We start from the raw sequence: 223,182 nt of genomic DNA on the forward strand, positions 1-223,182 counted from the left end.
AGCGCCACGGCGCGCGCGGCCTCCGCCTCGGCCAGGCGCACCGAGCGCGTGGCCTCGGCCTCGGCCAGCCGGACCGCACGCGCCGCCTCCGCCTGGGCGCGCACGGCGTCGGCCGCCGCGTGCTCCTCCGCCTCGCGCCGTGCGTTCGTACCGCGCTGTTCGACCAACCGCTCCTCCCGGCGGGCGAGTTCGATCTGGCTGGCCAGCTCGTTCTCGGCGATGGCGCGCTCCCGCTCGACGGCCACGGCGCGGCGCTCGTACGTCGCCCGGTCCGCCTCTTGCTGGATCTGCTCGCGAGCCGGCGTCCGCAGTGCCCGCTCCACCTCGGGCTCGGGGCGCAGCGCCACCACCCGGACCGCGACCACCTCGATCCCCGTCGCGGGCAGCCGGGGCTCTGCAGCGAACCCGGCCGCAACCCGTTCCCGTACCGCCGCGACCCCGTCGACCAGGGCCGCCGACAGCGGGGTGCGGGCCAGGACATCCAGTGCGTGCTGCTGGGCCGTCTCCGTCAGCAGGGTGGAGAGCTGTTCCAGCGGCGCGCCGCGCCAGGCACCGGTGTCCGGGTCGATGGAGAAGTCCAGGCGCGCCGCGGCGGTTTCCGGGTCGCTGATGCGGTAGGTGACCGTCGCCTGCACGGCCACGTCCTGGAAGTCGGACGTACGGGCGTGGAACGTCATCGCCAGCTCCCGGTCGTCCACGGGGACTTCGGAGAGCGCCGCGGTCAGCGCCCGGTACCAGAAGCTGAGCCCCGGCCCGTCATGGACAAGCCTGCCCGAGTGGTGGTGGCGGATGTGCGCGGTCGGTGCCCCGCGCAGGTGGCGCCGGCCGAAGCGGCGCGTGATGTCGGCCATGGTGTGCCGTCCCCCTCGTGCATGAGCCCCAGGGCCCGTCCCGTTTCTCGTCAGTCAGACGATATGGGGAACCCTCGCTTATCGTCAAGAAGACGAAATCAAACGGTCCGGTTCCCGGCGAACGACGGGTGAACGCGTGCCCGAATGGTCAGGATGGAGGCATGGGATTCCACGTCGACTCCGAGGCCGGGCGGCTGCGCCGCGTCATCCTGCACCGGCCGGATCTCGAGCTCAAACGGCTCACCCCCAGCAACAAGGACGCGCTCCTCTTCGACGATGTGCTGTGGGTGCGCCGGGCGCGCGCGGAGCACGACGGGTTCGCCGACGTACTGCGCGACCGCGGGGTCCTCGTCCATTTCTTCGGCGAACTGCTCACCGAGACCCTGGAGATCCCGGCGGCGAGATCGCTCGTCCTGGACCGGGTCTTCGACGAGAAGGAGTACGGGCCGCTCGCCACCGACCATCTCCGCGCCGCATTCGAGACCATGCCCTCCGGCGAGCTCGCCGAGGCTCTCGTCGGCGGCATGACCAAGCGGGAGTTCCTGGATGCCCATCCGGAGCCGATCTCGGTGCGGTTCCATGTGATGGACCTCGACGACTTCCTCCTGCGCCCCCTCCCCAACCACCTCTTCACCCGCGACACATCCGCCTGGATCTACGACGGCGTCTCCATCAACGCCATGCGCTGGCCCGCGCGCCAGCGGGAGACCGTCCACTTCGAGGCGATCTACCGGCACCACCCGCTGTTCCGTGACGAGATGTTCCACGTCTGGTCCCAAGGGCAGACCGAGTACCCGTCCACCATGGAGGGCGGCGACGTGCTGGTCATCGGCAACGGCGCCGTGCTCATCGGCATGAGCGAGCGCACCACGCCCCAGGCCGTCGAGATGCTCGCGTACAAGCTCTTCGCCGCGGGGTCGGCCCGGACCATCGTCGCGCTCGACATGCCCAAGCGGCGCGCCCTCATGCATCTCGACACCGTGATGACCATGGTCGACGGCGACACCTTCACTCAGTACGCGGGCCTCGGCATGCTCCGCTCGTACACCATCGAGCCCGGCGCAGGGGAGAAGGAGCTCAAGGTCACCGATCATCCGCCGGAGCACATGCACCGGGCGATCGCCGCGGCGCTCGGTCTGAACGAGATCCGGGTGCTCACCCCCATGCAGGATGTGCACGCGGCTGAGCGGGAGCAATGGGACGACGGGTGCAATGTGCTCGCGGTCGAGCCGGGTGTCGTGATCGCTTATGAGAGGAATTCGACCACCAACACTCATTTGCGCAAGCAGGGAATCGAAGTGATTGAGATTCCGGGCAGCGAACTGGGGCGGGGGAGAGGCGGGCCTCGGTGTATGAGCTGTCCGGTGGAGAGGGATGCGGTTTCCGTGTGACGCGGTGAACGGGTGGTATGTGGTTGTTTGCACCGTTCTCTCGCGCCCCGTCGAGGCAGTAACACCCCTGCGCATAGAAATGTAAGGAGTCGTATAGACTTCCATTCGTCCCCCTGTTCGTACCCGTCCCCTCGCACTCTGGAGCGCCCCCATGGCGACAGTTCCGACCGCCCTCGCCGGACGCCACTTCCTCAAGGAGCTGGACTTCACCGCTGAGGAGTTCCGCGCTCTGATCGAGCTGGCGGCCGAGCTCAAGGCGGCCAAGAAGGCCGGGGCCGAGACACGCCGCCTGACGGGCAAGAACATCGCGCTGGTCTTCGAGAAGACCTCGACGCGCACGCGGTGCGCCTTCGAGGTCGCGGCCGCCGACCAGGGCGCGCACACGACGTATCTGGACCCGGTCGGCTCACAGATCGGGCACAAGGAGTCCGTCAAGGACACCGCCCGGGTGCTCGGCCGGATGTTCGACGCCATTGAGTACCGCGGGCACGGCCAGGGCGTCGTCGAGGAGCTGGCCGCGCACGCCGGGGTCCCCGTCTACAACGGCCTCACCGACGAGTGGCACCCCACCCAGATGCTCGCCGATGTGCTCACCATGACCGAGCACAGCGACAAGCCGCTGACCGACATCGCCTACGCCTACCTCGGCGACGCCCGCTACAACATGGGCAACTCCTATCTCGTCACCGGCGCCCTGCTCGGCATGGACGTCCGGATCGTCGCGCCCCGGCTGCTGTGGCCCGACGACACGATCGTCGAGGTGGCCCGGCAGCTCGCCCACGCCTCCGGCGCCCGGCTCACCCTCACCGACGACGTGAAGGAGGGCGTGCGCGGCGCCGATTTCGTCGCCACCGACGTCTGGGTGTCGATGGGTGAGCCCAAGGAGGTCTGGGACGAGCGCATAGCGCTGCTCGGCCCGTACGCCGTGACCATGGACGTGCTGCGCGCCACCGGCAACGACGACGTGAAGTTCCTGCACTGCCTGCCGGCCTTCCACGACCTCGGCACCGACGTGGGCCGCGAGATCCACGAGCGCCACGGGCTGTCCGAGCTGGAGGTCACCGACGAGGTGTTCGAGTCCCGGCACTCCGTCGTCTTCGACGAGGCGGAGAACCGGATGCACACCATCAAGGCGGTACTGGTCGCCACTCTCGCCTGACCTGACGTGCCCGCTGCCGCAGCGGGCACCTGGAAATGTTCCCGTACGATCCTCGACGGACCCGGAGCCACCCCTTCCACGGACCGTCGCGCGACCTCCCCGGGGGACCCCCCTGGTCGCGTCCGCACCACCGAAAGAGCACCACCCGTATGCCTGGCAGTTCCGCCAACCCCTTCCGCATCAAGTCCCCCCAGCTGCTCGTCGCCGAAGCCGGCGCCGATCTCGCAGGTCACGGCCTCAAGCGCCATATGGGCCTGTTCCAGCTCGTCTGCTTCGGCGTCGGCGCGATCGTCGGCACCGGCATCTTCGTCGGCCTCTCCGACTCGGTCGCCCAGGCCGGGCCCGCCGTCGTCGTCTCCTTTGTGCTCGCCGCGCTGACCTGTGTCTTCACGGCGTTCGCGTTCGCCGAGCTGGGCGGCGCGATCCCGGTCTCCGGGTCCTCCTACTCCTTCGCCTACGCGGGGCTCGGCGAGGGCACGGCATTCCTCGTCGGCTGGTGTCTGCTGCTGGAGTACGGAGTCTCCGTGTCGGCCGTCGCCGTCGGCTGGAGCCAGTACGTCAACGAGCTGCTCGTCAGCCTCACCGGATGGCAGCTGCCCGCATCGCTCTGCGCCGGTCCGGGCGACGGCGGGGTGATCAACCTCCCGGCCGTGATCGTCATCGCCCTGGCCTCGGTCCTCCTGGTGCGCGGCGTTCGGGAGAGCGCCCGGGCCACTGCCGCCATGGCCGTGCTCAAGCTCGGCATCCTTGTCGCCTTCTGCGCCATCGGGTTCACCGCCTTCAAGCACGGCAACCTGACCCCGTTCGCCCCGGCCGGCCTCGGCGGCATCGGCGCCGGCACCTCGGCCGCCTTCTTCTCGTACATCGGCTTCGACGCGATCACGACCGCGGGCGAGGAGGCCAAGAACCCCCGCCGGAACGTCCCGATCGCGATCCTCGTCTGCATCGGCCTGGTGACGGTGCTGTACTGCGGGGTCGCCCTCGCCGCGGTCGGCGCCATCGGCGGCCCCGGCGTCGGCGGCCGGCCCGCGGCGCTCTCGTACGTCGTCAACCAGGTCACCGGCTCCACGGTCGGCGGCGGCGTCATCGCCTTCGGCGCGGTCGTCGCCATCGCCTCGGTGGTGCTCGCGGTGATGTACGGCCAGACGCGCATCCTGATGTCGATGGCCCGCGACGGCCTCGTACCGCGCGTCTTCGAGAGGGTCTCACCGCGGACCTCGACGCCGGTCACCGGCACCCTGATCGTGGCGGTCGTCTTCGCGGTACCGGCGGCCTTCGCCTCGCTGGACGTGGTGGTCAACCTGTGCACCATCGGCACGCTGGCCACGATGGCCGTCGTCAATGTGGCGGTCATCACCCTGCGGCGCCGTGAACCCGGCCTGGCGCGCTCCTTCCGTGTGCCGCTCTACCCCGTGGTGCCGCTGCTCGGCGTCGGCTTCTGTCTGTACCTGATGTACGAGACGGGCTGGACGACCTGGGTGCAGTTCGCGGCGTTCCTGGCGGCCGGTTGCCTGGTGTACGCGTTCTACGGACGCCGGCGCTCCAGGCTGGTGACGGGACCCGTCACACGCGACGCCGCTGTCGCGGAACCACAGGCAGTCTGAACCACACCGCCTTGCCGGACGCCGTGGGGCGGTGGCCGCAGGACGAACTGAGGCTGCGGATCAGCAGCAGGCCCCGCCCGTGCTCCTGCCAGGGGTCCGGGGCCGCCATGACCGGGCGGGTCAGACTGCGGGGCGGCGCCGGGTCGGGATCGTGCACCTCGACCTTGCAGCCCGTCGGCATCAGCTCGACGACCAGCTCTATCGGCCCGTTGCCCGCGGCGTGCTCCACGGCGTTCGCGACCAGCTCCGCGGTCAGCAGCTCCGCGGTGTCGCTGTCGGCCGCGTGCTCCAGCTCCGCCAGCGCCGTACGGACCAGCGCGCGGGCGACGGGCACCGCGGCGGCCGTGTGCGGCAGCGCGATGCGCCAGGAGGCGGGTGCGGGGGGTTCGTGCAAGGCGGGTCCGTTCATGGCGCAGGCTGTCCTGCATTCAACAAGAGGCATCGTACGGCGCTCCTCGGCAGGGACCTTCGGCGGGTTTCGTCCCGGGAGCCCCCTTGCCCCCGGTACGGGGCGGAGTACCCGTGATGACGGCCCGCCTCGCACGGCAGTGCCCCTCGTTACCGGTCTGTCGACGACGTGTGACGTGACGCCGGGCGGCTGTCACATGGCGCCCGGCGTGCGCCGTGTTCATGCGCCCGCGTACGTCTCATGGGGCGCCCATGAACCCGTCTCGCGGCCACGCTTCTATCGCGCACTCATGACGACAGTCACAGACAAGTGATAACTTCGTCGGACGGCCGTAATGCAGACAGCCGCCCCCGTCCGAGGAGGCCGCACGTCATGAGTCCCTTCACCGGCTCCGCTGCCCGCACCTCCGACTGGCAGCATCTGAGGTGCTCCCATTCCGACGGGGTCGCCACAGTCACCCTGGCCCGCCCCGAGAAACTGAACGCGCTCACCTTCGGTGCCTACGCCGACCTGCGCGACCTGCTCGCCGAGCTGTCCCGGGAGCGGTCCGTCCGGGCCCTCGTGCTGGCCGGCGAGGGCCGCGGATTCTGCTCGGGCGGCGACGTGGACGAGATCATCGGCGCCACGCTGTCCATGGACACCGCCCGGCTGCTCGACTTCAACCGCATGACCGGGCAGGTCGTACGCGCCCTACGGGAGTGCCCGTTCCCGGTGATCGCGGCGGTCCACGGGGTGGCGGCGGGCGCGGGCGCGGTGCTCGCGCTCGCCGCCGACTTCCGGGTGGCGGATCCCTCCGCCCGCTTCGCGTTCCTCTTCACCAAGGTGGGGCTCTCCGGCGGTGACATGGGCGCCGCCTATCTGCTCCCGAGGGTCGTCGGGCTCGGGCACGCCACCCGGCTGCTCATGCTCGGCGAGCCGGTGCGGGCGCCCGAGGCCGAGCGCATCGGTCTGATCAGCGAACTGACCGAGGAAGGCCGCGCGGACGAGGCCGCCCAGGCGCTGGCCCGCCGACTCGCCGACGGCCCGGCGCTCGCCCTCGCCCAGACGAAGGCGCTGCTCACCGCCGAACTGGACATGCCGCTCGCCGCGTCCGTCGAACTGGACGCCTCGACACAGGCGCTGCTGATGAACGGCGAGGACTACGCCGAGTTCCACGCCGCCTTCACGGAGAAGCGGCCGCCGAAGTGGCGGGGGAGGTGAGGCGGCCATGGCACGAGCCCACAAGGAATCGTCCCCGCGGAACCAGCGTCCGGGACGGGCGGCGCAGGGTGGCCTGACGGGGCCCGCGGCGGCGCGTGAAGCTTCGGCCCGGCCGGCGCCGCCGGGGGCGGCCCACTCACCCCTGCGCGTCGCCGTCGTCGGCGGCGGTCCCGGCGGGTTGTACGCCGCAGCCCTCCTCAAGCGCCTGGATCCGTCCCGCCGGATCACCGTCTGGGAGCGCAACGCCCCCGACGACACCTTCGGCTTCGGTGTCGTCCTGTCCGACGAGACCCTCGGCGGCATCGAGCACGCCGACCCCGTCGTCTACACCGCGCTGCAGGACGAGTTCGTGCGCTGGGACGACATCGACATCGTGCACCGGGGCGTGCGGCACACCTCCGGCGGTCACGGCTTCGCCGCGCTCGGCCGGCGCCGGCTCCTGGAGATCCTGCACGAGCGTTGCCGCTCACTCGGTGTCGACCTGCGCTTCCGGGCCGAGGCCCCGCCCCCGGACCGGCTCTCGGCGGCGTACGACCTGGTCATCGCCGCGGACGGAGTGCACAGCGGCACGCGCGAGGCCTATGCCGAGGCATTCCGGCCCTCGATCGAGGAGCACCGCTGCCGTTATATCTGGCTCGCCGCCGACTTCGCCTTCGACGCCTTCCGCTTCGAGATCGCCGAGACCGAGCACGGTGTGATGCAGCTCCACGGCTACCCCTATGATGCCGACGCCTCCACGGTGATCGTGGAGATGCGCGAGGAGGTCTGGCGGGCCGCCGGTTTCCCGGAACTGGACACCGCCGAGACGATCGAGCGCTGCGCCAAGGTGTTCACGGACGCCCTCCGCGGCCGGTCGCTGCGCTCCAACAACTCGGCCTGGACCACCTTCCGCACCGTCGTCAACGAGCACTGGTCCCACGGCAACCTGGTTCTCCTCGGCGACGCCGCCCACACCGCCCACTTCTCGATCGGCTCCGGCACGAAGCTGGCGGTCGAGGACGCGCTGGCGCTGGTCGCGTGCCTGGAGGAGCACGCCTCGCTGCCCGAGGCCCTGGCCGCCTACGAGGAGGAGCGGCGCCCGGTCGTCGCCTCCACCCAGCGCGCGGCCCGGGCCAGCCTGGAGTGGTTCGAGAACCTCGGACTCTATCTCGAGCAGCCAGCCCGGCAGTTCGCGTTCAACCTGCTCACCCGCAGCCGTCGGGTCACCCACGACAATCTGCGGCTGCGCGACGCGCACTTCACCGAGGCGGTGGAAGGGGAGTTCGGCTGCCCGCCCGGCACGCCCCCGATGTTCACCCCCTTCCGGCTGCGCGGTCTGACCCTGCGCAACCGGGTCGTGGTCTCGCCGATGGACATGTACTCGGCGGTGGACGGCGTCCCGGGCGACTTCCACCTCGTCCACCTCGGCGCACGGGCGCTCGGCGGAGCCGGCCTGCTCATGACCGAGATGGTGTGCGTGAGCGCCGAGGGCCGGATCACCCCGGGGTGCGCCGGGCTCTACACCGGGCGGCAGGAGCTGGCCTGGCGGCGGATCACCGACTTCGTGCACACCCGGGCACCGGGCACCGCGATCGGCGTGCAGCTCGGGCACAGCGGCCGCAAGGGCTCGACCAAGCTGATGTGGGAGGGCATGGACGAGCCGCTGGAGGAGGGCAACTGGCGGCTCGTGGCCGCGTCCCCGCTCCCGTACAAGCCCGGGAGCCAGACGCCCCGCGAGCTGACCCGCGCCCAACTCACCGATTTGCGCGAGCAGTTCACCTCCGCCGCCTGGCGTGCCGCCCGCAGCGGCTTCGATCTGCTCGAACTCCACTGCGCCCATGGCTATCTGCTCTCCGGTTTCCTCTCACCGCTCACCAACCGGCGGACGGACGCTTATGGCGGCACGCTCGCGAAGCGGCTCCGGTTCCCGCTGGAGGTTTTCGACGCCGTGCGGTCGGTGTGGCCCGAGGAGCGGCCCATGACCGTACGGATCTCCGCGACCGACTGGGCGGAGGGCGGGACCACGGCCGAGGAGGCCGTCGAGATCGCCCGTGCCTTCGCCGCTCACGGTGCCGACGCGATCGACGTGTCGACCGGGCAGGTGGTGGCCGAGGAGCGACCGGCGTACGGGCGCTCGTACCAGACGCCCTACGCCGACCGGATCCGCCACGAGACCGGCGTCCCGGTGATCGCGGTGGGCGCCATCTCGTCCTGGGACGACGTCAACTCCCTGATCCTCGCGGGGCGTGCGGACCTGTGCGCGCTGGCCCGGCCGCATCTGTACGATCCGCACTGGACGTTGCACGCGGCGGCCGAGCAGGGCTACAGCGGGCCGGGCGTGGTGTGGCCGGCGCCCTATCGGGCGGGCAGCAGGCGCCCGCAGACAGGCCGTACCGATGCCCCTAAACCCCGCCTGACGCTGGGTGGTTGAGCAATCCGCAGGTGCGGGTCACGCGTCGGCGGTGCGGGTCACGCGTCGGCGGTGCGGGTCACGCGTCGGCGGTGCGGGTCACGCGTCGGCGGTGCGGGTCACGCGTCGGCGGTGCGGGTCGCGCGTCGTGCGGGTCACACGCCCGCGAAGACCGCGCCCGCGTCCCGCAGCCGCTCGTGCAGCGCCCGGAAGACCTCGGCCGACCGGGCACCCGGCCAGTCCGCCGGCAGCAGTTCGGCCGGCAGTCCGGGGTCGGCGTAGGGCAGATGGCGCCAGGAGTCCAGGGCGAGCAGATAGTCGCGGTACGCCTCCTGCGGCGGGGTGTCCTCACGGGCCTGCCACTCCTGCAGCACGGGCGCGTGGCGGTCGAGGAACGTCTCGTGCTGCTTGGCGATCTCGGGCAGGTCCCACCAGCGGGCCACCGCCTGAACGGTCGGCGTGAAACCGAGGTGCTCGCCGCGGAAGAAGTCCACGTACGGGTCGAGCCGGAGCCGCTCCAGGGTGTGCCGGGTCTCCTCGTACAGGCGTGCGGGGGCGATCCACACCCCAGGGGCCGCGGTGCCGAAACCGAGGCCGGCGAGCCGGGAGCGCAGCAGATGCCGCTTCTGCCGCTCCGACTCCGGCACCGAGAACACCGCGAGCACCCAGCCCTCCTCCTTGGGGGGAGTAGTCGCGTACACGCGCCGGTCGCCGTCGTCGAGCAGCTGCCGGGCGTCGGGCGACAGCGCGTATCCGGCCGCGCCCGTGGCCGTGCGAGCCGGTACGAGCAGCCCGCGCCGTTTCAGCCGGGACACCGACGACCGTACCGAGGGCGCGTCCACACCGGCCGCGGCGAGCAGTCTGATCAGTTCGGCCACGGGCACGGGCCCTGGGACGAAGCGGCCGTAGGCGCCGTAGAACGTGACGATGAGGGACCTGGGAGCGTGCTGATCGGACACGTTGATCACTTTAGATCGTCCGCGTCACTCGCGATCGCCTTCAGCGGCCATGGAGTTGGCGTCGGAGGGATGCGTACGCAGCCGGAAGCGCTGGAGCTTGCCCGTCGCCGTGCGCGGCAGCGCGTCGAGGAAGACGAATTCGCGCGGGCACTTGTACGGCGCCAGTTCGGACAACAGGAAGGTGCGCAGCGCCTCAGGGTCGGGGCGCGCGTTCGCCCGCAGGACCGTGTACGCCACCACGATCTGCCCCCGCGTCTCGTCGGGCCGCCCGACGACCGCCGTCTCCACCACATCGGGGTGGCGCAGCAGGGCGTCCTCCACCTCGGGCCCGGCGATGTTGTACCCGGCCGAGACGATCATGTCGTCCGCGCGCGCGACATAGCGGAAATAGCCGTCGGGCTCGCGGACGTAGGTGTCGCCGGTGACGTTCCAGCCGTCCCGGACGTACTCCCGCTGCCGCGGGTCCGCGAGATAGCGGCAGCCGACCGGGCCGCGCACCGCGAGCAGTCCGGGTTCGCCGTCGGGCAGTGGCGTGCCGTTCGCGTCCTGTACCCGTGCGTGCCACCCCGGTACCGGAACTCCCGTGGTCCCCGGGCGGATCTGTTCGTCCGCGGCCGAGATGAAGATGTGCAGCAGCTCGGTGGCGCCGATGCCGTTGATCACGCGCACCCCGGTGCGCTCGTGCCAGGCCCGCCAGGTCGCGGCGGGCAGGTTCTCGCCGGCCGACACACAGCGCCGCAGCGAGGTGACGTCGTACCCGTCCAGCTGGTCGAGCATCGCGCGGTAGGCGGTCGGCGCCGTGAACAGCACGGAGACGCGGTGCTCGGCGATCGCCGGCAACAGCTGCCGAGGGCCCGCCTGTTCGAGCAGCAGGGCGCTGGCGCCGGCCCGCAGCGGGAAGACGACGAGCCCGCCGAGCCCGAAGGTGAAGCCGAGCGGGGGACTGCCCGCGAAGACGTCGTCCGGGCGCGGCCCGAGCACATGCTGGGAGAAGGTGTCCGCGATGGCGAGCACATCGCGGTGGAAGTGCATGCAGCCCTTCGGGCGGCCCGTGGTGCCCGAGGTGAAGGCGATCAGCGCCACGTCGTCGGCCGCCGTGTCCACGGGCGCGTACGGCTCCTCGGTCACCGGCAGCCGCAGCAGGTCGTCGGGGGCCTCGCCGCCGTAGGTGGTGATGCGCAGCCCGGGCACGTCCGCCTTCGCCAGGTCGTCGACCGCGCGGATGTCGCACAGGGCGTGGCCGACCCGGGCGATCTCGCACATCGTCCGCAGCTCGTGCGGACGCTGCTGGGCGAGCACGGTGACGGCGATCGCACCCGCCTTCAGCACCGCGAGCCAGCAGGCGGCCAGCCAGGGGGTGGTGGGGCCGCGCAGCAGAACACGGTTGCCGGGGACGACACCGAGGTGGGAGGTGAGCGCGTGCGCGATCCGGTCGACGCGGGCGCGGAGCTCTTCGTACGTCCACACGCCGCCGTCCGCCGTACGGAAGGCGGGGCGCCCGGGGGCGGCAGGGGCGAGCAGTTCGGCGGCGGCGTTCAGCCGTTCGGGGTAGCGCAGCTCGGGCAGATCGAAGGAGAGCCGCGGCCACTGCTTGCGGGGCGGGAGGCGGTCGCGGGCGAAGGTGTCGCGGTGCGCGGTGGGGGCGGGGCTCGCGCCGGCCGTGGCCGTGGCGGCCTCGGTTGCCGTTTCGGTCTCCGGGTCTGCGGCGGCCTCGGTGGCCGTGGCGCTTGTGGCGTCCGTAGGGTCCATGGCGGTTCGCCCCCTTGTCGTGGTGGGCTCGCGCAATGAGCGTATCGTGTTCGTGACGACAGTCAATGGTCCGCGATACGGTCGGACGGGTGGCCCACCCAGTCCCGTTACGCCGTCAGGGAGAGGGGACCGGCAATGACCGCATTCTCGCTCGATCCGGTACGGACCGCTTGGTGCGCGGAGCTGCGCGCGCTGGCCGAGCGGCAGCTGCGCCCGCTCGCGGACAAGGGGGAGCCCGGCAGTGTCAACCGGGCCCTTGTCGCCGAACTCGGCCGACTCGGTCTGCTCGAACGGCTGTTCACTTCCGGTGCGCTCGACCTGTGCCTGATGCGGGAGTCCCTGGCCCAGACCTGCACGGAGGCGGAGACGGCGCTGGCCCTCCAGGGACTCGGGGCGCACCCGGTGCACGCCCACGGCACGGAGGACCAGCGCGCCCGCTGGCTCCCCGGCGTTCGCGCCGGCACCGCGGTGGCCGCCTTCGCCCTGACCGAGCCGGACGCCGGTTCGGACGCGGGCGCCCTGGCCCTGCGCGCGAAGCCGGACGGCACGCCGGCCGTCGACGGCGCGTCACCCCTCGCCGAACGCGACGGTTGCGGAGGCTGGCGGCTCACCGGTGAGAAGTGCTGGATCTCCAACGCGCCGGGGGCCGACTTCTACACCGTCTTCGCGCGCACCACCCCGGGCACCGGCGCCCGCGGCGTGACCGCGTTCCTCGTGCCCGCCGACCGACCCGGCCTGACCGGCAGACCGCTCGACATGCTCTCGCCGCACCCCATCGGCGCCCTCACCTTCGACGCCGTGCCCGTGACCGCGGACGACCTCCTCGGCGAGCCCGACCGCGGCTTCCGGGTCGCCATGGGCACCCTCAACCTCTTCCGGCCCAGCGTCGGCGCCTTCGCGGTGGGCATGGCGCAGGCGGCCCTCGAGGCGACACTCGCCCACACCGCTGGGCGGGAGGCCTTCGGCGGCAGGCTCAAGGACCTCCAGGCCGTCTCCCACCAGGTCGCCGAGATGGCCCTGCGCACCGAGGCCGCCCGCCTCATGGTCTACGCGGCGGCGACGGCGTACGACGAGGGCGCCCCGGACGTCCCGCGGCGCGCCGCGATGGCGAAGCTCCTCGCCACCGAGACCGCGCAGTACGTGGTCGACGCGGCCGTCCAACTGCACGGCGCCCGCGCCCTGTGCCGCGGCCACCTTCTCGAACACCTCTACCGCGAAGTCCGCGCGCCCCGGATCTACGAAGGCGCGAGCGAGGTCCAACGCAGCATCATCGCCAAGGAGCTGTACGCCACCGTGGAGGCCCCGTGACCCTGGAGCGCATCAACCCGCCCGACCTCTCCCCGCCCGCCGGCTTCTCCCACGCCGTCGTCGCCACCGGCACCCGGCTGGTGTTCCTGGCGGGTCAGACCGCCCTCGACGCGGGCGGCAAGGTCGTCGGCGCCACCCTCTGCGAACAGTTCGAGCAGGCACTCACCAACCTGCTCACCGCCCTGCGAACCGCCGGCGGCACCCCTGCCGACCTGGTCCGTGTCACCGTCTACGCCACCGACGTCGCGGCCTACCGTACGAACGCCCCAGAACTCGGCCGTATCTGGCGGAAGCTGGCGGGCCGCGACTACCCCGCGATGGCGGTCGTGGGGGCTGTCCGCCTGTGGGACGAGGAGGCGCTCGTGGAACTGGACGGTTTCGCCGTGCTTCCGTAACCGCGCGCGGGGACGAGGACCGTCACGACCTCGCGCGTCCGGCTCGGCGGTGAGGCCGTCGAGCCGGGCGGGCCACGGGCCGAGGCACCGACGATGCCTAGTAGGCCGCGTTACGCCACACCTTCACGTCCAAGGTGACGGACGTCGTCCCGGACGAGCCCCGGTACGTCACCAGCCCGACGTGCCCAGTCCCGCTGATGACGCACATCTGCTCGCCCACGGTGAGGTCCCTGACCCAGACGTAACTCTTGTAACCGGTCGCCGCCTTGCACCCCTCCAGGCTCCCCTGCCGCCCCACGGGCAGCAGGGCGAGAGAGCTGCCGGAGGTGGTGCCGGGGGCGAGGACTGCCCCCGAGGAGTAGACGGCGTACGTCAGATCCTCGTCGGAGGTCCCGGTGTCCGCCTTGGACCGCACCGGGACGTCCGCCATATACAGGTCGTGGCTCGCCGTCATCCGGATCCCGGAGTACGTCACCGCCGTGGGGGCGTTCGACGCCGTCGGCCTGCCGGCCGCGGCGGTCGCGGGAACCGGCGTCCCGGTCCGGATGGGTGTCGCGGGCCCCGAAGGGCTTGGCGACAGCGCCGACTTGGCGGGCCGGGGCCTCTTCGAGGCCCCGGCCGACGGGGAACCGGATGCCGACGGCGACGCCGCCGCGGCCGAAGCCGACGGCGACGCGGCCACCTCCTGCGCCCGGCCGTCGCTCTTGCCGCCGTCCCCCGGGACGAGCAGCACAGCGGCGGTCGCGCCGGAGACGACGAGCACGACGGCGGCCGCCGACAGCATCCAGACCCGGGACCTGCGGACCTTGCCGCCGGCCGTCACCGAGGAGGTCTGCGCGGCGTCCGGCCCCTGTGGCTGCGGCCAGGGAGCCGGAGCGTACGCAGCCGGTGCGGCCCCGGGGCCCATGACGAACGGCCCGGGCGGTGCGGCCTGGGAGGACACAGTGGGGAAGTAGGCGGGCGCGGGGCCGAAGACACCGGTGTCGGCAGTGTCCGGAGAGGCCTCCGCCCGGGCCTGGTCGGCCCCGGCGGCCCGAGCCGCGATCCCCGCCGCCAACTCGCCCGGCAGCCAAGCCCCGGAGGTGAACCGCACATCGTCACCGCGATCCGCCTGGATCGTCTGAACGGACCGGATGACCTCCTCGACGGAAGGCCGTTCGGCGGCGGGCTTGCGCAGACACCGCACCACCAACTCCCTGATCTCCCCCGGAACACGGCTGAGGTCGGGCTCCTCGTGCACCACACGGTAGAGCACCGCGTGCGGGTCCCCGTCCCCGAAGGCGGCACCGCCCGTCGCCGCGAACACGGCGGTCTGCCCCAGCGCGAACACGTCGGCCGAGGCGGCGGCCTCGCCGCCGAGCACCTGTTCCGGTGCCATGTAGGCGACCGTGCCGAGGGCCGTACCGCTCTGCGTCACCGACGTGGCATCCGCAGCCCGCGCGACGCCGAAGTCGATGACGCGCGGCCCGTCGGCGGCGAGCAGCACATTCGACGGCTTGAGGTCCCGGTGCACGATGTCCTCGCGGTGCACCGCCTGGAGCGCCTCCGCGACACCGGCGATCAGCCGCAGCACGGTGTCGACGGGCAGCGGCCCGTGGTCGCGCACCGCATCGGCGAGGGACGGCCCCGGTACATAAGCGGTGGCGCACCACGGCACGGGTCTCTCGGTGTCGCTGTCCACGACCGGAGCCGTGTAGAGCCCGTGCACCCGGCTCGCCGCGGCCACCTCGGCCCGGAACCGCTTCCGGAACTCGGCGTTCTCGGCCAGCTCCGGCCGGATCACCTTGACCGCGACGGCCCGGCCGCCCGGAGTGTGCGAGAGATAGACCCGCCCCATGCCGCCGGAACCGAGCCGCGCCACCAGCCGATAGCCGCCCACGACCTGCGGATCACCGTCCACCAGCGGCTCAAAGCTTCCCGCGCCGGCCCCACCGTTGCTCAACACGCCCCACTCCACCCGAAGATCCGCTCTGGGGCCCCATTGCATCACGGGTCCCTCAGATCCCACCCGGCGGTTCGCCGCACGGGCCGCCCGACGACCGCGCAGACGCCGTCGCGTGCAGCGGCGACCCGGCCACCGGACCACGGGGCCGCCGCACCCCCTTCTGCTCCTCGGTCCTGCTGGTCAAGGTGAGTGCGGCGGCATACGCGGCTCAGATGTTGCGGAACGTCTCGATCTGCGCCCCCACCGAGTTGAGCCGCTCGGCCAGATCCTCGTAGCCGCGGTTGATGACGTACACGTTGCGCAGGACCGAGGTGCCCTCGGCCGCCATCATGGCCAGCAGCACGACCACGGCGGGCCGCAGCGCGGGCGGGCACATCATCTCGGCGGCACGCCAGCGGGTCGGCCCCTCGACCAGCACCCGGTGCGGGTCGAGCAACTGCAGACGGCCGCCGAGGCGGTTGAGGTCCGTCAGATAGATCGCCCGGTTGTCGTACACCCAGTCGTGAATCAGGGTCTTGCCCTGCGCGGAGGCCGCGATGGCCGCGAAGAACGGGACGTTGTCGATGTTCAGGCCCGGGAACGGCATCGGGTGGATCTTGTCGATCGGCGCCTCCAGTTTGGAGGGCCGCACGGTCAGGTCCACCAGCCGCGTACGGCCGTTGTCGGCGACGTACTCGGGCGTGCGGTCGTGATCGAGCCCCATCTCCTCCAGCACCGCGAGCTCGATCTCGAGGAACTCGATCGGCACCCGGCGCACCGTCAGTTCGGACTCGGTTACCACCGCGGCGGCCAGCAGGCTCATCGCCTCGACCGGGTCCTCGGAGGGCGAGTAGTCCACGTCGACATCGATGTTCGGCACGCCGTGCACGGTGAGCGTGGTGGTGCCGATGCCCTCGACCACGACGCCGAGCGCCTCCAGGAAGAAGCACAGGTCCTGGACCATGTAGTTGGAGGAGGCGTTGCGGATGACCGTGACACCGTCGTGGCGGGCGGCGGCGAGCAGCGCGTTCTCGGTGACGGTGTCCCCGCGCTCGGTCAGCACGATCGGCCGGCCGGGGGTGACGGAGCGGTCCACCACGGCGTGGTAGTGCCCCTCGGTGGCGGTGATGTCCAGCCCGAACCGGCGCAGCGCGATCATGTGCGGCTCGATGGTGCGTGTACCGAGGTCGCAGCCGCCCGCGTACGGGAGCCGGAAGCGGTCCATGCGGTGCAGCAGCGGACCGAGGAACATGATGATGGAGCGTGTACGGCGGGCGGCCTCGGCGTCGATGGCGTCCAGGTCGAGGTCCGCGGGCGGCACGATCTCCAGATCGACCCCGTCGCTGATCCACCGGGTCCGCACGCCGATCGACCCGAGCACCTCCAGCAGCCGGTACACCTCCTCGATGCGGGCGACCCGGCGCAGCACCGTCCGTCCCTTGTTCAGCAGCGAGGCGCACAGCAGGGCCACACAGGCGTTCTTGCTGGTCTTCACGTCGATGGCACCGGAGAGCCGGCGGCCGCCGACCACCCGCAGATGCATGGGACCCGCGTAGCCCAGGGAAACGATCTCGCTGTCCAGGGCTTCGCCGATGCGGGCGATCATCTCAAGACTGAGGTTTTGATTTCCGCGCTCGATGCGATTCACCGCGCTCTGACTGGTGCCGAGTGCCTCGGCAAGCTGCGCCTGAGTCCAGCCGCGATGCTGCCGGGCGTCACGGATGAGCCTGCCGATGCGTACGAGGTAGTCGTCTGACATGAGGTTGAGGCTATCTCAGATATGAGATGGCGCCTCCTGGGGGGTCCGTTCGGGTGAGATATCGTCAGTGAGGGCTGGGGCGGGTGCGCCGCCGCCCGAAGGGTCCGGGCAGATCCATCGACGTTGTGCCTCGGCCCCCGCCCACGACTCGGATACCCCCGCTCGGCGAACTGATGCCGGAGCGGCACGGGCCTCGGGTTTCGACGCTCAGCCGGCGGACCGGGCCGCCTTGGAGAAGTCGGCCCCGAGCTGCGACATCAGATGGCGAAACTCCGTCTCGATGATCGCGTCGCCGAGGACCGTCAGCACGGCGCGGACACCGCGGTCGGCCTCCTCCTCGTTGAGCATGTTGCGTTCGGCCACACGGCGAACCGTGTCTTCGTAGCCGAAGCGCTCGATGTGGGCCGTCGTTCCCCGCCGGACGGACTCCGCCAGACCTTCCGGGAGACCGTTCTTCAGGCCCCTGGCCTCGCCCGCGCTCAACCGGTGGGCGAGCGTCTCGAGCGTGGCCCGCGTGAGGTCCGCCGCCACCTGCCGCGTCAGGCCCGTGCGCTCGGACACCGCCAGGATGAATTCCTTTTCTTCCACGCGCCGACTCCTTTGCTGCCTTGCCGTCCGGAAGTGCTGCCTTGCCGTCCGGAAGGCCGCGGCCCTGCGACCAGCCTGCCACGCGACCGCGCCACCCGCGCGGGAACGCCGCCCGGGGCATGCGCGGCTGCGGCGGCGGGCCCTCGAGCCGGCCGACCGCGAGAGGATGCGCGAGCCGGCGGCGGGGCCGGGATGCGGAAGCCGGCGGCGGGGCCGGGACGCGGGAGCCGGCGGCGGGGCCGGGACGCGGAAGCCGGCGGCGGGGCCGGGTCCGGGCCGTCGACCTGCCGATTCGGGTCGCTCCCCGGCCCGGGCATGACCAGTCGGCCCCCATGTACTAGAGTTATCTCGACATCGAGATATCTGCCGGGGCGCCCCGCAGTCACCGCGTCGGTAAGCGTTATCTAACTTAGCCTTACCTTAGCGGATCGGCCGAGCCGTCGTGGCGGCAGGATGCGGTGGTACGCGCACATCAATGAAGGAGACTGTCGTGTCGGCGAACAGCTTCGACGCCCGCAGCACGCTGCAGGTGGGCGACGAGTCGTACGAGATCTTCCGGCTGGACAAGGTGGAGGGCTCGGCCCGCCTGCCGTACAGCCTCAAGGTCCTGCTGGAGAACCTGCTCCGCACCGAGGACGGCGCGAACATCACCGCCGACCATATCCGCGCCCTCGGCAACTGGGACTCCCAGGCCCAGCCGTCGCAGGAGATCCAGTTCACGCCGGCCCGCGTGATCATGCAGGACTTCACCGGCGTGCCCTGTGTCGTCGACCTCGCCACCATGCGCGAGGCCGTCAAGGAGCTCGGCGGCGACCCGGCCAAGATCAACCCGCTGGCCCCGGCCGAGCTGGTCATCGACCACTCCGTCATCGCCGACAAGTTCGGTACGAACGACGCCTTCAAGGTGAATGTCGAGCTGGAGTACGGCCGCAACAAGGAGCGCTACCAGTTCCTGCGCTGGGGCCAGACCGCCTTCGACGAGTTCAAGGTCGTTCCGCCGGGCACCGGCATCGTCCACCAGGTGAACATCGAGCACCTGGCCCGCACCGTCATGGTCCGTAACGGCCAGGCGTACCCCGACACCCTCGTCGGCACCGACTCGCACACCACCATGGTCAACGGCCTCGGCGTCCTCGGCTGGGGCGTCGGCGGCATCGAGGCCGAGGCCGCGATGCTCGGCCAGCCGGTCTCCATGCTCATCCCGCGCGTGGTCGGCTTCAAGCTCACCGGCGAGCTGCCCACCGGCACCACCGCCACCGACCTGGTGCTGACCATCACCGAGATGCTCCGCAAGCACGGCGTGGTCGGCAAGTTCGTCGAGTTCTACGGCGAGGGCGTCGCCGCCACCTCGCTGGCCAACCGCGCCACCATCGGCAACATGTCGCCGGAGTTCGGCTCGACCGCCGCGATCTTCCCGATCGACGACGAGACCCTCAACTACCTGCGCCTGACCGGCCGCAGCGACCAGCAGGTCGCCCTCGTCGAGGCGTACGCCAAGCAGCAGGGCCTCTGGCTGGACCCGAAGGCCGAGCCCGACTTCTCCGAGAAGCTCGAGCTGGACCTGTCCACGGTCGTTCCGTCGATCGCCGGCCCGAAGCGCCCGCAGGACCGCATCGTCCTCGCCAACGCCGCCGAGCAGTTCAAGCAGGACGTCCGCAACTACGTGGACAGCGTGGACGAGGCGGGTGTCGAGTCGTTCCCGGCCTCGGACGCCCCGGCCATCCACCCCAACGGCGCCCCGTCCAACCCGGTCCGGGTCACCGCCCCCGACGGCACGACCTACACCCTCGACCACGGGGCGGTGACGGTCGCCGCCATCACCTCCTGCACCAACACCTCGAACCCCTACGTGATGGTCGCCGCCGCGCTCGTCGCCAAGAAGGCCGTGGAGAAGGGCCTGACCCGCAAGCCGTGGGTCAAGACCACCCTCGCCCCGGGCTCGAAGGTCGTCACCGACTACTTCGACAAGGCGAACCTGACCCCGTACCTCGACAAGGTGGGCTTCAACCTCGTCGGCTACGGCTGCACCACCTGCATCGGCAACTCCGGCCCGCTGCCGGAGGAGGTCTCCAGGGCCGTCAACGACCACGACCTCGCGGTCACCTCGGTCCTCTCCGGCAACCGGAACTTCGAGGGCCGTATCAACCCCGACGTCAAGATGAACTACCTGGCTTCCCCGCCGCTGGTCGTCGCGTACGCCATCGCGGGCTCCATGAAGGTGGACATCACCCGAGACGCCCTGGGCACCGACCAGGACGGCAATCCGGTCTACCTGAGGGACATCTGGCCGACCGAGGCCGAGGTCAACGACGTCGTCGCCAACGCCATCGGCGAGGACATGTTCAACAAGTCCTACCAGGACGTCTTCGCGGGCGACGCCCAGTGGCAGTCCCTGCCGATCCCGACCGGCAACACCTTCGAGTGGGACCCGGAGTCGACGTACGTCCGCAAGCCCCCGTACTTCGAGGGCATGGAGATGGAGCCGGCCCCGGTCGGGGACATCACCGGCGCCCGCGTGCTGGCCAAGCTGGGCGACTCCGTCACCACCGACCACATCTCCCCGGCCGGCGCGATCAAGGCCGACACCCCGGCGGGCAAGTACCTCACGGAGCACGGCGTCCAGCGAGCCGACTTCAACTCCTACGGCTCCCGCCGAGGCAACCACGAAGTCATGATCCGCGGTACGTTCGCCAACATCCGTCTGCGCAACCAGATCGCGCCGGGCACCGAGGGCGGCTACACGCGCGACTTCACCCAGGACGGCGGGCCGGTCTCCTTCATCTACGACGCCTCCCGCAACTACATCGAGCAGGGCATCCCGCTGGTCGTCCTGGCCGGCAAGGAGTACGGCTCCGGCTCGTCCCGTGACTGGGCGGCCAAGGGCACCGCGCTGCTCGGCGTCAAGGCCGTCATCGCCGAGTCGTACGAGCGCATCCACCGCTCGAACCTCATCGGCATGGGCGTCCTGCCGCTCCAGTTCCCGGAGGGTGCCACGGCCGAGTCCCTCGGCCTGACCGGCGAGGAGACCTTCTCCATCTCCGGCGTCACCGAGCTCAACGAGGGCACCACGCCGCGCACGGTCAAGGTCACCACCGACACGGGTGTCGAGTTCGACGCGGTCGTCCGCATCGACACCCCCGGCGAGGCCGACTACTACCGCAACGGCGGCATCATGCAGTACGTGCTGCGCAACCTGATCCGCAAGTAGGCGGTTCGGTACGGCAGTTGAGGGCCGCACTCCCGGCGACGGGGGTGCGGCCCTCTCGTGTCGGCCCAGGGGACTGAACGGGGGACCCGCAGTGGCCGTCGCCGCGCCCGGCGCCCGCTCGGCAGCCCGCCCCCAGCCTTCGGTGCCGTCCCGGGTGCCGCGCGCCCGGCGGGAATCGTCGGGCGCCCGCTAGATCCAGCCGGCGACCTGGGCGATCGCGAACGGCGCCGGTACCAGGGTGGTCATGCCGAGCCACCGGTGCAGCGGCCTGCCCTCCTGCCACGGTATGAGGACGTCGACCACCAGCACCATCCCGAGGACGAACCCGCCGCCCAGCAGCGCGCCGAGCGTCATGCCCACCGCGTGGCCCGGGAAGTGTGCGGTACAGCCGGGGCTGTCGGCGCAGTTGAGCAGTATGTGTTTGGTCACCAGCCGTCGCACGCACAGGGCCGGGAGAATCGCGACCATCCCGATCAGGAGGTTCGCCACCGCGGGCGCCCACCAGGAAGCGGCAGTGCCCCCCTCGTGGTCACCGTCCGCGCCGGAACCGTGCACAGCCCGCCCTCTCCAAGGTCCTCGCATTCGTACAGGTAGATGACCACGAGAGCACCAGGGTTGCCCCGCGCGCCGCCGAAGGCGGCCAACTCCGCTCCCACGGGTGACGTTCCGTTCGCTCAAGTCCCATTCCGGGGGCCTTGATCGGGGCCGGGGGGCCTCGGGGCCCGCACATCAGTGGTGCGCCGGGCGGGTTGAGCCGAACGGGGCGGACCGGGTGGCCGGTGTGTGGGCCACCCGGTCCGCGAGGTGGTCCGGCCCGCGGGGGAGAGGGCCGGACCGGGACGGGGGTCCAGGGCTCTGGCGAAACCGAGAAGCCGAGACGGGGGGAGCATGGCTTGTGACGACCGTTGACGCGCGACAACGTTGTCTGAATGGTCTGTACATGACTGTACTCCCCCAATGGACAACGATGTCAAGGGCGTTCGCCCGTACGGCTGACGATCCACGACGGTCCCTTCCGCTCAAGGGGGCGCCGGCCGCGTGACACGGGGGCGGGCGCGGAGGGATCTCCGCGCCCGCCCCTTCTTTCACCCCGTGGGGGGAATCAGGCCAGCAGCTCCACCTCCGCGAGAGCCGACTCCGTCTCCAGGACCAGGCGGTAGTGGGCGTACGAGCCGGGATGCGGGATCGAGAACGCCCTCGTCTGCCGGTCCCAGGCGAAGGATTCACCCGAGCGTTCGTCCAGGGTCGTCCACTGCGTGCCGTCCTGGGAGGCCTGGAGGGTCCAGCCCGAGGGCGCCTTCGTGTGGTCCGCCGGGGACGTCAGGGTGTACTGCGCCGCCGTGGTGGGGCCCCCGACCGGAAGGTCCACGCTCGTCACGGACGCCTCCGTCGCGGAGGTGTCGTCGAAGAGCGGTCCGTCGCCCTTGAGTACATCCGCGCGAGGCGTCGGCACCTGGTCGTCCCGCGTGATCGACACCGGCGCCGCGTCCTTCCCGGTGCCCCAGGCCGACGGCCGCGGACCCATGTCGAAGTCCAGCAGGCCGCCCCGGGAGAGCAGCGAGTGCGGCAGCGACGTCGAGGTCCAGGGACGGCCGTTGACCCGCAGTCCCTGGATGTACACGTTCGTCGCGCTGTTCTCCGGGGCCTTGACAACCAGATCCCGGCCGTTCTCCAGGTGCACGGTCGCCTTCTTGAACAGCGGTGAACCGATGGCGTACTCGCCGCTGCCCATCACCAGCGGATAGAAGCCGAGCGCCGAGAACACGTACCAGGCCGACTGCTCGCCGTTGTCCTCGTCGCCGAGGTAGCCCTGACCGATCTCGCTTCCGGAGAAGAGACGGGAGAGCACCTCACGGATCTTCGCCTGCGCCTTCCACGGCCGGCCCGCCGCGTCGTACATGTAGATCACATGGTGCGCCGGCTGGTTGGAGTGCCCGTACATGCCCATCCGGACGTCGCGGGCCTCGGTCATCTCGTGGATGACACCCCCGTAGGAGCCGGCGAACTGCGGTGAGGCCGTCTCGGGCGTCGCGAAGAACTCGTCCAGTTTGTCGGCCAGCTTCGCGCGGCCGCCGTACAGGTTCGCCAGGCCGCGGCTGTCCTGCGGGACCGTGAAGGCGGAGCCCCAGCCGTTCGTCTCCGTGTAGTCGTAGCCCCACACCCTCGGGTCGTACTTCGACGGATCGAGCCGCCAGTTGCCCTGCCCGTCACGCCCCTGGAAGAAGCCGATCCTCTTGTCGAAGAGGTTGACGTAGTCCCGGGCGCGGTTGAGGAAGTACTCCGACTCCTCCCGGTAACGCTTCTTTCCGGTCTTCTTGTACAGCGCCTGCCCCATCCGGGCGATGCCGTAGTCGTTGACGTAGCCCTCCAGTGCCCAGGACATGCCCTCCCTGGTGGCGGTGGTGGTGTAGCCGAGGAAGGGCGAGGTGGTCATGCCCTTGCGGCCGACCCCGGAGGACGGGGGGACGACCGTCGCGTTCTTCACCGCCGCGTCGTAGGCGGCCTCCGCGTCGAACTTCACGCCCTTCACATAGGCGTCGGCGAACGCCACGTCCGAGGAGGTGCCGGTCATCAGGTCGGCGTAGCCGGGCGAGGACCACCGTGAGGTCCAGCCGCCGTCCTTGTACTGCTGTACGAATCCGTCGACCAGGTCACCCGCCTCCCGCGGGGTCAGGAAGGAGTACGCCGGCCAGGTCGTCCGGTAGGTGTCCCAGAAGCCGTTGTTGACGTACACCTTGCCGTCGACGATCTTCGCCCCGGTGTGCGTGGGCGTGTCCTGGCTCGGCATCGGGGAGAACGGGGAGGCGTACTGATAGGCCGAGCCCACCTTCTCGAAGCCCGAGTTGGGGTACAGATAAAGCCGGTACAGCGAGGAGTACAGCGTCGTCAGCTGGTCGGCCGTCGCCCCTTCGACCTCGATCTTGCCGAGCAGCCTGTCCCAGGTCCGCTGCGCGCGCGCCCTCACCTCGTCGAACGACGTCCCGCCCGGGATCTCCTGGCGCAGATTGTCCTTCGCCTGGTCGATGCTGATGAGCGAGGTGGCGAGGCGGAGGGTCACCGTGTGGTCCGCGCCCGGCTTGAAGCGCAGGTATCCCTTCACCCCCGAGGCGGCTCCGTCCGTCACGGGCGCGTCGAACACGCCGTAGACGAACAGCCGGGTGGCTCCCGTCGACAGCCCGGACTTCACGTCGGAGAAGCCGGTGACGATCCCGTTGTCCTTGTCGAGGGTCAGCCCGGCCTGCTCCGTCACGTTGTCGAACAGCACGCTCGCGTCGTCGCCGGGATAGGTGAAGCGCAGTACCGCCGCGTGGTCCGTCGGCGTCATCTCCGCCTTCAGACCGTTCTCGAAGGTCACCCCGTAGTAGTAGGGGCGCGCGGTCTCCCTCTCGTGCCGGAAGGCCAGCGCCCGCGCGGTGCGGTCGGTGTCCGGGGTGCCGGACGCGGCCGACGGCATCACCTGGAACGTCTGCCGGTCACCCATCCACGGACTCGGTTCATGGCTCGCGCTGAATGCCTGGATGGTGGGCAGATTGTCCGCGTTGTTGGCCCGTGCGTAGTCGTACAGCCAGCTCAGCGAACTCGCGTTGGTCACCGGCGTCCAGAAGTTGAAGCCGTGCGGCAGGGCGGTCGCCGGGAAGTTGTTGCCGCGCGAGAAGGAGCCGCTGGAGTTGGTGCCGCGGGTCGTGATCGCGTAGTCGGACAGATGCGCCTCCGGCCTCTGGGGAGGCGCGGTCTTCAGGGCGATGTCGTCCACCCAGCCCCGGAACTTCGCGGGGCCCGTCGGCGAGTCGTACGCCACCACGATCCGGTCCACGGTCTTCCCGGCAGCGACCGACCCGATCCGTGAGACCACGTCGTTCCACTGGTTGACGTACAGGGACTTGGCCGCGCCCTGCCCCTGCGGGGTCAGCGGGAAACCGTGCTGGTCCAGCGCCCCGAGGTCGCTGAGATGGGTGCCGTCGGTGAAGTCCAGGTCGACGGCGACGTTCGTGGCGTCGTAGTCCCGGTCCCCGTCCGCCATCGAGGGGAAGATCCGGTACGACAACTGGGTGTCGCGCCGGACGCCCACGTTGACGTCGAAGACCTTGTTGTACGAGTACGCCCGCCCGGTCCCGGGGTGCGATCCCGCGTAACGCAGGGCCCGGTGGCCGGTGAAGCCCGCGCCCGCCTTCGCGGTGGGGGAGCCCATCGGCCCGCGGTCCACCAGCGTGCGCATGTCCTTGGGCGTGGGGTCGGTGCCGGCACCGGTGGAGAACTGTACGTCGGCGAGTTGCAGGAGGTCCGCGCCGTGGTTCTTGGTGATGTCGAGCCGGAAGTGCTGGTACTCCGCCGGTTCGGCCAGGTCGAACGATTTCGTCTGGAAACGCTGGTCGAACGACGCGCCGGTGCGGGTGTCGAGCGTCTTCCAGTCCTTGCCGTCCGTGGAGCCCTCGAGGGTCCAGTCGGCCGGGTCCCGCTCCGCGTAGTCGTTGGCGGATGTCAGCGCGTACGTCAGCACCTTGACCGGCGCGTCGAAGTCGAACTCCACCCAGCCCGTCGGCGAGAAAGTCAACCACTTGCTGCCCGGGTCGCCGTCGATCAGGTTCTCCTTGACCTCACCACCGGCCGTGTTCTCGGCGCTGGCCCTGACATCGGTGACCTCGTCGGTTACATTGCCGGGAATGCCCGTTGTGTACCCTCCGTCGACACCGGACGCCCGCTTCGAACCGTCCGCCGCCGTGTCCACGGTGTTCAGCCACGTCGGTGCCGGATCACCCGCTTCGAACGAGGAAGAGAACTCCCGGTCGCCGGCGGACGGTTGGGCGGGCAGTGCCACCGCCGCGCCCTGTGCGGCCACCAGCAACGCGAAGGCGGCCGTTGCCACGACCGCCGTAGGAGCCCATCTGTGCCGAGATCTGTGCTGCATGCGCGAGCACCCTCCCTGCGCTGTGAAAATATGGACAACGTTGTCAACTCCGCTGCGCAAGGACCAGTAGGTGGTCAAGTGGTCAGTGATGTCAAGGGCGTTGGGTGTGGCATTCGGGCTCAATGCGGCGGATATCCCGCTCCGGAGGTCCGTATGCACCCCGTATTTCCGCGAGGTCTCAACTCGGAAAAGCAAACCGCCAACCTTGCGTTCGATCTTGCTCCGCTGGCGGGAAGTGGACTATACCTGTCGGCGTCCAGGCAGCTGTCAACCTGCCGTACGGCGGCTGCGGACAGGCACGACCGGGGGGACTCGGGAGGCGGTGGACCGTTTCGAGCACGACCGACTGCCGTGCCGTCCCACTGAATCCCTCATGCACGACCCCAGCTTCACCATCATCGCGGTGCCGGGGAGGATCCGGTTCACCGCCTGAGTCCTGGAGAAGGCGAGGACTTGAGCATGGGACCCACTTCCGGCGAGAACATCAACCCCGAAGGCCTCGGCCGCCGCGATCTGATCAAGCGGTCCGCGGCGCTCGGCCTGATCTCCGTCCCCACCATGAGCTTCCTGTCCGCCTGTGCCAGCAGCGGGGGCGGCGGCGGGGAGAAAGCCAAGGCGGGCAAGAAGACCGCCAAGAACCCGCTCGGCGTCAACGACACGGCGCAGATGGAATTCGTACTCTTCGACGGCGGCTTCGGCAAGGAATACGCCCAGGATGCGGTCAAGATCTACGAGAAGGACTTCCCGAAGGCGACGGTGAAGTTCTCCGCCACCCAGAAGATCCAGTCCACCCTGCAGCCCCGCTTCAACCAGGGCAACCCGCCGGACCTCATCGACAACTCCGGCGCCGAGCAGATGGACATGGGCGTCCTCGTCGGCAAGAACCAGCTCGCCGACCTCACCCCGCTGCTCGACGCCGCCTCGTACGACGACCCGAAGAAGAAGGTCCGCGACACGCTGCGGCCGGGCATCGTCGAGATGGGCCAGTTCGACGGCAGCCCCGTCTGGATCATGTACTACGCGTACACCGTGTACGGCGTCTGGTATTCGCAGAAGCTTCTCGACTCCCTCGGTGAGAAGTACCCGGAGACCTGGGACGAGATGCTCAAGGTCTGCGAGGCGGCCAAGAAGAAGGGCATCGCCGGCTGGACGTACGCGGGCAAGTACCCGTACTACATCCCCTTCTCCCTCTATCCGATGATCGGCAAGGTCGGCGGCCGCGAGGTCCTCGACGCCATCGACAACCTGGAGCCGAACGCCTGGAAGCACCCGGCTGTCAAGGCCTGTTTCGAGGCGTACTACGAGCTCTACAAGAAGGGCTACATCCTTCAGGGCACGCCCGGTCTCGACCACATCCAGTCCCAGACCGCCTGGGCCAAGGGCAAGGCGCTCTTCATCCCGAACGGCTCCTGGGTGGAGAACGAGTCGGCGAACGTCATTCCGGCCGACTTCAACCTCGCCGTCTCCGCGCCCTCCGGCATCGACTCCTCCGACAAGCTGCCCTTCGGCACCATCTGGGCCTCCGGAGGCGAGCCCTTCGTCGTCCCGGCCAAGGCGAAGAACCCCGAGGGCGGCATGGAGCAACTGCGCATCATGCTCAGCGAGGCGTCCTCGAAGAACTTCACCACCAAGGTCAAGTCGCTGACGGCGTTCAACGGCGGCACCACCGGGATCAGCCTCACCCCAGGCCTCAAGTCCGGTGTGGCCGCGCTGGAGAAGGCCGGCAACAACGTCCTGAACCCGCGCCTGCAGGACTGGTACGTGCAGCTCCAGAAGGAGAAGATCGGTGTGGCCGGTCTCGGCGAGATGATGGCCGGCCGCCTCACCCCGGCGGAGGCCATCAAGAAGATCCAGGGCTTCGCGGACGAGGCCGCCAAGGACACGTCGATCAAGCACTACAAGCACCAGTGAGGTTCCGTCACCAGCGGCGGCCGCCCGTACCGCAGAGGCCGGGGGCCATGCAGCGAGATCGGGGTCGGTAGCACATGCAGCACGGCAAGTACCGGTTCATCGTGGGGTTCCTCGCGGTGCCCCTCGGGTTGTACGCGCTCTTCGTCGTATGGCCGTTCATCCAGTCCATCTACTACTCGTTCACGGACTGGACCGGACTGAGCCCCGAATTCAAGATGGTGGGCGTCGACAACTACACGAGGATGTTCCACGACGACATCTTCTGGAAGTCGCTCTGGCACAGCCTGCTGTTCGCGCTGCTGCTGCCGCTGGTGACGATCAGCCTGGCACTGTTCTTCGCCTTCATGATCAACGCGGGCGGACGGCGGCGGAAGGGCGGCCCCGCCGTCACCGGCGTCCGCGGCTCCTCCTTCTACAAGATCGTCTACTTCTTCCCGCAGGTGCTGTCGATCGCCATCGTCGCCCTGTTGTTCGCGTTCGCGTACAACCCGGACAGCGGCGCGATCAACTCGCTTCTGCGCGGCATCGGGCTCGGCAGTGTCCAGCCGCTGTGGCTGGGCGATCCGAACCTGGCCCTGTGGTGTGTGATGGCGGTCCTCGTCTGGTCCACGGTCGGCTTCTTCGTGGTCCTCTTCTCCGCGGGCATGGCCTCCATTCCGGCGGACCTGTACGAGGCGGCCCTGCTGGACGGGGCGGGCCGCGCCGGCACGTTCTTCCGGATCACCCTGCCGCTGCTGTGGGACACCGTGCAGTCCGGCTGGGTGTACATGGGCATCCTCGCCCTGGGTGCCGAGTCGTTCGCGGTCGTACAGATCATGACGACCGGCCCCGGGGGGCCCGACTACTCGACCACCGTCTTGGTGCTGTACGTCTACCAGAAGGCCTTCCGTGACGGTCAGGCCGCCTACGCAACCACGATCGGTGTCGCCCTGCTCGTCGTCACGCTGCTGTTCGCGGCGGTCGTGATGCGGCTGGGCCGGCGCGAGCGGCTGGAGTTCTGAGCATGAAGACGACCGAGACCCCCGCCCCGATCCCGGCCGAGTCCGGCGCCTCCGTCAGCAAGGCCGAGGTGTCTCCCGCCCGCCCGCCCCGGCGGAAGCGGGAGGGCACCGTCCTGAACGTCTTCTCGCACGGCATGCTCGTCCTGTGGGCGTTCATGGTGGTCATGCCGCTGCTGTGGGCGGTGATGACGTCCTTCAAGGACGACAACTCGATCTTCAGCTCGCCCTGGTCGCTGCCGGACAAGCTGCACTTCGACAACTGGGCGCGGGCGTGGACCGACGCCAACATGAGCGACTACTTCCTCAACACCGTTCTGGTGGTGGGAGGTTCGCTCATCGGCACCCTGGTGCTCGGCTCGATGGCCGCGTACGTCCTGGCCCGCTTCGACTTCCCGGGCAATCGGTTCATCTACTACCTGTTCATCGGCGGCATGAGCTTCCCGATCATGCTTGCGCTGGTCCCGCTGTTCTACGTCGTGAACAACATGGGGCTGCTGAACACGATCCACGGGCTGATCCTCGTCTACATCGCCTACTCGCTGCCCTTCACGGTCTTCTTCCTGACCGCGTTCTTCCGCTCGCTGCCGACGTCGGTGGCCGAGGCGGCGTTCGTGGACGGCGCCTCGCACACCCGTACGTTCTTCCAGATCATGCTCCCGATGGCGAAGCCGGGCCTGATCAGCGTGGGGATCTTCAACTTCCTGGGCCAGTGGAACCAGTACATGCTCCCGACGGTCCTGAACACCGACCCCGACAAACACGTCCTCACCCAGGGGCTGGTCCAGCTGGCCGCCAGCCAGGGCTACAAGGGCGACTGGTCCGGACTTTTCGCCGGTCTCGTGATGGCGATGCTGCCCGTCCTCGCGGCCTACATCGTCTTCCAGCGGCAGGTGGTGCAGGGCCTGACCGCGGGTGCCCTGAAGTAGCGGGACGGTACGCCGAGGCAACCGTACGCCATCCGAAAGACCCGGCCCGCCGGCGTCCTCCTCGTGAACGGGGAGCGGCGTCGGTGTATCCGTCTGCCTTCGGCTTCCGACGACACTGAAATATTTCTCGGTGGTCCCGGATTTCCGTCAAGGACTTGACTGCGGTAACCCGTTCAGCGGAGCTTGGAGTTCACAACTTGTAAGTGACCCGGGTCCCGCTGCTGTGATCCGGGTCACACGGGCGGCATCGTGGCCGCCGGGCAGAGGGAGTGGATGAGTCGATGGAGACTCCTGGGTCGCAGTCGTCGCTGCACCGAGCAAATCTGGAGCGCGTCGTCCGTGCGGTGCGCCTTGCCGGGTCGCTCACGCAGGCGGAGATCGCGAGGACGACGGGTCTGTCCGCTGCGACCGTCTCCAATATCGTGCGGGAGCTCAAGGACGGCGGAACGGTCGAGGTCACGCCCACCTCGGCGGGTGGCCGCCGGGCCCGCAGCGTCTCCCTCAGCGGAGACGCGGGCATCGTCATCGGCGTCGATTTCGGGCACACGCATTTGCGCGTCGCGGTCGGAAATCTCGCCCATCAGGTACTGGCCGAGGAGTCCGAGCCACTCGATGTGGACGCCTCCGCCGCACAGGGCTTCGACCGGGCGGAAGAGCTGGTCGGCAGGCTGATCGAGGCGACCGGAGTGAACCGCTCCAAGGTCGCGGGCGTGGGTCTTGGTGTGCCCGGTCCCATCGATGTCGAGTCCGGCACGCTCGGCTCCACCTCCATCCTGCCGGGGTGGGCCGGCACCAAGCCCGCCGAGGAGCTGCGGGGGCGGCTCGGCGTGCCGGTGTACGTGGACAACGACGCCAACCTCGGCGCCCTCGGCGAGCTGGTCTGGGGCAGCGGCCGGGGGGTCAAGGACCTGGCGTACATCAAGGTCGCGAGCGGTGTGGGCGCCGGACTGGTGATCGACGGCAAGATCTACCGCGGGCCCGGCGGTACCGCCGGAGAAATCGGGCATATCACTCTCGACGAATCCGGTCCCGTCTGTCGCTGCGGCAACCGGGGCTGCCTGGAGACGTTCGCCGCGGCGCGGTACGTGCTGCCGCTCCTCCAGCCCGGCCACGGCGCCGATCTGACCATGGAAGGCGTGGTCAGGCTTGCGCGGGACGGGGACCCGGGCTGCCGTCGGGTGATCGCCGACGTCGGGCGCCATATCGGCAGCGGAGTCGCCAATCTCTGCAATCTGCTGAACCCGAGCCGGGTGGTCCTGGGTGGTGACCTCGCCGAAGCCGGGGAGTTGGTTCTCGGGCCCATCAGGGAGTCGGTCGGCCGGTATGCGATCCCCAGCGCGGCACGTCAACTCTCGGTGCTGCCGGGGGCGCTCGGAGGCCGTGCGGAGGTGCTCGGAGCGCTGGCCCTCGCGTTGAGCGAAATGGGCGATTCAACCCTTTTGGATGGCACGCTTCCCGCGGTAGCACCCGTCTTCACTTAGAGAACGGATGGCACCGTTGCCATCTCGTTAAGGATTTACTTCTTGACGTCGAACCTGCGGCCGAGTTGACTTCCAGCCACCTCGGCCGCAACGACGCGGCCTCGTCAGGGAGGTTTGTGAAGTGAACACGCGTATGCGTCGTGCGGCCTTTGCCGTTGCTGCTGGTGCCATGGCCGTCTCGCTGGCCGCCTGCGGCAGCGCCAAGCAGTCTGGTGGTGGTTCTTCCTCGGCGTCCTCCGGCGCCAAGAAGGGCGACGCCATCAAGGTCGGTCTGCTTCTCCCCGAGAACCAGACCGCCCGCTACGAGAAGTTCGACCGTCCCTTGATCGAGAAGAAGGTCAAGGAGCTCACGAACGGCAAGGGCGAGGTCGTCTACGCCAACGCCAAGCAGGACGCGAGCCAGCAGAACCAGCAGGTCGAGACCATGATCACCAACAAGGTCGACGTGCTGATCGTGGACGCGGTGGACTCCGCGGCCATCCAGAACTCCGTCCAGAAGGCCAAGGAAGCCGGCATCCCCGTCGTCGCGTACGACCGACTGGCGCAGGGCCCCATCAGCGCCTACACCTCGTTCGACAACGAGACCGTCGGCAAGACCCAGGGCGAGGCCCTCCTCAAGGCCCTCGGCGACAAGGCCAAGTCCGGCAAGATAGTGATGATGAACGGCTCCGTCACCGACCCGAACGCCGCGCAGTTCAAGAAGGGCGCCCACGAGGTGCTCGACGGCAAGGTGAACGTCGGCAAGGAGTACGACACCAAGGACTGGAAGCCGGAGAACGCCAACACCAACATGGAGGGCGCCATCTCCGCCCTCGGCAAGCAGAACATCGTCGGTGTCTACTCCGCCAACGACGGCATGGCCGGCGGTATCATCACCGCCCTCAAGGCCGCAGGCATCTCCAACATCCCGGTGACCGGCCAGGATGCGGAGCTCGCCGGTGTGCAGCGCATCGTCTCCGGTGACCAGTACATGAGCGTCTACAAGCCGTACGCCCCCGAGGCCGACGCCGCCGCCGAGATGGCCGTCGCGCTCGCCCAGGGCAAGTCGCTCGACTCGGTAGCCAAGGACAAGGTCGACAGCCCGACCACCAAGCAGGTTCCGTCGGTCCTGGTCCCGGTGCAGTCGCTGACCAAGGACAACATCAAGGACACCGTCGTCAAGGACGGCGTCTACACGGTCGCCGACATCTGCACCGCCCAGTTCAAGGCGGCCTGCGACAAGATCGGCCTGAAGTAAGCGACTCCGAGTCCTTTCCCCGTACGGGAATTCGTCCTTGAATTCCCGTACGGGACTGGCACACAAAGGCTCCTCCGGCGCCCCGTGTTCACCAGCCCCGCAAGCTCGTTGCGGGGCGCCGGACGGAATATCCCCCCAAACTTCTGCACAACCTCCCGCCGGGTCAGGCGGCGAAGGAGATGGTTCACGTGTCCGCTACGCCCGTGCTGGCGTTGCGCGGGGTCTCCAAGCGGTTCGGTGCCGTTCAGGCGCTCACCGACGTAGAGCTTGAGGTCCACGCCGGTGAGGTGGTCGCCCTGGTCGGCGACAACGGCGCCGGAAAATCCACGCTGGTCAAGACGATCGCCGGCGTGCACCCCATCGATGAGGGCGCCATCGAATGGGAAGGCAGCAAGGTCCAGATCAGCAAGCCGCACGACGCCCAGGACCTTGGCATCGCGACGGTGTACCAGGACCTCGCGCTGTGCGACAACATCGACGTCGTCGGCAACCTCTACCTGGGCCGGGAGATCCGCAGGCGCGGAGTCCTGGACGAGGTGGAGATGGAGCGCCGCTCGCGCGAACTCCTCGACACGCTGTCGATCCGCATTCCCAGCGTCCGTATCCCGATCGCCTCGCTCTCCGGCGGTCAGCGCCAGACCGTGGCCATCGCCCGCTCCATGCTCGGTGAGCCGAAGCTGGTCATCCTCGACGAGCCCACCGCCGCCCTCGGCGTCGAGCAGACCGCGCAGGTGCTCGACCTCGTGGAGCGGCTGCGGGAACGCGGCCACGCCGTGATCCTCATCAGCCACAACATGGCCGATGTGAAGGCTGTCGCCGACAAGGTGGCGGTGCTCCGTCTGGGGCGCAACAACGGCGTCTTCGAGGTCAAGTCGACCTCGCAGGAAGAGATCATCTCCGCCATCACCGGCGCCACGGACAACGCCGTGACCCGTCGTGCGGCGCGCACCAATGGGGAGATCAAGAAGTGAGCATCGACAAGACCTCCACGCCTCCCGAGGACCACGTCGTGGAGAACACCGAGGCGGCCGCCCAGGCGGTCACCGCCGTCGACCCCCGGCTGCTGGTGCGCGAACAGGGCTTCGCGGGCTACCTGACCGAGTTCAAGCGGAAGATGAAGGCGGGTGACCTCGGTGCCATCCCGGTCGTCATCGGTCTGGCGATCATCTGGATCATCTTCCAGAGCCTGAACTCCAACTTCCTCACCGCGGGCAACCTTTCCGACATCTCCGTCGCCATGGTCGGCACGGGCATGATCGCCGTCGGTATCGTCTTCGTGCTGCTGCTCGGCGAGATCGACCTGTCGGTCGGCTCGGTCTCCGGAGTCGCGGGCGCCGCCTACGCGGTGCTGACCGTCACGCACGGCATGTCCGCGTGGCTCGCTTTCGTACTGGCCATCCTCACGGGTACGGTCGCCGGCGCGCTCCACGGCTTCGTCTTCGCGAAGATCGGTGTGCCCGCCTTCGCGGTCACCCTGGCCGGTCTGCTGTTCTGGAACGGCTTCATGCTCCAGATCCTCGGCGACAGTGGCACCATCAACCTCGACGGCGAGGGCCTCGTCGCCAAGCTGACCAGCTACTACTTCTCCGATGTGGCCGCCGCATACGGGCTCGCCGTCGCGGTGACGGTGCTCTACTTCCTCAGCTCCTACTTCGGCAACAGGCGCCGCGAGGCCGCCGGTGTGCCGTCCCGGCCGCTGAGCGAGACCGTCCTGCGCACCGCGCTTCTGGCGGTCCTCGCCTTCGCCGTGGCAGCCGTCTACAACCAGTACAAGGGCCTGCCGCTCGCTGTCGTGATCTTCATCGGCATCCTGCTGGTCACCGACTTCGTGCTGCGCCGCACCGCGTACGGCCGGAAGATCTTCGCCCTCGGCGGCAGCGTCGAGGCCTCCCGGCGTGCCGGCATCAACGTGGCCATGGTCCGGATCTCGGTCTTCGCGATCTCCGGCACGTTCGCCGCGATCGGCGGTCTGTTCATCGCCTCGAAGATCGCCTCCGCCAACCAGGGAGCCGGTGGCGGTGACCTGCTGATGAACGCGATCGCCGCGGCGGTGATCGGTGGCACGTCGCTGTTCGGTGGACGCGGCCGTACCTGGAACGCGTTGCTCGGTGTGCTGGTGATCGTGTCGATCCAGTACGGGCTCGCCCTGGAGGGCATCGCCTCGCCGGTTCAGTACATGATCACCGGTGGTGTTCTGCTGGCCACCGTCGTCATTGACGCGGTGACCCGCAAGACGCAGAAGACCGCGGGTCGGGCGTAGCCACTCGCCGTACCCCCCTTTGACCTGTGCCCGGTACCAATGGCGGTACCGGGCACAGTCATGGGGTGGCGAAAGTGTGGCGGCCAAGGTGAGGGCCGCCCAAGATCCGCACAGACGGAACATTAGACTCGACGGGCCCGGCAAGCTCGACACAGCTCTACTGCAAGGAGGCACGGGTGCCGCTGCTGACCCGCATCAGGGGACCGCGCGATCTGGACCGGCTCAGCCTGGAGCAGCTGGACCAGCTGGCAGAGGAGATCCGGACCTTCCTCGTCGACGCCGTGTCCAAGACCGGCGGCCACCTGGGCCCCAACCTCGGTGTGGTCGAGCTCACCATCGCCCTGCACCGCGTCTTCGACTCGCCCAGGGACAAAGTCCTCTTCGACACCGGTCACCAGGCCTATGTGCACAAGCTGCTCACCGGCCGTCAGGACTTCTCGCAGCTGCGCAGCAAGGGCGGACTGTCCGGCTATCCCTCGCGTGCCGAGTCCGAGCACGACATCATCGAGAACTCGCACGCCTCCACGGTTCTCGGCTGGGCCGACGGTCTGGCCAAGGCCAACCAGCTTCTGGAGCGGGACAGCCATGTCGTCGCAGTCATCGGTGACGGCGCTCTCACCGGCGGCATGGCCTGGGAGGCGCTCAACAACATCGCGGACGCCAAGGACCGCCCGCTGGTCATCGTCGTCAACGACAACGAGCGTTCCTACGCCCCCACGATCGGCGGCCTCGCCAACCATCTGGCCACCCTGCGCACCACCGACGGCTACGAGCGCTTCCTGGCCCGCGGCAAGGACCTGCTGGAGCGCACGCCCGTCGTCGGCAAGCCCCTCTACGAGACGCTGCACGGCGCCAAGAAGGGCCTGAAGGACTTCATCGCCCCGCAGGGCATGTTCGAGGACCTGGGCCTGAAGTACGTCGGCCCGATCGACGGCCACAACATCGAGGCCCTGGAGTCGGCGCTGGCCCGAGCCAAGCGGTTCGGCGGCCCGGTCATCGTGCACTGCCTCACCGAGAAGGGCCGCGGCTACAAGCCCGCCGAGCAGGACGAGGCCGACCGCTTCCACGGCATCGGCCCGATCCACCCCGACACCGGGCTGCCCATCAAGGCGGGCGCCGCCAGCTGGACCTCCGTCTTCGGCGACGAGATGGTCAGGCTCGGCCGTGAGCGCGAGGACATCGTCGCCATCACCGCGGCGATGCTGCAGCCCGTGGGCCTGAAGAAGTTCGCGGATGTCTTCCCGAACCGCATCTACGACGTCGGCATCGCCGAGCAGCACGGCGCGGTCTCCGCGGCCGGCCTCGCCACCGGTGGACTGCACCCGGTCTTCGCGGTGTACGCGACCTTCCTCAACCGCGCCTTCGACCAGGTCCTCATGGACGTCGCCCTGCACAAGTGCGGGGTGACCTTCGTGCTCGACCGGGCCGGCGTGACCGGCGACGACGGTGCCTCGCACAACGGCATGTGGGACATGTCGATGCTCCAGGTCGTGCCGGGTCTGCGGATCGCCGCCCCGCGCGACGCCGAACAGCTGCGCGCCCAGCTGCGCGAGGCGGTCGAGGTCGACGACGCGCCGACCGTGCTGCGCTACTCCAAGGGTGTCGTCGGACCTGCTGTCCCCGCCGTGGGCACGGTCGGTGGCATGGACGTGCTGCGCAAGGCGGAGGCCGCCGTGCCCGACGTGCTGCTGGTCTCCGTCGGCGCGCTCGCGCCCATGTGCCTGGAGATCGCCGCTCTCCTCGACAAGCAGGGCATCTCCACCACCGTCGTCGACCCGCGCTGGGTCAAGCCCGTCGACGAGGCGCTGGCCCCGCTCGCCGAGCGGCACCGCGTGGTCGTCACGGTCGAGGACAACTCCCGCGCCGGCGGTGTCGGTTCGGCGATCGCGCAGGCTCTGCGCGACGCGGGCGTCGACGTCCCGCTGCGCGACTTCGGCATCCCGCCGCGCTTCCTCGACCACGCGTCCCGCAAGGAAGTCCTGGCGGAGATCGGCCTGACCGCGCCGGACATCGCCCGCCAGGTCACCGGGCTCGTCTCCAAGCTCGACGGCCGGTTCGGCCGTACGAGCGCGGCCCGCGCCGTGGACTCGGTGGAGTCCGCACGCGACTGAGGTGACCGGACGGTCCGCACGGGCCGGTTTCACCGCCCTTTACGGTGGTGAAACCGGCCCATTTGCGTGAATCGAACCCACACGGGGCATACGGACTGGACACCCTCTCGATCATGTCGGGGACGGCAAGCGTGGGAGGCAGGCCCGTGAGCAGCACCCTCTTCCGGACGAAGAACGTCGAGCAGTCGATCCAGGACACGGAGGAACCCGAGCACGCGCTCAAGAAAACCCTGACGGCGCTGGATCTGACCGTGTTCGGTGTCGGTGTCATCATCGGCACCGGCATCTTCGTGCTGACCGGCAAGGTCGCCAAGGAGAACGCGGGACCCTCCGTCTCGCTCTCCTTCGTCGTGGCCGGCGTCGTCTGCGCGCTCGCGGCCCTCTGCTACGCGGAGTTCGCCTCCACGGTCCCGGTCGCGGGGTCGGCGTACACGTTCTCGTACGCCACGCTCGGAGAGCTGCCGGCCTGGATCATCGGCTGGGACCTGGTCCTGGAGTTCGCGCTGGGCACGGCGGTGGTCGCCGTCGGCTGGTCCGGGTACATCCGCTCGCTGCTCGACAACGCGGGCTGGCATCTGCCCGGCCGTCTCGGCGGCCGGGAGGGGGCGCACGGGTTCGGCTTCGACATCCTCGCCGCCGCGCTCGTCCTCGTGCTCACCGCGATCCTCGTCCTCGGCATGAAGCTCTCGGCCCGGGTCACCCAGCTGGTCGTCGCCATCAAGGTGACCGTGGTGCTGATCGTGATCATCGGGGGCGCCTTCTTCATCAACGGCCACAACTACGAGCCGTTCATCCCGAACGCGCAACCGGTGGCGGCGGGCGGCAGCCTCAAGGCCCCGCTCATCCAGCTGCTCGCCGGCTGGGCGCCGTCCAACTACGGGGTGATGGGCATCTTCACCGCCGCGTCCGTGGTCTTCTTCGCGTTCATCGGCTTCGACATCGTGGCCACGACCGCCGAGGAGACCAAGAACCCGCAGCGCGACATGCCGCGCGGCATCCTCGGCTCCCTCCTCATCTGCACCGTGCTGTACGTGGCGGTGTCGATCGTCGTCACCGGGATGGAGCACTACACCCGGCTGACCGTGGACGCCCCGCTCGCCGACGCGTTCAAGGCCATCGGGCATCCGTTCTACGCGGGCGTGATCAGCTTCGGTGCCGCGATCGGCCTGACGACCGTCTGTCTGATCCTGCTGCTGGGCCAGAGCCGGATCTTCTTCGCGATGAGCCGCGACGGACTGCTGCCGCGCTTCTTCTCCCGCGTCCACCCGCGCTTCAAGACCCCGCACCGGCCCACCATCCTGCTCGGCGTGGTCATCGCCGTCGTCGCGGGCTTCACGAGCCTCAGCGAACTCGCCGAACTGGTCAACATCGGCACGCTCTTCGCCTTCATCGTCGTGGCGATCGGCGTGGTCGTCCTGCGCCGGACGCGCCCCGATCTGCATCGCGCCTTCCGCACCCCGTTCGTTCCGGTGGTGCCGATCCTGTCGGTGTGCGCCTCGCTGTGGCTGATGCTGAACCTGCCGGCCGAGACCTGGCTGCGGTTCGCGATCTGGCTGGTCATCGGCTGCGCCGTGTACTTCCTCTACGGGCGCTCGCACAGCCGGGTGGGCATCGAGGAGGAGGCGCGGGCGACCAGGTGAGAGGGCGTCCGCGTGAAAGGTGCCCAAGGGCCGTCCCGTAATCCCCGGCGGGCGCACGACGACAGCTACGGCACCTCGCTGCGTTGTCGGATCGACCGAATACGCCCAGTAGGAGGACGACCCTCCGCCTTGCGATGCACCGCATCTGACGCCGCGCGCCGATCCACCGGGGATTACGGGACAGCCCTTAGCCGCGACCCGCCGGCGGTTCCTCGTCCCGCACCGTGCGGGGGCCCGTGACCTCGGCGCCCAGTTCGCTCACCCGGCGCCGCAGCTCGCGGTCCGCCGTGACGACCAGCACTGGACGGCTCCCGGCCTCCGCGACCAGCTCGACGATGCGGTCGTCGCCGCTGCCGGGTGCCGCCTCCACCCGGACTCCGGGCACGGACTCCACCCCGCGTGCCGCGCCCTCGACCACGAGCACCAGCTCCAACGGCCCTTGGCGGCCGGGCAGTCCCTCCCCGGCGTACCGCACGAGCCGGTCCCGCAGGCGCTCCGCGGCGCCCCGCCGGTCCCGCCACCACCCGTCGGGCACCGACCCGACCACGTTGGCGGCGTCCACGATCACAAGGGGCGGGGCACTCATGCTCTCCACCCTCGCACGAGCCCGCCCCACCCGCTCGGCGGTTGCTCGGAGTGGGGGAGCGGCCCGGACTTCCGCCCTGTCCACCTCCAAGGAGCGCACAGAACCCTGTTCGGCTTCCGGCCGAGGTCGCCGAGGTCGCCGGGGTCGCCGAATCCCCGAGGTCGCCGAAAGCCAGGGGTGACCGTGCGCACGGAGACGACCGGGAACGGCGCCCGAAGCGCCCCACCAGCAGCACGGAAGGGGCGGACCGCACGGAACTTCGCCGTGCGGTCCGCCCCTTCACGGGTGGAACAGGTGGACCGAGCGGTGCGCGAACCGAGTGGACCGCGCTGACCGGGACGGACCTTACGCCGGGACGCTCGCCACGCCCGGGGCCAGGAACTTCTTGCCGTTCACGCGCTCGGAGACGCCCTCGCGGTCCAGGTACGGCGTGATGCCGCCCAGGTGGAAGGGCCAGCCGGCGCCCGTGATGAGGCAGAGGTCGATGTCCTGGGCCTCGGCGACGACGCCCTCCTCGAGCATCAGGCCGATCTCCCGGGCCACCGCGTCCAGGACGCGGGCGCGGACCTGCTCGTCGGTCAGGACCGTGTCGCCCTGCTTCAGGAGCGCGGCGACCTCCGGATCCAGCTCCGGCTTGCCGCTGTCGTAGACGTAGAAGCCGCGCTTGCCCGCCTCGACGACCGCCTTGAGGTTCGGGGAGACCTTGAAGCGGTCCGGGAAGGCCCTGTTGAGGGTCTCCGAGACGTGCAGGCCGATCGCCGGGCCGACCAGCTCGAGGAGGACCAGCGGGGACATAGGCAGGCCCAGGGGTTCGACCGCCTTCTCGGCGACCTCGACCGGGGTGCCCTCGTCGATGACGTTCTGGATCTCGCCCATGAAGCGGGTGAGGATGCGGTTGACGACGAACGCCGGGGCGTCCTTCACCAGCACCGCGGTCTTCTTCAGCTTCTTGGCGACGGCGAACGCCGTGGCCAGCGACGCGTCGTCGGTGTTCTCGCCGCGGACGATCTCGAGGAGCGGCAGCACCGCGACCGGGTTGAAGAAGTGGAAGCCGACGACCCGCTCGGGGTGCTTCAGCTTCGACGCCATCTCCGTCACCGAGAGGGAGGAGGTGTTGGTCGCCAGGATCGCGTGTGCCGGCGCGACCGCCTCGACCTCGGCGAACACCTGCTGCTTGACGCCGATCTCCTCGAACACGGCCTCGATGACGAAGTCCGCGTCGGAGAAGCCCTCGGCCTTGTCCAGGACACCGGACACCAGCGCCTTGAGGCGGTTGGCCTTGTCCTGGTTGATGCGGCCCTTGCCGAGCAGCTTGTCGATCTCGGCGTGGACATAGCCCACACCCTTGTCGATGCGCTCCTGGTCGATGTCCGTGAGGACGACCGGAACCTCCAGGCGGCGCAGGAAGAGCAGGGCCAGCTGGCTGGCCATCAGGCCCGCGCCGACCACGCCGACCTTCGTCACCGGGCGCGCCAGGCTCTTGTCCGGGGCACCGGCGGGGCGCTTGCCGCGCTTCTGGACGAGGTTGAACGCGTAGATGCCCGCGCGCAGCTCGCCGCCCATGATCAGGTCCGCGAGGGCCCGGTCCTCGGCGTCGTAGCCCTGCTGCAGGTCGCCGTTCTTCGCAGCCGCGATGATGTCCAGCGCGCGGTACGCGGCCGGGGCCGCGCCGTGCACCTTGCCGTCGGCGATGAAGCGGCCGCGCTCGACGGCCTGGTCCCAGGCCTCGCTGCGGTCGATCACCGGGCGCTCGACCGTGATCTCGCCGTTGAGGACGGACGCCGTCCAGATCAGCGACTGCTCGAGGAAGTCGGCGCCCTCGAAGATCGCGTCGGCGATGCCGAGTTCGTAGACCTGCGCGCCCTTGAGCTGCTTGTTCTGGTTGAGGGAGTTCTCGATGACGACCGAGACGGCCTTGTCGGCGCCGATCAGGTTCGGCAGCAGCGTGCAGCCGCCCCAGCCCGGGACCAGACCCAGGAACACCTCGGGCAGGGAGAACGCCGGGAGGGCCGCGGACACCGTGCGGTAGGTGCAGTGCAGGCCGACCTCGACGCCGCCGCCCATCGCCGCGCCGTTGTAGTACGCGAAGGTGGGGACCGCGAGCGCGGCCAGGCGCTTGAAGACCTCGTGGCCGCCCTTGCCGATGGCCAGCGCGTCCTCGTGCTTCTTCAGCAGCTCGACGCCCTTGAGGTCGGCGCCGACCGCGAAGATGAACGGCTTGCCGGTGATGCCGACGCCGACGATGTCGCCGTCGGCCGCCTCCTTCTCGACCTGGTCGATGGCGGTGTTGAGGTTCGCCAGCGACTGGGGTCCGAAGGTGGTCGGCTTGGTGTGGTCGAAGCCGTTGTCCAGCGTGATCAGGGCGAACCGGCCGGCGCCCGACGGCAGGTCGAGGTGGCGCACGTGCGCCTGGGTCACGACCTCGTCCGGGAACAGCTCGGCCGCACCCTTCAACAGCTCAGCGGTGGTGCTCACTTGTCCCCCTCGAAGTGCGGGTTCTCCCAGATGACCGTCGCGCCCATGCCGAAGCCGACGCACATGGTGGTCAGGCCGTAACGGACCTGCGGCTGCTCCTCGAACTGGCGGGCCAGCTGCGTCATCAGCCGGACGCCGGAGGAGGCGAGCGGGTGACCGAAGGCGATGGCGCCGCCGTACTGGTTGACGCGCTCGTCGTCGTCCGCGATGCCGTAGTGGTCGAGGAAGGCCAGGACCTGGACGGCGAAGGCCTCGTTGATCTCGAACAGGCCGATGTCGGAGATGGAGAGACCCGCCTTGGCGAGGGCCTTCTCCGTCGCCGGGATCGGGCCGTAGCCCATGACCTCCGGCTCGACGCCCACGAAGGCGTACGAGACGAGACGCATCTTGACCGGCAGGTCGTTCTCGCGGGCGAAGTCCTCGGACGCGATGATCGAGGCCGTGGCGCCGTCGTTCAGACCGGCCGCGTTGCCCGCGGTGACCCGGCCGTGGACGCGGAACGGCGTCTTCAGGCCGGCCAGATTCTCCAGCGTGGTGCCCGGGCGCATCGGCTCGTCGGCCGTGACCAGGCCCCAGCCCGTCTCGCCGGCCTCGGGGTTGGTACGACGGACGGAGATCGGGACCAGGTCCTGCTGGATCTTGCCGTTGGCGTATGCCTTGGCGGCCTTCTCCTGCGAGCGCACGGCGTACTCGTCGGTCCGCAGCTTGGTGATCTGCGGGTAGCGGTCGTGCAGGTTCTCCGCGGTCATGCCCATGAACAGGGCGGACTCGTCGACCAGCTTCTCGCTCACGAAGCGGGGGTTCGGGTCCACGCCCTCGCCCATCGGGTGGCGGCCCATGTGCTCGACACCACCGGCGATGACGGCGTCGTAGGCGCCGAACGCGATGGAGCCCGCCGTGGTCGTCACGGCCGTCAGCGCGCCCGCGCACATACGGTCGATGGAGTAGCCGGGGACGGACTGCGGGAGACCGGCGAGGATTCCCGCCGTACGGCCGAGGGTGAGGCCCTGGTCGCCGATCTGGGTGGTCGCGGCGATGGCGACCTCGTCGATCTTCTTCGGGTCGAGACCCGGGTTGCGGCGCAGCAGCTCCCGGATCGCCTTCACGACGAGGTCGTCGGCGCGGGTCTCGTGGTAGATGCCCTTCGGGCCCGCCTTGCCGAACGGGGTGCGGACGCCGTCTACGAAGACGACGTCCCTGACGGTACGAGGCACGATGGCTCTCCTCCAGGGTGCGGGATGGCACTGCTGCGATGCGCTGAGCGCGCGCTCAGCTTCATGCTACTTGTGGGTAACCAAGCTGCACAGCCCCGAGGACCCAAGCGGTGAAGGTCACACCGTCGGCGGTGCGCCGGACCCCGGGTATCGAGGATCTTGGCGTGATCTCGACGTCGCCGTACCGCTACCGGGACGCCTTCGGCGCGCACCGGGGAAACATCCCGGCGGGCGGCGAAGCGGTTCCGGACGTGTGCGCCCCGGATCTGTGCCGCTCCGCCGCTTCGGCGCGGACGACCGGAGAAGAGCCGCATCCGTCGTCCGGCAGAAACGCCCGCGGCGGTCAAGCACCCACGGACACGGCCGTCACCAGTACCGGCGTCACCTGGTCGACCTGCCACGGCCGCGCCCCGTGCCGCGCGAGAGCGGCGCCCACCGACTCGGCGTCGGCGGACTTCGGCGGCTCCCAGCACAGCCTCCGCACCGTATCCGGAGCGATCAGGTTCTCCTGCGGCATGTTCAGCCGCTCGGCCAGTGCCGACACCGCGGCCCGCGCCGCCGACAGCCGTGCCGCGGCCGCCGGGTCCTTGTCGGCCCACGCGCGCGGCGGAGGGGGCCCGGTCACCGGCTGGCCCGGCTGCGGCAGCTCGGCCTCGGGCAGCACCTTGGCGCGGTCGATCGCGGCCTGCCACTGCTCCAGCTGGCGCCGACCCATGCGGTGCCCGAAGCCGGCGAGCGCCGCCAGGGCGTGCACGTTCGCCGGGAGGGCCAGCGCGGCCTCGATGATCGCCGCGTCCCCGAGAACCTTGCCCGGCGAGACGTCCCGGCGCTGCGCGATGCGGTCCCGGGTCTGCCACAGCTCCCGCACGGCCGCCATCTGCCGGCGGCGGCGCACCTTGTGCATTCCGGACGTACGGCGCCAGGGGTCCTTGCGCGGCTCCGCCGGCGGCGCGGAGGCGATCGCCTCGAACTCCTGATGGGCCCACTCCAGCTTGCCCTGCCGGTCCAGCTCCTTCTCCAGGGCGTCCCGCAGGTCGACGAGCAGCTCGACGTCCAGGGCCGCGTAGCGCAGCCACGGCTCGGGCAGGGGCCGTGTCGACCAGTCGACGGCGGAGTGGCCCTTCTCCAGGACGAAGCCCAGGACGCCCTCCACCATGGCGCCGAGCCCCACCCGGGGGAACCCGGCGAGCCGCCCGGCGAGCTCGGTGTCGAACAGACGGGACGGCATCATGCCTATTTCGCGCAGGCACGGCAGGTCCTGGGTGGCGGCGTGCAGCACCCACTCCACACCGCCGAGCGCCTCGCCCAGGCCGGACAGGTCGGGGCAGGCCGCGGGGTCGATCAGCGCGGTGCCGGCGCCCTCGCGGCGCAGTTGCACCAGATAGGCGCGCTGGCCGTAGCGGTAGCCGGAGGCTCGTTCGGCGTCGACGGCCACGGGGCCGGTGCCAGCGGCGAAGGCGGCGATCGCCTCGGCGAGCGAGGCCTCGTCGGCGATCACGGGCGGCACGCCGTCTCGCGGCTCGAGCAAGGGGATCGGCGCCGCTTCGAGGTCGTCCGGAGGGGCGCCTCCGGTGGTTCGCAGTGGGCTGTCTGCTGCGGTCTCTTGGGCGTCGGTCACCTGTCAAGGGTATCTGTGGATGGAGTACGCCCGCCGACGGAACGTTCCGTCGACGGGCGGTGGAGGGGCGCAATCCAGTCACGTCTCACTTGGGGCGGCGGGGGATTCGGGTGTGCGCGGTCCATCGGGGGGCGCACCGGGGCCGAGGGAGTCCCTGATCCGGGTCGGCAGCGGCTCGTTGCGGACGCGGAGCAGGGGGCGGCAGTGGGATACGGGTCAGTGGATGATGCCGGTTCGCAGGGCCACCGCCACCATCCCGGCGCGGTCGCCGGTGCCGAGCTTGCGGGCGATGCGGGCGAGGTGGCTCTTGACGGTCAGCGCGGACAGCCCCATGGAGACGCCGATCGCCTTGTTCGACTGGCCCTCGGCGACCAGGCGCAGCACCTCGACCTCGCGGCCCGACAGCTCGCGGTAGCCGCCCGGGTGGCTCGGGGCACCCGGGGGGCGGCGGTGCAGGCGCGCGGCGGCGGCGCCGATGGGGGCGGCGCCGGGCCGGGTGGGGAGTCCGACGTTGGTGCGCGTGCCGGTGACGACGTAGCCCTTGACGCCGCCCGCCAGGGCGTTGCGGACCGCGCCGATGTCGTCGGCGGCGGACAGGGCGAGACCGTTGGGCCACCCCGCGGCGCGGGTCTCCGAGAGGAGGGTGAGGCCGGAGCCGTCGGGTAGGTGGACGTCGGCGACGCAGATGTCGCGCGGGTTGCCGATACGGGGTCGGGCCTCCGCGATCGACGACGCCTCGATGACGTCGCGCACTCCGAGGGCCCACAGGTGGCGGGTGACGGTGGAACGGACGCGTGGGTCGGCCACGACGACCATGGCGGTCGGCTTGTTGGGGCGATAGGCGACCAGGCTTGCGGGCTGCTCGAGGAGAACGGACACCAGGCCTCCTGGAGGGGGTGCGGGTGCGGGACGGGGCCGGCTCTGGGGATGAAGCCGAGACGAACCGTGCTTTCAAGGTCACAGTCGTCTTCGGCACCAAACTCGTGCTCCTTTAGAGAATGATCACGATTTGGTGAGTAACAATCCGTGCAATTCGGACGCGCGAGCGATCAACCGAAGATCGAATCGGTTCGCTCCGTTGTCGATATGCGGCTGAAAGTGGCCGTATCGACAAAGAGATGGCAAGAAACGTCAACCTCGAACTGACGAGGGGCGCTGCGGGACGGGCACGCGGCACCGCCCCTCGTCGGAGTGGGCCGGAAGATGCGGAAGGCGCGGTGGCGTCAGCGGGACTGGGGCCCCCGGCGCTGCGGCAGGGTCACCACCGAGGTGTCGCCCGGGGCCGCCGGGGGCAGGCCGGCCACCTGGGACAGCAGGTCGCACCAGGAGGCCAGGTGGGCGGCCGTGTCCGGGACACCGCCGACACCTTCGCGGGGCGTCCAGGAGGCACGGATCTCGATCTGTGAGGCGGCCGGGCGTGCGGCGAGTCCGCCGAAGTAGTGCGAGCTCGCGCGGGTGACGGTGCCGCTCGGCTCGCCGTACGCCAGTCCGCGGGACTGGAGCGCGCCGGTCAGCCAGGACCAGCACACCTCGGGCAGCAGTGGGTCGGCGGCCATCTCCGGTTCGAGTTCCGCGCGCACGAGCGTGACCAGACGGAAGGAGCCCTGCCAGGCGTCGTGCCCGGCCGGGTCGTGCAGCAGGACGAGACGTCCGTCGGCCAGGTCCTCGTCCTCCTGGACGACGGCCGCCTCCAGCGCGTACGTGAACGGGGCGAGCCGCTGCGGGGGACGTGTCGGCTCGATCTCGATCTCCGGCCGCAGCCGCGCGGTCCGTAGCGCGTCGACCGCGGTGCGGAACGGCAGCGGAGCCGTCTCCGTCCCATTGGGGTCCCCCTCCTCCGCGTCGTCCATTCCGCCAGCGCCGTCCGTCGGTTGTCCCTGAGCCGCAGCCATGCGGGGAAGGTTAAGGGGAAGAAAGCGATTTCGCAGGTAGAGACACCCTTTGCCGTCGGCCTCCGGCGGTTTGGCCGGGAACCGCGCGGGGTGGCTGTGGGCGCTGCCGTCGGGGGTGCGAACGGGCGCCCGCTCGCCAAGGGGAATCGGATCGAGCGGCGGCCGCGGGTCGCCCGTGACCGGTCGCGTTCCGCGGCGGAGCCGCGCGAGGTCACGGCCCCGCGCCCCTCGGGGCGCTCCTGCCGGGCCGCCACCGCCCCCGGAGTCCGCTGTCCGTGCGGCGTGCGAGACTTCTTGGCGTGAGTGTCAATGACCGCCCCGCGACGGGCCAGCCGACAGCGACGTACGACTCCGCCTTCCTGAAGGCGTGCAGGCGCGAGCCGGTGCCGCACACACCGGTGTGGTTCATGCGGCAGGCCGGACGCTCCCTGCCCGAGTACCGCAAGGTGCGCGAGGGCATCCCCATGCTCGAGTCCTGCATGCGGCCCGAGTTGGTCACCGAGATCACGCTGCAGCCCGTACGCCGGCACGGCGTGGACGCGGCGATCTACTTCAGCGACATCGTCGTCCCGCTCAAGGCCATCGGTCTCGACCTCGACATCAAGCCCGGCGTCGGCCCCGTCGTCGAGCAACCGATCCGCTCCCGCGCCGACCTGGCCCGCTTGCGCGACCTGACCCCCGAGGACGTCTCGTACGTCACGGAGGCCGTCCAGTTGCTCACCGCCGAGCTGGGCGAGACACCGCTGATCGGTTTCGCGGGCGCGCCCTTCACGCTGGCGAGCTACCTCATCGAGGGCGGCCCCTCGCGCACGTACGAGCACACCAAGGCGCTCATGTACGGTGACCCGCAGCTGTGGGCCGACCTGGTGGACCGGCTCGCGGACATCACGGCCGCTTTTCTGAAGGTCCAGATCGAGGCGGGCGCCTCGGCCGTCCAGCTCTTCGACTCCTGGGCCGGTGCCCTCGCTCCCGCCGACTACCGCCGCTCGGTCATGCCCGCCTCGGCCAAGGTCTTCCGGGCCGTCGAAGGGTACGGCGTTCCCCGCATCCACTTCGGTGTCGGCACCGGCGAGCTCCTCGGGCTGATGGGCGAGGCCGGCGCGGACGTCGTCGGTGTCGACTGGCGCGTCCCGCTCGACGAGGCGGCCCGCCGCGTCGGTCCGGGCAAGGCCCTCCAGGGCAATCTGGACCCGGCGGTCCTCTTCGCCCCGACGGAGGCCGTCGAAGCCAAGACGCGCGAGGTGCTGGGCGCCGCCGCCGGACTCGAGGGCCACGTCTTCAACCTCGGCCACGGCGTGATGCCCTCCACCGACCCGGACAGCCTCACCCGGCTCGTGGAGTACGTCCACGCGCAGACGGCGCGCTGACGCCCCTTCCTCTTTTTACGGCTCCGGTTCGCCTTCGGTTTTTACGGCTCCGGTTCGCCTCCGGCGCGCCCCTTCGGCTCACTCGCCGTCCAGCGCGTCCCTGCGGCTCCTCCGCCGTCCCGCGCGTCCTCCTGCCGTGCGCCTGCGGCTCACCAACCGTGCCGCGCCTGCCTGCCCCACAGCAGGCCGCGCGGCTCGGGCGGCGGCGGGGTGCCCGGACGCAGCGGCCAGGCCAGGATCATGCCCACGATGAAGCCGACCACATGGGCCGCGTACGCCACGGTCCCGGCCGAGGAGACGGCGCCCCCGTAGGAGTAGAGCGCCTGCAGCGCGAACCAGAAGCCGAGCACGATCCAGGCGGGCAGCCGCAGGGGCAGGAAGATCAGGAACGGGACCAGGACCCAGACCCTGGCCCGGGGATAGAGGGCCAGATACGCGCCGAGCACACCCGCGATGGCACCCGACGCGCCGATCAGCGGGGCCCCCGAGAAGTCATTGAGGTACGCGAAGCCGTACGCCGCCGCGTACCCGCACACCACATAGAACAGCGCGTAGCGGATGTGGCCCAGGCGGTCCTCGATGTTGTTGCCGAAGATCAGCAGGAAGAGCATGTTCCCCAGCAGATGCAGCCAGCTGCCGTGCAGGAACATCGCGGTGAGGACCGACAGCGGCGGTGACTTGTGGTAGGTCGGCGGGGCCACCACACAGCCCGGGCCGTTCGGGCCGATGCCCGTCGCGCCCGTGGGGACGAGCCGCGGGAACCGGTCATGGATCAACTCGCGCGGCACCGCCGCGTAGTGCTCCAGGAATGCCTGGAGATGACACAGCTGGGACAGGCCGCTCCATCCCGCCACCGAGCCCGTCAGACCCGGGGTGGACAGGAAAACCAGGAAGTTGGCCGCGATCAGCGCGTACGTCACATAGGGCGTACGGCGCACCGGGTTCTCGTCATGGACGGGTATGACCACAAGGAATTAGTGCCCTGGACGGGCCGGGCGAATCGGTGAACGCGTCGGTCCGCGTGTGCGTATGTCTCCTCAACCGCCCGCGGCGGGGGGAAGGCGTGTCGCGGGGACGACGTGAGGACAGGCGATGAACGACCGAAGGACCCCTCCGATACACGCTCTGCCCGACGGCGAGGCCGAGCTCGCCCTGGTGATCCACCTGCCCTGGGAGGACGTCGCCCGGCTCGGCCAGGAGGCCGGCCGGCTCGCCACCCAGATGCAGCGTCCCGTCACCCTCGACGAGGCCGTCAGCCACCGGTTGCGCTCCACGCGGCCGGCCGCCCACGCGAAGCCGTCGGCCGCGCCGCAGTCGGCCGCCGTGCCGTCCAGTGCGTCCGTGGCGTCCCTGCCGTCCCGGCCTCCGGCCGAGCAGGCACGTCAGGCCATCGAGCGGATCAACGGAACGAACGGGCAGCACGAAACGGCGTGAGCGGGTCCGCGCCCTTGACGGGGTGCGCTCCTCCTGCCCTGCCTACCCGGCGTTTCTTCGCACCGCCGCGGTCGCCTTGCGGGCCGCCACCAGGATCGGGTCCCACACCGGTGAGAACGGGGGCGCGTAGCCCAGGTCCAGGGCGGTCATCTCCTCCACCGTCATGCGTGCGGTCAGTGCTACGGCAGCGATGTCGACGCGCTTGGCCGCGCCCTCACGGCCGACGATCTGGACGCCGAGCAGCCGGCCGGTGCGGCGCTCGGCGAGCATCTTCACCGTCATCGGCGCGGCGTTCGGGTAGTAGCCCGCGCGACTGGTCGACTCGATGGTGACCGTCTCGTACTGGAGCCCCGCCCGGCGCGCGTCCTTCTCGCGCAGGCCCGTGCGGGCGATCTCCAGGTCGCAGACCTTGCTCACCGCCGTGCCCACGACCCCCGGGAACGTGGCGTAGCCGCCGCCCACATTGGTGCCGATCACCTGCCCGTGCTTGTTGGCGTGCGTGCCCAGCGCGATGTGCCGTTCGCGTCCGGAAACCAGGTCGAGGACCTCGACGCAGTCGCCGCCCGCCCAGATGTTCTCTTGGCCGCGCACCCGCATCGCCAGGTCGGTGAGCAGCCCGCCGTGGTCGCCGAGCGGCAGTCCGGCGGCCTTGGCGAGCGCCGTCTCCGGGCGCACACCGATGCCGAGGACCACCACGTCCGCCGGGTATTCGGCGGCTTCCGTCCCGACCGCCCGGACCTGCCCGTCCTCGCTGGTGAGGATCTTGGTGACCCCGGCGTCGTTCACCATGGTGATGCCGAGTCCCTCCATGGCCCGGTGCACGAGGCGGCCCATGTCCGGGTCGAGCGTGGCCATGGGCTCGCTGCCGCGGTTGACGACGGTGACCTCGTAGCCGCGGTTGATCATCGCCTCGGCCATCTCCACACCGATGTATCCGGCGCCGACGACGACCGCCCGGCGGCCCCGCGTGGCGGCCAGCGAGTCCAGCAGGGCCTGGCCGTCGTCCAGGGTCTGCACCCCGTGCACCCCCGGCCCGTCGGCGCCGGGCAGGTCGGGTCGGATCGGGCGGGCACCCGTCGCTATCACGAGCCGGTCGTACGACGTCCACCCCTCGGCACCCGTGTCGACGTCCCGCGTGCGCACGCGACCGCCCTCGACATCGATCTCCGTGACCTCGGTCCGCATCCGCAGGTCGATGTCGCGCGCCCGGTGTTCCTGCGGCGTACGGGCGATCAACTCGTCCCGGGTGGCGACGTCACCACCCACCCAGTAAGGGATCCCGCACGCCGAGTAGGACGAGAAGTGGCCGCGCTCGAACGCCACGACCTCCAGCTCGTCGGGGCCCTTGAGACGGCGCGCCTGCGACGCGGCGGACATGCCCGCTGCGTCGCCACCGATGACGACCAGGCGCTCCCGGGAACGACTCGTACGGCTCATGCTCATACGAACACGCTACGGGGGCAGGGCATTTCAGTCGCGCTCGCCCCGGCGGGCGGATGCGCGCGATCCGCACCCACGGCAGCGCCGGAAGCGGCCCGAACACCGCGAAGGGGAGTGCGGGGCGGGAGCGTGCCGGGCCGGTGTGGTCCTAGCCGGACGTCTGCCGGGCGATCGGCGCCTCGAGACCGCTCTCACGCGAGCTCAACTCCCCGTCCCGCCTGACCACGTCACCGGGCTCGGCCGCTCTGTGCAGCCATGGGGGACACCGTATGGACGATGCCGTCGCACGCGGCGGGCGACGCGGCCCTGGCGCACAGCCGCCCGCGGGACCGGGCGCCCGCGGAAGTGCCGGTGGCGTCTGAGAGGCTGGGAGCCATGAGCACAAGGGAGGCCCGCGCGGACGTCGCGGGGCATGTCGTCGTCATCGGAGGCGGGATCGCGGGGCTGGCCGCCGCCCACCGGCTGCTGGACCGGGGCGCGCGCGTGACGGTGCTCGAGGCGTCGGACCGGGTGGGCGGAAAGCTGCTGCCCGGCGAGATCGCAGGCGTGCGGGTCGACCTGGGAGCCGAGTCGATGCTGGCGCGGCGGCCCGAGGCGGTGGCGCTCGCCCGCGAGGTGGGCCTCGCGGACCGGCTCCAGCCGCCCGCCACGGCGGCCGCCTCGATCTGGACGCGCGGCGCCCTGCGCCCGATGCCCAAGGGACACGTCATGGGCGTCCCCGGCACCGCGGCCGCGCTGTCCGGCGTCCTGTCCGACGAGGGTCTGCGCCGTATCGAGCGGGACGCCCGGCTGCCGCGCACGGAGGTCGGCGACGACGTGGCCGTGGGGGAGTACGTGGCGGCGCGGCTCGGGCGCGAGGTCGTCGACCGACTGGTGGAGCCCCTGCTCGGCGGCGTCTACGCGGGTGACGCGTACCGCATCTCGATGCGCTCCGCCGTCCCGCAGCTCTTCCAGGCCGCCCGGACGCACGATTCGCTGACGGAGGCGGTCCGCGAGATCCAGGCGAAGGCGGCCTCGGCCCCCCAGCCGGGCCCGGTGTTCATGGGCATCGAGGGCGGTGTCGGACGGCTTCCCCTCGCGGTTGCGGAGTCGGTGCGGGCGCGGGGCGGCGAGATCCTGCTGAAGAGCCCGGCGGACGGACTGCTCCGCACCCCCGGGGGCTGGGAGGTCCTGACCGAGGGCCACGTCCTCGCGGCGGACGCGGTGGTCGTCGCGGCCCCCGCCCCGGAGGCCGCCCGCCTGCTGCGCACCGCGTCCCCCGAGGCGGCCGCCGAACTGCGCACGGTCGAGTACGCGTCCATGGCCCTCGTCACCCTCGCCTACCGCCGGGCCGACCTCGCTCTGCCCGAGGGCAGCGGCTTCCTCGTACCGCCGGTCGACGGGCGCACGATCAAGGCGTCGACCTTCGCGTCCCAGAAGTGGGGCTGGATCGCCGACGAGGACCCGGACGTGGTCGTGCTGAGGACGTCCGTCGGGCGGTACGGCGAGACCGAGGTCCTGGGGCGCGAGGACGCGGACCTCGTGGCCGTCTCGCGGCACGACCTGCGCGAGGCGACGGGCCTGGACGCCGCGCCGATGGGGACCCGTGTCACCCGGTGGACCGACGGCCTGCCCCAGTACCCCGTCGGGCACCACGCCAGGGTGGCCCGCATCCGCGAGCGCGTCGCCGGGGTGACGGGCCTTGCCGTGTGCGGTGCGGCGTACGACGGGGTCGGCATCCCTGCGTGCATCGCGAGCGCGTACGCGGCCGTGGACCGGCTCGGCGGAGACCTGCGCGCTGTGCACGAGCTCACCGCCAACCCGGTGCAGAGCCTGCACGGCGGAGCGGGAGAATAGGCACATGAGTGACGACGCCCCCACCACCGAGTCCGGCAGGATCCCGAACAAGGGCAAGCTGGCCAGGGACCTCAACGAGGTCATCCGCTACACGCTGTGGTCCGTCTTCAAGCTGAAGGACGTGCTGCCCGAGGACCGCTCCGGCTACGCCGACGAGGTCCAGGAGCTGTTCGACCAGCTCGCCGCCAAGGACGTGACCATCCGCGGTACGTACGACGTGTCGGGGCTGCGCGCCGATGCCGACCTCATGATCTGGTGGCACGCCGAGACCAGCGACCAGCTGCAGGAGGCGTACAACCTCTTCCGCCGCACCAGGCTGGGCCGCGCCCTCGAGCCGGTCTGGTCGAACATGGCGCTGCACCGCCCGGCCGAGTTCAACCGCTCGCACATCCCGGCGTTCCTCGCCGACGAGACGCCGCGCAACTACGTCAGCGTCTACCCCTTCGTGCGCTCGTACGACTGGTACCTGCTGCCGGACGAGGACCGTCGCCGCATGCTCGCGGACCACGGCAAGATGGCCCGTGGCTACCCGGACGTGCGCGCCAACACGGTCGCCTCTTTCTCCCTCGGCGACTACGAGTGGATCCTCGCCTTCGAGGCCGACGAGCTGTACCGCATCGTCGACCTCATGCGCCATCTGCGAGCCTCGGAGGCGCGGATGCACGTCCGCGAGGAGGTGCCGTTCTTCACCGGACGCCGCAAGTCGGTGGCGGAGCTCGTCGCCGGTCTCGCCTGACGCCCCGGGCGGCCTACGGCGCCTGCCGGTCCTTCGCGGCGCCGGGATCCCCGGCCACCCCTGGCCCGTTCGCCCCGCCGACGGGCCCGTGCGGCTTCCGGAAGCGGGTCCCGGCGCTTGCGGCGTGCCGGGCGGCGACGGCTGTGCCCCGCAGCTGGGGGTCACCGGGCCGCGCGGCCGCTCCGACCGCCGGGACGGTGACGAGACCCGTCAGGAGCAGGGCCCCGGCGGCGGATCCGAGGGCGACAGCTCGCATCGCGTATCCCTTCGTGCACGGCAGCGACAAAAGGGATGTTTCGTTCGGCGGCGGGAGAGGTGAAGCACCGACCGCGGGTGTCGCGCCGGGTGAGGGGCGAGGCACTACGGGGGCGGGCTGGACGTGGCCGGCGGCATGGCGTACGTCGCCGACGGGGCGACCGGGTCCGGCGAGGGGGCGACCGGGTCCGGCGAGGGGGCGACCGGGTCCGGCGAGGGGGCGACCTGGACGGGCGACGGCGCGACCGGGACCGGGATGCCGGGATCGTTCGTGGGGCCCGGAGGGGCGGGGGAGTAGGTGAGCGGGGGCGGGCTCGCAGTGGCCGCGTCCCTGGCCAGCCAGTCGAAGTCGACGTAGCCGGTGGCCTCCAGGACCTTCATGTGGTCCAGGACGGTCGCGTTCGCGTCGTCGGCGAGGCCGCGCACAAGCGTGTTGCGCGTGGTGGCGCGGACCTGGGCCACGACGGCGAACACCTTGCCGTGGGCGCGGCGCAGCAGGTTGGCGAAGTCGCGGTCGTACTCCTCGCCCTGGGCCGCGTCGAGGGTCGCGAGCCACTGTTGCTGCTGTGCGCTGGGCTGGTTGGGCAGGGCGAGGCCGAGCCGCCCGGCCACGTCGCGGACGCGGGCGTCCAGGAAGGCATGACCCTCGACGAGGTGCTCTCCCGCGGTGCGCACCGCCTGGGTGGTCCCCTTCTGCTCGGCCTGCTCGCCCGCCGGCAGCTCCCACAGACCGGCCAGCCGGACCTTGGTGACGAAGTCACGGTCCAGCGCGGACAGCGGACCGTACGCCGTCGACACGGTCTGGGCGCTCAGGGTGTCCAGGCCGGTGCCGGAGCGGTCCGCGTAGGACCAGACCGGGAAGACCAGTGCGGCGAGGGTCGCCGCGAGCAAAGTGATGACGAGCCCGGTCCCGCTGAGGATTCCGCGGCCCTGGACGGGTCTGGATCGCATGGTGCCTCCTGCTTGCGGCACCGCACGCCAGTCCGCTTCGGGTGCGCGTTGGCATATTACTGGGCTGCCGACGCCAACTTCCGTACGCGGGAAAACAGTTGGAAAGCGGGCATAGCGCGTCAATGTCCGGTGCATGAAGGAGGGTATTCCCTGCCGAAATGATGCAAATGGGCCGCCGTGTCTGCGCGATGTGCCGCCGGTGTTAACCGCGGCACACTTCGCGGACACGGCCTCCGTCGCACACACGTGAGTGGTACGAGCGACGCCCTCAACGCCGCAGGAGGACCCGGCGCGTGGCGCGGGCGAACCGGGCCGCGGGGTGCCCGGACGGTGGGGTCGGACCCGAGCGCTCCAGCCACCAGTCACGCAGTCGGCGCCGTGTCTCGGCGTCCTCGGGGCGCCCGGCGAGCAGCAGATGCCCGGCGAAGTCGAGGGCGTCGCGCCGGTAGCCGCCGGTCATGGGGTGACCGTGGGCGTAGACGAGGAAGGCGGGCCGGTACCCCTCCCCGAGCATCTCGGGCAGCTCGGGCGCGACCTTGGCCACGACGCCGGCCCGCTTGGAGGCCAGGGCGCGCGCCTGCACTCCGAGCCGCACCCGGTCGAATCCCTCGGGCACCGGGGTGCCGGCGACGAGGGAGGAGAGCAACGCGGCCTGGGCGAGCGCGACTCGTTCCCGGGCCGCCTCGCCGCGGCCCGCCGGGTCCGGGGCGGCCGTGCGGGAGACCGCGGGCCGGGCGGGCGGGGCGGGAGGCTCGCCGCCCGCCGACGCCTTCTCCACCGTTTCCCGGATGGTGGTCAGCTCCCGCTCCAACTCGAGCGGTTCGGGGAAGTTCTCGTCGCGTTCCAGCAGGACGCCGGGTGGCGTGGTGCGGGACGCGAGGTCGGCCAGGATGTCGAGGACCGGCTGCGGCACCGGGTGGGCGTGGCTGTCGTGCCAGACGCCGTCGCGTTCGAATCCGCCCGCGACATGGACGTAGGCGATGGCCTCGAGGGGCAGCCCGTCCAGGGCCGCGGCCGGGTCCTCGCCCCGGTTGACATGGTTGGTGTGGAGGTTCGCGACGTCGATCAGCAGCCGGACCCCGGTGCGGTCGGCCAGCTCGTACAGGAACTGTCCCTCCGTCAGCTCCTCGCCCGGCCAGGAGATCAGCGCCGCGATGTTCTCCACGGCGAGCGGCACGGGCAGGGCGTCCTGGGCGATGCGTATGTTCTCGCACAGCACGGCCAGGGCGTCGCGGGTGCGCGGGATCGGGAGCAGATGGCCCGCCTCCAGCGCCGGCGAGGCGGTCAGCGGGCCGCCCGCCCGCACGAACGCGATGTGCTCGGTGACCAGCGGTGAGCCGAGGGCCTCGGCGCGCTCGGCGAGGGCGGCCAGCCGCGCCTCGTCGGGGTGGTCGGCGCCGCCGAGGCCGAGCGAGACGCCGTGCGGGACGACGGTGACGCCGCGCTCGCGCAGACGCAGCAGCGACTCGGGAAGATGTCCGGGGCAGACGTTCTCGGCCACGGTCTCGACCCAGTCGAGGCCGGGCATACGCTCCACGGCGTCGGCGATCTCCGGCCGCCATCCGATGCCCGTTCCCAGTCGCCTCATCGTCCCCTCCTTCACCACGGATCCCCCGGGACCGCCGTGGTGCGGACCACGGCAGCACCGGCCGGGCCGTCCGTCCCCGTCGTCGGACCCCCGCTGCCGGTGTGACGGAGTCATGGCCCCGCACCCCGGGGCCGAACCCCTTCCCGGGGACGTTCAGAGCAACATTTGAGGTTCCAACCGGTTCCGGCCCGCTTGCCGGGCTACTGGGAGCACCTTGTCCGAGTCGACGGGCTCGGGCCGGCCGGTGTTCACCGTGCCCGGGGCGCCCGGGGACGGCTGGGAGTCGGTGGGAAGGCCGTTGCCCGGCGCCGCGGCGGGCGCCGAGGGCACGACGGCACCGGGGACGGGCGCCGGGGGACCGGTCGGGCCGCGCGCCGACGGTGGCGGCGAGTGCCGTGATGAGGAGGGCCGTACCGTCGGTACGCCGCAAAGGAGCCTCCCGGGGAAACCAACTGGTCGTTGGGGATCGGTGCTTGGCCGGTGCCGGGAGGCACGTACGGGGGCGCCGGGGTGTTCAAACACTGGGCAAGCCCCGCTGATCCTTGGGTAAAAACCGCTGGTCGGCGGCCTATCCCCGACAGCCGCGACGCCCTCTTCGGATGAGACCACCCCAACGGCGGAACTCATGCGCGCGGCCTCCAGGAAGACCTGTTGGAGGCCCCTTCCCACCTTGCCCGGCCCCGGGGTCCCGGCGACCGCCGCGCCGGTCGCGGCCCCCGAGTCAGGAGCAGGAGATGAGCCGAGACCGCCGACCCCGACCGCACCGCCCCCGCGGTGTCGTCGCCCTTGCCCTGGCCGCCCTCGTGGTGGCCTTCCTGCCGCCCCGGGCGGATGCCGTGACACCGTCGCAGGACGCCTGCCACACCACGAGCGACGTCATGCCTCGCGGCGACTGCGGCCCCTTCCACCAGGTCTTCGCCGAGGACTTCAACGGCGACGTGGTGCCGCTCGGCTCCTTCAGCGACTGCGACCACCACGCCGACACCCGCAGTGCGTACTGTGGCGGCCTCACCGGCTCCTACCGCGCCGACTGGTGGGCCTACCCGCGCGGCTGGTACGACACCGCGAACCCCCGCAACCACTCAGACGGCGACAACCGCGTACTCGGCGGCGAGTACCGCGCCGACGACACCGTGTGGGTCGGGCCCGCAGCCAACGGCGACGGCCGGATGCACATCCGTATGTACCGGCCGGCGTCCGGGGGCGACCTCCATGTCGCGGCCGTCGTACCGCGCAAGGTGATGCAGCAGACCTACGGGAAGTACAGCGCGCGCGTCCGTGTCGTGAAGGCCGCGCCCGGCTACAAGAGCGCCTGGCTGCTCTACGGCGGCGGCTGCGAGATGGACATGTACGAGCAGAACTGGGTCGACACCGTCCATGTCTTCCACCACCCCTGCGACGGCCGCGTCCAGGGCTACGCCGACACCGGCAAGCCCTTCACCGACTGGCACACGGTCAGCCTGGAGTGGACCCCCGGCCAGGCCCGCTACTACGTGGACGGCCGGCTGTACCTGAGCGACACGCGCGGTGTCGCCGCGCAGCCGCTGAGCTGGATCCTGCAGAACGAGAGCGCCCTGTACGGGGCCTACGCCGCGCCCGGCTCCTGGGCGCAGATGGACATCACCTGGGTCACCGCCTACACGTACCGGGGGCCGGGATCCTCGTAACGGGACCACCCCCGTGCTCGTCAGCGCTGCCGCAGTGCCGGATGGTCCGCGACCACCGTGCAGCTGCCGGGGGCGATCTCCGTGAAGCCCGCGTCCCGCACCACCGGGAGGCCCGAGGCGGTGAGTTCGTCCCAGCGGTACGGGTCGGCCGTGCGCACGGCGAGGGGGAAGCCCGCCTCGCGCCAGGACACCCGCTCTTCGTCCGGCAGCGCCCACCAGGCGAGGTGCGCGCCGTGGCCGGCCTGTGCCATGGCCTTGCCCGCCGACATCTCGAGCTGGGGATTCAGCCAGAGCACGGGGGCCGCCGGGTCCGCCTCGACGGGCGGTTCGGGGTCGTCGAGGTCCGTCCCGGACACCTGCAGCCGGGCCAGATCCTTGGGCCAGCCGTCCACCGGGACGGGCGGAAAGACGCGGACCTCCGCCGACTTGCCCATGACGGTGATCCCCGGGAGCGCCTCGGCCCGCCGCCACTCCGCGCCGCGCGCCCGTCGCACCACCTTGCGGATCCGCGCGTCCTGCCAGTCCCGCATGGCCCGGGCCCACTCACCCTCGCCTGCGGAACGCTCGTCGCTCAGGATCCCGAGCACGGCGCGAGCCGCCGTCTCCAGCGCGTCCGTACGTGCCGGAGGGGCGGCCCGCTCGATGCGGGCGACAAGCGGCAGCACGAACTGCGGGGCCTCGTCGCGCGCGGTGGGCTCGGAGCGGAAGGGGCTGTCCTGGCCGGCGCCCGGGGAGTCCGCGGACGCGGCGGGGGTCTGGTCACTGCTCACGACGTCCAGTCTGCCAGGCGGGACGAGGGCGCCTTCCTGGCATGCGCCCGGCCTCGGGAGCGGTGATGCGACCGACCGGTTTCACGCCAGATGGCCGATTCTGCGGCCCTCCGGAGTTCTGGCGTACTCGGCCGCGGCGAGTACCGAGGCCATCAGTTCGGAGTCGAGGGCGGCCCCGTCGGCGAGGCGGGTGGCCGCGGCGTGGGCGTTGAGCAGGAGCTTGGTGACGCGCAGGGCGGCGGGGGAACGGCGCAGGACCGGTTTGGCCCAGGCCATCACCGCCGTGTCGAGGTCCTGTTCGGGGACGACGTTCTGCAGGACGGACAGGCTCCGGGCCTCCTGCGCGGAGAAGGCACGGCTGGTCAGTACGAGTTCCCGGACCCGTGCCGCGCCCACCTCGTTGAGGAGCCGGGGCAGCAGGCCGCCCCAGGCGGTGGGCAGGCCGAGGGCGAGCTCGGGCAGCCGGAAGGTCGCCGTGTCGGCTCCGACCCTGAGGTCGCAGGCGAGGGCGAGGGCGAGTCCGGCGCCGATGGCCTTGCCCTGGATACGGGCGATGGTGACGGCCGGATTGTCGGTCAGGGCTTCGCAGACGCGGCGGGCCTTGGTCCCGGAGGCGCGGATGCCGGAGCCGGTGGGGTCCTCGGCCAGATGCCCGGCGAACTCGGTGCGGTCGCCCCCGAGGCAGAAGTCCGGCCCGGCGCCGGAGAGCACGATGACCCGGGTGTCCGCATCCTGTGCGTCGAGGACGGCGAGCAGTTCGTCCAGAAGCGTGTCGGTGACAGCGTTGCCCAGGTCGGGGATGTTCAGCTCGATGAACAGCAGGGGGCCCTGCCGGCCGGTCCGCAGCGCCTCGAGGGTCCGGCCGGTGTCGGTGGCCGTGAGCGGCAGGACGGTCATGTCGTCACTTTCAGGGAGGTCACGCGCCGGAAGACCATGCGGGGCGCGTAGGTGGGGGCGGTGAGGGGGGTGAGGGTCGGGAATCGTTTCAGCAGGTGCGACAGCAGCGTTCGGGCTTCCAGGCGGGCGAGGGCCGCGCCGAGGCAGTAGTGGGCTCCGCCGCCGAAGGTCAGGTGGCTGCCGTTGCGGAGGATGTCGAAGGCGTGGGGGTTCTCGTTGCGGCGGGGGTCGTGATTTGCGGCGCCGTACAGGATGTGGACCACGGTGTCCTTCGCGAGGGGAACCCCCGCAAGGACGGTGTCGTCGGCGGCGATGCGGGTGTTGAGGTGGATCGGCGGGTCGTAGCGCAGTGCCTCGTCGATCGCGTCGTCGATGTGCTCGGGGTGGTGGCGCAACCACCTCCACCGGGACGGGTCCTCCAGCAGGAGCCATACGGCGACGGAGAGCAGGGTCGCCGTGGTCTCCAGCGAGGCGATGGTGACGAACATCGCCAGGTAGTAGAGGACGTGGTCCGCGGCCGCCCGGTCGTCGGGCAACCGGGCGTCCCAGTACTGGATCCAGCCCGAGAGGACGTCGTTGCCGGGACGGGCGCGGCGCTGCCGCACGAGCTCCGTGAAGAAGGCCCGCAACTGGACCGTGGCCGCCGCGGAGACCCCGAGTTCGCTGCGGGTGGGCAGCAACTCCTGTGCGTGGACCTGGCGATGGGTGATGTCCAGGATGTGCGCGTAGTTCTCCTCGGCGATGCCGAGCCAGTGTCCGATGGTGCGGATGGGCAGTTGCTCGCTGACCGTGGTGACGAAGTCGGCCTCGCCCCGGGCGCGCAGGCCCTCCTCCAGGGCGTCGAGGAGCCGGGTGACATGGTCCTCGACGTCGGGTTGTAACGCTTCGAGCGTCTCGCGGTCGAAGAGGTTGCCGAGGCCGCGCCGTTGTCCGGTGTGGGCCGACGCGTTGAGGCGGGAGAGGGTGTGGCTCATCTCCTGGGTGGCGACGTCCTGCCAGCGCTCGGGGTCGGGCTGGCGCTCCTGCCAGGCGACATCGGGCACCAGCCAGTTCCTGCCGCGCAGGACCTGGCTGCATGCCTCGAAGCCGGTGACGAAGTATCCGCCCCAGGGAGCGGGGACGACGTCGCCCATGGAGCGCAGCTCTTCCCAGAGAGGTTGGGGGTGTGTCCGTCCTTCGAGGGAACGCAGGCGCCGGAGGACTGAGATGACGGCGCGGCGGTCGATGGTGATGCCGCCTATGTCGTCAACAGCGGTCACGCGGAGCTCCTTCGGCCGGGCGTTACCGGTACCGCGAAAAACTACCCTTCACTCGCCTGGCATCATGCGCCACAGTGTGTTGCTCCTGTCACATTCTGTTTCTCATACGCGGAACAAATCGATGACGCTGCTCCAAAAGCCCCTCTTGGCCGGTTTCGACTCGCCGCGGGCGGCCGGTGCGGCGGGCGGCCGGGGCGGTTCCGCTGCCTGGGGCCGGGCGGCCGGTGCGGTCGGCGTGACCGGGGAATGGAACGCCGCCACCCGGGTGCCCGGGGTCGGAGTGAAGCGCACGGGCAGCGAGGCCAGGGCGCGATGGAAGGGACCGGGCCGCCACTGGAGTTCCTCCTCGGGGACCCCGAGGGTGAGGTCCGGCAGCGCGTTCAGGAGGGCCTCGATCGCGGTGAGGGCGATGACCTGGGCCGGGGACTTCGCGGGGCAGGCGTGCGGGCCGGCGCCCCAGGCGAGGTGGGCGCCCTTGCTGCGCGACTGACGGGCGTCCTTGAGGGCGGGATCGTTGTTGGCGGCGGCGAAGCTGATGACCAGAGGGGTATTGGCGTCGACGTGGACGCCGCCGAGATCGATGTCGTGAAGGGGGAAGTGGGTGGCGTAGTTGGCTATGGGCGGGTTGTTCCACAGGACGTGGTCCAGGGCCTCCTCCGTGAGCATCCCGGCGCCGCGGGCCGCTGAACCGGTGGTCAGCAGGAGGAGCAGGGCGCTGCCGATGAGGTTGCGCTCGGGCTCGACGCCGGCCCCCATCAGCATGACGAGCTGGTCCTTGAGTTCCTCGTCGTTCAGTCCGGCCGGATGCTGGATGAGCCAGGAGGTGACATCGTCGCCGGGCTCACGGCGCTTGAGCCTGATCAACTCCATGAGGCACTTGGTGAGTTCCTCGTTGGCCCGCAGCGCGTCCTTGCCGTCGAAGATGGCGGACATCGAACCGGTGAGCCGGTCGCCGATGTCGGCCGGGCAGCCGAAGAGCCGGTTGAACAGCAGCAGCGGGAGGAGTTTGGCGTAGTCGTTGAGGAGGTCCGCACGCCCGCGTTCGCTGAACTGGTCGATGAGGAAGGCGGCGATGGGCTCCACATCGCGGCGGATCCGGCCGATGTTGAGCCGTTCGAGGCTGTCGGTGACCGCCTTGCGCAGCCGCAGGTGCACGGAGCCGTCCGTGAACAGGCAGTTGGGCCGGTAGGCCATCATCGGCAGCACCGGGCTGTCGAGGGCTATCCGGCCCTCGTTGAGTGCCTTCCAGCGGCGGGGGTCCCGGCTGAAGTCCGTGGTGTTCTGCAGTACTTTCAGCGCAGCCTGGTAGTCGGTGACCAGGTTGGCCTCCACGCCGGGGGCGAGCTCGACGGGTCCCGCGGGGCCGAAGGCGCGCAGCCGGTCGTACGCGCCGTTGGGGTCGGCGGCGAAGTCCTGGTTGTGCATGGGGCATTTCGCAGGGACGCTCCGGGTGGCGGCCGGTTGCTGAAATTCCATGGGTCTTCCTTTGTCTTCCCGGGCCTCGCGGCCAGGGCGGGGAGCGACTGCGGCCCGGGGTCAGGCCGTACGGGTGAGCAGATGCCGGACGAGGGTGATCAGAGCCTGGGCCGACGACTCTCGTCTGCGGGCGTCGCAGTACGAGACGGGGGTGTGGGGGAGCAGATCGAGTGCCTCGCGTATCTCGGTCTCCTCGAACTCGTTCTCCGAAGCGAAGGAGTTGACCGCGATGGCGTACTCGAGCCCGTACTTCTCGACGAGGTCGATGACCGGGAACGAGTCGGCCAGACGGGCGGGATCGACGATGATCAGCGCGCCCAGCGCGCCGCGGGCCATGTCCTCCCACAGCTGCATGAACCGCTGCTGACCGGGTGTGCCGAAGAGGTACAGCACCAGTTCGTCGCTGAGGGTGAGCCGCCCGAAGTCCAGGGCGACGGTGGTGGTGACCTTGTCCGGTACGCCCTGCAGGTCGTCCACATGGGCGGACGCCTGGGTCATCTTCTCCTCGGTGCGCAGCGGGGTGATCTCCGACAGTGAGCCGATGAACGTCGTCTTGCCCACGGCGAAGTGCCCCACCACGAGTATCTTCGCGGTGGTGGTCACCGCGCCCGAGACGTAGAGGGTCTCAGGCGAAACGGGTTTGGAGTCCATGCAGCACCTTTTCGATGAGGGCTCTGTCGGCGGCCTGGGCGGGGGGTGGCGCGGCGCGGCGCAGCAGGTGTCCCTGCTCGGCTAAGTCGGTCAGCAGGAGACGGGCCACGCCCACCGGCAGTCCCAGATGGGCGGCTACCTCGGCCACGGCCAGGTAGCCGCCGGCGCAGAGGTCCCAGATGCGCCGCACTTCGGGGCTGGCCCCCAGCGGCAGCTCCCGGTCGGGGGCCAGGGTGACCAGAGTGTGCAGCGACAGGTCGTCGGCCGAGGGCAGGCGTCTGCCGCCGGTGATGACGTAGGAGCGGACGAGTTCGCTGGAGACCGGAGCTTCCTCGCCGTGCCCGGTCATGCGTCGGCACCGGCGCTCTGTCGCAGGGGTGTGCTCATCGCATTGCCCAGCGCCTTCACCTGCTGCTGCATACGGATCGACATGACCTCCATATCGACGTCCAGGGCCGAGGAGACCGCCAGGTAGGCGCCACTGCCCGCAGCGATCAGGAAGATCCAGCCGCCGTCGTACTCCATGAGGGTCTGTTTCCAGATTCCCTTGCCGCTCGCCACGAAGCCGGCGACGGCACGGCTGAGGGACTGCATCGAGCTCATCGCGGCCGCGTTGGTCTCGGCGTCGTCCTGGGGGATCTCGCTGGAGCGCTCCAGAAGCAGGCCGTCGGCCGAGACGAGAATCGCATGGCGGGCGCCGCGCACCTGCAGCACGTCGTTGAGCACCCACGACAGGTCGGGCTTCACTGGTCTTGAGATCCTTCCGTGGTGGTCGTGTTGCGCCCGAGGAGCGTTCCGCGCGCGAAGGCTCCGATACGCGACGCCGTCACCTCGCCGTCGTGCTCCGGCTCCGGCTCCTGCGCGTACGGCTCCGGCACCACCGCGACCGCGGGCCGGCGCCGGCGCTTGGGGAGGCCGCCGGGCGTCGTGCCGATGATCTGGACCGGGGCCGGCATCGGCGCGGAACGTGGTCCGGTCGCCGGCCGGCCGGTGTCTGCGAAGGCCGCGGCATCGGCCGCGGGTTCGGGGGCTTCGTTGGTCAAGAGGCTCTCCGGCAGGAGGATGACCGCCCGTACACCCCCGTACGGCGAGACGGAATCGACGGAGACCTTGAAGCCGTACCGGGTGGCGAGGACGCCCGCCACGGCGAACCCGACCCTGGGAGGGTTGCCGAGGCTGGTGATGGAGACGGAGGTCTCCGGGCTCAGCAGTGCGGCGGCGCGGTCCTTTTCTTCCTGGCTCATGCCGAGACCGGCGTCGTCGATGATCAGGCAGATACCGGTCGGAACGGCCTGGATGTTGATCTCGACGGGGGTGCCGGGGGCGCTGTAGTTGGTGGCGTTGTCGAGGAGTTCCGCGAGGACGACCGCGACGGGCTCGACCGCCGTGCTGGTGACGGAGACATTGACCTGGGTGTGGATCTGCACCCGGTCGAAGTGCTTGATACGGCCCTGGGCGCTGCGCGCCACGTCGTACACCGAGGCGGTCGTCTCGCGGCGGCCGAGCCAGCCGCCGCACAGAGCCGCGATGCCCTGGGCCCGTCGCCCGAACTGGCCGTTGGTGTGGTCGATCGTCATCAGGTCGGCGAGCATCTGCGGATCGTTGCCGTACTTCTGCTGCGCCAGGTCGCTGATCGAGCGCTGCTGTTCGTCGGCGAGGACCTGCAGCGTCCGCATCCAGGACTTGAGGACGTCCTTCGTCTCCGCTTCGGAGTCGCGGCGCACCTCTTCCAGGGCGTGCGCCTGCTGGGAACGGAGTGCCGCGTACTCCATGTGGAGCCGCTGGCACTCCCCGTGGAGTCCGTCCCGGCTGGTCCGTAGATCGTCGTTCTGCTTCCGGAGCGCCATGTTGGTCCTCCGGACTCGCATCCCTGCGACAACCGCAGAGAGCACTACCACTAGCAAGATCCACAGCAGCGGATCTCTGATCAATGACGTCATGAGACTCTCTTCAAGTCGCCTCGCGGGAGCAGTTGCCGTCCGCTGGGACGGTGGCCGCTGTCACGGCCCTGGTGGCGCCGTGGATTTATCGGCCGACCAACAGACACTCCTTCGCGATGGGGTCCTCGGGACTGTCCCCCCGTGACGCGTACATGGCGCGGCCAGCCTACTGAAGTTCGATGATCTTATCAGTCTGGTGAATGTCAACGCCCTTGTCCGGGCGCCGACTTGACACCGTAGCGAGTCCTTGACGGCCACCCTTTCGGCGAGGCGCGCATTTCAGGACAAAGGTGCCCGCATGGGGTGGTTGGCCGTGAGGTGGACGCAGGCACCGGGATCCTCCGTGCGCGGGTCCGTGCCACCGCGCGAGGATGGCCCCAGCACAGTGATCTACGCCTGGCGGGCGTCGGCCGTCGTCACGGACTCCGTGGGCCATGGATACTGCGCGGGGTCGACCTCACGGTGTCGCCCGGGTCGCTGATCCGTGTCGAAGGGGCGAACGGGACCGGCAAGTTCACCCTTCTCCGCCTTCTCGCGGGTACCGACGCGCCCACCGAGGGCCGCGTCATCGGCCGCCCGCGCACCGCGTACGTTCCCGAGCGCTTCCCGGCCGCCCTGCCCTTCACGGCGGCCGGCTACCTCGCTCGCCTCGGCACCGTACACGGCCTGCCCCGGCGCGCCGCCGCCCGCGCCGCCCAAGAATGGCTCGAACGCTTCGGTGCCGCCGCGTACGCCCGCACGCCCATGGCCGAACTCTCCAAGGGCAGCAGCCAGAAGGTCGCCGTCGCCCAGGCGCTGCTCGCCGGGCCTGGACGCCCTCTCGAAGCCGTTGCCTGACCAATCCGCGAGCTCATGCCGCCACGGCACCAGCTGTCATCGGTGACAAAGCGCCGGAGGCGTGGTCGTGGTGCCGGATGGAGCTTCAACGCCGGGCGTGGCGGATCTTCAATCGTCCGAATCCCATGGTCCCGGAGATGCGAATCTCCGGTCCGCCGGGGCGGGAACGCCGCGGGGCCTTGTAGCGCACGTCTTTCCACTCAGTGCGCAATCCCTCGGCGTCAACGACCGCGTCGCGAGGCACCGTGATTCTGGCCCCGCCGGTTCCAAGCTGCAGCTCGAGGTCGACGACCGGATGCTCGATGATCGCCCGGGACAGATTCAGGCGCACCCTTCCGTAGGCGGACTCGACCTTGAGGAACCGAGGCACCCGCCATACGCCTCGTCGCTGGATCCGTCCGCCGGCGGCGGCGATCGTTGACGTGGTGCCCGGGTGCTCCTCCGGGAGTGAGGCCAGAGCCGACACGACCTCGCCGTGCGCCTTGGCGGTGAGCACCTGGTGGAGGCGTTCGTCCAACTCCCCGTGCGAGATGAGCCCTTCGGCGTACGCCTCCTGCAGGCGCTGCACGGCTGTATTGCGGTCGGCTTCACCGATCAGCGACGGCGTCTCTTCCGGTAAGGGGGCCACCGTTTCACCCTACTGCCGTGCCGGCGATGCGAGTGCGCCAAGGTCCGTGGAAGGCAAGGCATCCGACGGGGAGCCGACTGCTCGTCACCAGGACCTTGATCGTCCAATCCGGCCAAGCTATGCGGTCAAAGCACTAGTGCCGGCCGGCCGACGCCCGGATCATCTCGGAGACCTTGACGAACCGGTAGCCCTGCTGGCGCAGAGAGGGCACCACCGCCCTGATCACCTGTTCGGTCACGGGCGCCGCGGTGCGCGTGCAGTGCATCACCACCACGGAACCGGGCCGCACCCCCTCCATCACCTGCCGCACGACCGCGTCCGCGTCCGTGGCGAATGCGTCCCCGCTCACCACGTCCCACTGGATGGCGGTCACACCGAGCGGCTTGATCGCCCGCAGCGCCTGGTCGTCGTAACAGCCGCCGGGGAAGCGGAAGTACGGCATCGGATGGGGCACTCCTGCCTTGCGGATCGCCGTGAAGGCGTGCTCCACGTCCGAGCGCATCTGCTTCTCGGCGAGGACCGGCAGCCCGTAGCAGTTGCCCGCGAAGGAGTAGTGGCTGTAGGAGTGGTTGGCGACCTCGAAGAGCGGTTCGCGGCCGATGTACCGGACCTCCTCGGGGTACTCGTCGGCCCACCGGCCCGTCATGAACACGGTCGCCGGCACGCCCAGCTCCCGCAGCGTGTCGATCAGCCCGGGGTTGTCGAAGCGATTGCCCGCGGCGGCCAGGGTTCCCTGGTCCGCGGTCATGTCGGCATCGAACGTGAGAGCGATGATCTTCTTGTTTCGTGGGCCGTTCGTAAAGACGGACGGCAGCCCGCCGGGCCCGGGCGCGAGCGTGGGCGGTGCGGGCACGGTCGCCGAGGGTGAAGCGGAGTGGTGTCTGAGGTGATGGGTGGGCTCGGGGGCTCCGCAGGCGGCGAGTGCGGCGCCGAGGGCGCAGAGGGCGGCGATGCGTCGGACAAGAGAGATCACCGTACGAACGTAACGGGCGAAATGTCCGTAAAGGCCGCTTCTGCGGTGTGCCGAGCTGGAACGATCGCGAACTCACCCGCCCGGCCGCCTCGCCGCGCGGCCGGCCGTCGACGCGACAGCCGAGCGGCACCGGGTCGCTGCCCTGGAGCACGTCCCCCACCGCCTGCGCCGCCGCCCACGGGTCGTCGAAGGCCGCTCGCGCCGTCGGAGGGGACCCGGCTCAGGCTCAGTCGTCGTGGGTGAGGGCCGCGGGAGTGATCTTCAGGGCCGACGGCGGTACGTCGGGGGTCGCCGCGGGTGCGAGCTCGGGCTCGGGATCGGGCGCCGGAACGGGGGGCGCCTCGTCCGACGGCCCGGTAACCGTCTCGCGCACCGGCGGCGACGCGTCCGCGCCCGCGGTGACGGACGACCGCTCCGCGTCGCGCCCCTGGGCCTCCTGCGGTGCCGCCCGCTCGAGGAACCGCAGCAGCTCCACCGGGAACGGCAGCACAAGCGTCGAGTTCTTCTCGGCCGCCACCGCCACCACGGTCTGCAGCAGCCGCAGCTGGAGCGCGGCCGGCTGCTCGGACATCACCCCGGCGGCCTCCGCCAGCTTCTTGGAGGCCTGGAGCTCCGCGTCCGCGTTGATGATCCGTGCCCGGCGCTCACGGTCCGCCTCCGCCTGGCGGGCCATGGACCGCTTCATCGCGTCCGGCAGGGACACATCCTTGATCTCGACCCGGTCGATCTGCACGCCCCAGCCGATGGCCGGGCTGTCGATCATCAGCTCGAGTCCCTGGTTGAGCTTCTCCCGGTTGGAGAGCAGGTCGTCCAGATCGCTCTTGCCGATGATCGAGCGCAGCGAGGTCTGCGCCATCTGCGAGACCGCGAACCGGTAGTCCTCGACCTGGATCAGCGCGTTCGCCGCGTCGATCACCTTGAAGTAGACGACGGCGTCCACGCGCACGGTGACGTTGTCGCGTGTGATGCCCTCCTGCGCGGGGATCGGCAGCGTCACGATCTGCATGTTGACCTTGTGCAGCCGGTCGACCATGGGAATGATCACGGTGAAGCCCGGGAGCCTGGGGGGCCCGATGAGCCGCCCGAAGCGGAAGACCACGCCGCGCTCGTACTGCTTGACGACCCGTGCCGCCGCGGCGAGGTACACGAGTCCGGCGGCACCGGCCGCCACCAGGGAACCCACCAGCTCCTGAAGCATGACGACCCCCTCGGGGAGAGGCCCGGAACATCTGCACTTGCCACCATAATTCCGCCGGAGCCCGGGAGCGAGAGGCAGCCGATGCGGCCGTAGGGCGCACAAGCGAGGGCCCGTCGGGGCGGCACCGACGGGCCCTCGCGCATCGGGAGCCGAGCGGCTCCACGACGTCAGCGGACGGACGTCATCCGCACCGGTTCCGTGCCGGCCACGCTGTGGCGCTCCGCCCAGTTCCCCAGGGCCTTATGACATGCGTGGTCCAGATGGTGCAGCCCGGACAGGTCCAGCTCGACCGGCCGGTCCTGCGGCAGCGCCTCCAGACTGTCGAGGATCTTCGGCAGCCGCAGGAAGGTCGCATTGCCCGACAGATACGCCTGCACCGGACCCGCCCCCTTGTCGACGACCTCCAGTTTGACGTGCGAGGCCTCCCACGCGCTCTTCACCACAGCCAGCGTGAGGCCGACGAGCACCCCCTCGAACATGCTGACCGCCACGATCGACACCGCGGTGACCACGAGTATCAGCGCCTCGCCCCGGTGCTCGCGCCACAGCGAGACGATCTCCCGCAGGGGGACGAGCTTGGCACCGGAGTACAGCAGGATTCCGGCGAGGGACGGGATGGGTATACAGGCCAGCACCGACGGCAGCAGCGCCGCGAACAGCAGCAGCCAGGCGCCGTGCAGCACCCGGGACGCCTTCGTCCTGGCACCGGCCTGGACGTTGGCCGCGCTGCGCACGATCACCGCGGTCATCGGCAGCGCCCCGAGCACCCCGCAGACGGCGTTGCCCGCGCCCTGCGCCATCAGCTCCTTGTCGTACTTGGTACGCGGACCGTTGTGCAGCCGGTCCACGGCGGCGGCGCTGAACAGCGACTCCGCGGAGGCGATCAGGGTGAAGGCGACGATCGTGCCGAGCACGCCCGCACCCGCCAGCTCGCGGAAGGCGTCCAGCGACGGCGGCTGGATCGAGCCCAGCAGCCCCCGCACCTCGACCGTGGCCACCGGCAGGCCGAGAAGCAGGGCGACGAGCGTGGCGAGCCCGACCGCCGCGAGGGGGCCGGGGACCGCTCGCACCGGGCGAGGCATGTGTTTCCACAGCACCAGGACGACGACGGTGCCCGCGCCGAGCGCCAGCGCCGTCAGCGCGCGGGTGCTCGAGACGGCGTCGGCGAACGCCCCGGGCAGCCCGGCTATCTTCTGCGGACCGGAGGCCGGGGCCTTGGCCTCGACCACGGAGTAGAGCTGTCCGGCGATCAGGACGAGTCCGATGCCGGCCAGCATGCCCTCCACGACGGAGACCGAGATGGCCCGGAACCAGCGACCCAGCTTCAGGGCACCCATGAGCAGCTGGAGCACACCGGTGGCGAGCACGATCACGCCGAGGACGGGCAGTCCGAACTGCCGCACCGCCTCGAAGACCAGTACGGTCAGCCCGGCGGCCGGTCCGGAGACCTGGAGGCTGCTGCCGCGCATCAGCCCCGTGACCAGGCCGCCCACGATGCCGGTGACGAGGCCGAGTTCGGCGGGCACACCGGAGGCGACGGCCACGCCCACGCACAGCGGGAGCGCGACCAGGAAGACGACCAGGGAGGCGGCGAAGTCCTGCTTGAGGTGAGGTAACCCCTTGAGTGCGGCCATGGTTGACCTCACAGCGCTTCGAAACTGTCGGTGGCGGCGCGGTGTTCGCGGACGGCGCCGGTGTGCACCTCGTAGTACCAGCCGTGCACCCGCAGCAGGCCCGCCGCGAGCCGCTGCTCGACGCACGGGTACGAACGCAGGCGCAGCAGCTGCGCGAGCACGTGGTTCTGCACGGCCTGCGCGACCGCCGGATCGTCCGCGTCGGACGCACCCGGGTGCGGCGCGGCGTGTGCGAGCCAGTCGCGCACGGCCGGTACGGCGGTCAGGTCGTCGCCGCGCACCAGCGCGCCGACGGCTCCGCAGTGGGAGTGGCCGCAGACGACGACGTCCCTGACGCCGAGCACCTCCACGGCGTACTCGATGGTGGCCGCCTCGCTGGTGGGGTGCTCGGAGGCGTACGGGGGCACGATGTTGCCCGCGGTGCGCAGTTCGAAGAGCTCACCGGGCCGGGCTCCGGTGATCAGCGCGGGTACGACCCGGGAGTCGGAGCAGGTGATGAACAGGACCTGGGGTGACTGGCCCTCGGCCAGCCGGGAGAAGTCCTCGGGGCGCTGTCCGTGCGCACGGGCATGATCGATGAGGGGCTGCATTGTCAGTTCCTCCTGGCGCGCCCTGGATGGCGCGTCGGTGTACGCGAGAACGTGGCAGATGCGGGTACGGCGACAGGACCCCACGTCGACGCGCTCGGCCAACGTGGCGTGGTGAGGGGAGGGTCGCTGTCAGCCCGGACCCGGGGAGCAGCTCAGTGGCGGAACACCTGGAGTGCCGCGGGAGTATGAGCGACGGATGATCTGGATATGCCCAGCGGGGCGGGGCCGGCGGCCGAGGGCCGTACGGCTGTGACGTCGGGTGTCGGCAGCGCGGACGCGAGGGGCTCCGGAACGGAATCCGTGCAGAGGCGGTTGCGGTCACGGGCGCGGAGCGGGCCGGTGGGGCTCGGGAGGTGCCCGAGGTCGCCGCAGCTGACGACCTCGTCCGCGTTGTCCGCGCGCTTGACGGTGACCACCTCCGGGGAGCCGGCGGTGGTCACGTGGGTGCGGTGCGCGGAGGTGAAGGACGCGGTGGGCGCGAAGAACTGCATGGCCAGCAGGACGGCGGAGAGGATCGTCAGCGTGAACCGGACCGTCGTGCCTCGCACCATGCGCCCCCTTCCTGCGGTGTGCGTCCGTCGTATGCCCTCGACGAACACGTTAACCCGGTGGACCTGTTTGCAGGGTCAACTTCACGCTTCAGGTAAAGAAGAGCCCAAAAACCGAGGTCGGAATGGCTGATACCCGTCGCTCGGTTACGCCTGTTTCATTCTGCTACTCCGAGACGAGGCCCTTGGCGTCGCGGGCGAGTGCGGTGAGGCGGGAGATGGCGCGGAAGTACTTCTTGCGGTAACCGCCCTTCAGCATCTCCTCGCTGAACAGCTTGTCGAACGGCAGCCCGGAGGCGAGCACCGGCACCTCGCGGTCGTAGAGCCGGTCCGCGAGCACGACGAGCCTGAGCGCCGTCGACTGGTCCGGTACCGGCCGCACGTCGGTCAGGCACACGGCCCTCACCCCGTCGGTCAGCGCGCCGTAGCGGCTGGGGTGGACGCGGGCGAGGTGGTCGAGCAGATGCGGGAAGTCGTCGAGCGAGGCGCCCTCGGTGGCGTACGCCGCCTTCGTCACCTGCGCGTCGCTGTACGGGGCGGGCGCCTCGGGCAGGCCGCGGTGACGGTAGTCCTCGCCGTCGATGCGCAGCGTGCGGAAGCGCGCGGACAGTCCCTGGATCTCGCGCAGGAAGTCGGCGGCGGCGAACCGGCCCTCGCCGAGCTTGCCCGGCAGGGTGTTGGAGGTCGCGGCGAGCGCGACGCCCGAGTCGACGAGCTTGCCGAGCAGGGTGGAGACGAGGACGGTGTCGCCGGGGTCGTCCAGCTCGAACTCGTCGATGCACAGGAGACGGTGGTCCGAGAGTGTCTGGACCGTCTTCTGGAAACCGAGCGCGCCGACCAGGTTGGTCAGCTCCACGAAGGTGCCGAAGGCCTTCAGCGCGGGCTCGGCCGGGGTCGCGTGCCACAGGGAGGCCAGGAGATGCGTCTTGCCGACGCCGTAGCCGCCGTCGAGGTAGACGCCACGGGGGCCGGCGGGAGCCTTGGGGGCCTTCGCCCTGCCGAAACCGAAGAGCGAGCGCCGGGCGGACACGGCGTGCGCACCGCCGAGGCCACCGGCGAAGTCGTCGAGTACGCGCACGGCCTCACGCTGGCTGGGCTGGTTCGGGTCCGGGATGTACGTCGCGAAGCGGACCGAGTCGAAACGCGGCGGCGGCACCATCTCGGCCACGAGCCGGTCGGCGGGGACGTGCGGCTGGCGGGCGCACAGGGACTGCGGGGCCGCTTCGGCTATCGGGTCGATCCCGGCGGCGGCGGTGGAGGACGACACGGTTCCCCACTCTAAAGGCCGTGCCACACTGCACGACATGCGACGCCTGTTCCCTGTGACCGACGAAACAGTGGCCCGGCCGGGTGGCCCGGCCCCGGACGCCGGGGAGGTTCCGGACGCCGGGGCGGCCGCCGGGACCGGAGGCGGCCGGTCCGCCGCGCCGGGCGGCGGTGCCGTCGACCGCGAATGGACGCTGGAGGAGCTGGCCGCGGCGTACGCCTACCCCGAGCCGGGTCCCGGCGGCCGGGAGCCCTGGCTGCGCGCCAACATGGTCTCCACGCTCGACGGGGCCGCCCAGCACGAGGGGCGCTCCCAGCCCATCTCCGGCGCCGCCGACATGCGGATCTTCGGCACGCTGCGGGGGCTCGCGGACGCCGTGATCGTGGGTGCCGAAACGGTCCGGCAGGAGGGGTACCGCCCGGCCCGGGAGCGGGAGGCCTTCGCGGCTCTGCGCAAGGCGGCCGGGCAGGGACCCGCGCCCGCGATCGCCGTGGTGAGCGCGAGCCTGGAGCTGGACTTCTCGTGGCCACTGTTCACCTCCCCCCTGGTGCCCACACTGCTGCTGACCGGGGCCGCGGCGGCGCCGGACCGGGTGGCCGCCGCCGAGAAGGCGGGCGCCCGGGTGGTGATCGCCGGGGACGGCATGGGTGTGGACCCGGCCCGCGCCGTACGCGCCCTTGCGGATCTCGGCCTGACCCGGCTGCTGACCGAGGGCGGGCCGCGCCTGCTGGGCCAGCTGGTCGCGGCCGGAGTCCTGGACGAGCTGTGCCTGACGATCTCCCCGATGCTCACGGCGGGCGACGCACAGCGGATCGCCGGGGGCCCTTCGGTGACCGTGCCCAAGCGGTTCGCGCTCGTGTCGTTGCTGGAGGAGGAGGGGTACCTGTTCGGGCGCTACCGCCGGGCCTGATGCACGCGGTGTTCCCGGGATCGCACGTTCGGCGCACGTCCCGAGGGGCGCACAAAAACCCGATGGGCAGACAAAAACCCGTAGAACGACGATCGCGGGGCAGGATGGTTTCCGCAGGGCCTCCACGGCCCGCGCAGGAGAGAGGCCCCTCGGGGCCCTCGAAGGAGAAGGGGCGCCCCGTCGTGTTCACGAGCGTACTGATGATCGAGAAGGCCCTCACGTCCGCCGACGTGGAGTTCGTCACCACCTTGCACGGCGACGAGCAGGTCTCTTTCCATGTCCTGCTCCAGCCCCGCGGCGACCAGGCGGACCGTCTGCTGCGGGCCATCGACGACATCGCCCTGGGCGAGCTGGACGAGGCGGCGCACGAGAGGGACGTACCCGAGGGCAAGGACGCCGCGGCCCTGGGTCAGCAGGCCCTGGAGGTCTCCCTGGCCGCGCTGCGTGCGGCGGGCAGCGCCGCGGAGGGCCGTCTCATCGAGGACCATCCGCTGGACGCGCTGAAGAGCCTGGTCGAGGAGGCGGGCGCGGACGAGGTGATCGTGCTGACCGACCCGCACTACGTGGAGGAGTTCTTCCACCGTGACTGGGCGTCCAGGGCGCGGCACAAGGTGGGCGTGCCGGTGCTGAAGCTGTTCTCGCACAGCAAGGCGTAGGCACCGACGCCGGGCTCGGCCGTCGAACGTCGTGCAAATGTTCGAGATTCGTCGGCCGTGCCGAGCCGCGGCCCGGGCGTGTCCACGCGGCGAAGCCGCATACTGGCACAGCCCTGTGTCCCCTGCCGGGCGCCGCCCGCGGCACAGCATAGGCTGGGCCGCCGACACCACGCCGTACCAGCACCGAGGAGACATGCATGGCACCCGGCCTCCCCACCGCCATGGACCGACCGCACTTCATCGGCATTGGCGGCGCCGGAATGTCGGGCATCGCGAAGATCCTCGCGCAGCGTGGCGCCAAGGTGGCGGGCAGCGACGCCAAGGACTCGCCGACCGCCGGGGCCCTGCGCGCGCTGGGCGCGACGGTGCACATCGGCCACGCGGCCGCGCACCTCGCCGACGACGCCACCTGCGTCGTAGTCTCCTCCGCGATCCGGGCGGACAACCCCGAGCTGGCGCGCGCGGCGGAGCTCGGCATCCCCGTGGTCCACCGTTCGGACGCCCTCGCCCGCCTGATGGACGGCCTGCGCCCGATCGCGGTGGCCGGCACCCACGGCAAGACGACCACGACGTCGATGCTGGCGGTGTCCCTGAGCGAGCTGGGCCGGGACCCGTCGTACGCGATCGGCGGCGACCTGGACGGCCCCGGCTCCAACGCCCTGCACGGCGAGGGCGAGATCTTCGTCGCCGAGGCCGACGAAAGCGACCGCAGCTTCCACAAGTACGCACCCGAGGTCGCGATCGTCCTCAACGTCGAGCTGGACCACCACGCGAACTACGCGTCCATCGAGGAGATCTACGAGTCCTTCCAGACCTTCGCGGGCCGGATCGTCCCCGGCGGCACGCTGGTGATCGCGGCGGACCACGCGGGCGCGCGCGAGCTGACGCGGCGGCTGGACGGCTCGGTGCGGACGGTGACGTACGGCGAGTCGGAGGATGCCGACGTACGCATCCTCTCGGTCGTCCCGCAGGGCCTGAAGAGCCGGGTGACGGTGGTCCTGGACGGCTCGGAGCTGACCTTCACGGTGTCCGTCCCCGGCCGCCACTACGCGCACAACGCGGTGGCGGCGCTGGCGGCGGGCGCCGCCCTCGGCGTGCCGGCGGCGGAGCTGGCCCACGCCCTCGGGGCGTACACCGGTGTGAAGCGCCGCCTGCAGCTGAAGGGTGAGGAGGCCGGCGTCCAGGTCGTCGACTCCTACGCCCACCATCCCACGGAGATGACCGCCGACCTGGAGGCGATGCGGGCCGGAGCCGAGGGCCGCATCCTGGTGGTCTTCCAGCCCCACCTCTTCTCCCGCACACAGGAGCTGGGCAAGGAGATGGGCGAGGCGCTGGCCCTCGCGGACCTCTCGGTGGTCCTGGACATCTACCCGGCCCGTGAGGACCCCATCCCGGGCGTCACCAGCGAGCTGATCATCGAGGCGGCCCGCGCGGAGGGCGCGGACGTGCAGGCGGTGCACGACAAGGACGAGGTCCCCGCGGTCGTGGCGGGAATGGCGAAGCCGGGGGATCTGGTTCTCACGATGGGCGCGGGTGACGTCACGGACCTGGGCCCGCGGATCCTGGACCGTCTGTCGAAGTGAAACAAGGGGCTGACACTCATGGCGTACGACGTCGACAAGCCGGACGAGCAGTGGCGCGCGGAACTGACCCCGGCGGAGTACGCGGTCCTGCGCCAGGCCGGTACCGAGCCCGCCTTCACCGGTGAGTACACGGACACCAAGACCACGGGCGTCTACTCGTGCCGGGCCTGCGGCGCCGAACTCTTCACCTCCGACACGAAGTTCGAGTCCCACTGCGGCTGGCCGTCCTTCTACGACCCGAAGGGCAGCGACGCGGTGGAACTGCTCGAGGACCGTTCCCACGGGATGGTGCGGACGGAGGTCCGTTGCGCGCGGTGCGGCTCCCACCTTGGTCATGTGTTCGAGGGGGAGGGCTACCCGACGCCGACGGATCAGCGGTACTGCATCAACTCGATCTCCCTGCGGCTGGTCCCGGGCGAGGACTGAGAGTTCGCGGCCGGCCGGGTCTGTGGCGACGGCCCGGTGTGCGGACGGGCCCGGCCCCGCAGGGGCCCCGGGTCACTGTCCGCGTCTGCCCTTTCCCAGCGGCGACAGGGCGGACACCACCGCGTCGCCGTCCGCGGGGCGGCCGACCGTCAGCCGTATGCCCTCCCCGGGCCAGGGACGGGCGTGAATCCGGGCGGTGTCGAGCGCGGCCGCGGCCGCGTGGTGGGTGTCGCGGTCGGGCCCGGTGGCGAGCCACAGGAAGTTGGCCTGGCCGGGCAGGACGGGCAGACCGAGCCCGGCGAGCCGGTGGTACAGGCGTTCTCGTTCGACGATGACGTCGTCCACGCGTGCGACGAGTTCGTCACCGGCCTCCAAGGTGGCCTCCACCGCGGCCGCGGCCACCGCGTTGATGCCGAAGGGCAGCTGCTGATCCCGTACGCGCTCCACCAGGTGGGGATCGCCCAGACCGTAGCCCACCCGCAGCGCGGCCAGCCCGTAGGCCTTGGAGAAGGTCCGCAGCACCAGGAGGTTCGGCCGGTCGGCAGTCAGGCGGAGGCCGTCGGGGACTGTGGGGTGACGTACGAACTCGATGTACGCCTCGTCCAGCAGCACGGTGACGTGCTCCGGTACGCGGGCGAGGAACGCCGCGAGCTCGGGGCCGGTGACGAGGCTGCCCGTCGGGTTGTGCGGATTGCAGACCACCACCACGCGGGTGCGCTGGTCGACCGCCCCGGCCAGGGCAGTCAGGTCCTGCCGTCCGTCGGGCAGCAGCGGCACGGGAACCGGCTCGGCCCCGGCCATCCTGGCCAGCAGGGGGTAGGCGTCGAACCCGGGCCAGGCGTACAGCATGCGGTCGCCCGGCCGGATCACGGCCTGCAGCAGTTGGAGCGCGACACCCACCGAGCCGCTGCCGACCGCGACGGCGTCCGGTTCCGCGCCGCACCAGGCGGCGATCCGCCGGGCCAGCCGGTCGGGATGGAACGGCGGGTACCGATGAGCCCGGTCGGCTGCGTCCCGGATCGCCTTCCGCACGGACGGCAGCGGCGGGTACGGACTCTCGTTGAGCCCCAGCAGGCGCGGCGACGGGGACAGCGCGGTCACCATCCCTGCCCCCAGCGGATCGCCGCGGCGCCGGCGTAGTCCCCGGCATGGGCGAATCCGGCCAGCACCACGAGGTCCCCCTCCTTGATCTGCTTGGAGCGGATCGCGTCGTCGAGGGTGACGGGCATCGCTGCGCCGAAGAGATTGCCGCACCGGTCGAAGGTGTCGGGGTGACGTTCGGCCGGTACGCCCAGCGCCTGACGCCAATTGTGCAGGAAGGTGCGGTTGGGCTGATTGGTGATCAGACAGCCGATGTCGGTGACGTCCACGTCCACTCGACGGCACAGATCCCGCACGACCTGCGGCACGAGACGATTGCCCCGCTCCAGCACATTCGAGACTCCGGCCTCGGTGAACCCGATGCGCACCTGGGCGTCGCCTGCCTCCCAGTACTTGCGCCCGTCGTCGCGCACCATGGTCATGTCCCCGGCGTAGGCGGCGATGTGCCGGCTCTCGATCCCGAGGACGGGGGAGTGCGCGGAGGCCGTCACGTAGGCGACTCCGCAACCGTCGCCCGGGATCGCGGCCTGGGACAGACCTCGGACCTGCGACTGGGTGAACAGCTGGCCCGCGGCGCTCTGCGCGTTGCAGATCAGGGCTGTGCGGGCGTCGCCCGCGCGCAGGATCCGCCCGGCCAGTTCCAGCATGTGCACGAAGGAGGCACAGCCGGCGTTGGCCACATCGATCAGCCACCGGGGCGCCAGCCCCAGCCGCCGCGCCACTTCGGTACCGGCGCCCACGAAGGGCTGGTCCGGCAGTTGGCTGTGCACGAGCAGAACGTCCACGCGGCGGATCTCCGGGCGGCCGTGCCGTTCGATCAACGGCTGGACGGCACGCTCGATCATGTCCGCGTTGGTCTCGTCGGGTGCCACGTGATGGCGGTACGGGGGGACCTTGAACATCGGGCTGCTGCGCAGCCTGTCCTCCGCCGCCGGGTGCTCGGTGAAAAAGGCGGCGGGGACGGGCTCACCGGGCAGGTAGGCGGAGACGTCGGTCAGGCTCACCGGCGTCATCGGGCCACCCGCTTCGCCGAGGAGGTGCCGATGGGCAGACCGTTGCGGTGCCGGTGCTCGAGGATCGTCTTGAGGTTGTGCATTTCGAGGGTGTGGCCGGCGTAGAACAGGTCCCAGTAGTCACCAACCCAGCGCCTGTCGGGGTGCGGTGCCAGGTCCGGGCGCGGATTGTCGCGGTAGTACGGGTGGCGGCAGTTGGTCCAGGTGATCACCGACCCGGAGCGGCCGAGGACCCGCGCGGCCGGGACCACCCTCATCAGGTAGACCATCCACAGCTCGTCGCCCTGGTCCCAGGCACAGTGGTAGTCGACCGTCATGGCGCCGGGGTGGGCCTCGGTCCGGCAGTAGATCCGGGTGCCTTTCTCCAGCAGGTCCTGGCCCACCCACAGCCCCGGTGCGCCGGCGGGCTCGAACCCCCGCAGGCTGCACGTCCACTCCTCCAGGTGATGGCCGCGGCTGAGATAGTCGTAGGCCGCCTCCGGCGGACAGTCGACGTACTCCTGGATGGTGCAGTACTCGCCGTAGATCTGCTGGTGCGGGTAGGCGTCCGAGGTCATCTCCAGGCAGCGGGCGGCCAGTTCCTCGGGGCTGGTGTTCTCCACCCGGACGAGGCCGGGGATGTCAGCCAACGTGGATCGGTCGGTCATGCGTGAACTCCTCGTGGGGGGTCGGGTGGTGTCCGGTCGCGGAGGTGCCCGGACCGGCTCGGGAAGACGTCGAGGCGGTCAGGAAGGGCTGGAACGGTGGTGTTTCCCGGTGATCGAGATCCATGGCGACCAGGGCCGGGCCACCGCCGTCGTTGCTGCGCAGCAACGCGTTGCGCAGCTGTGCCGGGTTGTCGGCCTGGGCGACGCGCAGCCGGGGAAACATCGCCTCCGCGCCCGCGGCAATGCGGGACGGGTGGAAGACGTTTTCGGCGCGGGCACCGCCCTGGAAGAGCTCCTCCCGCATGACGCACATGGCGTGCGCGTTGTTGTTCAGGACGACGAAGGTGACCGGCGCGTCGTACTCGATGGCGGTGTGCATCTCCATGCCGTGCATGAAGAACGCCCCGTCACCGGCCACCACGTACGTACGCCGGCCGGTGGCCAGCGCGGCGCCGATCCCGGCGCCGAAGGTGTAGCCCATACCGCCCATGCCCACCGCCACGACGAAGCGCCCGTCGCGAGGGGCCGGCAGGGCGTGGATGGCGGCGGCGCCCACGTTTCCGGCGTCCACGAAGACATGGGCGTCCTGTGGCAGCGCCTCGGCGATCGCGGCGACCACCGAGGCGTAGTCGGTGTCCGGACCGGAAACCGGTGGCGGGCGCAGGAGGGACGGGGAGCGATGGTCCGGGCAGGCGGGTGGCCGTGGCCGGACACGGTGCTGAAGCGTGTGCAGCGTGTCGGCCACTCCTCCGAGCAGGGCGATGCCCGGGACGAACGGTGGCTCGGGATCGACACAGACCACGGGCATCTCGGTGAGCAGCGGCTCCAGCGTCCCCCGCGCCAGCACGGGCAGGCGCGTGCCCACCAGCAGACAGGCGTCGGCCCGGCGCAGGCAGTCCTCCACCTCGCGGTGGCCCATCACGCCTGCCACGCCCACGAACCGGGGGCTGCGATTGTCGTAGACGTCCTTGGCGTCCGGCGTCACGGCCACGCAGGCGCCCAGGCGGCGCACCAGGCCGGTCAGTTCCTCGCGCGCCCTCGTCCCGGCCACTCCTTCCCCGGCGATCACCATCACGTGGGAGGCGTCCTCCAGCACGTCGACCGCCTCGGCCACGGAGGCGAGATCCGGCAGCGGGGGCGCGGGCGGGGGCGAGTGCGTCGCGTGTGCTGTTCGGGGCGTCTCTGCCGTTCGTGGCGTCTGGGCCTTTCGGGTTGCGTCTGCCGTGCGTGGCGTCTGGGCCTTTCGGGTTGCGTCTGCCGTGCGGGGCGTCTGGGCCTTTCGGGTTGCGTCTGCCGTGCGGGGCGTCTGGGCCGTTCGCGTTGCGTCTGCCGTGTGGGGCGCCTTGGCCGTTCGCGTTGCGTCTGCCGTGCGCGGTGCCTCTTCCGCCCGTGCCGCCTCTTCCGCCCGTGCCGCCTCGGCTCCTCCGCCTGACGCCGCCGCGGGTGTTCCCGCCGCCGCGGGTGTTCCCGTCGGCGTATGCGTTTCGGCGGTCCGCGCGGACCCCGCGGCTGCTCCGGTGGCCGCGGGCACCGCGGTTCCCGTAACCGTCGGCACCTTGAGGCGGCCCTGCTGGACGTCCTTGGGCAGGAGCAGCACGGCGGGTCCGCGCGGCTCGGTCCGGGCCGCGGTGATCGCGCGGGCCAGCAGCCCGATGATCGCGTCGGGCTCGGTCACCCGGACGCAGAACCGTGAGACGGGTGCGAAGACGTCCCGGGCGTCGAAGGAGCCCGCCTTGCCGCTGGAGTCCTGAAAGGCGCCCCGGCCCTCCTGACCGATGGGCGGCTGTCCGACCAGGGCCAGCAGCGGGATACGTGAGGCGTGGGCCTCGGCCAGTCCCGGAACCAGGTTCATCGCACCCCCGCCGGACGTGGCCGCGACGACGCCCAGGCGTGCGGTGGCCCGGGCATACCCGTCCGCCATGGTGACCGCGGAGAACTCGTGTTTGGCCACGACACCGCTGATCCGGCCGGGGGCGTGGTGCACCGCGTCGTACAGGTCCTCGATGTTGGCCCCGCCGACCCCGAACACGTACCGAACACCGATTCGGTCCAACTCGGCGGCCAGGTAGTCCACCAGACGCATGTGATACGTCATGCCGACCTCCGTTCCGCCCAGCCGGGCTCGACGACCAGGCCGGAGGGGGTGTGGAGCTGGAAGTGCTGCCGATACTGGGCGGGGGTGAGGCCGAGGAGGGCGCCGAACGCCCGCAGGAACGTTTCGACGGTGGTGAACCCGCACCGACTCGCGATCTGGCCCACCGACAGCTCGGTGACCTCCAGCAGCTGACGGGCCCGGGCGATGCGCAATCGCCGGACGTACTGGCCGGGCGTCACCCCCACCGCGCGACGGAACACCCGGGCGAAGTGACGCGGGCTCATGCTCGCCCGGTCGGCAAGTTCGGACACCGGCAGCGCGCGATGGAGGTTCTCCTGGATCCAGTCCTGCACGCCCCGGATCGGTTCCTGCTCGGTGAGTTGTGCGTCCAGGACCATGCTGAACTGCGCCTGGCCGCCGGGTCGCTTGAAGTACAGCACCAGGAATTTCGCGACCTCCAGGGCACAATCCGGCCCGTGGTCGCCCTCCACCAGAGCCAAGGCCATGTCGATGCCGGTGGACACACCCGCCGAGGTGACGAACGGGCCGTCCCGGATGAAGATCGGCTCGGGATCCACGGTCACCTCGGGGTAGCGGCGGGCCATCTGTTCCCAGAACGCCCAGTGCGTGGTGGCCCGCCGTCCGTCAAGGAGACCGGCCTCGGCCAGCAGAAACGCCCCGCCGCACACGGACGCCACGCGCCGGGACCGCGCAGCGGCGCGTCTGATCCAGGCGATGAAGGAGGAATTCAGCAAGGCCTCTTTCAGGCCCGGCCCGCCGGGAACGAGAAGCGTGTCGATCGCCCCCTCGGCCGCCTCCAGCGGCTCCGCCTGCACGACCAGGCCCGCGGAGGTGGGCACTGATGGTGCGTCAGGGGAGACGCACTGCAGTCGGTAGGTGCTGCCCGGCCCGGATAACAGCCGGTTCACGCTGTCGAATACTTCGAGCGGTCCACTGACGTCCAGTGTCTGGGCGCCTGGGTAGACCGCGATGACAACACGTCGTTCCTTCACGATCACAGACTGTTCCCAGCAATGAGCCGTCCACAAGGACAGCTTGTTGACGATTCCTGCCACGCCCTCACTCGCCTCGCTCACCAGGCAGAAGACCTCGAGCGGGTGCGGGTGAAACCGGTCACGGTCGAGGTGACACGTGACTTCCGGATCCGGGCCCGGGCGCCTGTCCACCCGTCGGGGCGGCGACGAGGCGTCAGGAGACGTCAGCAGGGAGCGTCGTCGGGCCGAGGCGTGAACCCATCGGTGGGGACGATGACGGGGCCACCTGGGGGACGGCACGATTCCGGGCGCTCCTGCATGCGGGTGGACCACGGGATCCTCGTGTGCCCACCGCGGTTCGCAGGGGTGAACCGCCGTACGGGTGACTTGCCCCGCGCCCCGGCGGCGCAAGGCCCGCAAAACACTGCAGGTTGAGCGCTACGGGCCATTCCTCGCGGTGAAATCCGAGTGGCAGGCCGACGGTGGCCGTCCCAAACTGAAGCGCACGTGATCAATTATGGGACCCAAAGCTTCGTTGGTTTTCCGGATTCCTCGAGGAGTTGGAATGGTGGACGAGTCTACCGAGGTCTTGCTGTCCGGACCGGGTGAATCCGTGGTCGCAGGGCCCGGCAGCGCCGACCCGACGACGACCGACACCGAGAGGTCCCTGGCCGACGTACTGGCCGAGGTCGTGGGCGTCGAACACGTGTCGGCCGACAGCCACTTCTTCGACGACCTCGGCGCCAACTCCCTGGTCATGGCCAGATTCTGTGCACGAGTCAGAAAGCGGCAGGATCTGCCGTCCGTGTCGATGAAGGACATCTACCGGCACCCCACGGTCCGGAAGCTGGCAGCCGCCCTCGCGGACGCCGCTCCTCCTCCGGTCGAGTCGACGCTCCCGATTCCGGCGTCGGCACAGACGACGTCGCCGACGCCGGTGGCACGGACGAGCACAGTGAATTACGTCCTTTGCGGAACGCTGCAGCTGCTGGCTTTCCTCGCGTATTCCATGGTCACCGGACTTGTCGCCGCGCAGGGCTACGAGTGGGTCGCCGACGGTTCAGGTCTGGCCGACGTCTATCTGAGGTCGCTTCTGTTCGGCGGCACGGGCTTCGTCATCCTGTGTGCTTTTCCGGTCATGGCCAAATGGATCCTCATCGGGCGCTGGAAACCCCGCGAGTTCCCCATCTGGAGCCTGACCTATCTGCGCTTCTGGATCGTCAAGGCGCTGCTCCATGCCAACCCCATGATTCTCTTCGTCGGCAATCCGCTGTACGTGCTGTACCTGCGGGCGCTCGGCGCGCGCATCGGCAAGGGAGTCACGATCCTCTCCCGGTCCGTCCCGGTCTGCACCGACCTGCTCACGATCGGAGCCGGCACGGTGATCCGCAAGGACTCGTTCTTCCTCGGCTACCGGGCGCACGCCGGACGCATCCAGACCGGCCGGGTCACGCTCGGCCGGGACGTGTTCGTCGGCGAGAAGTCGGTGCTCGACATCGACACGTCGATGGGCGACGGAGCCCAGCTGGGCCACACGTCCTCCCTGTACCGAGGTCAGACGATCCCGGACGGCGTGCGCGTGCACGGATCCCCGGCGGAGCCGACGGAGACCGACTACATCAGGGTCACGCCGGCCCCGTGCGGCACGTGGCGCCGGGCCGGCTTCGGGTTCCTCACCATGGTCCAGTTGCTCTTCGTCTACGCACCGCTGGCCGTCGGCGGTATGTACATGCTTTTCGCGGAGGTTCCGGCACTCGGCGATCGCCTGGACCCGACCGATGTCGACTCCTTCGCGGAGGTTCTCGTCGATGCGCTGCTCGTGTCCGTCACGCTGTTGTTCGGCCTCGCCGTCCTGGGCCTCGTCGCCCTGTTCCCCGTTCCGCGCCTGCTGAGTCGGGCCATCAAGCCCGACACGGTCTATCCGCTCTACGGCTTCCATTACGCGGCGCACCGGGCTCTAGTCGGCCTGACGAACCTGAAGTTCTTGCCCTGGCTCTTCGGCGACAGCTCCTACATCGTCCCCTATTTCAGCCGCCTCGGATTCGACCTGTCCCCGGTCGAGCAGACCGGGTCGAACTTCGGCACGCAGGTGAAGCACGAGAATCCGTATCTGGTTTCGGTCGGCACCGGAACGATGGTGGCCGACGCGCTCTCCATCGTCAACGCGGACTACTCGAGCACATCATTCCGGGTCTCCCGGGCATCGATCGGGCCCCGCAACTTCCTCGGCAACAACATCGCATATCCCGCGGGAAGCAGAACGGGTGACAACTGCCTGCTCGCGACCAAGGTGATGGTCCCGCTCGACGGTGAGATCCGTGAAGGCGTCGGGCTGCTCGGCTCACCGTGCTTCGAGATTCCGCGGTCCGTGGAGCGCGACTCCCGGTTCGACCATTTGCGAACAGGCGACGAACTGCGCCGCAATCTCGCCGCGAAGAACCGCTACAACCTCCGCACGATGGCTCTCATGCTGCTGGTGCGATGGGTGCACACCTTCGTGGTCACGGCGCTCGGTTTCGCGGCCTTCGGACTGTACGGTGCCCTCGGTCATACGGCGTTCGCCGCGGACCTGGTGCTCACCTTCGCGTTCACCGTCGTGTACTACGTCCTGGTGGAGCGCTGCATCAGGTCGTTCCGACCGCTCCGGCCGGTGCTGTGCTCCATCTACGACCCGCGTTTCTGGCTGCACGAGCGCCTCTGGAAGATGCCGCTCGCCTGGCTGAACCTCCTCAACGGAACCCCCTTCAAGACCATGGTCTGGCGGATGCTGGGTGCTCGCATCGGCCGCCAGGTCTTCGACGACGGCTGCGGGGTGACGGAGCGGACGCTCACCGCCATCGGTGATGGCTGCGCACTCAATGCCGGGGCCGAGCTCCAGTGCCACTCGCAGGAGGACGGCACCTTCAAGTCCGACCGCACCACGCTCGGTGCAGGCTGCACCGTCGGGGTCGGCGCACATGTGCACTACGGCGTGACGATCGGGGACGGTGCCGTGCTGGCACCCAATTCCTTCCTGATGAAGGGCGAGGAAGTCCCCCCGCACGCCCGATGGGGCGGAAACCCCGCCGCCGAGATGGCGGATGCCCCCGAGGACCGGTCTGGCGGCACAGGCTCGGCAACCACAGCGGGAACGTTCGGCCATGGCGCCGCGGCAACGATCAGTTGAGAAGGGCCATTTCGATGGGAGCGCATGTGCAAGCGGACCGGGAGTTCTGGGGCGGCGTGCTGGCTGCCGGTGGTTTCACGGCGGTTCCTCGGTGGGCCCGGGAGCCGGAGGTGGGTGTGGCCGAGCACCGGGCGGTGGTTCCTGCCGACGTGGTGGCGGCGGTGCGCGGGCTGGCGGCGGAGTCGGAGGTATCGCTGAGTTCGGTGCTGCTGGCCGCCCACGCCAAGGTGCTGAGCGCACTGTCGGGTGACCAGGAGGTGGTGACTGGTTACGCCACCGGTGTGGGGGGCCGTCCGCTGCCGTGCCGGCTGACGGTCGCCCCCGGGTCGTGGCGGGCGCTGGTGTCGAGCGTCCAACGGGTGGAGGCAGCGTCGCTGGCGCACCGGGCGTTTCCGGTGGACCGGCTGCGCCGGGAGCTGGGGCTGGCCGGGCCGTCGTACGAGGTCGTGTTCGAGCCGTCGGAAGCCGAGGGCGATCTCGACGACGACGTGGTGCTGGGGGTGGGCTGGTGTGAGCGGGGCGAGCGGCTGGAGGTACGGCTGCGGTATCGCACGGAGGCGCTGGATGCCGAGTGCGCCGCCCGGATCGCCGGCTACCACCTGGCAGCGCTGGGACTGATGGCGGCCGATCCGGACGCCGACCATGCGCGCCGGAGTCTGCTCTCGCCGGGGGAGGTGCGCCATCAGCTCGAGGATCTGGCCGGGCCGTCCCGGACGCTGCCCGAGGGGCGGGTGCACGAGCTGTTCGAGCAGCGGGTGCGGGCACACCCGGAGGCGGTGGCGGCAATCCAAGGGGAACGCGCCTGGACGTACGGGGAGCTCAACGCACGTGCGAACCGGCTGGCTCGGGCGCTGCAGGCGCGGGGGCTGGGCCGCGAAGAGGTGGTGGGGGTGGTCACCGAACGCACGCTTGACTGGCTTGCCGCGGTGCTCGCGGTCTTCAAGGCGGGGGGCGTGTATCTGCCGATCGAGCCGCACTTTCCGGCGGGCCGGATCGCGGCGACGTTGTCGCGTGCCGGGTGCCGGCTCGTGCTGACCGAGCCGGGCGCCACCGAGACCCTCGACCAGGCCCTGGCCACGCTGCCGGGCGTCGAGAGGCTGCTGGTCGGTGCGGCGTACGCAGAGCAGCACGCCGACGGCGACGCCGGGGTGAAGGTGGCGGCCGACCAACTCGCCTACATCTACTTCACCTCCGGCTCCACCGGCGAGCCCAAGGGCGCGATGTGCGAGCACGCGGGCATGCTCAACCACCTCTACGCCAAGATCGACGACTTGGGGATCGGTCCCGGGCAGGTGGTGGCGCAGACGGCCCCGCAGTGTTTCGACATCTCGCTGTGGCAGTTGCTGGCCGCGCTGCTCGTGGACGGGCGGACGCTGCTGGTCGGTCAGGAGGTGATCACCGATGTGGAGCGGTTCCTGGACACCCTTGTGCGCGGCCGGGTCGGTGTGGTGCAGCTCGTGCCCTCCTACCTGGAGGTGGTGGTGTCGTATCTGGAGCGGCATCCCCGCGCATTGCCGGACCTGAAGTGTGTGTCGGTGACCGGCGAGGCGCTGAAGCGCGAGCTGGTGCAGCGCTGGTTCTCGGTCCAGCCGGAGATCAAGCTGGTCAACGCCTACGGACTGACCGAGACCTCGGACGACACCAACCACGACGTCATGGACGGGGTCCCGGAACGAGTGCTGTTGGGGCGTCCGGTCAACAACGTACGTGTCTACGTGGTCGACGAGCATCTGTCGCTGGCGCCGCTGGGCGCCCCGGGGGTGATTGCCTTTTCCGGGGTCTGCGTGGGGCGGGGGTACGTCAACGATCCCGAACGCACCCGTGAGGCCTACCGGGAGGATCCGTACCGGCCGGGGGAGCGGCTCTACCTGGGCGGTGACTGGGGGCGCTGGCACCCCTCCGGCAAGCTGGAGTTCCTCGGCCGCCGGGACAACCAGGTCAAGATCCGCGGCTTCCGTATCGAGATCGGTGAGATCGAGAACACCCTGCTGCGGGTGCCCGGTGTACGGGACGGTGCGGTGGTCGTCGCCGAACGGCCCGGCCGCAGCACGCACCTGATCGCCTTCCACACCGGCCGGCGCCTGTCGGTGGACACGCTGCGCGAGGCACTGGGCGAGGTGCTGCCCGCATACATGGTTCCGACGGCCTTCCACTGGCGGCACAGCCTCCCACTGACCGCCAACGGCAAGATCGACAGGAAGGCTCTCACCGCGCTGGCCGAACAGAGCGCGCCGGCCGCGCAGGGCGAAGCCGCCGGGAGGCAGGACCGCGCTCCGCGCACCCCGGCCGAACGGAAGCTGGCGGCCGTCTGGGCCGAGCTGCTGGGCCTTCCCGAGCATCGGATCGGCCGGCAGGACCACTTCTTCGACTCCGGCGGCACCTCGCTGGCGGCGGTGAAACTCACCCTCGCACTGGACCGCGCGGTGTCCCTCAAGGACATCACCCGCCACCCGGTGCTCGCGGACCTCGCCGCGCTCCTCGACGGCGCCGCCCGGCAGCACCCGGAGCTGCTTCAGCCCCTGTGGGTACCGGACCGTGGACCGGAATGCGCACTCGTGTGCTTCCCCTATGCGGGCGGGAACGCCGTCAACTTCCAGCCGATGGCCTCCGCCCTGGCGGGTGGCGGTGCCGCGGTGTACGCCGTCGACCTGCCCGGTCACGACCTGGCCGCCCGCAGCGAGCCTCTCGCGCCGATGGCACGGACGACGGAGCAGGTCGTCGCGGAGGTCCTCGGGCGCGGTCTGAGCAGGGTCATGCTCTGGGGCCACTCCTCAGGTGCCGCGCCGGCCGTGGACACGGCGAGGAAGCTGCAGGAGCGGGGGGTGGACGTCTCCCGCGTGTTCCTCGGCGCACAACTGCTCGGCACCGCCGCCGCCCGGCGCGCCGCCATCGCCGGGCTGACCGGACAGAGCGACGCCGAGATCGCCGCGGGGCTGAGCGCGGACAGTGGCTACACCGAACTCGGTGAGCTGAACCAGCAGCACGCCGAGCACATCGGTGCCGCGTACCGGCACGACTGTGTGTCCGCACACCGCTATTTCGCCGACGCCCTTGAGGCCCCGCCGACGGTGAGGCTGTCCGCGCCGGTCACCGTGGTCGTCGCCGCCGACGACCCGCACACGGCGGGATTCCCCGACCGGTACCGCGACTGGCAGCTCCTGGCCGAGCACGTGGACCTGCACGAGCTGACCGACGGCGGTCACTACTTCCCCCGCACCCGTCCGGCCGCGGCGGCCCAGGCCGTCCTCGGCGCCACCGAATTGCTGGCCTCCTCATGAGCCTCCAGGAGCCTTCGGGACTCCTGAGCGGCGACCGAAAGGAATCCGAGATGTCGTCCTTCTCCCTGGCACCACCGCCCGAGGTGGAACTGCAGCCGGGCAAACCCCCGATCCTGCACGTCGAGCCTCCCGGTGATGCGTCGAGCTGGGCGGCCGAGCACCGCGACGCGCTGCGTGCGCAGGTCGCCGAGCACGGTGTGATCCTCGTCCGCGGCCTGGGCCTGCGGGAGGCGGATCAGGTCGGCGCCGTCTTCGCGGGACTGGCCGGTGCTCTGATGACGGAGAGGGAGGCCTTCGCCCCCCGGCGCACCCACGGCCCGGGGCTGTACTCCTCCTCGGCCTGGCCGGCCAACCAGCCGATGTGCATGCACCATGAACTGAGCTACGCGCTCGAGGTTCCCGGCCTGATGCTGTTCGCGTGCCTGAGCGCGCCCGGCCAGGGCGGTGCGACCGCGGTGGCCGACGCGGAACGTGTGCTCGAGGCGTTGCCCACGGGGCTCGGCGAACGGTTCGAACGGGAGGGCTGGCTGCTCACCCGCAACTACAACGAGGAGATCGGCGCGTCCCTGGCGGAGTCGTTCGGCACCGACGACCGCGCCGCCGTCGAACACTACTGCCGCGCCCACGCCATCGACTTCGCCTGGCAGCCCGACGGATCCCTGCGCACCAGCCAGCGCCGCAGCGCCGTGGTGCGGCACCCGCTCACCGGCCGGCGCTGCTGGTTCAACCAGATCGCCTTCCTCAACGAGTGGACGCTCGACCCGGAGGTGCGCGAGTTCCTGGTGGACATCCACGGCGAGGACGGACTTCCGTTCAACACCCGCTTCGGAGACGGCACTCCGATCGGCGAGGACATCGTCCAGTTGCTCAACAGCACGTACGAGGAACACACCCGGCGCGAGCCCTGGCAGGCCGGGGATCTGATGCTGGTCGACAACATCCGCACCGCACACAGCAGAGAGGCCTTCACGGGAGAGCGCCAGGTGCTGGTCGCCATGGCCGAGCCCCAGCGCCTGTCCGACTGGTGCCCGACCCCGGAGGCGAGCCGACGATGACATCCCTACTGGCCCCCGCGACCCAGCCGGACCCCTCCCACCCGGGTCCGGCGCCGACCTTCGCGGTGATCTCCGGAGCCCAGGTACAGGAAGCCCTCCGGGGACGCGAGAAGCAACTCGTGGAACTGGTCGAGGCCACCTACCGGTTGCACGGCGCGGGAGACTCGGTCAACCCGCCGTCGTACTTTCTGCGCTTCCCCGACCGCCCCACATCACGGATCATCGCGTTGCCGGCCTCCATCGGCGGCCCGGCACATGTGGACGGCCTGAAATGGATCTCCAGCTTCCCGGCCAACGTGGCAGCCGGACTGCCCCGGGCCTCCGCGGTCCTCATCCTCAACGACCACGACACCGGCTATCCGTTCGCCTGCCTGGAAAGTTCCATCATCAGTGCCACCAGGACCGCGGCGTCCGCCGCGCTGGCGGCCGACTGGCTCAGCCGTAACCGCCCCCGCCCGACCCGTATCGGATTCTTCGGTACGGGCCTGATCGCCCGCTACATCCACACGTTCCTGGCCGGCACCGGATGGACGTTCGACACCGTTGGCGTGCACGACGTGTCCGCCGACAGCACCGCCGGGTTCCAGGGCTATCTGAAGCAGGCCGGCGCCACCGGAAAGGTCACCGTCCACGACAGCGCCGAGGAGCTGATCCGCTCCAGCGACCTGGTGGTCTTCGCCACCATCGCCGGCACACCCCATGTCACGGACCCGGCCCATTTCGCGCACCACCCTTTGGTCCTGCACGTGTCCCTGCGCGACCTCGCCCCGCAGATCGTGCTCGCCTCGGCCAACATCGTCGACGACGTCGAGCACTGCCTGAAAGCCGACACCTCTCCCCACCTGGCCGAACAGCTCACCGGCAACCGCGACTTCCTGGACGGCACCCTCGACGACGTCATGACCGGACGGGTGACACCGCCGGACGACCGGACCGTGATCTTCTCGCCCTTCGGACTCGGTGTGCTCGACCTCGCCGTCGGCAAGTACGTCTACGACGAAGTGGCCCGGGCCGGGCACCTCCACGTCATCGACGACTTCTTCCACGACCTTCGCCGCTACGGCTGAAGGCCTTCCTCCCTCCCCCGGTTCTGGCATCAGGAGGCCAGCGTGGCCGTCATTACCGCTCCCCAAGCCTTCAACGAAGGCCGGCTCTACATCGACCTCCGGTCGATTTTCGGGCGCTCCCTCTACCTGAAGTGCGAGGGCTTCAACTTCGCTGGCTCGATCAAGCTGAAGGCCGCGACGGAGATGGTGGAGAGCGCTGAACGGGAGGGCATACTGACGCCGGATTCCGTCCTGGTCGAGTCCTCGTCGGGCAACCTGGGCGTGGCGCTCAGCATGATCGCTGCGAGCAAGGGCTACCAGTTTCTGTGTGTCACGGACTCCCGCTGCAATCTGTCGGCCCGGCTGCTGATGGAGGCGCTGGGCAGTCAGGTGCACATCGTCGCCGACCTCGACGCCAACGGCGGCTTCCTCGGCACACGCCTCGACTACGTACGCGCGCTGTGCGCCTCCGACGACCGCTATGTGTGGCTCGGTCAGTACACCAATCCAGGCAACTGGCGCGCGCACTACCGCACCACGGCGCCGGAGATCGCTCTCGAGTTCCCACGTCTGGACGTGCTGTTCGTCGGAGCCGGCACCACCGGGACCCTGATGGGCTGTGCGCGCTACTTCCGGCAGTGGCACAGGCCGGTGCGGATCGTCGCGGTGGACAGCGTGGGCTCGGTGAGCTTCGGCGGCAAGCCGGGTCGGCGCATGATTCCCGGCCTCGGCATGAGCATGCGCCCGCCGCTGCTCGACGAGGCCTTCGTGGACGAGGTGATAAGGGTCGAGGAGGCGGACACCATCCGTGCCTGCCACCGCCTGGCCAGAAGGGGTTTCCTGTTCGGCGGGTCCACGGGGACGGTGGTCAGCGGCGCCATGGACTGGTTGGCCCGGAACGACACACGCGGTCTGACCGCGGTGGCCATCGCACCCGACCTCGGTGAGCGCTACCTCGACACCATCTACCAGGCCAACTGGCTGCAGGACCTGTACGGCGACCACCTCTTCGACTCCGAAGAGGTGACCGCGGGGATCCGGGGCGCCGAGCCGGCGCCACGGACGCCGTGCCGGCCCCCGAAGCCGCAGAGCGGCACGGCGTAGACAAGGGCATCGGGTGGACACGGGCCTCGGACGGACCGGGGTTCGTCACGCCGGCCGGTCTCCGGGGAACGGCGTCGACGGCCCTGCGGACGGGGCTCGGCCCAGTGCTGCCGGAAGTTCGGCGCGGCGGCGGATGCCCGGTTCGAGGCAGGTGCTCGTCAGATGGGTCTCGACCGTGCGCCGGGCCAGGTGCAGGAGTTCTGCTTGCAGCAGCGGCGGGTTGCCCGCGACGGCCCGTACAGAGTCCTCCACGCGGTCGCGGGGTACGGCGGGCCGAGGGCCGAACGGACCGGTTCCGCCGCCGCGTCGGGGCTCAGGGGCACCAGGGTGGTGGGCGCGGACAACGACGGGGAAGAGCGTGTGGGCCAGGCCCGTCGGGGCGGTTCGATGTCGTACTGCCGGTGCTCGGCCACGACCAGCAGGAGCGGTAATCGGTCGCCCTGCCCGGCGGCCGTCACCTGCCAGCGACGGGAGAACACGTCCGCGAAGTGCACATCGTCCACAGCCACCAGCAGCGGGCCGTCGGCCGCGTGAGTCTGCCACAGCCGCCACAGCCGCCGCAGCCGCCGCAGCCGCCGCAGCCGCCGCAGCCGGACGGCCTGGGCGCCGTGGTCCGGGGCGCCGGAGGCGTCCGGGCGGCCGGTGGAACACTCGGACCCGACGAGACCACGCTCACCCGGCTGCGCCGGCTGGCGCACACGGACGGCGTCCGCACCGTGGCACATGCCCTGCGTGAAGACATCTGACCGCTCGGGCAGCCGCAGGGGCCGCTCCGGCAACGGGCGGCCCCCGGCCTGTCCCTGGCGCCCCGGGGGGCGGCGGATCGAGCACCGGGCAGGGTCCGGCACGCACGGCAGGGGCGACCGGGCGGCCGGGCGCCCCTGTGCAACGGTCCCGTCCTCGACGTGGGCGTCGTGCCGTCCGGCGTCGTGCCGCCCGGGGTCGCGTCGTCAGACCGGCACCATCATCCCGCAGCGGCGGAGCCGTTCGAGGGCGCGGCAACCGTCCCTGCCGGGCGGCATCGGACCGGCTCGCCGGCGCCCGGGGGCCATCGGGAGAGTGGCGCCCGGCCGGAACCGCCGCGAGGTGTTCGCCCTGGACGGCGGGCGACGGGACCCGCGTACCACGGGACTTCCCGTCGCCGCAGACGGAGGGTTCGGCCACGTCACCCGCCATGTTGCCGCAACACACGCCGTCTAGACTCTCCCGGCAGCGGCCCGAGCGACATCGGCCGGGAACGGGCCGCTCCTGCCACACCCGAAGGGCAATCGGCGCTTTGATACGGATAGATTCAGTCACCAAGCGGTATCCGGACGGCACGGTGGCGGTCGACCGGCTGTCGCTGGAGATACCGGACCGCTCGATCACCGTCCTCGTGGGCCCCTCCGGCTGCGGCAAGACGACGACCCTCCGCATGATCAACCGGATGATCGAGCCGAGCGAGGGAACCATCACTCTCGACGGCGTCGACATCGGCAAGCAGCCCGTGAACTCGCTGCGCCGGTCGATGGGTTACGTCATCCAGAACGCCGGGCTCTTCCAGCACCGCACCATCGTCGACAACATCGCGACCGTGCCCCGGCTGCTCGGCTGGAGCAAGGACCGCTCCCGCGCGCGGGCCCGGGAGCTGATGGAACGCGTAGGTCTCGACGCGTCGCTCGCCAAGCGGTACCCGTACCAGCTCTCCGGCGGACAGCAGCAGCGGGTCGGCGTGGCCCGGGCGCTCGCCGCGGACCCGCCGGTGCTGCTGATGGACGAGCCGTTCTCCGCCGTCGACCCGATCGTACGCAAGGGCCTGCAGGAGGAACTACTGCGGATCCAGGAAGAGTTGGGGAAGACCATCGTCTTCGTCACCCATGACATCGACGAGGCGATCCGGCTCGGCACGATGGTCGCCGTCCTGCGGACCGGCGGCAGGCTCGCCCAGTTCGCGCCGCCCGCCGAACTGCTGTCGTCCCCCGCGGACACGTTCGTGGAGGACTTCCTCGGCACCGACCGCGGAATCCGGCGGCTGTCGTTCTTCACCTCCGAGACGCTGGAGCTGACCAAGTCCCCGATCGTCTCCGTCGACTCCTCCGCCGAGGAAATCGCCTCCCGCGCCACGCCCGAGGCGCCCTACCTGCTCGTCACCGGCCTCGACGGCAAGCCGCTCGGCTGGAGCGACCCCGGGGACCTGGCCGCCGGGGAGATCGCGGCGGACCGACTGCTTCCGTACGGGCGGCCGTTCGAGTACGGCAAGGACTCGCTGCGCGCCGCGCTGGACTGCGCCGTGCTCTCGCCGACCGGCTGGGCCGTCGCGGTGGACGGGACCGGCCGGGTGGCGGGCGTCGTCTCGCAGCAGACCATCGGCGAGGCGATCCGCAGCGCCCACGCCTCGGGTCAGCGGGACGAGAAGGTCGCCGGATGAACGGGTTCTTCCACCTTCCGAGCGACCTCCAGAACACCTGGCTCGGTCTCGTCGGGCTGCATCTGAGGGAAGCCCTGCTGCCGGTCCTGGCCGGCCTCGTCGTGGCCCTGCCGATGGCCCAGCTGTGCGTGCGGTTCCGCTGGCTGTACCCGCCGGTGCTGGGCGTGACCACCGTGCTCTATGCCATTCCGTCGCTGGCGTTCTTCGTCGTCCTCATCGACTACACCGGCCTGAGCGAGACCACCGTGATGATCCCGCTGGCCGTGTACACCCTCGTGGTGCTCGTCCCGGCAATCGTGGACGGCATCCGTTCGGTGCCGCAGGAGACGCTGGACGCGGCCGACGCCATGGGGTTCGGGCCCCTGCGGCGCTACGTCCAGGTGCAGTTGCCGATCGCCGTGCCCGCCATCCTCGCGGGCCTCAGGGTGGCGACCGTGTCCAGCTTGAGTCTGGTCAGCGTCGGCACCCTCATCGGCAACCAGGGCGGGCTGGGCAATCTGCTCACCGACGCGATGTTCTACCACCGGCCGATGCTGGCGGTGAACTCCGTTGTCACCACGGCCGTCCTCGCGATCCTCCTGGATGCCGCGCTGGTGCTCGTGCGCATCCTGCTGATGCCCTGGATGCCGCGTGCCACCCGCGCGAAGAGGACCAGGGCCGACGCCCGGCCCGAACCGTCCGCAATCGCCCTGGAGGACGCGGCCCGGTGAACCTGCTCAACTTCGTCAACGCCTTCTTCAGCGACAGCTCCCACTGGCACGGCTACGACGGCATCCCCACCCGGGCGTGGGAGCACGTCCAGTACTCACTGATGGCGCTCGCCGTTGCGGCCGCCATCGGGCTTCCGGTGGGCCTGCTCACCGGCCACACCGGGCGCGGCGGCAACGTTCTCGCCTTCGTCGCCACCGCCGCCCGCGCTCTGCCCAGCTTCGGCCTGCTGGTGCTGATGTTCGTGCTGCTCGGCCTCGGGCTGCTGCCCGTGATGATCCCGCTGGTGGTGCTCGCCGTTCCGCCGATCCTGGTGACGACGTACGAGGCCGTGCGCTCCGTCGACCCGTCCCCGGTGGACGCCGCGCGGGGGATGGGCATGTCCGAGCCGAGGATCCTCTTCCAGGTCGAGGTGCCGGTGGCGCTGCCGCTGATCCTGAGCGGTCTGCGCTCGGCGGCGATCCAGATCGTGTCGACTGCCACCATTGCCGCGTACGTCAGCCTCGGCGGCCTCGGGCGGTACATCGTGGACGGGCTCTATCAGCGCAACTACGAGAAGGTCGTGGGCGGTGCCACGCTGGTGGCCGTGCTCGCGCTGGCGACACTCACGCTGTTCTGGGCTGTGTCCCGGGCCGCCGTGTCCCCGGGCGTGCGCAGGAGCACCTGACATGCCGAGGGCCCGGGCGGGTCGGGGCCCTCGTCCCTCAACCACAGCTTCACGACCGGACGTTCACAACAGGCCCTGCATCGAGGCCAATCGGTGACCAGAATGCACTTGACCGACCGAGAACGAGCTGGATTGGATCAGTGAGGTGCGGTAACACGCACTTCGCACAGCTGTGCCACGTCCTGCATCATCCTCTGAGCCCGGAACGGGAATCGTGACTTCTACCGCGAACACCAGCACGTCCAGCAGGAGACTCCCCGGCGCGGCCGCCGTCGCGCTCGCCGCCACGGCGGCACTGCTCGCGGGGTGTTCCTCGTCCTCGGGCACCAAGTCCGACGACCCGCTCGCCAACGACAAGGCGAGCGGCGACACGGTCGTCGTCGGCTCCAACAACTTCGCCGAGAGCATCCTGCTCGCCGACATCTACGGCGAGGCCCTCAAGGCCAAGGGCGTCAAGGTCACCTACAAGCCCAACATCGGCAGCCGGGAGACCACCTACGGCCTGCTGAAGAACGGCTCCATCAAGGTGCTTCCGGAGTACAACGGGGCGCTCCTCGCCTACCTCGACAAGAAAGCCGTCCCGAAGACGGTCGCCGCCACGACGGCCGCCATCAATGCCAAGCTCGACTCCAAGCTGACGCTCCTGGACCCGGCTCCCGCCCAGGACAGGGACTCCATCACCGTCAACGCGGCGACGGCGAAGAAGTACAACCTCACCGAGAAGTCGACCATCGCGGACCTCAAGAACACCGCCAAGGACCTGGCCCTCGGCGCCTCGCCGGAGTTCCAGGCCCGGCAGCAGGGCCTGCTGGGCCTGAAGTCGGTCTACGGCCTCGAGTTCAAGTCCTTCAAGGCGCTCGACGCGGGCGGCCCGCTGACCCAGTCGGCCCTGCAGAAGGACACCGTGCAGGCCGCGGACATCTTCACCACGGACCCGACCATCTCCAAGGAGAAGTTCGTGGTCCTGCAGGATCCGAAGAACCTCTTCGGCTTCGAGAACGTGCAGCCGCTGGTCTACAAGTCGGGGCTGCCCCAGAAGGGCGTCGAAGCGCTGAACGCGGTGTCGGCCAAGCTGGACACGGCGGCGCTGCTGGACCTGGACAGCCAGGTGCAACTCGGCAACAAGGACCCGCTCGACGTCGCCAAGGGCTGGCTGAAGTCGGCCGGTCTGGGCTGACGTTCACGCCGTGGGCGCCCCCGTACTCGTAGAACTGCTGCCATCCATCGCGGAGTTGTAGGGACCCGCCGCCCTTCACCGTCTGGTCCGGCCCCCCGGATGACCACCGCTCGGGTACGACGCCGTGGGCCTTCCCCGGGGACACGGCGACCGGATCATGAACTGCCTGCGCCGTGTCGGCCGCGCTTTCGCCGACGATCTCCGCTGGTGGTGGATCGTCCCCGCGGGCTCCCACAGAGGCGTCGTCCGGCGCCCTCGTCAGCTACGCCGGTCGTCGGCTACAGCTACGCGGTCGTCAGCTACGCGGCCGACGCGCGCGTGGAGCCCTACGGGGGACGCCCATCGCGCCCGGGTGCCCGGCCGACCCCTCCTGGAGCGGCTCCCGCGCCGGTCGTCCGGCGCTGATCCAGCACCGGGACGGTGACTCTCCGTACACATCCGACACTCCCCCGATCGCGCTGTACCTGCCCGCCCGCCTGTCGGCCGGACGCACTGGTCGCCGGGTGTCGGCGCCTGAGGCGGTTTCCGGGCGCCCGGCGCCTCGGCCCGGGCCTCTCCGGATGACGCCAGGCGCTGGGTGGCGCATCCTTGCAGGGGCACGATCGGGGTACCCGGAGACCCTGAGCGAACGACGGGGGAGGTGCCGGTGCCTCCCCCTCGGAACCGGGCGGTGTGGTCATGGTCAAGGACGAAAGGCGCAGCAGGGGGGAGGCCCCCGATGACTCGGTGTTCGGCGCACCGTGCTGGGTCAGTCTGTCCACGCGCGACCTCGAGGCCGCGGAGGAGTTCTACCGGGCCGTCTTCGGCTGGGAGTGGCGGCCGGACAGCATGGGCGACCGATTCCGGGTGGCTCTGGCCGACGGTGTGCCGGTCGCCGGGATCGCCGCCGTGGCCTCGATGTGGCAGATGGCCGTCGCCTGGACCCCGTACTTCGCGGTCGCCAGCGCCGACGAGGTCGTCGCCCGCTGCCGGGAGCGCGGCGGGACCGCGGCCGTGGGGCCGATCGCCCTTCCACCCGGCCGGGCAGCCCTGCTGGCGGACCGGGACGGAGCCGTCTTCGGCATCTGGGAGGGCCCGCTCGTCACGGGCTGGAAGCAGTGGCGCGAGGCAGCCCCCACCTTCATACGGCTGCACACCCGCGACGCCTTCGACGCCGCCATCTTCTACGGGGAGGTCCTCGACTGGGCCGGCGCCCGCCCGGGCTCCGTCGAGGTGCACTACAACGGCGACGAGGTCGTGCTGCGCAGCGGCGGTGTGGTCGTGGCGCGGATTCACTCGGGGGCGGTGGGGGCGGCGCCAGATCCCACGATCCGCCCGCACTGGCAGGTCAACTTCACGGTCGCCGATGTCGATGCCTGCGTCCGGGCCGCCCGCGAGCGCGGCGGTTCCGTTCTGCAGTGGGAGGAGGGCGCCGAGGAGGCGGTGCTGGCCGACCCGGACGGGGCTCGCTTCACGGTGACCTCGAAACGCGAGCCCTGAACGGCCTCGGCGGGCGGGATCCGGTGGGGAGCCCCCCGGTCCACGGTCGCGTCCGGGCACCGGCAGAGCCGGAAGCGACCGCCACACCCGCGTCGGCGGGGCACTGCCGACGCGACACCCCCCGGCGACCGCCTCACCCGCGTCGGCGACACGTGCGTCAATCGGCGACACGTGCGTCAACTGCCCGTCGACGCAGAGCGTCCGCGACCGACGGCCGCCGACGCGGCTCTCCCCGGCGGGTACGCCACGGTCGGGCACACGCTCCTAGGAGCCCCAGCCTCGTAGGAGCCCGAGCCTCGTAGGAGCCCGAGCCTCGTAGGAGCCCGAGCCTCGTAGGAGCCCGAGCCTCGTAGGAGCCCCAGCATCGCGCGTGCTCGGGGTTTGCCCTGGCGCAGGGCCGGGCCACAACGCCGGAGGCGTCTGCCTCAGCGGCCCTTCGCGGACGAGGAGCGGCGCAGCCCCTGGGCGGATCGGCCGCGCCGTCCGCGAGGGGAGGATGCCGTGCGCTGGGAGCCTTCGGCGGCCGGCGGCGCGAGGGTGACGGGCACGCCCGAGGGGGCCTGGGCTCCGGTGATGCGGCTCAGCTCGGCCTCCCCCGGGCGGATCCGGGTGGTGTGCGGAGTGATGCCGGCGTCGGCCATCAGACGGGTCATCTCGCGGCGCTGGTGCGGCAGAACCATCGTGACCACGGTGCCGGACTCACCCGCCCGGGCGGTTCGGCCACCCCGGTGCAGATAGTCCTTGTGGTCGCTGGGCGGATCGACGTTGACGACGAGGTCGAGGCCGTCCACATGGATACCGCGGGCCGCGACGTTGGTGGCCACCAGCACCGTGACCTGACCGTCCTTGAACTGGGCCAGGGTGCGGGTGCGCTGGGACTGCGACTTGCCGCCGTGCAGGGCCGAGGCGCGTACGCCGACGGCCAGGAGCCTTTTGGTCAGCCGGTCCACCGCGTGCTTGGTGTCCAGGAACATGATCACCCGTCCGTCCCGGGCGGCGATCTCCGTCGTTGCGGCGTGCTTGTCGGCGTCCTCGATGTGCAGCACGTGGTGCTCCATCGTGGTGACTGCACCGGCGACCGGATCGACCGAGTGGACCACCGGGTCGTGAAGGTAGCGGCGTACCAGGCGGTCGACGTTGCGGTCCAAGGTGGCCGAGAACAACAACCGCTGGCCGTCGGGGCGCACCTGGTCGAGCAGCGCGGTCACTTGCGGCATGAAGCCCATGTCGGCCATCTGGTCGGCCTCGTCCAGGACGGTGACGGCGACGCGGTCCAGACGGCAGTCGTCGCGGTCGATGAGGTCCTTGAGCCGGCCCGGTGTCGCGACGACGACCTCGGCTCCGGCATGCAGCGCTCTCGCCTGGCGGTTGATCGGCACACCGCCGACCACCGTGGCGAGCCGCACGCGCAGAGCGCGGGCATAGGGGGTGAGGGCGGCGGTGACCTGCTGCGCCAGTTCCCGGGTGGGTACGAGGACGAGTGCCAGCGGCTGCCGGGGCTCGGCCTGCTGCCCCTGGGTACGGGCCAGCAGGGCGAGGCCGAAGGCGAGTGTCTTGCCCGAGCCCGTGCGCCCGCGGCCCAGGACGTCGCGGCCGGCCAGCGAGTTCGGCAGTGTCGCGGCCTGGATCGGGAACGGGGTGGCCACCCCCTGGGCGCGGAGCGTGGTCAGCAGACGCGTGGGCAGGTCCAGATCGGTGAACGCCTCCACCGGTGGCAGCGCCGGGGTGACGGTGGCCGGCACGGCGAACTCCCCACGGGAGGCGACGGGACGATCTCCGCGATTGCTCCGCCCGGCTTTGGCCGAAGTGGAAGGAGCGCCCTGGCGCCTCGTCCTCTGCGAGCGGAAGCGACTGCCCCGAGCCGAGCCGACGGAGCCTGTGTCCGTACCGGAGCGGGAGGAGCCTTCGTTCGTGCGAGCAACGCGGGTCATGGGGAACCTTCCTCGGTGCGGCACGTATCGAGGAATTCCTCCCAACGGTCAGAAACCGTACGAGGATTCGCAAGAAGGAGCCGGAGAAAAGACGAGACGAAGCCGGGCCGGGGGCTGGGGCATTGACATCCGGGCCCAACAGAAGCGGAAAACGCAATGGACTGGGGCCCACACCCAGAGAGTGCGGGCCCCAGCCATCCGGAACGCGTCAGCGTCAGGCGGGAACGATGTTCTCCGCCTGCGGGCCCTTCTGACCCTGCGTGACGTCGAAGGTCACCTTCTGGCCCTCCTGAAGCTCGCGGAAGCCGGAGGTGGCGATGTTCGAGTAGTGGGCGAACACGTCGGCGCCGCCACCGTCCTGCTCGATGAAGCCGAAGCCCTTTTCCGCGTTGAACCACTTCACGGTGCCAGATGCCATATTGAATCTCCCTTGGGGCAGTTGCCGGAGCCCGCACCTTGCAGATCCGGCGTCGCAGTGATGACGTACCCGACCGGAACGGCCCGGAGGGTCCCCGGAAGAACCGAAGCCCCCAGAAACAAAAAGAGTGCTCGTCGACTAAAGGTCGGAAGAGCACTCGATGTCTCTGATAACCAGAACTGCAACTGATATCACGGTAGCACAGGTCGGGGCGCAGGTGCGTCCGTCGTCGGGGTTCCGCCCGACGCTCGTGATTCCTCAGGGCGCACGGTAGGAATTTCTGTGGCAGCCACAGTAGATATCCGGTCCCGGGAAGATCAGGAGTTGGGCTCATCGCCGCCACCGGTCGGCGGCCGGGTGGCGCGCGGTGGGAGCGAGGTGCGCGTGATTGCGGGCGGGCTTTGCACGCCTCGTGGAGTGCAGGAGTGCAGGAGTGCAGGAGTGCGGCCCAGGCGGTGTCGCCGACCTTTGGTCCCCCGGCTCCACCGGCGGCCCCGCCCGGGTACGGCGTCGCCCCTGGGGCGCACGGCGTTGTCCGGCGGGCGGGAGCGCGCTTGCGGTGAGGTGGAGGGCCGGCTCGGCCGTGGGCTCGGTTTCGGGCGGCACGAGCAGCAGTTCACAGGTCACAGCGTCCGACGCCGTACGAGAAGATCCGGCTCCCCGGGATCCGGGAGATCTGTCCCGGCCGCAGCAGAATTTCCCCCGGGGCGACTAGAGTCCTGTTGTGGGGAATCCCTCCCTGCGGCGGGTCATGTCCACGATGGCCCGCAGGAAGGTGCACATGCCCTCGGAGAGCCAGCCGCACGCACACCGCCGGGAGCCGGACGAAGCACACCCGGACGCTTCCGGTCGGCTCGACGACGACCATTTTCCCGCCTACACCATGGGCAGGGCCGCGGAGTTGGTCGGAGCCACGCCCGGTTTCCTCCGCGCCCTCGGCGAGGCGCGGCTGATCGTTCCGACCCGGTCGGAGGGCGGTCACCGTCGCTACTCGCGCCACCAATTGCGGCTCGCCGCGCGTGCCCGCGAGCTCGTCGACCAGGGAACGCCGGTCGAGGCCGCCTGTCGCATCATCGGCCTCGAGGACCGTCTGGCGGAGTCCGAGCGCGCCAACGAAGAGCTGCGCCGTGCGGCCGACGAGCCCGGTCGGGACACTCGCTTCTGACACCGGCGGAGCAGATAATTCGTCCGTTGCCCGGAAAGAATTTTCTCGGGTAATCCTCCTCCATATTATCTGTGTGATTTCTCTTTCCCGGCCTTCTTCCTTGCCTTCCTTTTTTTCCGTGCTAGGGTTGTCATTAGTTGCAGTTGTGGTTGCCATTTTCGGAACCGGTTTTCCGGCAGGTGATCATCGCAGCGATGAGGAGGCTCGTAAAGTGCGGGTCTCCAGCACCGCCTCAGGAGTTATGACATGGCCACCGGTACTGTGAAGTGGTTCAACGCGGAAAAGGGCTTCGGCTTCATCGAGCAGGACGGCGGCGGCGCCGACGTCTTCGCCCACTACTCGAACATCGCCGCTCAGGGCTTCCGTGAACTGCAGGAAGGCCAGAAGGTGACCTTCGACGTCACCCAGGGCCAGAAGGGCCCGCAGGCGGAGAACATCGTTCCCGCCTGACACTGGCGCACGACGAGCCCGAAGCAAGGGCCCGCACCCGTGGTGGTGCGGGCCCTTGTTCATGTGTTCCGAGCCGCAGCCCTGCCCGCCCCCGCGGCGGCCACTGGTCGGTTCCGTCCGTCGGCGGGATTCGGCGGGATTCGGCGTGGGCGGCCCGTTAGCGTAGGCCCATGGCAACCGAGAGCGCCCCAGGTGCAGTTGAGGTGATATGTCCGGGCTGCGGCTCGGCCGGGGCGCGGACCGTCCCGGAGGTCAGCGTCGACCACACGGCGATGCGCGATGGCCTGTCCGACCGGCTGGCGCCGTCGCCGGGCGCGCCGTCGCGGTTCGACGGATGCGTGCACTTCGTGGAGGGCATGCTGATGGCCGGCATCGGTGTCGCCCTCGCCTACAGCGGGATCGACAACGACAAGCCGCTCTACACGATCGGCGGATCGCTCCTCGCCGTGCTGCTGTTCGTCGGCACGATCGTCGTGGTGCGCGGCGAGGGCCGCGAGCGGGCCCGGGTGGAGGCGGGGGAGTCCCGCGCCGACGCGCTGTGGCGATCGGCGTACTACTGCTCCGGATGCGCGTCGGTGTTCTGCCCCGGCGGTACTCCGTGGCAGGGTCTGCTGACGCCGGAGCAGTTCAAGAAGTTCATGTGGACCGAGGCGGGCTACGGGAAGCAGCTCGAGGAGCAGTTCAAGGACGTGGACCTGCCTCCCGGGATCCTGACCGGCCCTGGAGGAACCCAAGACCATGTCTGACGCCCCCGTGATCCTCGCCGACGAACCGGGCAGCTTCCCGCACGGCGTGCTCGCCGCACGGCATCCCGCGCTCGTCCGCGCGGTGCGGGACGCCTTCCCGTACGGCCCCGAGCAGCGGCATGCGCTCGACGCGCTGCTGATCAGCGCCACCGAGGGCGTCATCGAACCGCTCGGCACGGAGGACGACGAGCGGTGGGCGGCTTGGGGCGCACACGAGTACCTCGGCCGGTCCTGGTTCGAGGTGCCCTTCCTGTGGTCCGAGAGCTACTTCTACCGTCATCTCCTCGAGGCCGTCGGCTACTTCGGCCCCGGCGCGTGGCGGGGCATCGACCCCTTCCGCCCCTTCAAGCTGGCCGAACTCGACTCCCCGGAGGCCGACGAGGAACTGCCGGCGCTCGACCGGTTGACGGAGCAGCCGGCCGAAGAGCAGGCACGGGCACTGCTGCACGGCTCGCTCTGGGGCAACCGCGCGGATCTCGGCTTCCGCCTCTCCGCACCCGGCGCCGCGGCGAAGGTCTCCCAACTCGTCGCGGACGACGGCGAAGTGCTCTGGTCGCTGCTGCCCGTGGACACCGTCTGCCTGGTCGCCGACAACGCGGGCCGGGAGCTGATCCCCGACCTGCTGCTGCTCGACCATCTGCTCCACCACGGGCAGGCCCGGCGGGCCGTGCTGCATGTGAAGGTGTACCCCTACTACATCTCGGACGCGATGACGGCCGACGTCGTGGACGCCGTTCGCCGGCTGACCGGCGCGAAGGGCGCCGCGGCGGGCGCCGGGGAGCGCCTGTGGGCGGCGATGTCCGACGGCCGTCTCACGGTCCGGGCACACCCCTTCTCCTGTGCCCCGCTGCCGTACGCGGACATGCCGGAGGACCTGCGCACGGAGTTCACCGCGGTGGACCTGACGATCTTCAAGGGGGACCTCAACTACCGCCGCCTCGTGGGTGACCGGCTGCACCCGCCCACGACGCCGTTCGCGGAGGTCACGGCCTACTTCCCCGGCCCGGTCGCGGCGCTGCGCACCCTGAAGTCCGACGTCGTCGTGGGACTGGACGCGGACACCGAGGCCGCCCTGGTCGCCGCCGAGGGACAGCGCTGGCGCACGAGCGGCGCGCACGCGCTCGTCCAGGTCAGGCCCTGACCCGTCAGACCAGTTCCAGCGGCAGTGACTTGATGCCGTTGATGAAGTTGGAGACCAGTCGTCCGGGCGGTCCGGCGAGGCGGGGCGCGGGCAGGGCCCGCAGCGCCTCCTCGTAGAGCAGGCCCAGTTGGAGCCGTGCGAAGTGCGCGCCGAGACAGACGTGCGGGCCGTCCCCGAAGGACACGTGCGGATTCGGTGTCCTGGACAGGTCGAGCCGATCGGGTTCGGCGAAGACGCGCTCGTCCCGGTTGGCCGACGCGTGGAAGACGACCACCTTCTCGCCCGCGCGGATGCGCCGTCCGGCCAGCGCGGTGTCCCGGGCTGCGGTCCGCCGGAAGCTGAGCACGGGCGGATGCCAGCGCAGCAACTCCTCGACGGCGAGCGGAATGTGCCGGGGACGGGCCCGCAGCCCGTCGTACGCCGACGGGTGCCCGGCCAGCGCCAGGAGGCCGCCCGGTGCCGCGCTCCGCACCGTGTCGTTGCCCGCGACCGTCAGCAGGAAGAAGAACATCTCCAGTTCGGGGCCCGTGAGTTCGGGGTCGGTGCCGAGCGTCGTCATGATGTCGTCTGCGGGGTGGTCCCGCTTGTACGCGGCCAGCCGCTGCGCATAAGCGAACATGTCCCGCAGGGCACCCGGCGAGCGTGGATTGACGGGTCGGCCCTCGGCGTCCAGCAGTGGCTCGCCCGCCTCGTCAGGGTCCTGGTACCCGATCACGCGCCGGGTCCAGTGCAGCAGCAGGCGCCGGTCGGACTCGGGCACCCCCAGCAGATCTGCGAGGTTGAGGGCGGCGTAGTCGTCGGTGACGGCGGCGACGACGTCACAGGTGCCGTCGCCGGCGCGCGCCTGCTCCAGGGCGCCGGCGAACAGAGCGCGGGCGCGTGCGCGGGCGAGCGCCGTGAAGCGGTCGATGCGGCGCGGCGTGAAGGCGCGGCTCACCAGCCGTCTCAACCGCGCGTGTTCGGGCCGGTCCTGATTGAGCATCATGCGCCGGATGAACGGCAGGTCGTCGGGGTCGGGGTCCCGGATCTGGGTGGCACCGAGGTACGAGGAGTACGTCGCCGCGTCCCTGAGCACACGCACGACGTCCGCGTGGCGGGTCACCGCCCAGAAGCCGGGCCCGGCCGGCCAGCCGAGCACCTCCGGCTCGTCCTGCCAGGCGACCGGGTGATGGTCGCGGAGGTCGCGGTACGCGCCATGCGGGACCTCTTCGGCGTACCGGCGGGGGTCGAAGACGTCGGGAACGGGCGGAGCGGTCTCGCCGACACTCACGCCCGGGAGCCTTCCGGGCCGTCCACCGTCGCGGCCATGGGGCCCGCCGCGCTCGCCGCCCCTCTGTCCCCCTCGTGCCCCGCATCCGCGTCGTCCGCGTGCAGGAAGTCCTCCACGGCCCGGATCAGGTCGAGCGGTGCCTCGTCCATCGCGTAGTGGCCGGCCGACGGCAGCTCGAGGAGCGAGCCCTGTGGATACCAGCGCAGCCAGGTCTCACGCAGCAGCACGGCCGTCAGCGCGGGATCGAGCGCGCCCGTCACCGCCAGCGCGGGCACCGTCGAACCCGTGACCTGGGTGTGGAAGTCCTCCCCGGCCCATGAGTCCAGCCAGGTCCGGAACGCCTTGGTGTCGCTGCATGCCAGGGAACGCGCCACCATGCGGTCCAGCCAGGTGGCGGGCGCCCGGCCGCCGGTGGTGATGTCGATGATGGCGCGCCGGTTCTCCGGCTTGTGCGCGGCGTCCGCGAACAACTCCCACTGCTCGGCGGGCATCCGCAGGCCGGAGGCGGGCACGGGCGAGACCCCGACGATCCGTCGCAGCCGCCGGGGGGCGAGCGCCAGCAGCCGCTGTGCCACCGTGCCGCCCATCGAGTGCCCGAGCACCGAGAACCGCCCCCAGCCCAGCCGGTCGGCCAGTTCGACGAGGTCCGCGGCGGCCTCCGCGGTGCCGAACGCCCCTGCCGCGTCCTTCGCCGCCCCGTACCCGCGCAGATCCACCAGCGCGTAGGTGAAGGCGGCACGGTCGAGATCCGGCAGCACCGCCGCGTACGCGGCCCGGTCGGCGAACCAGCCGTGCACCGCGAACACCTTGTGGGCGCCGTTGCCGTGCACTTCATGAGGCAGCACGAAGGAGGTCATGCGACCACGGTGGCCCGGGGAAGAGTGGTCGGCAAGGGGGCGTGCGGAGCGCCGGATTCGCGGTGGGTGCCCGCGTCCCGGTTCACGCGATGGTGTGATCACGTCCGACCGTGTGGATGCCCCAGCCGGGCCACGGGTAGGGCCCGGCCATGACGCAGCCCTTCCAACTCCCGCACTTCTACATGCCGTACCCCGCACGGCTGAACCCGCATGTCGACGAGGCGCGCGCCCACTGCGCCGAATGGGCGCGCGCCATGGGCATGCTGGAGGGATCCGGCGTCTGGGAACAGTCCGACCTCGACGCGCACGACTACGGGCTGCTCTGCGCGTACACGCATCCCGACTGCGACGGCCCGGCCCTCTCCCTCGTCACCGACTGGTACGTGTGGGTCTTCTTCTTCGACGACCACTTCCTGGAGACCTTCAAACGCACCCAGGACCGTGAGGGCGGCAAGGCCTACCTGGACCGCCTGCCGCTGTTCATGCCGCTGGACCTCACCGCCCCCGTACCGGAGCCCGGGAACCCCGTCGAGGCCGGGCTCGCCGATCTGTGGGCGCGTACGGTGCCGTCGATGTCCCCGGACTGGCGCAAGCGGTTCGCGGTCGCCACCGAGCACCTGCTCAACGAGTCGCTGTGGGAGCTGTCCAACATCAACGAAGGGCGGATCGCCAACCCCGTCGAGTACATCGAGATGCGCCGCAAAGTGGGCGGCGCCCCCTGGTCCGCGGGGCTCGTCGAATTCGCGACCGCCGAGGTTCCTGCCTCCGTGGCCGCGTCACGGCCGCTGCGCGTGCTCATGGAGACGTTCTCCGACGGGGTCCACCTGCGCAACGACCTCTTCTCCTACCAGCGTGAGGTCGAGGAGGAGGGCGAACTCAGCAACGGCGTCCTCGTTCTGGAGACCTTCTTCGGCTGTGACACACAGCAAGCCGCGGACACCGTCAACGACATCCTCACCTCACGGCTGCACCAGTTCGAGCACACCGCGCTCACCGAAGTGCCCGTGCTCGCCGTGGAGAAGGGCCTCACCCCGGACGAGGTCGCCGCCGTCACCGCTTACGCGCAGGGCCTGCAGGACTGGCAGTCCGGCGGCCACGAATGGCACATGAGGTCCAGCCGCTACATGAACGACGGTGCGCTCTGCGAGCGGCGGCCGTTCGCACTCACCGGGATCGGCACGTCCGCCGCCGACATGCGCGGGCTGCTCGCCGACGCCGGGGCCGAGCGGCTGCGCGCGTACACCCATGTCCCCTTCCCACGGGTGGGACCCTCGCTGATCCCCGACTTCCACATGCCCTACGAGGTGGAGCTCAGCCCTCACCTCGACGGCTCCCGCCGCCGGCTCACCCCCTGGATGCACCGAACGGGCATGCTCCAGGAAGGCGTCTGGGACGAGGACAAACTCATGGCGTACGACCTGCCGCTCTGCGCGGCGGGCCTGGATCCGGACGCCACACCCGAGGCACTCGACCTCAGCGCCCAGTGGCTGGCCTGGGGTACGTACGGGGACGACTACTACCCACTCGTCTTCGGCCATCGCCGCGACCTCGTGGCGGCCAGGCTGTGCACCGAACGGCTGTCGTCCTGCATGCCGGTCGACGGCGGCGAACTCCCCGTCCCCGTCAACGGCATGGAGCGCGGGCTGATCGACCTGTGGACCCGCACGACCGCCGGCATGGCCCCGGACCAGCGGCGCAGCCTGCGCGCCGCCGTGGACACGATGACCGGGAGCTGGCTGTGGGAGCTGTCCAACCAGCTCCTGAACCGCATCCCCGACCCCGTCGACTACCTGGAGATGCGACGGGCCACCTTCGGCGCCGACCTCACCAAGAACCTGTGCCGCATGGGCCACGGCCCCGAGGTACCCGCCGAGGTGTACCGAAGCGGCACGGTCCGCTCGCTGGAGAACGCGGCCATCGACTACGCGATGCTGATCAACGACGTCTTCTCCTACCAGAAGGAGATCCAGTACGAGGGCGAGATCCACAACGCCCTCCTCGTCGTGCAGAACTTCTTCGGCTGCGACTACCCGACGGCCCTACGCGTCGTGAGCGATCTGATGACCCAGCGCATGCAGCAGTTCCAGCATGTCGCCGCCCATGAACTGCCCGTCCTCTACGACGACTTCACGCTCTCGAAGGACGCGCGCGAGACCATGGACGGCTATGTCGTGGAGCTGCAGAACTACATGTCGGGCATCCTGAAGTGGCACCGCGACTGCCATCGCTACGGCGCTGCCGACCTGGCCCGGCGCGCCCACGGCTTCGTACCCGACCTGGCGCCGGCCCTCAGCCGGCGCCCCGGGCCGCCGGTCCCCTGACCCGAGCGGCCGGACGGTACGGGCCGGGCTGCCTGCCGGTGGCGGTTCGAACCGTCAGGGCGGCCGACGCTCCGTGTCGGGCTTCCGGACGGTACTCAACTGTCACGGTTCAGCCGCCCGCCTGCGCCCGACCCACCGGCCCGTCTGGCCGCCGGGTCGGGCCGCCGGGCAGACGCCCCGGCGAAGGCGATCGCCCCGTGGGCTTCCGCCCGGGGCAGGCACCCACGAGGCGGGCACACCGAGGCGGTGGGTCGCCCGACCCGACCGGCGTCTTGGTCGCAATGGGCTCGCGTACGTCCCGGCGGAAGGGCAGGATGCTGCCCGTAGACCCTGGGAGAATCCGGACCCGCGGAGGTTATGGATGACCGGCACGCCCGCGCCGCCCCCCACAGGCCGCCCCGCGCCCTTCACGGCCGAGGACTACGCGGCCCGGATGCGGCGCGCCGCGGAAGCCGCCGCCGCGGCCGGGCTCGCCGGGCTTCTCATCGCGCCGGGACCCGATCTGGTGTGGCTGACGGGATACCGGCCGGTGGAGACCGAACGCCTCACGCTGCTGGTGCTGCGGGCCGGGCACGACCCGGTCCTCGTCGTGCCCACCCTGGAGGCGCCCGACGCGGCGGAGGCGACGGGAGCGCCCGCGCTGACGCTGCGCGACTGGACCGACGGCAAGGACCCCTACGAGGCGGCCGCCTCCCTGCTCGGGACCGGTGGCCGCTACGGCATCAGCGACAACGCCTGGGCCCTGCACCTGCTCGGTCTGCGCGAAAGGCGCCCGGACGTCGACCACGTCGCGCTCACCCGCTCCCTGCCCATGCTCCGGGCCGTCAAGGACGCCGCGGAGCTCGACCGGCTTGCCGCCGCGGGCGCGGCCGCCGATGCGGCGTACGAGGAGATCCGGAAGGTTCCCTTCGCCGGACGCCGGGAGCGGGAGGTCGCTGCGGATCTCGCCGAGCTGCTGCGGCGGTTCGGGCACGCGCAGGTCGACTTCACCATCGTCGCCTCGGGCCCCAACGGGGCCAACCCGCACCACGAGGCCGGTGAACGCGTCATCGAGCGCGGCGACATGGTCGTCCTCGACTTCGGGGGCCTGAAGGACGGCTACGGCTCCGACACCTCCCGTACCGTGCACGTCGGCGAACCGACCGACGAGGAGCGCCGGGTGCACGATCTGGTGCGGGCGGCCCAGGAGGCGGGCTTCCGCGCGGTCGGACCGGGCGCGGCCTGCCAGGAGGTGGACCGGGCGGCCCGCGCGGTCATCGCGGAGGCCGGGTACGGCGAGTACTTCATCCACCGCACCGGGCACGGCATCGGCGTCACCACGCACGAGCCGCCGTACATGATCGAGGGCGAGGAACAGCCGCTCGTGCCCGGCATGTGTTTCTCGGTGGAGCCCGGCATCTATCTGCCCGGCCGTTTCGGGGTCCGTATCGAGGACATCGTGACGGTGACCGAGGACGGCGGACGCAGGCTCAACAACACGCCGCGGGAGCTGGTGATAGTCGACTGAGAGGGCCCTGGCCGACCACGACGCGCCCCGAGGGGGCGACGGTCGGCCGACCCGGCACCAGGAGCCCACCCCGCACGCCCCCGAGACGACAACGGCGCGATCATGACCCAGGCACCGACACCGACGGCGGAGACCGTACGCCGACTGGTCCGCTCCCTGCTCCACGACGGCGACGGCCCCGACGTGAGGCCCGTCGCCGAGGGCGGGGAGCAGCACACCACCTGGTGGGTCGGCACGCGACATGTGCTGCGGCTGGCCCCCGACCGCGACGCCTCCGTGCGCCAGCGCCGCGAACTGCGGCTGCGCGGCCTGGTGCGGCCTCACGTCGGCATGGCGGTCCCCACGAGCGTCGCACACGGGGAGTGGGCTCCCGGCCTCGGCTACACCCTCGACACCCGCCTGCCGGGAGCCACCGCTGAGGAGGTGGGCGTCTCGGCGGTCGGCGAGGCGGACCTCGCGGCGCTGCTCACGGGGTTGCGCGAGGTACCCGTGCGCCAGGCCGAGGCGCTCGGCGTCCCGCGCGTCGCGCCGCGCTCTTTGGAGGAGGTGCGTACGGCAGCCGCGCGCGCCGCCGGACGCCTGGCCGAGGACGAAGAGTTCGACCCCGCCCGGCTCGCCCAGCTCACCGCGCCGGCCGCCCGTCAACTGGCCGCGCAGCCCGGCGCTGCCGTCCTGGTCCACCACGGCCTCAGCGGTGAACACCTCGTGGTGAGCGGCGACGGGCGGGTGCGCGGGGTCCTCGGCTGGGCCGACGCGGCCATCGGTGACCCGGCCGAGGACATTGCCGCCCTCGCCGTCGCCGTCGGCGCCCCCGCCGCGGTGCGCGCCGCCACCCTCGCCGGATACGGCGCCCGGCCCTGCCTGCGCGGCCTGTGGCTCGCCCGCTGTGACACGCTCGTCCGCCTCGCCGACGGGCTCGAGGGCCGTGACGGCACCCCGCTGCCGGTCCTGCGGGTCCGGCTGCGGCACGCCTGGGAGGCGATCATGCTGGAGAGGGTCACGGATCTGCCGGACGAGCAGCCGCCCTAGGCGGGCTCGGACGGAACGGGGCCCGTCGGCCCACCGCCAGCCGCCCCGACGCCTTCCTCACGCCCTTTGCGCCCGCGTCGGCGCCGCGCACGTCCCGCAGGTTCCTGGAGCCCGCGTCGGCGCCGCGCACGTCCGTTGGGCCCGCGTCGGCACTGCGCACGTTCCGCGCGTCGGCGTCGGCGCCGCGCACGTCCCGCAGGGTTCCTGGAGCCCGCGCCGGCGCCGTGCACGCCCTTTGCGCCCGCGTCGCGCACGTTCCTCGCGCCCGTCTTCGCGCCGCGCGCGTCCGTCACACCTGCGTCAGCACCGCGCACGACTCGCCCGGCAGGTTCAGCACGCCGTTCTCGTCCGGAGTTTGCACGGGCTGCCACGTGGCCAGTACGCGTGCGGGGTGGACGCCCACGGGGACCCGGGCCGGCTCCTTGCCGAGGTTCACCGCGACCCGGACGTCCCCGCGGCGGAAGGCGAGCCAGCGTTCGTCCTCGTCGTAGGTGACCTTCACGTCCCCGAGGTCCGGGTCCGAGAGGTCGGGCTGGGCGCGGCGCAGGGCGATCAGCTTGCGGTACCAGGCCAGTACGCGCGCGTGGGGGTCGCGTTCCGGTTCGGACCAGTCGAGGCAGGAGCGTTCGCGGGTCGCCGGGTCCTGGGGGTCGGGCACGTCCTCCTCCGCCCAGCCGTGCGCCGCGAACTCCCGGCGCCTGCCCCGCCGTACGGCCTCGGCGAGTTCGGGATCGGTGTGGTCGGTGAAGAACTGCCAGGGCGTGCCCGCGGCCCACTCCTCACCCATGAACAGCATCGGCGTGAACGGGGCGGTGAGCACCAGGGCCGCCGCGCACGCCGCGAGCCCGGGGGAGAGGGATGCCGAAAGCCGGTCGCCCTGGGCGCGGTTGCCGACCTGGTCGTGGGTCTGGGCGTAGCCGAGCAGACGGTGCGCGGAGACGCGCGTACGATCCAGCGGGCGGCCGTGTTGCCTGCCCCGGAACGTCGAGTACGTGCCGTCGTGGAAGAAACCGCCCGTGAGCGTCTTGGCGAGGGCCGCGAAAGGGGCGCGGGCGAAGTCCTCGTAGTACCCCTGCGACTCGCCGGTCAGCACGGTGTGCAGCGCGTGATGGAAGTCGTCGTTCCACTGGGCCTGCATCCCGAGGCCGTGCTCCGCGCGCGGGGTGATGACCCGTGGGTCGCCCAGGTCCGACTCGGCGATCAGGAAGAGCGGCCTGCCCACGTCGGCTGCCAGCGCGTCCACGGCCGACGAGAGCTCCTCGAGGAAGTGGACCGCGCGCGTGTCGCACAGCGCGTGCACCGCGTCCAGTCGCAGCCCGTCGAGCCGGTAGTCGCGCAACCAGGCCAGAGCGCTGCCGATCAGATAGGCACGTACCTCGTCCGAGCCCGGCGCGTCGAGGTTCACGGCCGCGCCCCAGGGAGTGTGATGCGTGTCCGTGAAGTACGGGCCGAACGCCGGGAGATGGTTGCCGGAGGGGCCGAGGTGGTTGTGGACCACGTCCAGCACGACCCCGAGTCCCAGTTCGTGCGCCCGGTCGACGAACCGTTTCAGCGCCTCGGGCCCGCCGTACGGCTCGTGCACCGCCCAGGGCGAGACGCCCTCGTACCCCCAGCCGTGCCGTCCCGGGAACGGGCACAGCGGCATCAACTCCACATGGGTGACGCCCAGTTCGACCAGATGCCCGAGCCGCTCGGCCGCCGCGTCCAGGGTGCCCTCGCGGGTGTACGTGCCCACGTGCAGCTCGTACAGCACCGCGCCCGGCAGCCCGAGCCCTGCCCACTCGACACGCCACGCGTAGCGCCCGTGGTCGACCACCGCGCTCAGGCCGTCCGGACCGTCCGGCTGGCGGCGTGAACGCGGATCCGGCAGCACGGGGCCGTCGTTCACCGCGAATCCGTACCGCGTGCCGTCGTCGGCCTCGGCGTCGCCCGTCCACCACCCCGCACGCTCCGGATCGTGCGCCATCGCGCGCGTGACACCGCCGCAGTGGAGCGTCACCCGGTCGGCCCCTGGTGCCCACACCTCGAACTGCACGGACGGATCCCCCTCGTCTGCTCATCGTGATGTAGCGGTCCCATGGTGCGTCACACGAGATCAATTCGCCTCCGGATCGATCCATTTGACACGCGGAACGACCCCGACGGCGGCCATGGTCGTCTTTGCGTTTTCTGGACACTCCGGCCCGACTGACCGACAATCACCAGCGTGACGTCGTCCTACGAGTTCCACACCTACCCCGCGCGGCTCTCGGACGCCGAACGCGACAGGGCCCTGAAGGTGCTCCGCGACGGCGTCGCTCTGGGGCGCCTGTCGCACGACACGTTCATCCGGCGCATGGAGCTGGCGCTGGCGGCCCGGCAGCCGCACGAACTGGCCGCGCTCACCGCCGACCTGCCCGCCGAGAAGAACTGGACGCGGATCGTGTTCGGGACCGTCGAGGCGGTATCCGGATTCACCGTGCGGCTGCGACGGGCCTGGCAGGCCGAGCGGCTGCCCAAGCTGCTGCTGCCGCACCCGGGCAATCCGTACCCGCTGCGGATCGGCCGCGACCCCGCGAGCGGCCTCAGGCTCAGCCATGAGACGGTCTCCCGTGTGCACGCCGAACTGAGCCGCCAGGGCGGCCTGTGGGTCCTGCGCGACCTGGGCTCGACCAACGGCACGACGGTCAACGGCCGCCGGGTGATCGGCGCCGCGGTCGTCCGCGACGGCGACCAGGTGAGCTTCGGGACGATGGCGTTCCGGCTGGCGACGGAGTAACCGGCTCCTTCCCGGGCGCGCCGGGTGCGCCTCACGGCCGGAGCGCCGCCCCGTCCCGGCCGACGCGCCTTGCCTCCGGCGGTGTTGACGTACCTCCCGAGCCGTGACTGACTGTGCGTACACCATGCACACCAGGTGAACCGACGTCACCACAGAGTGGAGGTGCGCTCTGCCGCCACTCCTCCGCTACCCGACCGTGGACGAACTCGCCGCGAGAGCGGCCGCGCTCGTCGCCCGCCGTCCGCGCGACGCCCGGTTGCGCCGCGTCGGCACCTCCCGGGGCGGCACCCCCCTGTGGCTTCTCTCCGTCGGCCACGGCAGCCGCCAGGCCCTTGTCGTCGCCGGACCCCATGCCAACGAGCCCGTCGGCGGTGCCACCGTCCTGCGTCTGGCCGAGCGGGCGCTGGCCGACCCCCGGCTGGGCGAGCAGGCCGACGCGACCTGGAACCTGCTGCTGTGCCTCGACCCGGACGGCGCGCGCCGCAACGAGGGCTGGCTGTCGGGCCCGTACACCCTCGGCCGGTACTTCCGGCACTTCTTTCGCCCGGGCTTCCTCGAGCAGCCCGAATGGCTGCCCGACGGCGCGGAGCGCGCCGCCCTGCCGGAGACCCGTGCTCTCCTCCACCTCCAGGACGAGCTGCGGCCCTTCTTCCAGTGCTCCCTGCACGGCGTCGACGTCGGCGGCGGCTTCGTCGAGCTGACCCACGACCTGCCGGGAGTGGCCCAGCGGCTCGCCCAGGCCGCGGCCCGGCTCGGCATCCCGCGCGAACTCGGGCCGTACGACACCCTGTACTGGCCGACCCTCGGGCCCGCCGTGTACCGCATCCCGCCGCCCCGCCGCGGCGACCTCGCCGCGGCGATCACCGAGGCCGCGGTCGAGTCGACCTGGTTCCACCCGCACCGCTACGGCACCGTCACGGCGGTCGTGGAGGCGCCCATGTGGGGTGTGCCGGCCGTGGAGGACGGGTCTCCGCACCCGGACGCCGACGGTGAACTGAGGGCCGTCAGCCGGACGCTGCGGCGCGACACACGCCTCCTGGAAGCCCTCACGGCCCGCATCCGTCCCCATCTGGCCGCCGTGCCGGATGCCGCCCGGATGCTCGCCCCGGTCGACGACTATTTACTGGTCTGCCCCGGACTCGCCGACTCCTGGGACCCCGACACGTACGAAGCCGGGGAACGGCCGCTGCCGCCGCTCGACCGTGCCCGTCTGACCGCCCTCGGCATTTCGGGCCGCCGGGTCGCGCTGCGCACCGCCGGGCTGCTGCACCAGCTCGCCAGGGCCGCAGGGAGCGCGGCGTCCGGTGTCCTGCCGGAGCTGGACGCGCTCATCGACGCATGGTGCGCGGACTACCACGACGGCCATGGGGCGCGCTGGATCCCGGTCGCCCGCCAGGCCGAGTACCAGGCGCGCGTGGTGCTCGCCGTCTTCGAACTGGCCGGGCGGGGTGCGCCCGCGCGGTCCCGTTCGGGTGATTCCGGCTGGAGTCCGGGAACCGCGGTGCCGATGCATACAGAGTGACGAAGACGACCCTGGCTCTGCGCGGCGCCCTGCTCGCCGCGTCCGCCCTGCTCACCACGGTGCCGGCCCAGGCCGCGCCCCGCCCGGTCACGACCGGCAACTGGCTCTATCTGACCGTCTCCCAGGGCGACACCCGTTCCAGGGAAATCCGCGGCACGATGCTGATGTGCAACCCGCCCCACGGACACGCCCGGGCCGTCCAGGCGTGCGCGGAACTCGACGCGGTGCGGGGGGACATCGGCCGCATCCCGCCGAGCAAGAACACGTTCTGCCCGATGATCTACGCGCCCGTGACCGTGTCCGCACGCGGCCAGTGGAGCGGCCGTCTCGTCGACTACAGCCACACGTTCTCGAACACCTGCGACCTGGCCGCGCGGACCGGCTCGGTGTTCGCGCTGTCGGACAAGGCGGCGGACCGGCGGGTGCCGGGACTGCCGCACTGAGCCGCGCCCCGCGCGCGGGACGGTACAACGCCCCGCGCGCGGGGACGGCGTTGCGGGTGACGGCGCGGGCGCGCCCTCGGGGGCGCTCACTGCTGGTGCAGTCCGCGCCCGGCGAGCGTGAGGAACTCTCCCCGACCGCCTCCGAGAGCGTGGGGTGCGGGTGCACATGGCGGGCCACGTCCGACGGCTTCGCGTCCCAGCCGACGATCAGCTGGCTCTCGGCGATCGTCTCCGAGACATGCGGGCCCACCAGGTGGACGCCGAGCACCTGCCCGCCGCCCTTCTCGGCCACGATCGGGGGGCTACCGGCGCCCACGGACTTCCCGGGCGGGACATGTGACGCCTAGGTCCCCACGGCCACGACGGCCCTCCGGGGCGCACGACGCTCCAGCGACTCACGCCCCGCCGGTCCGCTCCAGCAGCGCCACCGGCAGCCGGGCGAAGAGATCCGCCACGCGTGCGTGCCCCTCGAACCGTCGTTCGGGAGCGAGCACATCGGCCCACCGGCCGGGCGGCAGCGTGAGGGACGTGTCCCGCCAGCCCCCCGCCTCGGCCAGCCGCAGCGACAACCGGGTGACCGCCGTGAGCACCTCCCCGGAACGCACGAAGGCAACACAATGCGCGGCACCGGCGCCCTCGGCGGTGAGCGGCGCGTACGTCGCCGACGTGCCGAAGGCCTCCGGGTGCCGCCGGCGCAGCCGGAGCGCCGCCCTGGTGAGCTCCGCCTTGTCCGGTTTGTCCGGACCTGCCTCCCGGGGCTCGAAGGGCCCCCGGTTGTCAGGGTCCACCAGGGCCCGGTACTCGCCCTCCGTTCCCTGGTAGACGTCCGGCACGCCAGGCATGGTCAGCTGGACCAGCGCGGCTCCCAGGACGTTCGCCAGGATGTGCGGCGCCAACTCTTCCCGGAAGTCCGTCACGAGCCGCCCGGGCGCCCCGCACGGCCCGTCCGCGACGAACTGGGCCACCGCCTTCTCGTAGGCGGGATCCTGCTCGGTCCACGTGGTGTGCACTCCCGCCTCCCGGACGTGCTTGAGCAACGCACCCGTCAGGCGCTCCTCGGCGGGCCGGCCGAGCCCGAAGAGCGTCTGCCACGCCGCCCACGCCAGCTGCGCGTCGGGCCCGCCGCCGCCCGCGCGGGTCACCTCGGCCAGCACGTCGGCCCAGCGCTCGGGGCACTGCGCGAGCACCGCGAGCGCCGCCCGTACATCCGCGCTGCGCTTGGTGTCGTGCGTCGACAGCACCGTGCCGGTGGCGGGCCAGTCGCGCTGCACGCGCGCGCAGTAGGCGTGGAAGTCCGCCGGGGAGACGGCAGGGGCGCCGGGCTCGCCGCCGACCTCGTTCGCCGACAGCAGCGGCACATAGCGGTAGAACGCCGTGTCCTCCACGGACTTGGCCCGCAGTGCCGACGCGGTCTGCGCGAACCGCGCCCGGAACTCCTCCCGCGCGGGCCCGTCCCCGGCCCGACCGAGCGCCAGGTCCCGTACGACGCTCACCGCGTGTGCCTCCTCGGCAACCGGGAAGGCGGCACGGGCCTCGGCGGCGGCCTGCTCGGTGACCACCGCGGCGGCGTCCTCGGAGGCGTACGGCCGGTACACCTCCAGGCGGACGAGGAGTTCCCGCAGCGCGGTGCGCAGCGCCCAGGGGGCGTGGTCGCGCAGCGCGGGGTCCGGGGACGCGGCGCACAGGCGGCTCGCCACACGCGTGAGGCGGTCCACCTCGGCGGCCAGTTCGTGCGTGATCACCGTGCGGGCGGCGCGTCGCACCGTGGAGGGCCAGTGCCCGCCGCTGTCGCCCGGCGGTGCCGCGAACCGCCGGTAGTGTCCGAGCAGTTCCACGGCGCCCTGCGGGTCCGTGAACAGCCCGTCGACATGCCGGAGCGCGTCGTACCCGGTGGTGCCGGCGACCGGCCACGCGGAGGGAAGGCGCTCGTCGGCCGCGAGGATCTTCTCGACGACCGTCCAGCGCCCGCCGGTGGCCTCGTGCAGGCGCCGCAGATAGGCGTCCGGGTCGGCCAGGCCGTCCGGGTGATCCACGCGCAGACCGTCGACCACGCCCTCGTCGAGCAGCCGCAGCAGCGTGCCGTGCGTCGCGGCGAAGACCTCGGGGTCCTCCACACGTACCCCGATGAGCTCGGAAATGCTGAAGAACCGGCGGTAGTTCAGCTCGGTGCGGGCCAGCCGCCACCACACCGGGCGGTACCACTGGGCATCGAGCAGCCGCGGCAGCGGCAGCGATCGAGTGCCCTCGCGCAGCGGGAACTCATGGTCGTGGTAGCGCAACACGTCCCCGTCGACCTTCAGATGCGCGATCTCCTCGCCGAGCCGTCCCACCAGCACCGGCAGCAGCACCTGTCCGCCCTGCGCCTCCCAGTCGATGTCGAACCAGCGTGCGTACGGCGACGCCGGGCCCTCGCGGAGCACCTCCCACAGGGGGCGGTTGTGGCGCGGGGACATGGCCATGTGGTTGGGCACGATGTCAACGACCAGGCCGAGCCCGTGCTCCCGCGCCGCGCGCGCCAGGGAGCGCAGCCCGGCCTCGCCGCCCAGTTCGTCGCGCACGCGCGCGGGGTCGGTGACGTCGTAGCCGTGCGTCGACCCGGGGACGGCCTGAAGGACCGGCGACAGATGCAGATGCGAGACGCCGAGTGCGGCCAGGTACGGCACGGCCGCCTCGGCCGCGCCGAACGGGAACTGCGGCTGCAGCTGTAGCCGGTACGTGGCCGTCGGCACCGGCGGGGCAGGACGCTCAGGTGTCATGAGAACCTACGTACCCGCCCCATCCGGATTCCTGCCACAGACGCGCCGCAGTTCGCCGTCCCTCGTCGCCCGCTTCCCGGCCCGCGGAACGCCCTCCCGGTGTGAGTACTGGGTGTGGTGTCTCAGGACGCTGGTTCCACGAGGTTCTCGAACGTCAGCTGCTGCGGGAGGGTGTCGAGCGGTTCCGGCGGCTGGTCGAAAGTGACGCGGTAGTCGCTGCCGGAGGTCCGGCTGATGGGTGGCTTCCCGCCCAGGCCGGCGTGCGGGCGCTCGTGGCTGTGGTAGTTGAGGAAGTCGGCGAGCGCCGCGTGGCGTTCGTGCTCGGACGTGTAGTCGCGGACGTAGGCCCACTCCCGGGTGTCCTCGGCGGTGCGGGCCGGGCTGATGGCGGGGCGGGAAGAGTGGTCAAGCAGGCCGTTTTCACCGTGAGTTCGCCAGCGTGCGTACCACTTGGCCGGGCAGCGGCGCGATTGCCCGGCCTCGGCGGCAACGTGGGCGACCGACCGGCGTCGATCCGCAGGCACAACCGCAGACGTCCCTCGGGGGTCAGCGGTGCGTTCCGCTGCCCCCTGCTGGTGGCGCGCTTGGACTCGGCGGATGCAGTTCATCGGGAGCCCTGGGATCTCAGGGCTCCCGCGTGAGCGACTGTGCGTGGCGTCAGCGTGCGAACTTCTCGATGGCCGCCGGGGTGACGGGGGTGAAGAAGTTGACGAGGTTGCCGTCGGGGTCGCGGAACAGCAGCGACCGGTTGCCCCAGGGCATGGTGGTGGGCTCGTTGACGAAGTCGGTGACGAAGCCGGTCAGGTTCTGGTGAACGCGGTCCACGTCGTCGACGAGGAACTCGGTGATCACGCTGTGGTTGTCCGCCGGGCGGGCAGAGCCCGGGGCGAACAGCGGGACGGTGCGGGTGCCGGCGATCGCGAGGGCGGCGTTGGGGGTCTTGAGTTCGGCGAAGTCCTCGGTGGCCCACGTCGCCGGCACCCCGGTGGCTCGCTCGTAGAACTCGACGAGGCGCGTGACGTCGCTGGTGATGATGCGGATCGAGACGAAGTCCATGGGGATCTCCTTGGCTGTGCTGGAGTCGTGCACGTCGCAGGCTAGGAGAAATAGTGGACAGATTCGGTCCTGTATTCGGGTTAGGCTGTGCGCGTGCCTCGACCCACTGGCCGCGTGCTGACACTCCTGGAGCTGCTGCAGTCGGGCGGTACCCGGACGGTGGCCGAACTCGCCGACCGGCTCGGCGTCCAAGGGCGCACCGTGCGGCGGTATGTGGACCAGCTGATCGACCTGGACGTGCCCGTGGAGTCGGTGCGCGGCCGCTACGGCGGGTACCGGCTCGCCCCCGGGTACCGTCTGCCTCCGCTCATGCTCAGCGACGACGAGGCGCTGGCCGTGCTGCTCGGCCTGGTCGCCGGCCGCCGAGCAGGGTTGACGACGGCGGCTCACACCGCGAGCGAGACGGCCTCGGCCAAGATCCGGCGGGTGCTGCCCAGACACGTCACCAGCCGGCTCGCCACACTCCTGGAGGCTCTCGCCTTCACGGATCAGCCCGCTGAGTTCGACACCCCGGACGCCGAGGTCCTGCTTACCATCGCTGATGCGGTACGCCACCGCCGACCGGTCTCGATCAGATACACCGACCGCTGCGGCCGGCGCAGCGAACGCACGCTGCACGCGTACGGGATCGTCGCCCATGCGGGCCGGTGGTACGTCACGGGCACCGACCCCGAGATCGGCGAGGACCGAACCTTCCGGCTCGATCGCATCGCAGACGCGCGGACCCTGCCCGGCTCATTCGAGGCGCCCGTGGGTCCCGATCCGGCACAGCGCGTGTTGTCGGGGTTCGCCACGGCCGAGTACCGGCATGAGGTGACCTTGCGGATCCACGGGACAGTCGAGCAGATCCGCGCCCACCTTCCCGCCGGCGTCGCGAGCCTGGAGGAGCACGAGCCCATGGCAGACAAGGACCGGGCGACCGAGCGCTGGCTGCGCGTCGAACTACGGATGGAGCGGCTTGACTGGTTGCCTCCGGCGCTCGCCTCACTGGACCGTCCGTTCGTGATCGAGCGCCCCGATGAACTGCGCGACCTCGTCATCGCGCTCGCCGAACGCCTCGCGTCCTACGCCCGAAAGGCCTGACGGCGAGGAACCAACGTCATGAGAGGGCACAACTAGGCAGGCCGCTGCAGCACCGTCAGGCTCCGGTCCACCAGTGTCAGCCGGCCCCCCGCCTCGATCTTGTTGCCGGTGCCGGGCGTCACCCCCTCCGGCACGGACGTGTCGACGACCACCTGCCACTGGCGCCCGTGGTCGACCGGCACCACGAACTCCAGCGACCTCGGCGAGGCGTTGAACATCAGCAGGAACGAGTCGTCGGTGATCCGCTCCCCGCGCGGGCCGGGCTCGGAGATCGCGTTGCCGTTGAGGAACACGGTCAGCGCTCCGGCCTGCGCCGACGTCCAGTCCCGCTGGGTCATCTCCTCGCCGTGCGGGGTGAACCATGCGATGTCGGACAGTTCGTCGTGCGTGCCCTGCACCGGGCGGCCGTGGAAGAAGCGGCGCCGGCGGAAGACCGGGTGGTCGCGGCGCAGCCACACCATCGCGCGCGTGAACTCCAGCAGATCACTGCCGTCCTCGGGCCATTCCACCCAGGAGACCTCGTTGTCCTGGCAGTACGCGTTGTTGTTGCCCTGTTGCGTCCGCGCGAACTCGTCGCCGTGGCTGAGCATCGGCACGCCCTGGGACAGCATCAGGGTGGCGATGAAGTTGCGCATCTGCCGTGCCCGCAGCTCCAGCACCGCGGGGTCGTCGGTCCCGCCCTCGGCCCCGCAGTTCCAGGAGCGGTTGTGGCTCTCGCCGTCGCGGTTGTCCTCGCCGTTGTCCTCGTTGTGCTTGTCGTTGTACGAGACCAGGTCGTGCAGTGTGAAGCCGTCGTGGCAGGTGACGAAGTTGATGGAGGCCAGCGGGCGGCGGCCGTCGTCCTGGTAGAGGTCCGAGGACCCGGTCAGCCGGGAGGCGAACTCGGCGAGCGTGCGCGTCTCCCCGCGCCACAGGTCCCGTACCGTGTCGCGGTACTTGCCGTTCCACTCGGTCCACAGGGGCGGGAAGTTGCCCACCTGGTAGCCGCCCTCGCCCACGTCCCACGGCTCGGCGATCAGCTTCACCTGCGAGACCACCGGGTCCTGCTGGACCAGGTCGAAGAACGACGACAGCCGGTCCACCTCGTGGAACTGCCGTGCCAGCGTCGCCGCCAGGTCGAAGCGGAAGCCGTCCACGTGCATGTCGGTGACCCAGTAGCGCAACGAGTCCATGATCAGCTGAAGGACGTGCGGGGAGCGCATCAGCAGCGAGTTGCCGGTCCCCGTGGTGTCCATGTAGTACCGCGGGTCGTCAGTCAGCCGGTAGTACGAGGGGTTGTCCAGACCCCGGAAGGAGAGTGTCGGTCCCAGGTGGTTGCCCTCGGCGGTGTGGTTGTAGACGACGTCCAGGATGACCTCGATGCCGGCCTCGTGCAGCGCCCGGACGGCCGACTTGAACTCCAGGACCTGCTGGCCGCGGTCGCCCCAGGAGGCGTACGTGTTGTGCGGCGCGAAGAAGCCGATCGTGTTGTAGCCCCAGTAGTTGCTCAGGCGCATGTCCGTCAGACGGTGATCGTTGACGAACTGGTGCACGGGCATCAGTTCCAGTGCGGTCACGCCCAGTTCGGCGAGGTGTTCGATGATCGCCGGGTGGGCGAGTGCCGCATAGGTCCCCCGCAGCTCCTCGGGCAGCGCGGGGTGGCGCATCGTCAGGCCCTTCACATGGGCCTCGTAGATCACCGTGCGGTGGTACTCGGTGTGCGGCCGGCGGTCGTCGCCCCAGTCGAAGTAGGGGTTGATCACCACGGACGCCATGGTGTGGGGCGCCGAGTCCAGGTCGTTGCGCTTGTCAGGTGATCCGAAAGGGTAGCCGTACACCTCCTCGCCCCACCTCACCGTCCCACTGACGGCGCGCGCGTACGGATCGAGCAGCAGCTTCGCCGAGTTGCAGCGCAACCCGCGCTCGGGTGCGTACGGGCCGTGCACCCTGAACCCGTACCGCTGTCCCGGCATCACCCCCGGCAGATACGCGTGCCGTACGAACGCGTCGGTCTCCCTCAGCTCCACCGCCGTCTCCGAGCCGTCGTCGTGGAGCAGACACAGCTCGATCCGGTCGGCGGCCTCCGAGAAGACGGCGAAGTTGGTTCCGGCACCGTCGTAGGTGGCGCCGAGCGGATATGCCTCTCCAGGCCAGACCTGCATGGATACGACTCTCCCAGTTGTTCTGGCCCCGGGGGGCGCCTTGCAGTGGAGTTTCCCCGAAAGTCGGGGAACCTCCCATGACTTACATCCCTCTTACCGGCCGACCAGTGCATACGCGGCAATCGCAGCCACCGGCGCAGCCGCGGCATGCCGAACCAGCGGGGCCTGAGCCACTCCCAGGACCATAGGGGGAGTAGGGGGAAATGTGGGCAAGTTAGTGCGCCGCCATCTGGGCAAGGTGGTGGCGGGTGCGGCCATTGCGGTGACGGGGACCGCCGTGATGGTCGGGATCACACTGCCGGGCTCGGTGTCGGCCGAGGAGTCCGGCGGCAAGGGCGGCGGACTCTCCGCCCGTCAGGCCGACAAGCAGCAACAGGGGGCGGCGGGGCCCGGCGTCGTCGAGCAGGCGCCCGCCGAGGGTGCGCGGGGCGAGGGCCGCGACCCGCTGACCGGCGACGAGATCAAGCGTGCCGAGAGCATCGCGTTGACCCGTCAGCAGTTCGCCGCCGGCGAGAACGTCCGGGGCAGGACGGGTCCGCAGCGTCTCGGCGTGGACCTCGCCGATCCGGAGGCGAACGAACTGGACGATCCCGACGCGCCCCGTCGCGCGGAGGTGACGTTCTACGACTACAAGGACGACGCGCTCGTCACCAGGACCGTCGATCTCTCCACCGGGAAGGTCGAACGGACCGGCGTCCAGCACGGGGTGCAGCCGCCGCTCGGCCCGGGCGAGAACGCCGAGGCGGCCAGGCTGCTGATAGCCGACCCGCTCGGCGCGGGTCTGAAGGCCGACTACAAGGACGCCACCGGCAGGCAACTCACCTCGCCCGACCAGCTGATGCTCACCAGCATCGTCTACCGGGCGGTCCCGGGCGCCCAGCCCGCCGTCCTCGACCAGTGCGGCCGGCACCGCTGTGTGCGGCTCTTCCCGAAGGTCCCGAACGGGGCCTGGATCGACACCCGTTCCTTCGTGATCGACCTCAGCGCCCGCAAGGTCGGCAAGCTCGGCTGAACCACCGCGCCACCGCCCCGTGAGGGAACGTTTCTTCGCGGTCGCGGGCAGGCGCCTCGCCGTCCTCACCTCTCGTGTCGCTCTCATCGTTCTCGCTCTGTGCAGGAGGAGTCTCTTCGTCATGCGCGTGACCAGAAACAGCCGTGCCCGCAGCCGGCTCCTGACCGGCGTCGTGACGCTCGGTCTCGCCCTCGGAGGCACGGCGGCCGCACCGGCCCACGCCCGTCCGAAGGCCGCCGCGGCGGCCGCCGAGTGCAGCGCGGCGTACCGGATCGAGCAGAAGCTCTCCACCGGCACCACCTGGCGGATGTGCTGGCACTACGACAGCCACGCCGGGCTGGTCCTGGAGCACGTCTCCTACCGGCCGCCGGGTGAGAGCCGCCCGATCAAGGTCCTCAACAGCGCGCGCCTCGCCCAGATCGACGTCCCCTACGACGACGGCTCGGTCGAGTACAGCGACCTGACGGGCGCCGGCTTCGCGCAGGGCCTGTCGGCGATGGCGCCCGGCGAGTGCCCCGGCGGCACCATCAAGACCATCAAGGTGCCGGACGCCTCGGACCCGCGGCATCCGAACGTGCCCGGCCTGTGCACGACGACCCGTTCGCGCGGCCACGCCTACCGCCTGCAGAGCGACACCGGGAACAATGTCTACCAGGCCCAGGGCAAGGACCTGCTGGTCTACACCGTCAACAAGGTCGGCTGGTACGAGTACATCACCGAGTGGCGCTTCCAGGACGACGGCACGCTCGCCATGAACGTCGGCGCGACCGGCAGCCTCTCCCCGTTCGACTACGACGCGGGCGACGGCCGCGGCTGGCCGATCGGCAAGGGTGCGCGCGGATACGCCACCAGTCACAGCCACAACGTCTTCTGGCGCCTCGACTTCGGCCTCGACGGCTCGTCCAAGAACCGGGTGGAGCAGTACGACTCCGAGGTCAGCCCGCCGGCCCGGGGCGCCCAGGCGCCGAGCAACAGGACCACGCGCACGCAGGTCACCAAGGAACTCACGGGCGACGCCAAGAACATGCGCTGGTGGCGGGTGGTCAGCGACACGGGCAGGAACAAGGACGGCCACGCGCGCTCCTACGAGATCGTCCCGGGCGCCACCACCAAGTATCCCGGCCACGACTTCACCCGGCACGACTTCTACATCACCGAGTACAACACGTGCGAGCAGTTCGCCAGCGACAACCTCGGAAACTGCGGTGCCCAGGCCGGCAAATCGGTTGACACCTGGGTCAACGGACAGACCCTCACCCACCCGGTGGTGTGGGTGAACGTCGGCTTCCACCACATCGCGCGCGACGAGGACCAGCAGCCCATGCCGGTCCACTGGCAGGGCTTCTCCATCGCCCCGCGCGACGTCACGGCTATGAATCCGCTCACTCCGCCCGCCCTCGCGGGTCAGAACGGGCATGTGCAACCCGGTAGTTGAGAAACGACCCTGTCCATCCGGCTGCATCCCGCGGCGCTCCCGGAGTACCCTTCCTTGATCGTTGGCTGGGGCCTGGCCCCTGGGGAGGCTCGGGGGAGCGGAAGGCGGTGCACGGGTGGGCTCGGGAGGGCTGGAGCTTCCCCCTGGTGACGAGGATCACGAGGGGAACTCCGCGGACGTCCCGCCCGGGGCGGTGTCCCTGGCACGGCCGATGGAAATGGGATCCATTGGACCGGAACTTGACTGGAACGCCGACGCATGGCGTGAGGTGCGGACGCGCGCCCAGCGGGCGGGGCGGGCCTACATCTGGCTGAATCTGGTCGAACAGCGGCTGCGCGCGGTCGTGGCCGCCGTTCTCCGTCCCATCTACGAACCCGTCCACGGCGACGACTGGGTGGTCGCCGCGGCGGGGCCGGCCGGCCAGGAGTGGGTGCAGCGCGCGGTCGCGGTACGCGAGGTCAGCCGCCGCAAGGGGTACTTGCTCGACCCCGCCGACGACAACGTGCTGAGCTTCCTCACCCTGCCGCAGCTGCGCGAACTGATGGTGCAGCACTGGCCGTGCTTCGAGCCGTACGTCGACGAGCGCCGCGACGTCGAACTCGCCCTGGACGAGCTGGAAGTGACCCGGAACGTTGTCTCGCGCAACCGGGCCCTCTCGGAGACCGTCCTCGCCCAGGCGGAGCGGGCCTCGGCCAGACTTCTGGAGATCCTCGGCGCGGGCGGTGACGTGCCCTCCGCGCGCCGGCTGCCCGTCGACGCGGTAGAGGACCTGGTGGGGGACCGGTACGCGGACGTGGTCGCCGTCCATCCGGACCGGGTGCGACTGCTGCGGCAGTTCCCCGCCGAGGACATCTTCGGCGGCGCCCGCCGTCTCGACGCCATCGGTATCGGCCTCAACCTGCTCGTGCAGAACTTCTCCGGGCGTCGGCTGGTGCGCCTCGCCGAGTCGGGCTGCCGGGTGCGCCTGCTGTTCCTCAATCCCGCCTCCAGCGCGGTCAAGCGACGCGAGCGTGAACTCGGCATCAGGAAGGGCGAGCTGAGCCGGGCCGTCGAGATGAACATCCTGCACATGCGCCGGGTGCGCTCGAAGCTGCGGGACCCGGGCGCCTTCGAGATCCAGGTCTTCGACGAGACGCCCCGCTTCACCGCGTACCTGGTGGACGGGGACGGCTCCGACGGCATCGCGGTGGTGCAGTCCTATCTGCGGCGCACCCGCGGTATGGAGGCGCCGGTGCTGGTGCTGCGCAGCGGAAACCGGGTCGTCAAGTCGGACGAAGCCGATGAGAGCGGACTCTTTGCGACATACCGCGAGGAGTTCGAAATGGCCTGGGTGGATTCGCGGCCGGTGTCCTGAACCGTCCCAAGGGGGAGCGGAACGCGGTCCTCGGATTGTCAGTGGTGCATGGGAGGGTGGAGCCACTGGGGGAAAGCACCACCAAGAAGGAGGGCCGCCATGGCCTGGCACCGGGAGCTGCTCATCGGCTTCGACCTGGAGACGACCGGGACGGATCCGTATGAGGCGCGCATCGTCACGGGCGCGGTGATCGAGGTCCGTGACGGGCGACCCCTGGGACGCCGGGAGTGGCTGGCGGACCCGGGCGTGGAGATTCCGGCGGACGCGGTGGCGGTGCACGGGATCAGCAATGAGCGCGCCGCCGCCGAGGGCCGTCCGGCCGACCGGGTCGCGGACGCCATCGCGGACGTCCTCGTCGGCTACTGGAAGTCGGGCGTCCCGGTCGTCGCCTACAACGCGGCCTTCGACCTCACCCTGCTCTCCGCCGAGTTGCGGCGGCACGGACTGCCGTCCCTGCGTGACCGTCTGGGCGGCCAGGACCCCGCCCCGGTCATCGACCCGTACACGATCGACCGCCGGGCCGACCGCTACCGCCCCGGCAAGCGCAACCTGGAAGCGGTCTGCGCGGAGTACGGCGTCGTGCTGGACGCGGCGCACGACGCCGGTGCGGACGCCCTGGCCGCAGCCCTGCTTGCGGGTGCGATAGCAGGCCGCCATCCCAAGATCGCGGCGCTCGGCCCGGCGGAGCTGCACAGCCGTCAGATCGAGTGGTACGCGGCCTGGGCGGCGGACTTCCAGGAGTTCCTGCGCCGCAAGGGCGACACGGAGGCCGTGGTGGAGGGGACATGGCCGCTGCGGGAGCCGGCGCACGACCGGGTCTGAGCGAGGCGTCACCATGTCCCCCGGCTCACCCGGGTGTACGGCCTCGTACTCGTGCCGCCTGACGGGCGTGCTCAGAACGGGTACCAGCGGACCGTCTCGTCGCCGTCCCGCAGGGACGCCACCCGCCGCTCGAACTCTGCCGGCGCCTTGGGGTTGGTGGGCGCATGCTGGGCGACCCAGGCGCAGCTGGCGGTTTCGCGCGCCCCGCGCAGCACGGAGCAGCCCTCCCACTCGCGCACATCCCAGCCGTAGGCCCGGGTGAAGGAGTCGTATGCCTCGGCCGGGAGCCCGTAGCGGTCGCGGGAGAGCGCCATGACCACCAGGTCGTGCTCGCGCAGGTCGGCCGAGAAGGTCTCCAGGTCGACCAGCACCGGGCCGTCCGGGCCGATGTGCACATTGCGGGGCAGCGCGTCACCGTGGATCGGGCCGGGCGGCAGATGCGGCGTCAGCGCGGCAGCGGCGGCGGCGAACCCGTCGCGGCGCTCGCGCAGATACGCCGCGTCCGCCGGGTCGATCGCGTCGCCCGCCAGGCGCAGCCAGCGCTCCACACCGCCCAGCAGATCGCGCGGCGGCAGGGCGAAGGCGGGGGAGGGGAGGGTGTGCACGACGAGCAGCAGTTCGGCCAGGTCCCGTGGTTCGGCGGGGCGTACGGAATCGGGCAGCCGATGCCACACCGTCACCGGGTGACCGTCGACCAGCAGCGCCTTCGGGTCGGCGGCCCGCACGGCGGGGACGCCCGCTTCCGCGAGCCAGAGGGCGATGTCCAGCTCCCGCCGCGCGCGCTCGAGGAGTTCGGCATCGCGGCCCACCTTGACCACCAGGTCACCAGCGGCGAACACCGCATTCTCGCCCAGGGCGAGGAGCCGCGCGTCCCGTGCCGGGCCGGGCAGCACACCCGCCGCGGTCAGGACGTCGCGCGCCCGTGCCTCGTCCATCGTCCGCCTCCGTGTCCTCGACGCGTTCCTGCCGTCCGCCCGGCCAGTGTCGCATTCGCACAGTTCGGACTTTCGGACCGAGTAGCGCAGGCGCGCAGGTCCGACCAGGTACGCGCCTGCGCCCAGGCCGGGCCGTGCACGCCGGAGCCGTCACGCCACCGGGATCCCGGCAGTCGTGACACGGCGACGTGGCCGGGGTGCGCCCACCCCGGCCACGTACGTCCTCGGCTGTGGAGGTGTCAGACCCCGACCCTCTCCCCCTCCACCGCCGGCGGCGGGGGCGGCGACACCGGGGCCGCCTCGTCGTGCGTGAGGTCGGGCAGCCGGTGCAGCCACTTCGGCAGGTACCAGTTGCGCTCGCCGAGCAGGGCCATCACCGCCGGGAGCAGGACACCCCGGATGACCGTCGCGTCGATGAGCACCGCGGCGGCGAGTCCCACGCCCATCTGCTTCATGGACTGCATCGACAGCGTGCCGAAGATCGCGAACACGGCGACCATGATGACGGCGGCACTGGTGACGACCCCCGCCGTGGTCACCACCCCGTGCGTGATCGCGTCCTTCGTCGTACGGCCCCGCATGCGTGCCTCGCGGATCCGGGAGACCACGAACACGTGGTAGTCCATCGAGAGCCCGAACAGGATGACGAAGAGGAACAGCGGCAGCCAGCTGACGATGGCACCCACACCCTCGGCGCCCACCAGCGACGCGCCCCAGCCGTGCTGGAAGACGGCGACGAGAATGCCGTACGCCGCGCCGACCGACAGCAGGTTCAGCACGATCGAGGTGATCGCCACCGTCAGCGAGCGGAACGACAGGAGCATCAGCAGGAAGGCGAAGACCACGACGAACGCGAAGACCGGGACCACCGAGCTGATGAGCTGGTCGTTGAAGTCGTGCGAGCCCGCGACCTGGCCGGTGATCGGTGCCTGCACGCCGTCGACCTTGCCGAGCGTGTCCGGCCGGACCGTGTCACGCAGCAGTTCCAGGCTCCTGCTCGCCTTGTCCAGGTCGGACCCGCCGACGAGGGGTACGGAGATCACGGCGACGTTCTGCGCGTCGTGCAGCTTGATGTCGACCGGGCCGCGCGAGGCGCCCGAACTGATCGCCCGGGTACGGAAGTCGGCGAGCGCGGCCTTCACGTCGGCGGCGTTGATGTCCTTCGCCCTGACGACGACCTCGGCGGGTTCGGTGCCGCCGGGGAAGGCGTCGTTGACCCGGTTGTACGTGGCCACGATGGGCAGCTTGTCGCCGAACTCCTGGTTCAGGGTGAGGTTCTGCGTCTTCATACCGAGCGCGGGCGCCGCGACCGCCAGCAGCGCACCGGCGGCCACCACCAGGGAGACGGCGGGCTTGGCCAGGACGACCTTGAGGACGGCACCCCACAGCCGGCTCCCCTGCTGCTCGGAACGGCCGCGCCGGGCGTCGCGCCGGCCCCGCTTGTCCGGGTGCAGGAACGGGATGCGTCCCTTCTCGACCCGCTCACCCAGCAGCGACAGCAGCGCGGGCAGCACCGTCACCGAGCCGACCATGGCGACCGCCACGACCATCAGCGAGGCCAGACCCATCGCCTCGAACGTGGCGAGGCCGGTGAAGAGCATGCCGGCCATTGCGACGCACACGGTGACACCGGAGACGATCACGGCACGCCCGCTGGTCGCGGCGGCGATGCGCAGCGCCGTGCCCGCGTCCCGGCCGGCCGCTCGCTCCTCGCGCTCGCGCCGCAGATAGAACAGGCAGTAGTCGACGCCGACGGCCAGACCGACCAGCAGCATCACGGAGTTGGCGGTGTCGTTCATCGGCTGCAGATGGCTGACGATGCCCATCAGGCCCATCGTCGCCATGATCGCGGTGATCGCCAGCCCGACCGGCAGCAGCGCGGCGACCAACGCGCCGAACGCGATCAGCAGAATGCCGAGGGCCACCGGCACCGCGGAGTACTCGGCCTGCTTGAAGTCGTCGCCGAACGCGTCGGAGAACGTCTTCTGCATGCTGGCGGCGCCGATCTCCTCGATCCGCAGCTCCTCGTGCCCCTTCTGGACGGTGGCGACAGCCTTCACGACGGGCTGGACACGCTCGCCCGCGGTGTCCGCGTCGCCGCGCAGGGCGAACTGCACGAGAGCGCTGTGGCCGTCCCTCGAGATGGTCTTCGTGTCGTACGGCGAGGTCACGTCGGTCACCTGGCCGGTGCCGTCGACGGCCCGCACGACCTCGGTGACTGCGGCGCGGAACCGCGGGTCGGTGGCCGTGGTCCGGCCGTCCCTGGCCTGGACGAGGACGGTCTCGTGCGCCGGTTCCTTGATCCCCGCATCTTCGATGATCTTGGCGGCGGTGTGTGTCTCCCCCTTGAGCTGGTCGCTGTTCTTGACGTCGACGCGGCCGGCCGCCGAGCCGACGGCCATCGCGAGGACGACGAACAGTACCCATATGCCGACGGCAGCCCATCGGTGCCGGGCGCTCCAGCCTCCGGCCCGGGCGGCGATGCCCCGCACCCGCGTATCTCCGTTCCCCATGACGGGCTTGCCCCCTCGTGTGCGGGTGACGGCCCCCTGCCGCCACCGTTCACTTCGAAGGTAGGGGCGGCATAAGAGCGACTCGTCGTGCTCGTCGGTGAACCGTCAACGGCCCGGCTCCTCCCCACGGACAACGCGCCTCACCATCTGGGAGGACGAAGACCCCTTACACGTATTCGGGGTTCTCGGGGAGCGGCATCAGGGTCCGCGGCGCCACCGGGCCGCGGCCTATGGTGTTGGGATGACGACGAGGTACGCGGCGCTGCTGCGCGGGATCAACGTGGGGGGCAGCAGGAAGCTGCCCATGGCGCAACTGCGCACGCTCCTGTCGGGGCTCGGCCACGGCGGCGTGGCCACCTATCTGCAGAGCGGCAACGCGGTCTTCACGGCAGGTCACGGCGACGAGGAGTCCCTGGCGGCAGAGCTGACCGCGGCGATCGAGGAGCACTTCGGCTTCCGGGTCGACGTGCTCGTACGCGACCACGCCTATCTCAGGGCCGTCCGCGAGGCCTGTCCGTTCCCGGCCGGTGAACTGGAGGGCAGACAGCTGCACGTCACGTACTTCTCGAAGCCCGTGGCAGCCGAGCGGTTCGCGGAGATCGATCCGGCCGTATATCTGCCGGAGGAGTTCCGGCTGGGCGACCGCGCGCTCTACCTCTACGCCCCCGACGGACTCGGCCGCTCGAAACTGGCCGAGCATCTCTCCAGGCCCCGGCTGGCCAAGGGCTTGATCGCCACCACCCGCAACTGGAACACGGTCGTCAAACTGGAGCAGCTGACCGGCGCCTGAGCGCACACCCGCGACAGAGGTGAGGCAGGACCTGTGCCGTCGGCGTGCTCAGTGCAGGATCTTCTCCTTGGCCCGACGGAACTCGTCGTCGGTGAGGTCGCCCCTGGCCTTGATCTCGGAGAGTTTCGCCAGCTCGTCGACCCCGCCGGCACCCCCGGAACCGCGGGCGGTGTCGCGGATGTACGCGTCGAACGCCTGCTGCTGGGCTCGGGCCTGATCCACCTCGCGCCGGCCCATGCCCTTGCCACGGGCGATGAGGTACACGAAGACGCCGAGGAAGGGGAGAATGATCACGAAGACGAGCCATCCCGCCTTCCCCCAGCCGCTCATGGAGTCGTCGCGGAAGATGTCGACGATGATCCGGAAGAGCAGGACGAACCACAGGATCCACAGGAAGATCCACAGCATGGTCCAGAACGCGCCCAGAAGCGGATAGTCGTACGCCAAGTTCATGGAGCCGTTCATTGCCTTCTCCCATCCGTACCCTCCCCCGACACGGTGCGAGCATGCGCGATGAGCCGGGTTGGACGCCTCACCCGGCGGGGGTGAAATCCGGCCGGGGTTCGTCCCGCCTCGGTGTTCCCCCGCAGTGGCGGCCCGGTACTTCCGGGCGGGTGACCCGGGCGGTGCGCTGCCCCGGTCACCCGTCGGGAGCCCCAGCGGTGCCCGCCCCCGGCTGTGCGGAGCCGTCGGCCGGCGCGTCGGCCGCTGCGGCGAGAATGCCGAGAATCACCAGGACCAGGACCACGATGCCGAGAACGAGCGCCACGGCGGCCGGGGTGGGGTAGTTCCACAGCGCCAGGACGAGTGCACCGGCCGCGATGACGACGCCGGTGGTCCAGCCGCGGTAGGCCTCCAGCCAGCGGCCCGTGCCGCCGGTGCGCAGGACGGATCGGGCCAGGGCCCGGCCGACGGCTCCGGTGCCCCGTGCGGCGCCGGAGCGCACCGCGCGGGCACCGCGGCCGGGACCGTACACGTAGCCCGCGAGGGCGGTGATCACCGCGATGACCAGAATGGTGCGGGCGCTCTGACGCAGGAAGCGAACGAGGGTGTCGAAGACGACGGCTGCCGCGTCCGGGGGCAGGGCGGAGGGCGGAACGGAGTCAAGATAGACCCTGCGCAGGACCGCGAGACCGATCAGCAGCACGATCATCATCGTGCCGGTCCCGATCGCGGCGCTCATCAGGGCCACCCGGTGCGCGGGCGCCGCCCAGACGGCGAGCGCGGCCAGCACGATGGTCACGACAGGCAGCCAGGTGCCGACGACATCGAGCAGGCGCATGGCGTCCTGTGCCTTCTGGAGCTTGTCGGTCTTCAGCAGCGGAACGGTCCGGTCGACCGCGGGAATGGCCGCCGCCTGCTTGAACCCGGCGTCCACCAGGCGCTGCTTCACGTTGTCCACGACCGTGCCGATGTCCAGGACGATGGTGTTCCCCCGTGCCTGGACAGCGCTGTTCCCCTCGCCGGTGAGGACCTTCACCACCGCGGCGTGGGCGCGGCGGTTGGCCTGCTCCCACACATAGGCGAACTGGTCGCTGGTCACGACCTTCGACACCACGCCGCGTACGGCACCGGTGAGCGCGCTCTTCAGAGGTCCCGCGAGCTCCGGTGCATGGTTCACCACCACGGGCGGAGCACCGGCCCGCTGGAGCGCCGAGGTGAGGGATCGGGCGATCGCGTCGACGTCGACGTTGTCGACCACGCGGTTGGTCAGCCGGTCCGTCACCACGTTCTGCACGGCGGGTTCGGAAGCGAGGGGTGCCACCGTCTGCACGTAGCGATTGGTGTCCGCGACCTGGCTGTGCAGCCAGGTCGCGACGACTGCGAGCGGGGCGAGGAGGAAGACCAGCACCAGCAGGACGGACGCTCCCGCGTACCGCAGACGCCGGTGACGCATCTCGGCGGCCTTCCGCAGCCGGTCGTACTCCGCACGCTCGTCGGCGCTCAGAGGAGACGCTTGTTCGGGCCGGTCGGGGCCTTGGGGGACGGGCGGGGCCATCGGCTCCTCCCTTCACACGCGGGGACATCCCTGGCCGGGCGGTATTCCCCACCGTGGGCACCGTCGCGACTGCTGCGCATCACCCGGCAAGGATGAGTTGCCGGTCGTCCGGGGGGACCGACCCGGTACCACCGGCCCGCGGCCGCTTCCCAGTGCGTCCGGGGCGCGGGAGGGCCTCGGCACGGCTCGCCCACGCCGGGTGATGATGCGCGTTGCGCGCCGCGCCCGTGGCAGGGATGGCAGGCAGTGAACGGCCTCCGCGGCATGGAGCGGACGGCCTCCGTGGCAGGGAAGGGCGCCCGTACCGGAGCGCCGCGCGGCACTCGGCGGCCGACCGGCGCCGCTCACGTCGACCACGGCGGGGCGGTCCACGGCTCGCCGCTCGCCGCTCGCCGCCCCGCCGTGTCATGTGCGCGGGCGCCTCGTCCCGGGCCCGAGCACTCAGCGCGGGCCGACCGCGCCACTCCGGCGGATCGCGGCCCGCAGGGCGAACGCCATCGCCAACTCGAAGACGCCGAGCAGGACCAGCCACAGGCCCAGCAGACGGGCCAGTGCCACGGCCGACTCCACGGGATAGCCGAGCACCACGATCCCGGCCACGACGCCGAGCGTACCGACGGCCATGGCCAGACCCCGGTGAGTCAGATCGCGGTCGGCGATCGCCACGAACGCGGTCATCAGGCCCACCAGCAGCCAGTAGACTCCGACGACCAAGGACAGCGCGGCGATGGTCTGCAGCGGGTGCCGCAGTACCAGCACCCCTGCCAGGACGGCCACGAGTGCCACGAGGACCCCGGTCACCCGGCCGCTGCCCCGCTCACCGTCCCGGGAGAAGGCCGTCACGAAACGGAAGACTCCCACTGCCAGCAGATGCAGCCCGATGATGACGGCCAGCACATGGAGAGTCTCGTCGGGCCAGACCAGCACAAGGATGCCTGGCACCAAGGTGGCGAGCGCGAATCCGAGCGCCCAGAGCCAGGAGCTGCCGATGTCTGCCAGCACCTCCTGGGGGTCGGCGGGCGCACGCTCCGGAGTGGGATCGGGCGATGCGGTCATGTTGCCTCCTTCCCAAGGCCGACGCCCCGGTCGGCGTCGAGGCAGGGCGAAGCGCCGGACCCTGCTGCCCGGCCGGCCCGACGGCCGGTCCCGGGCGGGCGCTCAGCGGAGGTGACGCGCGAGACAGCCCGTACGGGTGACGCGACATCGCGAAAGATGTCAAATGCCCCGTCCAAAGACAAATCTATGCTCCCGTGGACCCTGATGCCGCTCACGTCCCGTGCGGCCGGGCGGAATCCGGGAGGTGCGACGCCGTGCGGCGGTGGCGGGCTCTGATCGTCCTCGGGACGGCTCAGTTCCTGATGGTGCTGGACACCTCGGTGATGAACGTGGCCATCAGCCAGCTGGTCGACGACTTCCACACCGAGGTCACCGCGATTCAGGCCGTCATCACCCTCTACACCCTGGTCATGGCAGCTTTCATGATCACCGGCGGCAAGATCGCCGACATGCTGGGACGCCGCCGCGCCTTCACCGTCGGACTGGTCGTGTACGGCACGGGGTCCGCGCTCACGGCGTTGGCTCCCGTCCTTTGGGTGCTGACACTCGGCTGGTCGGTGATCGAAGGGCTGGGTGCCTCACTGGTCCTTCCCTCCCTGGCCGCCCTCGCCGCCGGCACCTACAGCGGCCGGGACCGGGCCGTCGCCTACGGCGTCATCGGAGGGCTGTCGGGGGCGGGGATCGCGGTCGGGCCGCTTGTCGGCGGATGGGTGACGACATACCTGACGTGGCGGCTGGTCTTCGCGGCCGAGGTCGTCCTGGTGGCGGCCATCCTCTGCTGCATGGGGTGGATCGAGGAACACCCGCGAACGGGGCCACGGATCCGGCTCGACGGCGTCGGCGCCGTGCTGTCCGCCCTGGGCCTGGCCCTCGTGGTCCTGGGCGTGCTGCAGAGCAGCTCCTGGGGATGGCTGCGGCCACGCAACTCCCCGATCACCGTCTTCGGTTTCTCCCTCACCGTGTTCGTCATCGCGGCGGGAGCCGTCCTCCTCCACCTGTTCCGGGCATGGGAGAGACGGGTGGAGGCTCGTGGGCGCGAACCGCTGGTGCGGTTCGCGCTGTTCGCGATCCCCCCGCTGCGCTCCGGCCTGGCCATGCTGCTCAACCAGAACCTCATCCTGCTCGGCCTGTTCTTCACGATCCCCCTGTACCTCCAGGTCGTACAGGGCTTCAACGCGTTCGAGACCGGCCTGCGGCTGCTGCCGGTCTCGATCACCATGCTGCTGTCCGCCGTGAGCGGTCCCCTGCTGGGCCGGATCGCAGCTCCGCGTACGGTGGTGCGGATCGCTCTGGTGGTGCTGCTCGTCGCCGTGGTGTGGCTGCTTGCCACGATCAAGCCCCGTATCGACGACCTCTCGTTCGCGCTGGCGATGGCCGTGCTGGGACTCGGCATGGGCCTGCTCGCCTCGCAGTTGGGAAACGTGGTGCAGTCCAGCGTCGGGGAGTCCGCCCGCAGTGAGGCGGGCGGCCTGCAGTACACCGCGCAGAACCTCGGCTCCTCCCTGGGCACCGCACTCATCGGCTCGATCCTGATCGGCGCCCTGGTGCACGCGTTCACCACCCGCATCGAGGACAACCCCAAGATCTCGGCCGCGGCGCACCAGCAGGTCGGCATCGCCATGGTGGCCGGGGTCAGCTTCGTCAGCACCGACGAGGTACGGGCCGCCGCCGAAAGCGCCGCGCTGCCGCCGTCCGAGGCCGACGCGATCGTGAACTCGTACGCCGAGGCGCAGATCGAAGCCCTCAAGGCCGCTGTCCTGGCCGCCGCCGGCGTCACGGTCGTCGGCTTCGCCTTCACCCGCCACCTACCTGCGGAACGGCTGATCAAGTAGTCGGACGACGCACCCCACCACATCCTGACCCACCGCCCAGCCCAGGCGATCAGGGCCGCAGGGAGGAGACATGAACGAGACGGGTCCCGTCCACGGCGACGAGGCGGACAGCGAAGCCGCTGGCGCCTCGGCGGTCTGGCAGCGCGTATCGCTGGGCGCAGTCGTCCGGCCGGTCCTCACCGCAGCCGGACTCGTGCTGGCCTACTACCTGCTGCCCATGACCGGACGACTCACCGGCGCCACGCTCGCGGGCCTCGCCGGGGGCCTGGCCGCTCTGGTGGTGCTCTTCACCCTGCAGATCCGGTGGATCGCCCGTTCCCCGCATCCGCGTCTGAGAGCCGTCGAGGCACTCGCGACCACCCTGTCGTTGTTCCTGCTCCTCTTCTCGACGGCCTACTACCTGCTCGAGCACGCCGAGCCGGGAAGCTTCACGGAACCCCTCACCCGGACCGACGCGCTGTACTTCACGCTCACCGTGTTCAGCACGGTCGGCTTCGGCGACATCACCGCCCGTACGGACCCGGCTCGCATCGTGACGATGGGTCAGATGGCCGCCGACATCCTCCTCGTCAGCGTGGCAGCCAGGATCGTGGTCGGCACGGTCCGCACCACCGTCCACCGCCGGTCGGCCGATGTGTCCCCACCGGGTAAAGAGAACCCGGAACAACACCCCTAGGCAGGGCCGCACGCTGCGTCGCCCCGGCGGCGCAGCCGTCCCAGACGGTTCCAGGCAGCCGCCCACTTCGACGGGCGAGCAGATCCCTTACGAACTGATGCAGCGGCTCGGCAACACGTTCGCGCGAGAACGGCGGGCGCCCGGTTCGCTGCCGGTCGGGGAACTGGTACGTCTCTCGGACGAGGCGGAGGAGGCCGCCGACGGGTCTGTCGCGTTTGTTCAAGAGGATCCCGTCGGCCGTTCCTAGCGTGAAGGCATGAGCGATCCGCACAAGAACGTGTACCCGTACCTGGTCGAATGCGCGGCCGAGGCCGCCCGTGTGGCCCGTGGGGTGAGATCGGAGCAGTTGCCCGGGCCCACTCACTGCCCCTCCTGGGACGTCCGCGCCCTGGTGAACCACTGGGTTCTCTACACCGCGCACGGCCTGGAGCACCGCGCCCTGCGCAAGCCCCTGCCCGAGGAGCTGACCGCACGCGATTTCACCGCGGACCCCGACTGGGCGCAGGCGTACGCCGACCAGCTCGACCGCGCCGTCGCCGCCTGGGACGACCCCGCCGTGTGGGAGGGCGAGATCGACCTGGGCATGGCGACGATGCCCGCCGCAGAGCTGGCGGCGATGATCGTCAAGGAGGCGGCCGTCCACGGCTGGGACGTCGCGACGGCCACCGGACAGGAGTACCGGATCTCGCAGGGCGCTGCCCGTCTCGTGCTGGACGTGGTCGAGACCCATGGCGACCTCTACCGCCAGTACGACGGCTTCGCCGATCCGGTCCCCGTGCCGGACGACTCCCCCGTGTTCGAGCGCGCGCTCGCGGCAAGCGGACGGGATCCGCGGCAGACCGCGGCGGGGGGCCGAGTGGGCCACTGAAAAGGTCGCCGATTGGGCCAGGACCTTGTGCCATTCGGTGACTAGCGTGAGGGCATGCCGAACACCACTCCCGTCCGGGTCGACTTCTGGTTCGACCCCGCCTGCCCCTTCGCCTGGATCACCTCCCGCTGGCTGCTGGAGGTCGAGCGCGAGCGCCCGCTCGACCTCCGCTTCCGTTCAATGAGCCTGTACCTGCACAACATCGGCAACGAACTGCCGGACTGGTACCGGGAGTTGGTCGACAAGTCGATCGGCCCGGTACGTGTCGCCGTGGCGGCCGCCGAGCGGCACGGGGAGAAGGTGCTGCGCGACCTGTACACCGCCTTCGGCACCCGGATCCACGAGCGCGCGGCGGAGGACTTCGACGCGGTGATCGCCGAGTCGCTCGCCGAACTCGGCCTGCCGGCCGACCTCGCAGCCGCCGCGCACGACCCGGCGTACGACGACGCGGTGCGCCGCAGCCACGATGCCGGCGCCGAGCCGGACTCGGGCGGCTACGTGGGCACGCCGACCTTGCATGTGGACGGCACGGTGTGGTTCGGGCCGGTCCTGCGGGCGGTGCCGCGCGGCGCCCGGGCGGCCGAGCTCTTCGACAGCTTCCGGGTCCTGGCCGCCCACCCGGACTTCTTCGAGCTCAAGCGGACCCGGACGGGAGGCCTGTCCTTCGACTGAACCAGGGCCGGATCCCTGAACGCCGCTCCGATGAACAGCCGTATCCGGGACGTCGGTGACGCCGATCCTGCACCCCGCCCGGCACGTGGTAGACGGTCACGGTCGCCGCGGTGACAGCGGCGGGCACGGACCCGGCAGCCACGGTGACGGCGACGACCGCGGCGTGAACCACGGTCCGCCGGTGTCAGGAGCCGTCTCCCCGCCACGCGCCCTCCCGCCGCGCCCAGTGCACGGCGGGACGGACCGCGAAGCCCGCCAGTACGAACAGAACGGCCAGTACCGCCCAGCCCGCCGTGCCGTGCCGGATCGCGGTCACCGTGACCAGCGCCGGCCCGGCCATCATCCCCGCGGACATGCCCGTGCCGAAGACACCCTGGTACACGCCGTGGGCCCGGGCGTCGGCGAGCTCGTAGCCGAGGGTCCAGCCACCCGCCGCGGACAGCACCTCGGCGAAGACCTGCACCACCGCGCCGACGGTCAGCGCGAGCACGGCCCACACCGGGGACAGACCCGCCGACACCGCGTACACCGCGCACGAGGCGGCGAGCAGCAGCCCCGCCCAGCCCATCGCCCGTACCGCGGCGTTCACCCGGGAGGCCCGGCGGGCCACTCGTACCTGGAGGAGCGCCACCAGGACACAGTTCACGATCATCAGCAGGGCCGCCGTCCAGCGCGGCGCCTCCGTACGCTGCACGATCCACAGCGGCAGCCCGACCTCGGACAGGGTGTACTGCACGACCAGCACCGCGTTCAGCACGGTCACCGCCAGGAACGGCAGGTCCCGCACCGCGCGCCAGCGGTCGGCGGTCGAGGCGTCGGCCGCCAGGGACGGCCGCCGGAGCGCATCGGGCGCCAGCGGCAGCCGGGGCACCAGCAGCGCAGGCGCCGCGAACGACAGCGCGTCCACCAGAATCACCGTCATATACGCGCCCCGGGTGTCGAGTTGGAGCGCGATCGCACCGAAGGCGCCGCCCACGCCCATGGCGACGTTCGTGACCATCCTCAGATACGCCCGTGCCTCCACCCGGGTCGCCGCGGGCAGGACGTCCGCGTACAGCGCGCCCTGCACCCCGCGGCTCGCCATCTGCAGCCCGGTCGCGCAGACCACCGTGACAAGGAAACCCGCATACGAGTGCACCAGGACGTAGGCGGCCGTGGCCACCCCCGTACCGCCCCACAGCAGGGCTCCGACGCGCCGGGCGCCCCACCGGTCGGCGGCCCGTCCGGCGGGGACCCCGGCGGCCACGCCGACCAGCCCAGCGATCGTCATCCCGAGCCCGACCGCCGTCGCGTCGAGGCCGACGACGCGGGTGAAGTACAGGACGCCGAGCGGGAAGTAGAGGCCGTTGCCGAGGGAGTTGAGGAGCGTCAGCAGTGCGGCCCGGCGCAGGACCGGGTCGGTGGGCAGCAGTCCGGCGGCCCCGGTGGCGCGTTCGGGCCCGGCAACCGCCGTACGTCCGCGGGCCGGGCCACTGCCGTCCTGGTCGGATGCCGAAGACGCAGGTGTCGTGGTCATGAGGACAGCCAACCCGGCGACAGGCCTGCGGCGACATTGATTTAGCGTGGCACTCAATGATCGAGTTCCGTTTCGGCGTCGGCGACCTGGCCACCACCTCCTTCGCGTATTCGCCACTGCAGGAGGCGGTGTTCTCGCTGCGCTGCCTGCACGATCCGGCCCGCTACCCGCACCACCGGCAATGGCTGCGCCGTATCCGCCCGGGCCTGGCGAAGCTCGACCGGGAGCTGCTCACCGCCGTGGTCGCACCATGGCTGTGGGTGCCCGACTTCCTCACCCCGCGTCCCGACCGTGCCCGGCCCGCCTTCGCCGACGAGCTGCGCCTGCTCCGCGCCACCCCGACGGAGGTCGTCCGCGCGGACTTCCGCGCCACCTACCGGGCCGAGGACGCGCTGCCGCCCGTCGTCGCCCGGGGCCTCGCCGCTCCGGAAGCCTTTCTGGCCCGGCTCGTGGACGCGCTCGACGCCTACTGGCACACCTGCCTCGCCGGCGACTGGTGGCCGCGCGCGCAGAGCGTCCTGGACTCCGATCTCGCCCACCGGGGACGGGTGTTGGCGGAGCAGGGCGCCGCGGCACTGCTGTCGGGGCTCGACGCGCGGCTCACCTGGACCGGCGGCCATCTGCAGCTGTCCACAAGGGACTTGTGGGCACAGGCGCCATGGCCCGAGAGCAGCGTCAGCATCGACGGGCGCGGCATGGTGCTGCTGCCGACCCTGTTCGCGCGGGGCGCCCAGGCTCTCATCGACCCCTCACGGCCGCCGGTGCTCATCTACCCGGCGCGAGGCCGCGCCACCCTCTCGGAGGAGCCGCCTCCGGTCACCGACGACGCCCTGGCCCGCCTGCTGGGCCGCCCACGCGCACGTCTGCTCGTGCTGCTCGCCGAACCGGCCTCCACGACCGAGCTCGCCCGCCGCCTCGATGTCACTCCGGGCGCCGTCAGCCAGCATCTGGCGGTCCTGTACGACGCGGGACTGCTCAGCCGGACCCGCAGCGGACGGACCGTACGGTACGCGCGGACGGCGCTGGGCGACGAGCTGTGCCGATAGGCACTCCGGCCGCATTGGCGGGTCAACCAGGCCGGCGGGGCGGCGGACAGCCGCACTCGCAGCCGTGCCCTCAGGCACCCACGGCGAGCGGCACCGGGGTCCGCGCCGCGTCGTACCGTTCCAGCAGCAGCCGGGCCACCTCCGGCGCCGGTCCCAGGACCTCCGCAAGGACGTCCGCCCCGGCGGCGCCCCGTGCGATGCGGTCCGGCAGGAAGCCGGGAGCCAGGACATAGGGCGCGACCGCGACGCGCGCGCATCCGAGGGCGCGCAGCTCGCGCACGGCGTCCTCCGTGCGCGGAAGGGATGCGGAGGCGAACGCAGGCCGCACGGCGCACCATCCGGTGCGCCGCCACTCCCGCGCGATGTCAGCGATCACTGCGATCGCCTCCGGGTCCGTGGACCCCGCCGAGGCCAGCACGACCCCGGTCGAGGACTTGTCGGCGGCCGTCAGTCCCGCCTCGTGCAGCCGCCGCTCCAGCGCGCCGAGCAGCAGCGGTGAAGGGCCCAGCACCTCCGCCTGCCTGATCCGCAGCCGCGGCGGCGCCTCCCGGAGAACCGCCGGGATGTCCGCCTTCGCGTGGAAGGCCCGGGTCAGGAGGAGAGGCAGCGCCACGACGTCCCCTGCTCCCTTCGCGGCCAGGGACTCCAGCACCCCGTGCACGGACGGCACGTTGAAGTCCAGGAAGCCGGTCTCCACGCGCAGCCCGGGGCGCAGCGACCGTACCCGCCGGACCAGGGCATGGACGGTGGCGGCATGCCGCGGGTCGCGGCTGCCGTGGGCGATGACGACGAGGACGGGGTGAACCGGCTTGTGGTGCATGACAGGTCAGCCCCTGACGAGGAGGCCGCGGCTGCGCAGCACCCACCGCTCCAGCGGGCTGAAGATCAGCAGGTCGATGGCGATGCCGACGATCAGGATGAGCAGGATGGCCTCGAAGACCATGGCCATGTCGCTGGCGTTGCGGCCGTTCTCCAGCAACTGGCCGAGGCCGACGCCGAGGTCCGGGAACGAGGCGATGATCTCGGCGGCCATCAGCGAGCGCCAGGAGAACGCCCAGCCCTGCTTCAGGCCCGCCACATAGCCCGGCAGCGCGGCCGGCAGCACGATGTGCCAGGTGCCCTTCAGACCCGACGCGCCCATGGTGCGGCCCGCCCGCAGGAACAGCGGCGGCACCTGGTCGACGCCGGACACCAGGCCGTTGGCGATCGACGGGACCGCACCGAGCAGGATCACCGCGTACATCATCGAGTTGTTCAGGCCCAGCCAGATCACGGCCGGCGGGACCCACGCCACCGACGGCAGCGACTGCAGACCGGACAGGATCGGGTGAATGGCCGCGCGCACGAACTTGACCCGGGCCACCACCAGACCCAGAGGGGTGCCGATGACCAGGGCGAACAGAAAGCCGAGCAGACCGCGCGAGACGCTGGTCCAGATGTAGCCGAGCAACTCGCCCTTGAGCCAGGCGTCCCGGACCGTGTGCCACACCGCGGACGGCGAGGGCAGCTTGGTGGGGTCGGTGACGATCTTGAGGGATATCAGGCCCTGCCAGATGACGAGGACCACAGCGATCGCTACGACCGGCGGCAGGACCTTGTTCACCAGCGTCTGCCGGAACGGCGGACGGCCTAGGGTCGCGGCCTCGAGCGCGTCGAGCCCCGCCTCGACACTCGCGGCGTCCACCGCCGTCTTCGTCTCAGTGCTGGCCATGGCGCCGGATCTCCCCCCGCAGTACTTCGGTGATCTCGATGGACAGTTCCGCCACCGGTGCGTCCTCGATGCGGCGCGGCTGCGGAATGTCGACCGTCCACTCGCGGGCCACGCGGCCCGGGCGGGAGGACAGCAGGACGACGCGCTGGGCAAGCCGCACCGCCTCGCGCACGTTGTGCGTGACGAACAGGACGGACAGCCCGGTCTCCTGCCAGATCCGGGTCAGCTCGTCGTGCAGCACGTCCCGGGTGATGGCGTCGAGGGCCGCGAACGGCTCGTCCATCAGCAGCAGGTTGCTCTCCTGCGCCAGCGCCCGGGCCATCGCGACGCGCTGCCGCATACCGCCGGACAGCTCGTGCACGCGCTTGCCGTACGCGCCCTTCAGCCGCACGAGTTCGAGCAGTTCCTCGGCCTTGCCGCGCCGCTCGGACTTCTCAACACCCCTCAACTTGAGGGCGAGTTCGATGTTCTTGCCCGCGGTCAGCCACGGGAAGAGGGCGTGCTCCTGGAACATCAGGGCCGGGCGGCCGTCCGTCGTGATGGAGCCGGCGGTGGGCCTGTCGAGCCCCGCCACCAGGTTCAGCAGCGTGGACTTGCCGCAGCCCGAGGCCCCCAGGAGGGTGACGAACTCGCCGGGTGCGACATCGAGGCTGATGTCGTCCAGCACGAGTTGCTGCCCGCCCGGTACCGCGAACGACTTCGAGACATGCTCAAGCCGAGCGGCGTGCTCGACCGATTCGTCGGCCTTGGCGAGGGTCGTCGCCATGGTCGTCACCTCCTGGGAGCTCTTCGTCGTTCGATCAGCTGGTGCCGAGACCGGCGTCGTCGACCGTGCCCCGGCCCTCGGCCCTGAGGACCTTGTTGAGGATCGTGAGGTCGTAGATGCCCTTCAGGTCGGGCTGCTTCAGCAGACCCGCCTTCACCGCGTGCTGCGCCTCGGCGTTGAGTGTTGCGGCCAGCGGGTCGTCGGTGATCTGGATCGACTTCCACGCCGGGTCCAGGATCTTGGCCGGCAGGGCCTTGCCCGAGTCGGCCTCCAACTGCTTGTTCGCCGCCGCCTTCGCCGCGCCCGAGTTGGCGTTGATCCACTGGTTGGTCTCGACCGAGGCCTTCAGCACGGCCTCGACGGCCTTCGGGTGCTCCTTGAGGAAGCTCTGCCGGACGATGATGTTCGTGATCACGAACTTCTTGTCGGGCCACAGCGACGCCTCGTCGAGCAACACCTTGCCGCCCTCGGCGACCAGCTTGGAGGCCGTCGGCTCCGGCACCCAGGCGCCGTCGATGGAACCCGCCTTGAAGACGTCCGGGGTCACCTTGTTGTCGCTGCGGACGACGGTGACGTCACCCTTGCCGCTCTGCGCGTCGACCTTCCAGCCCTGTTCCGCGATCCAGTTGAGGAACGCCACGTCCTGCGTGTTGCCGAGCTGAGGGGTCGCGATCTTCTTGCCCTTGACGTCCTTGAGGGACGAGATCTTCTTCGGGTCGACGACCAGCTTCACGCCGCCGGACGCCGAACCACCGATGATCCGCAGGCTCTTGCCGTCGGACTTGGTGTAGCCGTTGATCGCCGGGGAGGGGCCGATCCAGCCGATGTCGATCGAACCGGAGTTGAGCGCCTCGATCTCGGACGGGCCGGCGTTGAACGTCGCGTACCCGGCCTTGGTGGCACCGAGTTCCTTCTGGAAGATCCCCTGCTGACGGCCCACGAGCGCGGTCGCATGGGTGAGGTTGCCGAAGTAGCCGATCTTCACGGAGTCGAGGCCGTCGATCTTCTTGGCCCCGGCGGCGATCTTCTGGCTGGACGTGTCGTCCTTGGCCTGGGACCCGTAGCCGCACGCGGCGAGCGTCAGAAGGGGCAGCGCGGTGGCGACGGCGAGGCCGCGGCGGAAGAAGGGGTTGGGGGCCCGCCCGGCTGAGCGAATTCGCAACTGGGGGAGGATGGCAGGCACGGGAGGTTTTCCTCTCGTTGGCCCGGCGGTCACGGTCTCTGAGGTCGTGGCCGGGAGTTCGGCAAGGGTCTTCGTCGTAACCGGGACGTCGGGTGGGGGGACGGGGCGCGCAGGCAGTGCGCGTACGTCATCGCGCACATCGCGCCACTCCGCCCTGCCCGCTGCCGAGGGCGCCGCTGCCGACGCGGCCGCCCTCCTTCGCGAACGTCGAGAAGAAGCAGGTGACGGTCATGATCAGAAGTCCCACCCGTCGTCGGCCTCGTCCTTCACCGGCTCGGGCGCGGCGAACGACTCGCCGACCATGCCCGCGGTCAGCGTCGTGCCGTCCGACGGGTCGACCAGGATGAACGAGCCGGTGCGGCGGGAGTCCGCGTACGAGTCCACCGGCAGCGGCTCGGCGGTACGGACCTTCACCCGGCCGATGTCGTTGGCGACGAGCCGTCCCGGGTGCGGGTGCAGGGACAGATCGTCGAGCGTGAGACGGGACGGGATGTCCTTGACGATCGCCTTCACCGTGCGGGTGCCGTGCTTGAGCAGCACCCGGTGGCCGACGGTCAGCGGCTGGTCCGCGACGTGGCAGACCGTCGCCTCGACGTCCTGTGTGGTCGGCGGCGCGTCCTTGCTCGGCACGATCAGGTCGCCGCGCGAGACGTCGATGTCGTCCTCCAGCAGGAGGGTCACCGACTGCGGGGTCCACGCGACCTCGACCGGACTGCCGAGCAGGTCGATGCCGGAGACCGTGGTCGTACGGCCGGACGGGAGGACCGTGACCCGGTCGCCGACGCGGAACGTACCGGCCGCGATCTGGCCCGCGTAGCCCCGGTAGTCCGGGTGCTCGGCGGTCTGCGGACGGATCACGTACTGCACGGGCAGCCGCGCGTGGCAGTGCGCCAGGTCGTGGCTGACCGGGACGGTCTCCAGGTGCTCCAGGACGGTCGGGCCGCCGTACCAGTCCATGTGCGCGGACGGCTCCACGACGTTGTCCCCGGCGAGCGCCGAGATCGGGATCGCGGTGACCTCCGGGATGCCCAGCTCGGTCGCGTACGCCGTGAACTCCTCGGCGATCCCGGCGAAGACGGACTCCTGATAGTCGACGAGGTCCATCTTGTTGACGGCGAGGACCACGTGCGGGACGCGCAGCAGCGCGGCGATCGCGGCGTGGCGGCGGGTCTGCTCGACGACACCGTTGCGGGCGTCGACGAGGATCACCGTCAGCTCGGCGGTGGAGGCGCCGGTGACCATGTTGCGGGTGTACTGCACATGGCCGGGCGTGTCGGCCAGGATGAACCGGCGCCGGGCCGTGGCGAAGTAGCGGTAGGCCACGTCGATGGTGATGCCCTGCTCGCGCTCGGCGCGCAGGCCGTCGGTGAGGAGGGCCAGGTCCGGGCCGTCCTGGCCGCGGCTCGCGGAGGCACGCTCCACGGCCTCCAGCTGGTCGGCGAGGACCGACTTGGAGTCGTGCAGCAGCCGCCCGACGAGCGTGGACTTGCCGTCGTCGACCGAACCGGCGGTGGCGAACCGCAGGAGGGTGGTGGCGGAGAGTTCCGTGGTGGTGGTCATGCTCAGAAGTACCCCTCGCGCTTGCGGTCCTCCATGGCGGCCTCGGAGAGCTTGTCGTCGGCACGGGTCGCGCCACGCTCGGTGAGGCGGGAGGCCGCGATCTCGGTGATGACCTGCTCCAGCGTCACCGCGTCGGAATCCACGGCACCGGTGCAGGACATGTCGCCGACGGTGCGGTACCGCACGAGCCGCTTCTCGACGGTCTCACCGTCCTTCGGTCCGCCCCACTCACCGGCGGTGAGCCACATACCGCTGCGCTGGAAGACCTCGCGCTCGTGCGCGAAGTAGATATCCGGCAGCTCGATGCCCTCCCGCGCGATGTACTGCCACACGTCCAGCTCGGTCCAGTTGGACAGCGGGAAGACGCGGACGTGCTCGCCGGGGGCGTGACGGCCGTTGTACAACTGCCACAGTTCGGGGCGCTGGCGGCGCGGGTCCCACTGGGAGAACTCGTCGCGCAGCGAGAAGACGCGCTCCTTGGCGCGGGCCTTCTCCTCGTCCCGCCGTCCGCCGCCGAAGACGGCGTCGAACCGCTCGGACTGGATCTTCTCGGTGAGCGGAAGGGTCTGCAGGGGGTTGCGGGTGCCGTCGGGGCGCTCCTTGAGGACCCCGCGGTCGATGTAGTCCTGTACGGAGGCCACGTGCAGCCGCAGCTGGTGCCTGGCGACCGTGTGGTCGCGGTACTCCAGCACCTCGGGGAAGTTGTGGCCGGTGTCCACGTGCAGCAGCGAGAACGGCACCGGCGCCGGCGTGAACGCCTTCAGCGCCAGGTGGAGCATGACGATGGAGTCCTTGCCGCCGGAGAACAGGATCACCGGCCGCTCGAACTCGCCCGCCACCTCACGGAAGATGTGCACCGCCTCGGACTCGAGGGCGTCCAGGTGCGAGAGGGCGTACGGGCTGTCCGTACCCTCGTCGACCTTGGCGACGGTGGTCGTCATGCCAGTCCCCTTTCGCTGAGCAGCGCGTACACCGCGGCCGCGGACTCCTGCACGGTCTGGTGCTGCGACTCGATGCGCAGATCGGGCGAGAGGGGCTCCTCGTACGGATCGTCGACGCCGGTCAGCCCGGTCAGCTCGCCCGCCGCCTGCTTGGCGTACAGACCCTTCACATCGCGTACGGAGCACACCTCGACCGGGGTCGCCACATGCACCTCGAGGTACGGCGCCCCGCTCTCCTTGTGGCGCCCCCGCACCGCCTCGCGGCTCTCCGCGTAGGGCGCGATCACCGGGACGAGCGCCTTGACGCCGTTACGGGCCAGCAGGTCGGCGAGGAAGCCGATGCGCTGCACGTTCGTGTGCCGGTCCGCCCGGCTGAAGCCCAGGCCCGCCGAGATGAACTCGCGGATCTCGTCGCCGTCGAGCACCTCGACACGGTGGCCCTCGTCGCGGAGCCGGCCGGCCAACTCGTACGCGATGGTGGTCTTGCCGGCGCTCGGCAGACCCGTGAGCCAGACGGTGGCTCCGGTCGTCACGTGGGTCTCCCTGTTCGTGGAAAGGCTTACGGAAATCACAGTCATGGTCAGCCGTGCAGCCCGCACTCGGTCTTGGTGCGGCCCGCCCAGCGACCGGCGCGCGCGTCCTCGCCCGCCAGGACCCGGCGGGTGCAGGGGGCACAGCCGACGGAGGTGTAGCCGTCCATCAGCAACGGGTTGGTGAGCACGCCGTGTTCGGCCACGTACGTGTCCACGTCGTCCTGGGTCCAGCGCGCGATCGGCGAGATCTTGACCTTTCCGCGCTTATCGTCCCAGCCGACCACGGGCGTGTTCGCCCGGGTCGGGGACTCGTCCCGGCGCAGCCCGGTGGCCCAGGCGTCATAGCCCTGCAGCCCCTCCTCCAGGGGCTGCACCTTGCGCAGCTTGCAGCACAGGTCGGGGTCGCGGTCGTGCAGCCTGGGGCCGTACTCGGCGTCCTGCTCGGCAACCGTCCGCCGAGGGGTGAGCGTGATGACGTTGACGTCCATCACGGCCTGGACCGCGTCACGGGTGCCGATGGTCTCCGGGAAGTGGTAACCGGTGTCGAGGAACACCACGTCGACTCCGGGCATCGCACGGGAGGCGAGGTGGGCGACCACCGCGTCCTCCATGGAGGAGGTCACACAGAAGCGCTTGCCGAAGGTCTCGGTCGCCCATCGGAGGATCTCCAGCGCGGAGGCCTCCTCCAGGTCCCGGCCGGCCTGCTCGGCGAGCGCCTTGAGATCGTCGGTACCGCGCTCTTCCTGGGTGATCGTCATATGTCGTCCCCTCCTGCATCGTTGCGCCGAAGGCCCCGGGCCAGCAGGCCCAGGAACTTCAGCTGGAAGGCTCGATTGCACGCTCCGCACTCCCACGCGCCGTGCCCCTGCTCGCTGGGACGCAGGTCCTCCTCGCCGCAGTAGGGGCAGTAGAAGGGAGCCGCACGCTCGCTCATGAAAGGGACTCCTCGGAAGCACGGGCGACCCAGGCGGCGAACCGCTCGCCCTCCTCGCGCTGCGCCTGGAACCGCTTGAGGACGCGCTCGACGTAGTCCGGCAGTTCCTCCGAGGTGACCTTCAGGCCGCGGACCTTGCGGCCGAAGCCGGCCTCCAGACCCAGTGCGCCGCCCAGGTGCACCTGGAATCCCTCGACCTGCTCGCCCTTGCCGTCGAGGACCAGCTGGCCCTTGAGACCGATGTCCGCGACCTGGATACGGGCGCAGGCGTTCGGGCAGCCGTTGATGTTGATGGTGATCGGCTCGTCGAAGTCCGGGATGCGGCGCTCCAGTTCGTCGATCAGCGCGGAACCGCGCGCCTTGGTCTCGACGATGGCCAGCTTGCAGTACTCGATGCCGGTGCAGGCCATCGTGCCGCGCCTGAAGGGGGAGGGCTTGACCGTGAGATCCAGTGCCTCCAGTGCCTCGACGAGGGAGCCGACCCTGGACTCGTCCACGTCCAGCACGATCATCTTCTGCTCGGCGGTCGTACGGACCCGGCCCGAGCCGTGCGCCTCGGCCAGCTCGGCGATCTTCGTGAGGGTCGTACCGTCCACGCGGCCCACGCGCGGTGCGAAGCCGATGTAGTAGCGGCCGTCCTTCTGCCGGTGCACGCCGATGTGGTCGCGCCAGCGCTCGACGGGCTGCGCGGGCGCCGGGCCGTCGATCAGCTTGCGTCCGACGTACTCGTCCTCGAGGACCTGGCGGAACTTCTCCGCACCCCAGTCGGCGACCAGGAACTTCAGCCGGGCGCGGGTGCGCAGCCGGCGGTAACCGTAGTCGCGGAAGATCGAGATGACGCCCTCGTAGACCTCCGGCACCTCGTCCAGTGGCACCCAGGCGCCGAGCCGGACACCGAGCTTCGGGTTGGTGGACAGGCCGCCGCCGACCCACAGGTCGAAGCCGGCACCGTGCTCGGGGTGGTTGACGCCGACGAAGGCGACGTCGTTGATCTCGTGCGCCACGTCCAGCAGCGGCGATCCGGAGATCGCCGTCTTGAACTTGCGGGGCAGGTTCGAGAACGCCTTGTTGCCGATGACCCTGCGCTGGATCTCCTCGATGGCCGGGGTGCCGTCGATGATCTCGTCCTCGGCGATGCCGGCGACGGGCGAGCCGAGGATGGCGCGGGGCGTGTCGCCGCAGGCCTCGGTGGTGGACAGCCCGACGGCCTCCAGCCGGGTCCAGATCTCGGGCACGTCCTCGATCCGGATCCAGTGGTACTGGACGTTCTGCCGGTCGGTGATGTCGGCGGTGCCGCGCGCGAACTCCTGGGAGATCTCGCCGATGACGCGCAGCTGCTGCGTGGTCAGGCGGCCACCGTCGATGCGGACGCGCATCATGAAGTAGCGGTCGTCCAGCTCCTCCGGCTCCAGGATCGCTGTCTTGCCGCCGTCGATCCCGGGCTTGCGCTGGGTGTAGAGGCCCCACCAGCGCATCCGGCCGCGCAGGTCGTTGGGGTCGATGGAGTCGAAGCCGCGCTTGGAGTAGATCGTCTCAATACGTGTCCGCACATTGAGACCGTCGTCGTCCTTCTTGAGTTGCTCATTGCCGTTGAGCGGGGTGAAGTGACCCACGGCCCACTGACCCTCGCCACGGTGACGGCTCACCTTGCGGCGGGGCGTGGCGGGATTCTGCGGGATGGCAGCCATGGCGGGTAAGTCCTTCGGACAGTCAGGGGAGCGGCTCTGACCTGCGCATGCGGGCACGCGACGAGATGTGCGCGGCATTGCGCGAGGGCGGAAAACAGGGAAACCGGTACTGGCTGGAGATCTCAGCTCGCCGGACAGATGGCGCTGGACATGCGGCAGAGGTCGACGTGCCGTCGACTCACCAAGGCAATTCCAGCTCCAGACATGACGGAAGCGTGTCACGCCGATCTGGACACAGTCCAGCTTCGTCCATCATGCGGACACCCTTGTCCCGGAATGTGGAACAAGGGTGTCCTCGGTCACATGATGCGCGCGTGCTCTTGCCGGTGCAGGTCAGGCGGGGTAGGCCCCGGGCCAGGGACCCGGTGCGGCGGCCTCCGGCTCCTCCTCGACCTTGGTGTCGAAGAGCTGGAAGCCCCGGCGCCGGTAGTTGGCCATGGCGTGTTCGCCGTCCTTGCTGCATGTATGCAGCCACACCCGCTTCGTCCCGGTCAGTTCCGGCCAGCGGTCCTCGAGGTCCCAGGCACGGGCGGTGCCGTACGACAGCAGGTGTCCGCCGATCCGCCGGCCGCGGAAGGCGGGTATGAGCCCGAAGTACGCGATCTCCACGACTCCCTCGTCCTGCGGGTCCAGTTCCACGTAACCGGCCGGCGTACCCCGGTCGTAGGCGACCCAGGTCTCCACGCCCGGCCGGGCCAGGTACTCCTGCCACCGCGCGTACGTCCAGCCCAGCCGGTCGGTCCAGAGGATGTCCCCGCCGACCGATGCGTACAGGAAGCGGCTCAACTCGGGCGACGGCACCTCCGCGCGGACGACACGGACATCGCCCTCGGGGGCCGTCGCGGGCCGCAGGTCGGTCGGGGACGTCTGCTCGAGGGACCAGGTGGTCACGGTGAGGGTAGCCATGCGGCCAGGGAATCACGAGGCCGAGCGGCCCGACAAAGGTGTTCCGACGCCGCGGCCCGCGCTGCCCGGTGGTGCCGCGGCTACTCCAGCGCGTCGTCCACCGAGTCCAGCGGCACCGCGTACAGCACCCGGCCCCCGGCCGCCCCCGCTCCCTGTCTCCCGTCGCCGCTCGTGGCGCCCTCCGTCAGCGTCCACAGCTCGCCCGTCCCCTGCCAGTACGACAGCGACGCGGTGTGCCGACCCCAGCAGGCCTGGCTTCCGTCGGCCGAGCACGTGGCAGCCTTCGCCCCGGAGGCGGTCTGCCGCCAGAGGGTGCCGTGCCGGCCGCCGACGGCGGGGGCCCGGTCGACATACCAGTCGGTCTCAGCCGCTCCGCTCCGCCGGTGCGAGAGCACGCCCTGCACGCCGCTCGCCCCCGTCTCGTACGCCTCCTCCGCACGGACGTCGCCGCGTGTGTCCGTGGCGAGCAGGCCGCCGTGGCCGGGCAGGGTGCTGAAGACGTAGCGCCACACGCGGGTCGGTCGCCCGGTGGCCCGGGGGCGGGACTCGCTCGCCACCAGGCTGTCCGGGGCCGAGGTGCGGTCCAGCGAGAGGGCGGAGAAGCAGGGGGCGGTACGGTCGTCGGCGGTCGAACAGGGGCCGCCGGTCAGCCTGTAGGAGCCGACCGTCGGCAGCACGTACTGATAGCCGTGCGCGGAGTAGCCGCCCCGGACCCGGCCGATCGCAGTGCCGTCGACGTTCGCCTTCAGGAGGCGGTGCAGATCGAAGACCAGCAGGGAGTCCCGGGCGGTGACGAACAGCTTGTCCTGGTACCAGACCATCCCGGTCAGGTCGGTGCCGACGGGGCCGAAGTCCTGGCCGCCGGCGCGCGGGGCGACCAGCAGGACCCAGCGGTAGGCGAGGGCGCCCGGGTCGTTGGCGTCGATGAAGGCGACCCTGGCGAGGCCGCGGTCGGCGGCCGGGGTGCCGGAGCCGCGGTCGTCGTGCGTCCAGCCGGACGTCCAGCCGGAGAGGATGACGCGATCGGCGCCCCGGCGGCCGTCGCCGCCGACGTCCCCGGGGGTGGTCACGGACCGGGGCAGCCACTGTGCGGTCGTGGCGTCGCCCTGGTCCCAGCAGTACACGCGTGTGGCCGCCGGTTTCACCGGTAGCGCGGCCGTTTCGGCGGCGTCGCACGCGGACCGGTTGCGCATGGGGTGGTCGGCCGAGGCGAGGACGTCATGGACGCCGACCGCGCCGCCCATCGCGCGGGTGAGCGTGTCGAGGGTGCCGCGGTCGGTGAGGTTCTCGTGGAGGCGGAGCCTCGCGGTCTCGGCCGCGGCGGTGACGCGGGTCAGGCCCCCGGGGTTGTCCCCGCCCGCGGCCTGCGAGGTGCTGATAAGCGTGGCCGCCGCCGTGAGCGCCAGCGCGGTCCCGGCCAGTGTGGCCCGCAGCGCACGGCCCCTGCGCCTGCGACGGTGCCTGCCACGGTGCTTCATACAACCTCCCGGCGAAGGCCAACTGCTCCTCGTGGTCCTGACGTTGACCGGGGGAGCGGTGGGGCGGCCTGTGGGAGGGATGCTACGGCAGAACGGTCCCGAACCGGCCGAAGACCCGGGAAACGGAGGGTTATCCCCCACCTTGGGTCTGGGTCTGGGTCTGGGTCTGGGTCTGGGTCTGGGTCTGGGTCTGGGGCCGGGGCCGGCGCTGGGCGCTGTGGCTGGGGGCTTAGGTTTTACGGGCCCGGGGGCCCGATGCCCGGGGGTCAGGGGTGCCTTGCCTCGCGGCCGTGGACTAGCGGTCGCGACGGGGGACGAGCGGGAGGACCGTCTCGCGAAGGGGTGTTCGGGCCGGGGCCGGTTCCTGCCCATGGGTGGCGGCCCAGGACGTGCGGCGCGCCCGCGCCACTCCCGGCGCCACCGAGTGCGGCAGCAGGTCGGCCGGGTCGGGCGGGGTCAGGAGTTCCACCTCCGCCGACTCGCAGAAACGATACGGCCGGTGTTCCAGAAAGGCCCCCAGGTACCGCCGGACACGGGACATCTCGGCACGGACCGTGACCGTGCGCCCCGGGTCGCCGAACACGTCGGCTGCCAGGGCCGAGGCCGTGCGGCCCGAGCGGTGGCGCGCCAGCAGGTAGAGCAACTCGGCGTGCCGGGGGCTGAGTTCATGTGTCCAGGAGCCCGCGTCGCCCGACACCGTCACCCACCAGCGGCGCGGGTGCGCCACATCCACCACGATCCTCGTGGCCCGCGCCGGCGCGGGCGCCTCCGCGACGCGGATCAGCCAGCCGTCCGGCAGCGGCTCCACCGCGCAGGCACCCAGCGCGGGCAACAGCCGGCGGCCGGGCGAGAGCGAGGCGGGCAGGGCGACGCGGCCGGTGTACGGCATCCCGGTCACCGCCGCTGTCCAGCCGTCCCCGTCCACCGCCAGCGCCCTGCCGCCGAGCCCCGCGAGCAAGGGCGCCGACACCGCGCGCAGCCGCTCCAGAGAGGCCAGATGCACCTCCCGCAGCCGGGCCTCCGCGAGCTTGGCCACCGCCGTCACCCACGAGAGCGTCGCCGGGTGCATCGTCTCCAGTGGGCCGCTGATGTCCACGACCCCGATCAGCCTGCCGTCGCGCGGGTCCGTGACCGGGGCGCCCGTGCACGTCCAGGAGGCGTGGGAGCGCACGAAGTGCTCGGACGCGAACACCTGCACGGGGCGCCGGGCCACCGCCGGGGTGCCCACGCCGTTCGTGCCGACGATCTCCTCGCCCCAGTCCGCGCCGAGTTCGAAGCCCAGCCCGTCCGCCTTGCGCAGCACGGACGAGCAGCCCTCGCGCCACAGCACCCGCCCGTCCGCGTCCGCCACGACCATGATGTGCTGCGCGACGTCCGCCACCGACAGCAGGCCCTCACGCAGCACCGGCAGCACATGCCGCAACGGGGACTCCCTGCGGCGCCGCTCGATCTCGTCCCGGCTGAGCAGGGCGGCCCGGACGCCGTGGTCGGGGTCGACACCGCTGCGCAGCATGCGCCCCCAGGACGCCTCGATCACCGGGCGCGGCGGAACCGGGGCGCGCCGCCCCGCCAGCGTGGCGCTGCGCACCTCGCTGAGCAGACGGGCCGCCTGCGCGGCGTCCAGGGTGGCGAGCCGCGCGACGTCTTTTCCCGAGTGCGCCGCTGGAACCTCCCCCAAGGCCTGTGCCCCCTCTTCACTCGTTCGCCCGCGGGGCGCCTGAGCCGGTGCCGAGGGCGCGCCCCCAGCGCTAACTCACCGGGCCCGTCAGCCGTTTTCGGCCAGGAGCCTTTGGCCCCTGTTGACGCCGACTCTCATAATGCCCCTCTGCCCGTGACGGAGGGGTGCAATCCCGCAACAGCGAGCAGTAAGTTGCAACCTTCTGCAACCCTGGCGGACGGCCACAAGGTGATTGAAACTTGTGCAACGCCGCTTCGGCGGCCTCTGTGCTCCTCGAAGGGGGCCCAGGAGAGCGGGGGTGGTGCCGTGTCGGCGCAGCACCACCCCCGCGCCGAGCGCTCCGCGGTGCGGCCGTACGGCCGGAAGGGGTCAGCCGACCGGCCGCGCCCGCTCCACCACCGTGGCCAGATCCAGGCTGTGCGGCAGGGTGCCGAAGGCCGAGCCCCAGTCGCCGCCGAGACGGGAGCCGCAGAAGGCGTCGGCGACCTCCGGCGGCGCGTACCGCACGAGAAGCGCACCCTGGAGCACCAGCGCGATCCGCTCCACCAGGCGGCGCGCCCGTGCCTCGACGCCCTCCAGATCCGCGAGTTCGGCGAGCAGGTTCTTGATCGCCCCGTCCAGACGGTGGTCGGCGCCGCGCGCCCGGCCGACCTCCTGGAGGTAGGCGTTCAGGGCGTCCGGTTCCGGCTGGAGCGCGCGCAGCACATCGAGCGCCTGGACGTTGCCCGCGCCCTCCCAGATGGAGTTGAGCGGAGACTCGCGCAGCAGCCGGGCCATGCCCCACTCCTCGACATAGCCGTTGCCGCCGAGGCACTCCAGCGCCTCCGCCACCACCGGCGTGCACCGCTTGGTCACCCAGTACTTGGCGGCGGGCACGGCGAGCCGCAGGAACGCCCGCTCCTGCTCGCCGCCGTCGTCGTACGCCGCCGCGAGCCGCAGCCCCAGCGCCGTCGCCGCCTCCGACTCCAGGGCCAGGTCGGCCAGCACGTTGCGCATCAGCGGCTTGTCGACGAGCCTGCCGCCGAAGGCCTCCCGGTAGGTGCAGTGGTGGATCGCCTGCGCCACCGCCTGCCGCATCAGCGCCGCCGAGCCGAGGACGCAGTCGAGCCGGGTGGCCGCGACCATCTCGATGATGGTGCGCACCCCGCGCCCCTCGTCACCGACCCGGCGCGCCCAGGTACCGTCGAACTCGACCTCGCCGGAGGCGTTGGACCGGTTGCCGAGCTTGTCCTTGAGCCGCTGGATCAGGAAGACGTTCCGGGCACCGTCCTCCAGCACACGCGGCACGAGAAAACAGGTGAGGCCGCCCGGGGCCTGCGCCAGCACCAGGAACCCGTCCGACATGGGCGCCGAACAGAACCACTTGTGGCCTTTCAGCTCGTACGTCCCGTCCTCGGCGAGCGGCCGCGCCTCGGTCGTGTTGGCGCGCACGTCGCTGCCGCCCTGCTTCTCGGTCATCCCCATGCCGAAGAGCACGCCGGCCTTCTGCGCGGCGGGGCGAAGGCCCCGGTCGTAGATCGTGGAGGTCAGCCGGGGCTCCCACTCGGCGGCGAGGGCGGGGTCCGTGCGCAGCGCGGGCACCGCGGCATGGGTCATCGACAGGGGACAGCCGTTGCCCGCCTCGACCTGGGACCACAGCACGAACGCGGCCGCCCGGCGCACATGCCCTGCCGGACGCGTCCAGGCAGCGGTCAGCCCCGCGCCGACTCCCTTGCCGAGCAGCCGGTGCCAGGCCGGGTGGAACTCGACCTCGTCGATGCGGTTGCCGTAGCGGTCGTGGGTCCGCAGGCGCGGCGGGTACTCGTTGGCCTGGGCCCCCCACTCCTGCACCTGCGCGGAGCCGGCGCTGCGCCCGAGCCCCGACAGTTCGTCCCGGACCTCGTCCACGAGCGCGGGGTCCAGATGCCGCTCGACGGCCTCCACGAGGACGCGGTCGGCGGCGAACACGTCATATCCGACCAGTGGCGGAGCCTGATTGGTCACGGTGTGCGTGGCTGCCATGACAGCGAACCTACCCCGCGGTAGGCCGTGGGTCACCCGTATCGCGGAGCCCGGGCGCCACGGCTTTCCGGGCCGCCCCACCAGGGGATGAGCACGGGCCCGGGCGGCGGATACCGTTAAGAGGTGCAGTCAGCAGCAAGTGAATCCCCTGAGCGGCCCTCCGGCCGGCTCCACCGGGCGCGTGCCCTCTACCGGAACGTCTCCAAGCGCAGGACGGCCTGGCTGTTGCTGAAGGACATCGTCAACTCCTGCATGGAGTACCGCGTCCTGGGCCTGGCCGCGGAGGCGGCGTTCTTCACCCTGCTCTCCGTGCCGCCGCTGCTGCTGTGCCTGATCGGACTGCTCGGTTACGTCGACCACTGGACCGGCACCGACACCATCCGGAGCGTGCAGGACAACATCCTGGTGGCCTCCCGCACGGTCCTGTCCGACAAGGGCGTCAAGGAGATCGCCCAGCCGATCCTGCACGACGTGCTGAAGGCGGGCCGGCCCGACGTCATCTCCATCGGCTTCCTGTTCGCCCTGTGGTCGGGGTCGCGGGCGGTGAACGTCTTCGTCGACACGATCACGGTGATGTACGGCCTCGACGGCACCCGGGGGATCGTCAAGACGCGGCTGCTGGCGTTCGTGCTCTTCATCGTGGCGCTGCTGATCGGCTCGGTGGCGCTGCCGCTGATGGTGGCGGGGCCGGACGCGGTGGTGAACATCGTGCCGTGGTCCACGACGGTGGTGCAGGTCCTGTACTGGCCGGTGGTCATCATCCTGTCCGTCGTGTTCCTGACCACGCTGTACCACGTGTCCGTGCCGGTGCGGTCACCGTGGGTGGAGGACGTGCCGGGGGCCCTGGTGGCCCTGGCGATGTGGGTCCTGGGGAGCTTCCTGCTGCGGATCTACCTGACGCACACCGTCGAGGGGCCGACGATCTACGGTTCACTGGCCGCTCCCGTGGCCGTGCTGCTGTGGATCGGTGTGTCCGCCTTCGCGGTCCTCGTGGGCGCGGCCGTCAACGCCGCGATCGACCGGGTGTGGCCGGCCGCGGCGACCGCGGCGGCCCGCGCGGCCAACGAGCGGCTGCGGGAGGAACAGGCCGCGGAGTTCGTGGCCCGTGCCGCCGCGGCCCGCGCGGCCGACCCCGACGACCCCGACATGCCCTCCGAGTTCCCGGAGCGCTGGTCCCGCTTCCTGCCCCCGGAGGACGTCACGTCCCGCCTGCGCACGCATGCGCGCAGCGTGCCTCACCCGCCGCACAAGGGGGAGGGGACGGAGGACTGAGCGCGGCCGGGGGCGGACGCTCACGCCTTCGATACGGGCCGGCCACGGCAGCGTGTTCGTCGCCCGGCAGCGTTTCCGTCGCCCGGCGGCGTCTTCGTCGCCCGGCAGGGCATCCTCGTCCGGGTCCGGGCCGCGGAGGGCGTACGGCGTGCTCTCCCTACGCGGAATACGAAAGTCGACCGAGCGGCGGACACGCGGCCCGTGCGGTCCCTGCCGGGCCGCGTGGCGGGGTAGTGATGTGATCGGCGGTGGGCAGTCGCGACGGTGAGGAGGGCCGTATGGACCGTACGGACGAGGTGACCGTGGATCCCGCCGATGCGTCGGACCCCGTGGTCCGCACCCCCTACGGATCCGTGCGGGGCCGCTACGAGCGAGGGGTCGCCGTCTTCCGGGGCATCCCCTTCGCCGCCCCGCCGTTCGGCCCGCACCGTTTCCGCCCGCCCGTTCCCCCCGAACCCTGGGCCGGGGTACGGGACGCGGGTGCCTTCGGGCCGACGCCGCCCAAGCCGCCGTACTCGGAGGCCTTCGCCCGCTATCTGTCCGATCCGGTGATCGCCGGGGACGACTGCCTCAACCTCAATGTCTGGACGCCCGAACTCGGCCCCGGCGCCCGGCTCCCGGTCATGGTGTGGATCCACGGCGGCGCCCTGACCCGCGGCTCCTCCGCCGTGCCCGTCTACGACGGCAGTGCCTTCGCCCGTGACGGTGTCGTCCTCGTCTCCTTCAACTACCGCCTGGGCGTGGAGGGATACGGCCTCTTCCCCGACACCCCGCCCAACCCCGGGCTGCATGACCAGCTCGCCGCGCTGGAGTGGGTGCACCGGGCCGTCGCCGCGTTCGGCGGCGACCCGGACCGGGTGACCGTCTTCGGCGAGTCCGCGGGAGCGATCAGCATCGGTGCCCTGCTGGCCAGTCCGCGCACCCGGGGACTCTTCCACCGGGCGGTGATGCAGAGCGGGCCGCCGGAGTCGACCGACCGGGACAAGGTGCGGCGCCTGGTACGGCGCATGGCCACCCGGCTGAAGGTGCCGGCGACGGCGGCCGCTTTCGCCGCGGTGGACCGCGGGCTCCTGGCGGAGACCCAGGCGGAGGCGGGGCGCCGAGCCAGTCCGATCCTGGGCGGTCCCGCGTTCGGGATCGTCGTCGACGGTGATCTGGTGCCGCGCGATCCACTGGAGGCTCTGCTCGACGGCGCCGCCCGGGACGTACCGCTGCTCATGGGGTGGACCAGCGAGGAGTACCGGCTGTGGCTCGTGCCCACCGGTCTGGTCGAGCGCATCGACAGGCTCGGCGCGGTCGCCCTGGCCGGGGCGATGGCCCGCTGCCACTGCGGTCCCGAGGTTCCGCGCGGCTACCGCACCGCCCACCCGGACGCCCCCGTCTCCGACCTGGTCGGCCAGATGGTCACGGACCACCTGCTCCGATACCCGCTGCAGCGGCTGGCAGACTCCCGCTCGGGTCACGCGCCCTCGTACGTCTACGAGTTCGCCTGGCGCTCCGGCCTCCCGGGCCTCGGTGCCTGCCACGCCTTGGAGCTGGGCTTCGTCTTCGACAGCGCCGACACCCCGGAGTCGGCGAAACTGGCCGGCCCCGACGCGCCCCGCGAACTCGCCCACGAGATGCACACGGCGTGGGTGCGCTTCGCGGCGGACGGCGATCCCGGCTGGCCCGCATGGGACTCCACCCACCCGGTGCGCGTCTTCGGCGCCGACGGTGCCCCGGTCGTGCGCGGCCCTCGCGACACCGAGATGGTCCTGTGGGAAGCCGCGTCCGTCCCGCCCGAGCCCGTCCCGGCACCGGGCGCCGGGAGCGGTTCCCTCCTGCGGGGCGCGGTCCCGCTGTCGGCCGTACGGCGCCTGCGGCGGCCCGGGGGAGAACGCCGCAACGACACGGAGTGACGGCGTCCTGGTCAGTCGGTCCTTCCGAGCAACGCGGCGATCGACGCGATCGCCTGTGGGCCCACACGGCAGCAGCCGCCGATCAGGCGTGCCCCGGCATCGCGCCAGCCGGTGACCTGGGCGGCCGTGAACGTGGTGCGGCCGTCCCAGGCGCGGGCCCCGGCGTCCCAGGTCTCCCCGCTGTTCGGGTAGACCACCACCGGCTTGCCCGTCACCCGCGCCGCCGTCCCGACGGCGGCGTCCACGTCCTGCGGCGCGCAGCAGTTCACACCCACTGCGATCACCTCGTCCGCCTCGCCGGCCGGGGCGAACGCCTCCTCCAGCGGCTGCCCGGCGCGGGTGCGGTCGCCGGAGACCGTGTACGACAGCCACGCGGGGACCCCGAGTCCACGCACCGCCCGCAGCAGGGCCGCCGCCTCGTCCGAGTCCGGGACCGTCTCCAGCGCCAGCACATCGGGTCCGGCGGCGGCCAGCACCTCCAGGCGCGGGCGGTGGAAGGCCTCCAATTCGGCGACCGTGAGCCCGTAGCGGCCCCGGTATTCGGAGCCGTCCGCGAGCATCGCCCCGTACGGGCCGGCCGAAGCCGCCACCCACAGAGGCCGTGTGATCCCCTCGGCTCGCGCCCGCGTGGCCGCCTCGCGGGCCAGTTCGACGCTCAGACCGAGGAGCCCGGCGGTCCGCTCGTGATCCATGCCCCGCTTGGCGAAGCCCTCGAACGTCGCCTGGTAGCTGGCCGTGATCGCCACGTCCGCTCCCGCCTCGAAGTACGCGAGGTGCGCCTCGGTGATCGCCTCCGGCCGCTCCGCGAGCAGTCGCGCCGACCACAAGTCGTCGCTCAGGTCGTGCCCGGCGGACTCGAGCTGGTTCGACATGCCCCCGTCGAGCACGACGGTTCCGGCGGCGAGTGCCTCGGCAAGGGCGGGAGGGGTGTTGCGGTTCATGTCATGACGCTAGTCGAAGGACGGCTGTCATGGCGCAGGCCGAAGGACGGGCGTCATGGAGCAAGCCGAAGGACGGGCGGATGCCCGGGGGCCTCCCGTACATCGGCGGGATCCCCTCCCGACCCGTCCCGGCTAGCCGACACGGATGCCCACGATGCAGGTGTCGTCGTCCGTATCCGACTTGCTGTAGGTGAGGAGGCGGTCCAGCTGCTGGTCCAGCGTGGGAGGCACCGTACGGGCGGTGGTCAGCAGATGGGCCAGGGACTCCTCCACGGAACGGTCACGGCGTTCGATCAGGCCGTCCGTGTACATCAACAGCGTGTCGCCGACGGCGAGTTGGACCTCGTGCTCTTCGTACTTCGCCTCGGGTACGGCGCCGAGCAGCATCCCCTTGACGAGGGGCAGCGGCGCGGCCTCGTCGTCCCGTACCAGGACCGGTGGCAGATGGCCCGCCCTCGCCCACCGCAGGCTGCGGTCACGCGGGTCGTACAGGCCGCAGACCGCCGTGGCGGTGACGGAGCCGGTCAGATGGTGCGCCACCATGTTGAGCCACGAAAGCAACTGGCCCGGCCCGGCGCCCGTCACGGCGAGCCCCCGCAGCGCGTTGCGCAGGACGACCATGCTGGTCGCCGCCTCGATGCCGTGCCCGGCCACGTCGCCCACGCACAGCAGCACCAGCCGGGACGGCAGGACGACCGCGTCGTACCAGTCGCCGCCGACCAGCTGTTCGGTCTCGGCGGGCCGGTAGCGCACCGCCACCCTCAGGCCGGGGGCCTCCAGCGGGGCCTGCGTCGGGGGCATGATGGCGTGCTGGAGCTGGAGCGTCAGCCGGTTGCGTTCCGACGCCTGCTGTTCGGTGTGGGCCAGCTGGTCGCGGGTGGCGGCGAGCGCGACCTCCGTCCAGTGCTGGGCGGAGATGTCCTGGTAGGCGCCACGCACGACGAACAGCCGGCCTCCGGCGTCCAGCACCGGTTCGGCCGCCACCCGGATGTGGCGGGTCACCCCGTCGGGGCGCTGCAGCCGGAAGGCCGTCGACGCCGGCCTTCGGTTGTGGAGAAGGGTGCGCAGGAATCTGCCGATGGCGACTGCGTCGTCGGGGTGGGCGTGGGCGGGCAGGTCCTCCAGCGGCACAGGCACGCTCGACGGCGGCTTGCCGTAGAGGCTGAAGAGCTGGCCGTTCCAGGTGATCTCGCCGGTGAGCAGGTTCTCCTCGAAGCCGCCGATGCGGCCGAGGCGTTGGGCGTGCTGGAGCAGGCTCGCGAGGCGTGCCGTCTCGTCCTCGATGCGCCAGATGAGCAGGACGCTGCCCGCGTGCCGGCTGATGTTGATGTCGGCCACGGCCGCCAGCGGGACGTCGTCCACCAGGGAGGTGAGCCTCATACGGTGGGCGCGGAAGGGCTCGCCCGTGGCGTAGACGCGCTCTATCCGCTCGAAGAGCTCGCTCTCCCCGGCGGCCATGGGATACGCCTCAAGGAGCAGCGCACCGTTGACGACGCCTCGCGGACGGCCGCCGGGGTCGAGGAAGTGGCTGTTGGCGTGGTGGATGCGGAAGTCGACGAGGTCCCCGTCGGCGTCGAGGTGCGGCACAAGCACCAGGGCGGGGTCGTGGAGCCCGTCGGCCAGGTCCATCAGCTCCGCGACGTCCGGGAGGATCCGGGACCTGGCATCGCCGTCGGGGTGCGGTGGCGCACAGGTCTCCAGGGTGTGGGCGCACAGCTCGGCCAGGGCCTCGACCTGGCGGACTATCTGCGGCGGCTGGGGATCCAGCGGGGTCGGCCAGGCGATCTCCAGCACCCCGTGGATACGCCCGCCGGTACCGGCCGGCAGAGCGACCCGCCCGCCGTCCGGGTGGTGGTGCTGGCCGATGGAGGGCAGGCCGGTCGCGGTCAGGGAGGCGATCCACTGCCCCGCACGCTCGGCGAGACCGCGACGCGCCACGGTCGCCACACCCGGGGGCACGTACCGCCAGCGCGCGGCCTCCGCCGACGAGAAACCGGCACTGCCCGCCAGCGTGAGGGAGCCGTCGGATCCGGCGGCCCAGATGGCCACCGCCACCGCGCCGAGCGGGGTCAGGGCGTGCTCCAGCAGGGAATCGGCGACGGCCTGTGCGTCCTCGGCGGCGAGCGCACCGCTCTCGGCGGCCCGCAGCCGTACGGCGGAGGAGCGGTCCGCCGGGGAAGCGGCGTCCGAGGCCGGGGCGTCTCCCTCGGCGGGGCCCCTCGCGATGCTCAGGAAGGCGGTGGTCACCTCGGAGAGCCGGTCCCGCGAGGCCTGATTGATGACCTCGACCGCGAATTCGAGCGGTGTGGCGCCTGCCTGCTCCGTCAGCTCGGTCAGCTGCCGGGCAGCCTGCGCCGGTCCGCACCCCAGCCGCTCGACCAGGATGCCCTTGGCGAGTTCGATCAGGGCACGCCCGTCGGCCTCGGCCTGGGCCGCCCGCACCTCGCGGCGAAGCCGCTCCACGGTCGCCGCCAGCCTGCCGACGGGAGACGTCGCCGGATGCACCGACTCATCGGCACGGTCGCCACCCCCCGCGCTCACGAGGACCGGCTTGCCACCCACTGCGCCGGCGGTGTTCTGTTCGGTGGCTGTCGGGTTCTCGGGGGTTCGTTCGCCGCTCATCGTGCCGGCGGTGTTCTGTTCGGTGGCTGTCGGGTTCTCGGGGGTTCGTTCGCCGCTCATTGTGCGCGCGGCGGTCCGGTCGGCGACCGTCGGGCTCCCGTCGATCCGCTCGGCGTCGGCCGGGCCCCCGGCGGTCGGCTCGGCGTCCGCCGGGCTCGTGCCGATCGGTTCGGACGGTGGCTGGGGAATGCTCACGGTTGGCCTGTTCCTCGGCTGGGACGGGAGACGCATCACGGAGGGCGCCGGTCGGCGTCCGTTCGGCTGGTGCGCATGGCGGGTGTCCGCTTCTCAGGCGGGCAACCAGCGTCGGACGCAGGCGATCAGATCATGGCTGTCGACCGGCTTGGTGACGTAGTCGTTCGCCCCCGACGCGAGGCTCTTCTCCTGGTCTCCGGGCATCGCCTTCGCGGTGACGGTGATGATGGGCAGATCCGCGTACTGAGGCATCCTGCGGATCTCGGCCGTGGCGGCGTAACCGTCCATCTCCGGCATCATCACGTCCATCAGGACCACCGCGACGTCGGGATGGCCGAGCAGCGTCTCGATGCCCTTGCGGCCGTTCTCCGCGTGCAGGACCCGGAAGCCGTGCAGCTCCAGGATCCCGCTGAGCGCGAAGAGGTTGCGCGCGTCGTCGTCCACCACCAGCACCGTACGGCCGGTGAGGGAGTCGTCGACGGGCTGTGCCGCGGAGTGCTGCGGATCCTCGACGCGCACCAGGGACAGTACGTCCCCCGGCTCCTCGGCGGACAGGTGCAGCGTGATGTGCTCGCGCAGTTCGTCCAGGCTGGAGAGGAAGTCCAGCGGACGGCCCTCCGACCGGGACCGCAGGGCCTGCTCCTGGCCCAGGTCCACACGGTGGCCGCTGTGGACGAGCACGGGGACGCTCGCCAGCGCGGAGTCACCCTGCATGGCCTCGAGGAAGCGCGACGCCTCCTCGTTGGGCATGCAGAGATCCAGGACGACGCAGTGGCAGGGCTCGGCGGCCAGTGCGCTCGCCGCCTCCTGCGCCCCGATGGCGGTGATGATGTCGATGACCGCGCGCGGATCGCCGCTTTCGTGGTCGTGCGCGATGTCCGCGACCGCGCTCTCCGCGACGAGGGTCAGCAGACCACGCGGGCGCTCCTCGACGACCAGCAGCCGCCGCCTGCGCTGCCCGGGCAGCGCAGGCGGCAGAGAACCCGGACGCGGTGCCGGCACCGCCTCGGAGCGGACCGTGGCCGGCGCCTGCTCCCCCGACCGGCCGCCGCCGTCCAGCAGCTCCTCGAAGTCCGGGCGCGCCACCGGCAGATAGAGCGTGAACGTGCTGCCCTGGCCGGGCGTGCTGTCGACCGTGACGGCGCCTCCCAGCAGATGGGCGATCTCCCGGGTGATCGACAGACCGAGGCCGGTGCCGCCGTACTTGCGGCTCGTCGTCCCGTCCGCCTGCTGGAAGGCGCCGAAGATCGTCTCCAGCTGCTGCCGGGGAATGCCGACACCGGTGTCCTTCACCCGGAAGGCCACGACGGTGCCCCCGCGGAGGACTCCGTCGGGCACCTCGCGCCCGGCGGCCGGTTCGATGCGCAGCTCGACGCTTCCCCGTTCGGTGAACTTGACCGCGTTCGACAGCAGGTTGCGCAGGACCTGACGCAGCCGGGAGTCGTCGGTGAGCAGGTCGGCCGGGGCGCCCGGGGCGGTGGTCACCGTGAATTCGAGGCTCTTCTGCGTCGTCATCGGCCTGAACGTCGCCTCGACGTACTCCAGCAGCTGCCGCAGCGGAACACGCTCGGGACTGACGTCCATCTTGCCCGCCTCGACCTTCGACAGATCGAGGATGTCGTTGATCAGCTGGAGCAGGTCCGAGCCCGCGGAGTGGATGATGCCCGCGTACTCGACCTGCTTCGGGGTGAGATTGCGCGACGGGTTCTGCGCCAGGAGCTGAGCGAGGATCAGCAGGCTGTTCAGCGGGGTGCGCAGCTCATGGCTCATGTTCGCCAGGAACTCCGACTTGTACTTGGAGGCCAGCGCCAGCTCCCGGGCACGGGTCTCCAGTTCCTGCCGGGCCTGCTCGATCTGCAGGTTCTTGGCCTCGATGTCGCGGTTCTGCGAGGCGAGCAGGGAGGCCTTCTCCTCCAGCTCGGCGTTGGAGCGCTGGAGTTCGTCCTGCTGGACCTGCAACTCCTCCGACCGCTCCTGCAGTTCCCCGGTCAGCCGCTGGGACTCCTCCAGCAGTTCGTCGGTGCGGGCGTTGGCCACGATCGTGTTGAGGTTGACGCCGATGGTCGGCATGAGCTGGCCGAGCAAGTCCTGGTGGATCTGGGTGAAGCGGGTGACCGAGGCCAGCTCGATGACGCCGAGGACCTGGTCCTCGACCACGATCGGCAGCACCGTCAGGGCGCGTGGCACCGTGTGTCCGAGCCCCGAGGAGATCCTCACGTATCCCGGCGGCAGCTCCTCCACGCTGATGGCGCGGTGGTTGCGCGCCGCCTGGCCGATCAGCGAGCGGCCGACGGGGATGCGGGCGGGCCGCTCGTCGTCGTCGGGGTAGCCGTAGGAGCCCACCAGCCGTAGTTCCGGCCCGCGTTCGGTGTCCTCCGCGAGATAGAAGGCGCCGTACTGGGCCGACACCAGGGGCGTGAGCTCGTCCATGATCAGCTCGGCGACGACGGGCAGGTCGCGGTGGCCCTGCATCAGACTGGAGATCCGGGCGAGGTTGGTCTTCAGCCAGTCCTGCTCCTGGTTGGCCCGCGTGGTCTCCCGCAGGGACTCGACCATGGAGTTGATGTTGTCCTTGAGTTCGGCGACCTCGCCCGACGCCTCCACGGTGATCGAGCGGGTCAGGTCGCCCTCGGCGACGGCGCTCGCGACCTCGCCGATCGCGCGGACCTGACGGGTGAGGTTCCCGGCCAGTTCGTTGACGTTCTCCGTCAGCCGCTTCCAGGTGCCGGAGACGCCCTCCACTTCGGCCTGGCCGCCGAGCCGCCCCTCGCTGCCGACCTCCCGCGCCACCCGGGTGACCTCCGCGGCGAACGAGGAGAGCTGGTCGACCATCGTGTTGATGGTTGTCTTCAGCTCCAGGATCTCGCCGCGCGCATCGACGTCGATCTTCTTCGACAGGTCGCCGTTGGCCACGGCGGTGGTCACCAGCGCGATGTTGCGCACCTGGCCGGTGAGGTTGTTGGCCATCGAGTTGACGTTGTCCGTGAGGTCCTTCCAGGTGCCCGCCACGTTCGGCACGTGCGCCTGGCCGCCCAGACGGCCTTCGGTGCCGACCTCGCGGGCGACGCGGGTGACTTCGTCGGCGAAGGCGGACAGCGTGTCGACCATCGTGTTGATGACGTCCGCCAGGGCCGCGACCTCGCCCTTCGCCTCGACCGTGATCCTCTGCGACAGGTCGCCGCGCGCCACGGCAGTGGCGACCTGGGCGATCGAACGGACCTGGCCGGTCAGGTTCGACGCCATCACGTTGACGTTGTCCGTCAGGTCCTTCCAGGTTCCCGAGACGCCCCGGACGATGGCCTGGCCCCCGAGATTGCCTTCGGTGCCGACTTCGCGGGCGACGCGGGTGACTTCGTCGGCGAAGGCGGAGAGCTGGTCGACCATGGTGTTGATGGTGTTCTTGAGTTCGAGGATCTCGCCGCGGGCGTCGACGGTGATCTTCTGGGAGAGGTCGCCCTCGGCGACCGCGGTGGCCACCTGGGCGACGTTGCGGACCTGTGCGGTGAGGTTGCCCGCCATGAAGTTGACGGAGTCGGTGAGGTCACGCCAGGTGCCCTTCACGCCCTTGACGTCCGCCTGGCCCCCCAGACGGCCTTCGGTGCCGACTTCGCGGGCGACGCGGGTGACTTCGTCGGCGAAGGCGGAGAGCTGGTCGACCATGGTGTTGATGGTGTTCTTGAGTTCGAGGATCTCGCCGCGGGCGTCGACGGTGATCTTCTGGGAGAGGTCGCCCTGGGCGACCGCGGTCGTCACCTGGGCGACGTTGCGGACCTGTGCGGTGAGGTTGCCCGCCATGAAGTTGACGGAGTCGGTGAGGTCACGCCAGACACCGCCCACACCGGGCACCTGCGCCTGCCCGCCGAGCCGCCCCTCGCTGCCTGCCTCGCGTGCCACACGCGTCACTTCGGAGGTGAAGACGGACAGCTGGTCCACCATGCCGTTGAAGACGGTGGCGATGTCGCCGAGCAGTCCCTCCCCGTCGGCGGGCAGCCGGGTGCCGAAGTCGCCGTCCCGAACGGCGGTCAGCCCGGCCAGCAGCTGACGCAACTCCTGCTCGCCCGGGGACCGTTCAACCGTTTCGGTCGTCCTGCTGGTCATGCGCATCCTCGTTCCGCTCCCCAAGAGTCCCCGCACCGAAGACTCGGAACCGGGCCCGGCCCGTCGACGGTCCCGCTGGTTGCCCCGCATTCCCGCAGTTCACGGATCTGCCGGAAGAGAAAATACGTCGCAGACTAACTCAGTTGTCGTGCGACAACCAAAGCGTTGCGCAAGATCCCGGTCCGCGGGGTCGGTACGTGCAAGACAGGAATGCCGACGCGGATCCCGGGTACCGAAAAGGGTTTACACGGGCGCCGGTCGCCTACCGCCCACAGTGAATCAAGGTCGCCCCGCTGGTGGGGCGGTTTCCTTGCGGCCCGCGTCGTAAGGGCCGGGGGCGGTCGTTGCGGGCCGTCACCCCGGGAGTTGTCCGGCAAGCGGTTTCCAGCTCGTCCCGCCCGACCCGTTGACCTCGCGGCGGGCCCGCCCTTACTTTTTCGACGTTCGACATGGCAGATGTCGTACGAGATTTCGCACGTTGCTTGGAAGTCCGCGCCCCGAGGGGTGGTCCGTATGAGCCGCGACGACGAGCTGTCGTCGGTTCAACCATGCGTCCGTCCACGGCGCGACGGTGTACGCGGGTCTGGTGCGCGACGCCCCGTTGACGGAAGATCTGATACTGGAGGGTCGCTCACGTTGATCGCGGGCCCCTCCCACGGGGGTGAGCGTGTCGGCTCACCCCCGCTCACAAGCCCCTGGGGCGTCCCGACCGGAACCGGGGCGCCCCAGGCCTGTGTCGCACGGCGGTCCTTCGAAGGCGGCGACTCGGGCGCCGGGTGCCGCGAGGAGACGCCGAGCACGCTTCGGCGACCACCGAAGCGATGCCCGCCTACTGTTCCGGTACGACCGAAACCGGGCCCGGAACCGCCGGGGCGCCGACCGCCGCCTACTTGGCCACCCGGCCGAGCAGGAGCTCCGGCTCGCCGCCCCGGATCCGTGCCCCAGGCCCCGGAGACCGCCGATGACCCCCTTCGCCGCCCTCCATCACGCCGACGCACCGCTGCTCCTGCCCAACGCCTGGGACCACGCCTCCGCGTTCGCCCTCGCCGCCGCGGGATTCGAGGCGGTCGGCACCACGAGCCTCGGGGTCGCCGCTGCCGCCGGGCTGCCCGACGGGGCGGCGGCGACCCGGGACGAGACGCTTGGCCTGGCCCGCCGGCTCGGCACCGGCCCGTTCCTGCTGTCCGTCGACGCCGAAGGCGGCTTCAGCGACGACCCCGAACGGGTGGCCGAGCTGGCCCGCACCTTGCGCGCCGCCGGAGCCGTCGGCGTGAACCTGGAGGACGGACTCGGAGCGGCCGAGCTGCACTGCGCGAAGATCGCCGCCGTCAAGTCCGCCGTGCCGGACCTCTTCGTGAACGCCCGAACCGACACGTACTGGCTGGGCGACGGGGACCGGACGGACACCCTGCGCCGCCTCGACGCCTACCAACAGGCCGGTGCGGACGGGGTGTTCGTGCCCGGCCTCACCGACCCCGAGCGCATCGCGGACCTCGTGCGGCACACGGAGGTCCCGCTCAACGTCCTCCACTCGCCCGCCGGACCGACCCTCGACCGGCTCGCCGACCTCGGTGTGCGCCGTGTCAGCCTGGGTTCGCTGCTCTACCGGCACGCTCTCGGCGCGGCCCTGGAGACGGCCGAGTCCGTCCGCTCCGGCAGGCGGCCCCGGGGCGCGGCCCCGACGTACGCCGACGTACAGGCCCTGAGCGGAGGCGTCGACCGTCCGTCTTACGGACCGGTGATGTCGTCGGCTTGATCCGGGCTCCCGGGGGTGCGCGCCCCTAGCGTGGGGCACATGCGTGTACTGGTCACCGGCGGTGCCGGGTTCATCGGGTCACATGTGGTCGAGGCGCTCGCGGCGCGCGGGCACGAGCCCGTCGTGTTCGACGTCCGGACCGACGCGGGATCGGACGTGCGGGACCGGGATGCCGTCCTGCGCGCCCTGCCGGGTGTCGACGCCGTCTGCCATCAGGCGGCCATGGTCGGACTCGGCAACGGCTTCACCGACGCGGCGGAATACGTCTCCCGCAACGACTTCGGCACCGCCGTCCTGCTCACAGCCATGGCGGAGGCCGGCGTACGGAGGCTGGTGCTGGCCGGGTCGATGGTGGTGTACGGAGAGGGACGGTACGTCTGCGCGCAGCACGGGGCGGTACGGCCGGGCCCCCGGACCGTGGCCGACCTGGCGGCGGGGCGCTTCGAGCCCGGGTGCCCGGCCTGCGGCCGGGACCTGTCACCGGGACTGGTCGGGGAGGACGCACCCGCCGACCCGCGGAACGTGTACGCGGCGACCAAGCTCGCCCAGGAGCACCTCGCGGCGGCCTGGGCGCGCGCCACCGGTGGCTGGGCGGTGTCCCTGCGCTATCACAACGTCTACGGGCCGGGCATGCCGCGCGACACCCCCTACGCGGGTGTCGCCTCCTTCTTCCGCTCGGCACTGGCCCGCGGCGAGGCGCCGCGGGTGTTCGAGGACGGCCGCCAGCGTCGGGACTTCGTCCACGTACGGGATGTGGCGGCGGCCAATGTCGTGGCCCTGGAGGCGGCTTCGGCGGACGGGGCGCTCACCGCGTACAACACGGGAAGCGGTGAACCGCACACGGTCGGCGAGATGGCCGGAGCCCTGTCCTTCGCGTACGGCGGCCCCGAGCCGGTGGTCACCGGGGAATACCGGCTGGGGGACGTGCGCCACATCACGGCGGACTCGTCGCGGCTGAGGTCCCGACTGGGCTGGAAGCCCGAGATCGGGTTCCAGGAGGGCATGAGGGAGTTCGCACGGGCCGGACTGCGCGGGGAGTGAACGCGTGGGAGCGATCCGGGGCAGGTCCGCTGCGCGGCTCCATATCCTGCACGCTCCGTGCGCTGTCGCGCTCCGTGCGCTGTCGCGCTCGATACCTCGCCCGGCTCGATACCTCGCCCGGCTCCATACCCCGCCCGGCTCCATACCTCGCCCGGCTCCATTGCTCCCGCGGTTTCAACCCTCCCGGCCGGACGCAGTCGCTCGCTGAATGCGCGTGCCCGCGTTCACGCCTCCGCCGTGGGCAGTGTCACCTCGAAGCGGCAGCCGCCGGGGATGTTGCGTACGGCGGCCCGCCCCTGGTGTGCCTCGACGATGCCGCGGACGATGGCAAGACCCAGGCCCGCGCCGGCCGGAGGGGTGCGCGCGTGGGTGCCGCGCCAGCCGGTGTCGAAGACCCTGGGCAGGTCCTCCTCCGGGATACCTCCGCAGCCGTCCGTCACGGACAGCACCACGCCGTCGGGGGACCGCTCGGCGGCCACCGCGACCGTACCGTCGGCCGGTGTCCGGCGGATGGCGTTCACCAGCAGATTGCCGAGCACCCGGCTCATCTCCTTGCCGTCCACGTCGACCGGCACCTGCTCGACCCGGTCGCCCACCAGCCGTACGCCGAGCTCCCTCGCGAGCGGGTCCGCGCCCGCGAGGGCGTCGCCGACCAGGTCGTACAGGGAGATCCGGGACGGCGTGAGGGCGAGGGTGCCCGCGTGGATGCGGGATAGTTCGAAGAGGTCGCCCACCATGGTGTTGAGGCGTTCGACCTCGGTGCGGATCTGGCGCAGATAGCGGTCGGGGTCGGCGGCGACACCGTCCTCCAGCGCCTCAGACATGGCGCGCAGCCCGGCAAGCGGGGTGCGCAGGTCGTGCGAGATCCAGGCGACGAGTTCGCGGCGGGAGGCCTCCAGCGCTCGCTCGCGGTCCCTGGACTCGGCGAGCCGTACGCTGGTGGCCGCCAACTCCCGGCTGAGCGCCTCCAGTTCGGCGGTCGCCGGGCCCGTCGGGGCGGCGAAGTCGCCGCCGTCGCCGAAGGAGCGGGCGGCCAGCCGGAGTTCCCGGCTGCGGGCGACCACCCAGCGGCCCAGCAGCAGCGCGGTGGCCAGCGAGACGATGGCCGCCATCGCGACGACCGTCGTGACGACGCTCAGGTCGTGCGCGGACAGGAACATCGCCCAGGCGACGGCCAGCGTGCCCGCGAGCATCGCGGTCACGGCCACCGCCGCGACCACGGCGAGCGAGGCGGTGAGCGAGCGGCGGCGCAGCAGCCACAGGGCCACCGCGCCGAGCAGCCCGGCCGCGGCGGCTCCCAGGAACGCGAAGAGGGCGATCAGGAGGGTGTCGCGCATGGTCACTCCTCGCCGTCGGAAGGGTCGAAGCGGTAGCCCACGCCCCACACGGTCTGGATCAGGCGCGGCCGCGCCGGGTCGTCCTCCACCTTGCCGCGCAATCGGCGCACATGGACGGTGACGGTCGACAGGTCGCCGAAGTCCCAGCCCCACACCTCGCGCATCAGGTCCTCCCGGCTGAAGGCGTGGCCCGGGTGCTGCAGGAAGAAGGCCAGCAGGTCGAACTCCCGCAGGGTGAGGGAGAGTTCGGTGCCCTTCTTGGTCGCGCGGCGGGCCGCGGGGTCGACGCGGAGCCCGGCCGCGCCCAGCGGCGGCGCCGCCGTACCCGGCCGGGTACGGCGCAGGACCGACTCCACCCGCAGGACCAGCTCCCGGGGGCTGAACGGCTTGGTGACGTAGTCGTCGGCGCCGACCTCCAGGCCGAGGATCCGGTCGTCCTCGTCGCCGCGTGCGGTCAGCATGATCACCGGCACGGGCCCGCGGGCGCGCATCCGCCGGCACACCTCGAGCCCGTCCATCCCGGGCAGCATCAGATCCAGGACCACCAGGTCGGGCCAGTGGGCGGCGGCCCGGGTGAGGGCGCCGGGCCCGTCCTCGGCGCGGTCGACGAGGTATCCGGCGCGCTCCAGGTAACCGGAGACCACCTCGGCCACGGTGGGGTCGTCGTCCACGACGAGGACGCGGGCGGCCCGGGCATCCGGTCCGGCGGGCTCGGCCCCGGTCGACGGGTGCTGCTGGTTCATGCTGCCAGCCTCGCATCACCTGCCGCTCGCCGCGGCGCACGGGTGCCGACGTCCGCGTTTCGTAAGGAGCTGAAGTCCGATATACGCCTTTCGCGTTCGTAGGGTGAGAGCCGTGACGACCTCTCCCACCCCTCCGGACGTCGACGTCGTGCTGCCCTGTCTCAACGAGGCCGACGCCCTGCCCTGGGTCCTTTCGCGCATCCCGGCCGGGTGGCGCGCCCTCGTCGTGGACAACGGGTCCACCGACGGCTCGCCGGTCATCGCCCGTGCGCTCGGCGCGACCGTTGTCCACGAGCCGCAGCGCGGATTCGGCGCCGCCTGCCATGCGGGGCTCACAGCGGCCACGGCCGAGATCGTGTGCTTCTGCGACTGCGACGCCTCGCTGGACCCCGGCCTGCTCGTCCCCTTCGTGCGCGAACTCCGGGACCACGAGGCGGACCTGGTGCTGGGACGGCGCCGCCCACAGGGCCGGGGCGCCTGGCCCCCGCATGCGAGGGCAGGCAATCTCGCACTCGCCCTGATGCTGCGCCGCCGCACCGGCCTGCGGCTGCACGACCTCGGCCCCCTGCGGGCCGCCCGCCGTCAGGCGCTGCTCGCCCTCGGCCTCACGGACCGGCGCAGCGGCTACCCGCTGCAGATGGTCGTGCGCGCGGCCGATGCGGGCTGGCGCATCGCCGAGCACGACGTGCCCTATCTGCCGCGGACCGGAGTTTCGAAGGTGACGGGCACCTGGCGCGGCACCTGGCAGACCGTACGGGACATGAGCCGCGTCCTGTCCGAGGCGCCCGCACCACCCAGGACGCCCACCGCGTCCGAGCGAGGAGGAACGCCCCGATGACCACTTTGCTCGTCATCGCCAAGGAGCCACGGCCGGGCCGGGTGAAGACCCGTCTGACACCACGGTTCACCCCCGAGGCCGCCGCGGCGCTCGCCGAGGCGGCCCTGGTAGACACCCTGCGCACGGTGGCCGCGACACCCGCGCGGCGCAGGGTCCTGGTGCTCGACGGGGAGCCCGGCCGCTGGCTGCCGCCGGGCTTCGAGGTCGTACGGCAGTGCGCGGGCGGGCTCGACGAGCGGCTGGCCGCGGCCTTCGCCGGATGCGACGGCCCGGCCCTGCTGATCGGGATGGATACACCGCAGGTGACGCCGGGCCTGCTCACCGTGGACTTCGGCGGGTGCGACGCGTACTTCGGCCCGGCCGAGGACGGCGGCTTCTGGGCCCTGGGCCTCGCCGAGCCCGACGGGGGCCTGTTGCGGGGCGTGCCGATGTCCACGCCCGCCACCGGCGCCCTACAGCGTGACCGGCTCGTCGCCGCGGGACTGCGCGTATGTGATCTGCCGACGCTGCGGGACGTCGACACGGCAGCGGACGCGGAGGCGGTCGCAGCGGCGGCGCCCCGCGGTCGCTTCGCCGCGGAACTGGCTCGGCTGCGGGCGGCCGACGGCCGATGAGCACCCACGTCGAGCGCCCGAAGGGCACCGGACAGACTCCTTCGCGCAGAGGGCTCGCGGGCGGCGGCCTGCCCGGGGCCGAGGCACCCGCCAACGCGCGAACGAGCCCCGCACGCATTCACCCACCGAGTGACGACGCGCACGCTCACACCGAAACGGCCCCGCCGACGCGTCCCGCGCAGTCAGCCCCGGCGGCGCGTCCCGCGCAGTCAGCCCCGGCGGCGCGTCCCGTGCAGGTGCCTTCGGCGGCGCGTCCAGCGCGTACCGACTCGTCGATAGGCTCCGCACTCCCCGCCGCTCCGGTGACCTGGTCCGCCGACCCCTACTCCGACGCCCTGCGCGCCGGGCGTGGGCCGCTGTTCCTGCGACGGGCGGACGGGTGGCTGCTGCCCCTGGAGGTGGAGCGGTGGTGTGCCCGCCCCGACTCCGTGGACCTCGACGTCCTGGCGCGCTGCGAGGGTGCCGTGCTGGACGTGGGATGCGGGCCGGGGCGACTGGTCGCGGAGCTCGCCGCGCGGGGCCGTACCGCACTCGGCGTCGACGTCAGTGAGGCCGCCGTCGCGCACACCGCGCGGCTCGGAGGCATGGCCGTGCGGCGCTCCGTCTTCGAGCCGCTTCCCGGCGAGGGCCGGTGGGGCACCGCCCTGCTTCTCGACGGGAACCTCGGCATCGGGGGCGACCCGGGCGTGCTGCTCGACCGTATGGCGCAACTCCTTCTGCCGGGCGGCCTGTTGATCGCCGAGACCGTTCCGCTGGACGTGGACGAGCGCGCCAGTGTTCACCTCGTCCCGGCCACCGGCACCCAGGGGAACGGGGCGGGCGCCCCGTTCCCCTGGGCCCGGCTCGGCACCCCGGCGCTGCTCCGGTACGCCCGCCCCCCGGTCTGGCGGGTGGAGGGTCAGTGGACGGCCGGCGGCCGCTGCTTCGCCGCCCTGCGCAGCCGTAGCACCAGGAGCAGCGCCGAGCCGCCGAACAGGAACGCCGTGATCAGCAGCCAACGGGCCAGGAAGCCGTCGGGCGACAGCCCGGTCAGCAACCGGTAGCGCCCCGCCGCCCGGCCGCTGATCAGCGGGAACCAGACGAGCAGGAGCAGCCCGGAGAGGGCGGCCGGTACGCGGACGTACGGAATCCACGCCCGGCGGTGGACCGCGCCGAGCGCCCCTGCGACCGTCCGGTCCGCCGCCGCGTACAGCGGTACGAGCACCAGGTCGTGCAGGACGGCAGCCCCCACGAACCACAGCCCCACCTTGAACCAGTCGCCGGCGAACAACCGCACACCCGCGTATCCCGCGAGGGCGAACGAGCAGGCGAGCAACAGCAGTTGGAGCGGGCTGCCGATGAGCCTCCGTGGAACGGCGAAACCACGCATCACAGTTCTCCGAACGTCATCCGGGCCACCCACTTGGTGTTGAGCACACCGGGCGCCGCGGGCACGATGACCCGGGCCGGGTAGCCGTGGTCGGGGGTGAGGTCCTCGCCGTTGGCGAACAGGGCGAGGAGCGAGCGCGGGTCCTCCACCTGGTTGGCGCGCAGGGCGGCCCGGCGGAAGGCGCCCTGCCGCTGGAGGGACTCCACGAGCACGTCGGTCGGGTCGTCGTACCCCACGAGCGCCGCGAGATGGCGCAGCCGCACCCCCCGCCACCACTGGTCGGAGGTCGACCACCCCTCCACACAGGCGATGGGCAGCGCCGAGCTGTGCAGAGGCATGCGCAGCAGTTGGGCCCGGCTCAGCCGGACGGTGCCCGTGCGTCCGGAGACCACCAGCCGCCAGGCCTCCTCGTTCGTCTCACGCGCGTCGATCCCGGCGTACGCGGCCGTCTTGTTGATCTGGAAACCGCCGGGACCGCTGCCCGGATCGGTGCCGTGCGGGGCGAGGAGGGCGGTTCCGCGCAGGACGTCGGAGCTCTGCCCCGCCGTCGTACCGAACAGGAGCAATGAGGCGCCCCCGACCAGCCCGAACGCGCCCCGCCTCGACATGGTGGGATCGGCGGGGCGCGGGGAAACCAGCAGGGAGTCCTCGGCCTCCTCCGGTCGACGGCGCCGCAGTTGGCGTACAGCCTCGGGCATCTTCAGCACGGCGTGCGCGACGAACGCGGCGAAGAAGACCCAGGCGCCGTAGAAGTGCAGAGGGTAGAAGGATCCGGGGAAGATGTAGTCGAGTTGGACGTTGAGCACCCCGGTCGTGAACTCGAAGAGACCCCCGCCGACCAGCAGGAGCAGCGAGATCCGCTCCAGCGCGTGGGTGAGCGAGCGGGCCGGTGGCAGCTCGAACAGCTTCGGCACGACCGACCACAACTTGGCCAGCAGGACAGGGATGAGGGTGATCCCGAGCGTGACGTGGACGCCCTGGGTGAGCCGGTACAGCCAGTGCGGCCCGGTCGGCCAGGGGAAGAGGTAGAACCCGAGCAGGCCCTTGTCGGGCGTCATGTCGTTCACCGGTGACAGGTTCGGGTTGTAGGCGGCGTACGACAGCAGCCCGGTCACGAACAGCACCGTGATGCCCGCGAGCAGTACGACGCCGAGCACCGAGGTGAACCGGGGGCCGCGCAGCGGGCTGCGCCAGAAGCCGGGCGAGGAGGGAAGTCTGTGGTCGCGCATGGGTCGACCGTAGGCCGGGTACGGCCGGCCGGCGGGTACGCGACCCATGACGAAATGCTGACGTCCCGTCCGGGTGCGACCTCGTCGGCCGGCCTCCGGCCTAGCGTGTCCCGGTGTGATCCGCTTCCCTCTCCGTGATCTGGCCGCTGCCCTGGTCGCCGTCCTGCTCGTCGTGGCGGCCGTGCTGATCGGCCGCCACATCCAGCACGCCCACGGCACGCTGTTCGTCCTCTGGCCCCCGCTGTTCGCCACCTGGGGCCCGCACCTCGGCCCGGGTACCCCGGCCGCCCTGGCGGTGGCGGTCGCCGTCGTCGGGTACGGCCCGGCCCTCTCCGCCCGGCTTTCCTGGCGCGCGCTGCTCGCGGCGGCCTGGGGCACGGCCCTGGCCTGGACGTGGTCCCTGGCACTGGTGGACGGCTGGCAGCGCGGTGTCGCCGGACGGCTGACCACCCGGGAGGAGTACCTCCGGGTGATCGGCCGCTTCCACGACATCCCCGCGGCCCTGAGGGACTTCACCCGCCACATCGTGGACGGCACACCCGCTCCCTGGCCCGCGCACGTGGCCGGCCACCCACCGGCGGCCACGCTCACCTTCGTGCTCCTCGACCGGATCGGGCTGCGCGGCGGGGGGTGGGCCGGCGCCTGGTGCATCACCGTCGGTACGACCGCGGCGGTCGCGGTGCTCGTCGCCGTACGGGCACTCGCCGACGAGACCCTCGCTCGCCGTGCCGCCCCGTTTCTCGTCCTGGCCCCCGCCGCCGTGTGGGTGGGCACGTCGGCCGACGGGTACTTCACGGCGGTGGCCGCCTGGTCGGTGGCCCTGCTCGCGCTCGCCCTGACGGGGCGCCGGCCGCTCGTTTTGGCCTTCGCCTCCGGTCTGCTGTTCGGCCTGACCTGCTACCTCTCCTACGGCCTCACCCTGTTCGCGCTGATCGGGGCGGCAGCACTGGTACTCGCGCGAAGCCGCGGCGCCCGACCGCCCTGGCGCGCACTGCCCGCCGGGCTGGCCGGGCTCGCCGTCGTGCCGCTCGCGTTCACCCTCGGCGGGTTCGACTGGTGGGAGGCCTACCACCTGCTGGTCAGACGCTATTACCAGGGCATCGGCGGAATCCGCCCGTACGGCTACTGGGTATGGGCGAACCTCGCCTGCACGGTGCTCATCACGGGCCTCGCGACGGCGGCCGGCCTGCGACACGCCGTCGCCGCGCTGGTCCGCAGCCGGGGGGTGGGCGCTGTGACGCGGGGACCGGACACGCCGGGAAGGCCCGAGGGTGAGCCGGGCACCGTGGGCCGGTCCCGCGCCGAAACCCGTCTCTCCCTGCTCGTCCTCGCCGCCCTGCTCGCCGTACTCGTGGCCGACCTGTCGGGCATGAGCAAGGCGGAAACGGAGCGCATCTGGCTGCCGTTCGCCCTGTGGCTGCTGCCGGCCTGCGCGTTCCTCACCCACCGCCGGAGCTGGCTCGCGGCCCAGGCGGTGCTCGCCCTTCTCCTCAACCATCTGCTCATGACCGGCTGGTGAGCCGCGCACGGGTGTCACGGGCATCCGGCAGGCAGCGTGTCCGCGAGTCTCGCCGCGAACTCCTCCGGGCGCTGCACGGCTCCGACGTGCCCGCCGGGGAACTCGGCGAAGCCCGCGCCGGGCAGCTGGGCCGCCGATGAGGCGGTCCGGTGCAGGAGATGGCCGCGGGAACCCGTGCCCACGGCCAGGGTGAGCCGTGCGGACACGGACTTCAGGGCAGCCGTCCCTTCCACGTGCTGCTCCCCGACGGGCAGGCCCAGGCGCCCATGGGCGAGTCCGAGGGGGGCGTACGTGACGCCCGTGAAGCGGTCGGCGAGGTGTGCCGTCATCCGGTCGAGCGCCATGGGGTGCCCGGCCCCGCCGGGGATGACGAGGAGCACGGGCCCTGGCCGCACACGTCGTGGTGGAGGTCAGTCATGGTCCTTCTCCTCCTCGCGGGGCCAGTGCCTCAGCGTCAAATGCAGGGCGTCGACGGCCTTCTCCCAGGACGCCTGGACGTCCCTGGGTGCACCGAAGCCGCCGGTGGCCTCGAGGGCGCAATAGCCGTGGAAGGTGCTGCGCAGCAGCCGGACCGCGTCGGTGCGGTCGGGCTCCTGCAGGCCGTAGGCGCGGAGCATGCCGTAGGTGATCTCGGCGGTGCGGCGCAGGGCGCGGGACTCGGCTGCCAGGGACTGGTCGATGCGGATCTGGGTGGCCGCGTACCGCCCCGGGTACCGGAGCGCGAACTCCCGGTAGGCGCCCGCGAACGCGGCCAGCGCGTCCTTGCCGGCGCGTCCGGCCACCGCCGCCGCGATGCGGTCGATCATCTCCTCGCCCGCCAGCAGGGCCATCCGCGTGCGCAGGTCCTGCACGCCCCTGAGGTGCGAGTACAGGCTCGCGTCCTTCACGCCGAAGCGGCGGGCCAGGGCGGAGACGGTGACGTTCTCGAAGCCGACCTCGTCCGCGAGGTCGGCTGCCCCCGCGACGAGTCGGGCGGTCGTGAGTCCGGCACGGGCCATGTGACCAACTCCTGCATACTGGCTTCCCTAGGGTAAACCCTAATGGATCTAGGAACACCCGTGTATCCAGGGACTCCTCCATGCAGTCGCCCGGGTATTCAGGGACGCCCGGGCCGCGCGCGCTGCCCTGCGGCGGAAAAGCGCGCGACCGCCGGGGACAGTCCGTCGTACGGTGGTACGTCTTGATCGTTCATCGGTTCCGGGGGGCACCGGGGCAAGAGGGAGCGGCACGTGGGGGAGACGCGATCGCGGGGCCGGAACCGGGACTTCGGCATCTTCTGGGCCGCACAGACCCTCTCGGTTCTCGGAGACGCCTTCGCCCTGATCGCGTTGCCGCTGCTGGTGCTGCAGGCGACCGGGTCCGTGGCGCGGATGGGCCTGCTGACGGCGGCCGGAGGGGCGGCCTCGGTGCTGGCCGGGTTGTTCGCCGGCGTGTTGGTGGACCGGGCGGACCGCAGGAAGCTGCTGATCGCCTGTGACCTGGTGAGGATGGTGCTCTACGGGCTGATTCCGCTGGTGTGGCTCGCCGGACCGCGGATCTGGCTGCTGTACGCGGTGCTTCCCGTGTGCGAGGCCGTCGGCATGGTGTTCGCGGTCGCGTACGTCACCGCCGTGCGCGGCCTGGTCGACGGGGAGCGGATCACCGCCGCCAACGGACGGCTCAACGCGACCGCCGCCGCGGCCGGAGTGGCCGGACCGCTGTGCGCAGGCGTCGTGGCGGCCTGGGCGGGACCGGCCGCTGCCGTCGCGGTGGACGCGGCGAGCTTCGGAGTGTCGGCACTCTGCCTGGGCCTCGTACGGTTCGGGCGGGCCACGCCGCCCGAACCGGCGGCGGCGCCGCAGGGACTGTGGCGGGACCTGCTCGCCGGGGCGTCCTTTCTGCGGCGCCACCCGGTGCTGCGCTTTCTGACGCTGCTGCTCACGCTGTTCAGCTTTCTCGAGCTGGGCCTGAACGACCTGCTCATCTACCACGTGAAGCACGACCTGGGGCAGAGCGACGGCACGGTCGGTACCGTCCTCGCGGTCGGCGCGCTCGGCACGATCACCGGCGCGCTGCTGGTGGACCGGGTACGCCGCGGGCTCGGGTTCGGCCCCACCTGGATCGGTGCGGTGGCCGTCTGCGGCTGCGCCCTGGGAACCATCGGCTGGGCCCGCGACGTACCGGCCGTCGCCCTCCTGACCGCGGCGTTCCTGGGCGGTGTCAGCATCGCGGGCACCTGCTCCATGTCCCTGCGCCAGCAGGTGACCCCCGAGCATCTGCTGGGCCGGGTCACCTCCGCGTTCTGGACCATCCACTACGCGGCGGCTCCGGTCGGCGCGGCCGTGGTGACCTGGGCGGCCCAGCACCACGGCACGGCATCGGTGGGCGCCGTGGCCGGCGTCTGCTGCGTCGGCGTGGCGGCACTGGCCCTGTTCACCCCGGTCCGCACCCGCCACCCCGAAGCGGCCGCCGACGCGGCCTGAACGGCCCTTCGGTGGTGGTCCGTTCACCGAGGTCAGCCGATCTCCGAGAAGACGAACGAGAACTCCGCGGGCTCGGCCCGCAGGAAGTGCCGCGGCTGCGGGCCCGGACCGCAGGACTGCGAACCGATGCCGTGCTGGCCGTGGTCGAGGTTGACCCATACCGTGCCGCCGGGGGTCAGGTCGCTGAGGTGCCGGGCGGCGTCCAGCTGCTCGTTCGTCCAGCGCCGCGCGCTGAACCAGAACTCCGGGTCGCCCTCGATCCTGAGGCCGCCGATCTCCGCCCAGCGGACGTCGGCGCGGGCGCCGTTCTCCTGCGGCCGGACGTACGGCGTCTGCAACGCGTCGACCGTGGACTCCCAACGCCCCAGCTCGGAGGCCGACCGGGTGTCCGGGTAAGCCTCGCCGGGGCCGCCGCCGAACCACCGCACGCGGTCCGCGGAGCCGGGCAGCCCGAACCGGATCCCGAGCCGCGGCAGCGGCACCGTCCAGTCGCCCTCCGGCCCCACGGACACGGTCAGCCGCAGGCGCTCGCCGTCCGACGTCCAGCGGTACACGGTGGCGAGGCCCGCATCCCGGGCGGCGGGCGCCACCCTGGTCCGCACGGTCAGCGCGTCGTCACCCGGCTCCACCGCGTCCACGCGGTGCCGCATGCGGTGCAGGCCGAACTTGCGCCACAGCAGGCCGTAGCGGATGTCCGTCTGCCATTCCGCGCCGTCGTCGTTGTCCGTGGGCGCCCGCCACACGTCCAGGCGCAGCCCGCTCACGTCGATCGTGCCGATGGACTTCAGCGTGCCGGAGCGGGCGTCGAAGGAGGCCGGGCCGAGGGTGATGAGGCCCTCGCCGAGCACGGGGGCCCGGCCGGGGGCGATCCGTACCGGGGGACGCGCCGCGACGGGGAACTGGCCCCATGCCACCCGATGGCCCTCAGGCGCCCACGCGGTGTCGGACGCCAGCAGCGCCCGTACCGTCCACTGTGTCTCACCGCCCCGGGTGTCGGGCGGAACCGGCAGCTTCACGTGCGCCGACTCGCCCGGCGCGAGCGCGGGCACGGGGAGCGGGCCGGACTCGACCGTCTCGCCGTCGACTTGGTACGACCAGACGAACGTGAGCCCCGAGAGGTCCGCGAAGTCGTACGCGTTGCGGACCCGTACGGCCCCGTCCGCTCCGTCGCACTCGATCCGGACGGGCTCGATCACCTTCTTGTACTCGACCAGGCCCGGGGACGGCCGGCGGTCGGGGAACAGCAGCCCGTCGCAGACGAAGTTGCCGTCGTGCAGTTCCTCACCGAAGTCGCCGCCGTAGGCGAAGCCGTACCGCTCGTCCCTGATGCCGTGGTCGATCCACTCCCAGATGAACCCGCCCTGGAGCCGGTCGTACGCCTCGAACAGCCGCTGGTAGTCGTCGATGCCACCGGGGCCGTTGCCCATGGCGTGACCGTACTCGCAGAGGACGAAGGGGAGCTCGCGCCGCCGGTGGGTGCCGCCGTCCAGGCCCCTGCCGATCCTTACGACCTCCTCGTGGAAGGCGTACATGCGCGAGTACATGTCCGTGTCACGGCAGTTGACGTCGCCCTCGTAGTGCACGAGCCGTGAGGCGTCCCGGCCGTGAATCCACTCGGCCATGGCCGTCAGACCGCGGCCGGTGCCGGCCTCGTTGCCCAGGGACCAGATGACCACCGAGGGGTGGTTCTTGTCGCGCTCGACCATCCGGGCGGCCCGGTCGAGGAGTGCCGGGGTCCAGCGGTCGTCGTCGACCGGGTTGTCGCGCCAGGCCTGCTCCACGAAGCCGTGGGTCTCCAGGTCGCACTCGTCGATGACCCAGAGACCGTATGCGTCGCACAGGTCGAGGAAGGCCGGATGCGGCGGATAGTGCGAGGTGCGCACGGCGTTGATGTTGTGCCGCTTCATCAGCAGCACGTCCTCGCGCATGGTCTCCAGGTCCAGGGCGCGGCCCCGCTCCGGATGCCATTCGTGCCGGTTGACGCCCTTGAACAGGACCGGCTTTCCGTTCACCTTGATCAGGCCGTCCTGGAGGACGACCGTGCGGAAGCCGATCCGCAACGGTACGCGCTCGCCCTCGGTGACCAGCACGCCGTCGTACAGCCTCGGGGTCTCCGCGGTCCACGGCTCGACGGGCACGGTCACCGACTCCCCGGTGGCGGCTTCGATGCCGAGGGCGGGCACGGTGACCCGGCCGGCCACGTCCGAATCGACCTTCAGCGTGCCCTCGCCCGTCACATGGTCGTAGGAGGCGTGCACGAAGAAGTCGAGGACGCCGCCCGCGGGGCGGTGCAGCAGTGTGACGTCCCGGAAGATGCCGGGCAGCCACCACTGGTCCTGGTCCTCCAGGTACGAGCCCGCGGACCACTGGTGGACCCGCACCGCGAGCACGTTGCCGTTCTCCTCGAGCAGATGTCCCACCGCGAACTCGTGCGGCAGCCGCGAGCCCTTGAACTCGCCGAGTTCCGTGCCGTTCAGCCACACCCGGGCGCAGGACTCGACGCCGTCGAAGCGCAGCACCGCCCCGCCGTTGGACGGCCAGTCCGACGGCAGGTCGAAGAAGCGCAGATGGTCACCGGTGGGGTTCTCGGTCGGCACGCGCGGCGGGTCGACCGGAAAGGGGTAGAGGTGGTTGGTGTAGATGGGGGAGCCGAGGGAGCCGTTGCCCTGGAGGACCCAGTGGCCGGGGACCGAAACCTCCGCCCAGCCCCCGGCGTCGTATCCGGGTTCGGCGAACGCGTCGTCCTGGGCGTCGGCCGTCGCCGACAGCCTGAAGCGCCAACTGCCGTTCAGGGACAGGGATGCGGCGTCGGAGGAGGCGTACCAGGCGCGGGGCGGCAGCGCCCCGCTGCCCGGCGAGACGTCTTCGAGGTACGCGCCGGCCGATCGGGGTCCCCGCTGCTCATGGGGGTCCGCCCGCGTGGGCGAAGCCGAGAGCGGGTAGGAAGCCGAGAGCTCGGGGGAGGTGCGCAAGGACATCGGTCTCCTAGCTCGGCCGGGATCGGCGGCGCTCGAGGGCAGGGCGGAAATCAGGGCCCCGTGACGGTGAGTGCGGCCGCGGCTGCGGCTGTCGTGAGGACGGACCTGATGGTGGATCTGCCGGCGCGCGTTCCGGGCGCGCCGTGCCGACCGACTGGAGAGCGCCCTCCAGGGCGAAGGTCGCGGCTCCGAGGCACACCGGGTCGGTGGGAATGGGGGACAGGACGATCTCGGTGGCCGCGAACGGCCGCCTCAGCGCATGCCGGCCGACGGCCTCGCGCACCTCGTTCAGCAGCGGGGCGCCGAGCGCGGCCGCGACCCAGCTGCTGAGCACGACCACTTCGGGATTGATCAGGTTGACCAGGGTGGCGATCCCGGCGCCGAGGTAGCGGCCGGTGTCCCGGACGACCTTCAGCGCGACCGGGTCCTGCGCGGCGACCCCCCGGGCGAGGGCGTCGATCGTGGCGGTCTGGTCCTCGGGGTCCAGCAGGGTGCTGTGCGGGCTGAGCTCCTGCAGGTTGAGCATGATGCCGGGCGCTCCGACATACGTCTCCACACAGCCGTGGTTTCCGCAGTGGCACAGCCGTCCGTCCAGCACCAGCGTCGTATGGCCCCATTCGCCCGCGCTGTTGCTGACGCCGCGGTGCAGTCCCCCGCCCAGCGCGAGCCCGGCCCCGACCCCCGTGCCCAGATTGACGACCACGGTGTCCCCGCGGCCCCGGGCCGCGCCGAACCACAGCTCGGCGACGGTGCAGGCGCGCAGCGGGTTGTCCAGGAACAGGGGGTGGGCGATGTGCTCGGCGAGCAGATCGAGCAGCGGTACTTCGTGCCAGTCCCAGTTCGGGGCGTATTCGCAGACGCCCCGGTCGCGGTCGACCTGGCCGGGCACGCTGACGCCGACGCCCAGGACGCGGGCGCCCTCGACACCGGCCTGGGCGACCACCGAGCCGACGGCCGCGGCCACATGGGCGACGACCTGCTCCGGGCGGTTCTCGCCGGGGCGCATGTCCTCGTCGGCGCGGGACAGCGTGGTCAGCGCCAGGTCGAACAGCTCGACGCGGACATACGTCTCCGCGATGTCGACCCCGATGAGCGCGCCCCCCGACGCGTTGACGGCGACCAGGCCGCGTGGCCGGCCGCCCGCCGAGTCCTCGAAGCCGACCTCGGTCAGCATGCCGAGGTCGAGCAGCTCGCCGACGAGCGTGGCGACCGTGACGAGGCTCAGCCCGGTGGCGGCGGCCAGTTCCTGCCGGGACGTGGGTGACCGGGCGATGATCTGGCGCAGCACCTGGTACCGGTTCGCCGTACGAATGTCGCGTGAGGTGCTGCGTTTCACAGGACCCCTCCCGCTGACGACCGCCGGTTCCGGGTGCACGGCCGGGGGTCCGGGGGCTGTCCCCCGGGAAGGCGCAGCACCGGCACGTCCTCGATCCCCTCCGGGCCCCGGCGAGGCCCAGTGCCTCGGCGCGGCGTCAGGCTATGGCGCCGCAGAGGCTTTCTACAAGGGGTTAGGAAAGGGGTTTTATGAAGTACGGCCACGTCGGCACGGCTGTACGGCTGTACGGTCGGGTCAGCCGCCGAGCACGTCCCGGACGAACGTGTTCCGATACGTCTCGGTGAAGTGCAGCGCCACGGTGTCCCGGCCATGGGCGGGCCTCGGCCGCTGCTGGGGTGAACTCCGCCCGGAAGTGCGGAAGCCGCTCGCTGCTCGACCTCGAAGTCCGGCTCCAGGTCGAGGGTGAGGGCGGTGAGACAGGTCCACCTCGCCCCGCGTTGCGGCCTCCGCGATCAGGCCCTCCAGCAGGGCCTCGAACACGCCGACGTCACGCCACTGGCGAAGCGGTTGGAGACGGTCGACCAGGGCCGAACTCCTGCGGCATGTCCCGCCACTGGCGAAGCGGTTGGAGACGGTCGACCAGGGCCGAACTCCTGGGGCATGTCCCGCCACTGCCCGCCGGTCTTGAACCGCCAGATCACGCCCTCGAACTGCTGCCGCAGGCGTTCGGGGTACGGGCCGTACCTGCCGATCGGCAGGTACGGCCCGATGAACTCCCGGGTCCGTCATGCCCGTGGCCCCTCTCCTGCCTGTCCTTTGGCCGCCGGCTGCCGTGATCGTGCGCGTCGCACCCGAGCCGGTAGCGTTCCCTCCATGACCGAGCCCCCGCTTCCCTCCGTCCTGCCGCAGACCGACCTCACCCGGCACCGCCGCCTGCGCGGCCAGGGCAGCCTCGAGCGGGCCGATCTCGACGCGATCCTCGACGCGGGGTTCGTCTGCCACCTCGGCGTGATCGTCGAGGGGCGGCCCCTGGTGGTGCCCACGGCGTACGGGCGCGACGAACGGCAGCTGTACGTGCACGGCTCCGTGGCCAGCCGGAGCCTCGCGGGCGGGGGCCCCGTGTGCGTCACCGTCACGCACGTCGACGGGCTCGTCCTCGCGCGCTCGGTGTTCGAGCACGGCGTGAACTACCGCAGCGCGATCATTCACGGCGCCGCCCGCAGGGTCACCGACCCGGAGGAGAAGCTCGAGGGGCTGCGCCGGCTCACCGAACACGCGACGCCGGGCCAGTGGTCCTACGCCCGCCGGCCCAGCCGCAGGGAACTGGCCGCCACCACCCTGCTCGCCCTGTCCCTCGAAGAGGCCTCGGTCAAGATCCGCACGGGCGCCCCCGACGACGGCGACGGGCCCGACGCCGAGCTGGGGGTGTGGGCCGGGACCCTGCCGCTCAGCGCGACCTGGGGCGTCCCCGAGCCCGACCCCCTGCTGCCGCCGGACATACGCCCGCCCGAGCACATCGCGCGCCGTGCGGGGACCCGGCACGGCTGACGTGAGGACGGGGGCATACCGTGAGGAGTCGAACGCCTGAGCCGGGAGGAGAGACGGGATGGGCAGCCGCACCGAACTGGTCGAGGAGCTGATGGGGCGATTCCCGCACGTACCGCGGGAAGCCGTCTTCAAGGAGGATCTCCTCCGCGGGGGTGTGGCCTTCGATGCGTCCGCGCTCAGTGACAACGAGAACGGCGAGGTCAAGCCGAAGTCGTACTTCATCTTCTCCTTCGACCACGGCACCCTGCCCCAGCTCGGCGAGGCGGCGCTGCGGCGCCCGCCGGAGGAGATCATCCTCACGGGCGGCCCGTACGACCTGCGGCGGACCGTCGTCTCCGTACGGGTCAATCCGTCCTCCCCGTACCGTGTGGCCGCCGACGAGGAGGGGCTGCTCGGGCTCTACCTGGACGGGCGGCGGATCGCGGACGTCGGGGTGCCGCCCATGCCCGAGTACTACCGGCACACCCTCTCCAACGGAAAGTCCGTGATGGAGGTGGCCCCGACCATCCAGTGGGGCTATCTGATCTATCTCACCGTCTTCCGGGTCTGCCAGTACTTCGGCGCCAAGGAGGAGTGCCAGTACTGCGACATCAATCACAACTGGCGCCAGCACAAGGCGGCAGGCCGGCCCTACACCGGGGTCAAGGACGTCGAGGAGGTCCTCGAGGCGCTGGAGATCATCGACCGGTACGACACCGCGAAGGCGTCCACCGCCTACACGCTCACCGGCGGCGCGATCACGTCCAGGGTGGCGGGGCGTGACGAGGCCGACTTCTACGGGCACTACGCCAAGGCCATCGAGGAGCGCTTCCCCGGCCGCTGGATCGGCAAGGTGGTCGCCCAGGCGCTGCCGAAGGACGACGTACAGCGGTTCAAGGACTACGGCGTGCAGATCTACCACCCCAACTACGAGGTGTGGGACCGGCGCCTGTTCGAACTGTACTGCCCCGGCAAGGAGCGCTACGTCGGCCGCGACGAGTGGCACCGGCGCATCCTCGACTCGGCGGACGTGTTCGGCGCGCGCAATGTGATTCCCAACTTCGTGGCGGGCGTCGAGATGGCCGAGCCCTTCGGCTTCACCACGGTCGACGACGCGATCGCCTCGACCACGGAGGGCCTGCGCTTCTTCATGTCGCACGGCATCACTCCCCGCTTCACCACCTGGTGCCCGGAGCCGACCACCCCGCTCGGCAAGGCCAACCCGCAGGGCGCGCCGCTGGAGTACCACATCCGTCTGCTCGAGGCCTACCGCGCCGCGATGGACGACTTCGGGCTCTCCTCGCCGCCCGGCTACGGCCCGCCCGGCCCCGGCCGCGCGGTGTTCTCGGTCAGCTCATTCATGGACAGCCTCCCGGCGCGGGAAGACACGGAGGAGCCGTTGCGCGCGTAACCGGGGGATCGGACCCGGCGCACGGTGACAGGAAAAATCGTGTCGCACTCGGTGAGTCGAAGCGGGGTCGCGATCCGTACAACTCCACGGAGCGGCAACCACTCGTAACAGCATGTGAAAACGCCGCTTGTCAGTTGTGCGGGAACCGTGAAAAGCTCTGGGCTGTCGTGAGACGACCCTCAACTGGCCTGTATTTCAGTTGGGTTGGCATTGCTTGCGGAAGCAGTTGATGCAGGAGCCCCCATGCCCGACCTGCCGACCCCCCAGGACGTCGCCGAGGCCGCTCTGTTCTCGGAGTGCTGGGACGCGGTCCTGTCGTACGCCGACCTGTGCGCCTCCGATGCGGCAGCCGGCAGGCAACTGGCCACCGAGGCCTTCACCCACGGCGTCCACGAGGCCCGTGCCGCCGAGGCCCAGGCGAAGGCCACCGGGCGCCGCACCCCGTGGCTGCCCCGGATTCCCCTGCTGCTGACGGCGGTCCGCACCACCGCCGCGGCCTGGGAGACCGAGGGCAAGGGGCACCGGCTCGACCCCGATCTGCGGCTGTGGCTCAACTCCGACAAGGCCGGGCGTTACACCGGACCGCCCCTGAGGCGGCCGCTGGCCCTGCGCGGGCTCAGGGACATGCAGGAGCCGGACGCGGCGCTGCTGTGGCTCGCGGAGGTGGAGTCGCTGCCGCTGACCGACGTGGCCCGCAGGCTGGGACTGGACCCCGCGGCCGCCGCGGAGGAACTCGCCCAGGTGCGGGCGCTGTTCCGGGACCGTTGCCAGCGCAACCGCCTCGACACGCCCATGGACGCGCGCTGCCGCAGCTACGCCCGGCTCCTCGACGCGGTCACCCGCTCGCCGGGCACCGGGACGCCGGAGGACCTCTCGCGGCACCTCGCCACCTGTGTGGAGTGCGCGGAGGCCGCGGCGTGCCTGCGGCTGTACGGCGGCGGGATGCCCGCCGCGCTGGCGAGCGGGGTGATCGGCTGGGGCGGGCTCGCGTATCTGGAGCGGCGGCGCCGCGCCGCGGAGGCCGGGCTGACCGGCGGGCGCGCCGACGCGGGCACGGACCGGGGCATCGCCGTCGGCACCTCGGCACGGCCCAGGATCGGCCGCACCGGGATCCTCGTCGCGGCCGTGATCGTGTCCGTGCTCGCGCTGACGGTCTCGCTGATGCAGCTCGGCGACTCCGGCGGAGCCACGACGGCGGGCGGCGACTCGGCAGACCGACGGCCGGTCGCCGCTCCGGCACCCCCCTCGACACACCTCGAGCCGCCCTCGGGCAAGGGCACGACCGGTGCGTCCTCGACCTCGCGCCCGGCCGGCTCGGGCGCCGGAACGAAGAAGGGGGACTCCGACGCCGAACCGCAGGGCACGTCGACAAGCCCGGTGGCGGACTCGCCCGCGCAGCCCGCCGAGGCCTCACCGACGACCTGCCGGGTGAAGTACCACATCGTCGACGAGTGGCCGGAGGGCTTCCAGGCCACGGTCACGGTCACCTCGGCCAGGGCGCTCGAGGACTGGCGCATCGACTGGACCTTCAAGGACGGCCAGCGCATCACGCAGATGTGGGACGGCACCTACACCCAGGACGGCGCCGAGGTCACCGCGAAGGCCACCGCCTACAACAAGCAGGTCCCCGCGAACGGCACCTTCGCGATCGGCTTCATCGCCTCGTGGCACGGCGGCAACTCGGCACCCGGCGAGTTCACGGTGAACGGGGTTGGCTGCTCGACGGATGGCTGAGCCCGGGCACCTCTGTCGCCTCCGGCTGATCTTTCCCGTCTTCTTCGCGCCTGCGAGTGCGCGCGGCCGGGGTCACCCCCGTGAAGGGCTCCCCTTGAATCTTTCTTCTCTTTTTCGGCTTCGTCGCACCCTCTGGAAGCAGGGTCTCCTGCCCGGTCGTCTCGTACGTGTCGACCGTGGCCAGTGCGATGTCGTCACACCGGTCGGCATCGTCCGGGAAGCCGTCGACCGCGAAGGCAGCGACCGCGGTAGGTGCTGAGGCTACTGCCCGCCGTACGGCGTTAGTCCGGTCGACCTCGTCCAAGCGTTCCGACGGCCGGGTGTCGGCCACCAACGTCGATCATGTCGTTGTCTGTGTATCGCCCTGGACGCCGGCGGACTGTCAGGCGGCGGTGACAACCAGTACGGCCTGGTCGTCGAGGGTGGCATTGCCTGCGAACGTGGTGACCGCGGCGGTGACGGACTCGACGACGGCGGCGGCGGTGGGCGTGGTGGTCCGGACGGCGACAAGCGCGTCGGCCAAGCGGTCCTCGCCGAAGAACTCACCGTCGGCCGAACGAGCCTCGGTGATGCCGTCGGTGACCAGGACCAGGCTGTCGCCACGGTGCAGTTCGATGCCGGACGGGCAGAAGCCGGGGTCGGGATCGATACCCAACAGCAGCCCCGGTTCGGCGAGTTCCACGACCGTGCCGTCGGCGCGGCGCACGAGCGGCGGGACGTGGCCTGCTCGGATCAGATTCAGCGCGAGGTGGGACGCGGTGTGCCACAGCTCGCCGTAGGCGAGCGAAACGAACTGGTCGTCATCGGCGGTGCTCCCCGTCAACGCGTCGTTGATGGCGGAGACCACCGCCGCCGGGTCGTTCAGGAGGCGGGCGGCGGCGCGTGCGGTGTGGCGGACGATTCCGGTGGTGGTGGCGGCCAGCGCGCCGCGCCCGGACACATCGCCGATCATGAGCGCCCAGCGGTCGTCGGGCAGCGGGAAGATGTCGTAGAAGTCGCCGCCGACATCGAGTCCTTCGCCTGCCGGATGGTACGAGGCCGCCAAGGTGGCGCCGTGAATTCTGGGCAACTCGGGAGGCAGCAGGCCTGCCTGCAGATCGCGGGCCAGCCGGGCGCGGTCGCTGAACTGGTGGGCGTTGTCGGCACTCGATGCAGCCCGGCGGGCGAGCTCCTGCGCCAGGGCGATCGTGCGGCCGTCCAGGGGGAGGCCGGTGGCCAGGAGAGTCAGCACACCGAAGGCGTGACCCCGGGTGGCCAGTGGCACGCACACGTAACCCGTGACGCCGAGCTGCGCGCAGCGGCCGTCGGTGCGGACGGTCTCGGTGGTGCCGGAAGCCAGCACGCGGGCAACCGCGGCGTCCACCTCGTCACGCAGTGCGCGGGAAGAGAGGAGCACTTCCCCGTCCCGGGTAGACGCGGCGATGGCGATGCGCTGCGCCTGGCCGCGCTCGACCACGTGGACGGAACACAGCGGCGCCAGAGCCGGAACGGTCAGGCGCGCCATGCGCTGCAGGCTGTCGGCATAGTGTGTCTCGCGCGCGATGGCGGTGCTGGCTTCCAGCAGGAAGGCCAGATCCTCATGGGCGGCCCTCTCGCGCTCCTGGGCGGCGTGGCTCGCCTCCACCGCGGAATGGCGTTCGACGGCCAGCGCGGCAATGCGGGTGAACGCCGCGCTGAGCGCCATGTCCTTGTCCGTGGGAGCTTTGGGGGTGCGGTGGTACATCGCGAAGGTGCCCAGCAGCCGGCCGTCCGCGTCCTGGATCGGGGTGGACCAGCACGCCGCGACCCCGGCCCGCGACGCCAGTTCGCGGTAGTCCTGCCACAGGGGATCGGTGGCGATGTCGGTGACGATCACCGGCCGGCGCCGGTAGGCGGCCGTGCCGCATGAGCCGACGCCCTCGGCGATGGGCACCCCGTCGATCGCCTCGTTGTAGAACTCGGGCAGGCGCGGGGCGGTGCCGTGCCGCAGGCGCTGTCCGTCGGCGTCGACGAGCAGTACCGAGACGATCACATCCGGGGAGAGCGCCTCGATCGCCGTGGCCATGCCGAAAAGGATCTCCTCCAGCGGGGCGTCGCGTGCGATCTGCTCCAGCAGCACGCGTTGCTCGGCGGCCAGGAGATGCGCGTGGTGATACGCGGTGGTCTCGACCGCGATCACCACGACCCCGTCTATCCGGCCGACCGCGTCCCGGCGGGGCTCGTAGGTGAAGTCGAAGAACCCCTCCCGCTGCCTGCCCGGGCCGCCCAGCAGGAGCCGCCCGTCTCGGGACCGGTACGCGACGCCGGTGCGGTACACCTCATCGAGACGGTCGAGGACGCCCTGCGGAGCCAGTTCCGGAACCACCTTTGTGATCGGCTCGCCGACGCGGCCGCGGTCGCACCCGACGGTCTCGAAGAACGCCGAGTTCGCCGCCTCCAGCAGGTGCCTGGGGCCAGCGAGCGCAGCGAAGATCACCGGGGCTTGGGCAAACAGGTCCGCGTAGTCCTCGCTCCGCCGGTGGACGGTGAGGGAGTGAGCCGTGGCCGACCTGTGAGGTTCGAAATATGTGGACATGACAGGCACCCTCTCCTGCCTAGCTCCTCCACTCTGACACATCTTTTCGCTGTCTCCAGGCCTACCGGGTGCCGAGCGCGTCATCCACTGCCATGAATGTCTCCGGCAGCCGCGCATCGAGCTGGTGATCAGCAAGAACGTGCCCTCGAGTCGTCCCCGATCACCCTGGCCCACGGCGACACCGTCTCTACGGAGCGGCACGTCGAGACCGCCGTCCGGGTGTCCGATGGCGGTCTCTGCCCCTGCCCCGTGAGGAGGTGCGCTCCTTGGTGACGAGTGTTGAACATGCTCACCGGCATCAGGACGATCACCTCCCCTCCCCGAGGTCCGCCGCGACATCCCAGACCAGCCGGTGCCGGCTGGTGGCGCGTCGCCGCCTGACAGCGCGCTGATCACTGTCACAGGTGTGAGCTGGCGGGAAATTCGGTGGTGGGTCGAGAGGCCGTGCTTCTAGGGTGGATCTGCTTCTCGCGGTGGCTTGGCCGCCGCTGCCGTCTGCCGAGTGAGGAACAGGAGGTGTGACCGATGACCGTCCTTGCGGCGAGCGCTGCCCTCATCCAGGAATTCATCACATCCACCTCCGTGGCCACCGGCTGACACCTCATCCGAAGGCGCGCACGGCGCGCCCGCCGGGGCCACCCTTGTGAAGGGTCTCCCTTGACTTCCACCTCCGCGTACTCTGCTTTCTCCGCGCTCGTCCCCTACGGCTGGGACGACGCATGGGCGGACTCGTTCGCCCCGTACGACGCCGAAGGACTGGTCGCCGGGCGGGTCGTCCGGGTCGACCGCGGCCAGTGCGACGTGATCACCGCCGACGGGGTTCTGCGCGCCGACACCGCCTTCGTCACCCCGCACGACCCCCTGCGTGTCGTGTGCACCGGCGACTGGGTCGCCGTCGAACCCGCGGGCAGTCCCCGCTATGTACGGACGTATCTGCCGCGCCGTACCGCCTTCGTGCGATCCACCTCCTCCAAGCGGTCCGAGGGGCAGATCCTCGCCGCCAACGTAGACCACGCGGTCGTCGCCGCCTCGCTCGCCGCGGAGCTCGATCTCGGCCGTATCGAACGCTTCCTTGCGCTGGCCTGGGAGTCCGGGGCGCAGCCGGTCGTCGTGCTCACCAAGGCCGACCTGGTGCCGGATCCGGTGACGGTCGCCCATCTCGTCCAGGACGTGGAGACGGTGGCGCCCGGGGTGCCGGTGCTGCCGGTCAGTTCGCAGCGCGGAGAGGGACTCGACGTCCTCGCCGCGGTTGTCTCCGGCGGTACGTCCGTGCTGCTCGGGCAGTCCGGCGCGGGGAAGTCCACCCTCGCGAACGCGCTGATCGGCGAGGACGTCATGGCCGTGCAGGCCACGCGGGACATGGACGGCAAGGGCCGGCACACCACCACCACCCGCAATCTGCTCGCCCTGCCGGGCGGTGGGGTCCTCATCGACACCCCCGGGCTGCGTGGGGTGGGGCTCTGGGACGCCCAGAGCGGTGTGGGCCAGGTGTTCTCCGAGATCGAGGAACTGGCCGCGCGGTGCCGTTTCCACGACTGCGCGCACGTCGCGGAGCCGGGGTGTGCGGTGATCGGGGCGCTCGAGTCCGGGGAGCTGACCGAGCGGCGGCTGGACAGCCATCGCAAGCTGGTCAGGGAGAACCAATGGATCGTCGCCAAGACGGATGCGCGCGTGCGCGCGGAGCTGCGGCGCGAGTGGAAGCGGAAGGGGGCGGAGGGCAGGGCGGCGATGGAGGCGAAGCGCGGGCTGCGACGACAGGACCGGCAGGAGCGGTAGGAACGGCAGGACCGGCAGGCACACGGCCCCGCAGGACCGGCAGGCACACGGCCCCGCAGGTCATGTCCGGTTTCCGCCGGTCCCGTGTCCGGGAATGGCGGAAACCGGACGGACGAGGACGACCGCATGGTCCCTGAGGCCGGTATCGGGTCGTTCGGCCGAGCGTGTGACGGGGCGTTAGGAAGTCGGCGTGTCCCGGGAAGACATCGAGCGCTTCCCGGCCCCGCGCCCGGGGCGACCGGCGAGGAAAGGGCGAGTCCGTATGAGCCACCTGCCCCGCACGAGAAGAGCCCGGCGCCGCTGCCTAGCCGTCCTGGCGCTCACCGTCATGTCGACCGCGGCCACCTTCCCCGGCGCGGCCGCCCGGCCCGAGACGGCCCCGCACTGGACCGGCACCTGGGAGGCCGCGCCCTCCGGTACGGCGCCCGCCCTGCCCGGTGCCTCGATCCGCAACGTCGTGCACACCAGTGTCGGCGGCACCGCGGCCCGTATCCGCGTCTCCAACCGTCTCGGTACCGCGCCGCTCCAACTCGACACCGTCACCGTCGCGTTGCAGCTTCCGGGGACGCCTGCGGGGCCCGGCGCCGTGCCGGGCTCCCTGCGCATCGCCACCTTCTCCGGCGCGACCTCCGTGACCGTCCCGGTCGGCCAGGACCGCGTCACCGACCCCGTCCGCCTCCGCGTCCCGGCCGACGCCAACCTCCTCGTCACCGTGCACACCCCCACCGGCTCCGGCCCGGCGACGTACCACCGCACCGCGCTGCAGACCAACTACCTTGCCAGGCACGGAAACCGGGCCGCCGACACCAGCGGAGCCGCGTACACGACCACGGTCTCCCACTGGTACTACGTGACCGGCATCGACGTCCTGCGTCCCAGTGCGGAGGGCAGCGTCGTCGCGCTCGGCGACTCCCTCACCGACGGCACCGGATCCTCGTTCGGTGCCAACCGGCGCTGGCCCGACCTCCTTTCGGAGCGTCTGCGCGCGCTGCCCGCCGACCGTCGGCCCGGCATCCTGAACGCCGGGATCTCCGGCAACCGCCTCCTCCTCGACGGTGTCGGCCCGAGCGCCCTGGCCCGTCTCGACGCCGACGTCCTCACCCGAGCCGGAGTACGCGCGGCGATCGTCCTGGAGGGCGTCAACGACCTCAAGGGCGCTCCACCCCAGACCGACCCGGCCGCCTTCGTGCGCGCATACCGCCGGATCGTGGCCCGCGCCCACGCCCACGGCGTCCACGTCATCGGCGCCACCCTCACCCCGTTCGGGGATAACCGGGACTGGACGCCGGCCCGCGAGGGACTGCGGCACGAGGTGAACGCGCTCATCCGCAGCGGGCTCTTCGACGGGGTCGCCGACTTCGACGCCGCCGTCCGCGACCCGCACCGCCCCGACCGTATCCGGCCGGCATACGACCCCGGCGATCACCTCCACTTCAACGACGCGGGCATGAAGGCGCTCGCGGACGCGATCGACCTGGAGACGCTCGACGGGTGACCGCTGACGGGTGACGGGTGACGGGTGCCAGTTGACGGGTGATGGCTGACGGATGACGGATGACGGGTGCCAGTTGACGGGTGCGGCCGTGAGGGCGCCGGTCAGTTCCGCGCCACCCACCCCCGCTCCTAGGCGTGCCAGTCGAGTTGCAGCCGGGTCGTCACCCCGGTCGCCCCCACCAGACCCTTCACCCGGCGCTGTACCTTCCTCAGGCCCAGGTCCGGTTGTCAACTCGCCGCAATTTCCGGATGCCCCGTTTTCATACGCCCCGAGAGGTGGACAATTGGGGGCATGAGTCAGCAGGGGGAGAAGCCGACCGGTCACGAGGACGACTGGTGGGGGCAGTTGTACGACGACTCGACCGGCGACACGGGACCGGCTCCCGCGGCCGACACCCTCGACGACCGCTTCGCCTCCGCATCGGGGACGGTGGGCCGGGGGAGCGCGGGGGACGCGCCGCTCGAGGCGCCGCCGCTCGTGCCGGAGCAACGCGGAGCGGGGCCGTACCCGGATCCCGCGCCGCCGGGGAGCGGAGCTGCCCCTGCAGGGTCTTCCGTCGAGGGGGCTGCCACCGGGTCCGCCGACCGGCGGCCGGGGGATCCACCCCGGGGACCCGCGCCCTGGGAACCTCCGTCCGTCCGGCCGTCGGGGCCCGTGACCTTCCCTCCCGCACCGACGCCCCCGGGCTTCCGTGCGGATGCGCCGACCACCGAGCTCCGGTCCGCCCGCCCTCCGGCCGATCTGCCGCGGCTCCCGGACCGCCCCCCGGCGGACGTGGCTCCCTCGACGAACCGCCCCCCGGCCGGCCCGCCCGCGCCTGCGCCGGGCGACGCGCCTCCGCCGCCCCCCGTCCCTCCGTACGAGACCACCCCGCAGGGTCCCGTCTCCCACGTCCCGGCTCCGCCCGGCGAAGCGCCTGCGGCCACCGAAGCCGGAGCCGCCGTGCCGGTCGCCGGAACATCGCAGGCCGTGCGGGTCGCCGATGCCGCGGACGTCGCGTCGCCCCGGCTCAGCGTCCCCCGCGGCCCGGCTCCGGTCGACCACGTGGGCTCCGGGCCGCCCACCTATCACGCCGAGCCGACCGCCCTCCCGCTCGCCGATCCGGAGGACCTCGACGACCTGGTTCCCGACACCGTGCTGGACGGGGCGCGCTACGGGGCCTGCACCCTGCGCGCGGTCTCCGCGCGCGGGGACTCGGGCCGCTACCGGGGCGAGCCGCGGCGGGACGCCCTGCTCACCGCCCGCTTCGGCACCGGCGACCAGGCGCTCCTCCTCGTCGCCATGGCGACCGGCGCACGGGCCACGCCCGGCGCGCACCGGGCCGCCGCAGAGGCGTGTCACTGGATCGGACGGTCCGTCGGGCGCAGTCATGTCCGCCTCGGCGAGGACATCCGGGCCGCCCGGCGCGGCGACCTCAAATCGGGTCTCCAGCGGCTCACCGACCGCAGTCTGGGCAAGCTCCGCGCCAGCGCCGCCGGGCAGGGGGTCGAGCCCGAGGAGTACACCGCGACCCTCCGCTGTCTGCTGCTGCCGGCCGATCCCGCCTGCCGTACGCGCGTCTTCTTCGGGGTCGGCGGGGGCGGTCTCTTCCGGCTGCGGGACGGCGAGTGGCAGGACATCGAGCCGCGAGCCGCCGAGACGGCCGGCGAGGCGGTGGTCGGTTTCGGCGCACTGCCGTCCGAGACCCCCGAGGGCGACCGGCTCACCATGGACCTGGGGATCACGACGCCGCCGAGCCCCTACGAACCGGCCCCGGAACCGCCCCGCGACCCCTTCCGGTTCCGCGCCTCCATCGCCCGCCCGGGTGACACGCTTCTGCTGTGCTCCAGCGGCCTCGCCGACCCGCTGCGCGACGAGCCGCAGCTCGCCGAACACCTGACGGCCCGCTGGTCGGAGGCCGAACCGCCGGGTCTGGCGGCCTTCCTCGCGGACACCCTCGTGAGGGTGAAGGGCTACGCCGACGACCGTACGGCGGCCGCTGTTTGGGAGGCGTGATCGCGGTCCCTGTGGATTGATGGATGCAGGCAGACCGAAGGGGTGCATGGATCCATGGCCAAGCAGAACGTCGCCGATCGGTTCGTCGACATCCTCGCCCGCGCAGGGGTCAAACGCCTGTACGGGGTGGTCGGCGACAGCCTCAACCCGATCGTGGACGCCGTCCGCCGCAACTCCGCCATCGACTGGGTGCATGTGCGCCACGAGGAGACCGCCGCCTTCGCGGCGGGCGCCGAGGCCCAGATATCCGGCAAGCTCACCGCGTGCGCCGGCTCCTGCGGCCCCGGCAACCTGCACCTCATCAACGGCCTGTATGACGCCCACCGCTCCATGGCCCCGGTGCTGGCCCTCGCCTCGCACATCCCCTCGAGCGAGATCGGCCTCGGCTATTTCCAGGAGACCCACCCGGACCGGCTGTTCCAGGAGTGCTCCCACTACAGCGAGCTGATATCCAACCCGAAGCAGATGCCCCGCCTGCTGCAGACGGCGATCCAGAACGCGATCGGCCGAAGCGGCGTGAGCGTGGTCTCGCTCCCCGGAGACATCGCCGACCAGCCCGCCCCCGACCAGCCCGCCCAGACCGCCCTGGTCACCTCCCGGCCCACCGTCCGTCCGGGGGACGCCGAGATCGACAAGCTCGTGGCGATGATCGACGAGGCGGAGAAGGTCACCCTGTTCTGCGGCAGCGGCACGGCGGGCGCGCACACCGAGGTCATGGAGCTGGCGGGGAAGATCAAATCTCCGGTGGGACACGCCTTGCGGGGCAAGGAGTGGATCCAGTACGACAACCCGTACGACGTCGGCATGAGCGGTCTGCTCGGCTACGGCGCCGCGTACGAGGCCACGCACGAGTGCGATCTGCTGATCCTCCTGGGCACCGACTTCCCGTACAACGCCTTCCTCCCCGACGATGTGAGGATCGCTCAGGTGGACATACGGCCGGAGAACCTCGGCCGCCGCTCCAAACTGGATCTCGCGGTGTGGGGCGATGTGAAGGAGACCCTGCGCTGTCTGACCCCGCGGGTGAGGCCCAAGGACAACCGACGTTTCCTCGACAGAATGCTGAAGAAGCACGCCGACGCGCTGGAAGGCGTGGTGAAGGCGTACACGCGCAGGGTCGAGAAGCACATTCCCATCCACCCCGAGTACGTGGCGTCGCTCCTCGACGAGATCGCCGACGAGAACGCGGTCTTCACGGTCGACACCGGGATGTGCAATGTGTGGGCCGCCCGCTACATATCGCCCAACGGCCGCCGCCGTGTCATCGGCTCGTTCTCCCACGGCTCGATGGCGAACGCGCTGCCGATGGCGATCGGCGCGCAGTTCACCGACCGGAAGCGGCAGGTCGTGTCGATGTCGGGGGACGGCGGCTTCTCGATGCTGATGGGCGACTTCCTGACCCTTGTGCAGTACGACCTGCCGGTGAAGGTGGTCCTGTTCAACAACTCCTCCCTCAGCATGGTGGAGCTCGAGATGATGGTCGCCGGACTGCCGTCCTACGGCACGGCCAACAAGAACCCCGACTTCGCCGCCGTGGCGCGCGCGTGCGGTGCGTACGGCATCCGGGTGGAGAAGCCCAAACAACTCGCGGGCGCACTGAAGGACGCCTTCCGGCATCCGGGTCCCGCCCTGGTCGACGTCGTCACCGACCCGCACGCCCTGTCCATCCCGCCCAAGATCAGCGCGGAGATGGTGACGGGTTTCGCGCTCTCCGCCTCGAAGATGGTGCTGGACGGAGGGGTCGGCCGCATGCTGCAGCTGGCCCGGTCCAACCTGCGCAACGTGCCCCGGCCTTAGCGCGGAGGCCGCCAAGACCGGAACCCCGGCCCGATTCCGGCGGGCCGGGGTTCTCGCTCTTCTCCAAGTGACACGCCGAGTGTCCGTGTCACTTCCCTTCGCCGCGGTCGCCGAACTCGCCGAACTCGCCGCGCTCGCCGAACTCGCCGCGCTCGCCGAACTCGCCGAACCGGAAGAACTCGTGGTTACGCACCACGCGGATGCTGGCCACGACGCCGTGCTTGACCTTCACACCGCCCTTGACGTGGCGGGGGAAGAGCCCGTTGCTCGAGCTCCACGGGCCGACGGTGGCGAGGGGAGCCCCGTTGTCGCAGGTGGCACCGTTGAAGACCTCGACAGTCTCGTGGCTGTCGTTGCGGACGTTGACGCTGTTGGAGCCGAGGCCGCTGACGATCGTGATGCAGCCGTCCGGAACGGCGGGGAAGTCCCGCTCGTTGACGTGGATCCGGCCGATGAAGCGGTGGTGACGGAAGTGGTGGTGCTCCTCCTCACGACCCTCGTTGCCCTTGCCCCCATTGTTGTTGTTGCCGTTGCCGCCCATGGGGGCGGCGGCCGGGGCGCCGGCCGCCGGGGCGACAGCGGCCGGCGAGACCGCGGCAGCCTGGACCGGCTCGGAGGCGGCCGAGGCGTAGGTGATGCCGGTGGCCACCAGGGCCGCGGCAGCCGCGAGCCCGGCGGTAACAGCGGTGGAACGCGTTGCCATATCAGTTCTCCTGTCTGAGAGACGTCGGCTGTGAGCCGATGCGAGATTGAACGTACATATCATCCCAATATGTGTCATGCCGGACATGCCGAAAATATGACGATCAATCCGATTGGCGTAATGGTGGTGCTCTGACGTCCCGTCATCCCGGCCGAAGTCGACTCCGCGTTCGGTTGTTGGCGATTCGACATGACTGGCGCCTCCCCTACGGGGCATGGATCCCACTGAACGTGTTGGAGCAGGAGGGGAATCCGCATCCACATACGGGCGGGGGTCATGAAGAGGCGAGCACGAGGGGGCGGTCCCGTGGTCATCGGGGCCTCCTCGGCGAAGAAGGCGGAGGAAACGACCAACGGTACGACGGTCCTGCCGGGGGGCCCGCAGCTCAGGCGCAGGCTGGGAAGGGCGGACCTCCGGGCGGTGCCCGAGGCACGCAGGGCGCTGCGGGAACTCCTGAGGCACTGGGGGAAGCCGGGACGATCCGAGATAGCCGAACTACTCACCAGCGAACTGGTCACCAACGCGCTCGTCCACACCGATCACGACGCGGTGCTGACGGCCACGGTGTCATCGAGCGGACTTCGCGTGGAAGTAAGGGACTTCGTGGGGCGCAGGCCGAGGCTGCGGGTGCCGGACACGGATGACGGAACGCACGGCAGGGGGCTGGTCCTCGTGCAGTCCCTCGCGGACGCGTGGGGCGTACGGACTCACGGTGTCGGTAAGGCCGTGTGGTTCGAACTGGCAGCGGAAGCCGCCTGACGCACGGGAAGGGGGCGCGGCATCGTGCCGAGCCCCCTTCCCGGAATGGTGTCCGGTCTCAGCCGAACTGCTGTTCAAGATCCTTGAGCTTGCGCTCCAGGGAGTCGAGCCGGGGCAGGGCCATCGTGTCGTCCTCCGCGGTGAGGTCCACCGTGATCGGGTCGGCGGAGGAGGTACGGACGGGCTGGAGCGAGGGGCGGCTGCGTACGGGCAGTTCCGCCGCTGGTATGGCAGGCTCCGAGGAGACCGGGGCGGACGCCCGCTCCACGGTCTGCACCTCGACCTGGCGTCCGCCGTTGCCGCCGGTCAGTGAGCGGTGGCCGCGGCTGATCGCCCTGAGCTGCGCGCGCTCGACCCGGTGCTGCTCGCGCCGGCGCGCCTTGTTCTGCTCCTTCTGACGCCGGTCCTCGCGGACCTCCTCGACGGCCTCGTCCAGACTGCGCACGCCCTCGAGCAGCATCAGCGACCAGGCTCGGTACGTCTCACGCGGCGCACGGAGCCAGCGGACGACCCGGATCTGCGGCAGCGGCCGTGGCACCAGACCCTGCTCGCGCAGCGCGGCGCGGCGGGTCTGCTTGAGCGCGCGGTCGAAGAGGACCGCGGCCGACAGCGACATGCCCGCGAAGAAGTGCGGCGCCCCGGCGTGCCCCAGACCCCGAGGGGCGTGCACCCAGTTGAACCAGGCGGCGGCGGCCGCGAACGTCCACACCAGGATCCGGGAGCCGAGTGCGGCGTCGCCGTGGCTGGCCTCGCGTACCGCGAGCACGGAGCAGAACATGGCCGCGCCGTCGAGCCCGAACGGGACCAGGTACTGCCATCCGCCGGTGAGGTTCAGGTTCTGCTCGCCGAAGCCGACCAGGCCGTGGAAGGAGAGCGCCGCGGCCACGGCCGCACAGCAGAAGAGGAGCACATAGGAGGCCGTGCCGTAGAGGGCCTCCTTGCGCCTGCGGCGTTCCTCGCTGCGCTCCCACGAGTCGTCGGTACTCGTGCTCTCCCTGGACCGCTTGCCACGCGCGAGCACCGCCACCGCCGCCAGCATGCCCAGGAGGAGTACGGCGCCCGGAAGCAGCCAGTTCAGCGATATGTCGGTCAGTCTCATCTGGGGTCCCTTGCATTGGGATAGGGCGTAACGCCCGCCATAGTGGCCCAATCCCACCGGCCCTCAGGGGGTTTCGGGGCAAGAGGCCGCCAAGGAAGTGCAAGGGGATGCCCAGGGCAGCGTTCTGCTCGAACTGTCGCTTGAGGGGCGGGAGTTGAGTTCGAATAAGACTACCCGTACGGATGGTGCCGCGGAAAGTTCCCGCGACGGGAGGGGAAGTTGTGAAGCGCCCGTGATCCGTACGGTGGCTTGTTCGGAGTGGATCTTAGGGGTGTGCGGTGCCGAGCCGGTTTGGGGTCCGGCCGATGAGACCTCAACCGGCCGCGGCAGCCGCGGGCTTGGCGCTACGGTCGGCGTCGCGGGTGTACATCGCGGGTGTACATGGCGGGTGAGCGTCGCAGGTGCGGGGCGGTGGCGCGGACGTGCCGGCGGCGGCGCAGGTGTCCGCGGACGGGGTGGTGCTGTGGGCCTGGGCGGCGCTGTGCGGCTGGGCGGCGTAGAGGACGGCCCCGCCTTTCGTGAGCCGGGCGGCGGGAGCCCGTCCGCGCCCTCGGCCCGCCGGTCAAGGGTTCTCGATAGGCAAGGCTTGCCTATTCAAGGTGATCGGTGTGTGAACCGGAGCGTAAGGTGCCTAAGGTACTTTACGAGCGGTAACAACCGCCATGAACGACACGCGTAGTGCCCAGCACCGCCAGGACCGGAGGAGGAGCCCGTGGAGCAGGCCCGTTCCCGCCGCGCGGAGGGCTACGTCGATACGGAGGCCGCGGACGTCCGAGCAGCGGCCGCCGATGTGCCGCCGCAGAGCCGGCCGGGCGACGAGACGCGCGAACGCGGCTCCGCCACGGTGTCCACGCGCGGTGAGCACACCCACTGCGAGCAGCCGATCCCGCGGTCGCGCCCGGAGGTGGGGCCGCTCGACGGGGAGGCCTGGCCCACGGAGGGCGGGCGTCCCGTCGTCCAGCGGGCCTCCGTCCGCCGCCAGATCCTCGACGCCCTGCGCACCGCCCTGGTCGCGGGGGAGCTGGCCCCCGGTGAGGTCTACTCCGCGCCCGTGCTCGGCGAGCGCTTCGGGGTGTCCGCGACACCCGTACGCGAGGCGATGCAACAGCTCGCCCTCGAGGGCGCGGTCGAGGTCGTACCCAACCGGGGCTTCCGCGTCGTCGTGCGCGGCGCCCGCGAACTGGCCGAACTCGCCGAGATCCGGGCGCTGCTCGAGGTTCCGGTGATGCTGCGGCTCGCCCGTACGGTGCCCGCGGACCGCTGGGGGCAGCTGCGTCCGCTGGCCGACGCCACCGTCCGGGCCGCGTCCTTGGGGTGCCGGGCGACGTACGCGGAGTCCGACCGCGCCTTCCACCGCGCGGTGCTCGGCCTCGCCGGCAACGAGCAACTGGTGCGGATCGCCGAGGACCTGCACCGCCGAGCCCAGTGGCCGCTGGTCGGCGGCCCCGTCACACGCGGCCGCGCCGACCTGGTCGCCGACGCGGCCGAACACACGGCCCTGCTGGACGCGCTGATCGCACAGGACCTCGCGGTCGTGCAGTCGCTCGTCCGGGAACACTTCGCGGGGGCGGCCTGACGGCTCACGCCGTAGAGCGTCCTCCCCCGCCGAGGACACCTCCCCGGACGCCGTGATCGGGCGGGCGTCAGCCCCCCTGGCCCGTGGTCTTCTGGGAGAAGGCGTCGTGCCAGGCGGCCTTCGCGCCGGAGTCGCCGATGCGGTACACGTCCACGACGGCGCCGGCCGCCACCACAACGGACAGCACCGCCGCCGCGATCCGGACGACCATGCCGCCGCGCGTTCGGGGCGCGGCCGAGGAGTCGCCCCCCGGCGCGGGTGCCCGACGGGTCGTCCACCAGACGACCGCCGCCAGTACGAACAGGCCGGCGGCCCATGGCAGCAGCCCGTCACCGAGTTCGGCGTGCCGGCGTACCAGCGCATCGCTGCCGACGTGCCGTTCCAGCCACTCGCCGGCCTGGGTCGTCAGGGGCACGGTCACCAGCGTGACGAACGCCAGTACCGGCAGGATCGCACCCAGCCTTCGCGCGGCACTCGGCCAGAGGGCACCGGCCACGAGCGCCAGCGCGGTCAGGGGGACCAGTACGACGACGAAGTGGACGAACAGCACGTGTGCGGGCAAGCCGTTGACGAGGCTCATCGGGTGCTCCTCCAGGAGGCGACCAGGGTGCGGGCGGCACGATCGTGACCGTGTCGCCGATCGGCGCGCCAGCCTGGCACAGCAATCTCTCAGCTTCCTCTGAAGAAGGATCCGGGCAAACCATGACTAAGTGCTACGAAGCGGCCTGCCCCGGCGCCGACTGGACCGCCGTCAGCTGTCGTGCCAGCCAGGTCGGCACACAGCCCAGGAGGCGGAACAGCCGGCCCGCCTCGGCCCGCAGCCGGGAGGCATCCGGCTCGGGTTCCGTGTCCGCGAGCGAGGCCAGCGCCGGAGCCGTACCGACCAGGTAGCCCAGCTCCTCCCGGATCCGCAGCGACTCGGCGAAGCCGTGCCGTGCCTCCGCGACCTCGCCCTCACGCAGCGCCAGTCCGGCGAGGTGGCGCCACGTGCAGGAGAGCAGCAGCGCGTCACCGTGCGCGGAGGCGCCCGCGTGGGCACGCCGGTAGGCGGCGAGGGCCGCCTGCGGGGAACCGGCGAGGTTCTCGGCGATGAGTCCGCGCCGGAAGTCCAGCAGCGCCCGGCCGGCGACGCCCGGCGGGATCAGCGCGGCCGCCCGGCCCAGCGCGGCGCGCGCCTCGTCCGCCCGGTCCCGCACGCCGTGCAGCGTGGACGCGTACGCCAGCTGCCCCCGCTCGCAGGCCGCCGCGCCCCGCTCCTCGTCGCTGTGGGCCTGTGCCTCGGCCGTGCGCAGCGCGTCCTCGGCCTCCTCCCACCCGTGCTCCGTGTACAGACACCGCTCGACGAGCAGTGAGGCCCGCTGGAGTGAGGCCTTGGCCGTCCCCGGCCGCAGGAGGGCTGCCGCGTCGGCCCAGCACGCGCGTGAGCGCAGCCGCCATACCGCGGTCTGGAGTGGATCGTCACCTGCGGTCGTTCCGTTACCAGACATGGCGGTATGCGCCACGTTGCCCTCCCCGAGCACGCCATCGAGCTGTTGAGTGGTGGCGGCATTCCAGCACCAATCGCGGTGCCGGGCCAAGAGGGTGGGTGAAGGATTTCACAAAGTCGTGGGACACCGACGCCGCATGGGACCGTCATGCCCTCAGCGCCGTGACCTCAACTCATGCGCAGCGCAAGGAAGAAGTCGAGCTTGTCCTCGAGCCGTGAGAGGTCACGACTCGTCAACTGCTCGATACGCCCGACGCGGTAGCGCAGCGTGTTGACGTGCAGGTGCAACCGGGTGGCGCAGCGCGTCCAGGAGCCGTCGCAGTCGAGGAACGCCTCCAGAGTCGGGATCAGCTCGGCACGGTGCCTGCGGTCGTAGTCGCGCAGCGGGTCGAGCAGCCGGGCCGTGAAGGCGCGGCGCACGTCGTCCGGGACGAACGGGAGCAGCAGCACGTGCGAGGCCAGCTCCTGGTGGCCCGCCGCACAGACTCTGCCCGGGCGGGCGGCGGCCACGCGGCGGGCGTGCCGAGCCTCCTCCAGGGCGCCGCGCAGCCCCTCGGCCGAGTGCACCGCGGCGCTGACGCCGAGCGTGAGGCGGCCGTCGCCGTCGAGTCCGGCGGACAGCGGGTCCCGTACGGCTTCCAGGAGCGCGTCGGCGACGATGCCGGACTCGGAGCCGTCGTGCTCCGAGGTGACGGCGGGCAGCGGGACGAGTGCGATCGCCTCGTCACCCGTGTGGGCAACCGCTATGCGGTCCGAGTGCTCCGGACCGGTGGAGAGCGGGTCGACGAGGATCTCCTCCAGGAGCGACTGGGCAACCGGCCCGCCCTCGATGTCTCCGTCCTCCCACTCGACCCGGGCCACGACCACCTGCCAGTGCGGGGCCGATCCGAGGCCGGGCAGCAGCACGGGTGCGGCGACCCGCAGCCGGGCCGCGATCTCGGCGGGCGCGGCCCCTGTCTGCACCAGCTCCAGGATCTCCTGCGCGAGCCGCCGCCGCACGGTGCGCGCCGCGTCCCTGCGGTCCCGCTCCACCGCGATCAGCTGGGTGACGCCCTGGAGCAGGTCGAGCCGCTCCTCGGGCCAGTCCCCGGCGTCCGCCTCGACGGCGAGCAGCCAGTCGGACAGCACCGTCTCCCGCACGTCCCGCGAGGCGCCGCCCGTACGGCCTCCCCCGGCTTCCGCCGGGCGGTGCCCCCAGCTCCGGACCGGGAACAGCGAGTACGTGGTAGTGCCGACCGTCACCCGGTGAGGCCCGCGGCGGCCTGTGCGCGCCGCCGCCAGCTGCCCGGCGGCCAGAGTGGCGCACACGTCCGCCGACAGGCCCGGTGCGGGGCCCGCGATGGGCCGGCCGGCGGGGGAGAGGACCCAGGCACGCAGGTCCAGATCGGAGCCGAGCAGATCCAGGACGACGTCCGGGCCGCCGCCCGCCGGGCCCGAGGTCATCATGCGCCGGTGCCGGTCCACGACGGCGGCCAGGTCCCCGGCCCGCTCGCCGGAGACCTGCCGCACGACATGCTCGGTGATCGTGGCGAACGCCACCGACTCGTGGACGGCGAAGAGCGGCAGGCGGTGCCGGGCGCAGGCCACGATCAGATCGTCCGGGACATCGCCCAGCTCGGCCTCGCCCGCGGCGAGCGCGGCGACGCCCGCACCTGAGAGAATACGGACGAATGGCTCGGAGTCGGCGGCGTCGTGCCGCCACGCGAGGCCCGTGAGGACGAGCTCGCCGCCGGAGAGATAGCGGCTGGGGTCCTTGAGGTCCGTGGTCATCACACCTCGGACCGTGCGGTCCAGCTCGTCCTCCCCGCCGAGCAGCCGCAGCCCCAGCGCGTCGGTGTTCAGCAGTGCGCGCAGCCGCATGTCTCGTCGCCGCCGTTCTTGTCCAGAAATCTACGTTCGGTCAGGGTGAGGGCCCGGCGGGCGGTCCCCGGTCTCCGAGGGCCTGGGCCTTCGGAAGCCGAGCCCGCGATGTCCCCTGGTCATGCGCTGTGTTTCCAGAGGAAACCGGTGAGGTTCCTGATGGCCTCTGTTCATATGAATCTACAAGATGGGCGCCGTGGCCAGCCAACTCCTTCATGGTTTCGGTGACTGACCGTGGCAAAGGACAGGACGGTGTACTGAGTCCACTCCGCGTGAACAGCACATGAACGAGCCAGGCCCGCCGCACCAGAACTGGCTTGATCCGTACGACACGAGACGAAGAAGAGAGCCGGTCATGGACTTCCTTCGCCCCGCAAGCTGGGAGGAGGCGCTCGCCGCCAAGGCAGAGCACCCCACCGCCGTGCCGATTGCGGGTGGCACCGATGTGATGGTCGAGATCAACTTCGACCACCGGCGGCCCGAGTACCTGATGGACCTCGGCCGCATCGGCGAGCTCTACGAGTGGGAGGTCGGCGAGGACGGCGTGCGGCTCGGGGCCTCGGTCCCTTACACGAAGATCATGGAGAATCTGCGGAGCGAGCTGCCGGGCCTGGCTCTCGCCTCCCACACGGTCGCCTCTCCGCAGATCCGCAACCGCGGAGGCGTCGGCGGCAATCTCGGCACCGCCTCCCCGGCCGGCGACGCCCACCCCGCCCTCCTGGCGGCCGGCGCCGAGGTCGAGGCCCAGTCCGTGCGCGGCTCGCGCCGCATACCGATCGACGAGTTCTACACGGGTGTCAAGCGCAACGCCCTCGCCCCCGACGAGCTGATCAGGGCCGTCCACATCAAGAAGGCCGACGGCCCGCAGCAGTACTCGAAGGTCGGCACCCGCAACGCGATGGTGATCGCCGTGTGCGCCTTCGGCCTCGCCCTGCACCCCGAGACCCGCACGGTCCGCACGGGCATCGGCTCCGCCGCGCCGACCCCCGTCCGGGCCAGGGCCGCCGAGGAGTTCCTGAACGCGGCGCTCGAAGAGGGCGGCTTCTGGGACAACGGAAAGATCATCACCCCGTCCGTCGCCAAGCAGTTCGCGGACCTTTGCTCCGCCGCCTGCAACCCCATCGACGACGTCCGGGGCACCGCGAGCTACCGCCGCCACGCGGTCGGCGTCATGGCCCGCCGGACGCTCACCTGGACCTGGGAGTCGTACCGCGGCACCCGCCACGCCTCGGAGGGAGCTGCGTAATGCGCGTCAACTTCACCGTCAACGGACGCCCGCAGGAAGCCGACGACGTCTGGGAGGGCGAGTCCCTGCTGTACGTCCTGCGCGAGCGCCTCGGCCTGCCCGGTTCCAAGAACGCCTGCGAACAAGGCGAATGCGGCTCCTGCACGGTCCGCCTGGACGGTGTGCCGGTGTGCTCCTGCCTGGTCGCGGCCGGGCAGGTGGAGGGCCGCGAGGTCGTCACCGTGGAGGGCCTGGCGGACTACGCCCGGCAGCGCTCCTGCGGCACGGGCGCATGCGGCACCTCGCCGGACGAGGCCCGGCGCTGGCAGGCCAAGGGCACCGACTCCGGGACCGGCCAGAGCGGTGCCTTCCCGCATGCGACGCTCTCCCCGATCCAGCAGGCGTTCATCGACGCCGGCGCGGTCCAGTGCGGCTTCTGCACCCCGGGTCTGCTGGTCGCCGCCGACGAGATGCTGGAGCGCAACCCGAACCCGACCGACGCGGACATCCGCGAGGCGCTGTCGGGCAATCTGTGCCGCTGCACCGGCTACGAGAAGATCATGGACGCGGTCCGCCTGGCGGCCGCCCGGCAGTCCGAGGGGGTCTGACCATGGGGACGAACGGTGCTCCGACCAAGATCACCCAGGGCTCGCAGACCAAGGGCGGCATCGGTGAGTCCACGCTCCGCCCGGACGGCACCCTCAAAGTCACCGGCGAGTTCGCGTACTCGTCCGACATGTGGCACGAGGACATGCTCTGGGGCCAGATCCTCCGCTCCACGGTCGCGCACGCCGAGATCGTGTCCATCGACACCTCCGAGGCTCTCGCCACGCCGGGCGTCTACGCCGTCATGACGTACGACGACCTGCCGACCGATGTGAAGAACTACGGCCTGGAGATCCAGGACACGCCGGTCCTCGCGCACGGCAAGGTGCGCCACCACGGCGAGCCGGTCGCGATCGTCGCCGCCGACCACCCGGAGACCGCACGCCGCGCCGCCGCCAAGATCAAGGTGGAGTACCGGGAACTCCCGGTCATCACCGACGAGGCGTCGGCGACCGCCCCGGACGCGGTCCTCGTCCACGAGGACCGCACGGACCACCACATCGGCCATGTCCCGCACCCCAATGTCGTCCACCGCCAGCCGATCGTCCGCGGCGACGTGACCGAGGCCGCCAAGAAGGCCGACGTGATCGTCAGGGGCGAGTACTGCTTCGGCATGCAGGACCAGGCCTTCCTCGGCCCGGAGTCCGGTCTCGCGGTCCCCTCGGAGGACGGCGGCGTCGAGCTCTACGTCGCCACCCAGTGGCTCCACTCCGACCTGCGGCAGATTGCGCCCGTCCTCGGCCTGCCGCCGGAGAAGGTGCGGATGACGCTGGCCGGCGTCGGCGGCGCGTTCGGCGGCCGCGAGGACCTGTCCATGCAGATCCACGCCTGCCTGCTGGCGCTGCGCACCGGCAAGCCGGTCAAGATCGTCTACAACCGCTTCGAGTCCTTCTTCGGTCACGTCCACCGCCACCCCGCGAAGCTGTACTACGAGCACGGCGCCACTCGCGACGGGAAGCTGACCCATGTGAAGTGCCGTATCGTCCTGGACGGCGGTGCGTACGCCTCGGCCTCCCCGGCCGTCGTCGGCAACGCCTCCTCGCTCGGCATCGGCCCGTACGTCGTGGACGACGTCGACATCGAGGCCATCGCCCTCTACACCAACAACCCGCCCTGCGGCGCGATGCGCGGCTTCGGCGCGGTCCAGGCCTGCTTCGCCTACGAGGCGCAGATGGACAAGGTGGCGAAGGAACTCGGCATGGATCCCGTGGAGTTCCGGCAGCTCAACGCCATGGAGCAGGGCACGATCATGCCGACCGGACAGCCGGTCGACTCCCCGGCCCCGGTCGCCGAACTCCTGCGCCGCGTCAAGGCGATGCCCATGCCGCCGGAGCGCCAGTGGGAGAGCTCCGAGGGCGCGGACGTACGGCAGCTGCCGGGCGGTCTGTCCAACACCACACACGGCGAAGGCGTCGTACGGGGCGTGGGCTACGCCGTCGGCATCAAGAACGTCGGCTTCTCCGAGGGCTTCGACGACTACTCCACCGCCAAGGTGCGCATGGAGGTCATCGCGGGCGAGCCCGTCGCCACCGTGCACACTGCCATGGCCGAGGTCGGCCAGGGCGGTGTCACCGTCCACGCGCAGATAGCCCGCACCGAGCTGGGCGTCACGCAGGTGACGATCCACCCGGCGGACACCCAGGTGGGCAGCGCCGGTTCCACGTCGGCCTCGCGGCAGACGTACGTCACCGGCGGCGCCGTGAAGAACGCGTGCGAGCTGGTGCGCGAGAAGGTCCTGGAGACGGGACGCCGCAAGTTCGGCTCGTACCACCCCGCCTGGGCCACGGCCGAGCTGCTCCTGGAGGGGGGCAAGGTCGTCACCGACGCCGGAGAGGTGCTCGCCGACCTGGTCGACGTGCTCGGTGAGGAGGCGGTCGAGGTCGAAGAGGAGTGGCGGCACCGGCCGACCGAACCCTTCGACCTGCGGACCGGCCAGGGAAACGGCCATGTCCAGTACTCCTTCGCCGCGCACCGCGCCGTCGTCGAGGTCGACACCGAGCTCGGCCTGGTCAAGGTCATCGAACTGGCCTGCGCCCAGGACGTCGGCAAGGCCCTCAACCCGCTGTCCGTCCTCGGCCAGATACAGGGCGGTACGACGCAGGGCCTCGGCATCGCTGTCATGGAGGAGATCGTCGTCGACCCGAAGACGGCAAAGGTGAAGAACCCCTCCTTCACCGACTATCTGATCCCCACCATCCTCGACACGCCGACCATCCCGGTCGATGTGCTCGAACTCGCCGACGAGCACGCCCCGTACGGGCTGCGCGGCATCGGCGAGGCCCCCACCCTGTCCTCGACTCCGGCCGTACTCGCGGCGATCCGCAACGCGACCGGCCTGGAGCTGAACAGGACACCGGTACGGCCCGAACACCTCACGGGCACGTGACCCCTCAGGGGTCGAGCAGATGAGTTCTTCCGGGGGACTCCGTCCCCTGGACCCCGGTTGTTCGTCTCGGGCCGTCCCCCGGGTCGTGCAGATCCCAAATCCCGCAAGTCGCCGAAGGCGACTTTCGGGTGCCCCTATGAACCTTGGGAGATGGCAGCATGGCCCAGCAGTCAGTGGAGCCCAGAACCGCCGCCGAGGATGCGGGTGCAGGCACCCGCGTCCCGGCCGGCCGGTCCTGGCTCGACCGGTACTTCCACATATCCCAGCGGGGATCCACGCTCGCGCGCGAGGTGCGCGGCGGCGTCACCACCTTCATGGCGATGGCGTACATCCTGCTGCTCAACCCCCTGATCCTGTCCGGCAAGGACGCGGCGGGGGACACCCTCGGCCAGAAGGCCCTGATCACCGCCACCGCGTTCGCGGCGGCCCTCACGACGCTGCTGATGGGCTTCGGCGGCAAGGTGCCGCTCGCCCTCGCCGCCGGACTCTCCGTGTCCGGTGTCATCTCCTCGCAGGTCGCCCCGCAGATGACCTGGCCGCAGGCCATGGGCATGTGCGTCATCTACGGTGTGGTCATCATGCTGCTGGTCGTGACCGGCCTGCGCGAGATGATCATGAACGCGATCCCGCTGGCGCTCAAGCACGGGATCACCATGGGCATCGGCCTGTTCATCGCCCTCATCGGCTTCTACAAGTCCGGCTTCGTGCACCAGGGCAAGGCCACCCCGGTCACCCTGGGCCCGGCCGGACAGCTCGCCGGCTGGCCCGTCCTCCTCTTCGCCGGCACCCTGCTGCTGATCTTCATGCTCCAGGCCCGGAACGTTCCCGGCGCGATCCTCATCGGCATCGTCGGCGGCACGGTCGTCGCCGCGGTCCTCAACGCCGCGGGTGTCGTCAAGGCCGGAGCATGGGCGGCCGGCGCCCCCGAACTGCACGGCAGCGCGGTCTCGATGCCGGACTTCTCGCTCTTCGGGCACGTGGAGTTCGGAGGCTGGGGCAAGGTCGGCGTGATGACCGTAGGCATGATCGTCTTCACGCTCGTGCTCGCCGGTTTCTTCGACGCGATGGCCACCATCATCGGTGTGGGCACCGAGGCCGGGCTCGCCGACGACAAGGGCCGTATGCCGGGCCTGTCCAAGGCGCTGTTCATCGACGGCGCGGGCGGTGCGATCGGGGGAGTCGCCGGCGGCTCCGGCCAGACGGTCTTCATCGAGTCGGCGACCGGAGTCGGCGAGGGGGCACGCACGGGCCTCGCCTCGGTGGTGACCGGTCTGTTCTTCGCGGCCTGTCTGTTCTTCACACCGCTGACGGCCATCGTCCCCCAGGAGGTGGCCTCGGCCGCACTGGTCGTCATCGGCGCGATGATGCTGATGAACGCCCGTCATGTGGACTGGTCCGACCGTGCCACCGCGATCCCGGTCTTCCTGACCGTGGTCCTGATGCCGTTCACGTACACCATCACCACCGGCGTGGCCGCGGGCGTCGTCTCGTACGTCGCCATCAAGGCCGCCCAGGGCAAGGCGCGCGAGATCGGCGCCTTCATGTGGGGCCTGACGGTGATCTTCCTGGTGTACTTCGCCCTCCATCCCATCGAGAGCTGGCTGGGCGTCCGTTAGGCGCCGCCAGGCGCCCTCGACAGCCCCTTACGCACACGCCGTCAAAGGAGACCGAGAGATGCTGGACATCGCCGACGAGTTGCACCGGTGGGTCGAGCAGGGACGCGAATTCGCCGTCGCCACCGTGGTGGCGGTCGGTGGCAGCGCCCCCCGCCAGCCCGGCGCCGCCCTCGCGGTGGACGCCGACGGCACGGCGATCGGCTCGGTCTCCGGCGGCTGTGTGGAGGGTGCGGTCTACGACCTGTGCCGGCAGGCGCTCGAGGACGGCGAAACCGTTTCGGAGCGCTTCGGATACAGCGACGAGGACGCCTTCGCCGTCGGCCTGACCTGCGGCGGCGTCATCGACATCCTCGTCACCCCGGTCCGGGCGGCCGACCCCGCCCGCCAGGTGGTCGCCTCCGCGCTGGCCGCCGCGAACGCCGGCTCGGCCGCGGCGGTCGCGCGGATCGTGACGGGACCGGCGGAACTGCTCGGCCGGGCGCTGCTCGTACGTCCCGACGGCAGGTACGAGGGCGGCTTCGGCGCCCACCCCGGACTCGACCGCACGGTGGCGGCCGAGGCGGGTGCCTTCCTGGACGCGGGACGCACCGGCGCCCTGCAGATCGGGGAGCAGGGCTCGCGCTGCGGAGCGCCGCTGACGGTCCTGGTCGAGTCGTCCGTTCCCCCGCCACGGATGATCGTGTTCGGCGCGATCGACTTCGCCTCCGCGCTGGTCCGTATCGGAAAGTTCCTGGGCTACCGCGTCACGGTGTGCGACGCACGCCCCGTCTTTGCCACCCGCGCCCGCTTCCCGGAGGCCGACGAGATCGTCGTCGAGTGGCCGCACCGGTACCTGGAGCGCACGCAGGTCGACGGCCGCACGGTGCTGTGCGTGCTCACCCACGACGCCAAGTTCGACATACCGCTGCTCCGGCTGGCGCTCAGGCTTCCGGTCGCCTACATCGGCGCGATGGGCTCGCGCCGCACCCACCTGGACCGCAACGAGCGACTGCGCGAGGCGGGCGTCACCGAGCTGGAGCTGGCGCGCCTGCGCTCGCCCATCGGTCTCGACCTCGGTGCCCGCACGCCCGAGGAGACCGCCCTGTCCATCGCCTCGGAGATCGTCGCGGGCCGCCGCGGCGGCACCGGCGTCCCTCTCACCGGCGCCCACACCCCGATCCACCACGACGTGACGTCACTCACGGCGGGGCGGATCGGGTCGGTGGCCTGAGTCTCTGGACGCGCCTGAGGGCGAGGAGATACGTCTGCGGGGTGTTCTCCCGCTCCTCGGCCGCGCGCACGAGGCGGGCGACCTCGACGAACCCGGCCTGGCCCAGCAGCTCGGAGACCCGCTCGGGCCGGAAGCCATACACGTCCAGGGACAGGTCGTGCCCGTAGGCGTGCTTCAGGTGCGCGCACCCGTCCCCCACCTCGAAGGCCGGCAGCAGTTGCCCGCCCCGGACCGCTCCGAGATCCCCGGCGGGCCCGCCCCCACCGGCCGGCACCCGTTCGGCGAACACTCCCAGCATGGCCCGGTCGAAGGGCTGTTCGTCCAGCCCGTTCCCGAGCAGCCGGTCGTCGTCGGCGGCCACGGTGTCGTACGACGCCCTGGTGGTCCCCGGATGAGAGGTCTCGGTCATGGGCCAGGACTCCGGAGGCCGCCACTGACAGCGAACGGGAGCCACAACTACCGCCGCCGCGCGCCGGGTTGGCGGCCGCGCGTCAGCAGTGAGTCCATCGCGCGCCCGAACATCCACCGGGCCACCCACCCGAGCGGCCGGTCGAAGAGCCGCGGCAGCAGGAAGACCGACAGGTCCTCGCGCCACACCACATGGGACTGCCCTTCGCCGTACGGATGCACCTCGATCTCCGCCCACCCGGTGACGAAGAGGCCGCGCTTGACCAGGCGGCACAGCGTAGGAGGCCGCCAGGTCGCCACCTCCATCAGATCGTCGAAGGCGAGCGGGCCGACACCGCTGCGGGCCACGAACACCGTGCCGACGGCCGTGGGCGGAGGGGTCCGCACCGTGACCCGGGTCAGTGGCACCACGTCCGCGTGGCGCGGCCAGTCCGTGAGGCGCAGCCAGGCCTGGTCGACGGGGAGCGGGACGACGCGCTCGAGGCGGAAGAGGACCATCGGGGGATCGTACGCAGACCGTTCGGGCGACCCGTCGCGACGCGTCGAGGGACCTACCGGATCCGCACGGACGTACGGCACCATGAGGCGACCCCGCACCCTGGCCGGAGGTGCCGTCCGTGCCCCCACGAGTTCGCCATCACCCGCGCCCCGCCCGCCATCTCGCCTTCGGACCCGGTGTGCACACGCCTGCCCGGGAGTCCAGCTCGTGCGGGAGCAACTGCGGCTCGTTCTCGAGCGGTTGACCAGCCCTCTGCCGGGCCCGCGCTCGCCGAGAGCAGTCCCGTCACCATGCGCCCCCTGATCCACCGCTCCCCGGAGAGCCTGCACCCAGCCTGATGATCCAGCTGGTAACTCACCTGGCGCGCCTCGTCGAGGCCAACACGGCCACCACCGTGACGCCCGAGCAGGCCATGGCCACCTGGCACGAGGTGCACGCGCTGCTCGCCGGACCGGTCGCCGAGAAGCGGCGTCGGGCCGGGGCCGGGCGTCAGGGCCGGTACACGGCACCCGGCTCGGCCTTGCCCGGTGCCAGCAACTGGGGCACGGTCACGAACACGTACCCGCGCTCCTTGAGCGCGTCGATGATCCCCGGCACCGCGGGCACGGTGCCCGGGTAGATGTCGTGGAGCAGGATGATCCCGTCCCGGGTCGCCTGATCCAGCACCCGCTGCCGGATCAGCTTCGGGTCGTTCGTCGTGTAGTCCTTGGCGGTCACGCTCCACAGCACCTCGGAGAGCCCCAGTTCGCGGCAGATCCGGTGCACGGTGTCGTTGGTACGCCCCTGGGGCGGCCGCATCAGCGTGGGCCTGCGCCCGGTGAGCTTCTGGATCGCCTCATTCGGCTTCTCCAGCTCCTGGCGTATCTGCTCCGGCTTGATCTGGGTGAGGATCTGGTGGTCCCAGGTGTGGCTGGCCACTTCGTGGCCCTCGGCGGCCATCCGCTTGACCAGCTCCGGGTACTTCTGGATGTGCCGCTCGCCGAGCAGGAAGAAGGTCGCCGGGACCTTCTTCTCCTTGAGGATGTCGAGCAGCCGGGCCGAGTTCTCGCTCGGTCCGGCGTCGAAGGTCAGTGCGATGCATTTGGCCTGACGGCAGTCCACGGCCCCGAACCGGACCGGCGCGGCCGCGGAGGGGTGTGCGCGAGCCGCGGCCGGCGCGGTGGTGTGCAGCGTGGTGCAGCCCGAGAGCGCGAAGGCCGTTGCCGCGAACAGAGCGGACGCGGCGCGCAACCCGGCCGCGCGTCTGTTCGTCTTCCCCGTTGAAAACATGGGGTGACTCTACATGCCGCGTATACCCGGCACGGAGAGTGAAAGTGCTGCTCGCAGCACGCCCCGATGCGCGGCGGCGGCCGGGCGGACTCCTCGCCGGGCGCAGCGGAGCGACCTCCCACCACCGGCCGGCGCGGCGGCGCACAGCGCCACCGGGTGCCGTGCGGCTTCAGGCCTCCGTGCCGCCGAAGGCTTCCAGAATGCGTTCCGCGGCGAGTGTGGCCGTCAACTCCCCGTCCCGTACGCGCTGCTCCAGGCCGGGCGCCAGGGCCCGTACGGCCGGATCGGCATGCAGGCGCCCCAGGAGTTCGTCGCGGACCATCGCCCAGGTCCAGTCGACCTGCTGGTCACGGCGCTTGGCGGCGAGACGCCCGGTGGAGTCCAGCAGGGTGCGGTGCTGCTCGAGGCGCTCCCAGACGGGGTCCAGTCCGGTCGACTCGCGTGCGCTGCAACTCAGCACGGGCGGGGTCCAGAACGCGTCCTTGCCGTGCATGAGGCGCAGGGCGCCCGCCAGTTCGCGTGCCGCGGCCCGGGCGTCGCGTTCGTGCGGGCCGTCGGCCTTGTTGACCGCGATCACGTCGGCCAGTTCCAGGACGCCCTTCTTGATGCCCTGCAACTGGTCACCGGTGCGGGCCAGCGTGAGGAGCAGGAAGGAGTCGACCATGTTCGCAACCGTGGTCTCGGACTGGCCGACGCCGACCGTCTCCACCAGGACCACGTCGTAGCCGGCGGCCTCCATGACGACGATGGACTCGCGCGTCGCCTTGGCGACCCCGCCCAGGGTCCCCGCGGTGGGGGAGGGACGTACAAAGGCCGCCGGGTCGACGGCGAGGCGTTCCATACGGGTCTTGTCGCCCAGGATCGAGCCGCCGGTCCTGCTGGAGGACGGGTCGACGGCGAGCACCGCGACCCGGTGACCGAGCGAGGTGAGCATCGTGCCGAACGCGTCGATGAACGTCGACTTGCCCACCCCCGGGACACCGCTGATGCCGATCCGCCGCGCCCGGCCGCCGTGCGGCAGCAGCTCGGTCAGCAGCTCCTGCGCCAGGGCCCGATGGTCGGGCCGGGTCGACTCGACGAGCGTGATCGCGCGGGCCACCAGCGCCCGCTTCCCGTCGAGTACGCCCTTCACATAGGTGTCGAGGTCGATCGGCATGGGGCTCAGAGGTCGTGCCCGAGATCGACGGCCAGCCGCGTGACCAGGTCGCGCGCCGCGTCCGGGATCACCGTCCCGGGCGGGAACACGGCCGCCGCGCCCATCTCCAGCAGGACCGGCACGTCCTGTGGCGGGATCACCCCGCCGACCACGATCATGATGTCCTCGCGGCCCTCCTCGGCCAGATGATCCCGCAACGCCGGTACGAGCGTGAGGTGCCCCGCGGCCAGCGAGTTCACCCCGACGATGTGCACGTCCGCCTCGACGGCCTGGCGAGCCACCTCGGCCGGGGTCTGGAACAGTGGGCCGACGTCCACGTCGAAGCCCAGGTCGGCGAAGGCGGTGGCGATCACCTTCTGGCCGCGATCGTGGCCGTCCTGGCCCATCTTCGCGACCAGGATGCGCGGCCGACGGCCCTCCGCGTCCTCGAAGGCGGACACGAGCGCACGGGTGCGTTCCACGGACGGGGACTCGCCTGCTTCGGTGCGGTACACACCGGAGATCGTACGGATCTGGCCCGCGTGCCGCCCGTACACCTTCTCCAGGGCGTCGGAGATCTCCCCGACGGTCGCCTTCGCGCGTGCCGCGTGCACCGCCAGCTCCAACAGGTTGCCGTCACCCTCGGCGGCCCGGGTGAGCGCGTGGAGCGCGTCCCGGCACGCCTGTTCGTCGCGTTCGGCGCGCAGCCGCCGCAACTTCTCGATCTGCTGGGCGCGCACCGAGGAGTTGTCGACCCTGAGGACCTCGATCTCCTCGTCGCCGACGCCGTTTTCGGGACGGTACTTGTTGACGCCGATGACCGGCTGGCGCCCCGAGTCGATCCGGGCCTGGGTGCGGGCCGCGGCCTCCTCCACCCGCAGCTTGGGGATGCCCGCGTCGATGGCCTGCGCCATGCCGCCGGCCTGCTCGACCTCCTGGATGTGCTGCCAGGCGCGGCGGGCGAGGTCGTACGTCAGCCTCTCCACATAGGCGCTGCCGCCCCACGGGTCGATCACCCGGGTCGTGCCGGACTCCTGCTGGATCAGCAGCTGGGTGTTGCGGGCGATGCGCGCCGAGAAGTCGGTGGGCAGGGCGAGCGCCTCGTCGAGGGCGTTGGTGTGCAGCGACTGGGTGTGGCCCTGCGTGGCCGCCATCGCCTCCACACACGTCCGCGTCACGTTGTTGAACACGTCCTGCGCGGTGAGCGACCAGCCGGACGTCTGCGAATGGGTGCGCAGCGACAGGGACTTGGGGTTCTTCGGATCGAACTGCCGCACAAGCTTCGCCCACAGCAGCCGCGCCGCACGCAGCTTCGCGATCTCCATGAAGAAGTTCATGCCGATCGCCCAGAAGAAGGACAGCCGGGGGGCGAACGCGTCCACGTCCAGGCCCGCCTCCCGCCCGGCTCGGATGTACTCCACCCCGTCCGCGAGCGTGTACGCGAGTTCCAGGTCGGCCGTCGCGCCGGCCTCCTGGATGTGGTACCCGGAGATGGAGATGGAGTTGTAGCGGGGCATCCGCTGCGAGGTGAAGGCGAAGATGTCGGAGATGATCCGCATCGACGGCTTCGGCGGGTAGATGTAGGTGTTGCGGACCATGAACTCCTTGAGGATGTCGTTCTGGATGGTCCCCGCCAGCTTCTGAGGCGGCACGCCCTGTTCCTCCGCCGCCACGATGTACAGCGCGAGCACCGGAAGCACCGCGCCGTTCATCGTCATCGACACGGTCATCCGGTCCAGCGGGATGCCGTCGAACAGCTGCCGCATGTCGTAGATGGAGTCGATCGCCACGCCCGCCATACCGACATCACCCGTCACCCGCGGATGGTCGCTGTCGTAGCCGCGGTGCGTGGGCAGGTCGAAGGCGACCGACAGCCCCTTCTGACCGGCCGCCAGATTGCGCCGGTAGAAGGCGTTGGACTCCTCGGCGGTGGAGAAGCCCGCGTACTGGCGGATCGTCCAGGGCTGGTTGACGTACATCGTCGGGTACGGGCCCCGCAGATACGGCGCGATACCCGGGTAGGTGCCGAGGAAGTCCAGGCCCTCCAGATCGCGGCCGGTGTACAGCGGCTTGACCGCGATGCCCTCGGGGGTCTCCCAGAGCGGCTCGCCGGTGCCGGTCGCCTTCTCGACGGCGGTGCGCCAGTCGTCGGCACTGCCGTCGGGAGCCGGCCTCCCCAGCTCGATCCCGGAGAAGTCGGGGATTCCCATCAGGACACTCCCATGCGGTCGAGGGTGGCGGACAGCACGGCGACGGCGTCGCAGCCCGCGAAGACGTAGGAGTCCACACCGGTGTACGAGCCGGGACGGCCCGCGAGGAGCACATGCTCCGCACCCGCGGACCTAAAGGCCCGGGCGGTGGCCTCGGCCTGCTCCTCGTACAGCGCGTCGCTGGAACACAGGCAGACTTCGGTGGCACCGCTGTCCTCGAAGTCCCCCTCCGTGACCGGCTCGATGCCGCCGGCCTGGAACAGGTTCGAGGCGAAGGCCGCCCGCGCCGTATGGGCTGCGGCGGGACCCATCGTCGCCAGATAGACCCGCGGGCGGGAGCCGGTGGCGGCGAGATGGGCGTCCGAGCGGGCACGCAGCGCCTCGTACGCCTCGTCGCGCCGCACGCGGGGGAGCCCGCCGGACGGAGGCTCCGGCGTCTGCGCGCGCTCCACCGGCCGCTCGGCGAGGTGCGGGAACTCGCTCACCCCGGTGATGGGTTCGCGCCGTGCGGCGAGCTTCGCGCTGCGCGCGGCCCAGGTGTTCGCCAGGTCCTCGCGCAAACGCCCCGAGCGCAGGGCGGCCGCCTGACCGCCGAGCCGCTCGATCCACCGGAAGAACTCCCAGCCCGCGTCGGCGAGTTCGTCGGTGAGCCGTTCCACGTACCAGGAGCCGCCCGCCGGATCGATCACCCGGGCGAGCTGGGACTCCTCGACCAGGATCGTGGAGGTGTTGCGGGCGATACGCCGGGCGAACGCGTCCGGCAGGCCGAGCGTGTGGTCGAAAGGCAGCACGGTGACGGCGTCGGCGCCGCCGACCCCGGCGGCCAGCGTGGCGACCGTGGTGCGCAGCATGTTCACCCAGGGGTCGCGGCGCGTCATCATCACCGGCGACGACACGGCGTGCTGTACCTGTGCTCCCGCCCCCGGCGTCCCGCACACCTCGGCGACCCGCGCCCACAGCCGGCGCGCCGCCCGCAGCTTGGCCACCGTCAGGAACTGGTCGGCGGTGGCCGCGTACCGGAACTCCAGTTGCGCACACGCCTGTTCGACCGTCAGCCCCGCCTCGGTCAGCTCGCGCAGATATGCCACGCCGGTGGCCAGGGAACAGCCCAGCTCCTGCGCGGCCGAACCGCCTGCCTCGTGGTAGGGCAGCGCGTCCACGGTCACCGCGCGCAGCCACGGATACTCCTCGGCACACCGCCGCGCCAGGGAGGTGACCGCGGCTAGCTCCGATTCCTCGCCCGTACGGGCCTCATGACCCAGTGGATCCCCGCCGAGATTGCCGCGGGCCGCCTCCCCGGCGATGCCCCGCTCCTCGTACAGCCGGAACAACTCCCGTGCCGCGGACTCCACTTCGCGGCCTGCGTCGAGGACGACGGGCGCGAGGTCGAGATGGACGCCGTCGAGGACCCGGCCGAGCGAGGACAGCGGGATCCCGCACTCGCCCGTGACCAGCCAGAGCGAGGTGACGCCGTTCTCCAGGTCCGCGAGGACCGCTCCCTCCGCGGGCGCCCGGTGCTGCTGCCGTATGTCCCACCCGCCGACGACGTTCCCCTCGGCCCGGCCACCCCGGACGAAGGGGGCGAACCCGGGCAGACCGGGGTCGGGCGCGGTGTCGCGCGCGGTGTACAGAGGACGCGTGCGCAGCCCGTCCTCGAGCGCGGTGGACAGGGCATCCTCGGCGGCCACGTCCGAGCCTTCCCCACCCGACTTGCGCAGCACGCCCTCGACCAGGCGTTGCCACTGCTCATACGTCGCGTCAGGGAACTCGGCGGCCAGCGAGAGCCCGTCGTCAGGCAGGACCGTCATGCTCGGATGCTAGGTCACATTCACATCGGAGCAGCAGAGGGCGCGAATGTGACCTTGCCCTCTCCCTCGCAAGCCCGCGCCCTCCTCCGCGCCGTGCCCGCCCCGCTCATCCGCATCCCCGACCCGTCGGCAGCCGTGCTCGCGCCGGACGCGGGACTGTGGCCGGGGGCTTCCACCGCCTAGGGTGACGGTGGGCCGTGACTGGCGCTGAGGTGGAGTACCACCGGGGAGCGGCCCGGCCGTCATGGGTCCGCAGCCGTGCGCCTGGGCGATTCGCTTCCAGGCTCAGGAGTGCGTGTGAGCAGTCACCCTGCCGTCAGTGCGGCCGGCATCCACGGTCTGATCGACGACGTGACGCGGTCGGCCCTCCGGCTCTTCGACTCCGTGGCGGCCCTTACCGACGGCGAACTGCGGTCCCCGTCCGGCCTGGAGGGCTGGACGCGGGGCCATGTGCTCGCCCATGTCTCCCGCAGTGCCGACGCCTATGTGTGGCTGCTGCGCCTGGCGCGGACCGGGGCCGAGCCGGGGCCGCGCCCGGATGCCGCCGCTCTGGCCCGGGCGGTCGAGGAGACGGCCGGTCTGTCCGCGGCCAGGCTCGTCACCGAGGTCCGTCGCAGTCTGGAACAATTCCTCGACCAGGCGCGAGCCATGCCCGTACCGGCGTGGGACGGACTGGTCACGGCGCTCGCCGGGTGGCGCCATCCCGCCTGGTACACCCTCCACCGGTGTCTGAGGGAAGTGGAGACCCATCACCTCGACCTGGGGCTCGGCCACGGTACGGCCGACTGGCCGGCGTCCTACGTCCTGTGGGCCCTCGACGACACTCTGGCCACACTGAGCGGCCGGGGCTTCGCTCTCGCCTCGGTCGAAGCGGTCGATCTGGGCCGCTCCTGGAACATCTCCGCCGACGGCCCCGTGGTCTCCGCGCCCGGACACGTCCTGCTCGGCTGGCTCAGTGGCCGTACTCGCGCCGATGAGTCGACGTCCCCCTTCCCCGGGGTATCCGTGCCGTGCCCACCCCCGTGGCCGCAGCCGCCGACGCCGGGCTGGGGGCGGTGCGGCGGTGGCGGGGGTGGGTGAGGGCCGCGTGGCGCACCATTGATCGCCTTCGGGGCGGGGCGGGGCGGGGCGGCGCGGCGGGAGGGCGCCGGGGACGCGTAACTCGCCTCGCATGGCCCGGTGTTGGGCATCGGCACGGGGCGGAACGGCCGATTGCGGACCACCGCTGACCGCAAGCCCCGTTAGCGTGCACGGTATGACGAAGACCAGCTCCGCGACACGGAGGCCGGCCGGGACGACGGCGAGGGCCCCCGTCCTCGGCACCCGCGCCCTGAACCGCGCCACCCTCGACCGTCAGCTCCTGCTGCGCCGCTCACCGCTGTCCACGAAGGCCGCCGTCGAGCACCTCTTGGGGCTGCAGGCGCAGAACGTCAAGCCTCCCTACTATGCGCTCGCCGCCCGCCTGGACGGCTTCGCCCCGGAGCACCTCTCGCGGCTGATGGCCGACCGCGAGGTCGTCCGCATCGTCACCATGCGCTCCACCATCCACACCCACACCGCGGACGACTGCCTCGTCCTGCGCCCGTTGGTGCAGCCTGCCCGCGACCGCGAGCTCACCCTCTTCCGCAAGGGGCTCGCCGGGGTCGACCTGGACCGGCTCACCGCGTTCGCCCGCGAACTCGTCGAGACCGAACCGCGCACCATGGCGCAGCTGCGCGAGGCGCTGCACGCCCGGTGGCCGGGCGGGGACCCCCGGGCGCTCGCCCTCGCCGCCCGCTGCCGGCTGCCACTCGTCCAGGTCACCCCGCGCGGCCTGTGGGGCAGAAGCGGGCAGGTCGCGCTGACCACCGCCGAGCACTGGCTCGGCCGCCCCGCCGAACCGTCCCCCGGACTCTCGGATTCTCCCCAACTCCCGGCTTCGCTCGAGGGGAGGGACCCCCATGAGCAGGGAGGTGCCCCCGTCGCTCCGGACGCCACCGTGCTGCGCTACCTCGCCGCGTTCGGGCCCGCCTCCGTCAAGGACATGCAGACCTGGGCGGGTCTGACCCGGCTGCGCGACGCCTTCGAACGCCTCCGCCCCCGGCTCGTCACGTTCCGCGATCCGCACGGCGTCGAACTCTTCGACCTCCCCGACGCGCCCCGGCCCGACCCGGACACACCCGCCCCGCCTCGCTTCCTGCCCGAGTTCGACAACCTGCTGCTCTCCCACGCCGACCGCACCCGCGTGGTGCCCCCGGAACTCAAGGGGCGCACCTTCACGGGCAACCAGGCCTACCGGGCGCTCCTCGTCGACGGATTCCTGGCAGGCGTGTGGAAGCTGGAGGAGGACGCGCTCGTCATCGAGCCCTTCGGCGACCTCACCAAGGCGCAGCGCGGGGACGTGACCGCCGAGGGGGAGCGGATGCTGAGGGTGATGCACGGCGGCGCGTCGTACGACATCCGGTTCGCGACCGTCGTACGGCGGTGATGTCGTCACTCCCGTCGGGTGCGGAGGGAAACGGGCCCCCTAGAGTCGGGCCCATGGAACTGCGGCAGTTGAGCTATTTCGTGACCGTCGCCGAGGAGCTGCACTTCGGGCGGGCGGCCGAGCGGTTCCACATCGTGCAGTCCGCGGTCAGCCAGCAGATCCAGCGGCTGGAGCGGGAGTTGGGCGCCGAGCTCTTCGACCGCTCAGCACGGCACGTGCGGCTGACGGCGGCGGGCGAGCGGCTGCTGCCCGAGGCGCGCGCCGTGCTGGCCGCCGCG

The 223,182-nt window shown here is 71.1% G+C and carries 176 protein-coding genes, 5 pseudogenes and 1 riboswitch; of the genes and pseudogenes, 85 read left to right on the forward strand and 96 right to left on the reverse strand.

Going from position 1 to position 223,182, the window contains the following annotated elements:
* Positions 1–851 (reverse strand): SPFH domain-containing protein (locus AAW14_RS10765; RefSeq protein ID WP_265562496.1); only part of this gene is annotated, 851 nt, incomplete at its 3' end.
* Positions 852–1,012: 161 nt separating this feature from the next.
* On the opposite strand from AAW14_RS10765, the gene AAW14_RS10770 reads away from it, so the two are divergent.
* The 3 genes from AAW14_RS10770 to AAW14_RS10780 all read left to right on the forward strand — a co-directional run bounded on the left by AAW14_RS10770 (position 1,013) and on the right by AAW14_RS10780 (position 5,005).
* Complete coding sequence (locus tag AAW14_RS10770; protein ID WP_265562498.1) at positions 1,013–2,242, forward strand: arginine deiminase; 1,230 nt, start codon at positions 1,013–1,015, stop codon at positions 2,240–2,242.
* A gap of 151 nt (positions 2,243–2,393) precedes the next feature.
* On the forward strand, positions 2,394–3,401 hold the full coding sequence (argF, locus tag AAW14_RS10775; protein WP_265562499.1) for an ornithine carbamoyltransferase: 1,008 nt from the start codon (positions 2,394–2,396) through the stop codon (positions 3,399–3,401).
* A gap of 149 nt (positions 3,402–3,550) precedes the next feature.
* Entirely contained in the window at positions 3,551–5,005 is a 1,455-nt protein-coding gene (locus AAW14_RS10780) for an amino acid permease (RefSeq protein WP_265562501.1), read from the forward strand.
* On the opposite strand, the gene AAW14_RS10785 is transcribed toward AAW14_RS10780, so the two are convergent.
* A complete protein-coding gene (locus tag AAW14_RS10785) occupies positions 4,965–5,414 on the reverse strand; it encodes an ATP-binding protein (protein WP_265562503.1) in 450 nt (149 codons plus the stop codon). The genes AAW14_RS10780 and AAW14_RS10785 overlap by 41 nt on opposite strands.
* A gap of 372 nt (positions 5,415–5,786) precedes the next feature.
* Between AAW14_RS10785 and AAW14_RS10790 the strand changes: the two genes are divergently transcribed.
* Both AAW14_RS10790 and AAW14_RS10795 read left to right on the forward strand, forming a co-directional pair.
* Positions 5,787–6,614 (forward strand): enoyl-CoA hydratase family protein, encoded by an 828-nt coding sequence (locus tag AAW14_RS10790; RefSeq protein WP_265562505.1) that lies wholly within the window; start codon positions 5,787–5,789, stop codon positions 6,612–6,614.
* A gap of 7 nt (positions 6,615–6,621) precedes the next feature.
* Positions 6,622–9,024 carry a bifunctional salicylyl-CoA 5-hydroxylase/oxidoreductase gene (locus AAW14_RS10795; protein ID WP_265562507.1) on the forward strand — a complete coding sequence of 801 codons (2,403 nt, stop codon included), beginning with the start codon at positions 6,622–6,624 and terminating at the stop codon, positions 9,022–9,024.
* Between the two features lie 134 nt (positions 9,025–9,158).
* Here AAW14_RS10795 and AAW14_RS10800 read toward each other — a convergent pair whose 3' ends face one another.
* A complete protein-coding gene (locus AAW14_RS10800) occupies positions 9,159–9,971 on the reverse strand; it encodes a PaaX family transcriptional regulator C-terminal domain-containing protein (protein WP_265562509.1) in 813 nt (270 codons plus the stop codon).
* Positions 9,972–9,986: 15 nt separating this feature from the next.
* Positions 9,987–11,711, reverse strand: coding sequence for an AMP-binding protein (locus AAW14_RS10805; RefSeq protein WP_265562511.1), 1,725 nt, complete (start codon positions 11,709–11,711; stop codon positions 9,987–9,989).
* 135 nt (positions 11,712–11,846) lie between these two features.
* Between AAW14_RS10805 and AAW14_RS10810 the strand changes: the two genes are divergently transcribed.
* Complete coding sequence (locus AAW14_RS10810) at positions 11,847–13,019, forward strand: acyl-CoA dehydrogenase family protein (protein WP_265562513.1); 1,173 nt, start codon at positions 11,847–11,849, stop codon at positions 13,017–13,019.
* Positions 13,016–13,414, forward strand: coding sequence for a RidA family protein (locus tag AAW14_RS10815; protein WP_265562515.1), 399 nt, complete (start codon positions 13,016–13,018; stop codon positions 13,412–13,414). Before AAW14_RS10810 ends, AAW14_RS10815 begins: the two co-directional genes overlap by 4 nt.
* Before the next feature lie 97 nt (positions 13,415–13,511).
* Here the strand turns inward: AAW14_RS10815 and AAW14_RS10820 are convergent, their stop codons facing one another.
* The 3 genes from AAW14_RS10820 to AAW14_RS10830 all read right to left on the reverse strand — a co-directional run bounded on the left by AAW14_RS10820 (position 13,512) and on the right by AAW14_RS10830 (position 17,685).
* The gene (locus AAW14_RS10820; protein ID WP_265562517.1) at positions 13,512–15,359 is read right to left on the reverse strand and encodes a serine/threonine-protein kinase; all 1,848 of its coding nucleotides are present in this window, start codon (positions 15,357–15,359) and stop codon (positions 13,512–13,514) included.
* A gap of 208 nt (positions 15,360–15,567) precedes the next feature.
* Complete coding sequence (locus tag AAW14_RS10825) at positions 15,568–17,097, reverse strand: helix-turn-helix domain-containing protein (protein WP_265562519.1); 1,530 nt, start codon at positions 17,095–17,097, stop codon at positions 15,568–15,570.
* Positions 17,098–17,304: 207 nt separating this feature from the next.
* The gene (locus AAW14_RS10830; RefSeq protein WP_265562521.1) at positions 17,305–17,685 is read right to left on the reverse strand and encodes a DUF2267 domain-containing protein; all 381 of its coding nucleotides are present in this window, start codon (positions 17,683–17,685) and stop codon (positions 17,305–17,307) included.
* Between the two features lie 490 nt (positions 17,686–18,175).
* Between AAW14_RS10830 and acnA the strand changes: the two genes are divergently transcribed.
* Positions 18,176–20,893, forward strand: a complete 2,718-nt coding sequence (acnA, locus tag AAW14_RS10835) for an aconitate hydratase AcnA (RefSeq protein WP_322741058.1) — start codon at positions 18,176–18,178, stop codon at positions 20,891–20,893.
* A 189-nt stretch (positions 20,894–21,082) separates the two neighbouring features.
* Here the strand turns inward: acnA and AAW14_RS10840 are convergent, their stop codons facing one another.
* Positions 21,083–21,361, reverse strand: a complete 279-nt coding sequence (locus AAW14_RS10840; RefSeq protein WP_265562525.1) for a hypothetical protein — start codon at positions 21,359–21,361, stop codon at positions 21,083–21,085.
* A gap of 634 nt (positions 21,362–21,995) precedes the next feature.
* Positions 21,996–25,799: a GH92 family glycosyl hydrolase gene (locus AAW14_RS10845; protein ID WP_265562527.1), complete on the reverse strand. Its 3,804-nt coding sequence runs from the start codon at positions 25,797–25,799 to the stop codon at positions 21,996–21,998.
* A gap of 459 nt (positions 25,800–26,258) precedes the next feature.
* On the opposite strand from AAW14_RS10845, the gene ngcE reads away from it, so the two are divergent.
* The 9 genes from ngcE (at position 26,259) to AAW14_RS10890 (ending at position 38,366) form a co-directional block, all read left to right on the forward strand.
* On the forward strand, positions 26,259–27,710 hold the full coding sequence (gene ngcE, locus AAW14_RS10850) for an N-acetylglucosamine/diacetylchitobiose ABC transporter substrate-binding protein (protein ID WP_265562529.1): 1,452 nt from the start codon (positions 26,259–26,261) through the stop codon (positions 27,708–27,710).
* A gap of 74 nt (positions 27,711–27,784) precedes the next feature.
* On the forward strand, positions 27,785–28,711 hold the full coding sequence (locus tag AAW14_RS10855; protein ID WP_265562531.1) for a carbohydrate ABC transporter permease: 927 nt from the start codon (positions 27,785–27,787) through the stop codon (positions 28,709–28,711).
* A 2-nt stretch (positions 28,712–28,713) separates the two neighbouring features.
* Positions 28,714–29,637 carry a carbohydrate ABC transporter permease gene (locus AAW14_RS10860; RefSeq protein WP_265562533.1) on the forward strand — a complete coding sequence of 308 codons (924 nt, stop codon included), beginning with the start codon at positions 28,714–28,716 and terminating at the stop codon, positions 29,635–29,637.
* A gap of 281 nt (positions 29,638–29,918) precedes the next feature.
* Positions 29,919–31,118 carry an ROK family transcriptional regulator gene (locus tag AAW14_RS10865; protein WP_265562535.1) on the forward strand — a complete coding sequence of 400 codons (1,200 nt, stop codon included), beginning with the start codon at positions 29,919–29,921 and terminating at the stop codon, positions 31,116–31,118.
* Between the two features lie 133 nt (positions 31,119–31,251).
* Positions 31,252–32,355, forward strand: coding sequence for a substrate-binding domain-containing protein (locus tag AAW14_RS10870; protein WP_265562832.1), 1,104 nt, complete (start codon positions 31,252–31,254; stop codon positions 32,353–32,355).
* Between the two features lie 179 nt (positions 32,356–32,534).
* A complete protein-coding gene (locus tag AAW14_RS10875; protein WP_265562537.1) occupies positions 32,535–33,326 on the forward strand; it encodes an ATP-binding cassette domain-containing protein in 792 nt (263 codons plus the stop codon).
* On the forward strand, positions 33,323–34,615 hold the full coding sequence (locus tag AAW14_RS10880) for a sugar ABC transporter permease (RefSeq protein ID WP_265562539.1): 1,293 nt from the start codon (positions 33,323–33,325) through the stop codon (positions 34,613–34,615). The genes AAW14_RS10875 and AAW14_RS10880 overlap by 4 nt, the downstream gene beginning before the upstream one ends.
* 176 nt (positions 34,616–34,791) lie before the next feature.
* Positions 34,792–36,726, forward strand: coding sequence for a 1-deoxy-D-xylulose-5-phosphate synthase (gene dxs, locus AAW14_RS10885; RefSeq protein WP_265562541.1), 1,935 nt, complete (start codon positions 34,792–34,794; stop codon positions 36,724–36,726).
* Between the two features lie 146 nt (positions 36,727–36,872).
* The gene (locus AAW14_RS10890) at positions 36,873–38,366 is read left to right on the forward strand and encodes an amino acid permease (RefSeq protein ID WP_265562544.1); all 1,494 of its coding nucleotides are present in this window, start codon (positions 36,873–36,875) and stop codon (positions 38,364–38,366) included.
* Positions 38,367–38,553: 187 nt separating this feature from the next.
* Here AAW14_RS10890 and AAW14_RS10895 read toward each other — a convergent pair whose 3' ends face one another.
* From AAW14_RS10895 to AAW14_RS10920, 6 genes are all read right to left on the reverse strand, one after another.
* On the reverse strand, positions 38,554–38,952 hold the full coding sequence (locus AAW14_RS10895; protein ID WP_265562546.1) for an NTP pyrophosphohydrolase: 399 nt from the start codon (positions 38,950–38,952) through the stop codon (positions 38,554–38,556).
* Between the two features lie 345 nt (positions 38,953–39,297).
* Complete coding sequence (locus AAW14_RS10900) at positions 39,298–41,427, reverse strand: 3-hydroxyacyl-CoA dehydrogenase NAD-binding domain-containing protein (protein WP_265562548.1); 2,130 nt, start codon at positions 41,425–41,427, stop codon at positions 39,298–39,300.
* Positions 41,424–42,641, reverse strand: coding sequence for a thiolase family protein (locus AAW14_RS10905; RefSeq protein ID WP_265562550.1), 1,218 nt, complete (start codon positions 42,639–42,641; stop codon positions 41,424–41,426). Before AAW14_RS10905 ends, AAW14_RS10900 begins: the two co-directional genes overlap by 4 nt.
* A gap of 343 nt (positions 42,642–42,984) precedes the next feature.
* Positions 42,985–44,259, reverse strand: coding sequence for a ribonuclease D (locus tag AAW14_RS10910; protein ID WP_265562552.1), 1,275 nt, complete (start codon positions 44,257–44,259; stop codon positions 42,985–42,987).
* 216 nt (positions 44,260–44,475) lie between these two features.
* Positions 44,476–45,138 (reverse strand): response regulator transcription factor, encoded by a 663-nt coding sequence (locus AAW14_RS10915; protein ID WP_003993737.1) that lies wholly within the window; start codon positions 45,136–45,138, stop codon positions 44,476–44,478.
* 344 nt (positions 45,139–45,482) lie between these two features.
* Positions 45,483–46,151, reverse strand: a complete 669-nt coding sequence (locus AAW14_RS10920) for a DUF3000 domain-containing protein (RefSeq protein ID WP_265562560.1) — start codon at positions 46,149–46,151, stop codon at positions 45,483–45,485.
* Positions 46,152–46,450: 299 nt separating this feature from the next.
* Between AAW14_RS10920 and hemE the strand changes: the two genes are divergently transcribed.
* Positions 46,451–47,518, forward strand: a complete 1,068-nt coding sequence (gene hemE / locus AAW14_RS10925; protein ID WP_265562562.1) for a uroporphyrinogen decarboxylase — start codon at positions 46,451–46,453, stop codon at positions 47,516–47,518.
* A gap of 149 nt (positions 47,519–47,667) precedes the next feature.
* Here the strand turns inward: hemE and AAW14_RS10930 are convergent, their stop codons facing one another.
* A complete protein-coding gene (locus AAW14_RS10930) occupies positions 47,668–48,486 on the reverse strand; it encodes a rhomboid family intramembrane serine protease (RefSeq protein ID WP_265562564.1) in 819 nt (272 codons plus the stop codon).
* Positions 48,487–48,610: 124 nt separating this feature from the next.
* Between AAW14_RS10930 and AAW14_RS10935 the strand changes: the two genes are divergently transcribed.
* Entirely contained in the window at positions 48,611–48,952 is a 342-nt protein-coding gene (locus AAW14_RS10935) for a hypothetical protein (RefSeq protein WP_265562566.1), read from the forward strand.
* Between the two features lie 42 nt (positions 48,953–48,994).
* On the opposite strand, the gene AAW14_RS10940 is transcribed toward AAW14_RS10935, so the two are convergent.
* Positions 48,995–50,395, reverse strand: a complete 1,401-nt coding sequence (locus AAW14_RS10940; RefSeq protein WP_265562568.1) for an FAD-dependent oxidoreductase — start codon at positions 50,393–50,395, stop codon at positions 48,995–48,997.
* 372 nt (positions 50,396–50,767) lie between these two features.
* On the opposite strand from AAW14_RS10940, the gene hemG reads away from it, so the two are divergent.
* Positions 50,768–52,228 carry a protoporphyrinogen oxidase gene (hemG, locus tag AAW14_RS10945; RefSeq protein ID WP_265562570.1) on the forward strand — a complete coding sequence of 487 codons (1,461 nt, stop codon included), beginning with the start codon at positions 50,768–50,770 and terminating at the stop codon, positions 52,226–52,228.
* A gap of 4 nt (positions 52,229–52,232) precedes the next feature.
* Positions 52,233–52,964, forward strand: a complete 732-nt coding sequence (hemQ, locus tag AAW14_RS10950) for a hydrogen peroxide-dependent heme synthase (protein ID WP_265562572.1) — start codon at positions 52,233–52,235, stop codon at positions 52,962–52,964.
* Between the two features lie 13 nt (positions 52,965–52,977).
* On the opposite strand, the gene AAW14_RS10955 is transcribed toward hemQ, so the two are convergent.
* The 3 genes from AAW14_RS10955 to AAW14_RS10965 form a co-directional block, all read right to left on the reverse strand.
* Positions 52,978–53,220, reverse strand: a complete 243-nt coding sequence (locus AAW14_RS10955; protein ID WP_265562574.1) for a hypothetical protein — start codon at positions 53,218–53,220, stop codon at positions 52,978–52,980.
* 104 nt (positions 53,221–53,324) lie between these two features.
* Positions 53,325–54,170, reverse strand: a complete 846-nt coding sequence (locus tag AAW14_RS10960) for a DUF4142 domain-containing protein (RefSeq protein ID WP_265562576.1) — start codon at positions 54,168–54,170, stop codon at positions 53,325–53,327.
* Between the two features lie 268 nt (positions 54,171–54,438).
* Positions 54,439–55,758, reverse strand: a complete 1,320-nt coding sequence (locus AAW14_RS10965; protein WP_265562578.1) for a DUF692 domain-containing protein — start codon at positions 55,756–55,758, stop codon at positions 54,439–54,441.
* Positions 55,759–56,492: 734 nt separating this feature from the next.
* Between AAW14_RS10965 and AAW14_RS10970 the strand changes: the two genes are divergently transcribed.
* Positions 56,493–57,425, forward strand: a complete 933-nt coding sequence (locus AAW14_RS10970; RefSeq protein WP_265562580.1) for a glycoside hydrolase family 16 protein — start codon at positions 56,493–56,495, stop codon at positions 57,423–57,425.
* Positions 57,426–57,445: 20 nt separating this feature from the next.
* Here the strand turns inward: AAW14_RS10970 and AAW14_RS10975 are convergent, their stop codons facing one another.
* From AAW14_RS10975 to AAW14_RS11010, 8 genes are all read right to left on the reverse strand, one after another.
* Entirely contained in the window at positions 57,446–58,195 is a 750-nt protein-coding gene (locus tag AAW14_RS10975) for an aminoacyl-tRNA hydrolase (RefSeq protein ID WP_265562582.1), read from the reverse strand.
* An 81-nt stretch (positions 58,196–58,276) separates the two neighbouring features.
* Positions 58,277–59,092: an enoyl-CoA hydratase/isomerase family protein gene (locus tag AAW14_RS10980; protein WP_265562583.1), complete on the reverse strand. Its 816-nt coding sequence runs from the start codon at positions 59,090–59,092 to the stop codon at positions 58,277–58,279.
* Positions 59,089–60,351: a cytochrome P450 gene (locus tag AAW14_RS10985; protein WP_265562585.1), complete on the reverse strand. Its 1,263-nt coding sequence runs from the start codon at positions 60,349–60,351 to the stop codon at positions 59,089–59,091. Before AAW14_RS10985 ends, AAW14_RS10980 begins: the two co-directional genes overlap by 4 nt.
* A gap of 102 nt (positions 60,352–60,453) precedes the next feature.
* The gene (locus AAW14_RS10990; RefSeq protein WP_265562588.1) at positions 60,454–61,827 is read right to left on the reverse strand and encodes a cytochrome P450; all 1,374 of its coding nucleotides are present in this window, start codon (positions 61,825–61,827) and stop codon (positions 60,454–60,456) included.
* 60 nt (positions 61,828–61,887) lie between these two features.
* Positions 61,888–62,478, reverse strand: coding sequence for a GTP-binding protein (locus AAW14_RS10995; RefSeq protein WP_265562590.1), 591 nt, complete (start codon positions 62,476–62,478; stop codon positions 61,888–61,890).
* On the reverse strand, positions 62,453–62,827 hold the full coding sequence (locus AAW14_RS11000; RefSeq protein WP_265562592.1) for a DUF742 domain-containing protein: 375 nt from the start codon (positions 62,825–62,827) through the stop codon (positions 62,453–62,455). Before AAW14_RS11000 ends, AAW14_RS10995 begins: the two co-directional genes overlap by 26 nt.
* Positions 62,824–63,225, reverse strand: coding sequence for a roadblock/LC7 domain-containing protein (locus tag AAW14_RS11005; protein WP_265562594.1), 402 nt, complete (start codon positions 63,223–63,225; stop codon positions 62,824–62,826). The genes AAW14_RS11000 and AAW14_RS11005 overlap by 4 nt, the downstream gene beginning before the upstream one ends.
* On the reverse strand, positions 63,222–64,418 hold the full coding sequence (locus AAW14_RS11010) for an ATP-binding protein (RefSeq protein ID WP_265562596.1): 1,197 nt from the start codon (positions 64,416–64,418) through the stop codon (positions 63,222–63,224). The genes AAW14_RS11005 and AAW14_RS11010 overlap by 4 nt, the downstream gene beginning before the upstream one ends.
* A 336-nt stretch (positions 64,419–64,754) precedes the next feature.
* Between AAW14_RS11010 and AAW14_RS11015 the strand changes: the two are divergent.
* Positions 64,755–65,228: pseudogene (locus tag AAW14_RS11015) on the forward strand (ABC transporter ATP-binding protein); the annotation flags it as partial.
* A 112-nt stretch (positions 65,229–65,340) separates the two neighbouring features.
* Here AAW14_RS11015 and AAW14_RS11020 read toward each other — a convergent pair.
* From AAW14_RS11020 to zapE, 7 genes are all read right to left on the reverse strand, one after another.
* Entirely contained in the window at positions 65,341–65,883 is a 543-nt protein-coding gene (locus AAW14_RS11020) for a DUF1707 SHOCT-like domain-containing protein (RefSeq protein WP_265562600.1), read from the reverse strand.
* A 133-nt stretch (positions 65,884–66,016) separates the two neighbouring features.
* Positions 66,017–66,856: a polysaccharide deacetylase family protein gene (locus AAW14_RS11025; RefSeq protein ID WP_265562602.1), complete on the reverse strand. Its 840-nt coding sequence runs from the start codon at positions 66,854–66,856 to the stop codon at positions 66,017–66,019.
* Positions 66,857–67,082: 226 nt separating this feature from the next.
* Positions 67,083–68,054 (reverse strand): slipin family protein, encoded by a 972-nt coding sequence (locus tag AAW14_RS11030; protein ID WP_265562605.1) that lies wholly within the window; start codon positions 68,052–68,054, stop codon positions 67,083–67,085.
* A gap of 167 nt (positions 68,055–68,221) precedes the next feature.
* Positions 68,222–69,688 (reverse strand): SulP family inorganic anion transporter, encoded by a 1,467-nt coding sequence (locus tag AAW14_RS11035; RefSeq protein WP_265562608.1) that lies wholly within the window; start codon positions 69,686–69,688, stop codon positions 68,222–68,224.
* 8 nt (positions 69,689–69,696) lie between these two features.
* A complete protein-coding gene (locus tag AAW14_RS11040) occupies positions 69,697–70,278 on the reverse strand; it encodes a carbonic anhydrase (protein ID WP_265562610.1) in 582 nt (193 codons plus the stop codon).
* A 152-nt stretch (positions 70,279–70,430) separates the two neighbouring features.
* On the reverse strand, positions 70,431–70,829 hold the full coding sequence (locus tag AAW14_RS11045) for a hypothetical protein (protein WP_265562612.1): 399 nt from the start codon (positions 70,827–70,829) through the stop codon (positions 70,431–70,433).
* A gap of 163 nt (positions 70,830–70,992) precedes the next feature.
* Positions 70,993–72,093, reverse strand: coding sequence for a cell division protein ZapE (zapE, locus tag AAW14_RS11050; RefSeq protein ID WP_265562614.1), 1,101 nt, complete (start codon positions 72,091–72,093; stop codon positions 70,993–70,995).
* Between the two features lie 37 nt (positions 72,094–72,130).
* On the opposite strand from zapE, the gene AAW14_RS11055 reads away from it, so the two are divergent.
* The 4 genes from AAW14_RS11055 to msrB all read left to right on the forward strand — a co-directional run bounded on the left by AAW14_RS11055 (position 72,131) and on the right by msrB (position 75,668).
* Positions 72,131–73,003: a pyrimidine reductase family protein gene (locus AAW14_RS11055; protein WP_265562616.1), complete on the forward strand. Its 873-nt coding sequence runs from the start codon at positions 72,131–72,133 to the stop codon at positions 73,001–73,003.
* Positions 73,004–73,185: 182 nt separating this feature from the next.
* Entirely contained in the window at positions 73,186–73,659 is a 474-nt protein-coding gene (locus tag AAW14_RS11060) for an indole-3-glycerol phosphate synthase (RefSeq protein ID WP_265562618.1), read from the forward strand.
* A 197-nt stretch (positions 73,660–73,856) separates the two neighbouring features.
* Positions 73,857–75,242, forward strand: a complete 1,386-nt coding sequence (murC, locus tag AAW14_RS11065) for a UDP-N-acetylmuramate--L-alanine ligase (protein WP_265562620.1) — start codon at positions 73,857–73,859, stop codon at positions 75,240–75,242.
* Positions 75,243–75,260: 18 nt separating this feature from the next.
* Complete coding sequence (gene msrB, locus AAW14_RS11070) at positions 75,261–75,668, forward strand: peptide-methionine (R)-S-oxide reductase MsrB (protein WP_265562622.1); 408 nt, start codon at positions 75,261–75,263, stop codon at positions 75,666–75,668.
* Positions 75,669–75,740: 72 nt separating this feature from the next.
* Here the strand turns inward: msrB and AAW14_RS11075 are convergent, their stop codons facing one another.
* From AAW14_RS11075 to AAW14_RS11095, 5 genes are read right to left on the reverse strand one after another with little or no spacing between them, the layout of a single operon-like run.
* Positions 75,741–76,772 (reverse strand): histidinol-phosphate transaminase, encoded by a 1,032-nt coding sequence (locus AAW14_RS11075; protein ID WP_265562624.1) that lies wholly within the window; start codon positions 76,770–76,772, stop codon positions 75,741–75,743.
* Positions 76,766–77,782, reverse strand: coding sequence for a 3-oxoacyl-ACP synthase III family protein (locus AAW14_RS11080; RefSeq protein ID WP_265562626.1), 1,017 nt, complete (start codon positions 77,780–77,782; stop codon positions 76,766–76,768). The genes AAW14_RS11075 and AAW14_RS11080 overlap by 7 nt, the downstream gene beginning before the upstream one ends.
* Positions 77,779–78,429, reverse strand: a complete 651-nt coding sequence (locus AAW14_RS11085; protein ID WP_265562629.1) for an SRPBCC family protein — start codon at positions 78,427–78,429, stop codon at positions 77,779–77,781. Before AAW14_RS11085 ends, AAW14_RS11080 begins: the two co-directional genes overlap by 4 nt.
* The gene (locus tag AAW14_RS11090) at positions 78,404–80,524 is read right to left on the reverse strand and encodes a thiamine pyrophosphate-binding protein (protein ID WP_265562631.1); all 2,121 of its coding nucleotides are present in this window, start codon (positions 80,522–80,524) and stop codon (positions 78,404–78,406) included. The genes AAW14_RS11085 and AAW14_RS11090 overlap by 26 nt, the downstream gene beginning before the upstream one ends.
* Positions 80,521–81,537: a GlxA family transcriptional regulator gene (locus tag AAW14_RS11095; protein WP_265562633.1), complete on the reverse strand. Its 1,017-nt coding sequence runs from the start codon at positions 81,535–81,537 to the stop codon at positions 80,521–80,523. The genes AAW14_RS11090 and AAW14_RS11095 overlap by 4 nt, the downstream gene beginning before the upstream one ends.
* A gap of 547 nt (positions 81,538–82,084) precedes the next feature.
* On the opposite strand from AAW14_RS11095, the gene AAW14_RS11100 reads away from it, so the two are divergent.
* The 5 genes from AAW14_RS11100 to sbnA are packed head-to-tail and all read left to right on the forward strand — an operon-like array spanning position 82,085 to position 91,168.
* Positions 82,085–84,685 (forward strand): Pls/PosA family non-ribosomal peptide synthetase, encoded by a 2,601-nt coding sequence (locus AAW14_RS11100; protein ID WP_265562636.1) that lies wholly within the window; start codon positions 82,085–82,087, stop codon positions 84,683–84,685.
* A 14-nt stretch (positions 84,686–84,699) separates the two neighbouring features.
* On the forward strand, positions 84,700–87,963 hold the full coding sequence (locus AAW14_RS11105; RefSeq protein WP_265562638.1) for a non-ribosomal peptide synthetase: 3,264 nt from the start codon (positions 84,700–84,702) through the stop codon (positions 87,961–87,963).
* 50 nt (positions 87,964–88,013) lie between these two features.
* Complete coding sequence (locus AAW14_RS11110) at positions 88,014–89,018, forward strand: TauD/TfdA family dioxygenase (RefSeq protein ID WP_265562640.1); 1,005 nt, start codon at positions 88,014–88,016, stop codon at positions 89,016–89,018.
* Positions 89,015–90,085: a 2,3-diaminopropionate biosynthesis protein SbnB gene (gene sbnB, locus AAW14_RS11115; RefSeq protein WP_265562642.1), complete on the forward strand. Its 1,071-nt coding sequence runs from the start codon at positions 89,015–89,017 to the stop codon at positions 90,083–90,085. Before AAW14_RS11110 ends, sbnB begins: the two co-directional genes overlap by 4 nt.
* Before the next feature lie 42 nt (positions 90,086–90,127).
* A complete protein-coding gene (gene sbnA / locus AAW14_RS11120) occupies positions 90,128–91,168 on the forward strand; it encodes a 2,3-diaminopropionate biosynthesis protein SbnA (RefSeq protein ID WP_265562644.1) in 1,041 nt (346 codons plus the stop codon).
* A gap of 158 nt (positions 91,169–91,326) precedes the next feature.
* On the opposite strand, the gene AAW14_RS11125 is transcribed toward sbnA, so the two are convergent.
* Positions 91,327–91,947 (reverse strand): hypothetical protein, encoded by a 621-nt coding sequence (locus AAW14_RS11125; protein WP_265562646.1) that lies wholly within the window; start codon positions 91,945–91,947, stop codon positions 91,327–91,329.
* Positions 91,948–92,444: 497 nt separating this feature from the next.
* On the opposite strand from AAW14_RS11125, the gene AAW14_RS11130 reads away from it, so the two are divergent.
* From AAW14_RS11130 to AAW14_RS11150, 5 genes are all read left to right on the forward strand, one after another.
* The gene (locus tag AAW14_RS11130; RefSeq protein WP_265562647.1) at positions 92,445–93,575 is read left to right on the forward strand and encodes an ABC transporter ATP-binding protein; all 1,131 of its coding nucleotides are present in this window, start codon (positions 92,445–92,447) and stop codon (positions 93,573–93,575) included.
* Positions 93,572–94,285 (forward strand): ABC transporter permease, encoded by a 714-nt coding sequence (locus tag AAW14_RS11135; protein WP_265562648.1) that lies wholly within the window; start codon positions 93,572–93,574, stop codon positions 94,283–94,285. The genes AAW14_RS11130 and AAW14_RS11135 overlap by 4 nt, the downstream gene beginning before the upstream one ends.
* The gene (locus tag AAW14_RS11140; RefSeq protein WP_265562650.1) at positions 94,282–94,950 is read left to right on the forward strand and encodes an ABC transporter permease; all 669 of its coding nucleotides are present in this window, start codon (positions 94,282–94,284) and stop codon (positions 94,948–94,950) included. The genes AAW14_RS11135 and AAW14_RS11140 overlap by 4 nt, the downstream gene beginning before the upstream one ends.
* Before the next feature lie 214 nt (positions 94,951–95,164).
* Positions 95,165–96,127 (forward strand): ABC transporter substrate-binding protein, encoded by a 963-nt coding sequence (locus AAW14_RS11145; protein ID WP_265562652.1) that lies wholly within the window; start codon positions 95,165–95,167, stop codon positions 96,125–96,127.
* A gap of 678 nt (positions 96,128–96,805) precedes the next feature.
* Positions 96,806–97,606 carry a VOC family protein gene (locus AAW14_RS11150; RefSeq protein ID WP_265562654.1) on the forward strand — a complete coding sequence of 267 codons (801 nt, stop codon included), beginning with the start codon at positions 96,806–96,808 and terminating at the stop codon, positions 97,604–97,606.
* Between the two features lie 425 nt (positions 97,607–98,031).
* Here AAW14_RS11150 and AAW14_RS11155 read toward each other — a convergent pair whose 3' ends face one another.
* Together AAW14_RS11155 and AAW14_RS11160 are read right to left on the reverse strand one after the other, a co-directional pair.
* Positions 98,032–99,537: a DEAD/DEAH box helicase gene (locus AAW14_RS11155; protein ID WP_265562657.1), complete on the reverse strand. Its 1,506-nt coding sequence runs from the start codon at positions 99,535–99,537 to the stop codon at positions 98,032–98,034.
* Positions 99,538–99,751: 214 nt separating this feature from the next.
* Positions 99,752–99,955: a cold-shock protein gene (locus AAW14_RS11160; protein WP_007383480.1), complete on the reverse strand. Its 204-nt coding sequence runs from the start codon at positions 99,953–99,955 to the stop codon at positions 99,752–99,754.
* Positions 99,956–100,736: 781 nt separating this feature from the next.
* Here AAW14_RS11160 and AAW14_RS11165 point away from each other — a divergent pair.
* The 4 genes from AAW14_RS11165 (at position 100,737) to AAW14_RS11180 (ending at position 103,457) form a co-directional block, all read left to right on the forward strand.
* Positions 100,737–101,120 (forward strand): MerR family transcriptional regulator, encoded by a 384-nt coding sequence (locus AAW14_RS11165; protein WP_265562834.1) that lies wholly within the window; start codon positions 100,737–100,739, stop codon positions 101,118–101,120.
* Positions 101,121–101,366: 246 nt separating this feature from the next.
* Positions 101,367–101,570, forward strand: coding sequence for a cold-shock protein (locus AAW14_RS11170; protein ID WP_155343844.1), 204 nt, complete (start codon positions 101,367–101,369; stop codon positions 101,568–101,570).
* Positions 101,571–101,740: 170 nt separating this feature from the next.
* On the forward strand, positions 101,741–102,316 hold the full coding sequence (locus tag AAW14_RS11175; RefSeq protein ID WP_265562661.1) for a hypothetical protein: 576 nt from the start codon (positions 101,741–101,743) through the stop codon (positions 102,314–102,316).
* Positions 102,309–103,457 carry a damage-control phosphatase ARMT1 family protein gene (locus AAW14_RS11180; RefSeq protein ID WP_265562663.1) on the forward strand — a complete coding sequence of 383 codons (1,149 nt, stop codon included), beginning with the start codon at positions 102,309–102,311 and terminating at the stop codon, positions 103,455–103,457. Before AAW14_RS11175 ends, AAW14_RS11180 begins: the two co-directional genes overlap by 8 nt.
* 4 nt (positions 103,458–103,461) lie before the next feature.
* On the opposite strand, the gene AAW14_RS11185 is transcribed toward AAW14_RS11180, so the two are convergent.
* Together AAW14_RS11185 and AAW14_RS11190 are read right to left on the reverse strand one after the other, a co-directional pair.
* Entirely contained in the window at positions 103,462–104,727 is a 1,266-nt protein-coding gene (locus AAW14_RS11185; protein WP_265562665.1) for a cytochrome P450, read from the reverse strand.
* On the reverse strand, positions 104,724–105,584 hold the full coding sequence (locus AAW14_RS11190) for an alpha/beta fold hydrolase (protein ID WP_265562666.1): 861 nt from the start codon (positions 105,582–105,584) through the stop codon (positions 104,724–104,726). Before AAW14_RS11190 ends, AAW14_RS11185 begins: the two co-directional genes overlap by 4 nt.
* Before the next feature lie 149 nt (positions 105,585–105,733).
* Here AAW14_RS11190 and cyc2 point away from each other — a divergent pair, with 149 nt between their 5' ends.
* The 3 genes from cyc2 (at position 105,734) to AAW14_RS11205 (ending at position 110,441) form a co-directional block, all read left to right on the forward strand.
* Positions 105,734–107,905 (forward strand): germacradienol/geosmin synthase Cyc2, encoded by a 2,172-nt coding sequence (gene cyc2 / locus AAW14_RS11195; protein ID WP_265562668.1) that lies wholly within the window; start codon positions 105,734–105,736, stop codon positions 107,903–107,905.
* A gap of 361 nt (positions 107,906–108,266) precedes the next feature.
* On the forward strand, positions 108,267–109,412 hold the full coding sequence (locus AAW14_RS11200) for an aminopeptidase P family protein (RefSeq protein WP_265562669.1): 1,146 nt from the start codon (positions 108,267–108,269) through the stop codon (positions 109,410–109,412).
* Positions 109,413–109,514: 102 nt separating this feature from the next.
* On the forward strand, positions 109,515–110,441 hold the full coding sequence (locus AAW14_RS11205; protein WP_265562672.1) for a phosphotransferase family protein: 927 nt from the start codon (positions 109,515–109,517) through the stop codon (positions 110,439–110,441).
* A gap of 289 nt (positions 110,442–110,730) precedes the next feature.
* Here the strand turns inward: AAW14_RS11205 and treZ are convergent, their stop codons facing one another.
* Positions 110,731–112,476, reverse strand: a complete 1,746-nt coding sequence (gene treZ / locus AAW14_RS11210; protein ID WP_265562674.1) for a malto-oligosyltrehalose trehalohydrolase — start codon at positions 112,474–112,476, stop codon at positions 110,731–110,733.
* A 171-nt stretch (positions 112,477–112,647) separates the two neighbouring features.
* Here treZ and AAW14_RS11215 point away from each other — a divergent pair, with 171 nt between their 5' ends.
* The 3 genes from AAW14_RS11215 to AAW14_RS11225 all read left to right on the forward strand — a co-directional run bounded on the left by AAW14_RS11215 (position 112,648) and on the right by AAW14_RS11225 (position 115,164).
* Complete coding sequence (locus tag AAW14_RS11215; protein ID WP_265562676.1) at positions 112,648–113,199, forward strand: DUF1707 and FHA domain-containing protein; 552 nt, start codon at positions 112,648–112,650, stop codon at positions 113,197–113,199.
* 196 nt (positions 113,200–113,395) lie between these two features.
* Complete coding sequence (locus AAW14_RS11220; protein ID WP_265562678.1) at positions 113,396–114,721, forward strand: M14 family zinc carboxypeptidase; 1,326 nt, start codon at positions 113,396–113,398, stop codon at positions 114,719–114,721.
* The gene (locus AAW14_RS11225) at positions 114,718–115,164 is read left to right on the forward strand and encodes an SSI family serine proteinase inhibitor (protein WP_265562680.1); all 447 of its coding nucleotides are present in this window, start codon (positions 114,718–114,720) and stop codon (positions 115,162–115,164) included. The genes AAW14_RS11220 and AAW14_RS11225 overlap by 4 nt, the downstream gene beginning before the upstream one ends.
* An 86-nt stretch (positions 115,165–115,250) precedes the next feature.
* On the opposite strand, the pseudogene AAW14_RS11230 reads toward AAW14_RS11225, so the two are convergent.
* The 4 genes and pseudogenes from AAW14_RS11230 to AAW14_RS11245 all read right to left on the reverse strand — a co-directional run.
* A pseudogene (locus AAW14_RS11230) lies at positions 115,251–115,471 on the reverse strand (dihydrolipoyl dehydrogenase); the annotation flags it as partial.
* 88 nt (positions 115,472–115,559) lie between these two features.
* The gene (gene treY, locus AAW14_RS11235) at positions 115,560–117,920 is read right to left on the reverse strand and encodes a malto-oligosyltrehalose synthase (RefSeq protein WP_265562681.1); all 2,361 of its coding nucleotides are present in this window, start codon (positions 117,918–117,920) and stop codon (positions 115,560–115,562) included.
* 122 nt (positions 117,921–118,042) lie between these two features.
* Positions 118,043–118,444, reverse strand: a complete 402-nt coding sequence (locus AAW14_RS39725) for a leucine zipper domain-containing protein (protein WP_416223286.1) — start codon at positions 118,442–118,444, stop codon at positions 118,043–118,045.
* Positions 118,445–118,577: 133 nt separating this feature from the next.
* Positions 118,578–118,976 (reverse strand): VOC family protein, encoded by a 399-nt coding sequence (locus AAW14_RS11245; protein WP_265562683.1) that lies wholly within the window; start codon positions 118,974–118,976, stop codon positions 118,578–118,580.
* A 93-nt stretch (positions 118,977–119,069) separates the two neighbouring features.
* Between AAW14_RS11245 and AAW14_RS11250 the strand changes: the two genes are divergently transcribed.
* On the forward strand, positions 119,070–120,059 hold the full coding sequence (locus AAW14_RS11250) for a helix-turn-helix transcriptional regulator (protein ID WP_265562685.1): 990 nt from the start codon (positions 119,070–119,072) through the stop codon (positions 120,057–120,059).
* A gap of 32 nt (positions 120,060–120,091) precedes the next feature.
* Here AAW14_RS11250 and glgX read toward each other — a convergent pair whose 3' ends face one another.
* Positions 120,092–122,200: a glycogen debranching protein GlgX gene (gene glgX / locus AAW14_RS11255; RefSeq protein ID WP_265562688.1), complete on the reverse strand. Its 2,109-nt coding sequence runs from the start codon at positions 122,198–122,200 to the stop codon at positions 120,092–120,094.
* Between the two features lie 205 nt (positions 122,201–122,405).
* On the opposite strand from glgX, the gene AAW14_RS11260 reads away from it, so the two are divergent.
* From AAW14_RS11260 to AAW14_RS11275, 4 genes are all read left to right on the forward strand, one after another.
* Positions 122,406–123,212 (forward strand): Tat pathway signal sequence domain protein, encoded by an 807-nt coding sequence (locus AAW14_RS11260; protein ID WP_265562690.1) that lies wholly within the window; start codon positions 122,406–122,408, stop codon positions 123,210–123,212.
* Positions 123,213–123,333: 121 nt separating this feature from the next.
* Positions 123,334–124,647, forward strand: a complete 1,314-nt coding sequence (locus AAW14_RS11265) for a copper amine oxidase (protein WP_265562692.1) — start codon at positions 123,334–123,336, stop codon at positions 124,645–124,647.
* Positions 124,648–124,762: 115 nt separating this feature from the next.
* Positions 124,763–126,001 carry an SAV2148 family HEPN domain-containing protein gene (locus AAW14_RS11270; protein ID WP_265562693.1) on the forward strand — a complete coding sequence of 413 codons (1,239 nt, stop codon included), beginning with the start codon at positions 124,763–124,765 and terminating at the stop codon, positions 125,999–126,001.
* A 99-nt stretch (positions 126,002–126,100) separates the two neighbouring features.
* Complete coding sequence (locus tag AAW14_RS11275; RefSeq protein ID WP_265562695.1) at positions 126,101–126,823, forward strand: 3'-5' exonuclease; 723 nt, start codon at positions 126,101–126,103, stop codon at positions 126,821–126,823.
* Positions 126,824–126,894: 71 nt separating this feature from the next.
* Here the strand turns inward: AAW14_RS11275 and AAW14_RS11280 are convergent, their stop codons facing one another.
* The gene (locus tag AAW14_RS11280; protein WP_265562697.1) at positions 126,895–127,758 is read right to left on the reverse strand and encodes a phosphotransferase enzyme family protein; all 864 of its coding nucleotides are present in this window, start codon (positions 127,756–127,758) and stop codon (positions 126,895–126,897) included.
* A 239-nt stretch (positions 127,759–127,997) separates the two neighbouring features.
* The gene (locus AAW14_RS11285; RefSeq protein ID WP_265562699.1) at positions 127,998–130,271 is read right to left on the reverse strand and encodes an MMPL family transporter; all 2,274 of its coding nucleotides are present in this window, start codon (positions 130,269–130,271) and stop codon (positions 127,998–128,000) included.
* A 241-nt stretch (positions 130,272–130,512) separates the two neighbouring features.
* Between AAW14_RS11285 and AAW14_RS11290 the strand changes: the two genes are divergently transcribed.
* On the forward strand, positions 130,513–131,061 hold the full coding sequence (locus tag AAW14_RS11290; protein WP_265562701.1) for a DUF1697 domain-containing protein: 549 nt from the start codon (positions 130,513–130,515) through the stop codon (positions 131,059–131,061).
* 48 nt (positions 131,062–131,109) lie between these two features.
* Here the strand turns inward: AAW14_RS11290 and AAW14_RS11295 are convergent, their stop codons facing one another.
* From AAW14_RS11295 to AAW14_RS11305, 3 genes are all read right to left on the reverse strand, one after another.
* Positions 131,110–131,526: an SHOCT domain-containing protein gene (locus AAW14_RS11295; RefSeq protein WP_265562703.1), complete on the reverse strand. Its 417-nt coding sequence runs from the start codon at positions 131,524–131,526 to the stop codon at positions 131,110–131,112.
* Between the two features lie 175 nt (positions 131,527–131,701).
* Positions 131,702–133,060, reverse strand: coding sequence for a hypothetical protein (locus tag AAW14_RS11300; protein ID WP_265562705.1), 1,359 nt, complete (start codon positions 133,058–133,060; stop codon positions 131,702–131,704).
* Positions 133,061–133,501: 441 nt separating this feature from the next.
* On the reverse strand, positions 133,502–134,116 hold the full coding sequence (locus AAW14_RS11305; protein ID WP_265562707.1) for an HdeD family acid-resistance protein: 615 nt from the start codon (positions 134,114–134,116) through the stop codon (positions 133,502–133,504).
* 254 nt (positions 134,117–134,370) lie between these two features.
* On the opposite strand from AAW14_RS11305, the gene AAW14_RS11310 reads away from it, so the two are divergent.
* The 4 genes from AAW14_RS11310 (at position 134,371) to AAW14_RS11330 (ending at position 138,164) form a co-directional block, all read left to right on the forward strand.
* Positions 134,371–135,948: an MFS transporter gene (locus tag AAW14_RS11310; protein ID WP_265562709.1), complete on the forward strand. Its 1,578-nt coding sequence runs from the start codon at positions 134,371–134,373 to the stop codon at positions 135,946–135,948.
* 70 nt (positions 135,949–136,018) lie between these two features.
* Positions 136,019–136,624, forward strand: coding sequence for a potassium channel family protein (locus tag AAW14_RS11315; protein ID WP_265562711.1), 606 nt, complete (start codon positions 136,019–136,021; stop codon positions 136,622–136,624).
* 256 nt (positions 136,625–136,880) lie between these two features.
* Entirely contained in the window at positions 136,881–137,492 is a 612-nt protein-coding gene (locus AAW14_RS11325) for a TIGR03086 family metal-binding protein (RefSeq protein ID WP_265562713.1), read from the forward strand.
* A 54-nt stretch (positions 137,493–137,546) separates the two neighbouring features.
* Positions 137,547–138,164: a DsbA family protein gene (locus AAW14_RS11330; protein WP_265562715.1), complete on the forward strand. Its 618-nt coding sequence runs from the start codon at positions 137,547–137,549 to the stop codon at positions 138,162–138,164.
* A 184-nt stretch (positions 138,165–138,348) separates the two neighbouring features.
* Here the strand turns inward: AAW14_RS11330 and AAW14_RS11335 are convergent, their stop codons facing one another.
* The gene (locus AAW14_RS11335; RefSeq protein ID WP_265562717.1) at positions 138,349–139,680 is read right to left on the reverse strand and encodes an MFS transporter; all 1,332 of its coding nucleotides are present in this window, start codon (positions 139,678–139,680) and stop codon (positions 138,349–138,351) included.
* A 56-nt stretch (positions 139,681–139,736) separates the two neighbouring features.
* On the opposite strand from AAW14_RS11335, the gene AAW14_RS11340 reads away from it, so the two are divergent.
* Positions 139,737–140,726, forward strand: coding sequence for an ArsR/SmtB family transcription factor (locus AAW14_RS11340; protein WP_265562719.1), 990 nt, complete (start codon positions 139,737–139,739; stop codon positions 140,724–140,726).
* Positions 140,727–140,796: 70 nt separating this feature from the next.
* Here the strand turns inward: AAW14_RS11340 and AAW14_RS11345 are convergent, their stop codons facing one another.
* The 15 genes from AAW14_RS11345 to AAW14_RS11410 all read right to left on the reverse strand — a co-directional run bounded on the left by AAW14_RS11345 (position 140,797) and on the right by AAW14_RS11410 (position 156,105).
* Entirely contained in the window at positions 140,797–141,546 is a 750-nt protein-coding gene (locus AAW14_RS11345) for a sirohydrochlorin chelatase (protein ID WP_265562721.1), read from the reverse strand.
* 6 nt (positions 141,547–141,552) lie between these two features.
* Positions 141,553–142,437, reverse strand: coding sequence for an ABC transporter permease (locus tag AAW14_RS11350; RefSeq protein WP_265562723.1), 885 nt, complete (start codon positions 142,435–142,437; stop codon positions 141,553–141,555).
* Positions 142,424–143,203 (reverse strand): ABC transporter ATP-binding protein, encoded by a 780-nt coding sequence (locus AAW14_RS11355; protein WP_265562725.1) that lies wholly within the window; start codon positions 143,201–143,203, stop codon positions 142,424–142,426. The genes AAW14_RS11350 and AAW14_RS11355 overlap by 14 nt, the downstream gene beginning before the upstream one ends.
* Positions 143,204–143,237: 34 nt before the next feature.
* Complete coding sequence (locus AAW14_RS11360) at positions 143,238–144,377, reverse strand: aliphatic sulfonate ABC transporter substrate-binding protein (protein ID WP_265562836.1); 1,140 nt, start codon at positions 144,375–144,377, stop codon at positions 143,238–143,240.
* 243 nt (positions 144,378–144,620) lie between these two features.
* A complete protein-coding gene (locus AAW14_RS11365; protein WP_265562726.1) occupies positions 144,621–145,946 on the reverse strand; it encodes a sulfate adenylyltransferase subunit 1 in 1,326 nt (441 codons plus the stop codon).
* 2 nt (positions 145,947–145,948) lie between these two features.
* Positions 145,949–146,887, reverse strand: coding sequence for a sulfate adenylyltransferase subunit CysD (cysD, locus tag AAW14_RS11370; protein ID WP_265562728.1), 939 nt, complete (start codon positions 146,885–146,887; stop codon positions 145,949–145,951).
* Positions 146,884–147,465, reverse strand: a complete 582-nt coding sequence (gene cysC / locus AAW14_RS11375; protein WP_265562730.1) for an adenylyl-sulfate kinase — start codon at positions 147,463–147,465, stop codon at positions 146,884–146,886. The genes cysD and cysC overlap by 4 nt, the downstream gene beginning before the upstream one ends.
* Before the next feature lie 2 nt (positions 147,466–147,467).
* A complete protein-coding gene (locus tag AAW14_RS11380; protein WP_265562732.1) occupies positions 147,468–148,178 on the reverse strand; it encodes a phosphoadenylyl-sulfate reductase in 711 nt (236 codons plus the stop codon).
* The gene (locus AAW14_RS11385; RefSeq protein ID WP_265562734.1) at positions 148,175–148,354 is read right to left on the reverse strand and encodes a hypothetical protein; all 180 of its coding nucleotides are present in this window, start codon (positions 148,352–148,354) and stop codon (positions 148,175–148,177) included. The genes AAW14_RS11380 and AAW14_RS11385 overlap by 4 nt, the downstream gene beginning before the upstream one ends.
* Complete coding sequence (locus tag AAW14_RS11390; RefSeq protein ID WP_265562736.1) at positions 148,351–150,042, reverse strand: nitrite/sulfite reductase; 1,692 nt, start codon at positions 150,040–150,042, stop codon at positions 148,351–148,353. Before AAW14_RS11390 ends, AAW14_RS11385 begins: the two co-directional genes overlap by 4 nt.
* A gap of 122 nt (positions 150,043–150,164) precedes the next feature.
* Positions 150,165–150,248: a putative leader peptide gene (locus tag AAW14_RS39460; RefSeq protein WP_322741060.1), complete on the reverse strand. Its 84-nt coding sequence runs from the start codon at positions 150,246–150,248 to the stop codon at positions 150,165–150,167.
* Positions 150,249–150,375: 127 nt separating this feature from the next.
* Complete coding sequence (locus tag AAW14_RS11395) at positions 150,376–150,948, reverse strand: GNAT family N-acetyltransferase (RefSeq protein ID WP_265562738.1); 573 nt, start codon at positions 150,946–150,948, stop codon at positions 150,376–150,378.
* Positions 150,949–151,028: 80 nt separating this feature from the next.
* Positions 151,029–152,426, reverse strand: coding sequence for a hypothetical protein (locus AAW14_RS11400; RefSeq protein WP_265562740.1), 1,398 nt, complete (start codon positions 152,424–152,426; stop codon positions 151,029–151,031).
* A gap of 295 nt (positions 152,427–152,721) precedes the next feature.
* A complete protein-coding gene (locus tag AAW14_RS11405; protein WP_265562741.1) occupies positions 152,722–154,104 on the reverse strand; it encodes a helix-turn-helix domain-containing protein in 1,383 nt (460 codons plus the stop codon).
* A gap of 369 nt (positions 154,105–154,473) precedes the next feature.
* The gene (locus AAW14_RS11410; RefSeq protein WP_265562743.1) at positions 154,474–156,105 is read right to left on the reverse strand and encodes an acyl-CoA dehydrogenase family protein; all 1,632 of its coding nucleotides are present in this window, start codon (positions 156,103–156,105) and stop codon (positions 154,474–154,476) included.
* 123 nt (positions 156,106–156,228) lie between these two features.
* On the opposite strand from AAW14_RS11410, the gene AAW14_RS11415 reads away from it, so the two are divergent.
* Positions 156,229–157,377: a YihY/virulence factor BrkB family protein gene (locus AAW14_RS11415; protein WP_265562744.1), complete on the forward strand. Its 1,149-nt coding sequence runs from the start codon at positions 156,229–156,231 to the stop codon at positions 157,375–157,377.
* A gap of 278 nt (positions 157,378–157,655) precedes the next feature.
* Positions 157,656–159,275, forward strand: coding sequence for a carboxylesterase/lipase family protein (locus tag AAW14_RS11420; protein ID WP_265562746.1), 1,620 nt, complete (start codon positions 157,656–157,658; stop codon positions 159,273–159,275).
* Positions 159,276–159,286: 11 nt separating this feature from the next.
* Here the strand turns inward: AAW14_RS11420 and mmuM are convergent, their stop codons facing one another.
* The 3 genes from mmuM to AAW14_RS11435 form a co-directional block, all read right to left on the reverse strand.
* A complete protein-coding gene (gene mmuM, locus AAW14_RS11425) occupies positions 159,287–160,216 on the reverse strand; it encodes a homocysteine S-methyltransferase (RefSeq protein ID WP_265562748.1) in 930 nt (309 codons plus the stop codon).
* Between the two features lie 132 nt (positions 160,217–160,348).
* Positions 160,349–162,838, reverse strand: coding sequence for a SpoIIE family protein phosphatase (locus tag AAW14_RS11430; RefSeq protein ID WP_265562838.1), 2,490 nt, complete (start codon positions 162,836–162,838; stop codon positions 160,349–160,351).
* Between the two features lie 288 nt (positions 162,839–163,126).
* Positions 163,127–167,131 carry a HAMP domain-containing protein gene (locus AAW14_RS11435; RefSeq protein ID WP_265562750.1) on the reverse strand — a complete coding sequence of 1,335 codons (4,005 nt, stop codon included), beginning with the start codon at positions 167,129–167,131 and terminating at the stop codon, positions 163,127–163,129.
* 961 nt (positions 167,132–168,092) lie between these two features.
* Here AAW14_RS11435 and AAW14_RS11440 point away from each other — a divergent pair.
* Both AAW14_RS11440 and AAW14_RS11445 read left to right on the forward strand, forming a co-directional pair.
* The gene (locus AAW14_RS11440) at positions 168,093–168,887 is read left to right on the forward strand and encodes an isocitrate lyase/PEP mutase family protein (protein WP_265562752.1); all 795 of its coding nucleotides are present in this window, start codon (positions 168,093–168,095) and stop codon (positions 168,885–168,887) included.
* Between the two features lie 39 nt (positions 168,888–168,926).
* On the forward strand, positions 168,927–169,928 hold the full coding sequence (locus tag AAW14_RS11445) for an NAD-dependent epimerase/dehydratase family protein (protein WP_265562754.1): 1,002 nt from the start codon (positions 168,927–168,929) through the stop codon (positions 169,926–169,928).
* Between the two features lie 224 nt (positions 169,929–170,152).
* On the opposite strand, the gene AAW14_RS11450 is transcribed toward AAW14_RS11445, so the two are convergent.
* Positions 170,153–171,265: a sensor histidine kinase gene (locus AAW14_RS11450; RefSeq protein ID WP_265562756.1), complete on the reverse strand. Its 1,113-nt coding sequence runs from the start codon at positions 171,263–171,265 to the stop codon at positions 170,153–170,155.
* Positions 171,266–171,267: 2 nt separating this feature from the next.
* Positions 171,268–172,008 carry a response regulator transcription factor gene (locus tag AAW14_RS11455; protein ID WP_265562758.1) on the reverse strand — a complete coding sequence of 247 codons (741 nt, stop codon included), beginning with the start codon at positions 172,006–172,008 and terminating at the stop codon, positions 171,268–171,270.
* Between the two features lie 103 nt (positions 172,009–172,111).
* On the opposite strand from AAW14_RS11455, the gene AAW14_RS11460 reads away from it, so the two are divergent.
* From AAW14_RS11460 to AAW14_RS11470, 3 genes are all read left to right on the forward strand, one after another.
* The gene (locus tag AAW14_RS11460; RefSeq protein WP_265562760.1) at positions 172,112–172,846 is read left to right on the forward strand and encodes a glycosyltransferase family 2 protein; all 735 of its coding nucleotides are present in this window, start codon (positions 172,112–172,114) and stop codon (positions 172,844–172,846) included.
* On the forward strand, positions 172,843–173,460 hold the full coding sequence (locus AAW14_RS11465; protein WP_265562762.1) for a TIGR04282 family arsenosugar biosynthesis glycosyltransferase: 618 nt from the start codon (positions 172,843–172,845) through the stop codon (positions 173,458–173,460). Before AAW14_RS11460 ends, AAW14_RS11465 begins: the two co-directional genes overlap by 4 nt.
* A gap of 302 nt (positions 173,461–173,762) precedes the next feature.
* Complete coding sequence (locus AAW14_RS11470) at positions 173,763–174,503, forward strand: class I SAM-dependent methyltransferase (RefSeq protein WP_416223287.1); 741 nt, start codon at positions 173,763–173,765, stop codon at positions 174,501–174,503.
* Between the two features lie 325 nt (positions 174,504–174,828).
* Here the strand turns inward: AAW14_RS11470 and AAW14_RS11475 are convergent, their stop codons facing one another.
* Positions 174,829–176,058 (reverse strand): molybdopterin-dependent oxidoreductase, encoded by a 1,230-nt coding sequence (locus tag AAW14_RS11475; RefSeq protein ID WP_265562765.1) that lies wholly within the window; start codon positions 176,056–176,058, stop codon positions 174,829–174,831.
* Between the two features lie 115 nt (positions 176,059–176,173).
* Here AAW14_RS11475 and AAW14_RS11480 point away from each other — a divergent pair, with 115 nt between their 5' ends.
* On the forward strand, positions 176,174–177,577 hold the full coding sequence (locus tag AAW14_RS11480) for a hypothetical protein (RefSeq protein WP_265562767.1): 1,404 nt from the start codon (positions 176,174–176,176) through the stop codon (positions 177,575–177,577).
* A 14-nt stretch (positions 177,578–177,591) separates the two neighbouring features.
* Here the strand turns inward: AAW14_RS11480 and AAW14_RS11485 are convergent, their stop codons facing one another.
* Both AAW14_RS11485 and AAW14_RS11490 read right to left on the reverse strand, forming a co-directional pair.
* A complete protein-coding gene (locus AAW14_RS11485) occupies positions 177,592–177,972 on the reverse strand; it encodes a hypothetical protein (RefSeq protein WP_265562769.1) in 381 nt (126 codons plus the stop codon).
* A gap of 15 nt (positions 177,973–177,987) precedes the next feature.
* The gene (locus AAW14_RS11490) at positions 177,988–178,575 is read right to left on the reverse strand and encodes a TetR/AcrR family transcriptional regulator (protein WP_265562771.1); all 588 of its coding nucleotides are present in this window, start codon (positions 178,573–178,575) and stop codon (positions 177,988–177,990) included.
* 231 nt (positions 178,576–178,806) lie between these two features.
* Between AAW14_RS11490 and AAW14_RS11495 the strand changes: the two genes are divergently transcribed.
* Entirely contained in the window at positions 178,807–180,039 is a 1,233-nt protein-coding gene (locus AAW14_RS11495) for an MFS transporter (RefSeq protein ID WP_265562773.1), read from the forward strand.
* Between the two features lie 32 nt (positions 180,040–180,071).
* Here the strand turns inward: AAW14_RS11495 and AAW14_RS11500 are convergent, their stop codons facing one another.
* The 3 genes and pseudogenes from AAW14_RS11500 to AAW14_RS11510 all read right to left on the reverse strand — a co-directional run.
* The gene (locus AAW14_RS11500; RefSeq protein ID WP_265562775.1) at positions 180,072–183,017 is read right to left on the reverse strand and encodes a glycoside hydrolase family 2 TIM barrel-domain containing protein; all 2,946 of its coding nucleotides are present in this window, start codon (positions 183,015–183,017) and stop codon (positions 180,072–180,074) included.
* Between the two features lie 7 nt (positions 183,018–183,024).
* Complete coding sequence (locus tag AAW14_RS11505) at positions 183,025–184,353, reverse strand: ROK family transcriptional regulator (RefSeq protein ID WP_265562778.1); 1,329 nt, start codon at positions 184,351–184,353, stop codon at positions 183,025–183,027.
* A 414-nt stretch (positions 184,354–184,767) separates the two neighbouring features.
* A pseudogene (locus AAW14_RS11510) lies at positions 184,768–185,063 on the reverse strand (transposase); the annotation flags it as partial.
* Positions 185,064–185,166: 103 nt separating this feature from the next.
* Here AAW14_RS11510 and AAW14_RS11515 point away from each other — a divergent pair.
* The 4 genes and pseudogenes from AAW14_RS11515 to AAW14_RS11530 form a co-directional block, all read left to right on the forward strand.
* Entirely contained in the window at positions 185,167–185,841 is a 675-nt protein-coding gene (locus AAW14_RS11515; protein WP_265562780.1) for a pyridoxamine 5'-phosphate oxidase family protein, read from the forward strand.
* 58 nt (positions 185,842–185,899) lie between these two features.
* A complete protein-coding gene (locus AAW14_RS11520) occupies positions 185,900–187,231 on the forward strand; it encodes a radical SAM protein (RefSeq protein ID WP_265562782.1) in 1,332 nt (443 codons plus the stop codon).
* 243 nt (positions 187,232–187,474) lie between these two features.
* Complete coding sequence (locus tag AAW14_RS11525; RefSeq protein WP_265562785.1) at positions 187,475–188,965, forward strand: cellulose binding domain-containing protein; 1,491 nt, start codon at positions 187,475–187,477, stop codon at positions 188,963–188,965.
* 136 nt (positions 188,966–189,101) lie between these two features.
* Positions 189,102–189,327 (forward strand): annotated as a pseudogene (locus AAW14_RS11530) (GTPase RsgA); the annotation flags it as partial.
* 20 nt (positions 189,328–189,347) lie between these two features.
* Here the strand turns inward: AAW14_RS11530 and AAW14_RS11535 are convergent.
* Positions 189,348–191,519 carry a SpoIIE family protein phosphatase gene (locus tag AAW14_RS11535; protein ID WP_265562787.1) on the reverse strand — a complete coding sequence of 724 codons (2,172 nt, stop codon included), beginning with the start codon at positions 191,517–191,519 and terminating at the stop codon, positions 189,348–189,350.
* A gap of 657 nt (positions 191,520–192,176) precedes the next feature.
* Here AAW14_RS11535 and rsgA point away from each other — a divergent pair.
* On the forward strand, positions 192,177–193,295 hold the full coding sequence (gene rsgA, locus AAW14_RS11540; protein ID WP_265562789.1) for a ribosome small subunit-dependent GTPase A: 1,119 nt from the start codon (positions 192,177–192,179) through the stop codon (positions 193,293–193,295).
* A gap of 262 nt (positions 193,296–193,557) precedes the next feature.
* Positions 193,558–194,790, forward strand: a complete 1,233-nt coding sequence (locus tag AAW14_RS11545) for an SGNH/GDSL hydrolase family protein (protein ID WP_416223288.1) — start codon at positions 193,558–193,560, stop codon at positions 194,788–194,790.
* 128 nt (positions 194,791–194,918) lie between these two features.
* On the opposite strand, the pseudogene AAW14_RS11550 reads toward AAW14_RS11545, so the two are convergent.
* Positions 194,919–195,017 (reverse strand): annotated as a pseudogene (locus AAW14_RS11550) (helix-turn-helix transcriptional regulator); the annotation flags it as partial.
* A gap of 64 nt (positions 195,018–195,081) precedes the next feature.
* Here AAW14_RS11550 and AAW14_RS11555 point away from each other — a divergent pair.
* Positions 195,082–196,785, forward strand: a complete 1,704-nt coding sequence (locus AAW14_RS11555) for a protein phosphatase 2C domain-containing protein (RefSeq protein ID WP_265562791.1) — start codon at positions 195,082–195,084, stop codon at positions 196,783–196,785.
* A 54-nt stretch (positions 196,786–196,839) separates the two neighbouring features.
* A complete protein-coding gene (locus AAW14_RS11560; RefSeq protein ID WP_265562793.1) occupies positions 196,840–198,582 on the forward strand; it encodes a pyruvate dehydrogenase in 1,743 nt (580 codons plus the stop codon).
* Positions 198,583–198,670: 88 nt separating this feature from the next.
* Here AAW14_RS11560 and AAW14_RS11565 read toward each other — a convergent pair whose 3' ends face one another.
* Positions 198,671–199,285, reverse strand: a complete 615-nt coding sequence (locus tag AAW14_RS11565; RefSeq protein ID WP_265562795.1) for a hypothetical protein — start codon at positions 199,283–199,285, stop codon at positions 198,671–198,673.
* Between the two features lie 306 nt (positions 199,286–199,591).
* Between AAW14_RS11565 and AAW14_RS11570 the strand changes: the two genes are divergently transcribed.
* The gene (locus AAW14_RS11570) at positions 199,592–200,044 is read left to right on the forward strand and encodes an ATP-binding protein (protein WP_322741059.1); all 453 of its coding nucleotides are present in this window, start codon (positions 199,592–199,594) and stop codon (positions 200,042–200,044) included.
* A 58-nt stretch (positions 200,045–200,102) separates the two neighbouring features.
* Here the strand turns inward: AAW14_RS11570 and AAW14_RS11575 are convergent, their stop codons facing one another.
* The gene (locus AAW14_RS11575) at positions 200,103–201,143 is read right to left on the reverse strand and encodes a DUF2637 domain-containing protein (protein WP_265562799.1); all 1,041 of its coding nucleotides are present in this window, start codon (positions 201,141–201,143) and stop codon (positions 200,103–200,105) included.
* A 712-nt stretch (positions 201,144–201,855) separates the two neighbouring features.
* Between AAW14_RS11575 and AAW14_RS11580 the strand changes: the two genes are divergently transcribed.
* Complete coding sequence (locus tag AAW14_RS11580) at positions 201,856–202,719, forward strand: GntR family transcriptional regulator (protein ID WP_416223289.1); 864 nt, start codon at positions 201,856–201,858, stop codon at positions 202,717–202,719.
* 67 nt (positions 202,720–202,786) lie between these two features.
* Here the strand turns inward: AAW14_RS11580 and AAW14_RS11585 are convergent, their stop codons facing one another.
* The 3 genes from AAW14_RS11585 to AAW14_RS11595 all read right to left on the reverse strand — a co-directional run bounded on the left by AAW14_RS11585 (position 202,787) and on the right by AAW14_RS11595 (position 206,065).
* Positions 202,787–203,299, reverse strand: a complete 513-nt coding sequence (locus AAW14_RS11585; RefSeq protein ID WP_265562801.1) for a DUF2231 domain-containing protein — start codon at positions 203,297–203,299, stop codon at positions 202,787–202,789.
* Positions 203,300–203,432: 133 nt separating this feature from the next.
* Complete coding sequence (locus AAW14_RS11590; protein WP_265562803.1) at positions 203,433–204,221, reverse strand: hypothetical protein; 789 nt, start codon at positions 204,219–204,221, stop codon at positions 203,433–203,435.
* A gap of 152 nt (positions 204,222–204,373) precedes the next feature.
* Entirely contained in the window at positions 204,374–206,065 is a 1,692-nt protein-coding gene (locus AAW14_RS11595) for a PucR family transcriptional regulator (RefSeq protein ID WP_265562805.1), read from the reverse strand.
* A gap of 355 nt (positions 206,066–206,420) precedes the next feature.
* Here AAW14_RS11595 and AAW14_RS11600 point away from each other — a divergent pair, with 355 nt between their 5' ends.
* The 5 genes from AAW14_RS11600 (at position 206,421) to AAW14_RS11620 (ending at position 213,108) form a co-directional block, all read left to right on the forward strand.
* The gene (locus AAW14_RS11600) at positions 206,421–207,311 is read left to right on the forward strand and encodes an FAD binding domain-containing protein (RefSeq protein WP_265562807.1); all 891 of its coding nucleotides are present in this window, start codon (positions 206,421–206,423) and stop codon (positions 207,309–207,311) included.
* The gene (locus tag AAW14_RS11605; protein ID WP_265562809.1) at positions 207,311–207,898 is read left to right on the forward strand and encodes a (2Fe-2S)-binding protein; all 588 of its coding nucleotides are present in this window, start codon (positions 207,311–207,313) and stop codon (positions 207,896–207,898) included. Before AAW14_RS11600 ends, AAW14_RS11605 begins: the two co-directional genes overlap by 1 nt.
* A gap of 2 nt (positions 207,899–207,900) precedes the next feature.
* A complete protein-coding gene (locus AAW14_RS11610; protein WP_265562811.1) occupies positions 207,901–210,282 on the forward strand; it encodes a xanthine dehydrogenase family protein molybdopterin-binding subunit in 2,382 nt (793 codons plus the stop codon).
* 158 nt (positions 210,283–210,440) lie between these two features.
* Complete coding sequence (locus tag AAW14_RS11615; protein WP_265562813.1) at positions 210,441–211,898, forward strand: NCS2 family permease; 1,458 nt, start codon at positions 210,441–210,443, stop codon at positions 211,896–211,898.
* A 58-nt stretch (positions 211,899–211,956) separates the two neighbouring features.
* The gene (locus AAW14_RS11620) at positions 211,957–213,108 is read left to right on the forward strand and encodes an XdhC family protein (RefSeq protein WP_265562815.1); all 1,152 of its coding nucleotides are present in this window, start codon (positions 211,957–211,959) and stop codon (positions 213,106–213,108) included.
* Here AAW14_RS11620 and AAW14_RS11625 read toward each other — a convergent pair.
* The 6 genes from AAW14_RS11625 to AAW14_RS11650 all read right to left on the reverse strand — a co-directional run bounded on the left by AAW14_RS11625 (position 213,077) and on the right by AAW14_RS11650 (position 220,437).
* Positions 213,077–213,517, reverse strand: coding sequence for a hypothetical protein (locus AAW14_RS11625; protein ID WP_265562816.1), 441 nt, complete (start codon positions 213,515–213,517; stop codon positions 213,077–213,079). The two genes, AAW14_RS11620 and AAW14_RS11625, sit on opposite strands and share 32 nt — an antisense overlap.
* A 47-nt stretch (positions 213,518–213,564) precedes the next feature.
* Positions 213,565–214,014: an SRPBCC family protein gene (locus tag AAW14_RS11630; protein ID WP_265562817.1), complete on the reverse strand. Its 450-nt coding sequence runs from the start codon at positions 214,012–214,014 to the stop codon at positions 213,565–213,567.
* Between the two features lie 490 nt (positions 214,015–214,504).
* A complete protein-coding gene (locus AAW14_RS11635; RefSeq protein WP_265562819.1) occupies positions 214,505–215,284 on the reverse strand; it encodes a polysaccharide deacetylase family protein in 780 nt (259 codons plus the stop codon).
* 169 nt (positions 215,285–215,453) lie between these two features.
* Positions 215,454–216,440 (reverse strand): methylmalonyl Co-A mutase-associated GTPase MeaB, encoded by a 987-nt coding sequence (gene meaB, locus AAW14_RS11640; RefSeq protein ID WP_265562821.1) that lies wholly within the window; start codon positions 216,438–216,440, stop codon positions 215,454–215,456.
* Positions 216,441–216,445: 5 nt separating this feature from the next.
* Entirely contained in the window at positions 216,446–218,629 is a 2,184-nt protein-coding gene (gene scpA / locus AAW14_RS11645) for a methylmalonyl-CoA mutase (protein WP_265562823.1), read from the reverse strand.
* Positions 218,629–220,437 (reverse strand): methylmalonyl-CoA mutase subunit beta, encoded by a 1,809-nt coding sequence (locus AAW14_RS11650; RefSeq protein WP_265562824.1) that lies wholly within the window; start codon positions 220,435–220,437, stop codon positions 218,629–218,631. Before AAW14_RS11650 ends, scpA begins: the two co-directional genes overlap by 1 nt.
* 187 nt (positions 220,438–220,624) lie before the next feature.
* Positions 220,625–220,714: riboswitch (ZMP/ZTP riboswitch) on the forward strand.
* A 20-nt stretch (positions 220,715–220,734) separates the two neighbouring features.
* On the opposite strand from AAW14_RS11650, the gene AAW14_RS11655 reads away from it, so the two are divergent.
* The 3 genes from AAW14_RS11655 to AAW14_RS11665 all read left to right on the forward strand — a co-directional run.
* Complete coding sequence (locus tag AAW14_RS11655) at positions 220,735–221,517, forward strand: maleylpyruvate isomerase family mycothiol-dependent enzyme (protein ID WP_265562826.1); 783 nt, start codon at positions 220,735–220,737, stop codon at positions 221,515–221,517.
* A 175-nt stretch (positions 221,518–221,692) separates the two neighbouring features.
* Complete coding sequence (locus AAW14_RS11660) at positions 221,693–222,904, forward strand: winged helix DNA-binding domain-containing protein (protein ID WP_265562828.1); 1,212 nt, start codon at positions 221,693–221,695, stop codon at positions 222,902–222,904.
* Between the two features lie 53 nt (positions 222,905–222,957).
* Positions 222,958–223,182, forward strand: a 225-nt coding sequence (locus AAW14_RS11665) for a LysR family transcriptional regulator (protein WP_265562830.1), incomplete at its 3' end; no start/stop codon positions are given.

The sequence above is a fragment of the Streptomyces hygroscopicus genome, assembly GCF_026168105.1.
Lineage (GTDB): Bacteria > Actinomycetota > Actinomycetes > Streptomycetales > Streptomycetaceae > Streptomyces > Streptomyces hygroscopicus_D.

Coding starts and splice junctions, on each gene's coding strand:
- AAW14_RS11285 (WP_265562699.1), bottom strand. CDS start 130,271: ATGGGGAACGGAGATACGCGGGTGCGGGGCATCGCCGCCCGGGCCGGA.
- AAW14_RS11350 (WP_265562723.1), bottom strand. CDS start 142,437: ATGGCCAGCACTGAGACGAAGACGGCGGTGGACGCCGCGAGTGTCGAG.
- AAW14_RS11055 (WP_265562616.1), top strand. CDS start 72,131: ATGCGACGCCTGTTCCCTGTGACCGACGAAACAGTGGCCCGGCCGGGT.
- AAW14_RS11535 (WP_265562787.1), bottom strand. CDS start 191,519: ATGTCCACATATTTCGAACCTCACAGGTCGGCCACGGCTCACTCCCTC.
- AAW14_RS11155 (WP_265562657.1), bottom strand. CDS start 99,537: ATGACCCGCGTTGCTCGCACGAACGAAGGCTCCTCCCGCTCCGGTACG.
- AAW14_RS11325 (WP_265562713.1), top strand. CDS start 136,881: ATGAGCGATCCGCACAAGAACGTGTACCCGTACCTGGTCGAATGCGCG.
- AAW14_RS11300 (WP_265562705.1), bottom strand. CDS start 133,060: ATGGCCCCGCCCGTCCCCCAAGGCCCCGACCGGCCCGAACAAGCGTCT.
- scpA (WP_265562823.1), bottom strand. CDS start 218,629: ATGGGAATCCCCGACTTCTCCGGGATCGAGCTGGGGAGGCCGGCTCCC.
- hemQ (WP_265562572.1), top strand. CDS start 52,233: ATGAGTGACGACGCCCCCACCACCGAGTCCGGCAGGATCCCGAACAAG.
- AAW14_RS11150 (WP_265562654.1), top strand. CDS start 96,806: ATGGTCAAGGACGAAAGGCGCAGCAGGGGGGAGGCCCCCGATGACTCG.
- AAW14_RS11075 (WP_265562624.1), bottom strand. CDS start 76,772: ATGGTGACCGCGCTGTCCCCGTCGCCGCGCCTGCTGGGGCTCAACGAG.
- AAW14_RS11135 (WP_265562648.1), top strand. CDS start 93,572: ATGAACGGGTTCTTCCACCTTCCGAGCGACCTCCAGAACACCTGGCTC.
- AAW14_RS11390 (WP_265562736.1), bottom strand. CDS start 150,042: ATGGCTGCCATCCCGCAGAATCCCGCCACGCCCCGCCGCAAGGTGAGC.
- AAW14_RS11000 (WP_265562592.1), bottom strand. CDS start 62,827: ATGACCGGGCACGGCGAGGAAGCTCCGGTCTCCAGCGAACTCGTCCGC.
- AAW14_RS11110 (WP_265562640.1), top strand. CDS start 88,014: ATGTCGTCCTTCTCCCTGGCACCACCGCCCGAGGTGGAACTGCAGCCG.
- AAW14_RS11085 (WP_265562629.1), bottom strand. CDS start 78,429: ATGACCGACCGATCCACGTTGGCTGACATCCCCGGCCTCGTCCGGGTG.
- AAW14_RS10840 (WP_265562525.1), bottom strand. CDS start 21,361: ATGGTCGCGATTCTCCCGGCCCTGTGCGTGCGACGGCTGGTGACCAAA.
- msrB (WP_265562622.1), top strand. CDS start 75,261: ATGGCGTACGACGTCGACAAGCCGGACGAGCAGTGGCGCGCGGAACTG.
- AAW14_RS11400 (WP_265562740.1), bottom strand. CDS start 152,426: ATGAAGCACCGTGGCAGGCACCGTCGCAGGCGCAGGGGCCGTGCGCTG.
- AAW14_RS11345 (WP_265562721.1), bottom strand. CDS start 141,546: ATGCACCACAAGCCGGTTCACCCCGTCCTCGTCGTCATCGCCCACGGC.
- AAW14_RS11385 (WP_265562734.1), bottom strand. CDS start 148,354: ATGAGCGAGCGTGCGGCTCCCTTCTACTGCCCCTACTGCGGCGAGGAG.
- cysD (WP_265562728.1), bottom strand. CDS start 146,887: ATGACGACCACCGTCGCCAAGGTCGACGAGGGTACGGACAGCCCGTAC.
- AAW14_RS11080 (WP_265562626.1), bottom strand. CDS start 77,782: ATGACGCCGGTGAGCCTGACCGACGTCTCCGCCTACCTGCCCGGTGAG.
- AAW14_RS11650 (WP_265562824.1), bottom strand. CDS start 220,437: ATGACGGTCCTGCCTGACGACGGGCTCTCGCTGGCCGCCGAGTTCCCT.
- AAW14_RS10940 (WP_265562568.1), bottom strand. CDS start 50,395: ATGAGCATGAGCCGTACGAGTCGTTCCCGGGAGCGCCTGGTCGTCATC.
- AAW14_RS11520 (WP_265562782.1), top strand. CDS start 185,900: ATGGGCAGCCGCACCGAACTGGTCGAGGAGCTGATGGGGCGATTCCCG.
- AAW14_RS11040 (WP_265562610.1), bottom strand. CDS start 70,278: ATGCAGCCCCTCATCGATCATGCCCGTGCGCACGGACAGCGCCCCGAG.
- AAW14_RS11605 (WP_265562809.1), top strand. CDS start 207,311: ATGCGCGTCAACTTCACCGTCAACGGACGCCCGCAGGAAGCCGACGAC.
- AAW14_RS11245 (WP_265562683.1), bottom strand. CDS start 118,976: ATGGACTTCGTCTCGATCCGCATCATCACCAGCGACGTCACGCGCCTC.
- AAW14_RS11440 (WP_265562752.1), top strand. CDS start 168,093: ATGACCCCCTTCGCCGCCCTCCATCACGCCGACGCACCGCTGCTCCTG.
- sbnB (WP_265562642.1), top strand. CDS start 89,015: ATGACATCCCTACTGGCCCCCGCGACCCAGCCGGACCCCTCCCACCCG.
- AAW14_RS10875 (WP_265562537.1), top strand. CDS start 32,535: ATGGTTCACGTGTCCGCTACGCCCGTGCTGGCGTTGCGCGGGGTCTCC.
- AAW14_RS11100 (WP_265562636.1), top strand. CDS start 82,085: ATGGTGGACGAGTCTACCGAGGTCTTGCTGTCCGGACCGGGTGAATCC.
- AAW14_RS10920 (WP_265562560.1), bottom strand. CDS start 46,151: ATGGCTGCGGCTCAGGGACAACCGACGGACGGCGCTGGCGGAATGGAC.
- glgX (WP_265562688.1), bottom strand. CDS start 122,200: ATGCAGGTCTGGCCTGGAGAGGCATATCCGCTCGGCGCCACCTACGAC.
- AAW14_RS11575 (WP_265562799.1), bottom strand. CDS start 201,143: ATGAGACTGACCGACATATCGCTGAACTGGCTGCTTCCGGGCGCCGTA.
- AAW14_RS10980 (WP_265562583.1), bottom strand. CDS start 59,092: ATGACCGTCCTGCCGCTCACGGCCACCGACACCGGCCGGACCCTCGAG.
- AAW14_RS10870 (WP_265562832.1), top strand. CDS start 31,252: ATGCGTCGTGCGGCCTTTGCCGTTGCTGCTGGTGCCATGGCCGTCTCG.
- AAW14_RS10810 (WP_265562513.1), top strand. CDS start 11,847: ATGACCGCATTCTCGCTCGATCCGGTACGGACCGCTTGGTGCGCGGAG.
- cyc2 (WP_265562668.1), top strand. CDS start 105,734: ATGACGCAGCCCTTCCAACTCCCGCACTTCTACATGCCGTACCCCGCA.
- AAW14_RS11600 (WP_265562807.1), top strand. CDS start 206,421: ATGGACTTCCTTCGCCCCGCAAGCTGGGAGGAGGCGCTCGCCGCCAAG.
- AAW14_RS11410 (WP_265562743.1), bottom strand. CDS start 156,105: ATGGCAGCCACGCACACCGTGACCAATCAGGCTCCGCCACTGGTCGGA.
- AAW14_RS10970 (WP_265562580.1), top strand. CDS start 56,493: ATGAGCCGAGACCGCCGACCCCGACCGCACCGCCCCCGCGGTGTCGTC.
- AAW14_RS10990 (WP_265562588.1), bottom strand. CDS start 61,827: ATGGAATTTCAGCAACCGGCCGCCACCCGGAGCGTCCCTGCGAAATGC.
- AAW14_RS10855 (WP_265562531.1), top strand. CDS start 27,785: ATGCAGCACGGCAAGTACCGGTTCATCGTGGGGTTCCTCGCGGTGCCC.
- ngcE (WP_265562529.1), top strand. CDS start 26,259: ATGGGACCCACTTCCGGCGAGAACATCAACCCCGAAGGCCTCGGCCGC.
- AAW14_RS11560 (WP_265562793.1), top strand. CDS start 196,840: ATGGCCAAGCAGAACGTCGCCGATCGGTTCGTCGACATCCTCGCCCGC.
- AAW14_RS10935 (WP_265562566.1), top strand. CDS start 48,611: ATGAACGACCGAAGGACCCCTCCGATACACGCTCTGCCCGACGGCGAG.
- AAW14_RS11010 (WP_265562596.1), bottom strand. CDS start 64,418: ATGACGTCATTGATCAGAGATCCGCTGCTGTGGATCTTGCTAGTGGTA.
- AAW14_RS11175 (WP_265562661.1), top strand. CDS start 101,741: ATGGCAACCGAGAGCGCCCCAGGTGCAGTTGAGGTGATATGTCCGGGC.
- AAW14_RS11465 (WP_265562762.1), top strand. CDS start 172,843: ATGACCACTTTGCTCGTCATCGCCAAGGAGCCACGGCCGGGCCGGGTG.
- AAW14_RS11180 (WP_265562663.1), top strand. CDS start 102,309: ATGTCTGACGCCCCCGTGATCCTCGCCGACGAACCGGGCAGCTTCCCG.
- AAW14_RS11420 (WP_265562746.1), top strand. CDS start 157,656: ATGGACCGTACGGACGAGGTGACCGTGGATCCCGCCGATGCGTCGGAC.
- AAW14_RS11165 (WP_265562834.1), top strand. CDS start 100,737: ATGCCCTCGGAGAGCCAGCCGCACGCACACCGCCGGGAGCCGGACGAA.
- AAW14_RS11565 (WP_265562795.1), bottom strand. CDS start 199,285: ATGGCAACGCGTTCCACCGCTGTTACCGCCGGGCTCGCGGCTGCCGCG.
- AAW14_RS11615 (WP_265562813.1), top strand. CDS start 210,441: ATGGCCCAGCAGTCAGTGGAGCCCAGAACCGCCGCCGAGGATGCGGGT.
- AAW14_RS11635 (WP_265562819.1), bottom strand. CDS start 215,284: ATGTTTTCAACGGGGAAGACGAACAGACGCGCGGCCGGGTTGCGCGCC.
- cysC (WP_265562730.1), bottom strand. CDS start 147,465: ATGACTGTGATTTCCGTAAGCCTTTCCACGAACAGGGAGACCCACGTG.
- AAW14_RS10790 (WP_265562505.1), top strand. CDS start 5,787: ATGAGTCCCTTCACCGGCTCCGCTGCCCGCACCTCCGACTGGCAGCAT.
- AAW14_RS11500 (WP_265562775.1), bottom strand. CDS start 183,017: ATGTCCTTGCGCACCTCCCCCGAGCTCTCGGCTTCCTACCCGCTCTCG.
- treY (WP_265562681.1), bottom strand. CDS start 117,920: ATGACACCTGAGCGTCCTGCCCCGCCGGTGCCGACGGCCACGTACCGG.
- AAW14_RS11045 (WP_265562612.1), bottom strand. CDS start 70,829: ATGGTGCGAGGCACGACGGTCCGGTTCACGCTGACGATCCTCTCCGCC.
- AAW14_RS11595 (WP_265562805.1), bottom strand. CDS start 206,065: ATGCGGCTGCGCGCACTGCTGAACACCGACGCGCTGGGGCTGCGGCTG.
- AAW14_RS10785 (WP_265562503.1), bottom strand. CDS start 5,414: ATGAACGGACCCGCCTTGCACGAACCCCCCGCACCCGCCTCCTGGCGC.
- AAW14_RS11205 (WP_265562672.1), top strand. CDS start 109,515: ATGACCCAGGCACCGACACCGACGGCGGAGACCGTACGCCGACTGGTC.
- AAW14_RS11545 (WP_416223288.1), top strand. CDS start 193,558: ATGAGCCACCTGCCCCGCACGAGAAGAGCCCGGCGCCGCTGCCTAGCC.
- argF (WP_265562499.1), top strand. CDS start 2,394: ATGGCGACAGTTCCGACCGCCCTCGCCGGACGCCACTTCCTCAAGGAG.
- AAW14_RS11435 (WP_265562750.1), bottom strand. CDS start 167,131: ATGACCAGCAGGACGACCGAAACGGTTGAACGGTCCCCGGGCGAGCAG.
- AAW14_RS11305 (WP_265562707.1), bottom strand. CDS start 134,116: ATGACCGCATCGCCCGATCCCACTCCGGAGCGTGCGCCCGCCGACCCC.
- AAW14_RS11515 (WP_265562780.1), top strand. CDS start 185,167: ATGACCGAGCCCCCGCTTCCCTCCGTCCTGCCGCAGACCGACCTCACC.
- AAW14_RS10770 (WP_265562498.1), top strand. CDS start 1,013: ATGGGATTCCACGTCGACTCCGAGGCCGGGCGGCTGCGCCGCGTCATC.
- hemG (WP_265562570.1), top strand. CDS start 50,768: ATGAGCACAAGGGAGGCCCGCGCGGACGTCGCGGGGCATGTCGTCGTC.
- AAW14_RS11340 (WP_265562719.1), top strand. CDS start 139,737: ATGATCGAGTTCCGTTTCGGCGTCGGCGACCTGGCCACCACCTCCTTC.
- AAW14_RS11330 (WP_265562715.1), top strand. CDS start 137,547: ATGCCGAACACCACTCCCGTCCGGGTCGACTTCTGGTTCGACCCCGCC.
- murC (WP_265562620.1), top strand. CDS start 73,857: ATGGCACCCGGCCTCCCCACCGCCATGGACCGACCGCACTTCATCGGC.
- AAW14_RS11625 (WP_265562816.1), bottom strand. CDS start 213,517: ATGACCGAGACCTCTCATCCGGGGACCACCAGGGCGTCGTACGACACC.
- AAW14_RS10960 (WP_265562576.1), bottom strand. CDS start 54,170: ATGCGATCCAGACCCGTCCAGGGCCGCGGAATCCTCAGCGGGACCGGG.
- AAW14_RS11455 (WP_265562758.1), bottom strand. CDS start 172,008: ATGAACCAGCAGCACCCGTCGACCGGGGCCGAGCCCGCCGGACCGGAT.
- AAW14_RS11430 (WP_265562838.1), bottom strand. CDS start 162,838: ATGAGCGGCGAACGAACCCCCGAGAACCCGACAGCCACCGAACAGAAC.
- AAW14_RS10865 (WP_265562535.1), top strand. CDS start 29,919: ATGGAGACTCCTGGGTCGCAGTCGTCGCTGCACCGAGCAAATCTGGAG.
- AAW14_RS11585 (WP_265562801.1), bottom strand. CDS start 203,299: ATGAGCCTCGTCAACGGCTTGCCCGCACACGTGCTGTTCGTCCACTTC.
- AAW14_RS39460 (WP_322741060.1), bottom strand. CDS start 150,248: ATGTCTGGAGCTGGAATTGCCTTGGTGAGTCGACGGCACGTCGACCTC.
- meaB (WP_265562821.1), bottom strand. CDS start 216,440: ATGCCGATCGACCTCGACACCTATGTGAAGGGCGTACTCGACGGGAAG.
- AAW14_RS11265 (WP_265562692.1), top strand. CDS start 123,334: ATGCGCGTGACCAGAAACAGCCGTGCCCGCAGCCGGCTCCTGACCGGC.
- AAW14_RS11275 (WP_265562695.1), top strand. CDS start 126,101: ATGGCCTGGCACCGGGAGCTGCTCATCGGCTTCGACCTGGAGACGACC.
- AAW14_RS11630 (WP_265562817.1), bottom strand. CDS start 214,014: ATGGTCCTCTTCCGCCTCGAGCGCGTCGTCCCGCTCCCCGTCGACCAG.
- AAW14_RS11035 (WP_265562608.1), bottom strand. CDS start 69,688: ATGGCCGCACTCAAGGGGTTACCTCACCTCAAGCAGGACTTCGCCGCC.
- AAW14_RS11365 (WP_265562726.1), bottom strand. CDS start 145,946: ATGACCACCACCACGGAACTCTCCGCCACCACCCTCCTGCGGTTCGCC.
- AAW14_RS11090 (WP_265562631.1), bottom strand. CDS start 80,524: ATGACGTATCACATGCGTCTGGTGGACTACCTGGCCGCCGAGTTGGAC.
- AAW14_RS11395 (WP_265562738.1), bottom strand. CDS start 150,948: ATGGCTACCCTCACCGTGACCACCTGGTCCCTCGAGCAGACGTCCCCG.
- AAW14_RS10780 (WP_265562501.1), top strand. CDS start 3,551: ATGCCTGGCAGTTCCGCCAACCCCTTCCGCATCAAGTCCCCCCAGCTG.
- AAW14_RS11315 (WP_265562711.1), top strand. CDS start 136,019: ATGAACGAGACGGGTCCCGTCCACGGCGACGAGGCGGACAGCGAAGCC.
- AAW14_RS11450 (WP_265562756.1), bottom strand. CDS start 171,265: ATGCGCGACACCCTCCTGATCGCCCTCTTCGCGTTCCTGGGAGCCGCC.
- AAW14_RS11380 (WP_265562732.1), bottom strand. CDS start 148,178: ATGACGATCACCCAGGAAGAGCGCGGTACCGACGATCTCAAGGCGCTC.
- AAW14_RS11660 (WP_265562828.1), top strand. CDS start 221,693: ATGACGAAGACCAGCTCCGCGACACGGAGGCCGGCCGGGACGACGGCG.
- AAW14_RS11445 (WP_265562754.1), top strand. CDS start 168,927: ATGCGTGTACTGGTCACCGGCGGTGCCGGGTTCATCGGGTCACATGTG.
- AAW14_RS10965 (WP_265562578.1), bottom strand. CDS start 55,758: ATGAGGCGACTGGGAACGGGCATCGGATGGCGGCCGGAGATCGCCGAC.
- AAW14_RS11200 (WP_265562669.1), top strand. CDS start 108,267: ATGACCGGCACGCCCGCGCCGCCCCCCACAGGCCGCCCCGCGCCCTTC.
- AAW14_RS11355 (WP_265562725.1), bottom strand. CDS start 143,203: ATGGCGACGACCCTCGCCAAGGCCGACGAATCGGTCGAGCACGCCGCT.
- AAW14_RS11280 (WP_265562697.1), bottom strand. CDS start 127,758: ATGGACGAGGCACGGGCGCGCGACGTCCTGACCGCGGCGGGTGTGCTG.
- mmuM (WP_265562748.1), bottom strand. CDS start 160,216: ATGAACCGCAACACCCCTCCCGCCCTTGCCGAGGCACTCGCCGCCGGA.
- AAW14_RS11475 (WP_265562765.1), bottom strand. CDS start 176,058: ATGCGCGACCACAGACTTCCCTCCTCGCCCGGCTTCTGGCGCAGCCCG.
- AAW14_RS11290 (WP_265562701.1), top strand. CDS start 130,513: ATGACGACGAGGTACGCGGCGCTGCTGCGCGGGATCAACGTGGGGGGC.
- AAW14_RS11555 (WP_265562791.1), top strand. CDS start 195,082: ATGAGTCAGCAGGGGGAGAAGCCGACCGGTCACGAGGACGACTGGTGG.
- AAW14_RS11105 (WP_265562638.1), top strand. CDS start 84,700: ATGGGAGCGCATGTGCAAGCGGACCGGGAGTTCTGGGGCGGCGTGCTG.
- AAW14_RS10895 (WP_265562546.1), bottom strand. CDS start 38,952: ATGAGTGCCCCGCCCCTTGTGATCGTGGACGCCGCCAACGTGGTCGGG.
- AAW14_RS10795 (WP_265562507.1), top strand. CDS start 6,622: ATGGCACGAGCCCACAAGGAATCGTCCCCGCGGAACCAGCGTCCGGGA.
- AAW14_RS10995 (WP_265562590.1), bottom strand. CDS start 62,478: ATGGACTCCAAACCCGTTTCGCCTGAGACCCTCTACGTCTCGGGCGCG.
- AAW14_RS11295 (WP_265562703.1), bottom strand. CDS start 131,526: ATGAACGGCTCCATGAACTTGGCGTACGACTATCCGCTTCTGGGCGCG.
- AAW14_RS10825 (WP_265562519.1), bottom strand. CDS start 17,097: ATGTCAGACGACTACCTCGTACGCATCGGCAGGCTCATCCGTGACGCC.
- AAW14_RS10860 (WP_265562533.1), top strand. CDS start 28,714: ATGAAGACGACCGAGACCCCCGCCCCGATCCCGGCCGAGTCCGGCGCC.
- AAW14_RS11170 (WP_155343844.1), top strand. CDS start 101,367: ATGGCCACCGGTACTGTGAAGTGGTTCAACGCGGAAAAGGGCTTCGGC.
- AAW14_RS10845 (WP_265562527.1), bottom strand. CDS start 25,799: ATGCAGCACAGATCTCGGCACAGATGGGCTCCTACGGCGGTCGTGGCA.
- AAW14_RS11190 (WP_265562666.1), bottom strand. CDS start 105,584: ATGACCTCCTTCGTGCTGCCTCATGAAGTGCACGGCAACGGCGCCCAC.
- AAW14_RS10805 (WP_265562511.1), bottom strand. CDS start 11,711: ATGGACCCTACGGACGCCACAAGCGCCACGGCCACCGAGGCCGCCGCA.
- AAW14_RS11160 (WP_007383480.1), bottom strand. CDS start 99,955: ATGGCATCTGGCACCGTGAAGTGGTTCAACGCGGAAAAGGGCTTCGGC.
- AAW14_RS11335 (WP_265562717.1), bottom strand. CDS start 139,680: ATGACCACGACACCTGCGTCTTCGGCATCCGACCAGGACGGCAGTGGC.
- AAW14_RS10955 (WP_265562574.1), bottom strand. CDS start 53,220: ATGCGAGCTGTCGCCCTCGGATCCGCCGCCGGGGCCCTGCTCCTGACG.
- AAW14_RS11490 (WP_265562771.1), bottom strand. CDS start 178,575: ATGGCCCGTGCCGGACTCACGACCGCCCGACTCGTCGCGGGGGCAGCC.
- AAW14_RS11525 (WP_265562785.1), top strand. CDS start 187,475: ATGCCCGACCTGCCGACCCCCCAGGACGTCGCCGAGGCCGCTCTGTTC.
- AAW14_RS11610 (WP_265562811.1), top strand. CDS start 207,901: ATGGGGACGAACGGTGCTCCGACCAAGATCACCCAGGGCTCGCAGACC.
- AAW14_RS11030 (WP_265562605.1), bottom strand. CDS start 68,054: ATGCTTCAGGAGCTGGTGGGTTCCCTGGTGGCGGCCGGTGCCGCCGGA.
- AAW14_RS11620 (WP_265562815.1), top strand. CDS start 211,957: ATGCTGGACATCGCCGACGAGTTGCACCGGTGGGTCGAGCAGGGACGC.